Here is a 224,379-nt window from a genome sequence, read left to right as displayed (position 1 = left end):
CCGCGTTCTTCGCCCGCTCGCCGCCGGCAAGGATGCTGTAATAGGAAGCGTCGCCCTTATAGGGGCAATGGCTGCGGTGATCGCTGCGCTGAAGCAGCGACATGTCCACATCCTTGCGCGGGATATATTGCACCGGCGGATAGGAGGCCTCGCGCAACGTCAGCGCGCTGTGGGTATCGGCAATCGTCCTGCCGCCGGCAGTGACGACGACGCGACAGGGGTTGTGCTCGACGGTGATCGGGTGGTCCGGTCCTGGAATCTTGATCGACTTGTCCAACATGGGTTCGCCTCCAGAAGATATCGGTCTCCCAGAGATAGGGCGCCCACGCCTCAGGCCCAAGACCACGAACGCCACCTTCCTCAGCCAGGAAATTGGAAGCGCGGCGATTCCCGGCTCAGCATTGCCGTCTTCGGCACGACCTGCCAATGGTGGGCAAGCGCATCCGCCACCGTCGCGACCAGCCTGCCGATATCCTCATCGCTCCCGGCATGCAGCGCCTCGGCGACGATCAGCACCGAGCCCGTCGTCTCGCGCACTGCCGAAAGCCCGCTCTGCCGGTTCGTCCACCGGCGCGCATGCGCTCTTCCCTCGTCATCCGCGAAGATCACCTCATCCGGCTCGGGATATTCGCTCTCGCCGCCGAAGGTCAGATAGGTCTCTTGGCCCGTGGCCCGTCGAACCTCGAGGTCGCCCGCGATCTTTGCCGTATCGAAGACGGCGATGGGAACCGCGAAGGCGAGCGAAATCGCGTTGCAGAGATCGATAAGCGGATTGAGGTGCGGCAGCGCCTGCTCCTGCCGGAAGCGGCGCAGCAGCGCTTCGGAAGCGCAGCGATATTGCGTCGGCTTCAGCCCCATGCGGGAAAAGCCGCGCCGCCACGCCTGGATCTCCGGAAACTCGCCCTCCTGCGCTTCGGCAAGCCGCGCACCGGCAATCGCGCCGAAGTTTGCAACCGCCTCTTCCACGTCCGCCGAAGCATGAATGCCTTCGGCGTAAAGCGCACCGGCGCGAAGTTCCGGAAAGGCCTGCCATATCGCATTCGAGTGGCTGAACTGCATGATCTATCTCTCCTCGATGAGTTTGGTGCCGGCGCGGCCGCCGGCAAAGGCAAGCCCGAAGACGGCCGCAAGCACGCAACCTATGCCGGCGATCTGATTGAACCCGACCGCCTCGCCGAGAACGGCAAAGGCCAGTATCACGGCGGAAACTGGAGCAAGCGCAGTGAACAACGAGGCTTCCGTGCCGCTCACCCTTTCCGCACCCGCATACCAGAGCAAGAAGCCGCCGACGGTCGGCACCAGCGCGTAATAGGCCACGGCAGCGACCGCACCCGGCGAAAACCCCTGCGCGAGCGGCGCCTCGAAAACGGCCGGAACGGCCGAGACGACGAGGCCGATTCCGGTCATCAGCGTCGACTGGGCAAGCGGTGCAATCTCCGTCTTCAGCCGCTTGTTCAACAAGATAAACACCCCTTCGAAGACAACCGCCAGGAAGATCAGCGCATTGCCCGCGAGCGACCCGCCGGCGGCATCCGGCGTGAAGGCAATCGAAAACACGCCCGCGGCCGCAAGCGCCACGGCAAACAGCAGCGCGGGCTGCGGCCGTTCGCCGAGCAGCAGAATGGAGATCGCCGCCGACACCACCGGCAGCGTGCCGATGATGACGCCGGCATCGGCGGCCGAGGTGAGGCTGAGGCCGGAGATCAGCAGCGTCGTATAGCCGACACTGCCGGCGCCGGCCTGGATGAAGAGAATGAGGCGGTCATGCCCGGAGAGCTTCGGCAGCCGGGCTCCGCTCGTCCGCATCAGCAGGAAAAAGACCGGAAGAGCGAGCGCGAAGCGCAAGGCGGTGGCCGTAAACGGCGGCAGGCCAGAGGCGATCAGCTTGCTTGCGATGACGGTGCTTCCGACCGTCAGCATGGCAAGCGCCAGATAGAGATATCCTTGAACCCGTCTCGACATTCGGCAGCTCCTGTTGAAGCGCCGAGAAAACAGCAGGGATGGTCAGCGGTCTTGAACGAAATTGCAAATGCCCGCGCCGCGGTTCAGGAAAAGGCGCCGGCATACGAGCGTGGCGACAGACCGTATTTGCGCACGAAGACACGCGTCATATGGCTCTGGTCGGCAAAGCCGCTGGCAAAGGCGGCGTCGGCAAGCGGCGTGCCCTGAGCGATCAGCCGCCGAGCGATATGAATGCGCGCCTGCACGAGATAGGCATGCGGCGTCAAACCCGTCGCCCTGGCAAAACCGCGCAGCACCTGGAAACGGCTGAGCCCGCTCTCCCTTGAGAGATCGGCGAGCGAGACGGCGGCAAGCGGGTCGCCGTCGATCAGATCCCGGGCCGCGCGGATCGACGCCGGCACCGCCGGCCGTTCCTCCCTCTCGGCCCGCTCGCGCATGACATCGGCGACAAGCTGCAAAAGCAGTTCCTCAAGCAGCAATGCGTCGGTCGTCCCGGCAGTCACCGCGCCAAACAGTGTTTCGAAGCGGACAGCAATGCGTGGATTGCGGATGACGGGATGCGGGATTTCCGATCGCGCTGCCCCGCTTTCGGCGATATCCCGCGACAGACCGGTGACGATGGCGGGATCGAAATAGAGGATGCGCCAGGATCTACCTTCGCCGATTGGCGCGCCGTCATGCACCTCATTCGGATTGACGGTGATGATCTCGCCGGCCTCCGCCTCCACCATGCCGCGCCCGCTCAGCGATTTCTGCGCGCCTGATGAAATCAGGCCGATGCCGAACTGCTCATGCGTATGCCTGGCGAAACTGTGGTGGGTTTCCGCCTCCACCGCTTCGACGCCGGCAAGCGCCGAGCGCAGCATCCTGAACTGGTTTTTCGGCATGTCTGTCCCGCAGGTCCGATCCCGGCCACTTTGCCAGTCGGACGGATGCGACGCAACCGCTGCGGCTGGCCTGGAGCGTGTCGCGCAAAAGTGTGCGCGGTTTTGCGATAACGACACGCGAGAAAATAAAGACCTAAAGCGCATGAAGCGAATCTGAAAGATCGCGACGTGCTTTAGAAGAATTCGTCGAGCAGTTGGTAGTAATCGAGCCGCGCCGGATCCGGCGCCGGCATGCCGTAACGATCGAGAAAAGGCTGCACCAGCGCCTCCCCGAAATTATAGGCGATGCTGCGGCAGGCAAGCGCGATATCCTGATGGCGGTCGGCGACACCGAGGCGGCTGCAATCGATATAGCCGGAGAACCGGCCGTCGGAAGCGACGAAATTCGGCAAGCAGGCATCGCCATGTGTAACGACGAGATCCTCGTCGCCGGGCCTCATGCTCACGAGTGCGGCGAAAAGCTCGGCAGCGCTTTTTCCGAGCCGGGCCGCATCGAAATCCTCTTCGTCGACGATTCCCGCCTCCATGCGCGCCTTCGCCACCAGCAGGCGCTTCTCTAGACGGTGATCGAAAGGACAGGAGGCAATCGGCAGGCGATGAAGATCGGCAAGCGCCTCCGCCAGCAGCTCGACGCGCGCAAGCGACGTCAGCGCCGCTGCGCTGGCAAGGTCGCTTCCCGGCAACGCACTGAACAGCAGCCAGTTGCGCTCGCCGTCGCTTTCCCGCACGATCACATCGGGGCACGCCAGACCTGAGGCTTTGCGCCAGCCGAGCCGGGCCGCCTCGTCATCCAGTTCGCCGAACGGGCCCGCCGCTTCGACCTTGAGATAGAGCGCCGGCAAGCCCTCGCCTTCCAGGCGGAAAACGCTCGCCGTCGAACGGCCGAGCAAATCCCGCTCCATCCGATAACCGGACAGATGCGCGGCAAGCCGTCCAGGCGGCAATCTGTCGGAAAATGTCAATGAATCGTTTCGGCGGGCGCAGCTTCGAGAAGGATCTCGAACGCTTCTTCGAGGGCCGCCACCAGAATATCGGTCAGCTCGTCGGACTTGTTTTCCAGGAACAGCGCGCTGACCGCTTCGTCCTGTCGCTCCAGAAAACGCTCGATCTCGTTCGACATATCATTGTCCCTTCTTCACCGTACCATCACGGCCAATGAAGAAACCGTAGGCTTGGTTCCTTGCGCGTGGCTGGGCACGCAGCCAGCATTCTCTGCGGCTACTCACGTATCTTGTACTTCGCGTATTGGCTGCGAGGAATCAATCCGCCGAATCTGAAGGCAAAGGACAGAATTTTCGTGGCATCGGCATCGACCTGGCATTCGAACTGCATACTATACCAATCGCCGCCCTTCCTGAACCGTCCCGTCTCCATCACTCGAATGATCGTTTCGTTGGTAAAGGGCGGATAGGTAGGAACCTCAGGATCTCGATATTTCGGCGAGATGTGTTCGATTTGTTGCTCCAGTTCGGTCCTGCATAAATCATTCATGCGTTGGCCACGCGACAGATTGCCCAATGCCGTTCGTGCCACCGGATCGTCAGTCGCATTCTGTGAGAATAACCTCTTCACTTCCGGCAGAGGCGTCTTCGATACCTGATCCGCCTGCGGAGCCTTCGCCTTTGGCGTCTCAGGTTCAAAGCTCGTCCGCGCCTCTTCGGTCGCCGCAGCGGCAGGCGCATCCCGTTCCGGATGAATGGCGGCAGTGGCAGTCTCCGGTACGTTCACCTCTTCGGGGATCGGATTGCCTGCGGGCTGCTCGGTCGGTTGCATCTTTTCGGCGGCGTCTGCCGCCTGCTTCGGCTGCGTTTCCGGAGACGAGGACGGCGGAGGGGCGGCGGTATCGTCGATTTCGCCCTCCGATGCGTTTCCGTTCTTGGTCTTTGCCTTCCCGCTGTTCTTGTCTCCAAACTCGAAAACAGGCGCGGTCCCCCTCAGTCCGGCTGGCGGCGGAGACGATTTGGGCGCGGGCGGTGGTGGCGGAGGAGGTGGCGGCGACGGTGGAGGTGGCGGAGGCGGTGGCGGCTCCTTCTTCGCCTCTTCGGGCGGTTTCGGCTCCGGTGGTTTTTCCTCCGGCTTCTTCTCTTCCTGCTTCTTCTCCTCCGGCGGCGGAACGAGTTCCACCTTCACGCTCTCGTCTTCCGGAGGTTTCGGCTCGATCTTCGGCAGCCCGAAAATGAGAAGTGCGACGACAGGAACATGCAGAAGCACCGACGCACCAATGCCCCAGCGGATTTCAGGCCGCTGTTTTGCCGCTTCATGCGTCTCCGCCGGTTCCACGTCTTCTTCTGTCACAGCAGCGATGTGGCCTCTAAAGCCGGCGGCATCAAGCCACAAAAGCAAAAAACATCGTGATTGCCGTTGCGGTCATTGGTCGGCGGGCCCGTCGCCCGCCACCAGATTGTGTTCCTGCCATTGGCCCTCCGGAATGGCGTCGCCGACGAGAAAGGCGAAGGACGCGACCTTGCCGGAGCCGGCGTCGAGTTCGCATTTGAACTGGATGTTGTACCAGTTCCGTTTGCTGCGAAAGGCGCCGCCCTTCACCTCGACGCTGTTGCCGCTCACCTTCTCTGCCGACATCGCATAGGGGGCGAGCGTGTCGGGCGCCATCGCTGGCCGCGCGCGGCGCACCTGCTCCAGCGCTTCGAGATCGCAGAGCTGCAGGTTGCGTTCGCTGCCCGAGAGCTGCCGCAGCGCCTCGCGAGCGCGCTTGCTGCGCGTATCGGCAAGCACCTTCTCGGAAAAGAGCTGGCTTGCGATGAGGAATTCGGCCGGCTTCGGCACCGGCGGAGCGATCGGCACCGCAGGCGGCATTGCCGCCGCAGCAGGTGGATCATTTGCGAGCGGCACCGGCTCGGCCTCGGACTTTGCAGCTTCCGGCCTCACCTCATCAGGCGAAGGCGCCCTGACGGGCTCGGGCGGGCTGGCGGATTCCGCTTCCTGCGGAACGATCTCCACCGACAGACCGTCATCAGGCGATGATAGCGGCTCGGCCCTCGGCAACAGCAGCAGGAGAAGCAGGATCGCAGCGGCGTGCAGCGCAAATGACGCGGCCGCACCCCACCGGATCTCGCCATCCCACTTGTCTGCCGCGAGTTCCATCGGTCAGGAAGCGGCTGTCGGACGATCGATGGCGATCGTGAAACTGAAAAGCGCTTTCATCATGAGCTTGCCAAGCTCCGGAAATGGAGCACGCAGCAACACTGCCAGCACAGCCGAAGCTTCGCAACATCAAAGGAAAGCAACCACCAGCTGCATTCAACCAAGCGAGCCGATAAGGTCCCGGTAGGCAGCCTCCGGGAAGGCCTTGAGTGTCTGGGTCCGGACATTGCCGCCCATCGCCAGCGAGAGGGTGAAATGCGCCATGACGGCGTCATCGGGCGCCTCGCAGACGGCGACCATGTCATGTCCGCCCATCGTCAGAAAGAATTGGTTGATGGAGCCGCCGACGCCGGCGAGCAATTTCTTTGCCGCGTCCAGCCTCTTTGCCGAGTCGCGAACGTTGCGAATGCCTTGATCCGTCCAGTTGATCAACAGAATGTAAGTGGTCATGTCGCACCTCCCGACGGAGGATTGGTTGGCGCAGGTAACGTCGACCCTCGCTCGCGCGTCGCGATCGATCCCTTCCCCCGTGGCGCGGATTATAGGCCTGCCACCGCAGAGCGACAAGAAATCCGTCACGATCATTGGTACTAATCACAAAGCAAAAGCCGGGCGCGAGGCCCGGCTTTCCAATCAGAACGACGCTAAGCAAATCAGCTGTCGAGGAACGAACGCAGCTTTCTGGAGCGGCTCGGATGCTTCAACTTGCGCAGCGCCTTCGCCTCGATCTGGCGGATACGTTCGCGGGTGACCGAGAACTGCTGGCCGACTTCTTCGAGCGTGTGGTCGGTGTTCATGCCGATGCCGAAGCGCATGCGCAGCACACGCTCTTCGCGCGGCGTCAGCGAAGCGAGAACACGGGTCGTCGTCTCGCGCAGGTTCGCCTGGATGGCGGCGTCGATCGGCAGCAGCGCATTCTTGTCCTCGATGAAATCGCCGAGATGCGAATCCTCTTCGTCGCCCACCGGGGTTTCGAGCGAGATCGGCTCCTTGGCGATCTTCAGGACCTTGCGGACCTTTTCGAGCGGCATGGCGAGCTTTTCGGCCAGTTCTTCCGGCGTCGGCTCGCGGCCGATCTCGTGCAGCATCTGGCGCGAGGTACGGACGATCTTGTTGATCGTCTCGATCATGTGCACCGGAATACGGATCGTGCGGGCCTGGTCGGCGATCGAGCGCGTGATCGCCTGACGGATCCACCACGTCGCATAGGTCGAGAACTTGTAGCCGCGGCGATATTCGAACTTGTCGACCGCCTTCATCAGGCCGATATTGCCTTCCTGAATGAGGTCGAGGAACTGCAGACCGCGGTTCGTGTACTTCTTGGCGATGGAGATGACGAGACGAAGGTTCGCTTCGACCATTTCCTTCTTCGCGATGCGCGCTTCGCGCTCGCCCTTCTGCACCATGTGCACGATGCGACGGAATTCCGAGATCGAAATGCCGGTTTCCGTTGCGAGATTCTGGATCTCCTGGCGGATGTCGCGGATCGTCGTGTTCTCGGCCTTGGCAAATTCCTTCCAGCCGCGGGCGGCCAGGTTGCCGATGGACTTCATCCAGTTCGGATCGAGCTCGGCGCCCTGATACTGTTCGAGGAAGCTATCGCGCTTGACGCCGTAGGATTCCGCCAGACGCAGGAGGCGGCCTTCGTTCTGCACGAGGCGCTTGTTGATGTCGTAGAGCTGTTCGACCAGCGCATCGATGCGGTTCTGGTTGAGCGACAGCGACTTCACCGCCTTGATGAGCTCGTCCTTGAGCTCCTTGTAGCGGCGTTCCTGGGCGGAAGACAGCGTGCCGGTGGCGGCAAGGCGCTGCTCGACCTGCTGGTCCTGCAGCTTGCGCAGCTTCTTGTAGGTCTCGGCGATGATGTCGAGCGTTTCCATGACCTGCGGACGAAGCTCGGCTTCCATCGCGGCGAGAGAGAGGTTGGATTCGTCCTCGTCCTCTTCTTCCTCTTCCGGAGGCATGCCTTCGCCGCCGACATCGGTAATGTCGTCGTCACCGGAGCGCGCGCGCCGGGTCTTTTCCTTCTCCTCGGCAGCCTTGCGGTCGGCCTCGATCTTCTCGGGGCTCTGGAACTGCGGCGCAGCCTTGGCTTCCGGACCGGAATAGGTCGTTTCGAGATCGATGATCTCGCGCAGCAGCGTCGTGCCTTCGTTGAGTTCGTCGCGCCAGATGATCAGCGCCTGGAAGGTCAGCGGGCTCTCGCAGAGGCCGGCGATCATCGTCTCGCGGCCGGCTTCGATCCGCTTGGCGATGGCGATTTCGCCCTCGCGGGAAAGAAGCTCCACCGAGCCCATCTCGCGCAGATACATGCGCACCGGGTCGTCGGTACGGTCGGTCGGTTCTTTCTTCTTGGCGGTCGCAAGCGCGGTGCCGCTCGACGGCGCGAGTTCGCCGCCTTCGCTGTCGTCATCGCCGCCGGCGTCGTCGTCGTCACCGCCACCGGAAGCACCGGCTTCCTCGGCTTCCTCGTCCTCGATGACGTTGATGCCCATGTCGGACAGCATCGACATCGTGTCTTCGATCTGCTCTGATGTCACTTCCTCGGACGGCAGGACCGCATTGAGCTCGTCCATCGTCACGTAGCCGCGCTTCTTGGCGGCCTTGATCATCTTCTTGACCGCGTCGTCGGAAAGATCGAGAAGAGGGCCGTCGCTTGCGCCGTCGCGTTCGACTTCCGCGTCTTCGTTCTCTTTGACCTTGGTTGCCATTTATATCGTCGCCTTCCTGACGCTATCCAATCTCGCTACGGTGAATGGGCCGTCTCAGGGCTTGACGCGCCGCTCGCGTCGCCCTTCAAATCACCTGAGCCCACCTAACGGGATGACATTTAAAGTCTGATTAACCACGATCGCCGGTACCGGACAGCAAAGCTTTCTTGCTTTTGGATTTCCGGCCATGGTTGCGCGATCCGCCTTGACCCTGTTCACCGCTTCAACAAGTCGAACGGTGATTCCCACATTTTTTGTTCTCGTCAAGCTTTTCCACAAAAAAAGCCCACGAAAAATCGGAAAAAGCCTTATCCACAGGCTTCGAACCGCGGCTGCGATTGCGAAGCTTATTTAAGAAGCGGCGTACAAAAGACAAGGGCGGCGAGGATTTTGCCCGCACCGCCCGTTGTTTCCGCCGTTTCCTGCAGCTTTAGCGGCTGTATATTTGCCGGCTTCAGGCCGGCATCATGCTCTGCCTCTAATGCCCGGCGCCATCATAGGCCGTCACCTTCAGAGCGCCGAGGTCGACGGCGGGAATGCAGCGCAGATTGACCGAAGCCATCGCCGCACCGTTCGGGGCGACACCTTCGCCGAAGGGCGCAATACCGCAATTGGCGCAGAAATGATGCCGGATGACATGCCTGTTGAAAGTATAGGTCGAAAGATCGGCCTCGGGCGTCTTCAGCACCAGCTTCTCGCGCGGCACGAAAGCGAGAAGCCCGCCCCGCCTGCGGCAGAGCGAACAGTTGCAGTCGATCGCCTCGGTAAATTCGCCTTCGACCTCGAAAGCGACATTGCCGCAATGGCAGCTTCCCTCGTAGAGCATGTGGTCCTCCTCACATCCAATCCATTACGACCTTGCCGGAATTGCCCGACCGCATCGCCTCGAAACCGTTGCGGAATTCACCGATCTTGATGCGATGGGTAATGATCGGCGAAAGGTCGAGGCCGCCCTGGACGAAGGCGATCATCTTGTACCAGGTCTCGAACATCTCGCGGCCGTAAATGCCCTTGAGATTGAGCATCTTGAAGATCACCTTGTTCCAATCGATCTCGAAACCGGCGGGCGCGATGCCGAGAATGGCGATCTTGCCGCCATTGTTCATCTTGTCGATCATGTCGCGGAAGGCGGGAGCGGCGCCCGACATTTCGAGCCCGACATCGAAGCCCTCCGTCATGCCGATCGCCTTCATCACATCGGCGAGATTTTCCTTCGATGCGTCGACGACGTGATCGATGCCGAGCTTTCGCGCCAGCGCCAGCCGGTGCGGATTGATATCGGTGATGACGACCTTGCGGGCGCCCGAGCGCTTGGCGACCAGCGCCCCCATGATGCCGATCGGCCCGGCGCCGGTGACGAGCACGTCCTCGCCGACGAGATCGAAGGAGAGTGCTGTGTGCACCGCATTGCCGAACGGATCGAAGATCGCGGCGATCTCGTCTGATATATCGTCCGGGATCGGCACGACATTGCTTTCGGGAATGCAGACGAATTCACCAAAGGAGCCCGGCCGGTTGACGCCGACGCCAAGCGTGTTGCGGCAGAGATGCCCCCTGCCCGCCCGGCAGTTGCGGCACTTGCCGCAGACGATATGCCCCTCGCCCGAGACCCGCTCGCCGACATGATAGCGGGTGACCGCCGAGCCGATCTCGGCGATCTCTCCGGAAAATTCATGGCCGACGACCATCGGCACCGGAATGGTCTTCTGCGCCCACTGGTCCCAGTTCCAGATATGCACGTCGGTGCCGCAGATCGCCGATTTCTTCACCCGGATCAGCACATCGTTCGGCCCGACCTCCGGCACCGGCACGTTCTCCATCCAGAGCCCGACTTCCGGCTTCGACTTGACCAGCGCCTTCATCATATTCGACATATCTGTTCCCACCGTTTCTTGACGCCAGCTTCGCTATTCCCCCTTCTCCCCAGCGGGGAGAAGGTGCCCGTAGGGCGGATGAGGGGGCCACACGGCACGCCATATAGACCATGCTTTGTTTCTTGCTTACCGCTCGAAACGTCGCTTCGCTCCTCCCCCTCATCTGTCCTGTCGGACATCTTCTCCCCGCTGGGGAGAAGAGGAAGATGGCAATCCCCTCATTCTCAAATCACACCCAGCTCCCGCCCAGCCTCCGCAAAGGCAGCAATCGCCCGTTCGACATCCTGCCTCGAATGCGCCGCCGACATCTGCGTGCGGATGCGGGCCTGCCCCTTCGGCACAACCGGGAAAGAAAAGCCGATCACATAGATCCCCTTCTTCAGCATCAGCGCCGCCATATCCTGGGCGAGCTTGGCATCCCCCAGCATGACGGGGATGATTGGATGACCCTCGCCGGCGAGCGTGAAGCCGAGCTTGGTCATCTCGCGGCGGAAGAGACCGGCATTGTCGGAAAGGTGCTGGCGCAAGGCGTCGCCGCTTTCGATCAGGTCGAACACTTTGAGAGAGGCGGCGGCAATGACGGGCGCCAACGTGTTCGAAAACAGATAGGGCCGCGAGCGCTGCCGCAGCCATTCGACGATCTCCGCCTTTGCCGAAGTGTAGCCGCCCGAAGCGCCGCCGAGCGCCTTGCCGAGCGTGCCGGTGATGATGTCGATCCGCCCCTCGACGCCGCAATGTTCGGCCGAGCCGCGGCCGTTCCTGCCGACGAAGCCGACGGCATGGCTGTCGTCGACCATGACCATGGCGCCGTATTTCTCGGCGAGATCGCACACGCCCTGCAGATTGGCGATGATGCCGTCCATGGAAAAGACGCCGTCGGTGGCGATCAGCTTGAAGCGGCTGCCTTCGGCCTTTTTCAGCTCTTCTTCAAGAGCGGCCGTGTCGTTGTTGGCGTAGCGGAAGCGCTTGGCCTTCGAAAGCCTGACGCCGTCGATGATCGAGGCGTGGTTCAGCGCATCCGAGATGATCGCGTCCTCCTCCGAGAGCAACGTTTCGAAAAGGCCGCCATTGGCGTCGAAGCAGGAGGAATAGAGGATCGTGTCCTCCATGCCGAGGAAGGAGGAAATGCGCGCTTCGAGCTGCTTGTGCTCTTCCTGCGTGCCGCAGATGAAGCGCACCGAAGCCATGCCGTAGCCGTAGCGGTCGAGCGCCTTCTTGCCGGCCTCGGCCAGTTCCTCGTTGTCGGCGAGGCCGAGATAGTTGTTGGCGCAGAAATTCAGAACCCGCTCGCCGCTCGAAATCGCGATTTCACCCGCCTGCTTCGAGCTGATGACCCGTTCGGACTTATAGAGGCCGGCATCCTTCAGCGCCGAAATCTCGGCGCGAAGATGGGAGAGAAATGGCGAGGTCATGGGCGGCCCTTCCTGATGTTTTTTATAGCGTCCGGGTTAGCATATCGCCGCAGGCTTGTCTTCTTTCAGCGCTCGACGGAGGGCGGCCGACGCGCTCAATCGTCCTGCGCCAGGATGATCTCCAGAAAGGCATCGCCGTAACGCTCGAGCTTTGCCTGGCCGACGCCCGAGATGGCGAGCAGCTCCTTGCGGCTGCGTGGCCGCTCCGTTGCAAAGGCGATGAGCGTCGTATCGGGGAAGACGACATAGGGCGGCACGCCGAGCGATTTCGCGATCGCCATGCGCTCGGCCCGCAGCGCCTCGAAGAGAGTGTTATCAGCGCCAGAGAGGCCAGATTTGCGTTCGCTGCGCTCCGCCTTCTTCGTCCGCCGCTCCGAGGCCGGACGGTCCTTGCGGAAGAACACCTGCCGCTCGTGCTTGAAGACGGCGCGCGCCTCCGGCTCCAGCTTCAGCGCGCCGTAGGCCTCGTGATCGATACGGATCAGCCCCATGGCGAGAAGCTGGCGATAGACGGATTGCCATGTTCGCGCCGGAATATCTTTTCCGGCACCGAAGACAGGCATGTCGACATGGCCGAAACGCTCGGTCTTCTCGTTGACGTTGCCGACGAGCACGTCGATGACATGGCCGGCGCCGAAGCGTTCGCCGGTGCGGTAGACGGCGGCCAGCGCCTTGATCGCCGCTTCCGTACCTTCCCAGGTCTCGACCGGCTTCACGCAGGTGTCGCAATTGCCGCACCGGCCGGCATGGGCCTCGCCGAAATGGGCCAGGATCGCCTGCCGGCGGCAGGAGGCGGTCTCGCAGATCGCCAGCAAGGCGTTGAGCTTGGCGCGCTCGACCCGCTTGATCTCCTCGGCGGCACTGCCCTCGTCGATCATCCGGCGGCGCTGGATGACGTCGGCCATGCCATAGGCCATCCAGACCTCCGACGGCAGGCCGTCGCGCCCCGCGCGTCCCGTCTCCTGGTAGTAAGCCTCTACCGAGCCCGGCAGGTCGAGATGGGCGACGTAACGCACATTCGGTTTGTCGATGCCCATGCCGAAGGCGACGGTGGCGACCAGGCAGAGGTTTTCCTCCTTCAGGAAGGCATCCTGATTGGCATCGCGAAGCGCCCGGTCGATGCCGGCATGATAGGGCAGAGCACGAACCCCCTGCCCGTTCAGCCAGTCGGCCGTATCCTCCACCTTGGCGCGCGACAGGCAGTAGACGATGCCGCTATTGCCTTTGTGGCCGGAGAGGAAGCGCAGAAGCTGCTGGCGCGGCTGGTCGCGCTCGACGATCTCATAGGCGATGTTCGGCCGGTCGAAGCTGGTGGTGAAGATCTCGGCATCGTTGAGCCCCAGCCGCTCGATAATATCGTCGCGCGTATGCGGATCGGCCGTCGCCGTCAGCGCTATTCTGGGCACGCCGGGATATTGCTCGCCGAGCCGGCCGAGCTCGCGATATTCCGGCCGGAAATCATGCCCCCATTGCGAGACGCAATGGGCCTCGTCGATGGCAAACAGCGCGATCTTCTCGTTGGCGATTAGCTCGCGAAAACCATCGGTCAGGATGCGCTCGGGCGTGACGTAGAGAAGGTCGAGCCTGCCCGCCGAAAGCGCGCGGCGGACCTCGATGAACTCCTCGCGCGACAGCGACGAATTGAGCGCGGCGGCCCGGATGCCGAGCTGCTTCATCGCCTCCACCTGATCGCGCATCAGCGCAATCAGCGGCGAAACCACAATGCCGACGCCCTCGCGGCAGAGCGCCGGGATCTGGAAGCAGAGCGATTTGCCGGCGCCTGTGGGAAAGAGCACTACCGCATCGCCGCCGGCAACGACATGCTCGACCACCTGCTGCTGCTTGCCGCGGAAGGAGGAATAGCCGTAGACCTGCTTCAGCACGTCGAGCGGCGCGCGGCCGGCCGAAAACAGCGCGTCGGAAGCGGAAAAGCCCGCATCATTGTGTTCGCTGAGCGGCATCAGTGGTTCGCCGCCCCTTTAACGCGGCCGGAAAGCACGCCGAAGCCGTCGATGATCGCCTCCTGGTTCTCAAGGCGCACGCCTTCCAGATGCACTTCCTGTTGCGCCCGTATCAGCTGAACGATGGCCTCGCCGTCGCCGGCTTCGGTCGCCAGCGCAATCTCGCGTTCGAGCTCCATCTTCTGCCGGCGCAGCGCCTTCGCCCGTTTGTGGAAGGCGAGCGCCTGGCGATAGCCCTCACGCGCATCCTCCATCGCCGCCTCCTCGGTCGCCGTCCACAGCCGCGCATTGCGCACCTGCTGATCGAGGCTCTTGATCAGCGGACCGAAGCCTTCGAATTCCAGCCGTTCGGTCAGATAGTCGCGCGTCAGATGCGGCCCGGCAACGGCAGCCGCTGCCCCAAGCACCGCCGACCACAACCGTTGCAGTTCGCGGCTGTCATAGTCGATCGCGGCGATCTCGTCATAATCGTCGATCATCAGCGCCGGATGATTGACGATGGTGAGCGCCAGCACGCTTTCGCGGAGCGCCGTATTGTCCCGATGGCCGCGTACGGGGCCTGAGCGGGCCAGCCGGTCGGAAATCAGGCTCGGGCTTTTCGTCCCCGCCTTAACAGGATTGTCGCGGCCGCTCCGGGAATTGCCGCTGAAACCGCGCCGCTCGCCATTGTTGCGGTTCTGGAACTGCGGCTGGAAGAATGCGTTCAGCCGGTCGCGGATATCCTGCTGGTAATGACGACGCACATTCTCGTCGGCGATGACGGCCACAAGCTGCTTCAACCGCGCCTCGAGCTCGGCGCGCGCCTCCGGAGTATCGAACTTGCCAGTGTTGATCTCCCTGCTCCACAGCATCTCCGAGAGCGGCTTTGCGTGGCTCATCACCTTGTCGAAGGGGGTGCGGCCCTCATCGCGCACCAGATCATCCGGGTCCTTGCCATCGGGCAGAAGCGCGAAGCGGACGGAGCGGCCGGGTTTGAGATGCGGCAACGCCAGTTCGGCGGCACGATTGGCGGCGCGGATACCGGCGCCGTCGCCATCGAAGCAGAGCACCGGCTGCGGCACCATCTTCCAGAGCAGCTCGAGCTGGTTTTCGGTAAGCGCCGTGCCGAGCGGCGCAACGGCGTTCTCGACGCCCGCCTGATGGAGCGCGATCACGTCCATATAACCTTCGACGGCGATGATGGTGCCGCTCGCATTGTCGTCCTGCTGATCGCCGCGGCCCGGGCCCTGGATGGCGCGGCGGGCGCGGGCGAAATTGTAGAGCACATTGCCCTTGTGGAAGAGCTCCGTCTCGTTGGAGTTCAGATATTTCGCCGGCGCATCTGATGACATGGCGCGGCCGCCGAAGGCGATCACCTTTTCCCGCGACGAGAGGATCGGGAACATGATGCGGTCGCGGAAGCGGTCGTAGGAAACCGGCACGTTTTCATGAACGACCAGGCCGCAGGCCTCGATCTGCTCCTTGGTGACGCCCTTGCCGGCAAGAAATTCCTTGAGTGCATTGCGGCTGTCGGGCGCATAGCCGAGGCGGAAGGTCTCGATGGTGCGCCCCGTCAGCCCGCGATCGCGCAGATAGGCGCGCGCCTTGGCGCCATTAGCCGTCTGCAGCTGGTCCTGGAAAAAGGCCGTCGCCATTTCCATGACGTCGATCAGCGAGCCGCGCTCCTTCTCGCGCTTTTCCATGACAGGATCGGCAAGCGGCATCGGCACGCCGGCCATATCGGCGATCTGCTGCACCGCTTCGGGAAAGCTCAGGCCTTCCAGCTCGGTCAGGAAGCGGAAATGGTCACCGGTGACGCCGCAGCCGAAGCAGTGATAGCGGCCCTTGCGGTCCTCGCAATGGAAGCTCGGCGATTTCTCGCCGTGAAACGGGCAGCAGGCCCAGTAATCGCCGCGCGAAACGTTGGTCTTGCGCTTGTCCCAGCTGACGCGGCGCGCAATCACGTTCGAAATCGGAACGCGGTCACGGATCTCATCGAGAAAGGTGTTGGAAAAGCGCATTTATACCTCTTGGCCAGCCTCCATATAAGCTGCTTTGCCGCGCCATGCCACGAAACTTGTCAGGAAAACCCGCTATTCACAGGCAAGTGCATCCATCGCCGGCAGCGTCGGTTTTCCAATCAACAACGCGTTATCGCCCCTGCGACAGGGGGTGCGACACTGTTGTCATGCAAGATCCAAATTTTGGTTGCCGCGAGTATTCGATCAAGAGCCGGGATCTTCCGAACTGCAGGATTAAAATGTTTTGAAACAGCGGCTTATCAGTTCCGCCATTCGGGCAGCTCCCTCTTCCGGCAAACCACCAAGCCTTCGCTTCGAAGGCTCCCAAACGGCCGTTTCGGCCAATCATTATTTTTTTGTAATTTGAACAAGCCGCCTCCCCGCAATAGGTTCATCTCAACAAAGCGATCCCCGAGCGAAGCACCATCCCTACCCCCGGCGCCGCTTCGCAAGGGTGCCTTTGCAAATACCCTCCGGCTTGGGCCTCGGCCCTGCGTTGCCGGCGGAAGCAAAGAGCAAGAAGGCAGGAGCGCCCCCAGCTCCTGCCTTCTTAAATTTTGGGCTTCCCGATACAGATTTCCCTTTAAAATTAACCGATTATTGACAAAACCGTTGACAGGCGGCGCGTCCATGAAAGAAGTATGCGCCGAACTCCCTGGACCTCTTCCACATGGCCTTCACCGCTGAAAATCTTGCAGCAGACGATCGCTTTCTCGCTGCGATCCTGCATTGCGCCGATCAGATGCTCACGATCTATCGCGAGAGCCCGCGCATCGCCTCGATTTTCGCCGCACAGCAGCGCTGGCTGATGGCCCATGCCGGTTTTGCGCTTCATTACGGCTATCCCAAGGATGGCAAGAGCGGCCTCTATTCCGGCCGCTTCATCGATTTTTCGGTCAGAAACGACATTGCCAGCCGCAACACGGCCGCAGCCTTCATGCAGGAAATGCTGGCCTACCGCTTCCTGCGCCCGGTCCCCGGCCCCGACAAGCGCACCCGCTACCTGGAGCCCACCGAGACCGCCGAAGAGCATTTCACCCGATGGCTCGTCGCCCATATGATGATCCTCGACAGCCTGGACGGCGGTGAACGCGCCGGGAAGGTCACCGCCGATCCCTCGACGATGATGGCGGCCATCCAGCCGCGGATCGCAAAAGCGATCATCGGCAGCCAGGCGGTGCGCAGCCCGGGCCCGACCTTCAACCTCTTCAATTGGGCGAATTCCGGCGGGCTGGTGATGGATTACCTGATCTCGCGCCTTCCGGAATTTCCCCGGGCGGCCGAACGCGTCGTGGTCGGCCCACTGTCGCTCCGGGAGCTTCGCGAACGGTTCATGATATCGAACACCCACCTGAAGCGGCTTCTGACGCAGGCATCGAACATGGGAAGCGTCGGCTGGACCGAGCCGTCGCGCAAGGGCGACTTCTGGCTGTCGGGCCGCTTCATCCTGGAATATTGGAATTATCAGGCGGCGAAATTCGCCATCATCGATGCCGCCGCCGAAGCGGTGCTCGGGCCTGCGGTCCTGGCCGAACCGCAGGCAAGACGCGTGGTTTAAATCAGTTCAACAGTTCCTTGACGGTCGCCGATGCTTTGGCGAAATCCATCTGGCCGGCATAGCGCTCCTTGAGCGCCGCCATCACCTTGCCCATGTCCTTGACGCCGGAGGAGCCCGTCTCCGCGATAACAGCCGAGATATTGGCGCGCACTTCGCTGTCGGAAAGCTGCTTGGGCATGAAATCCTGGATGACGGCGATTTCGGCGCGCTCCTTGGCGGCAAGCTCGGGCCGCGCATTCTCCTCGTAGATCTTGGCTGATTCGTCGCGCTGCTTCACCATCTTGGCGAGGATCTGCAGGATTTCGTCCTCGCTCGCCTGCTCCTTGCCGGTGCCGCGATTGGCGATATCGCGGTCCTTGATCGCGGCCTGAATCAGCCGGACGGTGGAAAGCCGCTCGGAATCCTTGGCCTTCATCGCCTCTTTCAGCTGGGTGGCGAGTTGATCGCGCAGCATGATCTTTTCTCCTTTTTTGATGCCGCTTCATAAACCACGCTGATGCGGCGGATCAAATAAATTGCGCGATCGGCGCGATAAAGCGCAGGAAAACGGCCATAATCTCGGCTACAAAGATTGACCGTAGGCAATTGCATGGCTATCTACCGCCACCTGCACCAAAATTCGTGATCAGGCCTGAAGCGCGCGGCATTGCCGTGTCCATACGCCTGCGAGATCAAATGGCAGCGAGCGCGGCAACGCGCATCGGCCGCCGGAAACGGGATGAAGATGACCGCGACTGCACCCTGGACAATCGAAAAGCCGACCGCCCTGCTCGTCCTCGCCGACGGCACGGTGATCGAAGGCAAGGGCATCGGCGCCACCGGCAAGGTCCAGGCCGAAGTGGTCTTCAACACGGCGCTGACCGGCTACGAGGAAATCCTGACGGACCCCTCCTATCTCGGCCAGATCGTCACCTTCACCTTTCCGCATATCGGCAACATCGGCACCAATGACGAAGATGTCGAGGACCTGACGCCCGCCGCCCGCCACGGCGCCGTCGGCGTCATCTTCAAGGCCGATATCACCGATCCCTCGAACTACCGCGCCGCCAAGCATCTCGACCAATGGCTGAAGGCGCGCGGGATCATCGGTCTCTGCGGCATCGACACCCGCGCGCTGACCGCCTGGATCCGCGAGAACGGCGCTCCGAACGCGGTGATCGCGCACGATCCGAACGGCGTTTTCGACATCGAGGCGCTGAAGGCCGAAGCCAAGGCCTGGAGCGGCCTCGAAGGCCTCGACCTCGCCAAGATCGCGACCTCGGGACAGTCCTCGCAATGGACCCAGACGCCGTGGATCTGGAACGAAGGCTATGGCGAACTCGGCGCGGCGGATGCGAAATACCACGTCGTCTGCCTCGATTACGGCGTCAAGCGCAACATCCTGCGCCTGTTTGCCGGCCTCGATTGCAAGGTGACCGTGGTGCCTGCCTCGACGAGCGCCGAAGACGTGCTCGCCATGAAGCCGGATGGTATCTTCCTGTCGAACGGCCCGGGCGATCCAGCCGCAACCGGCGAATATGCCGTGCCCGTCATCAAGACGTTGATCAAGACCGATATCCCGGTCTTCGGCATCTGCCTCGGCCATCAGATGCTGGGGCTGGCCCTCGGCGCGAAGACCGAGAAGATGCATCAGGGCCATCACGGCGCCAACCATCCGGTCAAGGATCACACGACCGGCAAGGTCGAGATCGTCTCGATGAACCACGGCTTCGCGGTCGACTCGAAGTCGCTGCCCGACGGCGTTGAAGAGACTCACATTTCGCTTTTCGACGGCACCAATTGCGGCCTGCGCGTCCTCGGCAAGCAGGTCTTCTCCGTCCAGCACCATCCGGAAGCCTCCCCCGGCCCGCAGGACAGCCACTATCTCTTCCGCCGCTTCATCAACATGGTGCGCGAGAAGAAAGGCGAGCCGGCGCTCGCCGAACGCTGATTTTACGTTCATCAAGTCCTCGAACGGGTCGGGATTGGCCTCATCCGCTGTCACAACTCCGGCAGGCCGGCCTTTCGAAAGCCGTCGACAAAATGATCTCGTACAGATGCATCGCGCAGCGGCTGGGAGCTGAGCCAATGGTCGATCGTGAAATGAGGGTGGGCGATCAGGAACAATTCTGCTTCCCGCCGCGCCTCTTCATGCTGGCCCAACTGGGCAAGCGTGGCCGCCAGGAATTTGCGTGAGTTGGTACGATACGTGTCTTCCCTGCGCAGTGTAGCGGCTGCCGCTTCGTAGTCACGCGCGGCGTATTGCGCCTGCCCAAGATGACAAAGATACCAGCAGGCCGGACGGGGATTGAGCCGCAGAGCTTTGTCGATCTGCGCCAGTCCGTCGGCAACCCTGCCGTCCAGCACTGAAATATCAGACATGGCGGCCCAGGTGTCGGCATGGTTGGGGTCCAGCTCCAGGGCCTTGGCGAAGGCGGCCTCCGATTCCTCCCACCGCCGCTCATAGGCCAAAATGGTCCCCAAGACGTAACGGCAGCCGGCATCGTTGGGATCGAGCTCGACCGCCCTCTGCGCTGATGTCACCGCCATCTGGCGGTTGGGATCTTCGGGCTCGCCGAAATGAGTCCAAGCCAGCCAACGGTTATAGGCGAGCAGACCGAGCGCCTCGGCATATGATGGCTCGAGCTTGACCGCGCGCTGGAGCAGCATATAGGCCTCACGCTCGGTTTGCGGCGACTCTTCCGTCAGGAGGCGAGCGCGCACACACAGGTCGTACGCCTCCAAGTTCTTCGGCCGATTGCGCTGCGGCGGAGTGGTCAGCCGGCCGACGAGGGCTTCGACAATCTTGGCGTTGACTTCATCCTGCAGTTCGAAAACATCTTCCACCGTCCTGTCGAACCTCTCGGCCCACAGGTGCCCGCCGGCAAGCGCGTCGATCAATTGGGCATTGATGCGGACACGGCCCATTGCGCGTCTGGCGCTCCCCTCCAGGACGTAGCGGACGCCGAGGTCCTGGGCGACCAGCTTTACGTTAACCGGCTTGCCCTTGTAGCCGTAGACGGAGTTGCGCGCGATAACGAACAGGCCAGCCGTACGGGAAAGGTCGGTGATCAGGTCTTCAGTCAAGCCGTCGACGAAAGGCGCGTCCGCTTCATCCCCACTCATGTTCGTGAACGGCAATACAGCGATCGAGGGACGGTCGGGCAGCGGCAATATGCTCTGCAGCGCATCCGGCCAATGCCACACGTGGACAGGGCGGGTCAGGTTCTTCAGGTAGCGCTCGCCTGCGTCGAAGAACCGGTCGCCGATCTTGCCGACGATCTCGCCGTGAACGCCGGCTGAAATGCAGATACCTCCCGGCGCGGCCTGTGTCTCCAGGCGCGCCGCGACATTGACCCCGTCGCCGAGGACGTCCGAACCGTCGTCAATGACATCTCCCAGATTAACGCCGACACGTAAAAGCAGGCGTCGATCTCCGGACGCCTCGACAGGAGTGGTGGTCCGTTGCATTTCCAGCGCTGCTTCGACCGCGTCCACCGCGCTGCCGAATTCGATCAAGAAGCCGTCGCCCACGACCTTGAAGATGCGACCGTTGTGGCGCATCACGGCCGGCTCGATAACACCAGAACGGAGTTCCCTGAGGTTCGCCACCGTTGCGACTTCATCAGCCTCCATCAGGCGTGAATATCCCACCACATCGGCAACGACGATGGCAGCGAGGCGACGCTGAAGAGATTGATCCATCATGTGAGGACAAGCCTAAAGACCAAATTAGCAAGTTATTGTTCAACCGCGGGTGAGTCAACAAGTGGTGAGAGGCGGCATCCGATTCCCGGCACTGATACTTCCATATTGACCTCAACCATACTTGAGGAATTACAAACACCCCGCAGACAGATGATGCAGGAGAAAATGGATGAGCGGAGCTTTCTTTCGGATCGACAAGTTCGTCGTGCCGGCGGCGGCGCGGGAGGAATTTCTCGTCAAGGTGATGATGACCCACAAGCTGCTGGAGGCGCAGGACGGGTTCATCGATCACAGGGTGCTGGAGCAGGTCGCCGGTCCTGGCGAATTCAATTTCGTCACAATCGCCGAATGGGAAAACACCGAGGTCGTCGAGCGCGCACGGGCGGCCGTCGCCGCTGCCCACAAGGCCGTCAATTTCGATCCCCAGGAGATGTTTTCGCGTCTCGGCATTCGCGCCGATATCGCCAGCTATAAGCCTGTCGCCGCCTAAGGCCGGAAGGCCGGCTCAGGAGCCGGCCATCGCGCCCTCCCGGCGAAGCAGAAGGTAGAAGCGTGCGCAGAGCATGACGGCGGCCGCCGCCAGCCCGACGAGGAAGCCGAACCAGATGCCGATGCCGCCGAAGCCGAGCGGGAAGGCAAAGGCCCAGGCGAGGAAGAAGCCGATCGGCCAATAGGCGATCAGCGCCATGATCATCGGCACGCGCGCATCTTTCAGGCCGCGCAGCAAACCGTTGGCGATCACCTGCAGCCCGTCGACGAGCTGGAACAGCCCGGCAACCACGATCAGCGGCCCGGCATAGGCGAGCACCTCAGAGGCCTCGGGCGAATTGACATCGAGGAACCAGCTGCCGAGAAACTGCGGCATGGTGGCGAACAGCACAGAGCCAACCGCCGAGATGACGCAGGCGAGGATGACCACCATGATCGAAGCCCGCACCAGCCCAACATGATCGCCCTGCCCGTGCGCGACGCCGACGCGCACCGTCGCCGCCTGGCTGAGACCGAGCGGAATCATGAAGGCGATCGAGGCCCATTGCAGGGCGATGCCGTGGGCGGCAAGCTCGATGGTGCCGATATAGCCCATCAAGAGCGAGGCCACCGTGAACAGGCTGACCTCGGCAAGCACGGTGACGCTGATCGGGAAGCCGAGCCGAATGACCTCGAGCAGCGCGTGCCAGTCGGGCTTCCAGAACCGCACGAAGATCTCGTAGCGGCGCGTCTCCTCCCGCTTCTGGACAAAAGCGAGAATGAAGAGGAAACCGGCCGTCTGCACCACGACCGACACGATTGCCGCGCCCTCCAGTCCCATCGCCGGAAAGCCGAAATGGCCGAGCACCAGAGCATAGGCAAAGATCGCGTTCATCACCAGCGTCACGATGGTGACGTTGAGGATGATGCCCGCCTTGCCGATGGCGCTGACCAACGCCCGCATGACGTTGAAAAGCAGGGCCGGCAGCACGCCGAACTGGCCGATCATGATATAGCCGTGGGCGAGCCTGGCCACCTCCGGCTTCTGCTGCGCAAACAGCAGGATCTGTTCCGCATTGAAAAAGGCCGGCTGCACGATGATCCAGAATCCGATCACCACCCACAGACCCATGCGCAGCGACCGGCGCACCGAGACGACGTCGCCGCGGCCATAGGCCTGCGCCACCATCGGAATGACGGCGATAGAAAAGCCCGAACCGAAGATCAGGATCGTGAACAGGAACTGAGCCGACAGCACCATGGCCGCCAACTGCTCGGCGCCGAGGCGGCCGACGATCATCACGTCGGTGGTGTGTATGCCGAGCTGGGCAAGCTGCGCACCGATCAGCGGAATGCCGAGCGCCAGCGTGGCACGGAAATGTGCGCTCCAGCGATTATCGGTTGTCGGCGCAAGCCTGCGCGCGTCGATCGGCGTGTCCATGACACCAGTCCTGTGATTGGAATCTACGTCGCCGCGCAATCTGCGGCGAAAATATCATTCGGGCTTAGAGGAAAGACCCGCAAAGAACTACCCTAAAACAGGCAGATGATGAAAAATTCATCATCGCATCACCATTTCTGATCGATCAACCCGCCGCTTCCAGCGCCTCGGCCGGCCGTCGAACCCGCACGCGAGTGAGGAACACGCCGGCGGCGAGCAGAATGAACAGGGCGGCCGTCAGATAGGGTGCGCCGGCAAAGGTCACCGGCGCCTCCGGCCGGGTGAAATAGCCGAACATCTGCGTGAAGATCAGCGGCCCGACGATGGTGGTGATGCTGCTGAGGCTGGTCAAAGCGCCCTGCAGCTCGCCTTGCGCCGAAGGCGGCACCTTGCCGGCGGCGATGCTGCGCAGCGGCGGATCGGCGACGTTTTCCATGACCGTCGCGACGATGACGACATAGACCACCCAGCCCTCCCAGGCGAAGGCATAGCCGGTCAGGCCTGCGGCGGAAAAACAGAGACCGAGCAGCGCCGTCTTCCATTCGCCGAGCAGAGGCACGACGCGCGGCAGGACCAAACCCATGACGAGTGCTGCGCCGATGCCGTAAATGCCGAGCGAGAGGCCTATCTGTCCCTCGCTCCAGCCGTAGCGATAGGTCGAAACGAAAGACCAGACCGAGGGATAGACGGCATGTGCCAGGAAAAACAGGAACATGACGAGGCTGACCCAGCCGATACCGGGATAGTGGCGCATCTGGCGCAGCGCGCCGAGCGGATTGGCGCGCTTCCACTCGAAGCGGCGGCGGTTCTTCGCCTCCAGCGTTTCCGGCAGCAGGAAACAGGCGGCGATGAAATTAAGGAGCGACAGCGCAGCCGCGCCGAGAAAGGGCACACGTGGGCCGAATTCGCCGAGGAAGCCGCCGACGACGGGGCCGATCGTGAAGCCGACGCCGAAAGCGATGCCGATCAGCCCGAAATTCTTCGCCCGGTTCTCCTCCGTGCTGATGTCGGCGATATAGGCCGAGCAGGTGGCGAAGCTGCCGCCGCTGATGCCGGCAAGAACGCGGCCGACGAACAGCATCCAGAAGCTGGTGGCGATGCCGCAGATGAAATTGTCGATCGCGAAGGTCAGCACTGAAAGCAGAAGGATCGGCCGGCGGCCGAAACGATCCGACAGGTTTCCGAGCAGCGGCGCGAACAGGAATTGCATGCCGGCATAGACGAGCATCAGCCAACCGCCGTCGATTGCCGCATCGCTCACGTTGCCGCCGGTCAACTGCTCCAGATAGGCGGGCAGCACCGGCATGATGATGGCAATGCCGATAATGTCGAGAAAGAGAATGATGAAGACCAGGAAAAGGCCGCGGCGAACGAATTTCGGGTCAAGCATGATGCATCTCTACAGCCGTTGTTTCTGGAAAGACGATCTCGTCCCCGCAAAAATGACATAGCTCAGAAAGGAAAGTGAAACAATCCGTGAACATTCAAAGTTTTTGATGCTGCTCTGCGGGAACTTTATGAGACGCCGCAACCGCAGGCCGCTCGCTGTCGCTCCAAAGGTTGGCGGCGCGATGCATTACCTTGCAATCGCCGCGAAGGCGTCCAGATCACTCCGGAAGACCGGTGATTGTGCATTGCCCCGCACAGCCCGTTCGGAGCCGCCCGATTATCACGGGAAGAGGCAGGCGGTAGAACGGCATCGACAGCTTGTCCCGGCACGGGGACGCGGCGCCAATGAAGGAGAAGACCATGCAGACCTATCGTTTGGGAAAGACCGGACCCGAAGTCTCCGTCATCGGCCTCGGCTGCATGGGCATGTCGGGCATGTATGGACCGGCCGACCGCGCCGAAAGCATCGCGACCATCCATGCCGCGCTCGATGTGGGCATCAATCTGCTCGACACCGGCGACTTTTACGGGATGGGCCATAACGAAATGCTGATCGGCGAGGCCTTGAGGGGCCGCAGGCGCCAGGACGTCGTCATCAGCGTCAAGTTCGGTGCGCTTCGCGATCCCGCCGGCGGCTGGGGCGGCTTCGATGGCCGCCCGGTGGCGGTGAAGAACTTCCTCGCCTATACGCTCCAGCGCCTCGGCGTCGACTATATCGACGTCTACCGCCCGGCCCGCCTCGATCCGAACGTGCCGATCGAGGATACGATCGGCGCCATCGCCGACATGGTCAAAGCAGGCTATGTCAGACATATCGCCCTGTCGGAAGTCGGCGCCGACACGATCCGCCGCGCCGCCGCCGTCGCGCCGATCGTCGACCTGCAGATCGAATATTCGCTGATTTCGCGCGGGATCGAGGAAAAGATCCTGCCGACGACACGCGAGCTCGGCATCTCGATCACCGCTTACGGCGTGCTCTCGCGCGGCCTGATCAGCGGCCATTGGCAGAAGGGCCAGGCCACGGCCGGCGACTTCCGCACCCACAGCCCGCGCTTCCAGGAAGGCAATGTCGAGCAGAATCTCGCTCTCGTCGAAAAGCTGCGCGAGATCGCCGGGGCGAAGAGCGTCTCCGTCGCCCAGATCGCCATCGCCTGGGTCGCCGCCAAGGGCAAGGACATCGTCCCCCTCATCGGCGCCCGCCGCCGCGATCGGCTGACCGAAGCGCTCGGCTCACGCGCGGTGGCGCTGTCGGCAGAAGATTTCGAAGCCATCGAACGCGCCGTGCCGAAGGATGCAGCGGCCGGTGGGCGTTATCCCGAACAGATGCTCAAGCATATGGATAGCGAGAAGTAATCGGCGGATTGAAGGCCCTGTAGTGAGGCCTACAAACCTTAGCCAAGCAACCTCAAACCGGCCCCGAGAACGTATCGCAGGCAGACAGCTGGCCGCTGTCGAAACCGCGCTTGAACCACCGGGCGCGCTGCGCCGAGGTGCCGTGGTTGAAACTCTCCGGCACGACATAGCCCTGCGAGCGCTTCTGCAGCGTGTCGTCGCCGATCTGCTGGGCGGCGTTCAGCGCCTCCTCGAGGTCGCCAGCCTCCAGGATGCCCTTCTGCTCGGTATATTTGCCCCAGATACCGGCGAAGCAATCGGCCTGCAGCTCGACGCGCACCGACATTTTGTTGGCCTCCTCCTCGCCCATGCGCTGGCGGGCCTGGTTGAACTTCGGCAGGATGCCGAGCAGGTTCTGCACGTGATGGCCGACCTCGTGGGCGACGACATAGGCCTCGGCGAAGTCGCCGGATGCGCCGAAGCGGTCGGAGAGTTCCTGGAAGAACGCCGTATCGAGATAGACTTTGTGATCTCCCGGGCAATAGAACGGACCGGTCGCGGCAGAGGCAAAGCCGCAGGCCGATTGCGTCTGCCCCGAAAAGAGAACGAGGCGCGGCTCTTCGTAATTCTGGCCCTGCGCCTGGAAGATGCCGTTCCAGGTGTCCTCGGTTTCGGCGAGAACGGTGCGCACGAAGGCGGTCATCTCGTCATTGGCGGGGGCGCGCGTTCCCTCGGACTGGCTCTGCTCGTAGCCCGGGCCGCTCGACATGCCGCCGCCATCGAGCACCTGCATCAGGTCGATGCCCATCGCCTTGAAGATGAAATAAATGACGACGAGGAAGATGATCGTGCCGATGCTCAAGCCGCCGCCGGCGCGGCGAACGCCGCCCCCGGAGGGGAAATTGAACCCGCCGCCGCGGCCGAAGGGGCTGCCGCCCGAACCACGGCGATCCTCGACATTATCGGACTGACGCCGGCCTCTCCATTCCATCTTCTCTCTCCCCGGCAATGCCCGTGCTTGCGCTCAAAGAATTTATATATCCGTCGGCGGGGAGAATTCCAGCGGCTTCATCCGCCTCGAAACAGACGGCGGACCAGCCATCACAGCCTCCCGCTTCCCGGCCGTAAACATTTGGGAGCGGGATATTGTTCCTTCGGTGCACGCGCCGGCGTTTCAGGTAAAGAAGGCGCGCTAAGCGCTTGACTGGACTCCCGCTTTCGCTCTTCCTGAACCAGGAGGAGAAAGCAGGAGGAAGAGCGATGAAGGCCGTACGCCTGGAAGCAACCGGAAAACTGCAGCTGCGCGAAGTTGAAAAGCCGGTGCCCGGCCCCGGCGAACTGCTGGTCCGCGTCGAGGCCTGCGGCATCTGCGGCACCGACCGCCATATCTATCACGGCGAATTTCCCGCGAAGGCGCCGGTGACGCTCGGCCATGAGTTCGCAGGGATCGTCGAAGCGGTTGGAGCCGGCGTCACCGGCTTTCGCTCGGGCATGCGTGTGACCGGCGATCCGAATATCTCCTGCGGCGGCTGCGAGGAATGCCGGCGCGGCCGCGTCAATCTCTGCCGGAACCTGCAGGCGATCGGCATCCACCGCGACGGCGGTTTCGCCGATTATGTCTGCATGCCTGAGAGCCAGGCTTTCGCCCTGCCGGCCGACCTCAATCCGCTGCACGGCGCTTTCTGCGAACCGCTCGCCTGCTGCATTCACGGCGTCGATCTCGCCGGGTTGCGAGCCGGTTTTTCCGCCATCGTGCTCGGCGGCGGCGTCATCGGCCTTCTCACCGTCCAGCTGGCAAGGCTTGCCGGCGCGACCCGCGTCGTGTTGGTGACGCGAAGCGCCGAAAAACGCCGACTGGCAGAAAGCCTCGGCGCCACCGCCACAGTCGACCCGAGTGGTGGCGATGTCGTTTCCCGCATCATTGCCGAAGACGGCCTGCTGCCCGGCGGCGCCGATGTCGTCTTCGAATGTGCCGGTGTGCCAGAAACCATGCAGCAGGCGCCCCGGCTTGCCCGGCGCGGCGGGACCGCCGTCATTTTGGGCGTGATGGCCCAGGGCGCAAAGATCGAAATCGAGCCTTTCGACCTGCTGTTTCGCGAAGTCGCGCTGATAAGCTCCTTCGTCAACCCTTTCACCCATGGCCGCGCCGCCGATCTCATTGCCTCCGGCCGGATCAAGGTCGAGCCTTTGATCTCCCGCCGGATCGGCCTCGCCGAGACCCCCGAAGCGATCGTCAATCCGGCGCGCGGCGGCGAAATCCGGGTGCTCGTCGTACCCGACGGGAAATAGGCTTTCGCGCTATCTCCGGATTCCTGTCGATTCCGCGATTTATGGGGTTCCGTTTGCAAATACATTTGCCTATAAGCCGCTTCTAGCCTGAAAAGACCTCAATGCGCGACCCGACCTGGTGATCTCCCACCCTGGCCGGCTTTTTGCGCAGCCAGACAATGGATATCGCCCATGCCGAAGCGCCAAGACATCAAATCGATCCTCATCATCGGCGCGGGACCGATCGTCATTGGCCAGGCTTGCGAGTTCGACTATTCCGGAACCCAGGCCTGCAAGGCGCTGAAGGAGGAAGGCTACCGCGTCATCCTCGTCAACTCCAACCCGGCGACGATCATGACCGATCCGGGCCTTGCCGACGCGACCTATGTCGAGCCGATCACCCCCGAGGTCGTCGCCAAGATCATCGCCAAGGAGCGCCCGGATGCGCTGCTGCCGACGATGGGCGGCCAGACGGCTTTGAATACCGCGCTGTCGCTGAAGCGCATGGGCGTGCTCGACCGCTACAATGTCGAGATGATCGGCGCCAAGCCGGCCGCCATCGACATGGCCGAGGACCGCGCGCTGTTCCGCGAGGCCATGGCCCGCATCGGCCTGGAAACGCCGCGCTCGATGCTGGCCAATGCCACCGACATCAAGGACCTCGACCGCAAGACGCATGAAGCCGAGCGCAGCAAGCTGCGCGAAAGCCTTTCGGGCTCCGACCTCGACAAGGCGCTGGACGAGCTGGAAAACCAGTGGAACCTCGGCGAAAGCGACCGCAAGCAGCGCTACATGAACCACGCCATGGCGATCGCCGCCCAGGCGCTCGATCATGTCGGCCTGCCCGCCATCATCCGCCCGTCCTTCACGCTTGGCGGCACCGGCGGCGGCATCGCCTATAACCGTTCGGAATTCTTCGAGATCGTCGGTGGCGGCCTCGACGCCTCGCCGACGACGGAAGTGCTGATCGAAGAATCGGTGCTCGGCTGGAAGGAGTATGAGATGGAGGTCGTCCGCGACAAGGCGGACAACTGCATCATCATCTGCTCGATCGAGAACATCGATCCGATGGGCGTCCACACCGGCGATTCGATCACCGTCGCTCCGGCGCTGACGCTGACGGACAAGGAATACCAGATCATGCGCAACGCCTCGATCGCGGTGCTGCGCGAGATCGGCGTCGAGACCGGCGGCTCGAACGTGCAGTTCGCCGTCAACCCGAAGGACGGCCGCCTCGTCGTCATCGAAATGAACCCGCGCGTCTCGCGCTCCTCGGCACTCGCCTCCAAGGCGACCGGCTTCCCGATCGCCAAGGTCGCCGCCAAGCTCGCCATCGGCTACACGCTCGACGAGCTCGAAAACGACATCACCGGCGGCGCCACGCCCGCCTCCTTCGAACCGTCGATCGACTATGTCGTCACCAAGATCCCGCGTTTCGCCTTCGAGAAATTCCCCGGCGCCTCGCCGGTGCTCACCACCGCGATGAAGTCGGTCGGCGAGGTCATGGCGATCGGCCGCACCTTCGCCGAATCGCTGCAGAAGGCGCTGCGCGGCCTCGAAACCGGCCTGACCGGCCTCGACGAAATCGAGATCCCCGATTTCGAAGAAGGCGAATCCAGCCAGAACGCCATTCGCGCCGCCATCGGCACGCCGACGCCGGACCGCCTGCGCATGGTCGCCCAGGCGCTGCGCCAGGGCCTCAGCATCGAAGAGGTGCATGAGGGCTGCAAGATCGACCCGTGGTTCATCGCGCAGCTCAAGAACATCGTCGACATGGAAGCCCGCATCCGCGAGCATGGCTTGCCCGGCGATGCCGACAACCTGCGCATGCTGAAGGCGATGGGCTTCTCCGACGCGCGTCTCGCGACCCTGACCGGCAAGCGCCCGAAGGAAGTCGCCGAACTGCGCAACGGTCTGAACGTCCGCCCTGTTTTCAAGCGCATCGATACCTGCGCGGCCGAATTCGCTTCGCCGACCGCCTACATGTATTCGACTTACGAGACGCCCTTCGTCGGCGCCGCCCGCTCGGAAGCTCAGGTTTCGGATCGCAAGAAGGTCGTCATCCTCGGTGGCGGCCCGAACCGCATCGGCCAGGGCATCGAGTTCGACTATTGCTGCTGCCACGCCGCCTTCGCGCTGAAGGATGCGGGTTATGAAGCGATCATGATCAACTGCAACCCGGAAACCGTCTCGACCGATTACGATACGTCGGACCGCCTCTATTTCGAACCGCTGACGGCAGAGGATGTCATCGAAATCCTGCGCGCCGAGCAGGAAAAGGGCGAAGTCGTCGGCGTCATCGTCCAGTTCGGCGGCCAGACGCCGCTGAAGCTCGCCGAGGCGCTCGAAAAGAACGGCATCCCGATCCTCGGCACCGCGCCGGACATGATCGACCTTGCCGAGGACCGAGACCGTTTCCAGAAGCTTCTGATGAAGCTCGATCTCAATCAGCCGAATAACGGCATCGCCTATTCGGTCGAGCAGGCGCGTCTCGTCGCCGCCGAAATCGGCTTCCCGCTGGTCGTGCGCCCGTCTTACGTCCTCGGCGGCCGCGCCATGCAGATCCTGCATTCGGAAGGCCAGCTGCAGACCTATCTGCTCGACACGGTGCCGGAACTGGTGCCTGAAGACATCAAGCAGCGTTATCCCAACGACAAGACCGGCCAGATCAACACCCTGCTGGGCAAGAATCCGCTGCTTTTCGACAGCTACCTCACCCACGCCATCGAAGTCGACGTCGACTGCCTCTCCGACGGCACCGACGTCTATGTCGCCGGCATCATGGAGCATATCGAGGAAGCCGGCATCCACTCGGGCGACAGCGCCTGCTCGCTGCCGCCGCGCTCGCTGCCCGTCGAACTGCTTGACGAGCTGGAGCGCCAGGCAAAGGCGATGGCCAAGGCGCTCAATGTCGGCGGCCTGATGAACGTCCAGTTCGCCATCAAGGACGGCACCGTTTACGTTCTCGAAGTCAATCCGCGCGCCTCGCGCACCGTGCCCTTCGTCGCCAAGACCATCGGCGCGCCGATCGCCAAGATCGCCGCCCGCGTCATGGCCGGCGAGAAACTCGACGCGACCTTTGCCGCCTACGGCACGAAGCCCGATCCGCGCAAGCTCACCCACATCGCCGTCAAGGAAGCCGTGTTCCCCTTCGCCCGCTTCCCCGGCGTCGATACGCTGCTCGGCCCGGAAATGCGCTCGACCGGCGAAGTCATCGGCCTCGATACCGATTTTGCGCTGGCCTTCGCCAAGTCGCAGCTCGGCGCCGGCGTCGAGCTGCCGCGCGACGGAACGGTCTTCGTCTCCGTGCGTGACGAGGACAAGGCGCGCGTGCTGCCGGCGATCCGCATCCTCGTCGAACAGGGCTTCAAGGTGCTGGCGACCGGCGGCACCGCCCGCTTCCTCGGCGAAAACGGCATCACCGCCACCAAGATCAACAAGGTGCTCGAAGGCCGTCCGCATATCGAGGACGCGATCCGCAACCGCCAGGTCCAGCTCGTCATCAACACCACCGACGGCAACAAGGCGATCTCGGATTCCAAGTCGCTGCGCCGCGCGACGCTGATGCAGAAGGTGCCCTATTACACGACGATGGCCGGCGCAGAGGCCGCCGCCCAGGCGATCAAGGCGCTGAAGGCCGGCAATCTGGAAGTGCGGCCGCTGCAGAGCTACTTTGCCTGAGATGAGAGCAATTCCAGCAAAACCGCGCCGCGGTTTGCGTCTGGATAGAACTGGAACAGCGTCGGCGCTCCTTGAGCGCTGACGCTGAACTCAACCAGCATCAACTTATGCGGCTGCTTTCATAAGCGCCTGAATTTCCATCATATCCTGACGAAATCGCGCCATCTCCTCCGTCTTCAGCCGTTCGTCGGGAATGCGCAGCAGATAGGACGGATGCACCGTCACGAAGAGCGTGCGCCCTCCTTCGATCGCCATCGCCTTTCCTCTGACGTCCTGCAGGCGGCCTTTCACATCGGTCAGCGCCGCAAGCGCCGTCGCCCCCATGGCGACGATCAGCTTCGGCTTGACGAGCGTCAATTCCAGATCGAGCCACCAGCGGCAATGCTTCACCTCGCCCATATTGGGCTTCTGATGGATGCGCCGCTTGCCGCGCGGCTCGTATTTGAAATGCTTTACGGCATTAGTGACGTAAAGCGTCGACCGATCGATGCCCGCCTCCGCAATCACCTGATCGAAAAGCCTGCCCGCAGGACCGACGAAGGGGCGTCCTGCGATGTCCTCCTGATCGCCCGGCTGCTCGCCGACGAACATAACCTCCGCATCGCGCGGCCCCTCCCCGAAGACCGTCTGCGTCGCATTGGCGTGAAGCGGACAGCGCGTGCAGACGGCAGCCTCCGCACGCAGCGCCTCCAGCGTGCCCGCGGGCGCCTGGGGCTCGGCGGGAAGATTGCGCGCGGCCTGCTGCAGCCGATCGTGAAACGGCAGCGATTGCGTGGCCTCCCTTGCGGCCATCTCGCGCACCTTGCTTTCGGCCGATGCGATCAAGCCCGGAATGAGATCGGCCTCCGGCAGGTTCTTCCAGTATTTCTTCGGCATCTCCGCCTGCATCGCCTTCACCTTCAACCGGGCCGGATTGAAGATGTTGGCGTAATAGGTGCGCCAGAGCTCATCCGTGGCATCGCTGAGATTGGGCTTTTCGCAAGGCTCGTCCGTGATCGTCAGCCGCTCGCCGTCCCAGGCGGCCGATCCCTTGGGCGTGGCAATCAGCCAGTCCATGTCGTTGAAGCGCCGCTGGAAAAAGGGCGCCGTGCGCCGGACGATATGATGGTCCGGCTCGAACCAGGCGAGGAATTTCCGGCGGCTTGCCGATACCGCGCCGACCTCCTTGAAGCGGACGAAGGCCGTCATCTTATGGGCGTCGCGGCGCACGTTCTTCGCCATCAGCCGGGCGCGCGCGACATCCTCGTCGGACGCCACCTCGAGCAGCCGCTTGTCCATCTGCAGCCGCCAGAGCAGGCGGTAAAGCAGGCAGAACCGTGCCGGATCGGAATGGCAGAGCACCGTCTCGGCAAGCTCGATGAAGGCGGGCGGCACCGTCATCGGCTTGCGGGATGTTGCAGGTGCGGGCGGCATGGCGTCGCGCTGAAAGGAAAGATCGGCCTCGGCGCTTTTCGCGCGCCATTCGATTTCCTCCGGCAATATGCCGGCGGCCGCGAAGGCGCGCGCGGCATCACGCCATTCGGCAAGATCTCCCCGTCCTGCGAGCACGACCCGGCGCATCACAGCAAAGACAATTGTTCGGGCTGCGGCTCGAACATGGTGCGAAGGTCCGGCCGGTCGATCAGCCGCCGTGGCGACCATCCTTCCGCAGAGATGAAGGACTGGACCTTCTTGATCGAAATGCCGAGCCGAGAAAGATCGTCCAGCCGCAGCCGGCGGAAACGACGCGCCGAAACGATCGCCTTGACGGTCTTTGTGCCAAGGCCGGGCACGCGCAGCAGCCGCTCACGCTCGGCCCTGTTGATATCGACGGGAAATTCGCCCCGGTTGGCAAGCGCCCAGGCAAGCTTCGGGTCGAGGTTCAGATCGAGCATACCGTCGGCCTGGTTCGCGGTGATCTCGTCGATGCCGAAACCGTAGAACCGATAGAGCCAGTCGGCCTGGTAGAGCCGATGTTCGCGCATCAGCGGCGGTTTGATCAGCGGAAGATTTTTGGAGGCGTCGGGGATTGGGCTGAAGGCGGAGTAATAGACACGCTTCAGCCCATAGCTGCTGTAGAGCCGGCCGCTGCTTGCAAGGATCGTCGCATCGCTCGCGCCATCGGCCCCGACGATCATCTGCGTGCTCTGGCCGGCCGGGACGAACCGCTGCCGCTTCTTCGTCTTCAGCGTCGGCTCGCCGGCCGCCTCGATCTTCAGCCGGAGATCGCCCATTGATCGCCGGATATTGACGGGCTTCTTTTCCGGCGCGAAGCGGGAAATGCCCTTGTCCGTCGGCAGCTCGATGTTGAGCGACAGCCTGTCGGCATGAAGCCCCGCCTCCTCGATCAGATGCGGCGATGCCTCGGGGATCGCCTTCAGATGGATGTAGCCGCGAAAATTATGCGTCACCCGCAATTCACGGACGATGCGGACCATCTCCTCCATCGTGTAGTCGGAGGAACGGATGATGCCGGAGGAGAGGAAAAGGCCTTCGATATAGTTGCGGCGGTAGAATTCCAGCGTCAGCCAGACCACCTCCTCCGGCGTAAAGCGCGCCCGCTCGACATTGCTGGAGGAGCGATTGACGCAATAGGCGCAGTCGTAAATGCAGAAATTGGTCAGCAGGATTTTCAGAAGCGAAATGCACCGCCCGTCCGGCGCATAGGCATGACAGATGCCGGATCCCTCGGTCGAGCCGAGCCCGCCGCTTGCTCTTGAATCGCGTTTCACCGTGCCGCTGGAGGCACAGGACGCGTCATATTTGGCGGCGTCGGAGAGAATAGCAAGGCGTTCGGCAAGCGACTTCTTCATCCTTGTGTTCACTATATGTTCTAATATACGAAGTCAACAAAAACGATCCGCCCGCTGCCCATTTTTGGGGCGTATCGCCCACCATCGCGGTGGGTTGGGTTTCCCCAATGCGAATTTTCTGGAAATCCGCATCGCCGATCTGCTATAAGCACGCGAATAAGATTGTGGCACGGTTCCGAAGTTCCCTTCGGGACCTGTTTTCTTTTGTGTGTGCCTGACTGCTCGAAGGCAGGGACTAGCAGACGCAAGGAGTGAAGGACGGAAAAATGGTTGATAAGGTACCGATGACACAGGGTGGTTTCGTCAAGCTGCAGGAAGAGCTGCGCTGGCGCCAGCAGGAGGAGCGTCCCCGAATCATCGAGGCGATCGCCGAAGCCCGTGCCCATGGCGACCTTTCCGAAAATGCCGAATATCACGCCGCCAAGGAAGCCCAGAGCCACAACGAGGGCCGCATCACCGAACTCGAAGATCTGACGGCGCGCGCCGAGGTCATCGACCTCACCAAGATGTCCGGCGACAAGATCAAGTTCGGCGCCAAGGTGAAGCTCGTCGACGAGGACACCGAGGAAGAAAAGACCTACCAGATCGTCGGCGACCAGGAAGCCGACGTCAAGGCCGGCCGCATCTCCATCTCCTCCCCGATCGCCCGTGCGCTGATCGGCAAGGAAGTCGGCGATTCCATCGAGGTCAACGCCCCGGGCGGTTCCAAGGCCTACGAAATCCTTCAGGTTTCCTGGGGCTGATCGTCCGCCACACACGAGACCCTTTCCTTGCCTGATATGCGTGACGTCGAGATCATTGCGCCCAACTTCAAGCGCCGGCTCTCCGGCGTCACCTCGACCATCGTCCAGCTCATTCCCTGCCAGATCCGGCTCGGTATCAGGATCGCGACCCTCGGTCCCGGCCTGCCGGAAGGCCTGGCAAAACTGAAATGGCCGCAGCTTCTTGGCCTCTGGCGCCCGCCGGCGCGCCGGCGCCACCGCGTCTGGCACGCCCGCCGCAACAATGAGATGGCTGTCGGCATCCTGCTTCGCCATGTCCTTCGCATGCCGCTCAAGCTGCTCTTCACCTCGGCCGCGCAGCGCCGCCACACCGCCTATACGAAATGGCTGATCCGCCGCATGGACGCGGTGATTGCGACGAGCGACCGTTCCGGCTCCTTTCTCGAGGTGCCTCACACGGTCATTCAGCACGGCGTCGATCTTTCCCTGTTCCACCCGCCGGAAACGGCGGAAGACGGCATTGCTGCCACCGGTCTGCCCGGCCGCTATCTCGTCGGCTGCTTCGGCCGCGTGCGCCATCAGAAAGGCACCGATCTCTTCGTCAAGGCGATGATCGAACTCCTGCCGCAGCACCCGGAATGGACGGCCGTCGTCTCCGGCCGGGTGACGGCGGAGCACGCGGGCTTCGGCGACAAGCTCAAGGCCGATGTCGCTGCCGCCGGGCTTGCTGATCGCATCCTCTTCCTCGGCGAAGTGCCCGATATCAAAATCTGGTATCGCCGCCTGACGCTTTATGTCGCCCCTTCCCGCAACGAGGGTTTCGGCCTGACGCCGCTCGAAGCCATGGCCTCGCGCACCGCCGTCGTGGCCTCGGACGCCGGCGCCTATGCCGAACTCATCGCCGATGGCGAAACCGGCTCGGTGGTGACTGCGGGCGATGGCGAGGCCCTGACACGGGCAATCGCCCCCTATATCGCAAATCCCGCGCTGGCGCTTGCCCATGGCGAGAACGCGCTGCGCCACGTCAGGGCGATTTTCGCGCTGGAAAAGGAAGCAGGCGCGATCGGCGCCGTCTACGATCGCCTCCTCGGCGACAATCGCGGCTAGCCAAAAAAGAAACGGCCACCAACCTCTCCTTCGTCATGCTCGGGCTTGTCCCGAGCATCTGCCTCCGTTCGATAGGGCAGCAGATCCTCGGCACAGGGCCGAGGATGACGTCAAGTACGAAACGAGATCTATCGACAAGCAAACGGCCCGCTGGATAACGGGCCGCTGCAAGATCACCAACGATAAGGCTGGTTTATTCAGCCGGTTGCAGCCCGGCCGGAGCCGTCTCTTCCGTCTGGCCGCCGAGCGCCGCTGCGAGCTGCGCGGTATCCAGTTCCTTTTCCCAGCGTGCCACGACGATCGTCGCCACGGCATTGCCGACCAGGTTGGTCAGTGCCCGGCATTCCGACATGAAGCGGTCGATGCCGAGGATGAGCGCCATGCCGGCGACCGGCACGGAGGGCACGACGGAGAGTGTCGCGGCAAGGGTGATGAAACCGGCGCCGGTGATGCCGGCGGCACCCTTCGAGCTCAGCATCGCCACCAGGAGCAGCAGGATCTGGTCGCCCCAGGAGAGATGGATGCCGGTTGCCTGGGCAATGAAGAGGGCCGCCAGCGTCATGTAAATATTGGTGCCGTCGAGATTGAAGGAATAGCCTGTGGGAATGACGAGGCCGACGACCGAGCGCTTGCAGCCGGCCTTTTCCATCTTGTTCATCAGTCCCGGAAGCGCTGCCTCGGAAGACGAGGTGCCGAGAACCAGCAGCAGCTCTTCCTTGATGTAGCGCAACAGCGCCAGGATCGAGAAGCCGTTATAGCGGGCAACCGCGCCAAGCACGACGAGAACGAAGAGCAGCGAGGTGATGTAGAAGGTGCCGATCAGCATGGCGAGGTTGGCTATCGAACCGATGCCGTACTTGCCGATGGTGAATGCCATGGCGCCGAACGCGCCGATCGGGGCGGCCTTCATGAGGATGCCGACGAGTTTGAAAATCGGAGCCGTCAGGGCGTTGAGGAAGGTCACGACCTGCTCGCCCTTTTCGCCGACCATGGCGAGCGCGACGCCGAAGAGCACCGAGAAGAACAGCACCTGCAGGATGTCGCCATCGGCAAACGCGCCGACGATCGTCGACGGGATGATGTTGGTGAGGAAGCCGACGATGCTCTGCTCATGCGCCTTTTCGGCGAAGGTTGCGACGGCCTTCGGGTCGAGCGAAGCCGGATCGATGTTCATGCCGGCGCCGGGCTGCACGACGTTGGCGACGATCATGCCGATGACGAGCGCCAGCGTCGAGAAGGTCAGGAAGTACAGCATCGCCTTGCCGGCGACGCGGCCGACCTTCTTCAGATCGCTCATGCCGGCAATGCCGGTCGCGACCGTCAGGAAGATCACCGGGGCGATGACCATCTTCACCAGCTTGATGAAGGCATCGCCGAGCGGCTTCAGCTGCGTGCCGAGTTCGGGATAGAAATGGCCGAGAAGGATACCCGCGGCGATGGCGGCGAGAACCTGAACGTAAAGATGAGAATAAAAGGGCTTCTTGCCCTTGCTGTCTGCGACTGCATCCAATGGTGCTGCGATCATGATGTCCTCCTAAGGGCTCGCCCGGAACGAACTCCGGCCTCCCGAGCCGTTCGCTTCAATCCAACAGCTCAGCCGTTGTTGTCCCCTCCTTCGCAATCGCCGTGCCAGTTTTGAATTTCCGATGTAACTCATTGGTTTTAATCACATAAAAATTGAGAGGCGATCCGCGGCGCCTTGAGAAATGCGAAAATCCGCACAAAGCCATTTGCATCCCGTGCCGAAACATGCACAAATCCGCCATGTCCTTGTCCGTCTCGCAAAAGCTGTGGCCCACCCTGCCGCTGCATCATCGCATCCGCCGGATGTGGTGGGCCTATGCGGCGATCACGCTTCTCGCCGTGCTCGTCAGCCTTTGGGCAAGCGGCGAGGTCGGCCGTTACCAGGCCGAGACCGCGCTGGAGGAACAGGCCCGGACCGATGCGAGCCTGAATGCGGCATTGCTGCGCACGGTTCTCGAAAAATACCGAGCGCTTCCCTTCGTGCTGTCGCAGGACACCGCGCTCGCCGCGGCGCTGGCGGGAAACGATGCCGGCACGTTCGAACAGCTGAGCCGGAAGCTGGAAATGCTGGCGGCCGGCACCAAGGCTGCCGTTATCTATGTCATCGACAAGAACGGCATGGCGGTTTCGGCCAGCAACTGGCGCGAACCGACGAGCTTCGTCGGCAACGACTACCGTTTCCGCGAATATTTCCAAGGCGCCGTGGCGAAGGGACAGGCCGAGCACTTCGCGCTCGGCACCGTCAGCAAGAAACCCGGCCTCTATATTTCCGAGCGGATATCAGGCCCGGACGGGCTCCTCGGCGTCGTCGTCGTCAAGGTGGAATTCGACGACGTCGAGGCGGATTGGAACGCTACGGACGCACCGTCCTATGTCATCGACGATCGCGGCATCGTCCTCATCACCAGTATTCCGTCATGGCGGTTCATGACGATCGGCCGGATCCCCGGGGATCGTCTGGCGGCGATCCGCGAAAGCCTTCAATTCGGCGATGCACCGCTTCAGCCGCTGCCGCTCGATAGCGTGCGAAGCCTCGGCGACGGGCTCGACGTCGTCGAAATCGTCGTGCCGGGCGGCGCCGGGAAAACCCGATTTCTCGATGTCGGAATCCCGGTTCCTGCGACAGCCTGGCACCTGCAGCACCTCGTGGCGCTGGGAGCGGCGGTTGACGCCGGGATCCTCGAAGCCCGCATGCTGGCGCTGCTGACGCTCTTGCCGCTGATCGCCGCAGGCGCCTTGCTGTTGCGCCGCCGCCAGGCGGCCACCCTCAGGATTTTCAGCGAGCAGCAGGAGCGAGAGGAGCTGGAACGGCGCGTCGCTGAGCGCACGCTGGATCTCAGCCAGGCGCGCGACCGGCTGCAGGCCGAGATCGTCGGCCACAGGAGCACGGAGCAGAAGCTGCAGGCGGTGCAGCAGGATCTGGTTCAGGCCAACAGGCTGGCGATCCTGGGCCAGGTCGCCGCCGGTGTCGCCCACGAGATCAACCAGCCGGTCGCAACCATCCGCGCCTATGCGGATAATGCCCGCACCTTCCTCGACCGCGGCCAGACCGCACCGGCCGGCGAAAATCTGGAGAACATCGCCGCGCTGACCGAGCGCATCGGCTCGATTACCGAGGAGCTGAAGAGTTTCGCCCGCAAGGGCCGCGGCAGCGCCGAGCCGACCGGATTGAAGGATGTGATCGAGGGCGCGGTGATGCTGCTGCGCAGCCGCTTTGCCGGCCGCATGGATACGCTCGACATCGAACTGCCGCCAGCCGACCTGCAGGTCATGGGCAGCAGGATCCGTCTCGAACAAGTGCTGATCAACCTGCTCCAGAACGCGCTCGAAGCCGTCGCCCCGAAGGCCGACGAGGCGCGCGTCGAGATCAGGACATCGAACGACCAGGAGATGGTGACACTGACGGTTGCCGACAACGGCCCCGGCATTTCGCCCGAGATCCGCAAGGGGCTGTTCACGCCCTTCAACACCTCGAAGGAAAGCGGTCTCGGCCTCGGGCTGGTTATCTCCAAGGATATCGTTGGCGATTACGGCGGCCGGATGGAGGTGGAGAGCGACAGCAGCGGGACAAGGTTCATCGTTCATCTGAGGAAGGCTTGACCATGGCCACACCGATGCCCGTTGCGCTGATCGACGACGACAGGGATCTGCGCCGCGCGACGGCCCAGACCCTCGAACTCGCCGGCTTTTCCGTCTCGGCCTATGACGGCGCGAAAGCCGCGCTGGCGGAGCTGACGGCCGATTTTGCCGGCCCTGTCGTCACCGATATCCGCATGCCCGAGATCGACGGGCTGCAATTGTTCGCCACGCTGAAGGGCATGGACGGCGACCTGCCTGTTATATTGATGACCGGCCACGGCGACATTCCGATGGCGGTTCAGGCCATCCAGGACGGCGCCTATGATTTCATCGCCAAACCTTTCGCTGCCGATCGCCTCGTTCAGAGCGTGCGCCGCGCCGGCGAAAAGCGGCAGCTCGTGCTGGAAAACCGCATGCTGCGCCGGGCCGCCGAAGATGCGCAGGAGACTTTGCCGCTGATCGGCCAGACGCCGGCCATGGAAAATCTGAGGAAAATTCTGCGCCACATCGCCGATACCGATGTCGATGTGCTCGTCGCCGGCGAAACCGGCAGCGGCAAGGAGGTGGTCGCCCAGATCCTGCACCAGTGGAGCCACCGCCGGAAGGGCAATTTCGTGGCGCTGAACTGCGGGGCGCTGCCCGAAACCGTCATCGAAAGCGAGCTGTTCGGCCATGAGGCCGGCGCCTTTACCGGCGCTCAGAAGCGCCGCATGGGCCGTATCGAACATGCAAGCGGCGGCACGCTTTTCCTCGACGAGATCGAAAGCATGCCTCTCGCCACGCAGGTCAAGATGCTGCGCGTGCTGGAGATGCGCGAAATCACCCCGCTCGGCACCAACGAGGTGCGCCCGGTCGACCTCCGCGTCGTCGCGGCCGCCAAGATCGATCTCGGAGATCCCGAGGTGCGGGGCGATTTTCGCGAGGACCTCTATTACAGGCTGAATGTCGTAACGATCTCCATTCCGCCGCTGAGAGAGCGCCGTGAGGATATTCCGCTGCTGTTCTCCCATTTCGCCGCGCGCGCCGCCGAGCGCTTCCGCCGCGACGTGCCGGAACTTTCAGAGAATGTCCGCCATCATCTTGCCACCCACGCATGGCCGGGCAATGTCCGCGAGCTCTCTCACTATGCCGAACGCGTGGTGCTCGGCGTCGAAGGCGGCGCAGCAACGCCCCTCCCCTCGCAACCGACGGGCGGCACCCTGCCGGAACGACTGGAACGCTACGAAGCCGAGATCATCCGCGACGCCCTCGCGGCCAATGACGGCGACGTGCGCCGCACCATCGAGGCGCTCGGCATTCCGAGAAAAACCTTCTACGACAAGCTGCAGCGCCACGGCATCAACCGCGGCGGTTATGCCTCGCGTAAATAGGCTTTTCAGACTTCCACCAGTCCGAGTTTCTTCACCTGGCGGATCGTCAGCATGGTGCGCACGGTATCGACATGTTCGTTCGCCGTCAGCACTTCGATGACGAAGTCCTGGAAGTGGGTGAGGTTTTCCGCCACGCAATGCAGCAGGAAATCGCTGTCGCCCGAAACCATCCAGGCCTGCCGCACCAGCGGCCATTCGGTGGTGGCGGCGGCAAAGGCCTTGAGATTGCCTTCCGACTGGTGCTTGAGCCCGACCATGCAGAAAGCGACCAGATCGAAGCCGAGCTTCGGGCTGTTCAGCATGGCGTGATAGCCTTCGATGATGCCGGCTTCTTCGAGCTTGCGCACCCGGCGCAGGCAGGGCGGCGCCGAGATGCCGACGCGGTCGGCGAGCTCCACATTGGTCATGCGGCCGTCGGCCTGCAGCTCCCGGAGGATCTTTATGTCGATGACGTCGAGTTCCGTGCGACCCACATCGCGGCCTTTCTTTAATTCTTCGCGGCGAGCTTCTATATAAAGCCGCGGAATACGCAAGAAAGTTTCAAGCCGATGACGGATTCTTGCACATCAAGGCGATTTGCCTTGTTGGTAATGCAAGGCTGCCCTTGAATAATAGCATTGGACGTTCATAAATGGCGCATGGACCGCGAAACGGCCGTAATCGCTATTTAGCCGCCGCCCTCCTGCCAGTCGAAAGGAAATGACATGCCCGCCCGCCACACGAAGGTGCTCATTATCGGTTCCGGACCCGCCGGCTATACGGCCGCGGTCTACGCCGCGCGCGCCATGCTGAAGCCGGTCTTGATCGCCGGTCTCGAACAGGGCGGCCAGCTGATGATCACCACCGATGTCGAGAATTATCCGGGCTTTGCCGATCCGATCCAGGGCCCCTGGCTGATGGAGCAGATGCTGCAGCAGGCAAAACATGTCGGCGCCGAGATCGTCAACGACCTCGTGACCGAAGTCGACACGAACCAGCGCCCCTTCGTCGCCCGCACCGACAGCGGCCAGGTCTGGACCGCCGATACGCTGATCATCGCCACCGGCGCCAAGGCCAAGTGGCTCGGCATCGAGAGCGAGCAGCATTTCCAGGGCTTCGGCGTTTCGGCCTGCGCCACCTGCGATGGCTTCTTCTATCGCAACAAGGACGTGATCGTCGTCGGCGGCGGCAACAGCGCCGTCGAAGAGGCACTCTATCTCTCCAACATCGCCAAGTCGGTAACGGTCGTCCACCGTCGCGACTCGTTCCGCGCCGAGAAGATCCTGCAGGAACGCCTGTTCGCCAAGGAAAACGTCAAGGTGCTGTGGAACTCGGAAGTGGCCGAAATAACAGGCACGCCGGCCAAGCCCCCGATGCCGCAATCCGTAACCGGCGCGCGCCTGCGCGACGTCAGAACCGGCGCGATCACGGAAATGCCGGTCGACGGCGTCTTCGTCGCGATCGGCCATGCGCCGGCAACCGAACTCTTCAAGGACAAGCTGAAGCTGAAGGACAACGGCTATCTCTGGACCGCGCCGGATTCGACAGCAACCAGCCTCGAAGGTGTCTATGCCGCCGGCGACGTGACCGACGACACGTTCCGTCAGGCCGTCACCGCCGCCGGCATGGGCTGCATGGCAGCGCTTGAGGCAGAGCGATACCTGACGGGCCACATGCCTGTCGCCGTGGCCGCGGAGTAAGATCGGCATGAGAGGCGGGGGAATGCCACTGGATTGGGACAAGCTGCGCATTTTTCACGCAGCTGCCGAAGCGGGTTCGTTCACGCATGCGGCGGATAAGCTGCATCTGTCCCAATCCGCCATCAGCCGCCAGGTGAGCGCGCTGGAGCAGGATGTCGGCACCAAGCTGTTCCACCGCCATGCGCGCGGCCTGATCCTGACGGAACAGGGCGAACTGCTTTACCGCACCGCCCATGACGTGCTGCTGAAGCTTGAGACCGTCAAGATGCAGCTCACCGAGACGACAGAGACGCCGTCCGGCAAGCTGCGCGTCACGACGACGGTCGGCCTCGGCCAGGGCTGGCTGACCGACAAGATCCAGGAATTCCTGCAGCTTTATCCCGATGTGCAGATCCAGCTCATCCTCGACAACGAGGAAGTGGATGTGAACATGCGCCATGCCGATTGCGCCATCCGCCTGCGCCAGCCGCAGCAGTCCGACCTCATCCAGCGCAAGCTCTTCACCGTGCACATGCACGTCTATGCAGCCCCTTCCTACATCAATCGCCACGGCGAACCGCAGAAGATCGAGGATCTCGACAATCACCGCATCATCACCTTCGGCGAGCCGGCGCCGAGCTACCTGCTCGACGTCAACTGGCTGGAGGTCGCCGGACGCTCCTCCGACAACAAGCGCATCCCGCATCTGCAGATCAACAGCCAGACCTCGATCAAGCGCGCCTGCCTGCTCGGAATCGGCGTCGCCTGCCTGCCCGATTACATCGTCGGCCGCGACCCCGGCCTGATTCAGCTGGCGATCAATGCCGACGTGCCGTCTTTCGACACCTATTTCTGCTACCCTGACGAGATCAAGAACGCCGCCAAGCTGAAGGCTTTCCGCGATTTCATCGTCAGCAAGGCCAGAAACTGGAATTTTTAAGCCAGTTTTATGGAATATTTTCCATACTATGCAGTGTGCGCATGACTGGCATGCACAAATGTGGGTTGCCGTTTGCCCATTAAACCACCATATCGCACATAGCTGATGCACATGGTGGCTTTTCCTCCCAGTTCCACCGCATTAGCTGTTCCCCTCTGGAGGTTTTTGACCTTCACACTTATAAGGGCCCTGGTTTTCCAGCGGCCCTCTTTTTTTGCCTTGTTCCAGCGGGAAATGCCGCACCGCAAAAAAATTGTGCGGCGCATAGCAGGCATGCACAAAAAAGCATTGAAACCTGCCTAAGGAAGCACCATATCCATCTCAGCTGATGCATTTCGTGGTTTCTCTCCCAGTACCACCGCATTAGCTGTTCCCCTCTGGAGGTTATTGACCTTCACAATTCAAAGGGCCCTGGTTTTCCGGTGGCCCTCTTTTTTTGCCCAAAATTTGCTCAATCGCCAAAGGCCGCCCTCTCACGCCTCTGTGATTTGCATATCGCCGCCTGCCGATCAATATATCGATCAGAAACGATTTATAGTTCGGCAAACGACGATGGATAAAGACGAGATCATGAAGGCGCTTGCCCATCCCACGCGGATGGACATTCTGGGCTGGCTGAAAAATCCCGAGAAACATTTCCCTTCGCAGGAGCACCCCTTCGAAATGGGCGTCTGCGCCAGCCAGTTCGAGCGCTGCGGTCTGTCGCAGTCCACGGTCTCGGCCCATCTCGGCACGCTGCATCGCGCCGGCCTCGTGACCACCAAACGCGTCGGACAGTGGATCTTCTACAAGCGCAACGAAGAAACCATCGCGGCATTTCTCAAGCAGCTGACGCAGGATCTCTAGCCTCTCCTCGGCCTCGGGCCGACGGCATTCACCAATCTCTTCGCCAGGGGCCGGACCGCCCTCACCCCTGCCGAGTGATCCCCCCGCAAAAGAAAGGACCATCATGGCCAAGCTTTTCGAACCCGCCAAGGTCGGCGACATCTCCGTCAAGAACCGCATCGTCATGGCGCCGCTCACCCGCAACCGCTCGCCGGGCGCGATCCCCAACGATCTCAACGTCGAATATTACCGCCAGCGCGCCACGGCTGGCCTGATCATCACCGAAGCGACCGCGATCACCCACCAGGGCCAGGGTTATGCCGACGTGCCCGGCCTCTACAGCAAGGAAGCGCTCGACGGCTGGAAGCGTGTGACCGAGGCCGTCCACGCAGCCGGCGGCAAGATCGTCGTCCAGATGTGGCATGTCGGCCGCATCTCGCATACGACGCTGCAACCGGACGGCGGCAAGCCGGTCTCTTCGACCAATCGCATCGCCAAGGCCAAAACCTATCTGGTCAATAGCGACGGCAGCGGCAGCTTCGCCGATACCTCCGAGCCGCGCGCGCTCGAGACCTCCGAGATTCCTGGGATCATCGAGGATTACCGCAAGGCCGCTCGCGCCGCCATCGACGCCGGTTTTGACGGTGTCGAAATCCATGGCGCCAATGGTTACCTGCTCGATCAGTTCATCCGTGACGGCGTCAACGACCGCACCGACCAGTATGGCGGCTCGATCGAAAACCGCACGCGCCTGGCTTTCGAGGTCGTCGATGCCATCGTCAAGGAAATCGGCGCAGGCCGGACAGCAATCCGCATATCGCCGGTGACGCCGTCGGGCGAAAGCTACGATTCCAATCCGCAGACGACCTTCACCCATGTCGTCGAGGGCCTGGCAAGATACGGCCTTGCCTATATCCATGTCATCGAAGGCCAGACCGGCGGCGAGCGTGACTACCGGCAGGGCGACAATCCTTCCTTCGACTACAAGGCGCTGCGCCAGGCCTATGAAAGGGCCGGCGGCAAGGCGAGCTGGATGGTCAACAACGGCTATGACCGCGACCTGGCGATCGACGCCGCCGAAAGCGGCCGCGCCGATCTCGTCGCCTTCGGCAAGCCTTTCATCGCCAATCCCGATCTGGTCGAACGGCTGGCAAAGAAGCTGCCGCTCAACACGCCCGACCAGTCGACCTTCTACGGCGGCACCGCCAAGGGCTATGTCGACTATCCCACGCTCGAAAAGGTCGCCTGAGCCTTCAGGATACGAACTGCTAAATCCCGCCGAAAGGCGGGATTTTCATTTGCAACGCATCTTTGTAGGGTGTCGCCATGTTCGCTTCCCATCTCGAACGCTGGTCGTTGATATCAGACGGCGAGCCCATCATCACCCATTCGAGCCGCCTGCTGCCGGTCCTCTGGCAGGACAGGCCCGCCATGCTGAAAGTGGCGACCGATAAGGATGAACGATATGGCGCATTGCTGATGCAATGGTGGGATGGCGACGGCGCGGCCCATGTCTATGCCCATGAGGACGATGCCGTGCTCCTGGAAAGGGCGATGGGAAAACGCTCGCTGCTTTCCATGGCGATGAATGGCGAGGACGACGAAGCGAGCCGCATCCTCTGTCGGACCGCCGCGCGGCTGCATGCGCCGCGCGAAAAACCGCTTCCCGATCCCATTCCCCTCTCCCGCTGGTTCCGCGATCTCGAACCGGCCGCCGGCAAATATGGCGGCACGCTTGCCGACTGTTCGGCAATCGCCAATGCGCTCCTTGCCGATCCGCGCGAACCCGCTGTCCTCCACGGCGATATCCATCACCAGAACATTCTCGATTTCGGGGCGCGCGGCTGGCTGGCAATCGATCCGAAGCGTCTCCATGGCGAGCGCGGCTTCGATTTCGCCAATATCTTCGCCAATGAGGAACTGCCAACCATCACCGACCGAGCCCGTTTCCGCCGCCAGCTCGCCATCGTCTCGGCAGAGGCCCGGCTGGAGCCGAAGCGGCTGCTGCAGTGGATCGCCGCCTATTCCGGCCTTTCCGCCGCCTGGTTCCTCGGCGATCCGAATTTTGAACAGGCCGAGACAGCCTTGACGGTCGGCCGGATCGCGCTTTCCGAACTCGCAGCCTAATGGGCTTTTTGCAGCGAATGGCCGATGAAGGCCGTCGCCGCGTCATGATGCGGTTCGGGCAGGCAGCCAAGCGCCACCAGTGACGCCCGCACCGCCTCATCGATTGGTGTCTGCGGCTCCTTGCCGAGTTCGACAAGCTTGGCGTTGCTCATCCTGAGCGGCACCTTCCAGAGATAGCGCATCTCCTTGATCTCGCGCATGATCGGAACGAAGGGCGCGGCGAGCGGCACGATCCACCAGGGAAACCGTCCGATCTTGGCCTTGCCGCCAACCACGCGCTTGATCGCTTCCGCCATCTGCATGCCGTCCGCATCCCAGAAGCCCTCCATCTGATAGACGGCGAAAGCCGGCAGCCGGTTGGCTCGCTCGACGAGCTGGACGACGGTTTCCGCCATGTCGGGCAAGTAGACCCACTGATGGCCGACGCCGCGCCGCCCAGGATTCTTGATCGTGCCGACCGGCTTGCCCGGCGTCACCAGACCCGATGAGAACCAGCTATTCGCTGTCGTACCCGGGCCGAAGAAATCTCCGGCCCTGACGATGATGGCGCCGGCGCCGGATTGCGATGCCGCCTCCAGCCGCTTCTCCATCTCGACGCGGATCGCCCCCTTCTTCGTCAGCGGATGCTGCGGGCTTTCCTCGGTCGGCGCCGGCAGGGCATCGGGCCCGAAATTATAGACATTGCCCGGCAGCACGATGCGCGCGCCGGCTGCACGGGCAGCGGCGATGCTGTTGTCGAGCATCGGCAGCACAAGCCGCTCCCAGTGGCGATAGCCAGGCGGATTGACGGCATGGACGATCAGGCCGGCGCCTTCGGCCGACCTCAGCACGTCGCCCGCCTTCATCGCATCGCCCTGCACCCATTCGAATGCCGGCTCCTTCTTCGCTGCCTTGACGGCATCACGGTTGAGCGCCCGGATCTGCCAACCACGCTCAAACAATTTGCGCGCCACCGCGCCGCCGATACCGCCGGTCGCGCCGAGCACGAGGGCCGTCTTCAATTCTCCACTCATGACAATCTCCTTCGATCGCATGAGATGAGTATGCGCCCGGAAAGGGATAAACAAAATTGACGAAATGCGTGCATCTGTTATACGAAAATATATGGATATCGAACCGAGCTGGGATTTCTACCGCAGTTTCCTGACCGCGCTTCAGCAAGGTTCGCTTTCGGCAGCCGCGCGTGAACTCGGGCTGACCCAGCCAACGATCGGTCGTCACGTTGATGCGCTGGAAAAAGCGATCGGCACGGAGCTTTTCATCCGTTCACCGAACGGCCTGCTGCCGACCGATACCGCACAGGCGCTGAAACCCTATGCCGCGGCGCTGGCCGCAACCGCGGCCGCGCTGCTGCGCACGGCCTCCGGCGAGCGCGAACGCGTAGCGGGAACGGTGAGAGTGAGCGCCAGCGAGGTCGTTGCCGTCGAGGTGCTGCCGAAAATTCTTGGGAGCCTGCAGGAGACCTATCCAGAACTCCAGATCGAGCTCTCGGCTTCCGATATGATCGAAGACTTGATGAACCGCGAAGCCGATATCGCCGTGCGCATGGCAGAGCCGCAGCAGGATGCGCTCATCGTGCGCCGCATCGGCGATATTCCGCTCGGTTTCCACGCCCACCGAAGCTATCTCGAACGGCATGGCATTCCCCAAACCATGGCGGACCTTGCTAACCACCGGCTCATCGGCTTCGACCGGCAGACGGCCTACGTCCGTCTGGTGATGAAACGTTATCCGGCGCCGGAAGGCATCAAATTCTCCTACAGGACCGACAGCAATCTTGCCCAGCTTTCCGCCATTCGCGCCGGCGTCGGCATCGGCATCTGCCAGATCGGACTGGCCCGCGAGAACCCTGACCTCGTTCATGTCCTACACGATGCTTTCGGCATACCGCTCGGCACCTGGGTGGTCATGCATGAAAGTCTGAAAACCTCGCCGCGCTGCCGCGCCACTTTCGACGCGCTGGTCAAGGGCCTTCAGGATTACCATCGTTATTCCACAAGCGCATGAGCCGAAATCGCAATCGATTTCTGGCAAGAATCATGGGTAAATCTCCAGGCAATCGCGCGGGAGATGAAAATGCACAAGCCGGTCGAACTGGTGAGCTATGACAGGCAATGGCCGGAAGCCTTCCAGCGCATTCGGGGCAAGCTCTTGGCCTTGCTGCCGCAGGCGCTCGCCATCGATCACGTCGGCAGCACCGCCATCCCTGATATGGCCGCCAAGCCGCTCATCGATATCGACATCGTTCTTCCCGGTCTCGAACATATCGAGGATGCGACCCGCGTGCTTCTCTCGGAAAATTACGAGCCGCGCGGCAACCGATATGACGACGAGATGTGGGCATTCCTATCGAGAGATTTGGTGCCGGCCGAGCGCGTCTACCTCTGCCCAATTGGCAACCGCACACATAAAAACAGGCTGGCTTTCCGGGATTATCTCATCGCGCATCCCGAGGCGGCGGCCGATTATGCCGCGCTCAAACTGAGGCTGGCAGCCGAATTCAGGATGGATGGCGATCGCTACACCGCAGAGAAACGCGAATTTGTCGACACGATCGTCACGCGAGCGTTGAGAGGCGACGTTTAACGTCCGGCGCTTTGCGAGGCGCCGGCCGTGCGTTCCTGCCAGAAGCCGTCGACCACCTCTGTTTCCGGCCGGTCGCCGCCTTCGGCATATTCCTCATGCCATTTGCCGTTTTCGTCCTGCCAGCTGATCTCGGCGGAATCGCCGCCGACCTGCTGTTCGGCCGCGACGATGCGCGCAGCCTCGAGCGCCTCGGCATGGGTCGGGAATGCCTCGGAATAGACGCCTCCCAGCCTGTAGGCCCAGCCGCCGTCATGCGGCACGACTTCATAGACCACCTTGATCATACAACAGTCTCCTCATCTTCTTGTTGCGCATTCGCATGCTTCCGGACTGGGTCCGGATCATCGCGGCCGCGTGACGAGAATTCGAGGACGCCGCGATCTGCTTTCCGGCCCCGATGGCGTTCAGTATTCCATTAAACGCCGAAGACTGCAAATAGCAGAGTGCTAGGGCGCGCTTCCCATCCGAAATCAGTGACTTAGTTAAAAGGCATGAAACGGAACGGGAGCTAGGACTTGCAGATCGCGTCGCGCCTCAAAGAGGAAAAGTTTCTGGTCATTGCGCTCGCCGCCGCAGTGACCGCCTATCTCCTGGAGCATACGGTCATCGAGATGGGCCGCGGTGTTGCGCTAATCGCCGCCGCCGCACTCATCGCCACCATCGTGCTCGCTTCGATCCGCGTCGCCCATCATGCCGAACTGCTCGCCGTCAAGGTCGGCGATCCCTACGGCACGATGATCCTGACGCTTTCGGCCGTCGCGGTCGAAGTCATCATTCTCGCCATCATGATGACCGGCGAAAGCTCTCCGACGCTGGTTCGCGACACGATCTATTCGGCCTTGATGCTCGATATCAACGGCATTCTCGGCCTCGCCGCCCTGCTCGGCGGCCTCAAGCACGGCGAACAGCCCTACAACGACAATTCCGGCAAGACCTACGGCGTGATGATCCTCACCGCCATGGGCATCTCGATGATCGTGCCGGAATTTGTGCCCAGGGATAAGTGGCATTATTATTCCGCCTTCACCATCGTCGCGATGATCGCTCTCTACGGCCTCTTCCTACGCATGCAGGTCGGCCAGCACAGCTATTTCTTCAGCTACAGCTATCCGCGCTCCGAACGGAAAAAGGAAAGCCACGGCGAAGACGGCCCCGAGGAGTCGGCCGCGGTCTCGATCGCCACCATTCTTGTCGGCGTCGTCATCATCGGCTTGCTGGCGGAGTTCATGTCGGCCTTCATGACCGAAGGCCTGCGCGATAGCGGCGCGCCGATCGCCATCACCGCCGTCGTCGTCGCGGCGATATCGGCCGCCCCCGAAATTCTGACGGCTTTGCGGGCAGCTCTTCGAAATCGCATGCAGGCAACGGTCAACATCGCCATGGGCGCCTCGCTGTCGACGGTGATCCTCACCGTGCCTGTCATGGAGGCGATCGCGCTCTATACCGGCCAGCCCTTCATCATGGCGATGACACCGGTGCAGACAGTGATGGTGACGATCACGCTGATTGCCGCGGCGATCAACCTCAACGACGGCGAGACCAACGCGATCGAGGGCATGACGCATTTCATCCTCTTTGCCACCTTCATCATGCTGACGGCGCTTAGCCTTTGACGTCAGAAGGTGGCGAAGCTCATCACTTCGACTTCTCGAGGAAGCGCTCTTTGCGGGTCTTCGGCTTGAAGCGCCGGAAGAAATTTTCGATAGCGCGGATGGATTTGGTGACGGACATCAGCCGGTCGATCTGGCTGTTGGCATTGTGAAGCCGCTCGGACAAGACTTCGGCCGCCGTCATGGCGATCTCGATCGGCGGCACGTCGGGAAACCGTTTGGCGAGTGCCGAATAGGGGCTGGCATCGACGCCACCCGTCATCGAGATCGAGCCCATCCTGGCAAAGAGACGCAGGAAGATCTGCTCGAACGTCCAGTCATGCACGTCGAAGACCTTCCACTTCTCGCTCCTCTTCGCCGAAAAGCCGGCCAGCAGGATCTGGCCCGGCAGCTTCAGGTCGGCGAGCCAGAGCGCCATCGCAAAGCCGCTGGTCGCGATCTTGCCCGTCGGGTAAAGATCGGCGAGCATCTGCGTCAGATCGAGGTGGCGGGCTTTGGCGCCATTGAAGCGGCTCTCCTCGCTGAAGTTTTCCTCCGGGGAGACGCGAATGTTGACGACGCCCAGGAAGTCGTCGCCGGCAAAGAAGCGCAGAACGTCCCCCACCTCGCGCCGGTGGACGATATTGGCGCCCATCACGCCGCTGCGGGCAACCAGCACCGCATGACCAGTGAAGGGCTCGTCGAGCACCTTGTAGACATTGTTGAAGAAGACGTAGAGCGCCGTCTCCGGCAGCTCGCTTCTGAGCCGCTCGAAATCGACCGCCTCGCTGTTTGCCACGAGAACGACATGGGAATAGCGCGACAACAGCGCTTTCCACGCGTCCGGTGTCAAGAGATTCACCCCGCCATCTCCGGCGGCCACGGTCCTGATATCGCTCGGCATTGATTCCATCGGCTCACATGCACTTTCCCTGGACGATCCGCTCGGCCCGCCTCGCTAGCTGTTGCTGAAATAGGCGCGCATCCGTGCAAGCCGCGCCAGCCCGCCGATCTGCTTTCCCACATGCGAGAAGAAACCGCCAACCCGGCCCGCCGCCGACGGCTGCCTGCAGAAGGACGCCCAGGGCGTATCGCGGAGATCCTCGGCATAGCGCTTGGCCATCCGGCGATGCACCCAGGGAACGCTCGCCTGCCACGGTTTCTTGCGGCCGGTGAAATGAAAGATGGCCGGCCGCTCGACGAAAGGCAAAAGTCCCGTCTGCGTGTTCCAGCGCGGATCGAGCACCAGCCAGTTACCGTCGAACGTGACGTTCAGCGCATCCTGATCGTTGTTCTGAAACAGATGCGAGCGCTCCTCGAAGATTTCCCGGGTCCTGGCGAAAAGCCCCTTCGCCCGGCAGACCGACCAGTCGAACAACAAGACGCCGGCATTGAAATAGCGTCCGCCCTCGCCCATGCCGATCTTGCGTTGCCGCGCGCCCGCCTTTTCGGGGAAGGCCATGACATAGTCATCGACTGCGGCAAGCGCCTTGCCCTGGAGGTCCCTGGTGAAGAGTTCGTCGACGGGCGCCACCGCGAGCACATCGGCGTCGAGGTAGAGCAAACGCTCGACTTTCTCGGGAATTTGCAGATCCATGTAAAGCCGCGCCAGCGTAGCACCCGACCAGCGGCCCCGCGCCTGCAGCCCCGTCTCCGGCGTCGCATAGGGCAGCACGGTGATCGTCATCCCGTGCAGGCGCGCAAAACTCTCGACCTCGGCGACCTCGTTCGGCTTGAGGTCGATGCCGAGAAGCAGAAACTCAATATCGGCCTGTACGAGATTGCGCTTGACGGAAAGCAGCGTGCAGCAGGCAGCCGGCAGCATGTTGACGTCGGAACAGACGATGACGGCACTCTGCTGCAAAATCCGGCCTCCCAAAACGGCAACTTGAACTTGATGCCGGATATCTAGTTGGTTTGGCGGCCGCCCGCAACCTGAGATCATCCGCGCCGCCGGCGCTCCCCGTCACGATTTGAATCGGAATTCAATGAGTTGGGAGGTAATGCGGAATCGATGCCGCAAGGACTTGAATCGGGATGTGAGCTCTATAGCCGCAGAGCCAGTGGATGGCCGACGAGCAAACGGTCGACCGTCGCGAGCTGCAAGCCCTCGACCTTGCATTGCGCCAGCAGCAAGCGGTCGAAGGGATCGCGCGTCTCGGGCTCGGGATCAGCGGCGGTGATGACGTGCTGAATTTCGATCCGCAGCAGTATCAGACCTATTTCTTCGAGAGACCCGGCAATGTCTTCAAGCGGCATGCCTGGATCCAGCTTTCCCAGGCGAGCCTTGATCGCCGTTTCCCACAGACTTGCGACGCTGGCGAAGCCTACAGTTTTGCTGTCGCCAAGCAGCGAGGCGATCTCAGGAAATCGCTGGCCAGCGTCTTTCCGCAGGATCGCCAGAACGATGTGGGTATCAAGAAGAAGCCTCATGGCTCCGGCAACGGCCTCAGAAGAAAATCTTCAGGCAGCGGATCGTCGAAATCATCCGCAATGAAAGGCACCGGATTGGTGATACCCCGAGCGCGAAGATAAGCCTGACCGGCCTCCAGGTTCAAACCGCCGCGCTTCTGATGCGGGACGAGATCGAAGACCGGCTTGCCGTTGCGCGTCACGATAATGGTCTCGCCTTCCTCGACCTCGCGGGCAAGCTCGGTCAGGCGGTTCTTCGCGTCGCGGATCGTCACGGTCTTCATGCGACAAATGTAGCTACATGCAGCCACATCGTCAACGCCGCAACAAAAAGGCCCGCCGTCACCGGCAGGCCTTCGATCTGTTGTATCGCAGTCCGTTTACTTGCAGGCGGCGCAGAAACGCTGGATGCGGCGGCAGGCTTCCTCGAGCAGATCTTCCGAGGTTGCGTAGGAGATGCGGAAGTTCGGGCCGAGGCCGAAGGCCGAGCCGTGAACGACGGCCACACCTTCCGATTCCAGAAGCTCGGACACAAAATCCTCGTCGGTCTCGATGACCTTGCCGGAGGGTGCGGTCTTGCCGATCAGGCCGGCGCAGGACGGGTAGACGTAAAAAGCGCCTTCCGGAACCGGGCAGACGATGCCCTTGGCCTGGTTCAGCATGGACACGACGAGATCGCGGCGGCCTTCGAAGATCTTCTTGTTCTCGGGAATGAAGTCCTGCGTGCCGTTCAGCGCTTCGACGGCCGCCCACTGGGCGATCGAGGTCGCGCCCGAGGTCTGCTGACCCTGGATCATGTCCATCGCCTTGATGAGCTGGATCGGGCCTGCGGCATAGCCGATACGCCAGCCGGTCATCGCATAGGCCTTGGAGACGCCGTTCATCGTCAGCGTGCGGTCGTAGAGCTTGGGCTCGACTTCGACAGGCGTGACGAACTTGAAGTCGCCATAGGTCAGGTGCTCGTACATGTCGTCGGTCAGCACCCAGACATGCGGATGCTTCATCAGCACATCGGTCAGCGCCTTCAGCTCGGCATGCGTATAGGCCGCGCCCGTCGGGTTGGACGGCGAGTTGAAGATGAACCACTTGGTCTTCGGCGTGATCGCCTTTTCGAGATCAGCGGCCTGGAGTTTGAAATTATGCTCCTGGGTCGCGGAAACGAAAACCGGCGTGCCGCCGCAGAGCGCCACCATCTCGGGATAGGAAACCCAATAGGGCGCCGGAACGACGACTTCGTCGCCGGGGTTCAGCGTCGCCATGAAGGCGTTGAACAGGATCTGCTTGCCGCCGGTGCCGACGATCGTCTGCTCCCAGGAATATTCCAGGCCGTTCTCGCGCTTGAACTTGGCGGCGATCGCCTTGCGCAGTTCGGGAATGCCGGAAACCGGCGTGTACTTCGTCTCGCCGCGGTTGATCGCGTCGATGGCGGCCTTCTTGATATTGTCGGGCGTATCGAAATCCGGCTCGCCTGCGCCGAGACCGATGACGTCGCGTCCTTTCGCTTTCAGCTCGCGCGCTTTCTGGGAGACGGCGATGGTGGCTGAAGGCTTCACACGGGAAAGAGCATCGGCAAGGAAGGCCATGATATCGGTCCTATTGGTTGAAACGGGCAGAAAGCCGGGACCGGAGTTCTGCGGTTAGCTCTATGTCCAATGTATGACGGCATTTCAAGCGCAAAGGCGTGATGGGGGCAATGATTCTTATTGATCGTTTTGCCGCACCGGCAGGCCGATCGCGGCCCATCGGCAAGGTTTGCGGCGCGCAGTCGAAGCGTTCCAAGCAACTCCTGAACAAATTCTTGACGAATACAGAGTTTCTTGCGCCTCTAGACGATAAAGGGCGTTGATACCCAATCTGGGTGAATTGCTTTTTAAGACTTTGCTGATGAACTGCCGGCATGACAAAGCCGCCCCGAAAACCTTCCACGCCACTGCGCATCGCGCCGGACGATCTGCAATTGGCTCCGGCCGAAGATCCGCAACGTGAACAGCAGCCGGCCGGCTGGGCCATCGCCGCTCGCAACTATCTAAACCTCGACATGTCGATCCTGCTCGGCATCCTGATCATTGCGATCGTCTTCAGGTTTCACAGGATCACCTTGCCGCTGGTCGACGGCTTCAGCTGGCGCGAGATCAGCACCGCAATGATGGCCGACAATTTCCGGGAGCGCAGCTGGAACATCTTCTTTCCGGAGGTCAGCTGGACCGGGCCCGGACCAAGCTATCAGGGCCGCGAGTTCCAGATCGTCAGCTATCTCACAGCCCTGCTCTACCAGCTGTTCGGCTGGCACGACTGGTTCGGCCGCGTGGTTGCGGCTTTGTTCGGGCTGGTGACGGTGTTCTCGCTGCACAGGCTGACGGCCCTGTGCTGGGGCGAGATGCATGCCCACGCGGCGGCACTGGCCTACGCGCTGATGCCGGCGGCAATCCAGATCGACAGCTCGGTTCTTCCCGATCCCGCGATGCTGGCCTTGGTCACGCTCGGCGTCTGGCTGTTCGTCAAATACTGGGCCGGCGGCAGCGGCTGGCTCCTGCCGCTCGCCACCGTCAGCTTCTCGCTCGGCGCGCTGTCGAAGCCCCCAGGCATCGCGGCCGGCGCCGTCATCTTTTACCTGATGGTTTGCTGGATTCTGGAGAAGAAGTGGAAGCCAGCGGGCTTGGTCTTCCTGTCCGGGCTTTTGAGCCTGGCCATCATCGGCGCTTATTTCAGCTGGGCGATCTATCTCGCTCGCAGCTATCCACCGTTCCATTTCGCCGGCAGCGGCGGCTATATCTGGGATTACGGCGTCGGGACATACGTCAAGGACAGGTTCTACTTCCAATCCGCATGGAACACCTCCGTCCTGTGGTTTTATGGCTATCCGTTCCTGCTGCTGTTCGCAGTCGGTTTGTGGATGCCGCCCAGCCGCGCCGAAGATCCGAAGCAGCGTGCCCTTTCGACCATTCCCTATATCTGGCTGGCCGCGGCCCTGGTCCTCTATCTGGCCGCAGCGGGCGAGATCACCAGCAATGTGTGGAACCTCCACATCTTCCATGTGCCGGCCGCGATATTCTGCGGCCACGGCGCGCTTCTTCTGGCAAAGCTTTCATCGAAAACCGTTCTAAACCCGACGGTCGTGCTCCGCTCAATCTGCATCTTGATCGTCGCGGTGGGCTGGTCGACCCTGCCCCTCGTCAGGACGATGAAGAAGCCAATCGCCATGAACGGCAAGCTGCTTGGCGAGGAACTGGCGCGGCTGGCGCAACCGGGCGACCTCGTCGTCGCCATCGCGCCCGATGTCGGTGATCCCGTCGCGGTCTACTACAGCAGGGCGCGCGGCTGGGTGTTCCCGCCCGGCGGCGGCGATGCCGAATGGTCGAAATTCGTCGCGGATGACGCCACCGCGATCGCGCAGCTCGAAGAACTGCGCGCCCAGGGCGCGGACCTGTTTGGCGTCGCCAAGAATGCCACTGACAATGAAGGCCGGCTGTTCATCGAGCATCATGGCGGCGTTGTCGACTATCTCGACAGGACCGCAACCAAGCTTGCCGATTCCGATAAATTGCTGGTCTACAAGATCACCCGCCCCTGAGAACCGCCACGGTCTGACTGCGCGGCCTCGCTACCTCCGCGCGGCGGCGACAATCCTGTTTTTCATCTTTTGAAATCAGACAGATCGCCGGATTTCGTCATCGCCACGAATAAGCCGCAACAAATGCCGCACGCCGCCGCAATTCGGTCGCGAGCGCGCCGAGATCGAAGCCGCATCATTGCGTGATCCAAAATTGGTTATTGAGGGTACGCCAATGTTTCTGGAAGATGAGCTCGCCATCGGGCGCATACGCATGCGCCGGATTTCCATTTCATTTCTTGTCGCCGCCACCGCCTTTGTCGCCTGTATCGCCGCGATGCTGGGACTTGCCTCAGTCGCCCGCGCCGAGGCGCAGCAGGCGTCCGGCCAGCTCGCGGCACTCGTCCGGCCGAACGACGTCAACAGCGGCTCGCTGCTCTTTCCGTCGAAGGAGCCCGGCTTCTATGTCGAAGCGCCGCGGCTGAAGACCGACGTCGCCATCGACGTCTCCGGACCGGTCGCCAGGGTGAAGGTGACGCAGCGCTTCCAGAACCCGAGCCAGGGTTGGGTCGAGGGCACCTATGTCTTCCCGCTGCCGGAGAATTCCGCCGTCGACGCATTGAAGATGCAGATCGGCGAGCGCTTCATCAAAGGCCAGATCAAGCCGCGCCAGGAGGCCCGCGAGATCTATGAACAGGCCAAGGCCGAGGGCAAGAAGACGGCGCTGCTCGAACAGCAGCGGCCGAACATCTTCACCAACCAGGTCGCCAATATCGGCCCCGGCGAAGAAATCGTCGTGCAGATCGAATATCAGCAGACGGTCCGCCAGTCGGGCGGCGAGTTCTCGCTGCGCTTCCCGATGGTCATCGCGCCGCGCTACAATCCGGCCCCGATCGTCCAGATCGTCGAATTCAACAACGGAGCCGGTTTCGCCACGCCGAGCGACCCGGTGGAAAACCGTGAAAGGATCGAAGCCCCCGTGCTCGACCCGCGCGAAAACGCCAGGATCAATCCGGTCTCGCTGACCGTCGACCTCAAGGCCGGCTTCCCTCTCGGCGACGTCAAATCCTCATTCCACGAGGTCGATATCCGGCAGGATGGCGATCAGGCGAGAACGATCAGCCTGAAGGGCGATTTCGTTCCCGCCGACAAGGATTTCGAGCTCACCTGGAAGGCCGCGCCCGGCAAGATGCCGAGCGCCGGCCTCTTTCGTGAGGTGATGAACGGCAAGACCTATCTGCTCGCCTTCGTCACGCCGCCGACCGCACCGGATGCGGCAGCGCCGGCCAAGCGCGAGGTGGTCTTCGTCATCGACAATTCCGGCTCCATGTCCGGCCAGTCGATCGAGCAGGCAAGACAGAGCCTGGCGCTTGCCATTTCCAAGCTGAACCCGGACGACCGCTTCAACGTCATCCGTTTCGACGACACGATGACCGATTATTTCAAGGGCCTCGTCGCCGCCACGCCGGACAATCGCGAAAAGGCCATCGCCTATGTCAGAGGCCTGACCGCCGACGGCGGCACGGAAATGCTGCCCGCCCTCGAGGCCGCGCTGCGCAACCAGGGCCCCGTCGCAAGCGGAGCGCTGCGCCAGGTCGTGTTCCTGACAGACGGCGCGATCGGCAATGAGCAGCAGCTCTTCCAGGAAATCACCGCGAACCGCGGCGATGCCCGCGTCTGCACCGTCGGCATCGGCTCGGCGCCCAATACTTACTTCATGACCAAGGCCGCCGAAATCGGCCGCGGCACCTTCACCCAGATCGGCTCGGCCGATCAGGTGGCAAGCCGCATGGGTGAGCTCTTCACCAAGCTGCAAAACCCTGCCATGACCGATATCGCCGCGAATTTCGAAGGCATCGCGGCCGAGGACATCACGCCGAACCCGATGCCCGACCTCTATAGCGGCGAGCCGGTCGTGCTGACCGCGGAGCTGCCTGGGGATAAGCCGGCCGGCAAGCTGCAGATCATCGGCAGGACGAGCGATCAGCCCTGGCGCGTCGAGATGGATATCGTCAATGCCGCCGACGGCAACGGCATCTCCAAGCTCTGGGCACGGCGCAAGATCGACGATTTCGAAGCCCGCGCCTATGAGCGCCGGGATCCCGCAGCACTCGACAAGGATATCGAGACGGTGGCGCTTGCCCACCACCTCGTCTCCCGCGTCACCAGCCTTGTCGCCGTCGACGTCGCCCCGTCGCGGCCAGCCAGAGAACCGCTTGGCTCGGCGAAGCTGCCGCTCAACCTGCCCGAGGGCTGGGACTTCGGAAAGATCTTCGGCGAAACCGACGGCGCGACACGCCGGGCCTCCGCGGAGCCGGCAGCAAACGCAACACCGGAACAAGTCGCAGCCGTCGCCCCGCCTGAGATCGCCACCATGATGGCCGCAGCGCCGACGGCAAAAGCCGCCACGCTGATCGCCCAGAAGAGCGCGACCGTAAACCTGCCGCAGACGGCGACGCGGGCCGACGAGCAGATCATGCGCGGTCTCACCATGCTGCTGCTGGCGCTGGCGGCGGCAAGCGGGCTTGCCATCTGGCGCCGCCGCATCAAGGGCCTCGTCACGATCGGAGCTACGCGCGATGGCCGTTAGCAGCCATGAGGAAGCGGCCGAATTCGAGCCGCTTCCGACCTATCTGGAACTCGCCATGGCCGCCGCCACGGCGCATGACATGCCGAGGGCGCGGAGGAAGAAAGGTTTCTTCCTCTGGCGTCTTTCGCCGATCGAAAAGACCATCGCTTTCGCCATTTCAGGTCTTGCCCTTTATGGCCTGGCGCTGATCGGCGACGGCGTCCTGCTGAAGGCGAAGGCGGAGCTCTCGCAGATCCTGCTGAAACGTGCTTTCACCGCCGAACTGCACGGCGAAGAAATGAAGCCCTGGCCCTGGGCCGATTTTACCACGGAAGCCAAGGTGCGCGCGCCGCGCCTCGGCAAGGAGGCGATCGTGCTCTCCGGCGCCTCCGGCGAGGCCCTCGCCTTCGGCCCCGCCTGGCTCGCCAACACGCCGCAGCCGGGCGAGCAAGGCACCTCCGTCATCGCGGCCCATCGCGACACGCATTTCCGCTGGCTGCAATATATAAAGCCGGGCGACACGATCGAGATCACCCGCCGCGACGGCAAGCTGTTGACCTTCAAGGCCGGCGAAGGCCGCATCGCCCCATGGGATGCAAGCGGCATCGATCCCGCCTCCGACGGCCGCCGCCTGGCGCTGACCACCTGCTGGCCCTTCGATGCGACCGAACCGGGCTCGCTGCGCTACATCGTCGAAGCCGAACTGGTGGATGGCGAGGCGACCAGCTCCGTTCAACCGCCAAACACAAAGCCGTTATTGCAAAGCGAATGAGGGTTGAAGCCGTCCCCTGCCCGCTCCACGTTCAGCATGGAAAGACGACGGGGAAGCAAATGAAGATAATATCCGCCTTCCATGTGGCCGCAGCGCTGGTTCTGTTCGCCGCTATACCGGCCGATGCGGCCGATACCGTCAACACGCAGGGCCCGGCTCTGCGCGTCGAGAAGCTCGCCGATGGCCTCGAACATCCGTGGGCGGTCGAGGTATTGCCCGACGGCGCCTATCTCGTCACCGAGCGGCCGGGCCGCATGCGGATCATCCGCGACGGCAAGCTCTCCGAGCCGATCGGCAATGTGCCCAAGGTCAGCGCCCGCGGCCAGGGCGGCCTGATGGACGTGGTGCTTGCCCCGGATTTTGCGACATCCAGAAAATTCTATTTCACCGCCGCCATCGCTAACGGCCAGGGTTCCGGCACCGAAGCCTTCAGCGCCACGCTTTCCAAAGACGAGAAGACGCTCGAGGCGGTGAAACCTGTCTTCACCATGCGGCGCTTCACCTCGGGCAACATACAGTATGGCTCGCGCATCGCGATCGCCCCTGACGGCACGCTGTTCATCAGCGTCGGCGACCGCGGCGACCGCGACCGTTCTCAGGACTGGCAGGATGATGCCGGCTCGATCGTCCACATCAATGCCGACGGCAGCATCCCCGCCGACAATCCGTTCAAGGACGGCGGCAAGGCGCTGTCGGACATCTGGTCGAAAGGCCATCGCAACCCGCAGGGCATCACCTTCGATGCCAAGGACGGCAAGCTCTACACCGTCGAACATGGCGCGCGTGGCGGCGACGAGATCAATCAGCCCGAGGCCGGCAAGAATTACGGCTGGCCGATCATCACCTACGGCCGTGATTATTCAGGCGCCGAAATCGGCGAAGGCACCGCCAAGGAAGGGCTCGAACAGCCGCTGCATTATTGGGATCCGTCCATCGCGCCCGGCGCGCTCGCCGTCTATCGCGGCGCCATGTTCCCGGAATGGGACGGCGACTTCCTCGTCGCGGCGCTGAAATTCCAGCTGCTGTCGCGCCTGCAGCGGGATGAGAGCGGCGCATTCGTTGCCGAGGAACGCCTGTTCGAAGGCGACTACGGCCGCATCCGCGACGTCGTCGTCGCGCCCGACGGCGCATTGCTGATGGTGACGGATGAGGACGACGGCGCGCTGCTCAGGGTTTCCAGGGCACAGGCGAGCAACGGCTGAGCCGTCACAACGAGCCGCGCAACTCCTTGCGGATGACGAATTTCAGCCCCGACCAGATCTCATCGACGGCGCAAACCTTGACGTCGACCAGGCCAGTCGGAAGCAGGATCTCCCGCAACACGTCCTCGGTGATATCAGTCGCCACGCGTGAACTCTTCTTCGGCCAGGAGATCCAGATCATCCCGTCCGGCCTCAGAACATGGAAAAGCGCGGACGCGGCGGCCTCGAGCGCCGCCCGTTCGGTCACAAACAGATGCACATAGTCGAACGCCCGCCGACGCACTTCGGGAAGCGTGCGGACCACCGAGGCAAAACCATCGAAACCGTGGATGCCATCGATCGTCTCGGGAACGCCAAGAAGAGCGGCCGCCTGCCCGCTCGCGAGACCGAGCTTCCTGGCGAGCGGCGTGCCGGAATAGCCCGCCGCACCACTCGCTGGCAGTTCTTCCCGTGGCATGCCCTCACCTCCGTCGTCAGGCGTGAAGTCTTCACCCTTGCCGAACGGAAACGCAACTGCTAACCGCTGGAGCACATCCCTTCCCCTTCGAGGACAACATGACGCGCGTTCAGGCGAACCTCCTTCTATTGCTTGCAGCCGCCATCTGGGGCGGCGGCTTCGTCGCCCAGTCGACGGCGATGAAGGCGATCGGTCCCTTCTGGTTCATCGCCCTGCGTTTTGCCGTCGCCACATTGGCCGTGCTGCCCTTCGTCCTGTTGGAAGCGCGCAAGGCGACGGTGAAGACAGACGCACGCCATGCGAAACTCTACGTGCTCACCGGACTTGCCCTCTTCTTCGGCGCGGCCACGCAGCAGGTCGGGCTGCAGACGACGACGGTGACGAATTCCAGCTTCATCACCGGCCTCTATGTCGTCTTCGTGCCACTCATCGCCATCCTCTTCCTGCGCCGTGCGCCGCATTGGATCATCTGGCCGGGCGCGCTGATGGCTCTCGCCGGCATCTATCTCCTGTCCGGCGGTCATCTCTCGGCACTGACGACGGGAGATCTGCTGACCGTCGTCTGCGCCATCTTCTGGTCGATCCAGATCACCCTTGCCGGCACGACGGTTTCCAAGACCGGCAGGCCACTTGCGCTGTCGGCCACGCAATTCGCCGTCACCGCGGTCTGCGCGCTCGTCATCGCCGCAGCCGTCGAACCAATCAGCCTTTCGGCCATATGGGCCGCGGGACCTGAGATCCTCTATGTCGGCATCTTCTCGTCGGGCCTAGCCTTCGTGCTGCAGGTGATAGCCCAGCGCTACACCACGCCCTCCCAGGCGGCGATCTTCCTCTCGTCCGAAGCGCTCTTCGGCGCTTCGCTTGCAGCCCTGCTGCTCGGTGAGTCGATGCCGGCGACGGGATATACAGGTTGTGCGCTAATGTTTACCGCTATGCTTGTAGTCGAGCTCGTGCCGGGATTGGCACGCCGCCGCCTGCCGGCCGCCTGAACACGCGTCCAAATATGGGTGAATACCGGATTCGAAAAAAAATTTAACGGATCCGGAAAGCCCGTTTACGTTGCATTTTTGGCAAAATCTGCTCGGAACTTACATTGCAGACGATATAAAACGTTAATCATTCCCTCTTCGCGAAGGAAATTTTGCGTTTTTGCGCAAATTGGCCGTTGGCGGGAGTGTGCTCTGAGCGACACGTTAAAAAACTTTTGCTTGCCAAAATCCCGGAAACGCCGCACTCTCGCCCCGTTCGGGCATTTTGCGAGCATGGGAAGTCCTTAAGTATTTGCGCGCCGGAAACGCTAATATTCCGGTCAGCCGGTTCCGAAAAAGGCGGGCGATAGTCCTGTCCGGGGCAGGCCGAGGTAGAGGGGACCTTTTTCTCACATTTCAAGAATTGCCTGCCAACACCTCCCGCAAGGAGGCAATGCTATGATGCTGCCCGTGTGGATGGCGGGCAGAGAGAAAAGGACCTGACGCATGGCCGAGACTGGCACTGTAAAATTCTTCAATACCGACAAAGGCTTCGGCTTCATCAAGCCGGACCGGGGCGGCGCCGATATCTTCGTTCACATTTCTGCCGTTCAGGCTTCCGGCCTGGCCGGTCTGACGGAAAACCAGAAGGTAAGCTTCGACACGGAGCCGGATCGCCGCGGCAAGGGCCCCAAGGCAGTCAATCTGCAGATTGCCGGCTGAGCCCTTAACAAGGCTGTCGAATTCGAGTTGAAGCCCGGCAGCAATGCCGGGTTTTGTCGTTCAGCCTTCGTTCAGCTGGCAATCTATACCACTGACACCATCGAGAAAGGGACCGGCGTTCGGTTCCCGTCATTAGGATCTTATGCTTATGAACAGGCTCGCCAAGACTCTTCTGCTGACGGCAACGGCTGCCGCGCTTACCCTTTCTGCCATCGGCGAGGCATCGGCCCGCGATCGCCACTGGCGCCATCATAACAACAATGACGCCCTCGTCGGCGGCGCCGTCGGCCTCGCCACCGGCCTGATCGTCGGCTCGGCTATCGCCAACGCCAATAATGGTCCTGTTTACGAAGAGCGCCGCTATATCGATCCCGCCTACGAGCCGGATTATTACGAGCCCGCTCCGGTCTATCGCGCGCCGGCACGCCGCGTCTATGCCGAAGAGCCGCGCTACTACGCCCCCGTTCGCACGGCCGTCGAGCCCTGGACGCCGCAGTGGGAGCGCTACTGCTCCTACCGTTACCGCTCCTTCGATCCGCGCAGCGGCACCTATATCGGCTATGACGGCCGCAGCCACTTCTGCACCGCCGGCGGCTGATCGTTCACAATCCCTGATAAAAAGCGCCGCTCCTCAGCGGCGCTTTTGTTTTTTAGGCCCTTCACCCGGCCCTCTTTTCCCAGGGCATCGTTACCACCTCGGCATCCGGCTCGAAATCGGTCGAGACGCTGACGGCGCGCCATTCCCGGTCGGCCGCAATGCGCGCCGCATCCGCCTTCTCGACATTGCGCACCGCATCGCTTCCGAGCAGTAGCCGCAACGGCGGCGCGTCAAGGCCGGCAATGTGGATGATGACCGCAGCCGCTTTGGCGGGGTCGCCGGGCTGACGGCCGTCATACTCGCGCTGGAAGCGCACGGTGGCGCCGACCGTTTCTGCATATTCCGCCCGCCCCTCGGCAAGCACCGTCGAGGCGCCGGCAAAATCCGTCCGGAAGCCGCCCGGCTCGACCACCGTCACCTTGATGCCGAATGGCGCGACCTCCTTCGCCAGCACCTCGGAAAAACCTTCGACGCCGAATTTCGCCGCCGAATAGGCGCCGCGTCCGGCAGGTCCGATACGTCCGCCGACGGAGGAGAACTGGATGATGTGTCCCGCCCCCTGCCCGCGCATCAGGGCGATCACCGCCTTGCTCATAATGATGGTGCCGAACAGATTGGTTTCGATCTGGGCGCGGAAATCGGCAAGGCTGGTATCCTCGATCGAGCTGACATTGCCGTAGCCGGCATTGTTGACGAGCACGTCGATACGGCCGAACCTCTTGACGCCAGCCTCGACCGCGGCAGCCGCCGCACCCTCGTCGGTCACGTCGAGCGCCAGCGTCAGCACCTGGCCGCCATAGCGCTCGGAAAGATCGGCAAGCTGGGCGGGATTGCGCGCCGTCGCCACGAGATTGTCGCCAGCGGCCAGAACCGCTTCCGCCAGCGCCCGGCCGATGCCGCGCGAGCTGCCTGTGATCAACCATACCCTTTGCATTGGAAACCTCTCCTTTATGGGTTCCCACACCATGTATGTCCTATTCTTTCCAATCGAAAGAAGGTACCGGGATGATCCATACCCACCCTGAGGTAACTGAAGTGGCCGACGACATTTTCGATTTCTGCAGCGATATGACGGATGAACAGGATGCCCGCGCCCGCGCTTTGATCGAGCGGGCGGCGGCGAAATGGCCGCTGCGCATCCTGCATGTGCTTCTCGATGCCGGCGCGCCTTTGCGCTTTTCGCGCCTGCTCGAACGGGTCGAGGGCATCAGCCAAAAAGTGCTGACGCAGACGCTGCGCACGCTGGAAAGCGACGGCCTGATCATCCGTACGCTCTATCCCGAGGTGCCTCCGCGCGTCGAATATGAATTGACCCCGCTCGGCCATGACCTTCTCATGCAGGTCGCAGCCCTGTGGCGCTGGATCGTCGGGCGCCTGAATGATTTCGATGCGCGCAAAGCGGTGAAGCTCGCTGCGCCGAACGTTTAAGCGGGAATGCGGATCGTTGCCCTCAAGCCTCCGAGCGGGCTATCGCTGAGCGTGACATTGCCGCCGTGGCTGCGAGCGATATCGCGGGCGATCGCAAGGCCGAGCCCGGTGCCTGAGGCATCGAGATTGCGCGCCGTATCCAGCCGGAAGAACGGCTTGAACACATCCTCGCGATTCTTTTCCGGAATGCCCGGCCCGTCATCGTCGAAAATGACGGTCAGCCATTTGGCATTGTGCTTGGCCTCGATATCCAGCCTGTCGGCATAGCGCCGGGCGTTCGAAGCAAGGTTGGTGACGAGACGCATGAAGGCGTTCGGCCTGACCGATATGTCGTCGTCGCCTTCGATCGAATAGTTGAACCGCTTGCCGTGCAGGGCGAAGTCGGATTCCAGCTTGGCGAAGATCTCGCTCAGTTTCAGCTCGCCGACATCCTCTTCGACTTCACCGCGCGCGAAGGCCATGTAGGCTTCCAGCATCGTCTGCATGTCGTTGACGTCGTCGTTCAGGCCGTGCAGATCGGGATTGTCGCCGGCCAGCGCCAATTGCAGCTTGAAGCGGGTGAGAATGGTGCGCAGATCGTGGCTGACGCCCGAGAGCATTGCCGTGCGCTGCTCGATCTGCCGCTCGATACGCTCGCGCATCAGGATGAAGGCAAGGCCGGCGCGCCTCACCTCGTCGGCGCCGCGCGGATAGAAATTGTCGGGCTTCTGCCCCTTGCCGAAGCTTTCGGCCGCCCGCGCCAGCATCAGGATCGGGCGGATCTGCCCGCGCAGGAAGAGGATGGAGATGCCGATCAGCACCAGCGAAGTGCCGACCATCCAGACGATGAAGATATGGGTGTTCGAGGCATAGGTTTGGCTGCGCTTGGCCAGCACCCTGAGAATCTTGTTTTCGAGCTTGATGCGGATCTCGACGAGGTTCGAGTTGCCGACCGTATCGATCCAGAAAGGCCGGTGGATCTCGTCGGTGATCTCGTCGCTGAGGATGCTATCGAGGATCGAGAAGAACGGCTTGTCGCGCGGCGGCGGCAGGTCGCCATCCGGCTCGATCGAGATCTGCAGGTTGAGCTGGTCGCGGGCGATACGGATGATCTCGCCGTAATCCGAATTCTGCGGGTAGGTTTCGATGATCTCGATGATCGCGGCGATGTCGCGGGTGACGGCAAGCGACAGCCGCTCCGTCACCATCTGCCAATGACGCTCCATAAAGACGGCAGCGACGACGGATTGCAGGAGCACCATCGGAATGATGATGATCAGCAGCGAGCGCGCATAAAGCCCGGTCGGCAGCCGGCGGCGTAGCCAGCGGACGATCGAGCGCCAGCCGGGCACGGGAGCGCGGTCTTCCCGCCGCAAGCTGTCCACTGTCACCATCAGCGCCGGTCCTGGCCGCAATCTCTCTGTGTCACGCCGCTTCCATATCTCTCAAGCATGATGCCGAAAAGTGCGAGCGGTTCTCTGACGACATCATGCTCTAACTCTTTAATTTAGAACAGGATTCAGATTTTAGGCCAACCGGGCCTAAATTCATCCTGTTCTAGTCGATGCTCAGCCTGTATCCGATGCCGCGCACCGTCTGCAGCCAGACCGGATTGGCCGGATCGTCCTCGATCTTGCGTCTCAGCCGGTTGATCTGCACGTCGATCGTGCGCTCGCCGACCTCGGCATCGTCGCCGATCAGCTCGTGGCGGGGGATCGTATCGCCGGCGCGCCGCGCAAAGAGCAGCATGATCTCCTGCTCCCGATCGGTCAGCCGGATCACCTCGCTCGCCCTCTTCAGCTCCTTGCGGGTGAGCGAGAAAGTATAGGGCCCGAACATGACCTGCTCGATCTTCGGTCCCTCGCCGCCGGCATTGCGGCGCAGGATGTTGTTGATGCGCAGCACCAGTTCGCGCGGATCGAAAGGCTTGGAGAGATAATCGTCGGCGCCCGCCTCGAGACCCTCGATCCGGTTGCCCGATTCCGCCAGCGCCGTCAGCATGATGATCGGCACGTTCTTGATGGCGCGAAGCCCGCGCGTGACCTGGATGCCGGATTCGCCGGGCATCATCACGTCCATGATGATGAGGTCGAAATCGAGGCCAGCAAGCTTGCGCTGCGCCTCGGCGCCATCGGCGGCGACGGTGACGCGGAAGCCGTTCTCGGCGAGATAACGATTGAGCAGGGCACGGATGCGGGAGTCGTCGTCGACCACCAGCAGATGCGCCGCATCGTCGGAAATACCTGTCTTGACCGCCATTCAATCCGCCTTCTGTCTGTCCCGCATGCCTCTGAGGAAAGCCTTTACGCCCTCTCGCGCCTCCGCAGAAGCACCATCGAATGCCCGTTCAATGCGGCGCGATTGCGGCTCCGCAAGGGCAAGCGCCAGCTCCCGCCCTGTTTTCGTCGGATAGAGCTTGCGCTGCCGCCGATCCTCGGGACCGGCTACCTGGCGAATATAGCCTGAATCGATCAGCTGTTTCAGCACCCTTGCAAGGCTCTGCTTGGTGATCTTCAGCGTATCCAAGAGATCGGCCACCGTCATGCCCGGATTGCGGTTGACGAAATGCACGACGCGATGATGCGCCCGGCCGAATCCGCTCTTTTCGAGAATGGCGTCAGGATCGGAAACGAAGTCGCGATAGGCGAAGAAGAACAGCTCGATGATCTCGAAATCGATCACGTCGGTATCTTCCATCGGCGTGGCAAGCAACTCCGGCTTGCCCGCTTTCGCTCCCGTCTGTCGTGACACTCGGCATTTCCTTTCTCTTTCCGCGCATCCGGAAACCTTCGCAAAGATATGTCAGCTTTATCGACATAAATTTACGTCGCTGCCAGGCTTTCCACACTCTGCGGGAGCCCGGCACGGACTGTATTTCCCTGGAAACGAAAGCCCCGCCCCTAACTCCGACGCATGCGCGATTTCCCCTTGCGTCTGTGGATAAAACGTAATGGGGACAACAATCAACAGGCATGGCGCTTCGAGTGCCGGAGGAGACCAGGGATAGCTTCCCTTGCTTTCGATCAGTTGGACGGCGAAATCTGGCTCAACGGCAAGTTCGTCGCCTTGAAAGACGCCAAGATCCACGTACTGACCCGGCCGCGGAAGTGCCCCGGTTTCTGAAATCGGCCCGTATCGCTTCACGCCGTCGAAGGAAGCCTATCCGGCGGCTGTCACCGCCGAATAAGACGTCTCGCGCGATCGGCCCGGCCGGTCATTCAAGGTGCTACAGCTTTCTTTGCACGCCTGAAAAGACGCGCGGCGCTGTGGTAACGGCCTGCCGGACCTCTTACCTGTGCGCCCGCGCCATCACCAGCCCGGCGAGCGTCGAGAGAATGCCGCCGCCGATCAGGCCGCCGATGCCGTCGGCGATCAGGCCGGCAATAGCCGCTTCTCCACCGACCATGCTGAGCAGCATGCCGCCGCCGACACCGCCGATCGCACCTGCGATCGTGCGGGCGACGACGTTGATCGAGTGCTGCTTTAACGCAGCACTCGCCGCATTGCCGCCGATGGCGCCGGCAATCAGTTGCACGACAAACGGAAGTAGCGCTTCCATGATTTCCTCCTCTGGCGATCTCCCCGATCGCCCATATATGCCGAACCTTCGGCATATTAGCATTTTATCATATTCAGGAGGAAAGCGTTAAGAAAATCAACCGATGCGGGATTAAGGCGGAGAGACTGCCGGCAGGCCGGCCTATATGTCTTTCGTCATGCTCGGGCTTGTCCCCGAGTATCTGCTTCCGCTTCATAAGGCAGCAGATCGTCGGCATAAGGCCGAGGATGGCGTGGGGTTGAACACGGGGGTCATCAAACTAAAGGCGGCCCCGTGGGCCGCCTCCTTCGATTACTACTCACGTCCCAGTCACGTCATTGATAGACGTAGACGATCCGGCGGGTACCGGGATCGACCAGCACCGGCCGATCGTTGATCCTTGTATAGCGATACTCGTAATCCGGAATCGTCTGGAAGGTGACGTCGGCGGGCACTTCCGCGCCGACCACGACATCGCCGCCGAGCCGTATCGTTTCAGTCGGATTGGTATCGATATAGGTGCGAACGGTTTCCGGCGGGGTAATGGTCTCGACGGCGCCGACCGGGCCGATCAGCTCATCGCCGGGCGCCGGCTGCGGATCGGCGGGCACGACACTGGCGGTCGATTCGTAAGTCACGACGGGAACGCCGATCTCGGCGCGATGCTGTTCGACGATGACGGGGGTGCCGCCGCGGTCGACCTGCAGATAATCGGCATAGACCCAACCGCGCATGCCGTTGACGTCGACGCGGCACCAGCGGCTGCCTTCGATGCAGCCGTCGAGCACCGCGGTCGAGCCGCGCGTGGCAAGACCCACTGCCGGATATTGCGGGCCGGGGCCGGAGCGGACGTTGAGATCATTGACGGTTGTCGCCACCATCTCCGCCTGCGCAAGACCACCGCTCGCCAGGAGCACGGCTCCAGCCAGCAGAATGTTTCTTTTCAAGGTCATGTGAGCGTCTCCTTGGTTTCGATGGCCTGACAACGCGCGGCCTTCCACGATGTTCCCTCCCGTTTCCCCCGGCGAAACCACACGCGGGAGAGGCTTCCTCCAAGCGACTGAAAAAACTGGATAAATTCCACAACCAACGGGTCAGCTCGGTGACACGAACCGTCATAAACTCTTGTTGCAATCCGTCTTTTTGCCGTGAAACAGGCATCGGTGGCGGAAGATTCCGGCTGTCCTTGGCGCGGTTTCGGACTATACCCGGAGCACACGAGACACCAAGCGAGGCACCTATGGGCATGCTCCAGGCCGGCATCATTCCGGTGACACCCTTCCAGCAGAACTGCACCGTTTTCTTCGATCCCGAGACCCAGGAAGGCGTCGTCGTCGATCCGGGCGGCGACGTGCCGCTCATCCTTCAGGCGATCGAAAAAAGCGGGCTGACCATCAAGGAAATCTGGCTGACGCACGGCCATCTCGATCATGCCGGCGGCGCCAGCGAATTGAAGCAAGCCCTCGGCGTCCAAGTGGTCGGTCCGCATCAGGACGACCTGCCGCTGCTGCAACGGATCGAGACCCAGGCCGCGACATACGGCATATCGGGATTGCGCAATGTCGTGCCCGACCGCTGGCTGAAGGATGGCGACAAGGTCTCCTTCGGCGACCACGAATTCGAGGTCTATCATGCGCCGGGCCACGCACCCGGCCATGTCATCTTTTTCAACCGCGCGCAGAATTTCGCCCATCTCGGCGACGTGCTCTTCAACGGCTCGATCGGCCGAACCGACCTGCCCGGCGGCAATCATCAGCAGCTTCTCGATTCGATCCGCGACAAGGTGCTGCCGCTTGGCGACGATGTCGGCTTCATCTGCGGCCACGGCCCAGGCAGCCGCATCGGCGATGAACGACGGAACAATCCGTTTTTGCAGGAAATCAGAGCCGGAGGAACCTCCGGCACGAACGCATCAGGCATAACGGCCGATAAAAAGGTGTGAGCGCACGCTCACATCATCTTCCGGCCGTTCGGCACACCCTGCTCGACCGCGGCAAGCACGATCGCGCCGTTCTCGTCCTCGAATCCGAGCGTCAGCACTTCCGAGCGGAACGGCCCGATCTGGCGCGGCGGGAAGTTGACGACGGCGAGCACCTGCCGGCCGATCAGGCTTTCCAGCGTATAGTGCACCGTGATTTGTGCCGAGGATTTCCTGGTGCCGATCTCAGGGCCGAAATCGATGACCAGCTTGAATGCCGGCTTGCGCGCTTCCGGAAAGGGGCTCGCCTCGATGATCGTGCCGACACGAATGTCGACGCGCTCGAAATCGGCATAGGTGATCTCTTCGGCCATCTGGATCTCTGTCAGCCGGCCAGTTCTTCGGCCCGTTTGCGCGCGGCAGCGAGGGCCGCATCGAACAGGGGCTGCATGCCGTCCTCGGCCATCAGCACGGCGAGCGCTGCCGCCGTCGTGCCGCCTGGAGAGGTCACATTCTGCCGCAGCCGCGAGGCTTCGTCGGGGGACTGGTGCAAAAGTTCACCAGCCCCCGCGACCGTTTCCCGCGCAAGACGCATGGCGAGGTCCGCCTGCAGGCCGAGTTTACGGCCTGCTTCTGCCATACATTCCACGAGATAAAACACATAGGCCGGACCGCTGCCCGAAAGCGCCGTCACGGCATCAATATCGGCTTCCTCAGGCACCCATTCGACCGGGCCCGAGACCTTGAGAAGGCCATGGACACGCTCGCGCTGCTGATCGCTGACTGCGGCATTGGCAAAAGCGCCGGTCACGCCGCGCCCGACCATGGCCGGCGTGTTCGGCATGGCGCGCACCATGGCCGCCTTGCCAAGATGTTTTTCGAGAAAACCGAGCGTCTTGCCGGCCGCGACCGAGACGACGACCGTGTCCGGTCCGACGGCGCTCTTCACCGCAGGCAGCACCGTCTCCATCACCTGCGGCTTGACCGCAAGGAACAGCACTCCCGCCTTCAGCTTGGCCGGAAGAACGGTCAGATGCGTCGCCCCCGCCTCGTTAATCGTCGCCAGCATCGCCGGCGATGGGCCGGGATCGACGACAACCACCGCCGAGCCCGGAACGCCGCTTTTCAGCCAGCCGGAGAGCATCGCTCCGCCCATATTTCCGGCGCCAATCAGGACCACGGGATTTTTCGAGGAGAAAGCGTTCGCGGGCATCTATGCCTCGCCGACCGTTTCGAAGAGCACGGCTTCCATCGCCTTCGTCGCGTCCATGCCGGACCAGACGACGAACTGGAATGCCTGGAAATAGGCCTCGCAGGTGTCGAGCGCGCTGGAAAGCAGCACCTCCACCTGGCGGTTCGTAGGCTCCGCGCCACCGGCAAGCAGCAGCGACTGGCGGAAGATGACGACATCTTCCTGACGCCAGAGGTCGAAATGCCCCATCAGCACCTGCCCGTTGATCGCCGAGAGCAGCTTGACCACCTCGTTGACCCTGATGTCGGGAACTTTGATGTCGAAGGCGCAGCCGAGATGCAGCGCCTCGAATTCCTCCATCCAGGAGAAGGAGACATGGTAGTCCGCCCAGCGGCCTTCGACCGTCATCGCGATCTCGTCCTCGCCGGACCGTTCGAACGACCAGTCATTGTTGGAGGCCACGTACTCGATCATATCGACCGGGTTCGACTGACGCTCGACTTCCAATTCCATCAGGTTCATGCAGCACCTTCTTGACCGGAACGAATGCGACCTAACTTGCTGTTACAAACACAAGAAAAGACACACGCAAATACCGGAACCACCACTCGGATGATCGTTGAACCGCTGCCAGACTTAACGCAGATAACCTGCCCGGAGCTTACCAAGTCGCTTCGAATCATCATTTAAAATCAGTGTATAATGGCCCTTGCCACCTGCCAGCCCCCTGAGCGGAAAATAGGGCAAGGCCACTGTGGAAAGCACTTCGAAACTCAATTCAGAAGGGAGAATAAGCGACTCTGCGTATTGGCTTTTTTGGCAGTGTCCACAGGTGGAAAACTCACCTGAATTTTTTGTGACGGACGCGGCATGGGGCAATGGAGCCATGCCGCGTCCCGCATTCTGTCGGAACTTTAGTGGCCTTCGCCGGCAAGCCTTGCTTCAAGCGCCGCAATGCGGGCCGCAAGCGCCTCGTTCTCGTCGCGCGCCTTGATCGCCATCTCGCGCACGGCCTCGAATTCCTCGCGCTTGACGACGTCCATGCTGTTCAGCCAACGCTCGGCCTGGGCGTTGAAAGCGGTCTCGATTTCCTTGCGGACGCCCTGGGCGGCACCGGCCGCATCGGTCATCAGCTTGGCGAACTCGTCCATGATGCGGTTCGTTCCGGTCGTCATGGCGTTTTTCTCCCTTCGCATGAGGTGAATTCAGCCCTTCGGGGCCTCGAAGATTGAGGTAGGGCTTCGCCACCCGCGATGCAAGCGCCTTGCGCGCGATAGCCTTCGCTGGAAGGCGCAGTGCAAGAGCGATCACGAACAATGCACTTGACCGTCCGGGATCGCGGCGGCATGTTCCGCCGATCTCAACGGATGGGAAAACCTTGCCGACAGCAGCCAATCTCCTTGCCATCATGCCTTTCCCTGACATCAATCCGATCGCCATTTCGATCGGCCCACTGGCGATTCATTGGTACGGCCTGGCCTATGTCGCCGGCATCCTGCTCGGCTGGGCCTATGCGCGCCGCATCGCCGCCAATGACAGTCTCTGGCCAGGCGATCGTTCGCCGATATCGAAGACGCAGCTCGACGACTTCATCGTCTGGGCAGCCCTCGGCGTCGTGCTCGGCGGCCGTCTCGGCTATATCTTCTTCTACGACCTGTCCGCCGTCCTGCGCGATCCCGTGCGTGCGGTCGAGATCTGGAACGGCGGCATGTCCTTCCACGGCGGACTGGCCGGCACGACGATCGCCATGATCATCTTTGCCCGCCGCCACGCCATTCCGATCTGGAGCCTGTTCGACATCGTCGCCGCCGTCGTTCCCTTCGGCCTCTTCTTCGGCCGCATCGCCAATTTCATCAATGGCGAGCTCTGGGGCCGGCTGACCGACGTGCCCTGGGCCGTCGTCTTCCCGGCTAGCGATACGCTTGCTCGCCACCCGAGCCAGCTCTACGAAGCGGGCCTCGAAGGCATCGTTCTGCTCCTGGTGCTCGCCACCCTCGTCTATGGCATGCGCGCGCTGAAGAGCCCTGGCTTCGTCTCCGGCGCCTTCGTCTGCGGTTATGCGTTGTCGCGGATCTTCGTCGAGTTCTTCCGCGAGCCCGACAAACAACTTGGCTACCTCCTCGGCACCAACTGGCTGACCATGGGCATGGTCCTCTCCTCGCCCATGGTCCTGCTCGGCCTCTGGGCGATGTTCCGAGCCCGCCGCCAGGCTGCGCTGCAGCTCTGACAACGGCAGGACGCACGACATGACCACGGCTTTAGGCGAAAAGATCAAGGCGATCATCCAGGCCAACGGCCCGATCAGCGTCACCGATTATTTCTCGCTCTGCCTCGCCGATCCCGAACATGGCTATTACCGCACCCGCGAGCCCTTCGGCCGCTCCGGCGATTTCGTCACCGCCCCGGAGGTCAGCCAGATCTTCGGCGAGATGATAGGCGTCTTCGTCGTCCATGCCTGGCAGCGTCACGGCACGCCGGCCGGCGTGCGCCTCATCGAGATCGGCCCGGGCCGCGGCACGATGATGGCGGATATGCTGCGCGTCATCGCCCGCATCGCGCCGCCGCTCTTCGATACGATGAGCGTGCATCTCGTCGAAACCAGCGAGCGCCTGCGCGACGTCCAGAGCCAGACACTCGAATCCTACGGCGAAAAGATCGCCTGGCACGACGGCTTCGACGAAGTGCCGCCGGGCTTCACCCTGATTGCCGCCAACGAGCTGTTCGACGCGATCCCGATCCGCCAGTTCGTCCGTACGCAGACCGGCTTCCGCGAGCGCATGGTCGGGCTCGATGCCGATGGCGAGCTGACCTTCGCCGCCGGCGTCGCCGGCCTCGATCCCGCGCTGCTGCCCGAACCGGTGCAGAACCTGCCGCTCGGCACGCTCTTCGAAATTTCGCCCGCCCGCCAGGCGGTGATGATGGCGATCTGCGAGCGGCTGCGCGCCTTCGGCGGCACGGCGCTGGCGATCGATTACGGCCATCTCGTCACCGGCTTCGGCGACACGCTGCAGGCGGTGCGCATGCATGAATTCGACCCGCCGCTCGCCCATCCCGGCGAAGCCGACCTGACGAGCCATGTCGATTTCCAGCAGCTAGCCGAAACGGCGCTCGCGGCCGGCCTTCATCTGAACGGCGCCCTGCATCAGGGCGATTTTCTGACCGGCCTCGGCATCATCGAACGCGCCGCAGCGCTCGGCCGCGACCGCGAGCCGCAGACACAGCAGGTCATCCAGACGGCGGTCGACAGGCTCGCCGGCGCCGGCGAAGGCCGGATGGGAGAACTCTTCAAGGTCATGGCGGTCTCCCACCCCGCGCTCGACCTCATGCCCTTTCGTCCGGTGGATTGACAGGGCGCACGCGGCTGGGCCAACATCCGCGCGAAGCAGCAACTTGACGCGCGCCGCCTATGCGATGCGCGCGGGACGATACAAACCCCTTTGAAAACCCCGGAATCACAGATGCAGGACGCGGCCTCTCCCGCACCGATCGAAAGCGCGCTGCTGAACGAAGCGACGGGCAACACGATCCGCCACGGTTACTTCACCCGCGCCGGCGGCGTCTCCGAAGGGATCTATCGCGGCCTCAATGTCGGCCTCGGCTCCAGCGATGAGCGCGGCAACGTCATGGAAAACCGCCGCCGTGTCGCCGCCTGGTTCGGCCTGCCGCTCGAGCGGCTGGCGACCGTGCATCAGGTCCATTCCCCCGACGTCGTGACGATCGGAGCCGATTATGACGGCGCCCGCCCCGAGGCGGATGCGATGGTCTCGGCCACCCCGGGCGTCGTGCTTGGCGTGCTCGCCGCCGATTGCGGACCGATCCTTTTCGCCGATCCGGACAATCGCGTCATCGGCGCCGCCCATGCCGGCTGGAAAGGCGCGCTGACCGGCGTGCTCGAAAACACCGTCGCCGCCATGGAAGCGCTGGGTGCGCAACGAGGCAATATCCTTGCCTGCCTCGGTCCATCGATCAGCCAGGCGAGTTATGAGGTCGGCCCGGAATTCGTCGAACGCTTCGTCGCCGAGAACCCGGATTACCAGCGCTTCTTCGCGCCTTCGGCAACGCCCGGCCACGCCATGTTCGATCTGCCGGCGCTGACGATCGAGCGGTTGAGACAGGCCGGCGTGCGCGCCGAAAGCCTCGGCCTCTGCACCTATCCGGATAGCGAACGCTTCTTTTCCTATCGCCGGACGACACATCGCAAAGAGCCGGATTACGGCCGCCAGATTTCAGCGATATCAATCAGGGAGATTTGAGCAGAATGGCATTGCACTTCGAAAAGGCCGAGTTCGCAAGCCGCCTTGCGCGCCTCACCGAGAAGATGAAGGAAGAAAAGCTCGACGCGCTGCTGCTCTTCGCCCAGGAAAGCATGTACTGGCTGACCGGCTACGACACTTTCGGCTACTGCTTCTTCCAGACGCTGATCGTCAAGAGCGACGGCACCATGGCGCTGATCACCCGCTCGGCCGATCTTCGCCAGGCCAAGCACACCTCGATCCTCGACGACGTCCACGTCTGGGTCGACAGGGTCAATGCCGATCCGACGCTCGACCTGAAGAACCTGCTGGTAGACATGGATCTGCTCGGCGCCCGCATCGGCGTCGAATATGACACGCACGGCATGACCGGCCGCGTCGCCCGCCTGCTCGACGCGCAGCTGACCACCTTCGGCCAGATCGTCGATGCGTCATACCTCGTCAGCCGCCTGCGGCTCGTCAAGAGCCCGACGGAGATCGCCTATGTCGAACGCGCCGCCGCTCTCGCCGACGATGCGCTCGATGCCGCGCTGCGGCTGACGAAGCCCGGCGCCGACGAGGCCGATATCCTCGCCGCCATGCAGGGCGCGATCTTTTCCGGCGGCGGCGATTATCCGGCAAACGAGTTCATCATCGGCTCCGCTGCCGACGCCCTGCTCTGCCGCTACAAGGCCGGCCGCCGCAAGCTCGACGCCAACGACCAGCTGACGCTCGAATGGGCCGGCGCTTACGCGCATTACCATGCGGCGATGATGCACACGATCGTCATCGGCGAGCCGATGCAACGCCATCGCGAACTTTATAATGCCTGCCGCGAAACCATCGAGGCGATCGAGACGGTGCTGAAGCCCGGCCATACGTTCGGCGACGTGTTTGACATGCATGCCCGCATCATGGACGAGCGCGGCCTCGCCCGCCACCGGCTGAACGCCTGCGGCTACTCGCTCGGCGCCCGCTTCTCCCCCTCCTGGATGGAGCATCAGATGTTTCATGTCGGCAATCCGCAGCCGATCGAGCCGAACATGTCGCTCTTCGTGCACATGATCATCGCCGATTCCGACACGGGCACGGCGATGACGCTCGGCCAGACCTATCTGACGACGACGGATGCGCCGCAGACATTGTCGCGCCATCCGCTCGATTTCATCGGCCTCTGAAGTCCGAAATCGACCGGTGAGAATCCGGAATTGACAGAGGACCATCCCCGCCCGCATAAATTCCGGCAGGGCTGACGTGAATATGGGAAGGACGGATCAAGGGATGACGCGAGCTGCGATTGCGCCCACGCTCCTCTTCGTCATGGCTCAGCTGACCGCCTGCAATACCACCGATGCGCTGACACCGCAGGTCGATATCGGCGATTCCTCGGGACCCGCAAGGTCGAGCCCGGTGACGCAGACGGAGGCCGAGAGTCTGGCCGGCGCCCGCCAGCCGGCATTCGCCGCGAATACGCGGCAAAGCGGCTATCACCCGGCCTATGACCAGACCCAGCGAACCTATCAGCCTGGTTCCGGCGCGCCTCCGACGACGATGCAGGAGCAGGCCGACGCTCTGTCGAGGAACGGCTCCTCGCCAGCCGCCTCCGCCCCGATCGAGGAACAATCGCTGCCGCCGCCGACAAGCGGCGGCGAGCCTGCCGTTCCGCCGGCCGAGCCGCAGCAGCCGCAGCAGACCGCCGCCCTCGATCCCGGGGGCTCCTCCGCCCGCGGCAACACCGTCCGCTTCCTGCCGATCATCGGCGCGCCGGTTCAGGCGGTGACCCCGCTTTCGCGCCAGCTTGGCGCCGAAGCGCGCTCGCATGGGCTTTCCATCAAGAGCTCGAACGACGCCAGCAGCGACTATATCCTCAAAGGCTATCTCTCCGCCTTCAGCGATGACGGCAAGGTCACCGTTGTCTATGTCTGGGACATTCTCGACAATGGCGGCGCCCGGCTGCACCGCATCCAGGGACAGGAAAGCGTGCCGACAGCCGCGGCAGACCCCTGGGCTGGCGTCCCGGCCTCGGTGATGCAGCAGATCGGCTCGAAAACCATCGCGGAATTCACCTCCTGGCGGCAGACTCAGGGCGGTTAGTCACAAAGTTTTTGCAAATATGAAAGTCTGCCCTTGCATTCACGGGGAAGCTGACTAAAAAGCGCGGCTATCAGCGCATAACAGGCGGACCAACATGAAGGTTTTCGCAGGCAATTCGAACCGGCAACTCGCCGAAGCGATCTGCACCTATCTCAATGTTCCCTTGGGGAAAGCCAGTGTCCGAAGGTTTGCCGATCAGGAAATCTTCGTCGAGGTCCAGGAAAACGTGCGCGGCGAGGATGTTTTCCTCGTGCAGCCCACGTCCTTTCCTGCCAACGACCATCTGATGGAACTGCTGATCATGATCGACGCCATGCGCCGATCCTCAGCCCGCCGCATCACTGCCGTGCTTCCCTATTTCGGTTATGCCCGCCAGGACCGCCGCGCCTCCGGCCGCACGCCGATCTCGGCCAAGCTGGTTGCAAACCTCATCACCGAAGCCGGCGCCGACCGCGTCATGACGCTCGATCTCCATGCCGGGCAGATCCAGGGCTTCTTCGATATTCCCACGGACAATCTCTATGCGCTGCCGGTCCTGACGCGCGACATCAAGAGCCACTATGACCTCAGCAACGTCATGGTCGTCTCGCCCGATGTCGGCGGCGTCGTTCGCGCCCGTGCGCTTGCCAAGCGGCTGGACTGTCTTCTGTCGATCGTCGACAAGCGTCGCGATCGGCCGGGTGAATCCGAAGTCATGAACATCATCGGCGACGTCACCGGCAAGGACTGTCTGCTGATCGACGACATCGTCGATTCCGGCGGCACGCTCTGCAACGCGGCCGATGCGCTGCTCGCCCAGGGCGCTTCGAGCGTCACCGCCTACATCACCCACGGCGTGCTTTCCGGCGGCGCCGTCACCCGCGTCACCTCGTCCAAGCTGCGCGAGCTCGTCATCACCGACTCGATCCAGCCGACGACTGCCGTGCAGTCCGCCCATAATATCCGCGTCGTGACGACCGCTCCGCTGATCGGCGAAGCCATCAGCCGCACGAGCCAGGAAGAATCCGTCTCCAGCCTCTTCGACTGACAGGCCTGGCCGGCAGCAATTCCCAGTAAAAAGCCGTCCGCATGATGTGCGGACGGCTTTTTCCTTGCGATGTTCTCGGCTCAACGGCTGAAAGCCGTCTTCTGCTGTTGATCGGCGAGATTGTCGATGAACCAGTTCGGATAGACCGGCGCCGGCTCGGTCGCAGCGTCGAGCGCTGCCAGTTCGCCTTCGTCGAGCGTCAATTCCGCCGCCCCGAGATTGTCGGCCAGTTGCTGCGGCTTCGAAGCGCCGAGCAGCACGCTGGAAACCGCCTTCTTGGCCAGCAGCCACGCGATCGCCACCTGGGCGACGCTCGCTCCGTGGGCGACCGCGATCACCCGCATCCGCTCGACCAGTGCGAAACCCTGTTCCTTGTCGAAAGGCAGGATATCGAAGCCGGAATAGCGGTTGTCGGGATCGCCGAGCGTCTCGCGGGTATATTTGCCGGAGAGAAAACCGGAGGAGAGCGGGCTCCAGACGGTGAGGCCAAGGCCATAGCGCTGCATCATCGGCAGAATGTCCCGCTCGATATCGCGGCCGAGCAGCGAATAATGCATCTGCCCGTGCGTGAAGGGCGCGAGCCCGTTCGCCTTCTGGATTTCGAGAGCGGCCGCCACCTTCCAGGCCGACCAGTTGGAAAAGCCGATATAGCGCGCCTTGCCGGAGCGCACCACGGCATCGAGCGCCGACAGCGTCTCCTCCAACGGCGTGAACGGATCTTCCTTGTGGACAATATAGACGTCGATCCAGTCGGTCCCGAGCCGTTTCAGGCTTTCGTCGACCGACCACAGGATGTGGCGGCGGGAAAGCCCCGCCTGTCCGAGCGGCGTGCCGGTGCGGAAGCCGACCTTGGTGGCGATCACCACCTCGTTGCGCCGTGCCTTCAGCACCTGTCCCAGGATCTGTTCCGACTGGCCGGAGGCATAGGCATCCGCCGTATCGAAGAAGTTGACGCCGGCATCGAGCGCCTGCCCAACCAGCGCGTCGGCGGCATCGGCCTCGGTCTTGTAGATCGAGCCCATGCTGCGGTCGCCCGACGTGAAGGTCATCGCGCCGAAGGCAAGCCTGGAAACGGCAAGCCCTGTGCGGCCGAGAGTCGTATATTTCATGTCGTCCTCCGTTGGGTTCTCGTGAGCGGATTGGTGTGACAATGCCAGAATGCATTATTGCGAAAAATCCGCCGGATCGATAAACCTTATGAAGCTGAGCTTCATAATCGACCAATGGCGCCTGATCCTTTCACCGGATTGACCGAATTCCTGGCCGTCGCCGACGCCAGAAGCTTCACCGCTGCCGCCGCATCGCTCGGCGTGACGCCGACCGCCGTCAGCCAGGCGATCCGTGCGCTCGAGAAAAGGCTCGGCGTGCCGCTCTTCGTCCGCACTACGCGGCGCGTCGCGCTCACCGAAGCAGGCGCGGCCCTCTTCCAGCGGGTTCGTCCCGCCGCTGCCGACATCGCCGATGCCTTCGACATGCTGGGCGGCTTCCGCGACCGCCCGCTCGGGCATCTGCGCCTCACCGTACCGCGCATGGCAGTGCCGCTGATCGTCACACCGCTGCTGCCGCGGTTCCGCCAAGCCTATCCTGACATCTCGGTCGAAATCTCGGTCGACGATGCGGCGATCGACATTACCGAACGCGGCTTCGACGCCGGCATCCGCATCGGCGAGGCGATCGAGAAGGACATGATCGCCATGCGGCTGACATCGGATATCACCTGGACGGTCGTCGGTTCGCCCGACTATTTCGCGCGGCATGGTCGGCCGGCTACGCCGGAGGATCTCACCCGCCATCAGGCAATCCGCTACCGCTACCCGACGTCGGGCGTCGTCTATCGCTGGGAATTCGAACGCGACGGACGCGACTTCGCGGTCGATCCGCCAGGCGGCCTGATCGTCAACGATTTCCTGCTGCTGCTCGAACTCGCCGAAGCCGGGCTCGGTCTTGTCTACTTGCCGGATATATCCGTCGCGGAAGCGGTCGCCTCAAGACGGCTCGAGCGCGTGCTCGAGGCCTTTCTGCCGACCGCGCCCGGCCTCTTTGCCTATTTCCCCGCCCGCTCGCAAACGCAGCCGAAACTGCGCGCCTTTCTCGACATGGCGTCGACGCTGCTGCGCCGCAAGGGATAAAACCCCGCGCGGCGCGCGTCTTCTTCGGGCGAGGCCGACGGGATTACGGCTGCGGATCGGCTTCCTTGACCACCTGGCCGTTGACGGAAATCGCGCCGTCGCGACCGATGCTGATGTCCCAGCGCGAGCGGCCGTCCGGATCGGTCTTGGCGAAACCCTTGACCATCATGATGCCGAAGGAGACTTGGTTGAGGTCGGGATCGGTCTTGGCAAGCTCCTGAACCGCGGCGATCGTCTTGTCGAGATCGCGGGCAAGGATCGTCGCCTCCATCGAATAGTCCTTCTCGGTATCGACCCGGCCTTCGATCTTGCCCGTCACATCGACGTCGTAGACGCCTGACTTGGCGCTGATCTTCGGAAACTCCACCGTAAGCAGGCCGTCGCGGAAGAGCTTCTTGCCCATCTCCTCGCCGGTCTTTTCAGGCGCCTTATCGTTAAAATCAAATGTCATGAGGGTGTCGCCGAGGCTGGCGAAATCCAGATTGGGAAGAGCAAGCTGGAAATCGAAATCGGTCGGCATGAAGGTGGCATAGTTTGCCGGCATCAGCGGGGTGTCGAGGCTGATCTCCTGCGCATTGAAACCGAAACCGAAACGCACGGCATCGCTCGGCCCGTCGATGGCGAGGTTGTAGCCGAATGCCTTGGCGCCGCCCTTGCCCATCTCGCTGCTGACGATCAGATTGTTGACCCCGATCGTCTCGCTGAAGGAAGTCAGAAGCGGGAAGGCTTCTTTCACTATCCCCTTTATCTTGTCGCTCTCCGCAGGGCTCAATTGGTCCTGGTCGAGATGGCCGAGAACGAAGAAGACCATCTCGCGAATCTGCTTTGCCGGCAGGCCGTTCACCTTGGCCTCGACATCGACAGAGTCGGCACGGATTTCAACGGGCGGCATCTGCAGCCCGGAAACCTGCTCGACGAAACCCGACATCGAGCCGGTGCCGACAAAATCGACGCGTCCGTTGCCGCCCGCGCTATCCGCCGAACTCAGCTTTTGGTCCATGCTGGCGATGGTGGCATGGACCTCCTCGGTTTCGGATTTGCTCGATAGCTTGATGTCCTTGGCCGCGAAGGTGCCGGAACGCAGATAGCTGATCGCCGGGTCGAAGACGCCGGTATAGACGAGCGAAGCGATGGAATAGGTGAAATCCGTCGGCTTCTGGTCCGGGCCCTTGAAATGGCCGGAAACGTTGAAGTTGTTGTCGCCTTCGATGTTCCAGAGCCCGCTGTCGAGAGGTGTGGTGAACATCGAGAACGGCGTCAGTCCGTTGATCGTGAGCGTCGCCGGATCGGCTTTGGCAAGCAGCTTCGCCAGATCGTAGATGACCTCATAGCGCGTGCCGGCCGGATTGACGGTGATCAGGCCGCTCTTCGCCAATTCCTCCGGAAGCAGCTTCGTCAAAGTCTCCTTGACCGCGTTGGCGCCGTCCTGGTTGATCTCCGCGCTTTCGGCCGTGGTGAAAAGGCAAAGGGCAAGCAAGCTCGTTGCCGTGACAAGTTTGAGACGCATAGTCTGTTTTTCTCCTCAGCCGCTTTTTTGATTGCGGTCATCCAAAGATGTGAAGCGCGCTGATGTCAAGCCAAGCGGCGGCAGCCATTGGCAATTTTGCCGCTTGGCCGGACGTGGATTGCCAGCGATTTCAATGAGGCTTGTCTTTTCGATTTGCCGCTCATGCGGCGGCGGAAGCGCTCCAAATCCGCAACTTGCGTTTCCGGGCGACTTATAATATAGGCCACCGGTCCGCGTAGACACCCTTGGAGGCAACGCGGATGAGGATGGGGAAACCCGCCTCCGGTTCGACGGAACAAGGCTTTTGCCCACCGCCGAACTCTCCAAATAACCTCGAAAGGAATAGCCATGAGCCAGGAAACTTACGAGCTCAAGGCCGAGGCGCGCGAACGGGTTGGTAAGGGGTCCGCCCGTGAACTTCGCCGCAACGGTTTGATCCCCGCTGTCATCTATGGTGACAAGCAGGCCCCCATTGCCATCGCTCTCAACACCAATGAGGTGACGAAGCGCATTCACGCCGGTGGTTTCATGACCACCGTGGCGACCATCGAAGTCGACGGCAAGAAGTACAAGGTTCTGCCGAAGGACTACCAGCTCGATCCGGTCCGTGATTTCACCCTGCATGTCGATTTCCTCCGCGTCTCCGGCAACACCCAGGTGACCGTCGAAATCCCGGTTCACTTCATCAACGAAGAGAAGTCCCAGGGCCTCAAGGTCGGCGGCGTTCTAAACATCGTCCGCCACTCGGTCGAAGTTCATTGCCCGGCCGATGCGATCCCGGAATTCTTCAACGTTGACCTCAGCGGCAAGAAGATCGGCGACAGCATCCACATTTCGGAAGTCACCCTGCCGAAGGGCGTGACCACGGTCATCGACCGCGACTTCACGATCGCGACCATCGTCGCTCCGGCTGCCGGCGTCGACGAGAGCGCCGCAGAAGGCGAAGCTGAAGCCTGATCGCTTCGACCAATTTGTAAAGCATATGGCCCGCTTCCCCCTGGGAAGCGGGCTTTCCTTTGCCCGGAAAGGTTGCCGTTTCAGCAACATTTAAGGAATTTGTGGAAGCATGCTCCGTCAGCTGTGAAGAAGCCCGCCCTGAAGCGAGACAGCAAATAGGGCCGGTCCTGGGGGAGTAGACGGAACCATGCACAATTCCGTTGAGAACAGATTTTTTGCGATCGTGTGCGGAGCACTGCTCGTCTTCGTCGCCCCCCTCTTTGTTCTCTTCCTTTTTCTTTCCTCCGAACGCGCCGACAAGGAAATACGCGACCACATCTCCGTTCTTCTTGTCGCCAATGCCCAGGCGCTGGCAAAACCCCTCTGGGATCTCGATGAGGACAGTGTCACCCAGATCAGCGCGACGGTCGTTTCCCAGGGGGCCATCGTCAAGGTTGAAGTGCGCGATCAGTCGGGCCAGCTCGACGTCAGCCAGTCCACCATTCCGCGCTCCTTCGACGGCAAGCTCGTGCAGGTCTCGCGCGCCATCATCTACAATACCGTCGACGGCCCGAAGAACCTCGGCAGCATCAGCGTCTATTATCCCGCGCTCGGCCTGTTTTCCGGCCTGAAGCAGGAAGAGGTCGTCTTCATCTCGATCTTCATTTTCGCGGTATTGACCGTTTTCGGCACCGCGCTGATCGGCAACCGCATCTTCGTCATCCAGCCGCTGATGCGGCTGACGGCCGCGATCGAGGCGACCCGGCAGCTCGGTTCCCGCCATCACGTCGACTGGCAGTCGAACGACGAGATGGGACGGCTCGCCCGCAGCTTCAACGAGATGCAGACCAAGCTCGAAAGCGAAGAGAAGGAGCTGAAGCTCGCCCACCGCCGCGCCACCGACATCTACAATCTGACGCCCGCCATGCTCTTCTCGCTCGACGAGGAAGACCGCATCACCGCCGTCAGCGACTATTGGCTGTTCGCCACGGGTTATCAGCGCGCCGCCGTCATCGGCCTCAACTTCGCCAATCTCGTCACATCGAATACCCGCGAGAAGTTCGTCAAGCGCCGCGAGGCGGAAAACGGCATGGCCGTCACCGTCAAGTTCGTCTGCATGGACGGCCGGATCATGGACGTCCTCATCATGGAAGCGGAAGCGGAAACCGGCGCGAACGACCGCCTCTCGCTCTCGGTCATGACCGATGTGACGGAGCTCAAGGCGTCCGAGGATCGCAACCATCGCCAGGCGATCACCGACCATCTGACCGGGCTGCTCAACCGCCAGGGCTTCGAAGCCGTTCTCGACAACAAGATTGCCGCCGCCGATGCGGCCGGCCATGAGCTTGCCTGCCTCTTCGTCGATCTCGACCGTTTCAAGTGGATCAACGACAATATGGGCCATGCCGCCGGCGACCTGGCGCTGATCGAACTCGTCGAACGCCTGAAGCGGCATCTAGCCCCCTTTGACGAGGCAGCCCGCCTCGGCGGCGATGAATTCGCCATCCTGCTGCCGGCCCAGGACGCCGAGAAGCGCGCCAGAGTGATGTGCGAGCAGATCGCCTCGATCTTCGAAACGCCCTTCGGTCCCGACATGCATCTGAGCGCTTCGATCGGCATCGCCATCTACCCCAGCCACGCCGCGACCGCCGCCGAACTGCTGCAGAAATCCGACATGGCGATGTATGCCAAGAAGCGCGACGGCAAGAACGGCGCGCAGCTCTTCGACAACGCCATGCTCGACCGCGCCCGCAGCCGCGCCGAGATCGAGGCCAATATCGAAGCCGGCCTCGCCGAAAACTGGTTCGAGGCCTTCCTGCAGCCGATCGTCAACCTGAACGGCCGCAGCATTGCCGGCTTCGAGGCGCTGATGCGCCTCAACCATCCGCAGAAGGGCCCGATGCCGCCGGCCGAGATCATCAACGTCGCCGAAGAGACGGCAAAGATCGTCCGCGTCGGCAACGTCATCATGGAAAAGGCGATCGCCAACCTCGCCAAGATTTCCCGCATCCCGGGGATGCAGGACAGCTATCTCGCCATCAACTTCTCGCCGCTGCAATTCGAGCCCGCCCTGCCCGCTCGCCTTGCCGCCACTGTCGGCCGCCACGGCATCCGCCCCGAGCGCATCGTCGTCGAAATCACCGAAGCCGTGCTGATGCACGACAATCCGCAGATCCGCATGATCGTCACCGAACTGCGCCGTTTCGGCTACCGCATCGCGCTCGACGATTTCGGCACCGGCTACTCTTCGCTCAGCTACCTCAACCGTTTCCCGGTCGACATCATCAAGATCGACCAGTCCTTCACCCGCGCGATCAACGATGGCGACAACGACGTGCGCCAAAAGAGCCGCATGCTGATCGAAAGCATCACCACCCTCTCGCACAAGATGAACTGCACCGTGATTGCCGAGGGCATCGAGACCGAAGAGGAATGCCGCACGCTTCACCAGATGGGGCTTGATTACGGCCAGGGCTACCTCTTCCACCGTCCGCAGCAGGCAGCCAAACTGATCGAGGAATTGGTGGAATCACAGTCCGAAGTCGCCCGCGCCTCGTGATCGCACAATAGAGGAGATGACACGATGAAAAAGCTCCTGCTTCTTGCCTGCCTGGCGCTGCCATGGGCTGCCCCCTGGGTCGCCCAAGCGCAAACCGTGTCCTTCACGACCGAGGACTACGCCCCCTTCAATTACCGCGAAGGCAAGGAGATCAAGGGCGCGACCGTCGAGCAGGTCGAGAAGGTGATGACCGCGATTGGCGTCGACTACACGATCGAGGTGTTGCCCTGGGCGCGCGCTTTCAGCCTCGCCCGCACCGCGCCGATGACCTGCGTTTTCGCGACCGCCCACAACAGCGCGCGCGATCCGCTGTTCAAATGGATCGAGCCGCTGCTCATCGACCGCAACATCCTGATCACCCGCAAGGGCTCAGGCGTCACCGCCAGCAATCTGGAAGAGGCGAAGAAATATACGGTCGGCACCCAGCGCGAAGATTATACCGAGACGATCCTGAAGGAGAAGGGCTTCCCCAAGCTCGATGTCGCCAGCGATTTTAACGCGACGCTGCGCAAGCTACTGAGCGGCCGCATCGACATGATGCCGATCTCCGAACTCTATTACGACAAGCTGAAAGCCGACCAGCCGGTGGAGATGGTGACCATCCTCTCGGCCCAGCCGATGGGTATCGCCTGCGAGAAGAGCTTTCCGGACGATCTGCGCGCCAAGATGCAGTCAGCGCTCGACAAGCTGATTGCCGACGGCGACCAGAAAAAGATCTTCCAGAAATACGGCATGAACCTGTCCGACTGAAGCAGCCGGACAGGCCGCTGGCCTTTCCGCTTGACTTTGCTTCCGTTTCCGGGTGGTGAACGCAGGACAAGCTCAAGCAAGGAATGACAGGCCATGCTGATCATCGCAGGTCTCGGCAATCCCGGCGGCAAATACGCCGGCAACCGCCACAATATCGGCTTCATGGCCGTCGATGCCATTCATCGGCGCCACAGCTTTTCGCCCTGGTCGAAGAAGTTCAAGGCTGAAATCGCCGAAGGCGAACTTGGCGGCGAGAAGGTGCTGCTGATCAAGCCGCAGACCTACATGAACCTCTCCGGCGAGGCCGTCGGCGAGGCGATGCGCTTCTACAAGCTCCAGCCGGCCGATCTTGTCGCGATCTATGACGAACTCGACCTTCCCGCTGGCAAGGCACGGCTGAAGACCGGCGGCGGCCATGGCGGCCACAACGGCATCAAGTCGCTGGACGCCCATTGCGGTAAGGAATACCGGCGGCTGCGCCTCGGCATCGGCCATCCCGGCGTCAAGGAAATGGTGCAGAACCACGTGCTCGGCGATTTCGCCAAGGCCGACAAGGCCTGGCTCGAACCGCTTCTCGACACGCTGGCCGACAATGCCGACATGCTGGTGCGGAACGAGGATTCGCAGTTGATGAACAAGATCGCGCTGGCGCTCGGTGGCAAGGCCGAGGAGGAGAAGCCACGCAAGGAGAGCAAGGACGGCGAGAAGAAGCCGGCCGGCCAGTCGCATATCCGCCAGGCCCGCAACAACAACCAGCCGAAGCTGCCGGCCACCGGCCCCATGGCCGAGATGCTGAAGAAGATGTTCGGCAACAAGGGGGAATAGGCCGGTGTCGGACAATCTCGTCATCCGTCCCGCGATGGCCCACGACCTCGGTGGGCTGATTACCCTCTACCAGCATCTCAACTCGGCCGATCCTGCTCTCGAAGGCGCCACGGCCGAGGAACGCTTTTCCGCCATCCTCGCTCAGCCCGGCATGACCGTATTCATCGGCTTTGCCGGCGACCTCGCCGCCGCCACCGTCACGCTGATCGTCGTGCCGAACCTGACGCGGGGCGGCGCCTCTTACGCGCTGCTCGAAAATGTCGTCACCCATGCCGACCATCGTCAGCGCGGCTATGCCGGCGCCGTCATCGACCACGCGGTGGAAGAGGCCTGGAAGGCCGGCTGCTACAAGGTGATGCTGCTCACCGGGTCAAAAAACCCGGCGACGCTGCGTTTCTACGAGAATTGCGGTTTCCTGCAGGACAAGACCGGCTACCAGATCCGCCGGCCCTGAGCGCACCTATTCCTCGGGCTCGGTGGTGAACATCAGCGGAAAGCCCATCTCCTTGGCAAGGTCGATGCCTTCCTTGGCCTTGGTCTCAGCAATGTCCTTGGCGCAAACCACGACCACGCAGGAACCGAGCTTGTGCGCCGTCATCATCACCCGGTAGCCGGTCTCTTCGCTCATGCGGAAGACGACCTTCAGGATCACGATGACGAATTCGCGCGGCGTATAATCGTCATTGACGAGAATGACTTTGTAGAGCTTCGGCTTGTCCAGCTTCAGCTTCACCTTGGTCTTCGGTTTCAGGGCAATGTCATTGTCACTCATCGGAAATTCTACCGGTTGATGACATGAAAAGGCGGAACAGACGTCCGTTGGAATATATTGCACCGTCAGCACGGCAGTTCAATGACGTAGATCTCATTCACCGGAGAGCAAGAGACAATTCTGGCCGGCTTTTCGAAGAATGGCAGCAGCCTTCCTGTCGAATGTTGCAAAGCTTTCTCCACCAAGCCTCTCCCCTTCGAGCGCAATGACGCCATCCGCGAAATCGCCACCAGCCTCCACGAATAAAAGACCGCTTGCAACAGCGGCACGATCGAGCGTAACCGTCTCCACCTCTCCGAGATACGTTATCGCCTGCTTCACCTCGACTGCATCGAATTTATAGAGCCGTCGAAGAACCCAGACCAATTCGCAAAGCGTCTGGTTCGGTACAACGATACTGTAGGACCGAAGGAACTCTTCGGCCTTCGGACTCTCGACAGGATGGTCGCGCGTGAACATCCGCACCAGAATGTTCGTATCGACGACGACCTTCAACGCTTGCCCTCGCCAGCCCATCCAGCCTCGATCGCTTCATTGATCTCATCAATGGAATACGTTCTGTCGGCTTTATGAGAGAACATGCCGAACAGACGCTCGATAGGCACCATCGATTTGATCGCATGGATATTTCCACTGCCCCTTGGCAAGAGATCGATCTCGATCTCGTCACCCGGCGCTATTCCGAGATGGTCGAGAACCTCTTTCTTGAGGGTCACTTGACCTTTTGCCGTAACCTTGAGCCTGACCATCACACCACTCCTGCTCCATTGAAGGTAAGGCAAAACTGCCTTACCTTCAATGGAGCTTTAATTTCATGAACCCTTGACCGGGGAAAGCTGTTCCCCCATAGGCAGGGGCAAAGTTTTCACAAATACGGACATCAAGCCATGGGCTTCAAATGCGGCATCGTCGGTCTGCCGAACGTCGGCAAATCGACCCTCTTCAACGCGCTCACCAAGACGGCGGCCGCACAGGCCGCCAATTATCCCTTCTGCACCATCGAGCCGAACACCGGCGAAGTCGCGGTCCCCGATCCGCGCATGCGCAAGCTCGCCGACATCGCCAAGTCGAAGGAACTGATCCCGACCCGCATCTCCTTCGTCGATATTGCCGGACTCGTGCGCGGCGCCTCGAAGGGTGAAGGCCTCGGCAACCAGTTCCTCGCCAATATCCGTGAAGTCGATGCCATCGTGCATGTGCTGCGCTGCTTCGAAGACAGCGACATCACCCATGTCGAGGGGCGCATCAATCCGGTCGCCGATGCCGAAACGATCGAGACCGAACTGATGCTCGCCGATCTCGAAAGCCTGGAGCGCCGCACCGAGCAGACGCGCAAGCGCGCCACCAGCAAGGACAAGGATTCCATGGCGATGCTGCCGATCATGGAAGCCTCGCTGAAGCTGCTCAACGACGGCAAGCCGGTGCGCACGCTGCTGTCGAAGCTCGCCCCCGATGAAATCGCCATCCTCAAGGGCCTCAACCTGCTCACCTCGCATCCGGTGCTCTATGTCTGCAACGTCGCCGAAAGCGACGCCTCGACCGGCAACGAATTCACCGCGGCCGTCGCCGCCATGGCCAAGGAACAGGGTGCCGAAACCGTCATCATCTCGGCGGCGATCGAAGCCGAGGTCGCCCAGCTTGCCGAAGAGGAAGCCAAGGAATTCCTCTCCGCCCTCGACCTCGACGAGGCTGGCCTCGACCGGTTGATCCGCGCCGGCTACAAGCTGCTCCACCTCATCACCTATTTCACCGTCGGCCCGAAGGAAACGCGCGCGTGGACGATCGAGCGCGGCACCAAGGCGCCGCAGGCCGCCGGCGTCATCCATTCGGATTTCGAGCGCGGCTTCATCCGCGCCAACACCATCGCCTATGACGACTACATCAAATACAACGGCGAAGTCGGCGCCAAGGATGCCGGCAAGGCGCGCGACGAAGGCAAGGAATATGTCGTCCAGGACGGCGACGTCATCCACTTCCGCTTCAACACCTAAACGCTGCCGCCTCAACCCGGCGGCAGCCTATTGGCGATTGCCGGCGGCAGCGCGCGCAGCACCTGCCGCCGAAGCGGCATCCAGCCGGTGCCGATGATCAGTACGACCGCGCCGACGATAATCAGCGTCGTGAAGATATAAGTGTCCACCGTGGCGCTCCCCTGCCGGAAAACGCTGAAGATCGCGACCCCGAGCGACAGCAGCCCCGAGGTAACGAAGGCGCGCCGGTCGATGACGAGACCGATCAGCATCAGCGCCGCCACCGTCGCGACCACCACGGGTGTCCGCGACGACATGTTCGCGACGTCGAAGATGCGGACGTCTGCCCCGAGCGACAGCAGGGAAACGGTGCTGTAGAGCAGCGCCGGCGCCGCGCCCAGATGCAGCCAGAAAGCGATATCCGAACGCGTCGTCCGCCGCAGCCGGTCGCCGAGATCGAAGTAAAGCGCCAGCGCAAACAGTCCGAGCGCGCAGAATAGCGCAACCAACGCCAGCACGGCGGGATGATCGAGGAAAAACGCCGGATTGCCGCTTGCCCACTGTACCAGCCGCAAAAGCAGCGTGAGGACGAAGGCGAGCGCCGACATGATGGAGAGCGCCAGCGATAGCGGCACGCGGTAGCGGGCATAATAGGCGCCGAGAATGATCGGGAAGCCGGCGACGAACTGCGTCGCCTCCGCCCCGAAGGATTCGGCGTTCGGCGTCCATGGCGGGAAGAAATGGGACATCAGCAGACATGTCCAGCAGAACAGCGCGATCGTCAGGCTGACCGCCGGCAAAGCCAGCCGCTGGCGGCGCACCAGAATTTCCGAAAGCACGATGATGGCAACCGGCACGGCATAAAGCGCCGACAGCCCCCAGAGCCCGCAAAGCCCGACGATGACGCCGATGGTGATCAGCACGTCGTGAAAGCCGCGCACGAAGCGCGGCGTTTCCGTGTCCGACCAGGCCGATCCGTCCGCGGCTGCCGGCCGCGGCTCGACAACCGCCACGCCGCGCTCGGTCAGGAAGGGCAGAAGCCGCCCGCCCGCCTCAGGCGAAATCAGCCCTTGGCGCGCCGCCTCGTCGAGTATCGACCTCAGTTCCGTCATGCCGGTTTCTCTCCTCGGAATCATTGAGCCCGCGCGGATGCTATTGTAAGAATTGTGCGCTGCATATGCGGAGGAGCGAATGCCGGAAGAAAAGCTTGCCTTCGAGGACTTCGAGCCCGGCCGCCGCTTCTCCCTCGGCCCGAAGCTGGTGAGCGCCGGGGAAATCATCGAATTCGCCAGGGAATTCGACCCGCAGCCGATGCATATCGACGAGGCCGCCGGCCGCGCCAGCATCCTCGGCGGACTTGCCGCCTCCGGCTGGCATACGTCCGCGATGCTGATGCGCATGATGGCCGACAGCTATATCCTGAACGCGCTCTGCGAGGGTGCGCCCGGCATCGACCTCATGGAATGGCGAAAGCCGGTGCTTTCAGGCGATACGCTGCAGGGGCACTCGACCGTGCTTGAAGCCCGGCCGATGCGCTCGCGTCCCGGCATGGGCATCGCGAAATTCCGCCACGTCCTGGAAAATCAGCGCGGCGAACTCGTCTGCCTGTCGGAGAATTCGGTCATGATCCGCATGCGCGCGCCCTCGGAAGAGACCAGCATAAGTTCGGAGTTCCCACATTGAGAATGTCCGAACTGTACACGGTCGGCGAGAAAGCCGAGATCGGCAGCTATGCCTTCACCGAGGAAAACATCCTCCATTTTGCCACCCGCTACGATCCGCAGCGTTTTCACATCGACAAGGAAGCGGCGAAAGACACGCTCTTCGGCGGGCTCTGCGCCTCCGGCTGGCACACCACTGCCGCCTGGATGAAGACCTTCCTCGCCTTTTGGGAAAGGCAGAGGATCGCACTGGCGGAAAAGGGTCAGACGGCGCCGAACCTCGGCCCCTCTCCCGGTTTCCAGAAGCTGCAATGGTTGCGGCCGGTCTTCGTCGGCGACGTCGTGACCTATTCCGTCGCCTTGCTCTCCAGCCGGCAGCTCGCGTCGCGGCCGGGCTGGCACCTCAACACCATTCTCTGCGAAGGCGTCAATCAGAACGGGGATGCTGTCATGCGCTTCGAAAGCGGCGTCCTGGAATTCGACTGACGCCCTTGGAATACGGGCTCAGTGCCCGGAGAATTCGACCAGCGTATGCACCTTGACACCGAGTTCTTCCAGCTTCCGACGGCCGCCGAGGTCGGGCAGGTCGATGACGAAGCAGGCGCCGACCACCTCCGCGCCTATCTGGCGCAGAAGCTTTGTTGCCCCGACCGCCGTGCCGCCGGTGGCGATCAGGTCGTCGACCAGGATCACCTTCTCGCCGGGCTGCACCGCATCGCGATGCATCTCCATCTCGTCGACGCCATATTCCAGGCTGTAGGCGATGCGCACGGTATCGTGCGGCAGCTTGCCCTTCTTGCGGATCGGCACGAAGCCTGAGGAAAGTTGGTGCGCCACTGCCCCGCCGAGAATGAAGCCGCGTGCCTCCATGCCGGCGATCTTGTCGATCTTCGTGCCCGCATAGGGCTGCACCAGCTCGTCGACCGCCCGGCGGAAAGCGCGCGGGTTGCCGAGCAGCGTGGTGATGTCACGGAAGATGATGCCGGGCTTGGGGTAATCGGGAATGGAGCGGATGCTGGCTGCAAGCTCCGAAGTCGTATTGTCCATGGAAAGTCCATATCTGCGAGGGCATAAAACTTAGCGCACCCTATCAACTGCCCGGGGCGGAACCAACAAAAAAGGCGGCCCGAGGCCGCCTTTTGAATGTCGATCGGAAAGCGCTCAGTGTTCCTTGTTGGCGTAGACCGAGCGCTTCGTCAGGAAGATCAGCACAGTAAAGATCGCCAAGAAGACCATGACCATGAAGCCGGTGCGCTTGCGCTCTTCGAGATGCGGCTCGGCAGCCCACATCAGGAAGGCGGAGACATCCCTGGAATACTGGTCGACGGTCGCCGGCGCGCCATCGTCATAGGTTACCTGACCATCGGAGAGCGGCTTCGGCATGGCGAGCACGGCGGCAGCATTGAAATAAGGGTTATAATGTCCACCCTGCGGCACCTGGAAACCCGCCGGCGGCTCTTCATAGCCGGTCAGGAGTGCATGGATATAATCCGGGCCGCTTTCCTGATACTGGGTGAAGATGTCGAAAACGAATTGCGGGAAGCCGCGGGTGACGGCGCGGGCCTTGGCGATCAGCGAGAAATCGGGCGGAGCCGCGCCATTGTTGGACGCAGCCGCAGCTTCGGCATTCGGGAAAGGCGACGGGAAGTAATCGGAAGGCACCGCCTTGCGGGTAAACATGTCGCCGCTGGCGTTGGGACCATCCTGGACCTCGTAATTCGCAGCGAAGGCCTTCACCTGCGCGTCGGAATAGCCGAGTTCGCCGAGCGTGCGGAAAGGCACGAGCTTCATCGAATGACAGGCTGCACAGACCTCCGTGTAGACCTTGAGGCCGCGCTGGAGCTGGGCCTTGTCATAATGGCCGAACGGACCGGCGAAGGACCATTCCTCCTCCTTCGGATGCTTCAGCGGATAATGCGGCGTCTCGCCTTCCGCGTGATGGGCCGGAGCTGCACCGTTGGCGGGCGCCTCCTCGGCCAGAGCCGCGCCGCTGAGACCGGCAACGACAGCGAGCGAGAGAATGCTTGCAACAAGCTTTTTCATGTTTCTGTTCCCTTCCGTCGCGCGCTTACGCATTGGCCGCTGCGCTGGCGGCAGCTGTCTTGTTGCGCTTCTCGAGCACCGCTTCGGTGATCGAGTTCGGTATGCGGCGCGGCGTCTCGACGAGGCCGAGTACCGGCATGGCAACCAGGAAGAAGGCGAAGTAGAGGAGCGTGCAGATCTGCGAGATCCAGACGAAGTTGCCTTCCGCCGGCTGCGAGCCGAGCCAGCCGAGGATGATCGCATTGATCACGAACAGCCAGAAGAACAGCTTGTACCAGGGACGATAAACCGCCGAACGAACCTTGGAGGTATCGAGCCAGGGCAGGAAGAACAGCACGATGATCGCGCCGAACATCACCAGCACGCCACCGAGCTTGGAGTCGATCGGGCCGATGTTGAAGGTGATCGAACGCAGCATCGCGTAGAACGGCAGGAAGTACCACTCCGGAACGATGTGAGCCGGCGTCTTCAACGGGTCGGCCGGGATGTAGTTGTCGGCATGGCCGAGGAAGTTCGGCATGTAGAAGACGAAATAGGCGTAGACCAGCAGGAAGACCGAAACGCCGAGCGCATCCTTCATCGTCGCATAGGGCGTGAAGCGCACGGTATCGGTCTTGGTCTTGACTTCGACGCCCGTCGGGTTCGTCTGACCGGTGACGTGCAGCGCCCAGATGTGAAGGACGACGACGCCGGCGATCATGAAGGGCAGCAGGTAGTGCAGCGAGAAGAACCGGTTCAGTGTCGGCTGTTCGACGGCAAAGCCGCCGAGCAGGAACTGCTGGAGCGATTCGCCGATCATCGGGAAGGCCGAGAAGAAGCCGGTGATGACGGTCGCGCCCCAGAAGGACATCTGGCCCCAGGGCAGGACGTAGCCCATGAAGCCGGTCGCCATCATCAGCAGGTAAATGACGACGCCGAGGATCCAGAGGATTTCGCGCGGCGCCTTATACGAACCGTAATAGAGGCCGCGGGCGATGTGCAGGTAGACCGCGACGAAGAAGAAGGATGCGCCGTTGGCATGCAGATAGCGCAGCAGCCAGCCGTGGTTGACGTCGCGCATGATCTTTTCAACGGAGTTGAAGGCGATCGCGGTGTCGGCGGCGTAATGCATGGCGAGCACGATGCCCGTCAGGATCTGCACGACCAGCATGACGGAGAGCATGGCGCCGAACGTGTAGGCATAGTTCAGGTTTCTCGGAACCGGATATGCCACGAAGCTGTCATAGACCATGCGCGGCAGCGGCAGGCGCGCATCGACCCATTTTTCGAAGCCGGTTGATGGTTCGTAGCTGGAATGGCCACTCATGAATCAGTCTCCCCTCAACCGATCTTGATTTTGGTATCGGACACAAATGAAAAGGTCGGAATCGCCAGGTTCTCGGGCGCGGGACCCTTCCGGATGCGGCCGGCCGTATCGTAGACCGAGCCATGGCAGGGACAGAACCAACCATTGTATTCGCCGGCCTGGCCGAGCGGGACGCAGCCGAGATGGGTGCAGGTGCCGATCATGACGATCCAATTTTCCTTGCCTTCGCCGCCTGAGCGGTCGACGCCCGTTGCCTGAGCGTCGGCAGGAAGGTTTGCATTGCGGGCCACCGGATCCTTGAGATCGCCGAGCGGAACATCGGCTGCGGCTTTCACTTCTTCCGGCGTGCGGTTACGGATGAAGATCGGTTTACCGCGCCATTTCACCGTCAAGGACATGCCGGGCTCGAGGCTTGCGACATCGACTTCGATGGACGCCAGCGCCAGCGTCGACGCGTCGGGGCGCATCTGATCGATGAACGGCCATGCAACCGCAACGGCACCGACGGCACCAGCCATACCAGTGGTGAGATAAAGGAAATCACGGCGAGTGGGCTCTGTCGAAGCCCCGCTTGTCGTTTCGTGTTCGCTCACGGCTTAACCATCCTCTGCGCAATTATCGCGGAATTCCGCCCTGCCCCCTCTACCAACGAATCCCTCTGGACACAATTCGGCCATAGATTCCCCGGCAATCCGGCGCGTTCTAAGCTTGATCGCAAATTATGTCCAGCCTTGACAAGGGGATGAGGGCACAATGTCGCGGGAAATTTCCGATGAATTTTTTAAGGTAAACACCAGCTCGCGATTATGCTGCATTGCAACAAAAAAGCCGCCGTGATAGGCGCATCGACAGCCAAGCCAGCAAGCCGGACCGTAGCGAATGAGAGACACGATTTTTTGCGTACTCAGCGTGCTCACCACGCTCGTCCTCGCCATCGTCTCGCTGCGCTACGTCACGAATTTTTATCTGCTTTCCTTCTTCTACAGCTTCCAGGTCCACCTCGCGGCGGCGGCAGCGGCCGCTTCCGTCGCAGCCCTCCTCGTCAAGCGGCACTGGTATGCGCTGCTGACGCTCGCCGTATCGCTGCTCCTAGCCGTTCATGGCGTGGTGATGGCGCGCGAATTCGTCGAGCCCGCCGTCGACGAAAGCCGCCCGGCTCTCTTCCGGCTGATGTCCTTCAACATCGAGAACGACAATTTCGCAAACGGTGCCGCCATTGCCGACATGGTCATCGCCTCGGGCGCTGACGTCGTCAACATCCTGGAGGCGGAGCCGGTGCTGTCCGAATTGCCGCGACTGCTGAAGACCTATCCCTATTACGTCGGCTGCGGCATCGGCATGGAGCAATGCGATACGCTCGTCCTGTCGAAGCGCCCGCTGATCGAGCCCCGGGTCCGCAACCTCGGGCTCCTCTGGCGCAACCGGCTGACGATCTCGACGATCGATTTCGACGGCCGGAAGGTCAATTTTCTCGCCGCGCACCTGACCAAGCCCTACTACGACGAATTCCACGGCTTGGAAATTGCAGATCTCGCGGAGGTCATCCCCTCCCTGCCTGGACCGCTCGTGCTTGCCGGTGATTTCAATACTTCGATCCTGGCGCCCGACGTGCAGTATCTCATGCGCAGCCAGGGCCTGGGCACGGTGTCGCTGGAACCCGCGACATGGCCGATCGCCGCCGGTCCCTTCGGCATTCCGATCGACCATATCTTCAGCAAAGCGCCCCTGCGGCTGAAATCGGTCCGCCGCATCGAGAATAGCTTCGGGTCAAATCATTTTGGCCTCATGGCGGAATTCGTCGTCGACCCCTGAGCCCCGATCCTCATCCGTCGCGAGGAAACCGCCGGACTGGCGCGCCCAGAGTTCGGCATAGAGACCGCCGCGGCGAAGCAGCTCGTCGTGACTGCCCTCCTCGATGATTCGTCCGAGATCGACGACGATCAACCGGTCGAGCGCAGCGATCGTCGACAAACGGTGAGCGATCGCCAGCACCGTCTTGCCCTCCATGATCCGGTGGAGGTTGGACTGGATCGCTTCTTCCACTTCTGAATCGAGCGCCGAGGTCGCTTCGTCGAGAACCAGGATCGGCGCGTCCTTCAGCATGACGCGGGCAATGGCGATGCGCTGCCGCTGCCCGCCCGAAAGCTTGACGCCGCGCTCGCCGACATGCGCATCGAAGCCTTTGCGGCCCTGCTGATCCTGCAGGCGGGAGATGAAGTCGATGGCTTCGGCGCGCCGGGCCGCCTCGACCAGCCGCTCCTCGCCGGCATCCGGCCGGCCGAAGAGAATATTGTCGCGCACCGAACGATGCAGCAGGGAGGTGTCCTGGCTGACGACGCCGATCTGCATCCTGAGCGATTCCTGCGTGACGGCCGATATATCCTGCCCATCGACGAGGATGCGACCCTCCTGGATATCGTAGAGGCGCAGCAGCAGGTTCATCAGCGTCGATTTGCCGGCGCCCGAACGGCCGACGATGCCGACCTTTTCGCCGGGGCGGATGGTCAGCGAGAAATTCTCGACGACCGGCTGGTGGCCCTTGCCGTAGTGAAAGGAAACATTGTCGAAGCGGATGCCGGGCTGGCGGATCACCAGGGGCTTCGCGTCGGGCCGGTCGACGAGCCCGAGCGACTGGGAGATCAGCTCTGCCGCATTCTGGATAGTGCCGAGATTGCGCATGATGCCGTTGAACTGCGTCATCAGCCGGCCAAGCAGGAAATTCAGCCTCAGCACCAGCGCCAGCGAGAAGGCCACTGCGCCCGAGCTGATGAGACCGCGCAGCCACAGATCGACGCTCAGACCCGCCATCGTCACGATCATCAGGCCGGAAAGCAGCGCCATCGACGCCCTCACCCCGGTGATGAACCGCGTGAAGCGCAGCACCGTATCCTGGTAGATGTCGAAGCCCTGCCGCATGTAGCGATCGCTCTCCTCGTCGCGGGCAAAGAGCTTCAGCGTCTGCATGTTGCTGTAGGAATCGACCATGCGCCCGTTCAGCATCGATCCGGCTTCCGCAGTTTCGCGGGAATGATAACGGATGCGCGGAACGAAATGGCGGGCCAGGAAGCCGAAGGCGATGAGCCAGAACAGCACGACGGCTGCGAGCGAAAAATCCAGCCGGGCGACGAGCGCGAGCGTCGTTGCGGCATAAATGCCGACGAACCAGACGCTCTCCATCAGCGAGGTGACGAGATCGCCGGTCGCCTGCCCTGCCGACCAGACCTTGGTGACGATGCGTCCGGAGAAATCGCTCTGAAAGAACGACAAAGACTGCCGGGAGACATGGAGATAGGATTGCCAGCGTGCTAGATTGTAGAAGCCGGGCGTAATCACCTGCTGATCGACGAGCGCGATCAGGAAGGCGACGACGAAGCGCGCGACGCCGATGAGAGCGAGCATGCCGAACAGCTCGCCGCCATGGGCCGCCAGAAGACCGCTCCAGCCGGCGCCGGGCGGGGTGCTGGCGAGGATGTCGACGAGGCGCCCGACGAACCAGAAGAGCGCGGCCTCGATCGCCGCCGATGCGCCGCCGAGAATGAGCATGGCGATGAACGGCATCTTCGCCTGGCCGATATAGAACCAGATGAAGCCGAGCGTTGCGCCCGGCGGCTGGAGTTTGGCGCGTGGACGAAACGGGTCGATCCAGGTTTCGAACAGGCGTAGGATGGGGCGCAGGAACATGGAAGCGATATAGGCGGATTGCGAGAAGGGGCAAAGGGAATGAAGAGCGGACGCAACCTTATATTTTGGTAATGATCGATAACATCGGCGGCATTGCCATTGAATGCTCCCGAACCCGTCACAATCTGACGATACGATCGCGCTTCACCGGAGAGAAGGCTCATGGAAACGAAAATGCTCAATGCGCATATTCCGCTTCCGCTTGCGGCAAGGCTGGATGCCCTGGCGCTCGACCTCGCCCTTCCGCGCGACCAGATCGTCATAGAAGCCATCGCCGCCTGGCTCGACACCGAAGAGCGCCGCCGCATCGCCACTTTGCGCACGCTTGCCGCCGCCAACACCATCGTCGTCATCGAGCACGACCGCGTTATTGACTGGGCTGATAGTCTTTGAAACTGTAGGGGTTACTGGTGCCGCTTCCACCTTCCGGCGACCGCGCGCAACATAGCAGGTAAGAATTAAAAGGCCCTCCCCGCGTCCGCCGGGAGGGCCTTTTCATTTTATTCCGCCGCCTCTTCCGCCTCTTCGGCGTGATCGGAGAGGAAGCCGCCGGACTGGCGGTTCCAGAGGTCGGCGTAGATGCCGCCCCTCTCGATCAGCTCGCCGTGCGAGCCGGCCTCGATGATCCGCCCCTTGTCGAGCACGATCAGCCGGTCCATCTCCGTCAGCGTCGAAAGCCGGTGGGCGATCGCGATCACCGTCTTGCCCTCCATCAGGGCGAAGAGGTTTTCCTGGATCGCCGCCTCGACTTCCGAATCGAGCGCCGAGGTCGCCTCGTCGAGCACCAGGATCGGCGCGTCCTTCAGGAAGACGCGGGCGATCGCGATGCGCTGACGCTGGCCGCCGGAGAGCTTGACGCCGCGCTCGCCGACCTGGGCGTCGAGCCCCTGGCGCCCCTGCATGTCGGAGAGGCCCTCGATGAACTCCCAGGCATTGGCGCGCTTTGCGGCCTCGATCACCTCGGCATCGGTCGCCTCCGGCCGCCCGTAGGCGATGTTGTCGCGGATCGAGCGATGCAGCAGCGAGGTATCCTGCGTCACCACGCCGATCAGCGAGCGCAGGCTCTCCTGCGAGACGCCTGATATATCCTGCCCGTCGATGGTGATGCGGCCGGCCTCCAGGTCGTAGAAGCGCAGCAGCAGGTTCATCAGCGTCGTCTTGCCGGCGCCGGAGCGGCCGACCAGCCCCACCTTCTCGCCAGCCTTGATGTCGAGCGACAGGTTGTCGATGACGCCTTTGCTCTTGCCGTAGTGGAAGCGGATGCGGTCGTAATGGATCGCACCCTTCTTCGCCGTCATCGCCGGCGCACCCGGCTTGTCGATGATGTCGTGCTGCTTGCTCATCATCTCCATGCCGTCATAGACCGTGCCGATATTCTCGAACAGCGCCGAGACTTCCCACATGATCCATTGCGACATGCCGTTGACGCGCATGGCAAGGCCGATGGCGATGGCGATGGCGCCGACCGAAATCGCACCATTCAACCAGAACCAGATCGACAGGCCCGAGACGACGAAGAGCGCCACGCAGTTGTTCAGATAGACGCTGATATGGAAGAGCGTCACCTTGCGCATCTGCTTGTGCACGGTCTGCAGGAACTCGTCCATGCCCTCCCTGGCATAGACCTCCTCGCGGCCCGCATGCGAAAACAGCTTCACCGTCGCGATATTCGTATAGCTGTCGACCACACGGCCCGTCATCATCGAGCGCGCATCCGCCTGCGTCGCCGCGATCTTGCGAAGCCGCGGCACGAAATAGGAGACGATGCCGACATAGATGGCGAGCCAGACGAGGATCGGGATCATCAGCCGCCAGTCGGCCGCCGCGATCACGATGATCATCGTCAGGAAATAGCTGACGACATAGACGAAGACGTCGAGGATCTTCATGACGGTTTCGCGCACGGCAAGCGAGGTCTGCATCACCTTGGTCGCGACGCGCCCGGCAAACTCGTTGGCGAAGAATGTCATGCTGTGGCGCAGCAGGAAGCGGTGCATCTGCCAGCGCGCCATCATCGGGTAATTGCCGAGCAGAATCTGGTGCATGATGAGGGAATCGAGCCCAGCCGCCAGCGGCAAGCCCACAAGCACCAGCGCCGCCATCCAGAACAGCTTGTGGCCTTCCGTTTCAAGGAAGGTGGCCCGGTCGGCATTGGTCAGCCAGTCGACGATATCGCCGAGGAACTGGAACAGCGCCACTTCGCCGACGGCGATCGACGCGGTCAGCACGGCCATCAGGCCAAGCCAGGGTGCTGCCGGCTTGCTGTAGTGCCAGCAGAAGGCAAAGAGGCCTTTCGGCGGGGCCACGGGCTCCTCGCTTGGAAAGGGATTGAGTCGCTGTTCGAACCAGCCAAACATGAAAGTGCTCCGAAACGTCAGCGTTTCGGCTCCCGGCTTCGCGCCGTCTAGGCGCCATGCAAGCAGATATGGGAACCGAACGTTCAAGGGGCGAGGCTGAAACAGCCGCACAATGGATCAAAAGGGAAGTTTTAGAAAGAAGCCCGCGCTAGCGGCGCCATGTCGCCTTGATCGGCATCACGGCGGGAAAGCGCATAATGAGCAAAATATTCATGTGGCCCTCCCTGCTGACGATTGAAGCCGTGTTTGCATAGCCCGAAAAACGCGAAAATTCCAGCCCTATACTGGCCGAAATTGAACGTTTGCGGCCGAACTGTGCGCTGTTGCTTGGAAATCACGGTTGTATTAGGCCTCCGGCGTCGAAACGAAACAGGCGCCGCCCGAATGACGAACCTCAGACTGGCACTCTACCAGCCGGACATCCCTGGCAATACCGGCACGATCCTGCGTCTTGCCGCCTGCCTCGGCTTTGCGGTCGACCTGATCGAGCCCGCCGGCTTCGACGTTTCCGACCGCAACCTGAAGCGATCGGGAATGGATTATATCGCCGCCGCCGCCCTGACCCGCCATGTCAGCTGGGACCGCTTCGAAGCCTGGCGCGCCACCACCGGCCGCCGCCTGATCCTCGCCTCGACCAAGGCCGCCGATCGCTACACCGACTTCGCCTTCCGCGACGACGACATCCTGCTTTTCGGGCGCGAGAGCGCCGGCGTGCCGGATCACGTGCATGAGAGAGCCGAAGCGCGCATCATCATTCCGATGGTCGAAGGGCAGCGCTCGATCAACGTCGCCGTCTCGGCAGCCATGATCGTCGGCGAGGCAATGCGCCAGACCGTCTGGGCTTAAATCACCGCGGTTCGCCGAATAGACCGGGAACTGTCGGAAATCGACATTGTCAATCGGTCAAACCAGCGTATAGTTATTAGCCGGACAATCAAACACATCGCATGATCTTCACAATTTCAATGACTTGGGAGATCATTCATCGGCCAAAGCCCCTCTAGTCTGACGAAAGCGGAATAAAAACAAGAAAATGGATTCCACGATCATCATGATCAACCTGTTCGGCGCCGTGGCACTGCTGCTGTTCGGCCTCGCGCAGATAAAGGACGGGGTGTCCAGAGCCTTCGGCGCCCGGTTGAGAACGGGGCTGGCGACCGGCACGCGGGGCAGCCTTCGCTCATTCCTGTCGGGGCTGGTGGCGACCGTCGCGCTGCAGAGCTCGACGGCAACGGCGCTGATGACCGCCTCCTTCGTCGAACGCGATCTGATCAAGCCGCGCATGGCGCAGATCGTCCTGCTCGGCGCCAATGTCGGCACCGCGATCACCGCCTGGATCGTCGCCACCGGCATCGAATGGCTCTCCCCGCTGCTGATCCTCTCCGGCATCGTGCTTCACCGCAGCCGTTCCAGCACCCGCCAGGGCGGCGGCGCGGCGCTGATCGGCATCGGGCTGATGTTGCTGTCGCTGCATCTCCTCAGCCTCGCGACCGAACCGATGCGCGCCTCTCCAGCACTTGCCGCCTTCATCGGTCTGCTGGATGGCGCCCTGCCTGTGGCGCTCCTCTTTTCGGCAGCGCTCGCCTTCGTCTCGTCTTCGAGCCTGGCAGTGGTGGTGCTGATCCTGTCACTCGCCTCGGCCGGCCTGATCTCCGCCGAACTCGTCATCGTCCTCGTGCTCGGCGCCAATCTCGGCGGCGCGATCCCCCCTGTCGTCGCAACCATGTCCGGCCCGGCCTCGGCACGGCGCGTCACGCTCGGCAATCTCGCCGTCCGCACGCTCGGCTGCCTCATCGCCCTGCCGCTCGCGGGCTATGGCGCGGAGATCATCGAGATGCTGCCCTTCGGTCCTTCCAAGCTGCCCGTCGATGCGCATCTGCTCTTCAACCTTCTGCTTGCCGCGCTCGCCTGGCCCTTCTCGAGATCGCTCGCTGCCCTGATGACCCGGCTGGTCCCCGACCAGGCCGAACCGGACACCGCCCCGAAATATCTCGACGCCCACGAGCTTTCGACGCCGGTCATCGCCCTTGCCAGCGCCACCCGCGAAGTGCTCGGCATCGGCGACCTGATCGAGCGCATGCTGATCCGGGTTTCCGAAGCGTTCGAACGCAACGACGCCTCCAAGCTTGCCGAGATCACAGCCCTCGAAGAGCGAGTGGATCGGCTGCAGCAGGCGGTTAAGGTCTATCTCTCGAAGCTCGGCCGCGAAGGCCTCAGCGACGAAAACGCCCGCCGCTCGATCGTCGTCATCGACTACGCCATCAATCTCGAACATATGGGCGACATCATCGAAAAAGGCCTGCTGGAGCAGGTCAGGAAGAAGATCGCCCTCGGCCTCAGATTTTCCGACGACGGTCATCAGGAGTTGCGCAAGCTTTTCGACCTGACGATCGACAATCTGCACGTCGCCCAGACGATCTTCGTCACCCGCGATTTCAATCTCGCGCGCCAGATGATGGAGATAAAGGTCGAGGTCCGCCGGATGGAGAAGCAATCTGCCGAGCGCCATCTCGAACGCCTGCGCGACGGCCGCACCGACAGCCTGCAGACGAGCTCGCTGCATCTCGATATGCTGCGCGATCTCAAGCGCATCAACGCCCATATCGTCTCGGTGGCGCATCCGATCATGGATGAAAATGGCTTGCTGATCGAAAGCCGCGTGCGTGCCACTGTGAAGTGATATTCAGTCTGCCGAAGGCAGGCGGCGCATGGTGAATTCGATCTGGTCGCCCTCGAGCTGGCGCCAGCTTTCCACCTCGGTCCAATAAGCGGCCTTCGGATATTCGTCGAACCATTCGCGCGCCTTGGCGCGGGCGTCGATGAGGCCGAGGCAATATGTCTCACGCACGAAATGGTCCTTCTTGCGGGCAGAATTTTCCGCCCGGTGTTTCGCCATTCTGCGCTTCAGGCCGTCGAAGGACGGAGGTCCTGGAATTTTTGCCATCAAACCTACCTCTTCGGAAAAGGTAGTATCGAAATACTTGATTTGCGAGTCGAATCTTGGTGCCGGGCTGCAGCTTGCCTCGGCTTGGCGAGAGGCTCCGCCACCTGCTAGAGGTGGCGGGTAATCTAGAATGAGCGAGTCGCCCTGACGGATGCCGACCGCTGGAGGCGTGACATGGAAAGACCGGAACTGCCGATCGGCCTGCCTGACGATATCGAGGAAAAGAAGGAAGCCGCGCGCAAGTGGTTCGAAGGGCTGCGCGATGCGATCTGCGCCTCCTTCGAAGCGCTCGAAGACGAGCTGGAAGGTCCGCTTTCCGACCAGGAGCCCGGCCGCTTCACCGCCAAGGACTGGTCGCGTGAAAACGGCGCCGGCGGCGGTGGCCGCATGTCGAGGATGGAAGGCCGCGTCTTCGAAAAGGTTGGCGTCCACACCTCCACCGTCCATGGCGAATTCTCTCCTGATTTCCGCGCCCAGATCCCGGGCGCCAAGGAGGATCCGCGCTTCTGGGCCTCCGGCATTTCGCTGATCGCCCATCCCGTCAATCCCAACGTGCCGGCCGTGCATATGAACACCCGCATGGTGGTGACCACGAGCCGCTGGTTCGGCGGCGGGGCCGACCTGACGCCGGTGCTGTCGCGCCGCCGCACGCAGGAGGACGAGGACAGCCAGCTCTTCCACAAGGCGATGGAGATCGCCTGCCGAAACCATGCCGTCGCCGATTACGATGCCTTCAAGGCCTGGTGCGACGACTATTTCTTCCTGAAGCACCGCAACGAGCCCCGCGGCATCGGCGGCATCTTTTACGACTGGCTGCATTCGAGCGAGGAAGCCGGCGGCTGGAACGCCGATTTCGCCTTCACGCGTGATGTCGGCCGGGCTTTTGCCATGGTCTATCCGAAAATCGTCCGTTCCAACTTCAACAAGCTGTGGACGGAAGCCGATCGTGATGAACAATTGATCCGCCGCGGCCGATACGTCGAATTCAATCTGCTGTATGATCGCGGCACGATCTTCGGCCTGAAGACCGGCGGCAACGTCGAGTCCATTCTCTCCTCGCTGCCTCCCGTCGTGCGCTGGCCGTGAGACTCTGAGATCTCGTCGATAAATTCGAACCGAGGGTCCTTCATAAAAATTCAGTGAGTCCTAACTTTATATGTACGTGCGTAACAATCGGAGGAGGATTGTCATGACGACACAAAGCGGCTCGCCTGCGTCCACGGATGTCCAGGAAACAATCCGTGCCATCGACACGCCTGAATTCCTGATACGCATCGCCGAGAAACTGCGGGCCAAGAGTGGCTCGGATCTGCCGCTCTCCTGCTTCGTCGAACAGGTCAAACTGCAACTGGCCGGCGGAAAGTCGCCGGAAGAGCTGCAGAACGAGGCAGCCAACTGCAACACGCCCGGCCATCTCTCGGAAACTTACAAAGCCTGGGCGATGCCCGACTGAAAGACCTTCTCCGGTCGTCAGCCTATGCCGGCCGGAACCTTCTCTTCCCACGTACATTCATGAATCGCGTGAAAGCGCGATGGCCGTTGTGTTTCAGACAGAGGAGAAAACCATGCGACTTTTCGAATGCGGCACGCTCGTTCCCGGCTGCGCCTGGCACACCCGGGCGGATAATGACGCAGAAGTGGTCCGCCGCGCCGTCGAGCACCTGAAGACCGCTCACGGCGAAACGACCATACGCGAAAACATGGTTGACAACATCAAGGCCCGAATTCGCGACGAAGCGACCGCCGCCTGACGGCTGTGGCGATGTCCTGGCATCCACGACGATAGCAGCGCCGCGTCCACCGGACGCGACGCGGCGAGATTTATTGCACGCGTTCCTGCAGCCTCGCGAGCAGGGCTGCTCGATCGGAAGCGAAATTCTCCTCCACCCACTGGTTTTCCAGGCTGCCAAGCAGTTCCCCGACGCGCGGGCCGGATGGAATGCCCATAGCGATCACATCAGCGCCATTCACGGGAAACTGCGGCTTCTTCCACTTCATGGCCTGATCCAGGAGCTTGCCGAGCCGCGCCGAGCGCGCCATTTCGCCGAGATCGCCCTCGGCCTTCCCGCGTGCGACGCCGAGCGCCAGCTTCAGGCGCGTCGTGATGCCGTCCGCGCCGTTGCGGTAAAGCAGCCGCTCGAAGGCGGCCGACGAGATTTCGTCGTTGACCGGCGCCGCCATCGCCCAGGCCTTGAGAGCGGCCGCTTCCGCATTCGAGAGCTTCAGCCGGACCGCAAGCGCCTCCAGCCGCGCCGCATCGGGCGGCACGATCGCCGCAAGGCGCAGCAGCGGATCGGGCGTCCAGCCGAGCGCCTTTTCGGTGGCGACCAGCGCGGGGATCGCGTCGATCCCCCATTTTTCGGTTTCCGGCAGGATTTCCGCCAGCACCGCCACCTGCCGCATCCAGAGCAGTGCCCGGCCGGGGTCATCGGCGCTTAGCAGCTTTCTGAGTTCCGACCAGACGCGTTCGGCCGACAGCGTCTTCAGTTTCGAGCGCGCCGCAGCACAGGCCTTCAAACCTTCGGCATCCGGGCGTCCGGAACCGTAATAGGCAAAAAAACGGAAGAAGCGCAGGATGCGCAGATGATCCTCGGCGATCCGCGTTGCGGCATCGCCGATGAAGCGGATGTTGCGTCTCTCGATGTCGGCAAGGCCGCCGACGAGATCCACCACCTCGCCCTTGGCATCGGCATAGAGCGCGTTGATCGTCAGGTCCCGTCGCTCCGCATCGGCCTTCCAGTCGGTGCTGAAGGCAACCTTGGCACGGCGGCCGTCGGTCTCGACGTCGGTGCGCAGCGTCGTCACCTCGAAGGGCTTGCCGTCGATCACGAGCGTCACCGTGCCGTGCTGCAGGCCTGTCGGCACCGCCTTGATGCCGGCCGCCGCCGCCCGCTCGATCACGATCTCGGGCGTCAGCGTCGTGGCCATGTCGATGTCACTGACCGGCAGCCCCATCAGGCTGTTGCGCACCGCGCCGCCGACCACGCACCCTTCCCCGTCATCGGCGTTCAGAAGTGCGAGGATCCGGCCGAGCGCCGGATCGCGGAACCATGCTTGGTCGGCAATGCCGGTCATGCATAAAGCCTTTCATAGAGCGTGCGGACGATGCCGGCGGTGATGCCCCAGATCATCCTGGTTTCATAGGGCATGCGGTAGAAATGCCGGTCGATGCCGTCGATGACGCGCCTGTCGCGGCTGTGATTGACCGGGTTCATCAGGAAGGAAAGCGGCACTTCGAACACGTCGTCCACCTCGGCCGGATTCAGCCTGAGCGCAAAGCCCCGCTTGACGACCCCGAGCACCGGCGTGATGCGGAAACCGGTCGAGGCGAGATAGTTCGGCAGCCGGCCCACCGTCTCGACGAAGGAGCCGGCAAGCCCGATCTCCTCCTCCGTCTCGCGGATCGCCGCCATTTCGGGCGAGATATCGGCCGGGTCGATCGAGCCGCCGGGAAAGGCGATCTGGCCGGAATGCTTGCGCAGCGTCGCCGTGCGCTTGGTGAAGATCACCCGCGCTTCCTCGCCGTCGTCGACGACGGGGACGAGCACCGCGGCATCGCGCAGCTTGAAGGTCGCCACCTCGGCCACGATGTCGGGATTGAGCACATGGTCGCCGTGATCGCGCCAGGCATGATCCACCGGCCCGCCATTCTGGTTGAGCGCGCGGCGGCGGAATTCAGCTGCCGAAAACAGCGGATGACGTTGAGTGATCGCATCGTTCATCGGGAAAGCGCATCCAGTTCTTCGGCAGGCATGACGGGAAAGACCTCGCCGGCGGAGCGGACCGCAAACATCGCCTGCCCCTCCACGTCGATGATCTCGCCGAGTGCCGCCAGTTCATACATCACCGCGCGTGACACCAGCGCTTCCAGCCGCCCGCGCACATGCAGATAGGGTTTCAGTTCGGCATTGTCGCCCGCAATGGCAAAGCGCAACCGATGCTCTCCTCCCGCCTCCACGACATCGCCGACATTGGTGCGGAACGTCAGCACCTGGCGGCCCTCCCGCTCCGTCACGCTCATCTCCACGGCGATGAAGGGCGCGTCGGCGACCCTGATCCCGACCTTTTCCACAGGAGTTACGAGATAGGTCTTTTGGTCCTCGTCCTTGCGCAGAACCGTCGAAAACAGCCGCACCAGCGCCGGCCGGCCGATCGGCGTGCCCATGTAGAACCAGGTGCCGTCGGCCCTGATCTCCATGTCGATATCGCCGCAGAAAGGCGGATTCCACCGCTCGACCGGCGGAAGCCCACGTTTTTTGCCGCTGTTTTCCTCGGACGCGCGCGAAATCAGCGCGGCAAGCCCCGCCGCATCCGCCTGTCCGCTGATTTCCTCGGCTGCCATTCTTCTGTCCCGGTTTGTCCTTAACGAAGTAAAGTCACGAGATAGTCATTCGTAACGAACTTGTCAGCCCGTCGCATCTCCATAACTCTATCGAGTATGAGGCAGATGTATAAGTCCGCCGATTCGCTGCCGAATGATTTCAGCCGTTGGAGATGCCCATGGGTATGATGAAGACCGAAGCCAGCCTCGATGAAAAGGCGATCGTCGCCGCCGCCGAGAAGGCGCTCTCCGATATCGCCGCCATCCGCGGGGAAGTCTCGAAGGTGATCTTCGGTCAGGAAAGCGTCGTCGAGAACACCATTCTCGCCGTGCTCTCCGGCGGCCATGCCCTGCTCGTCGGCGTCCCCGGCCTTGCCAAGACCAGGCTGGTGACGACGCTCGGCGAAGTGCTCGGCCTTGCCGCCAACCGCATTCAGTTCACGCCCGACCTGATGCCTTCGGATATTCTCGGCTCCGAAGTAATGGACCAGGACGACAGCGGCCGCCGCTCCTTCCGTTTCGTCAAGGGCCCGGTCTTCGCCCAGCTGCTGATGGCCGACGAGATCAACCGTGCCTCGCCGCGCACCCAGTCGGCGCTCCTGCAATCCATGCAGGAATATCATATCACCATCGCCGGCCAGCGCTACGATCTTCCAGCACCCTTCCATGTTCTGGCCACCCAGAACCCGCTGGAACAGGAAGGCACCTATCCCCTCCCCGAAGCCCAGCTCGACCGCTTCCTGCTGCAGGTCGACGTCAACTATCCCGAACTCGCGGCCGAGCGTCAGATCCTGCTCGAGACGACGGGCCTCGGCGAGACCAAGCCGGAAGCCATCATCGATGCGCAGCGGCTGATCGAGATCCAGACGCTGGTGCGCCAGATGCCGGTGAGCGAGACCGTCGTCGACGCCATCCTTTCGCTGGTGCGCTCCGCCCGCCCCGGACAAGGCAATGCTTCGACCGACAAGAACGTAGCCTGGGGTCCCGGCCCCCGCGCCGGCCAGGCGATGATGCTCTGCGCCCGTGCCCGCGCGCTCTACGAAGGCCGTCTCGCCCCGTCTCTCGACGATGTCTTCGCGCTTGCCGAACCCATTCTCCAGCACCGCATGGCCTTGACCTTTGCCGCCCGCGCCGAAGGCATGTCGGTGCGCGACGTCATCGCCGGACTGGTCAAGCAGGCAAAGGGATAAGGAAGCCGGACGCGTGGCATCTATCGGACAGATCGTCAACCCGACGTCAGGCAGCGATGCCCTTTCCCGCGCACGGCAGCGCGCCGCCCTGATGCCGGATTGCCTGGTGGAAGCCAAGCGCATCGCCAATACCGTGATTGCCGGCTGGCATGGCCGGCGCAAACGCGGCATCGGCGAGAATTTCTGGCAGTTCCGTCCCTATGCCGAAGGCGAAAGCCTGTCGCGCATCGATTGGCGCCGCTCCGCCCGCGACGACCATACCTATGTGCGCGAGCGCGAATGGGAAGCGGCGCATACGATCTGGCTCTGGTGCGACATGTCGCCCTCGATGATGTACAAGTCGAGCTACGGCAGCGTCTCCAAGGAAAGCCGCGCGCTGGTCGTCATGCTGGCACTGGCCGAAATCCTCTCCCGCTCCGGCGAGCGCATCGGCTGCCCAGGCATCATGGAGCCCGCGTCCACGCGCAACGCGGCCGAGCGGCTGGCATCGGCCCTCCTGCATGCGCCGTTGACCGGCGGCCTGCCGGAAACGGCAATGATCCGCGGCTGGAGCGATCTCGTGCTGATCGGCGATTTCCTCGACGATGCGCCTGCGATCATGGAGCGCCTCGGGCCGCTTGCCCGCCGCGGCCTGCGCGGCCATGTGGTCGAGATCGCGGATCCGGCCGAAGAGATCTTCCCCTATAGCGGCCGCACCGAATTCACCGACCCCGAGACCGGCGCCAAGCTGATCTCCGGCCGCGCCGAACATATTCGCGAGGCCTATCGCGACGCCTACCTCGCCCGCAGGGAGAGCCTCGGCCAGTCGCTGCGCCATCTCGGCTGGACCTTCACGACGCATCGCACCGATCATCTTGCCTCCGAGGCGCTGGTCGCGGTGCACATGTATCTGTCCGGCATGCCAGCCAAGGCGACGCATGGAGGACAGCTGTGAACGCTCTTCCCTTCGCTTTCGCCTATCCCGCCATTCTCGGCGCCCTTATCGCGCTCCCGGTCATCTGGTGGCTGCTGCGGCTGACGCCGCCGCGCCCGAAGAGCGAAGTGTTCCCGCCGCTGAAGATCCTTGCATCCGTCTTGAAGCGCGAGGAAACACCGGCGAAAAGCCCCTGGTGGCTGACCCTCCTGCGCATGCTGCTTGCCGCCGTCATCATCCTTGCGATCGCCGATCCGGTCTTCAATCCGCGTACCAATTCGCTCGCATCCGGCGGCCCGCTGGTGCTCTTCGTCGACAACAGCTGGGCGGCGGCGCCGGATTGGGAGCGCCGCATCCAGACCGCCGACGCGCTGGTGGACGACGCCGAATCCGCCGGCGTGCCCGTCTCGATCGCCTTTACTGCCGATCCGACCAATGATGCCGTGCCCGGCACGGCAGCGGCCGCACGAGACAAGCTGCACGCCGCCGAGCCGCGTCCACTGGTGCCGGACCGCGAGCGCGCCTTCCAGGCGCTGCGCGGCGTCCTGAACGGCGTTAAGCCCGGCACCCTCGCCTTCCTGACCGACGGCGCCGCCGCCAGGGACGACGATGCGATAGTGCGCCGACTTGCCGAACTCCAGCCCGCCGACCTGCGGCTGATCGAGGGCGATGCCGCAAAGACGGTCGCCGTCACCGCGGCCAACAATGCGGCCGACGCCATGACCGTCAAGGTCACCCGGCTCGACAGTTCGCGCCCCGCATCCGTGGCGCTGAACGCCGTTGATGCCCAGGGCCGCTCCATCGCCAATGGCAGGGTGGACTTCCGTCCCGGCCAGAGCGTCGCCACGAGTTCGATCACCGCGCCGTTCGAAATGCGCAACGATTTCGCCCGGGTCAGCGTCGACAATAGTGCGACCGCCGGCGCCGTTCACCTTCTCGACGACGCTTTCAAGCGCCGCCGCGTCGTCCTTCTGTCCGGCACGGGCGCCGATGAATTCCAGCCGCTGCTCTCGCCGCTCTATTACATCCAGCGAGCGCTGCAACCCTATGCGGATCTGATCCAGCCGACCGATTCCGAGCTCGCCGTCGCGATACCGAAGCTTCTCGCCAGCAATCCCTCGATCATCATCATGGCCGACATCGGCCGGTTGCCGGAAGAGACCTACGAACCCCTGACGCGCTGGATATCGAATGGCGGCATGCTCCTGCGTTTCGCCGGCCCGCGCATGGCGGCCGCGCCCGCCGACGATCCGCTGATCCCCGTCATTCTGCGCCAGGGAGAACGGGCGCTGGGCGGCACATTGTCGTGGAGCGAGCCGCAGTCGCTCGCCGAATTTCCGAATTTCGGGCCTTTCGCCGGCATAGCCCGCCCCGCGGACGTCGTCGTCAAGCGGCAGGTGCTGGCCGAACCGACTCCCGATCTTGCCGAACGCACCTGGGCGAGCCTCGCCGACGGCACGCCGCTCGTCACGATGAAGCAGCTCGCCTCAGGCCAGATCGTCCTCTTTCACGTCACCGCCGAAGCGACCTGGTCCGATCTGCCGATCTCCGGCACCTTCGTCGACATGCTGCGCCATCTCCTGCAGATATCGCGCTCCGGCGGCGTGACCTCGGAGGCGCGCGGCAATGCCCGTGTGTCCGAAACCCTGCCGCCCTACCGCATGCTGACGGCCAAAGGCACGCTGGTCTCGGAAACGGGCTCGGCGCGGCCGCTTATTCCCAAGGCCGGAGCCGAACCGACGGCGAATTTCGACAATCCGCCCGGGCTCTACGGTTCCGAAGATGGCTTCACCTCCCTCAACGTTCTGCCCGAGGAGGCCGAACTGAAACCGCTCGACACGACAGGCACCAATGCCGTGCGCGAAGGTCTGATCGGCGGAGAAAGCTGGTCGGCGAAGCCCGCGCTTTTCCTCGTCGCCTTTCTGCTGCTTCTGACAGACAGCCTGGTCGTCCTCTTCATGAACGGCGCCTTCTCGCGCTCGCGCCCGGCTGTGCGCACGGCCGCGATGCTCGCGGTGGCCGTCGGCGCCGGCTTCTTCATGCAGCCCGGCACGTCGCATGCCAACGACAGCAAGCCGGGCGACGACCTCGTATTGGAGAGGCTGGACAACACCCATCTTGCCTATGTCGTCACCGGCGAGCAGGAGGTGGACGATATATCGGAGCGCGGTCTCGAGGGCCTCACCCAGTTCCTGACCTTCCGCACGACGCTGGAGCCGGCGCCGCCGGTCGGTCTCGACCTCACCAGGGACGAGCTTGCCTTCTATTCGATCATCTACTGGCCGATTTCGGCAACGGCGCCGATGCCCTCCTCGGCCGCGATCAGCCGCATCGATGCCTATATGCGCAATGGCGGCACCGTGCTTTTCGATACGCGCGATCAGATCAGCGCCTTGGACAATTCCGGCAATGTCGGCGCCAACGGACAGCGGCTGCAGGAAATCCTCGCCAATCTCGACATTCCGCCGCTGGAACCGGTGCCATCGGATCACGTGCTGACGAAATCCTTCTATCTGCTGTCGAGCTTCCCGGGCCGCTATACCGGCAGCCCCCTCTGGATCGAAGCCAGGCAGGGCGGGCGTGAAGCAACCGAAAAATCGGCGGCGACGGCCGACGGCGTTTCGCCGATCCTGATCACCGGCAATGATTTCGCCGGCGCCTGGGCGATCGACGCGAACGGCACGCCGATGCTGCCGACCGTGCCGTCGGATGAAACGCAGCGCGAATATGCTTACCGCTCCGGCGTCAACATCATGATGTACATGCTGACGGGCAACTACAAGACCGACCAGGTTCATGTTCCCGACCTCCTCGAACGGCTGGGGCAATGAGATGACGTTCGATTTTTCGCCCTTCCTGCCCTGGCCGATCCTGGCCGCACTGGCCGGCCTCAGCGCGCTCGTCGCCGCCTTTGCGATCTGGCGCGGTGTCCGCGGCGCCTGGATCAGGACGCTGGCGGCAGCCGCCCTGCTGACCGCCCTTGCCAATCCCGTGCTCTTGCAGGAAGACCGCGATCAGCTGTCGACGATCGTCCCCGTCATCGTCGACCGTAGCCAGAGCCAGCAGACACCCGACCGCATAGAGATGACCGACGAGGCGCTGGCGGCCCTGAAGGGGCAGCTTGCCCGCTTTCCCCAGATAGAGCCGCGTTTCGTCGATGTCGAAGGCGACGTCAATTCGGACGTGCCCTCCACGCGCCTCTTCGATGCGCTGGCCGCCAACATCGCCGATGTCCCTCCCTCCCGCGTCGGCGGCGCCATCATGCTGACCGATGGTGAGGTCCATGATGTCCCGGCCGCCAATCAGGCGCTCGGCTTCGATGCACCGATCCACGGCCTGGTGACCGGCAAGGCCAACGAATTCGACCGCCGCATCGAAGTCATCAAGGGGCCGCGCTTCGGCATCGTCAACGAGGAGCAGCAGGTCATTCTGCGTGTCTTCGACGATGGCCCGAGCCCCGGCGGCACCGCCGATGTCACCGTGAAGATGAACGGCAATGAGATCGCCACCCTGCGGGCGACACCCGGCCAGGATACGCCCTTCTCCTTCAAGGTCCCGGGCGGCGGCAGCAATGTGCTCGAATTCTCGGTCGCCGAGCTTCCCGGCGAAGTCACCGCCGCCAACAACCGCGCCGTCCACGTCATCGATGGCATCCGCCAGAACCTGCGCGTCCTGCTGGTCTCCGGGGAGCCGCATGCCGGCGAGCGCGCCTGGCGCAATCTGCTGAAATCCGACGCCTCGGTCGATCTCGTCCACTTCACCATCCTGCGTCCGCCGGAAAAGCAGGACGGCACGCCGATCAACGAGCTGTCGCTGATCGCCTTCCCGACGCGCGAGCTCTTCGTCGACAAGATCAAGGATTTCGACCTGATCATTTTCGACCGCTACCAGCATCGCGGCGTGCTGCCGCTGCTCTATTACGACAACATTGCGCAATATGTCGAAAATGGCGGCGCGCTGCTGATCGCCGCCGGCCCCGAACATGCCGGTCCCGATTCCATCGCGATGACGCCGCTTTCCACCGTGCTGCCGGCCATGCCCACCGGCCAGATGATCGAGAAAGCCTTCTATCCCCGCCTCTCCGAGGAAGGCCGCAAGCATCCCGTTACGCGCGGCCTGGACGGCTCGGGCGAGGACCCGCCGCATTGGGGCCGCTGGTTCCGCAGCGTCGATGTCGAGAAGCCCGAAGGCGAGACGATCATGCTCGGCGCCGACAGCCATCCGCTGTTGGTCCTGAACCGCTCCGGCCAGGGCCGCGTCGCCATGCTGCTTTCCGACCAGGGCTGGCTCTGGGCGCGCGGCTTCGAAGGCGGCGGCCCGAACGTCTCGCTCTATCGCCGTATCGCCCACTGGCTGATGAAGGAACCGGCGCTCGAGGAAGAAGCACTGACGGCGCGCGCCTCCGGCCGCACGCTCGAAGTCACCCGCCAGACGATCGGCGATAATCCGGGCAACGCCACCGTGCGTTACCCCTCCGGCAAGACCGAAACCCTGCCGCTCACCCAGACCGAACCCGGCCTCTACAAGGCCGAGAAGAGGATGGACGAGATCGGCCTCTTCGAGATCCAGAACGGCAGGCTGTCGACGCTCGTCCATATCGGCGCCGTCGATGCCCCGGAATTCAAGGCGATGATCTCGACGACGGATGTGCTGAAGCCGGTCGCCGACAGGAGCAAGGGTCTGGTGACCCGCGTCGCCAGCGAAAGCGGCGCGGTCAGCGTGCCGCCGATCCTGCCGGTGCGCGGCCAGGTCCGCGTCTCCGATAGCGATCGCATGATGATCCGCATGACCAGCGAGACGGTTCTGAAGGGCATCAACACCCTGCCGCTCTTTGCCGGCTTCGCCGGCGTCGGCATCCTGCTGCTCGCCTTCGGCGCCATGTGGTGGCGCGAAGGAAGGTAATCACATGCCGGAATTCGAGCTCACGGCGTCGCCCTCACCGGAGGAACTGGCGGCAATCACCGATGCGCTCTCGGCCTTCAACACAGGCGATGTCGGCCCTTCGGATCGCCGGCCGCTCGCTGTCCTCATCCGCGATACCGACGGCAAGGTGACCGGCGGCCTGTTGGGCTTTACCGCCTGGGGCTGGCTCTTCATCCAGATGCTCTATATTCCCGATACGCTGCGCGGTACCGGTCTCGCGGGCAGGATTCTCGCAAAGGCGGAAGAAGAGGCGAAAGCCCGCGGCTGCCGCGGCGCCTGGATCGATACCTTCAACCCGCAAGCCCTCGGCGCCTATCTGCGCCAGGGTTACGAAGTCTTCGGCGAGCTTGAGGATTTTCCGGAAGGCCGCACGCGCAGCTTTCTCCGGAAAAATCTGTAGCCTTCATCACTCACGCCAGGCGATTGTGCCCTTCAGCCGCTCGTGCACGCCCTCGGCGATCGGAACGACGAGCACGCGGCCGGGATCGACCGGTCCGGGAAAGGCAAGCGCGTTATAGCTCACCTTCTCGAAGCCGAGCGGGCCGTAATAGGGCGGATCGCCGACCAGGATGACGGCTTCCGAGCCGTTGCGCCTTGCCGCTTCCACCGCGATCCGCACCAGTTCGCGGCCGATGCCTATATTCTTGTGGGAGGGCCGGACGGCGAGCGGGCCCAGCAGATGTCCCTTCACCGAACCGGCGAGCACCGGCGTCATCCGCACGGAGGCAATCGTCTCGCCATTGTCGGTGCAGATGAAGGAGAGCGACATATCATGCGGCCCCTGCTCGCGGATGCGCGCGGCGGCGCGCGTGAAGCGGCCCGGACCGAAGGCTTCTTCGTTGATATGTTCGATGGCGGCGTCATGAGACGCGTCTTCTGTGAGGTAGACGAGATCGTGCTTGTACATGATTACAGAAACCGGATGGACAGATTGATGGGTCTCGAACACGCCCTGGGCGTTCGGGAGCATCAGCGTCGTCGCGGGTTTCTGGAAATGAACATCAGGCAGGCGTCTCTCAAATCGTGAAAAGGCCGATAGCAGGAAAAATTTCCGTCGTCCAACGCAAAATGCACACGGCAGCACACCGAATTACGCAGCCGCGTGACCGGCGTGACGCACTGTTCAATCTTTACCGCCTGCAAAGCCCCGCTATCTCAGCTAACTTCGGCCCCAACGCAATTTAGGGAATGAAGATCATGGGAATGCTGGTGGACGGCGTCTGGCATGACGTCTGGTACGACACGAAGGAGAGCAAGGGCCAATTCAAGCGGCAGCCCTCGCATTTCCGCAACTGGGTGACACCGGACGGTTCGGCCGGCCCTTCCGGAAGCGGCGGCTTCAAGGCCGAGGCCGGACGCTACCATCTCTATGTCTCGCTCGCCTGCCCCTGGGCGCATCGCACGCTGATCTTCCGCAAGCTGAAAAAGCTGGAAGACCTGATTTCGGTTTCCGTCGTCCATCCGCTGATGTTCGAGAACGGCTGGGAGTTCAAGACCGGAGACGGCGCCACCAGCGACCCGCTCTTCGGCGCCGCCACCCTCTGGCAGATCTACCTGAAGGCCGACCCGCACTATTCCGGCCGTGTCACCGTCCCCGTCCTCTGGGACAAGCAGACCGGCACAATCGTCAACAATGAATCGGCCGAGATCATCCGCATGTTCAACAGCGCCTTCGACGGACTGACGGGCTCGAAGGCCGATTTCTACCCGGAGCATCTCAGCGCCGAGATCGATGGCCTGAACGCCACCGTCTACGACACCGTCAACAACGGGGTCTACAAGGCGGGCTTCGCCACCACTCAGGAAGCCTATGAGGAAAACGTCGGCAAGCTCTTCGAAACGCTCGACATTCTCGACGAGCGCCTTGGCAAGGGCCGCTACCTCTTCGGCGACAGACAGACCGAGGCCGACTGGCGCCTCTTCACCACGCTGCTGCGCTTCGATCCCGTCTATGTCGGCCATTTCAAATGCAACATCCGCCGTATCGCCGATTACCGCAACCTGCCCGGCTATCTCAGGGATCTCTATCAGACGCCAGGCGTTGCCGAGACGGTGAACCTGACGCACATCAAGCAGCACTATTACCGCAGCCACAAGACGATCAATCCGACCGGCATCGTTCCCGTCGGCCCGGAGCTCGATCTCGACAGGCCTCATGGTCGTGCAAAGCTCTACGCGGCCTGACGCTTACCAGCGGTGGTCAGGCTCCTGCTCGCCCCGAAGTTCGGCGAGACGGCGATACGTCGCCTCAGTCGTGCCCTCGGGCAGGCTGTCGAGCGAAAAGAACCCGCTGTCGGAAATCTCCCAGTCCGGCGGCCGCGGCGCCGTCTGCTCGACGGCCACCCGATAGAACACGACATGGTCGCGCCGGGTGGTGGTGGTGTTGAAATAGACCTGGACCAGCTGCGGCTTGCCGATGATCCTGAGGTTTCCCTCTTCGCGCAGCTCCTTGACCAGCGCTTCCTCGGCCGTCTCGTTGCGCTCCAGCCCGCCGCCGGGCATATGCCAGCCGCCGATGTAGCTGTGCCGCACGAGAAATATCCGGCCGTCCGCATCGAAGCAGGCGGCTCTGACGCCCATGGTCATGCCGCGGGCGAAGGAAAAATAGACATGCAGCAGGCGTAGCGCCAGCCTGATGTGAGGGGGCCGCTTCTCTTTATCCACCATCGTTCCGTTTCGGCTTTTCGTCGCGCCGGATGTGTTTGATTTGTCAATAAGCTGGTCTATGTCTCGTAGCATGTTCAAGCTCGCGCATATTTCCGACGTCCACCTCGGACCGCTGCCCCGTCTTTCCATTCAAGAGCTGTTTTCAAAACGCATAACCGGCTTTGTGAACTGGCATCGAAATCGACGCAAGCACCTTTTCGGCAGCACGCTCGATCTGCTGCTCGATGATATCCGCGCTCATCAGGCCGATCACCTCGCCGTCACCGGCGATCTCGTCAATCTGGCGAGCGGCATCGAGATCCGCGCCGCCGCCGCCTGGCTGCGCGCGCTCGGCGATCCCGCCGACACCTCGGTCGTTCCCGGCAATCACGACGCCTATGTGCCGGGCGCCTACGAGAAGTCGATGCGCGCTTGGTATGATTACGTCCGCGGCGACCTCGCCTCGCCGCAATGGCAGGAAGACCGCCACATTTTCCCTTACCTGCGCGTCCGCGACAAAGTGGCGATCGTCGGCTGCTCCACGGCCGTCGCCACGCCCCCCTTCGCCGCCTCCGGCTTTTTCAGCGCGCGCCAGGCTCGCGACACGGTGAACATGCTGCGCGCGGCCGGCGAAGCCGGCCTCTTCCGCGTCGTCATGATCCATCATCCGCCGATCCGCGGCGCCACCGCCTTCCACAAGCGCATGATCGGCATCCGCCGCTTCGCGGCCATGATTTCGACGGGCGGCGCCGAGCTCGTGCTGCACGGCCACACGCATCTGAATACGCTGCATTGGCTGCGCGGCCAGATACAGCCGGTGCCGGTCGTCGGCATCGCTTCGGCCTCGCAGGGACCCGGCAGCATCAAGCCGCCGGCAGCCTATAACCTCTTTTCCATCGACGGCTCTCCGGGCGCCTGGGAACTCACCGGAGAGCGCTTCAGCCTGAACCGGGCGGGCGACGCGGTCATGCCGGAAAGCGTCGATATTTTCGCGCGTTAGCTGAGGATGCGGACTCTGTTTGTGCGGCACTTGAAGCAAGCTCGGAAGCTGTCCGGCCAGCGCCGCAACATTTGTCATGGGCATCTCTTACCCTCTTGGTATTTCCGGCGTTAAGCGTACAATCCGCCCAACTGCATCGCCTCAGAACGGAGCCGTTAATGACTTCCCCCTTCCATCGCCTGTGCAGAGTGACACTTGCCGCCGGTTTTGCCTTCGGCATGGCAACGGCCGCCTTCGCGGCCGGCGACAGCAACGACGACACCAACCCGCCGCCGAAGACGGAGACGACCAAGACCTGCACCGGAGGCAAGGTCTGGGACAAGACCAAGAAGGAATGCGTCACCCCGAAGAAGAGCAGCTTCAACGACGACGACCTCTATAAGTACGCCCGCGAATTCGCCTATTACGGCCAGTATGAAAACGCCATCACCGTGCTCAATCTCGCCGACAATCAGAACGACCCGCGCATTCTGAACTATCTCGGCTACGCCAACCGCAAAGCCGGCCGCATGGAACTCGGCATGTCCTACTACCGCAAGGCGCTGCAAGCGGATGAAAATTACATCCTCGCCCGCTCCTACATGGGCATGGCGCTGGTCGAACAGGGAGATATCCAGGGCGCCCGCGTTCAGCTCGTCGAAATCCGCGACCGCGGCGGCGAAGGCACCTGGGCCTATCGCTCCCTGCTGCAGAGTTTGAACGGCTACAGGACATATTGACGCAAGCTTTGCGGGCTAGATTGCGAAAACCCCATGGGAAAAGGGGATAAGACGACCGAATGCTTGCGAAGTGCAGGAGACTTGTTCCATAAAGTACCTGCATCTCCGGTGCCGACAAAAGCCGGTTTCGCGCCCGACGGCCAACCTTCGTCCGCGAAACCATCGTGAATGCTTCTTGGATAGACAATGCGTCAGCCCGCAACGACCATCGACCTCCGGCGTGATCTCGTCGGCCTCCTGCCCCGCCTTCGCCGCTTCGCGATCACGCTCGCGGGTGAGGCCGCCGTTGCCGACGAACTCGTCCAGGCCGTCTGTCTGCGCGCCATTGCCAAGGGGCATCAGTGGAACGGCGAAGGCCGGCTGGAAAGCTGGATCTACACGCTTGCCCGCCAGCAATGGGCCGACGAGAGCCGCAAGCGCAAGCCAAAGGCGTCCGCCCGCGGCAATGTCACCGATATTCGCGATGTCGCGCGCGACCGCTCGGCCTCGGTCGATCCCGACGCGATCCACCGCATGATCTCCGAAATGCCGGACGGCGTTTCCAGCGTCTTCCTGCTCGTCGACGTCGAAGGCCACAGCTACCAGCAGGCGGCCGATATCATGGGCATTTCCGCGGCAAGCGTCGTCTCCCAGCTTGCCGCCGCAAGGCTACATTTCGCCGGGCTTGCCGGCACCCACCCCATCCACAGGTACTGAATTGCTCGATCTTAGGAAATTGCCGCTCGAAGCCCAGCTCACCGCCCTCCTCGACGGCGAAGTCTCGCCCGAACAGCGGCACGAACTGGAGCAGCGCTTGGCAAGCGACGAGAATGCGCGCCGGCTGCATGAGAAGCTGCGCCACGGCGCCGATTTCGGCCGTCGCCGCCTCGACGATGTGCTGAAGGAACCGGTCCCGCTTGCCCTCGTCCGCTCGATCAAGAGCACGCAGCCGCCGAAGACGCCGATCGCCCAGCGCGCCACCCGCCCGCCGGTGAAGCTGGCGCCGAGCGGCCCGCAGGCGCTGGCCGCCGCCCTCATCCTCTTCGTCGTCGGCTGCGGCATCGGTTATTTCGTCGGCGTCAGCCCGGATGCCGACGAGATCGCCACCACGACCTCGACAGCGGCGCCGGCCAACACCAGCGACTGGCTCGGAGACGTCACCGCCTATCAGCGTCTGCTGATCCGCCAGCCCCGCCACCTCGTCGAAGTGCCGGCCTCGCAGGCCGAGGAAATCTCCAGCTGGCTGACGACCGCGATCGGCGTGCCCTTCCGCGTGCCCGATCTCAGCGCCGAATCCTGGACCTTCCAGGGCGCCCGCGTCATTCTCGGCGACAACCGCCCTGTCGGCCAGCTTGTCTACTCCAACAGTGACGGCGATATCATCTCCATCTGCTTCCGCAAGGACGCGCAGCCGCCCGAGACCGACGACTTCAAGGAAACGATCAAGGACGAGATCGGCCTCGTGACCTGGCACAATGCCGGCACCTCCTATGTGCTCGCCGGCCCCTCCGCCGAAGCGACCCTCGGTCAGCTCGCCATGAAGATCGCTACGGCAATCTAAAAATGCGACAAGGCGGCGGCGCGTCGCACCTGCCTTCTTCGATTTAGAGCATGATGCCGAAAAGTGTGAGCGGTTTTCGGACGACATCATGATCTAACTCTTTAATGTAGAACAGGATTCAGATTTTAGGCCGAGCGGGCCTAAAATCATCCTGTTCTAGGGCACCAGCACCACTTTGCCCATCGCTCTTCGCTCCTCGATGGCGCGATGGGCTTCCGCCGCCTGGTGCAGCGGAAAGCGGCTACCTTCGACGACCGTCAGCCGGCCTGTCGCCGCAAGATCGAAAAGCTCGCCGAGATCCTCCCGAAGCCCGCGGGCCGTCAGCAGCGGAAGCAGTGAGAACCCCTTGATTGATTGGTTGTCGCCGAGCAGGCGCTCGATCTCCTCCGCCTTGAGTCCGAACCTCCCCATGGCCGCCAGAACCAGCTCGCCGCAAGGCGCCAGTGCATCGACCGCCGCCCTTGAGGACGCACCGCCGACAGTTTCGTAGATGATATCCGCGCCGCGCCCGCCGCTATGCCTCCTGACCTCTTCCTGCCAGCCAGGCGCGGTATAATCGACGGCATGATCCGCGCCGAGCGTCAGCGCAAGCGCCCTCCTCTCCTCGCTGCTCGCCGCCGCGATCACCATCTCCGCTCCGTTGCGCCTTGCCAGCTGCAGAAGCAGCGAGCCGACGCCGCCGGCTGCGGCACTGACGAGTACGCTCTTGCCTTTCGGCGGGCTGCGGCGCGTCAGATGCAGCGCCGTTAGCCCCTGTACCATCAGTCCGACAGCCGCCCCGAAAGAGATCGCATCCGGCAGCCGCACCACCGATCCGCCGTCGACCGCGACGAATTCGGCATAACCCGCGCTGCGCCCGATCGCGAAGAGAGGAACCGCCACGCGTGCGCCGACCAGCGATGCATCGGCGTCCGGCCCCGCCCGTTCGACCACACCGGCGATTTCGACGCCTGGAAACATCGGCAGCTCCGGCGTCACGGCATAACGATCGGCCCGCATCAGCACTTCGAAGAAGTTGACGCCCGCCGCATGGACACGGACCAGCACCTCATCGCGCTTGAGTTCCGGAACCGGCAGCTCCACGAGTTCGAGAACTTCCGACCCGCCGAAGCGAGTGAATTGGATGGCTTTCATCTCAGGGAACCTCACGTCTGATTGGCGTGGGGCAGGTTTAGCAATAGGATGGGAAGCAAGAATATATACTCTTTCGTGCCCTACCTACCAGGAGGTGACCATGGCCGAGCCGATGAAAAGACTGCCGGAATTGCCGGTCGAGCGCGCGCTGAAAGTGATTTCAGGCCGCTGGAAACCCGTCATCCTCTACTATGTCTTCTCCGGCCCGAAGCGTCTTTCCGAGCTGAAGCGCATGATGCCTGCCATCACCCAAAAGGTGCTGATCCAGCAGCTGCGCGAGATGGAGGAGCACGGGCTGGTCACCCGCCAGATCTTTGCCGAAGTCCCTTCCCGCGTGGAATACAGCGCGACCGAACTCGGCCTCGAACTTGAGCCGGTGCTGCTGGCGCTCTGCCGCTGGGGCCAGCGCCATGCCGAGGCGAACGACGAAGCCGGCATGATTGCCGACTGCATCGTCAGGCCGCGCCATGCCAGCACGATCGCGGCCTGAACCCTTCGCAGATCAGGCCTTCCCGGCCTTCACCTCGAGCACCCGGTTGGCGGCCGAGACGATCGCTTCCAGCGAGGCCGCGACGATGTTGGTATTGATGCCGGCGCCGAAGAGCTTGCCTCCGGGATAGGAGGTCTCGACATAGGAGATCGCCGCCGCGTTCGAGCCGTGCTGCAGCGAATGCTCCGAATAATCCTCGACCGACATCTCGATGCCGAGATAATGCGACAGTGCGTTGATGAAGCCGTCGATCGGGCCGTTGCCGCGCCCTTCGATGCGCTTGATCTCGCCATTGTCCGATATCTCGGCCGCGACGATCCGCTGGCCCTTACGCTCCGTATCGGGATAGGTGTGGTGATCGACGAACCTGAGGCGCGCATCGGGCTGCGTCACGTATCGCTCGATGAAGCGGTCATGGATGCGCTTCGAGGGAAGCTCCTTGCCCTCGACGTCGGTGATGCGCTGGATGTCTTCGCGGAATTCGACCTGCAGGTTGCGCGGCAGGTTGAGCCCGTAATCCTGCTGCAGGATATAGGCGATGCCGCCCTTGCCGGACTGCGAATTGATGCGAATGATCGCCTCGTAGGAGCGGCCGACATCGCGCGGATCGATCGGCAGATACGGCACTTCCCAGACCGGATGGTTGGCGACCTGTGCAGCCTTCATGCCCTTGTTGATCGCATCCTGGTGCGAACCGGAGAAGGCCGTATAGACCAGCTCGCCGACATAGGGGTGACGCTCGCTGATCGCCATCTGGTTCGAATATTCGAACACCTCCTTGATGCGCTCGATGTTTGAGCAGTCGATACCGGGATCGACGCCCTGCGTGAACATGTTGAGCGCCATCGTGACGACGTCGACATTGCCGGTGCGCTCGCCATTGCCGAACAGCGTGCCTTCGACGCGGTCGGCGCCCGCCAGCAAGGCCAGTTCGGCAGCGGCGATGCCGGTGCCGCGGTCGTTGTGCGGATGCAGCGAGACGATCAGGTTTTCGCGGTTGTCGAGGTTGCGGCACATCCATTCGATCTGGTCGGCATAGACGTTCGGCGTCGCCATCTCGACGGTCGACGGCAGGTTGATGATCAGCTTGTTGTCGGGCGTCGGCTTCACCACCGCGATGACCGCATTGCAGATCTCCAGCGCCACCTCCAGCTCGGTGCCGGTGAAGCTCTCCGGAGAATATTCGAAGCGATAACCGCCGCCGGCCTTGGCGGCCATGTCGGTGATCATCTTGGCGGCATCGACGGCAATCTGCTTGATGCCCTGGACATCCTTGGCGAAGACGACGCGGCGCTGCAGCTCGCTGGTCGAATTATAGAAATGCACGATCGGCTGGTTTGCCCCTTCCAGCGCTTCGAAGGTGCGAGTGATGAGCTCGGGACGGCATTGGACCAGCACCTGCAGGGAGACGTCGGCGGGCACGTTACCCTCCTCCACGCACCAGCGGGCGAAGTCGAAATCGGTCTGCGAAGCCGAGGGGAATCCGATCTCGATTTCCTTGAAGCCCATCTCCAGCAGCAGGTGGAACATGCGCGCCTTGCGGTCGTGGCCCATCGGGTCGACGAGCGCCTGGTTGCCGTCGCGCAGGTCGACGGAGCACCAGACGGGCGCCTTGGTGATCGTCTTCGTCGGCCAGGTGCGGTCGGGAATGCTTACCTGCGGATAGGCCCGGTATTTCACTGCGGCGTCGGGCATACCCTTGGCGCCTGCGGAGGATCGGCTGGTGGTGTTGTCCATTATCTTGTCTCCTCGTCCCGCCATTTGCCCCGCCTCTTAGCCGATCACGTCGGGCTTGGCGATAAACAAATGCGGACCTTTGTCGGTCGTTACGTCATTTTTGAAAGTGAGTCGCGAGGAGCGATGGCCGGGCGGGCTTTCGGCCGCCGGGCGCTCCTCAAAGGACCCGGCAACCGCGCGTAAGGCCGAGGAGAAGAAGCGAGGTCAGGGCGCGCGAGACGTCACGCAGGGCGATGCGGCCGCGTGCAATCGTGTCGGAGATCTTGGCGCCTGTGGTCTTCATAGCCGCGCTTATAGCCTCGGGCGGCAGAGCTGGCAAGGCCTCGCCCCTGCATTATCTCGATTGAGGCCGGTCTTTCCAGGCCTTCACCAACTGCGACAGTGCGAGCATCAGCCCGCCGGCGATCAATCCCCAGAAGGCGCCGGAAATGCCGCCGAAGGACACGCCGGATGCGGTGACGAGGAAGGTGATCGCCGCCGCCTCGCGTGATTCCGGCGCCTGGAAGGCCGACATCGCCGAAGACGAAAAGGCGCCGACCAGCGCCAGTCCCGCCACCGCCTCGATGAGGATCGGAGGCGCCAGCGCGACGAAAGCCGTCACGGCGCCGGCGAGCAGCCCGAGGATGACGTAGCCGATGCCGGCGATCAGCGAAGCCCAATAGCGCCGCTTCGGATCGGCATGCGCGTCCTGCCCGGCGCACATCGCCGCGGTGATCGCCGCCAGGTTGACGGCATGGCCGCCGAAAGGCGCCGACAGCAGCGAGAAGAAGCCGGTGACGGCAAAGAGCGGGCCGGGCTTCGGATCGTAATGATTGACCTTCAGCACCGCGATGCCGGGAATGTTCTGCGAGGCCATGGTGACGATGAAGAGCGGCAGCGCGATCGAGATGAAACCGGCAAGATTGAACACCGGCCGAACGAATTCCGCCGTCGGCACCAACGACCGCTCGAGCGAACTGAGCGCGCCGTCCGGAATATCGACGCCGAAGGCGAGCACCAGCACGAAGGCTGCGAGTGCGGCCGGCACCGCCCAGAGCCGCTTGAAGGCGCCGACGACGATCCAGGCGATGACGATCGGCAGACCGAGCAGCGGATTGAAGCCGATCGCCTTCACCGGCGCAAAGCAGAGGCCGATCAGCACGCCTGCAAGCATGGCATTGGCAAGCGGTGCGGGAATGGCGGCAACAGCCCGGCCGAGCGGCTTGAACAGCCCCGCGATGACGATCAGCGCAGCGCAGATGAGAAACGCCCCGACCGCCGCATTGAAGCCGCCCTTGATCGCGCCGGTGCTTGCCAGCAGTGCCGCGCCGGGTGTCGACCAGGCGATGCTGATCGGCAATCGCGTCACGGCGCTGAGCACGATCGCGCAGACGCCCATGGAGATCGACAGTGCCATCAGCCCCGAGGCCGCCTGAACCTCTGTCGCGCCGACGGCCTGCAATCCATGCAACACGACGGCGAAGGAGCTGGCGGAACCGACAAAGGCGGTCAGCAGCCCCATGAACAGGGCCTGGACGGAAAAATCTTTGAGCATGGCGGACTCGCGAGCTGCGGGAATGGCGCATGGAGCATGATGGTTGCGCCACGCGCAAGCCCGGATTCGGGCCTTTCCGTCCAGCCTCTGGATCTTCGAGGGCCGCCAGTCTTGCCTTGCCCGAAAAACGAACCGCCCTCGCCTGCGATCACAGGCGAGGGCGGCTCTCAATAGCTTCGCCTCGGAAAACTCAGATATCGGCCTGCGACGTGACGATCCGCGAGACGAGGCCGTAATCCCTCGCCTCTTCGGCCGACAGCCAGTAGTCGCGGTCCGTGTCCTTGGCGATCTTGTCGAGCGGCTGGCCGGTGGCCGCCGCCATGATCTTGTTCAGGCGCTCGTTCATCTTGATGATCTCGCGTGCCTGGATCTCGATGTCGGATGCCATGCCGCGCGTGCCGCCCGACGGTTGATGCAGCAGGAAGCGCGTGTTCGGCAGGCAGATGCGCCGCTCCTTCGGAGCGGCGACATAGATCAGCGCGCCGGCCGAGGCAACCCAGCCCGTGCCGATCATCCAGACCTTCGGCTTGATGAACTTGATCATGTCATGGATGGAATCGCCGGATTCGACATGGCCGCCGGGCGAATTGACATAGATGCGGATGTCTTCGTCGCTCGCTGCAGCAAGCGCCACGAGCTGCGAGCAGACCTTCTGCGCCAGTTCCTGATTGATCGGTCCATAGATGAAGATCGAACGCGACTTGAAAAGATTCGCCTCCGTTTCCTTGCCGAGCGGCAGTTCCTTCGTCTTGTCGTCCTGTTCTTCGTCGTTCATGCGAACCTCTCGGAGATGAATTCGGGTTCCTCGCACATAGTGCGACTCAATGCCTAAAACAATGCGGGAAAAACACAAGGCACCGAAGCGATGGAGATATCCTTAAGAAGCCGCGCACCGTTGCGCAAGCCTTACTGAAATGTAACCGGAAAAGGCTTTGAAAAGACAAAATCGATTCCTACCTCAACCTCACGCGGCAACGCCGCATGAGATAAACAGGAGGCAGAACATGTCACCGGAAGAACGCCAATTGCTGACCGCCCTCTTCGACCGCGTGCGCACGGCCGAAGCGACGCCCCGCGACCGCGAGGCCGAAGCGCTGATCGACCAGGCGACGCGCACGCAGCCCTCCGCCACCTACTATCTCGCGCAGGCCGTCATCGTTCAGGAAAAAGGACTGGAAGCGGCCGCCAATCACATCAAGGAACTCGAGGAACACGTCCGGCAGCTTGAAGCCGGCAGCAGCGACCACCGCCAGGCCGAACAGGGAGGCGGCTTCCTGAGCTCGATCTTCGGCAACACCCAGACGCAGCAGCCCGCTCCGGTTCCGTCCAGTCCCGCCAATCCCGGCCCCTGGGGCCAGCCGCGAGCCTATGAAGAACCCCGCTATGACAGCAACGCCCGCCAGACGCAGCAGCCGAGCGGCCCCTGGAGCCAGCAGGCTTATGCGCCGTCGGTCGGCGGCAGCTTCCTGCGCGGCGCGCTCGGCACGGCAGCGGGCGTCGCCGGCGGCATGCTGCTTGCCAATTCGCTGAGCGGCATCTTCGGCAACCACATGTCCTCGCTCGGCTGGGGCTCGCCCTTCGGTGCCAACCCCTTCGGCAATGCCAGCGCGCCGACCGAGGAAACGGTCATCAATAATTATTTCGGCAATGACGACACCCGCCAGGCGTCCGACAATGCGGCCGATAACAACGACGATAATCTGCAGCAGGCGGATTACGACGACGGCGACGATTTCAGCGATGACTCGTCGGGCAACGACGTGACGGATGTGTGAGGCTGGCGGTTGGAGACGGGCAGCGGCTGCCGCACCGTATCCCGGCCCTTCGCTTAAGCTCAGGGCGTTCGCTGCTGCAATCGATTCAGAGCAATTCCAGAAAAAGTGCGCAGCGGTTTTTCGTCCGGAATTGCGTTGAGAGAAAAGCTATCGATTGCCCGGGCTTTGCCCGACCGCAGCTCACCCACGTCCGCGATAGGTGGCGACGCCTTGTTCCGGCAGCCACACGCCTTCCGGCGGCTTGCCCGTCTGCCAGAAGACGTCGATCGGGATGCCGCCGCGCGGATACCAGTAGGCGCCGATTCGGAGCCATTTCGGGTCGAGCAGTTCGACGATGCGCTTGGCGATATAGATCGAGCAATCCTCATGGAAGGCGCCGTGATTGCGGAAGGAATGCAGGAAGAGCTTCAGCGACTTCGATTCCACCAGCCATTCGCCTGGAATGTAATCGATGACGATATGGGCGAAATCCGGCTGGCCGGTCATCGGGCAGAGCGAGGTGAACTCCGGCGCGGTGAAGCGCACAACGTAGTCCGTGCCGGCATGGTTGGACGGCACTTTTTCGAGCACGGCCTCTTCTGGCGATTTCGCGGTTTCGGTTTGCTGGCCCAGCATCGACAGGCTGGAAACATCTGTATTCGGCATCATGCCTCCTTGACGACTTTGACGCGGATGCCATGGGCCTTTTCGCCTTCCGGCTCCACGTGAATGGCTATTTTGGCGCCCTCGTGCACTGCACTGATGGCATCCTCAAGGCGGTCGCATATATCATGCGCCTGCCGCACGGACATAGTGCCCGGCACCACCATATGAAAATCGATGAAGGTGACGGTGCCGGCCCGCCGCGTTTTCAGGTCATGCACGCCGATCGAGCCTGCCGCATGGGTGGCGATCGCCTGCTTGATCGCCTCCTCCTCCAGGGGATCGACCGCCTGGTCCATCAGCCCGCCAATCGATTGCGAGATCACCTTCCAGCCCTGGTAGAGGATGTTGACGGCAACGAGGATGGCAAGCACCGGGTCGAAGATCGCATAGCCGGTCGCGAGCGCCAGCAACAGGCCGGCAAGCACGCCGACGGAGGTCACCACGTCGGACATGATATGCTGGCCGTCCGCGGCAAGCGCCGCCGAGCGATGCTTGCGGCCGGTCCGGATCAAAAGCCGCGCCCAGACCGCATTGATGATGCCGGCCGCGAAATTGATTGCAAGGCCGAGCACCGGCGCGTCGAGCATGCGCGGCTCGGCGAGATAGCCGATCGCCTCGTTGACGATCAGCAGCGCGGCAACGACGATCAGGACGCCTTCGGTGACGGCAGAGAGATATTCCGCCTTGTGATGGCCGAAGGGATGGTCGTGGTCGGCAGGCTTCTGCGCATAGCGGATGACGAAGAAGGCGATGAAGGCGGCAACGACGTTGACCGTCGATTCGAGCCCGTCCGACAGCAGCGCCACCGAGCCGGTCACCCACCAGGCCACCATCTTCAGCCCCATGACGCCGAGCGACAGCGGGATGCCCCACATCGCCAGCTTCCGAACCGTAAGATCGCCGTTGTCGCTCATATCGTCCTCCTGCGGTTGCGAATGAATTGCAGGGTCCAAGCCATTGAAATGCAAAACCGCCCACGCGAATGTCGCGCAGGCGGTCCAGTTGAGGGTGATATGGGCGATGCCCGAGGATTTGTCAAAGAGGATTTGTCAAAGAGACTGACGCGTCCTTCACAGTTCCTGCCGCCCCAACTGGAAGGCAAAAGCAGCGAGCGTCGCGCGATCCGGCGTCAGCTCTGGGGAACGGGATCGGAGACAGGCTGCGGCCAGCGCAGAAGCGCGGCCCGGCCTGCCGGCGTCAGGGCGTAGACGCCCTTTTCCTGGCGCTCGAACCATCCGTAGACATTGTCGCGCAGGATCGGACCTGCCTTTGGCGTCAGCGCCTTCATATCCCGCGGGCGCACAACTCCCCGCTCGAGTGCAGCCGCGCAGAGCAGCGCCTGCTGCCGATAAGCGGTCATGATCGGCGCCCGCGAGCCGCCGCCGACGGCAGGATCGCCGCGGCGGCGCTGGTGTTCCTTGACGAGGCGGGTGCGCCTTTTCGGATTGGTGCGCGGCATCGGCGAGACCGAACTGACGATGATGCTGACCTCGCCGCCATCGGAAACGCCGAGCATGCCGATCCCGAGCCGCCGGCAGAGGTCGCGGTAGCGTTTGTCGGCTTCCCGCCCGCGCCCCTTGGCCGAAACGCGCGCCGCGATCCAGACTTCATCGCTCATCGCGGCGCGATCGACCGCCTGCAGGAGGAGTTCGAGATTGAAGGAGAGCTTGAGTTCGCACACCACCACAACAGGCGGCTCACCGTCGCTTAAACCCACGAGATCGCATCCGCCGACCTCACCCTTGACTACATAACCCGCCGCCTCCAGGAAGGCTTTGACCGGCAGGTAGAGCGACGTCTCCATCAGAAAATCGCGCCTCAGGCAGCGTTGAGATCGGCAATCTCGCCATAGCGTGCGAGCAATCGCGGCGAGCTCATGTCGCCGGTCTCCTCGTCGACCATCACGGCATAGGCCGCCACACCGACGAAACGCTCAGCCATCGCCGAGGCGATCTTTTCCGCGCTGACGGCGTTCGAGGCCTGCCGCATTTCACCCGGCACGAGATTGCCGCGGTTCTTGCGGTAAGGGAGAACGATAAACTTTTCAGCATTGGCCACGGCAATAATTCCCGGTTGATCGTTCCGGAAATGTTCTGATTTGCCTGATAAAGTCAACCACGCTCCCCCATTGGAATGCCCGGCCCGCCCTTCCCGCAAGCAGGAAGGGCGAAATCGCGTTGCGCTTAGGCAGCCTTCGTCTTCACCTTGCGCGCTAGATGCGCCACCACATTCTCGATCATCCGCATGCCGGCATCGCCGCCGAGCGTCATGATCGATTCGGGATGGAACTGCACCGCGGCGATCGGCTCCTTGGCATGTTCGATGCCCATGATCGTGCCGTCCTCGCTTTCCGCCGTGATGATGAATTCGCGCGGTAGGGTCGAGGGATCGGCGAAGATCGAGTGGTAGCGGCCGACCGTCACTTCCTTCGAAAGGCCGGAGAAGACGATGCCCGGTTCCAGCACGCGGATGCGCGAGGGCTTGCCGTGCATCGGCAGCGCCAGATGGCGCAGTTCCCCGCCATAGGCTTCGGCGAGCGCCTGCAGGCCGAGGCAGACGCCGAAGATCGGCAGGTTGCGCGCCCGTGCCTTCTTGATCGTCGCCTTGCAGTCGAAATCCTTGGGCGTTCCCGGCCCGGGCGACAGCACGACCAGATCCGGGTTCAGCCGGTCGAAGATCTCCTCCGGCACCGGCGTGCGCACGGTCGAAACCGTTGCCCCGGTCTGGCGGAAATAATTGGCAAGCGTGTGGACGAAGCTGTCTTCATGGTCGACGAGCAGGATGCTGACGCCCTTGCCGACGCTGGCGACGTCGCGCTGGATCTTGCCGGAATTGCCGGTCTTGGCGTCTCGGATGGCGGAAAGCATGGCAGAGGCCTTCAATTCGGTTTCGGCTTCCTCTTCCTCGGGAATGGAATCGTTGAGCAGCGTCGCGCCGGCGCGCACTTCGGCGATGCCGTCCTTGATACGCACGGTGCGCAGCGTCAGGCCGGTATTCATGTCGCCATTGAAGCCCACCATGCCGATCGCCCCACCATACCATGCGCGCGGGCTCTTTTCATGGCTCTCGATGAAGCGCATCGCCCAGAGCTTCGGCGCGCCGGTGACGGTGACCGCCCAGGCGTGGCTCAGGAAACCGTCGAAGGCATCCATGTCGTCGCGCAGCCGCCCTTCGATATGGTCGACCGTGTGGATGAGGCGCGAATACATCTCGATCTGCCGGCGGCCGATCACCTTGACCGAGCCCGGCTCGCAGACGCGACTCTTGTCGTTGCGGTCGACATCCGAGCACATGGTCAGCTCGGACTCGTCCTTCTTGGAATTCAAAAGCTTCAGGATCTGTTCGCTGTCGGCGATCGGATCGTCACCGCGCTTGATCGTTCCCGAGATCGGGCAGGTCTCGATGCGGCGGCCGGAGACACGCACGAACATCTCGGGCGAGGCGCCGACCAGATATTCCTGATTGCCGAGATTGATGAAGAAGGAATAGGGCGACGGATTGATCGCCTTCAGACGCTTGGAGATGTCGGAAGGCTTGCTTTCGCAGCGCTCCATGAACTTCTGCCCCGGCACCACCTCGAAGAGATCGCCCTTGCGGAAGCTCTCCTTCGCCTTGACGACGAGTTCGGCATATTCGCCCGGCCGGTGGTCGCTCTTCGGCGGAATGGCGTCCGTCTGCTTGAAGGGTTCCGGCGCGATCTGCTCGGCCTTGCCCTCGGTTGTCACGCCGCCTTTCTCGAAATCGTAGCGGTCGATCCAGGCTTTGGCGGCATAGTTATCGACGACCAGGATCTCGTCCGGCAGATAGAGCACCATATCGCGCTGGTCGGAGGGCCGCGTCAGCTTCAGATCGATCGCGTCGAACTGGAAGGCGATGTCGTAGCCGAAGGCGCCGTAGAGCCCGAGGCTCGCATCCGCCTGCGAATAAAAGAGGTCGGTCACGGCGCGCAGCACGGTGAAGACCGTCGGCATCTTCGAGCGTTCCTCTTCGGTAAACACCCGATCCGGCGCTTTGACGGAGAGATCGAGGCGGCGGGCCGAGGACGCGCCGAGCACGAGGTCGGGCACCGTCTGCAGCCGCTCGGTCACGAAGCCGAGAAGCACCTCGCCGCGTTCGTTATAGGCTTCGATCCAGACGTCGCGCCCGAAGGAGGAGATGCCGAGCGGCGGGTCGACGACGGCTGTATCCCAGCGCGTGTAGCGGCCCGGATATTCGTAGTTCGACGAGAACACCGCGCCGCGGCGCTCGTCGAGCTTGTCGATATAGGAAGAGACCGCGTCGCCGTAGGGGATCGCCCGGCGCTGCCGCGTCACGGTGATGCCGCCCTTGGTCTCGTAGATTTCCGCACCATCATCCCGCAGGATCGTTACCATAATTCCACTCCGTTATCGGGGCCTGGACGACAGGCGGCGATAAAACAAAAAAGCCGCCTCGAAGTTTCGGGCGGCTCACTCGTCGTCGTCTTTGGACACGATTGGTCGAGGCCGCCTCAGCGAGCCCACCACCAAACAGCGATGTTCAAAGACTTGATCATGGGAAAAATTGTTAGCCTGAGATCAGCCGCCGCGCAAGAGGCGATTGCGCGAATGAAAAGGGCGGCCCGAAAGCCGCCCCTCCCCCAGCCTTGAAGGCATGACCGGCTCAGAAGGTCTTGGTGAGCGAGACCTTGAACGTGCGGCCCGGCTCGGAATACCATTCCCGCGGCTGCGACGCCGTCGCCGAGCTGAGATTGACGTCGCGCACGGCGAGCGCGTTGTAGTGCTCCTGGTCGAAGATGTTGTAGACACCGGCTTGAACGCGCAGGCCCGGTAGCTGTTCCGGCGTCCACCAGCCGGTCAAATCGACGATGGCATAACCAGGCGCATCGAAGGTCGTGTCGGCGGTGTTGGTGATTGGTGTATCGAGGTGGTCGGTCAGCATGCCGGACGAAAGCGTCGAGGAAAGATCGAAGCCGAAAGTCTCATTGCTCCAGCCGCCGCCGACGATCGCCTTGAACGGCGCCACCGAGCGCAGGCGCTGCGTGGTCTCCTCGTTCCTGCCATAGGCATAGGCAAGCGAAGCATGCAGATTGATGCCGTTGTTGAACGTCTTTGCCGCACTGACTTCAACGCCGGAGATCGTGGCCGCAGCCACGTTCGTGTAATTGAACTCCGTAAAATTGGTCGTAGCGTTATAAGTCTGAACCGTCTCGATGAAGTTCTGATAACGGGTATGGAAAGCCGCGACCCTGCCGGTAAAATCGCCCGTGTCGAAATTGGCGCCGACCTCGATGCCGCGGCCGATTTCCGGTTCCAGATCAGGATTGCCGAGCTGGGCGTAGCGACCCGTGGGGTTGTAGAAGCGGCTGTAAAGCTCGTCGACGGTGGGCGCACGGAAGCCGACCGCCAGCTGCATATAGAGCTCTACATCAGGCGTCAGGTCGTATGTTGCAAGGATCTTCGGCGACATGGCGGCTTCCGTCCGGTCGCGAAGATCGCCAAAACGGGTAAGGCCGGTATTGTTGGCAAAACCGCCGCCGGTCGAGGGATCGTAGTTGAACCAGTCGAAGCGGAAGCCGGGCGTCAGCGTAAAGCCGGTATTGCCGATCTCGATCTTGTCTTCGACGACAAGCCCAAGGGTCTGGCTGTCCACATTGGGAACTTCCGCCTGGTTGTTCAGCGACGGGCAAGTCGTCGACGTGGGGCACAGAGCCCAGCTATATTGGCTCCAGCTGGAGACGCCGACGTCGAGGCCGATGCGAACGGAGTGGCTGAGACCGGAATATTCGAAATCCTTCGTCGCCGTGCCGCTGAAGCCCCAGGTTTCGTTTTCGACCTCGTTGTTGCGGCCATAGGCAACATTGGCGGTCGTACGGCCCCCGCTGCCGGCTTCCTTCTTCAAATTCTGCCAATAGAGCGTGGCGCGCGCGCTGCTGAAGAACGCGTCAGAAGACTGCGCTTCATAATCATAATCGAGCGATACGCGGTCGCGGTCACGCTGTTCGCGACCGTCATAATTGTCGATCATGAAGTTGCGCGGGCTGGTTCCCCCCTGAAGGTGGCGCAGGTCGGTTTCCAGATCGCGGCGGAAGCGTTCCGCCGTCAAGCCGATGCCATGACCTCCTTCCAGCTCCTGGCGTAGTTTGAAGAGCAGGTTGTTCTGGTCGAAATCAGCCGGGTTCGCCTCGGTGCGAAGAGCACCGTAAACGTCATTGTTGCCCATGTTTGCCCGCTCATGGCCTTTGCGGTAGCCGCCCTGGAACAGGATCGAGGTGCCGCCGATCTTCTTGGCGGCGGCGGCCGAGCCGGAGAGGCTGCGGTCTTCGCTGTCATAGGTCGATTTCACGATCGCGCCCCAATCGCGGCCTTCGGGGATCAGATCTTCCGGCTCCAGCGTATTGAGAACAATGGCGCCGCCGAGCATGCCCGAACCGCCCTTGCTCGAATCCGCGCCGCGCACGATATCCAGCGAGGACAGCGAATCGAAATCGAAAGTGTCGCCGCCGCCATTGGCGTTGGCAGGCGCAAAAGCACCCTGGCGTGAGCTGTTCGAAATATAAGGGATCGGAATACCGTCGACCGTGGTCAGGATGCGAGCGCCGGAAAGGCCGCGCAGGTTAAAGCCCGCATCGGCGCGCGAATAGTTCACGCCTGCATCGACGCTGCGGCCGATATCGTCGTAATTGGTGACCTGCTTCTCTTCCAGCTGCTTCTGGGTGATCTCGGTCGCGAGCGGCGTATCGGCGACACTGCCCGGCGCCACGCGCTTGCCCTTGACGACGATCTTCTGCAGCACAGTGCTGTCATCGGCCGTCGCTTCCGGCGTGGTGGCCGGAGCGCTTTGCGCGAAAGACTGCGAAACAGGAAGAACAGCTGCAACTGCCGTGCAGACCAACAGAACCGAGCGCCAATGACGGACGATCATAACCTACCCTCTCATGATTACCGGGCTGGCTGGTCGTGGCGCGTCGAACGCTCGATGGGCTGGCTGGGCTTTGCGGATAAAGGCGAAGCAGAATTCCGCCTTCTTTTCGCCGCATAAAAAACATGACGAAGATTGTCAACATAAGCAGTCGCCTTATGTTGAATATTCTCATCAAGTTTTAGCGATCTTCTCGGACGTTGCACAATTGCAACGAAAAACGCTCTCATGCGTTGTCTCTAGCCACGAATACGAGGAACTGGACGCATTGAGAAAACTTTCGACATTGGCGATCCTTCTCGCCGCCACTGCGTTTCTTGCCGGCGCCCGCCTGCCTCCGCAAGGTCCCTTGCCCCAGCCCAGGCCCGACGCTGCTCCAGTGACCAGCCCCGACGCCCCCTCCTCGAAAGAGGCGGAACCATCCGCGCCCGAAGAAGTTCCCGCCCCTCAGCCGAAACCCGATGTGAAGGAGCCGGAGGCGCCGGCAGCGAGCCAGACGCCCGCGCCGCAGGCCGCCCCGGCAAAGCCCGAGCCGGCAGAACCGATGCAGGGCCCGCCGTTGCCGCCGGGCACCGCCGAAAGCCCGCAGACGCCCAAGCCGCCCGCCGAACAGACGCTCGAAGAGCAGCATCTGACGATCGAGCCCGAGAGCGATGCCGAACATGCCGAATGCACCGCCGCCCTTCAGGCTCTGGGCGTCGTCTTCAAGGAAGCGCCGCGCATCGACGACGGCAATGGCTGCGGCATCGACAAACCGATCATCGTCTCCGAAGCCCTGCCCGGCATTGCGTTGAAGCCGGAAGCGACGATGCGCTGCCCGGCCGCCCTCGCGCTTGCCCGCTGGATGAAGGAAAGCGTCATCCCTGCCGCCTCCGCCGCCCTGCCGGAACAGGGCCGCATCACGACAGTCAACCAGGCGACATCCTATATGTGCCGCCTGCGCAACGGCGCCGGAACCGGCAAGATCTCCGAACATGCCCGCGGCAACGCCATCGATATCGCGAGCTTCCATTTCGAAAAAGGCGAGGACGTCGCCGTCCGCTCCCGCCGCGAGGACTCCACACTGACCGGAGCCTTCCAGCGCACCGTCAGCGCCGCCGGCTGCCTCTACTTCACCACCGTCCTCGATCCCGAAAGTGATGCCGCCCACGAAACCCATTTCCATCTCGACGTGATCGAACGGAAGGGCGGCTATCGTTATTGCCATTGATCATTCGACGAATGCGATCTTGCTTGAATTGCGCAGCGAAATACCCAAATCGAAGCTGCAACCGGATAAAGAGGATCAGCGACAAATGAAGATCATAGCGGACATCATCGCGGCACTCTTGATCGTCGCTGTCGGCTTCATCTTTACCGGTGAATTCCATTGGGTCTTTGTCATCGGCATGTTGCTTCTCGGCACGCTGCAAAGCCTTTTCGTCCGGCTATTTATCGATCCAGACTTTGAAAAGCGCCGAGAACGTCATCTCGTCGAGAGCTTTGGAAAGCCGTTCCCCGATCAGAACAACCCCTCGATATAACCCTGATCGTTCAGGAAAATCCGCTCCGCCGAGGGTGATTTCGGCAGGCCGGGCATCGTCATGATCTCGCCGGTGATGGCGACGACGAAGCCGGCGCCGGCCGAAAGCCGCACCTCGCGCACCGAGACGATATGCCCCTCCGGCGCGCCGCGCAGGTTCGGATCGGTGGAGAAGGAATATTGGGTCTTCGCCATGCAGACCGGCAGCTTGCCGTAGCCCTGCTCCTCCCATGTCTGCAGCTGGTCGCGCACCGCCTTGTCGGCCGTCACCTCGCCGGCATGGTAGATCTTCGAGGCGACGATCTCGATCTTCTCGAACAGCGAAATGTCGTCGCCATAGAGCGGCTGGAATTTCGCCTGGCCGGATTCGGCGAGCTCCACCACCTTGTGCGCCAGCTCCTCGATGCCGGCCGAGCCTTTCGCCCAGTGCTGGCAGAGGATCGCTTCGGCGCCGAGCCGCGAGACGAATTCCTTCACCGCCGCGATCTCGGCATCGGTATCCGAAACGAAATGGTTGATCGCGACGACCACGGGCACGCCGAAGCGGCGCACATTGGCGACATGCCGGCCGAGATTGGCGCAACCCTTCTTCAGCGCCGCGACATCCTCCGTGCCGAGATCCTCCTTCTTCACCCCGCCATTCATCTTCAGCGCCCGGACGGTCGCGACGATGACGGCCGCATCCGGCTTCAGTCCGGCCTTGCGACATTTGATGTTGAAGAATTTTTCGGCGCCGAGATCGGCCCCGAAGCCCGCCTCCGTCACCACGTAATCGGCAAGCTTCAAAGCCGTCTTCGTCGCGGTCACCGAATTGCAGCCATGGGCGATATTGGCAAAAGGACCGCCATGCACGAAGGCCGGATTGTTCTCCAGCGTCTGCACGAGGTTCGGCTGCATCGCATCCTTCAGAAGCACGGCCATGGCGCCGTCAGCCTTCAGGTCGCGCGCATGCACCGGCGTTCTGTCGAAGCGATAGCCGACGATGATGTCGCCGAGGCGCCGCTCCAGATCCTTGAGATCTGTGGCAAGGCAGAGGATCGCCATCACTTCCGAGGCAACGGTGATGTCGAAGCCGCCCTGGCGCGGAAAGCCGTTGGCGACGCCACCGAGCGAGGAAACCATGCTCCTCAGCGCCCGGTCGTTCATATCCATCACCCGCCGCCAGGTGATGCGGCGGATGTCGATATTCTCCTCGTTGCCCCAGTAGATGTGGTTGTCGATCATCGCCGCCAGCAGATTGTGCGCCGAGGTGATCGCATGGAAGTCGCCGGTGAAATGCAGGTTGATGTCTTCCATCGGCACGACCTGCGCATAACCGCCGCCGGCCGCTCCGCCCTTGACGCCGAAGCAGGGGCCGAGCGAAGCCTCGCGCACGCAGACGATCGCCTTCTTGCCGATCCGGTTCAGCCCGTCGCCGAGGCCGACGGTCGTCGTCGTCTTGCCCTCGCCCGCCGGCGTCGGATTGATCGCGGTGACGAGGATCAGCTTGCCGTCCTTCTTGCCCGCCTGGCCGGCGATGAACTCGGCACTGATCTTCGCCTTGTCGTGACCATAGGGAACGAGCTGCTCGGCCGGGATGCCGAGTTTCGCGCCGATCTCGATGATCGGTTTCTTGGCCGCGGCGCGCGCGATTTCGATATCGGATTTGATTGATGGCATGGATGTTCCCCGTCCCGGCCTGCGCGAGAGCGGAGGCGCTTTTTCTCCCTATCGGATAGCGAAATATCGGCGGGGTGTGAATAGCGCTCGCCTTGCGGCCGCCACGCTGGATGTTTATGAGCGGTCAACGGCCGCGGCATCTCAAGGTGAAGTCATGAAAGCACTGGAAATCTTCGTCGAGCGTATCATCCTGTCGAGCCGCTGGATCCTCGTTGCCTTCTATCTGGGCCTGGTGCTGGCGCTCGCAGTCTATGCCGTTTCCTTCGGCTACAAGCTTCTGAAGATCGCCGCCGGCGTCTTCATGCTCGACGAAGCCCAGATGATCCTTGCCATGCTGAGCCTGATCGATGCGGCTCTCGTCGCAAGCCTGATCGTCATGGTGATGATTTCGGGCTACGAGAATTTCGTCAGCCGCTTCGATGAGGCCGACGGCGCCGATAACGAGGTCTCCTTCCTCGGCAAGCTCGATTCAGGCAGCCTCAAGATCAAGGTCGCCTCCTCGATCGTCGCCATCTCCTCCATTCACCTGCTGCAGGTCTTCCTCAATGCCGACAAATACGAGGATGGCAAGATCATGTGGCTGACGCTGATGCACCTCGCCTTCGTCGCCTCCGCCGTCATGCTCGGCTTCCTGGAGAAGCTGATGAGTGTCACGTCGAAAAATGATCTGAAGGATAAGGACTGACGAGCCGCACGAAGACGGCTTCAGGCGGGTGACGAGAGCACTTTCGCAGTCCGATATCAGTTCGCCGGGGCCGTAGGAGCGATTTCAGCCTTTTGATTCCTGGGGCATTGGAGACTTTCCTTCGCCTGCGGCCCACAGACATGCAAGCCGGGCTCTTCCTCATAAGGGATAACGCCGTTGATGATACCGAGCGCCATCGCTTGGGAATCAAGAAGATCGCCTCTGCCGCTGGGTGGCGTGATCATCATCGTGTCGAATGCCTCGGCACTCACGCCCATCTCTTGGAAATAGGCGAGAAATTTCTCACGCTCAGCCTTTGTTAGCTCACTCTTCCCAGGTTGATTGAGGCCGATGGCGGAATTTCCCACGAGCCGCGGCGTTCCACCCATCAGCACAAAGCTGCAGCTCGAAAAGCAGTACGCGCCGCCGGCAAAAACCTCGCCCTCGGTCGGCCCGCTCTTGGCCATGCTCGCCTTGCAGCGCGGATCCTGCATCGGGCAATTCGGCAACCGCGTCCTGCCAACGGAGGTTTCCAGGCCTGCGGTACGGATCATGCGCCCCATCACAAAAGACGCATCCACGTCGCCACCAAAGGACTGAAGGACGATCGGCAGCTTTCTTCCACCGAGCGTCTTCAAGATCGCTTCGAGCTGAACCGGGGTATCCGGCGTGATGTCTCCATCAGCGGAAACCCACTGCCTGCACTCTTCCTGGCAATTGCCATCGGACATCAGCAGGAAATCCATGGGGCCGGTTTTCGGCAGGCTCTCGCTCGTCGCTCCGGACGCATTCTGGGGCGGACTGTCAAATACCGGTGCATTAACCGCAGGCGTCCCGACGTCCCGCCGGCCGTGGCAGACGGCCTCGGCGGCTGCATCCGCCGCGCAGAGCGGCATGCCCGGCCACTCATTGTAGGACAGCATGTCGGTCATCAGGCCTATGCGCATTGCCTCCACGGGCGGCACGATCTTGATGCTGTCGGGTGTCGCGCTCATCAAGAGATCCACCAGATCCTGATCGACGCCCATTTCCCTCAAATAGCCCGTCAGTGCGGCGCTGGCCTTCTTGCCGAGCTTCGTGGAGCTGCTCTTGCCCGCTGACTTGCGCCCGACTTCCTTGCGGGAGATTTCTTTCTTCTTGCCGTTCACGATCTTGTATTCGATGCGGTAGGAGACACGCACCCGGCTATAGACCGTCGTGATCTGGTGGACGCCGATGAAAGCCCATTGCGACGCGACACGCGACGTACCGCCGGCGAACGCCAGCGGACAGGCGGAAAAACAGTAGGCGCCGTCCGAATAGGTGTACCCGATCGCCGTCCCATCCTTTGCGATGGCGGCATCGCAACGCATGTCGTCCGCCGCGCAGCCCTTCAGCCGCGTGCCGCCGACAGCCGTTTCGAGGCCCGCCTTGCGGATCATCCGGCCCATCGCATAAGCCGCATCGACGTCCCCACCTTCGGAACGGAAAACGACCGGCGGTTTCCGACCGCCGATCTTCTTCAGGATTTTCCTGAGCTGGGCCGGCGTATCGGCGGTTATCCGCCCCTCTGCCGATATCCACCCCGGACAATCTTCCACACAGAGAGGGTGGTGCACGAGAATGAAACGCATCGGCGGCTGCCCCGCGGGCTTCTTTTTCTCGGCTGCTAGCGCGGTTGCCCCAGTCGGCAAGGTCAGAAACAACAGAACAAGTAATAACAGCGAAAACAGAAACTTCACGGAAAAGGAATTCGCACCGCGCACGATTAAATCGCCTCAATTATACATGACGATACGCTTAGCAATTGCATCGATTTCCAGCAAGCCGGATTTCAACCTGGCTTGCCGCCCGGCCTCTTCCTCAGGTGATTCTCTTTTCGTCCGGCATGGGCAGGATCACGGCAATCCCTTCACGGAGGAAGTCAAAGATACCACAGCGGTACTTACGTAAGCGGAAGCTCAACCGAGACGGGCGCAGTTGTGACTAATTTTTCACAATTTGAATTAATCGCCTTCTGCAAAGGCAATTGGGACTAGCATCCGGCCGCGTTTCTGTATTTGATAGCGGTAACATTAGGCTGGCTGGGGGCGTTTAAATGTCTTACATGACTACCTCTGAAAGACAGTCAATGCTTTCGGCGGAACTTGCGACGGCGCGAACGCGCGGTCTGTTTGCACAGGCGCTCGGCAGAATATCTGCAGCCTTCGGGCTCTCGAATGCGACGGTGATGCACGCCCCCTCGCCGGAAGACCTTCTCCTGAAACCGCTGCTGATCGAGAGTTCGCTTCCTGCCGGCTATGTCAGGGATTTCGACCGCACGCATATGATGCGCGGCTGCCCTTTCGGTCTGCGGCTGCGGGAGTCGGCCGTGCCGCAGGTCTGGCACCTGAACGACGCGGTCAACGGCCAGGCCTTTCCCGCCGACCTGCGCGCCCTGATGCTGCGCCATGCCATACCCGCAGGCTTTGCCATGCCGGCGATCGCCGCCGATGGCCAGCGCCTGGTCTTCTGGTTCTGCGGAGAGCGCGCGGCCCTCAGCCAGAGCGAGGCCAACGAGCTGGCGATGATCACGCTTCACGCCCTCGATGCATACAATGGGGTTCGCCGGAATGAGGAAAGCGCCCACAACGCGCTGTCCGCACGCGAACTGGAAGTCGTGCGCTGGACCGCGCAGGGCAAGACCTCGATCGAGATCGGCCAGATCCTGACGCTGTCGGATCACACGGTGAATGCCTACATGACCAACGCGATCAAAAAACTCGATTGCGTCAACCGCACCCAGTTGGTAGCAAAAGCCATCCGATTGAAGCTGATCAGCTGAGGAATCAGAAGAGAGTCAGCACGTCGTCCCGTGACCTGGGGAAAAACGTGCCGCTGCGCTTCGAACAGCCTGTCATCGACAAGATTGCGCAATCCCGCGCCCATATCGGCATCACCGATGCGGAAATCGTCCAGATGCTCGCGGCCTATCGCCTTTTCGGCTTCTGGCGCATCGACATCGAAACGGGACATTTCTTCGCGAGCGAGGATGTCCACACGATCTTCGACCTCCCCTACAGCGACGGCCCGGTCAATCTCGCCGAGCTGATGTCGCGCATCCACGCGGAGGACCGCAGTCTGATCGCCGAAACCTTCGAGCAGGCGAGCCTTCACGGCACCGGCTTCCATTTCGTCTATCGCGTCGACAACCGGCTCGGCGGCTACAAACTGGTGCGCAGTGTCGGCCGCTTCCGCGACGATGCAAGCGGCGGCGGCATCGTCGGCGTCACCTACGAATTCGTCGAGAAACTGCGCGTCGTCGGCTTCGAAGACAACACCGCCTCCACCTGACCCCAAGAGGTCTTTACCGGTCGAGCACCGAACGGATCTCGACGATGTTCGAACGCACCCTGAGAATATAGAAGCCCATGGTGGCGAGATGGCTCGGCATGATCCAGCCGTCCTCGCGCCCGTTCGAGATGATGGCCGGCTGGATGCGCAGCGCCGCCTGGAACTGCCGCGTCGTGCCGCCCCAGATTGCGCCGAGATTGCGCTCCTGCACCACCTGCGAGAAATCCGCCTGCGCGGCCGTCAGGATCGCGTAATAGGCATAGAGCTGGCCGTAGGCGAACCAGAACCGGTCGTCGGCGCGCGTGTCGAACCAACCGCGATTGTGGTGTTCCGAGCGCTCTGCCAGCATGTCGGAGGTGCTGCCGAGATCATTGGCGATGCGGTCGATGAACTGCATCAGATTGTCGGCGCGGCCGTCGAAAATGGCATTGCAGGCAGCAAGATCGGTGTTGAACTTGCGCAGGTCTCCGATCGCCGTGCGGTAGTAGGACGGCGTCGGCGTCTTCGGCCCGAAGGGATTGAGGCCGAAATACCAGCTGGACTCGTCGAATTGCAGATTGCCGCGCGCGCGCTGCAGATCGTTGTTGACGCCCGATGTACCGCGCACGCGCCCGAGCGTATCGACGAGTTCCGCCGACGTCCGACGAACCGCCTGGTTGATGCCGCGCTGGAACGAAGCCTTGTTGTCGAGGAAGGGCGTGTGATCCCAGTCGATACCGAAGAAGCCCATCTTGTAGAGCAGCATGGAGGAGATCCACGCATTCTGGTTGACGTTGAAATCGGTGAGATCGGCCGTGACGTCGACGATGGCCGAGCGCTGGCAGGTCTTGGCGGCGGCAGCGCCGCTCCCCTCGGCAGCCGGCAGTTCCTGTCCGGCGGGAACCTTGCGTTCGGAAAGCCGGTATTGGTCGACGAAGGCGGTGTTGAAATTCGTCCAGACCTGCGTCTGCCAGAAGAAATAGCCGTAAAGCACGATGAAGAGCGCGACGAATGCGATGATCGGCAAGCGGATCATCCAGCTCCGGCGCTGATACCAGCCATGCGCAGCGAGGAAGGGCCAGAAGGCCCAGGCGAAAAACAGGCGGGCCCACCGGCCGATCGTCTGGCCGATCAGCCTGAAAAAACCGGCTATCCGGTCAAGCATCGTCGTCTCCTGTCAAGCGAGGCGAAGACTACATCGCCGCGCGTTTTTTAAACGCGCTAAGGACACTGTAGCACTTTGAGTTGCTGCATAATTCGCAGCCCCGTTGCATCCACATATGCGCTCGATGGGCCGAGCACAACACGAGCCACTCGATTTTTGCGAATGAAAGCAGCGTCGACCGCGCGCTTCACGGCTCAGGAGCGCAGGAAAGGCAGGCTGAAGCGGAAGGACCTGCGGGCCGCATCGATGAGCGGCGCTCCCGAGCTTTCCGGGAACGGCTCGGCATAGGCAGGAAATCTTCCCGCCGCTTCCAGGTCGGCGCGGCTCTTGCGCCGCTCCAAATCCTGGGCGACCAGCATGCCCTTCTCGAACAGCCTGATGGGTGCCGCGATATCGGGAAAGAGTTCCGGCTTGATCCTGCCCTTCATACCCGGCCGGTCGGTATCGACCTGCGCCTGGTAGATGAGGAGCCGCTCCTCGACATCGATCATCAATTTGCGCAGCAGCACGTTGCAGGCGCCGATCCGGCCGTTCAGTGAATCGACGAAGGCCTGGAACAACGTGATGAAACGCTCGCGCCGCTGGCTGTCGTCCCGCATCACATGCTCCTCGGCGGAGATGCGCTCCGCCTCCGCCTTCAGCGCCCGCCGCTCCGCCTCCATCTGCTCCCAATGCGCCCTGTTGCCGTAGACGCCGATGCGGCCCTGCGTCGTCAGCGCCTTGGCGTTGAGCTCCTTCATCTTCAGGCGGGCGATATCGATGGAATCGACCAGCCGGCGCCGGTGCTCGACGATCGAGACGAGGCTGTGTTCGGCCGCCTTGTGACGTTCCATGATCTCGGCGCGCTGGCCGGCGATCAACCTGGCGAGCGCGTCCGATTTCGTCAGGAGGTCGAGCAGCCGCTCGATAACGGGCGCCTCGCGCACGCGCTCCGTATGCTTGCGCCACATCCGTTGGCGCGACGTCCAGCCGGCCATTTTCTCGCGCAGCGTCAATCCGCGGAAACTGTCGAGATCGGCCGAAACCTCCGCCGTCATCCGGTCGAGCGAAAAGACCAGCTCGGCAAGCAGTGCATCCAAAGCCGCGCTATCGGCGATATGGGCCTGGAAGCGGGCGTTCTGTTCGAGGAAGACCTCGTCGGCCGACTGTGTTTCGTCGCTGTTGAAGGCGCGGATGCAGGCTGCGCAATAGGCTCCCTCGACCGCAATCTTTTCGGCAAGGCCGCCTGCGGCTTCGTACTGGCTGTCGAATGGCGGGGCTTTGCGCACCTGATTTCTCCGGGGAATCTCCTGCCCGGTAAGCTAGTCGCTTACCGCACCAAAGAAAACAGACGGCTTCAGACAGGCTCGGCGATCCAGGCGCCGTTCATCTCGTCGTCCCAGTGCCTGCGGCAGAGCGAGACATATTTCTCGTTGCCGCCGACGTCGATCTGCGCCCCTTCGTGCAGCACCTTGCCCTGCGCGTCGAGCCGCACCACCATCGTCGCCTTGCGCCCGCAATGGCAGATGGTGCGCACCTCGCGCATTTCGTCGGCGATCGCCAGGAGCTCCTGCGAGGCCGGAAACAGCTTGCCCTGAAAATCGGTTCTGAGCCCGTAGACCATGACGGGGATGCCAAGCCTGTCGACGATGCGGGCGAGTTGCCAGACATGGAGAGGCGTCATGAAATGGGCCTCGTCGACGAAGATGCAGGAGATCGGCTCCCCTTCGCCGCTCAATGCCATGATCAGCTGGAACAGATCCTCATCCGGCTCGAAGGGAATGGCGCTCGCCTCCAGCCCGATCCTGGAGCCGATGACGCCCCGGCCGGCGCGCTCGTCGAAGGCCGCGATCAGCTGGACCGTGCGCATGCCGCGCTCCTGATAATTATAGGAGGCCTGCAGCAGCATGGTCGATTTGCCGGCGTTCATCGTCGAATAGTTGAAATAGAGCTTTGCCATCGATGTCTCCTTGATCGGTTATTGAAAGCTCGCACCGGCAAAGAAAAGACCCGTGACGGCAATAATCACAGGAATCGACGCTTAAAAGCCGCCGCCAGTCGCGAAAACCGGCCACCGCGAAAAATCTGCAAACGTCGCAATCGCACCCGCCGATACGACGCAAACACACTGAGGTCGCTTGTCAAACTGGGCTATTGGTGATTGGCTTGGGGACCTAAAGACTGGGAGTCTAAAATGAAAACAACAAGCACATTCAAACTCGTCACCGCAACCGCCGTCGCCGCCCTTTCCGTTGCGACCGCCGCCTTCGCCGCAGACCCTGACAGCTGCTCCACCGTCCGCTTCTCGGATGTCGGCTGGACTGACATCACCGCCACCACCGCCACCGCATCCGTGGTGCTGAAGAGCATCGGCTATGAGACCGACGTCAAGGTTCTCTCGGTGCCGGTCACCTATACCTCGCTGAAGAACAAGGATATCGACATCTTCCTCGGCAACTGGATGCCGACGCAGGAAAAGGACGTCCGTCCCTATCTCGACGACAAGTCGGTCGAATCCTTCGGCCCCAACCTCGTCGGCGCCAAGTACACACTGGCCACCAACGCCAAGGGCGCGGAACTCGGCATCAAGGACTTCAAGGACATCGCTGCCCATAAGGACGATCTCGACGGCAAGATCTATGGCATCGAGCCCGGCAATGACGGCAACCGCCTCGTCATGGACCTGATCGAAAAGAACACCTTCGGCATGAAGGACATGGAAGTCGTCGAATCCTCCGAACAGGGTATGCTCGCCCAGGTCGCCCGTGCCGAGAAGGCGGGCAAGCCCGTCGTCTTCCTCGGCTGGGAACCCCATCCGATGAACACCAACTTCAAGCTGACATACCTCACCGGCGGCGACGACGTCTTCGGGCCTGATTTCGGCGGCGCCAAGGTCTACACCAATGTCCGCGCCGGTTATCTCAGCGAATGCCCGAATGTCGGCGCGATGCTGAAGAACCTGACGTTCTCCCTCGACATGGAGAACCAGATCATGGGCAAAATCCTCGACGACGGCAAGGAGCCGGAAGCGGCGGCGACCGAATGGCTGAAGGCCAATCCGGCCGCGCTCGAGCCCTGGCTGGCCGGCGTCAAGAGCCGCGACGGCAAGGGCGATGCGCTCTCGGCCGCCAAGACCGGTCTCGGCCTTTGATAATGTGAATGGGGCGGCTTGCCGCCCCGTTTCATTTTGTCCGATTGTTGATTTTTTCTGGATAGGCGCGCCCCTTGAATTGGATCACCGACTTTAAAATTCCCATCGGCTCATGGGCCAAAGCCTTCGTGGACTGGCTGACCTCGAATGGCGCATGGTTCTTCGACCAACTCGCCTCGCTGCTGTCGCACGTCATCGACGGCCTGCTCTTCGTGTTGCAGACGCCCCACCCGCTAATTGTCATTGCCATCATCACGGCCATCGCCTTCTGGCTGCGCCGGTCGATCGCGGTCACCCTCTTCACCTGTCTTGGGCTGCTGCTGATCATGAACCAGGGCTACTGGAAGGAAACGACGGAGACGCTTGCGCTCGTGCTCGCCTCCACCTTCGTCAGCATGGTGATCGGCATTCCGCTCGGCATCGCGGCTGCCCGCCGCGCCTGGATCTATGCCGCCATGCGTCCCGCACTCGATCTGATGCAGACGATCCCGACATTCGTCTATCTGATCCCGGCGCTGATCCTGTTTGGCCTCGGCATGGTGCCGGGCCTTATCGCGACCGTCATCTTCGCGATCCCCGCCCCCATCCGGCTGACGCGCCTCGGCATCATCTCGACGCCGCCGTCGCTCGTCGAAGCGGCTGTCGCCTTCGGCGCCCGGCCGATGCAGGTGCTGCGCAAGGTCGAGCTTCCCTTCGCCGCGCCGCAGATCATGGCGGGCCTCACCCAAACCATCATGCTGTCGCTGTCGATGGTGGTTATTGCGGCTCTCGTCGGCGCCGACGGTCTCGGCGTGCCTGTGGTGCGCGCACTGAACACCGTCAATGTCGCCAAGGGCTTCGAAGCTGGTCTCTGTATCGTCATCCTGGCGATCATTCTCGACCGCATGTTCCGCACGGCGGATGAAGGAGACGGCGCATGACCGCGGTAAGCTTCAAGGATGTCAGCATCATCTTCGGCGACCGGCCGGAAACGGCCCTCGCAATGGCCGATCAGGGCAAAACGCGCGATGAGATCGGCGCCGCAACCGGCCTCGTGCTCGGCGTCGCCAATGCCTCGCTGAGCATCGAGGAAGGCGAGATCCTCGTGCTGATGGGCCTCTCCGGCTCCGGCAAGTCGACGCTGCTGCGCGCCGTCAACGGGCTTGCGCCCGTGGTGCGCGGCGACGTTTCGGTCTCGACCGTCACCGGCCCCGTCAACCCCTACAAATGCAATGCGAAGACCCTGCGCGGCCTGCGCACCCACACCGTCTCCATGGTGTTCCAGCAGTTCGCGCTCCTGCCCTGGCGCACCGTCGCCGAGAATGTCGGCTTCGGTCTCGAACTTGCCGGCATGCCGGAGGCCGAACGCAAGCAGCGCGTCGGCGAGCAGCTCGAACTCGTCAACCTGACGAAGTGGGCGGACCGCAAGGTCAACGAACTATCAGGCGGCATGCAGCAGCGTGTCGGCCTCGCCCGCGCCTTTGCCACCGGCGCGCCGATCTTGCTGATGGACGAACCGTTCTCGGCTCTCGATCCGCTGATCCGCACCCGCCTGCAGGACGAACTGCTGGAGTTCCAGCGGCGGCTGAAGAAGACCATTCTCTTCGTCAGCCACGATCTCGACGAGGCCTTCCGCATCGGCAACCGCATCGCCATCATGGAGGGCGGACGCATCATTCAGTGCGGAACGCCGCATGACATCGTCAAGAACCCCGCCGACCAGTATGTCGCCGATTTCGTGCAGAACCTCAATCCGATCAACATGCTGACCGCCGCCGACGTCATGCAGCCCGGCCTCGGCCAGACGGCCGCCGGCATGAGCGTCAGCGCCACGGCCCGCGCCGCGACCCCGCTCGTCGATATCCTCGACGTGCTCGCCCGCCAGCCGGGCAGCATCGGCATCGTGGAAAACGGTACGGTTATCGGCACCATCACGGCCCAGGATATCGTCGCCGGCCTCACCCGCCATCGCCGCAAGGAGGACGCTTGATGTTTTCAATCCGCTTTGCCACAAAGCGGATATGAAAGATCAGCCCTCGCCTATACGCGAAACCGATGACGAGGCGCGCAAGCTCGCCCGCGTGTTGCTGCGCTCCGCCCGCTATGCCGCGATTGCCGTTCTCGACCCCGAGAGCGGCTTTCCCTTCGCCAGCCGCGTCCTCCTCGCCACCGATATCGACGGCACGCCGGTCATTCTCGTTTCCCGGCTGTCGGCCCACACGAAGGCGCTCGCGAGCGACCCGCGCGCATCGCTGCTCACCGGCGAGCCGGGCAAGGGCGATCCGCTTGCTTACGCCCGTCTGACGACCCAGTGCCTGGCAGAACCAGTCGAGAGCGGCAGCGCGATCCACGAGCGCATCCGCACGCGCTTCCTCGACCGCCATGCCAAGGCAAAACTCTATATTGACTTCCCGGATTTTCTCTTCTTTCGTCTCAAACCGGAACAGGCCAGCCTCAATGGCGGCTTCGGCCGCGCCTACCTGCTCGCGGGGCGCGATCTCGTCATCCAGTCGGCGGCCAATGAAGAGGTTGCCGCCAAAGCTGATGAAACAGTGCAAGATTTAATAGCGCGACACCCCGATATAGCGGAAACCCTCGCAACACGGTTGAAGGCGCCAGAATCGGGCTCCTGGCGCATTTGCGGTATCGATCCCGCAGGCTTCGACATGATTTCGGGTGACTTTTTGCTGCGATATGAATTCGAAACCCTGGCTGTGGATTCCGATCACATTTGTTCAAACATATCTAAAATAGCATACTCGATACCTTAAATTTAGGTATATACAATCTTCGAGCCTAATTGCTAGTTTTCGCCGCCTAGTCGTATTCCGTCTGGGCGGCCTGTGCCAACACGGATGACGTACGTTTCGCATTAGGAAGATAACAATATGGAAACCTCTGATTTGGCCGACCACACAAATGTGGCGGCAGCTTTATTGTCGGCCATGGCCAACCCGAAGCGATTGCTGATCCTGTGCAGCCTTGTAAAAGGCGAAGTCGCCGTCGGCGTGCTCGCAACGCAGGTCGGCCTCAGCCAGTCGGCTCTCTCCCAGCACCTTTCGAAACTGCGTGCGCAGAAGCTGGTCAAGACACGCCGCGACGCACAGACCATCTATTATTCCAGCACCTCCGAGCCCGTCATGAAGATCCTGGCGACGCTCGAAGACATCTACCTCGTTCAGAGCAGGAATCGATCCGCAGCCTGATGATGATAGCGCTGACATGAGTGTCGGCAGATATCGTGTCCGTAAGGGGATGTTCCCGGAGGCGCGGCAACGATATTTCAGCACCAGAACCTTAATGGCACGACCGGCAGATCCTCGCGATTTGCCGGTCGTGCCTTTTCAGGCGCGCCTGTCACCTCCGAGATAGGCCATCGCTTTTCCTGCCGGCGAAGGTGAAGGATCGTGAGACGCGCCTCGATCTGCCGGTCCCAGGGGGACCGTCGGGACTTTTCTCGTTGACGCGTCGACAAGCCTTGATAATTTGACCGGACAGTAAAAATATGGGCGTAGAGCCCCGGGAACGGGCCGCCAGCGGCCAGGAGAACAGCATGTCCAATCGCCTCAACGCACCGAACGATCTTCGCGCCTTCTGGATGCCGTTTACGGCAAATCGCCAGTTCAAGAAGGAGCCGCGTTTGTTCGTCGGCGCCAAGGACATGTATTACACCACCCATGACGGCCGGCAGGTGCTCGACGGCACGGCGGGCCTCTGGTGCGTCAATGCCGGCCACTGCCGCCCGAAGATCACCGAGGCGATCCGCGAGCAGGCCGGCGAGCTCGATTATGCGCCGGCCTTCCAACTCGGCCACCCCAAAGCCTTCGAACTGGCGAACCGCCTAGTCGACATCGCCCCGGAAGGCCTGAACCACGTTCTCTACACCAATTCCGGCTCCGAATCCGTCGAGACGGCGCTCAAGGTGGCGCTCGCCTATCACCGCGTGAAGGGCAATGGTTCGCGCTTCCGCCTGATCGGCCGCGAGCGCGGCTATCACGGCGTCAATTTCGGCGGTATCTCCGTCGGCGGCATCGTCACCAATCGCAAGATGTTCGGCACGCTTCTGACCGGCGTCGATCACATGCCGCACACCCACCAGCCCGGCAAGAACAACTTCACCCGCGGCGAACCCGAACATGGCGGCGATATCGCCACCGAACTGGAGCGGATCGTCACGCTGCATGACGCCTCCACCGTCGCCGCCGTGATCGTCGAGCCGGTGGCCGGCTCCACCGGCGTTTTGATCCCGCCGAAGGGCTACCTGCAGAAGCTGCGCGAGATCTGCACCAAGCACGGCATCCTGCTGATCTTCGACGAGGTCATCACCGGCTTCGGCCGTCTCGGCGCCCCCTTCGCCGCGCAATATTACGACGTCAAGCCCGACATGATCACCGCCGCCAAGGGACTGACCAACGGTGTCATCCCGATGGGCGCAGTCTTCGTCACCTCCGAGATCCATGACGCCTTCATGAACGGTCCGGAGCACATGATCGAGTTCTTCCACGGCTATACCTATTCCGGCAACCCGATCGCGTCTGCCGCCGCCCTTGCCACGCTCGACACCTATAAGGAGGAAGGCCTGCTCACCCGCGCCGCCGAACTCTCCGACTATTGGGCCGACGCGCTGCATTCGCTCAAGGACTGCCCCAACGTCATCGATATCAGGAACACCGGCCTGATCGGCGCGATCGAGCTCGACCCGATCGCCGGCGAGCCGACCAAGCGCGCCTTCACCGCTTTCCTGAAGGCCTATGAAAGCGGCCTCCTGATCCGCACCACCGGCGATATCATCGCGCTTTCCCCGCCGCTGATCATCGAGAAGCAGCATATCGACGAGCTTTTCGGCAAGCTCAGGACCATCCTGCAGAACAACATCTGAAGCATCTTCCGACGGCTTCCGACACCATGGCCCGCGGCGGACGAGATCCCCGCGGGCTTTTTCCTTCCGAAACCGGGAAACCTCAGCTCACGGCGGCGACGGAAAGGCACAGAGCGAATTTTTTCAGCAGCCGGCGGTCGAAATGGCCTTCATTGCCGAGCATCCATTTCAGCGCATCGTTCGCGCTCCACCGCGCCTTGTAAGGCCGCACCGAGGTCAGGGCGTCATAGACGTCGCAGATCGTCGCAATGCGCGTGTGAAGGCTCACCTTGCTGCCGGGCAGCCTGCGCGGATAGCCCTTGCCGTCCATGCGCTCGTGATGATTGAGGCAGACATCGAGAACGATCTGCGACATGCCCTCCTGCCGCGACAGGAATGCGTGTCCCTTCTCCGGATGCCCCCGGATCAGCGTGATCTCATCCTGCTCCAGCCGCCCTTCCTTGTTGAGCACCTCAAGCGGAATTTCGAGCTTGCCGACGTCGTGCAGCAACCCGGCGGTGCCGAGCATCTGCACCGTCTCCTCGTCGAGAGCGAGATGGCGGCCGAAGAGGATCATCAGCGCGCTCACCGAGATGGAATGCAGAAATGTCACTTCGTCCTTTGATTTCAGGCGCGTGACGCTCAAGAAAACCGAAGGGTTCTCCTCCATCGACTTGGAGACGGAGGAAATTACCGGCGCCACATGATCGGCGCTGATCCCCTCGCCATTCCGCAGCTTCCCGAAAACCTCTTCCAGTATCTGCACGGATTTATGGACCGTCTCGAGCGCGGCCTTGATATCGATCTCGGTGTCACGCCCCGGCAGGCCGTCGGTATCGACACCCTTGCTGGTGTTGATGACCACACTGGCTGTGCCGCATTTGCGAATTTTTGCCGCATCGGTCTCGCGTCGCAGGGAAAATCTGCGCCGGGACAAGAGAGGGTCCTGCCACAGGCCCTCGATGGCTTCAACAAACATTCCGATGCGCACCTGGCTGGCGTCGATACGCTTGAGCATCCAGATCTCTATTCCCGATATGTCTATGTGATTTTTTTAAGATTCTCTTTTTCATTGCTGCGGCATTTGGATATCGCGCGATACTACTGCCGCCGGCCAAATTAACGGTTAATGGGAAAGATAAAGACAGCCGCATGCCCTTGGCCTTCCGCCCTGACGAGGGCACTCGCAGGGCCTCCCTTTTGAAAAAAGGCGAAATCCAGAAGAAAAATGACCCTCGGCTGCGATTTTCAGACCAGATCGGCCAGATTTTCGTTCTATTTTGTTATGAACTTGCGCAATCACACCAAAATTTCTAGAAATCTTGCCATGAGCCTTCCCGAGTCAAACATGGCCGGCAGGTTCGCTGATCGCGCCGCTATCGATCGTCCTTGGCACGGCCCGGAAGGCCGTTGAATGATCGAAAAAGCCGGCGCGGCACATCATCGTGGGTCCACGACCCCATCCAAGGAGACAGACAATGACCCTCAAGACATTGACGGCGACCCTGGTCGCGTCGCTTGCCTTTGCGCCGCTCGCCCATGCCGACATCACCATCGGCCTAATCGCGCCGCTGACCGGCCCCGTCGCCGCCTATGGCGACCAGGTAAAGAACGGCGCCCAGACCGCCGTCGACGAAATCAACAAGAAGGGCGGCATTCTCGGCGAGAAGGTCGTCCTCGAACTGGCCGACGATGCCGGCGAACCGAAACAGGGCGTTTCCGCCGCCAACAAGGTTGTCGGCGACGGCATCCGCTTCGTCGTCGGCCCGGTAACTTCGGGCGTTGCGATCCCCGTTTCGGACGTTCTGGCTGAGAACGGCGTGCTGATGGTCACCCCGACGGCGACCGCCCCCGACCTCACCAAGCGCGGCCTCACCAACGTGCTGCGCACCTGCGGCCGCGACGACCAGCAGGCCGAAGTCGCCGCCAAATACGTGCTGCAGAACTTCAAGGACAAGCGCATCGCCATCGTCAACGACAAGGGCGCCTACGGCAAAGGCCTCGCCGATGCCTTCAAGGCGACGCTGAACGCCGGCGGCATCACCGAAGTCGTCAATGACGCGATCACGCCCGGCGACAAGGACTTCAGCGCGCTGACCACCCGCATCAAGTCCGAAAAGGTCGATATCGTCTATTTCGGCGGCTATCACCCGGAAGGCGGCCTGCTCGCCCGCCAGCTGCATGACCTCGCCGCCAACGCCATGATCATCGGCGGCGACGGCCTCTCCAACACCGAATTCTGGGCGATCGGCACGGATGCCGCAGCAGGCACGCTGTTCACCAACGCGTCCGACGCCACCAAGAGCCCGGACTCCAAGACGGCTGCCGATGCGCTCACCGCCAAGAACATTCCGGCCGAGGCCTTCACGCTGAACGCCTATGCCGCCGTCGAAGTGCTGAAGGCCGGCATCGAGAAGGCAGGCAGCGCCGAGGATGCCGAAGCCGTCGCAGCCGCGCTGAAGGGCGGCATGGAAATCCCGACCGCCATCGGCAAGCTCACCTACGGCGAAACCGGCGACCTCACCTCGCAGAGCTTCTCGCTCTACAAGTGGGAAGGCGGCAAGATCGTCGCCGCCGAGTAAGCTACGACGCAAAACAGTGATCGGGCGCCCTAAGGCGCCCGGTTTCGTTTGTGGGCATCGCATGTCGCCTGAGATCGGCTATAACGTCGGAATCGGTTGCAATGTGAGCGAAGCCATGACCAGCAAACTCGAACGTCTCATAGACCAGGGTGTGGGCCGTATCCCCGCCGATATCGTGCTGAAGGGCGGCAGCTTCTTCGATCTCGTCACCGGTGAGCTCGTACGCTCCGACATCGCCATCGGCGCCGACCACATCGTCGGCACGTCGGGCGATTATGAGGGCGAGACCGAGATCGACATTTCGGGCAGAATAGTCGTCCCCGGCTTCATCGACACGCATCTGCACATCGAATCCTCGCTCGTCACGCCGCATGAATTCGACCGCTGCGTCCTGCCCTACGGCGTCACCACCGCGATCTGCGATCCGCACGAAATCGCCAATGTGCTTGGCAAGGAAGGTATCGAATTCTTCCTCGCTTCCGCGCTGGAAACGATTATGGACATCCGCGTCCAGCTCTCCTCCTGCGTTCCGGCAACCCATCTCGAAACCGCGGGCGCCGACCTGCCGATCGAGCGTCTCCTGCCCTTCCGCGATCATCCGAAGGTCATCGGCCTTGCCGAGTTCATGAATTTCCCCGGCGTGATCCACAAGGATCCCGTCTGTATGGCGAAGCTCGACGCCTTCCAGGGCGGCCATATCGACGGCCACGCGCCGCTTTTATCCGGCAACGACCTCAACGGTTACCTCGCAACGGGCATCCGCACCGAACACGAATGCACGAGTGCCGCCGAAGCGATGGAAAAGATCCGCAAGGGCATGCATATCCTCGTGCGCGAAGGCTCCGTGTCGAAGGATCTTGCTGCGCTGATCCCGATCATCACCGAGCGGCTTTCACCCTATCTCGCGCTCTGCACCGACGACCGCAATCCGCTCGATATCGCCGAACAGGGCCATCTCGACCATATGATCCGCACGGCGATCGCCAACGGCGTGGAACCTCTGGCGATCTACCGCGCCGCCTCGATCTCGGCCGCCCGCGCCTTCGGTCTCAGGGACCGCGGTCTGGTGGCTCCGGGCTGGCGCGCTGATCTCGTGGTTCTCGACAGTCTGGAAAACTGCCGCGCCGGCATGGTCTTCTCCGCCGGCCGCCGCGTTACCGACGCGCTCTTTTCGACGCGCAAACCGGTCGCCCCGATCGGCCTCAACAGCGTCAAGGCCCGGCCGGTCAACGCTGCCCATTTCGGTGTGCCGGCCAGAGAGGGCGAAACATCGGTCATCGGCGTCATGCCGGGCAAGATCATCACCGAGCATCGCCGCTACCGCCTGCCCGTCAAAGGCAATGAGACGACGGTCGATCTTTCCAACGACATCATCAAGGTCGCCGTCATCGAGCGCCACGGCAAGAACGGCAACCACGCTAACGGCTTCGTCCAGGGCTTCGGCCTGAAAAAGGGCGCGATCGCCTCCACCGTCGGCCATGACAGCCACAATATCTGCGTCGTCGGCGTCGACGAGGACGACATGGCCCGCGCCGCAAACCGCCTCGGCGAAATCAAGGGCGGCTTCGTCGTGGTGGAGAATGGAAAGGTCACCGGCGAAATCGCCCTGCCAGTCGCCGGCCTGATGAGCCTCGAGCCCTACGAAAAGGTCCGCGACACGCTGCACCATCTGCGCAAGGCCGCCTTCGCGCTCGGCGCCACCCTGGAAGAACCCTTCCTCCAATTGGCTTTCCTGCCGCTGCCTGTTATCCCGCACCTGAAGATCTCGGACAAGGGGATGGTCGACGTCGACAAGTTCGCGCTGATCGGGTGACGCAACCAATAGGGCCGCGAGATTTTCGTGAAAGCAGCTATATCAAATCTCAAACAGCGTGATGCCGCGTCGTCAGCTCAAGCCCGATCGCTTTCATGACCGCCAGCGTGGTTTCAAGCGTGGGATTTCCGTTCTCGCTGAGCGCCTTGTAGAGATGTTCGCGCGCAAGGCCGGTTTCCCTGGCAATTTTGCTCATGCCCTTGGCGCGCGCAACGACGCCAAGAGCCGATGCGATGAATTTCGCATCACCAGTCTGCAGTGCTTCGGTAATAAAGGTTTCGATAGCCTCGTCGGTGTCAAGCAACTCAGCCGGATCGAAGTCGAAGATCTCTTCAGCCACTATCGTCGCTCCATTCCATGGCAATTCTCTTTGCCATTCTTATATCGGTTTCCTGCGTGCTCTTGTCGCCTCCGCAGAGAAGCACAATGGTGGTCTCTCCCCGCTTGCGGGGATGTCAAATCCGCGCACAGAATCCATCCAGCGCCGCCAGCTTCACCGAGCCCGCGCCGACCATCGCTTCGAAGCCCGGCATCTCCAGCGATTGCCTGAGCACCATGCCCTCAGGCAGGCGGAATTCCGCCGGTTTACGGGCCAGGTTGAAAACAAAGAGCAGTTTTTCACCATCCTTTTCGCGGGTGAAGGCGAGCAGATCCTGGTTGGTGCCGATGAAGGTCATCTCGCCGTCAACAAGCGCCGGATGGCTTTTCCGGAAGGCGAGCGTTCGTCGGTAGTGGTGCAGCACCGAGCCGTCGCTCTCCTCCTGCGTATCGACGGAAAGCGCTGCCTGCTCATAGGGCACCGGCAGCCAGCTCTTCTCGGCCGAGGTGAAGCCGGCATGCGCCTTGCCCGCCTCCCAGGGCATCGGCGTGCGGCATCCGTCGCGGCCCTTGAAGGCCGGCCAGAAGCGGATGCCGTAGGGGTCGCGCAGATCCTCGAAGGCAAGCTCCGCCTCCGGCAGGCCAAGTTCCTCGCCCTGGTAGAGGCAGATCGAACCGCGCAGCGCCGCAAGCACGGAGATCGCGAGCTTGGCGATGACCGGCCGCTCCTCCTCCGTCAGCGCAAAGCGGCTGACATGGCGCATGACGTCGTGATTGGAGAAGGCCCAGCAGACCCAACCGTCGGTCACCGCCTTCTGGAAAGCCTCGACGCAGCCGCGAATATGTTCGGCGGTGAACTCCGGTCCGAGCAGGTCGAATGTGTAGCACATGTGCAGCTTGTCGCCGCCGCTCGTATAGGCGCCTACCGTCTTTAGCGAACGCGCCCCGTCGCCGACCTCGCCGACCGTCGTGCGATCCTCGTACTGGTCGAGCAGCGCCCGGAAGCGCTTGAGGAAATCGACATTTTCCGGCTGCGTCTTGTCGTAGAGATGGTTCTGCATGCCGTAGGGATTGCTGTCTGGCGCGTCGAGGCCTGCATCATCCTCGTCGGGCTCGTGCGGCGGATTGCTTCTGAGCTGCTTGTCGCAGAAATAGTAGTTGACCGTATCCAGCCGGAACCCATCGACGCCGCGGTCGAGCCAGAATTTCACCGTTTCCAGTACCGCATCCTGCACTTCTTCGCAATGGAAATTGAGGTCAGGCTGCGAGGTCAGGAAGTTGTGTTGGTAATATTGCCGGCGCACGCCGTCCCACTCCCAGCCCGGCCCGCCGAAGATCGACAGCCAGTTGTTCGGGGCCGTGCCGTCGGGCTTCGGATCGGCCCAGACATACCAGTCCGCCTTCGGATTGGTCCGGCTCGCCCGGCTTTCGACGAACCAGGGATGCCGGTCCGACGTATGCGAGATCACCTGATCGATGACGACCTTGATGCCGAGCCTGTGCGCCTCGGCCATCATCTCGTCAAAATCGGCAAGCGTCCCGAAAATCGGGTCGACATCGCAATAATCGGAAACGTCATAGCCCATGTCGGCCATCGGCGACTTGAAGAAGGGCGAGAGCCAGATCGCGTCGACGCGGAGGCTGGCGATATGCGGCAGCCGGCGGGTGATACCCTTGAGATCGCCGAGCCCGTCGCTGTTCGTGTCCTGAAACGAGCGCGGATAGACCTGATAGATCACCGCGCCGCGCCACCAGTCCGCACTCCCGCCTGCCTGCAATGCCATCGGCCACATCTCCTGCCTGTTCGTGCCCGCCACACTAAAGCGGACGAAACAAAAGACAACCATATGAAGCCGCCATGCCTGCGCTGAAACCGCCGCGACGCTTCGTCGCGATCCGGCAAGGGGGAGACGTATATAGGCTTGTGCACAACCCAAAACCAGCCTCCGGATTTGGGGTTGCAACGCAAAGGCTTTGCGATAAGGTGCGCGCTGACCTGCACGTAAAAGGTCAAATATCGGGAACAAATGTCTAATAAAGGCGCAAAGCCTAGAAAGGTGGACCCACCATGAACCAATTCTCGAAAAAATTTCTCGCCTCCGCAATGCTTGGCACATTGCTGGCGTTTTCCGCCCACGCGGCGACGATCAATATTCACAATGGTGGCGACCCGCAGTCGCTCGATCCGCAGAAACTGTCCGGCGACTGGGAGAATCGTATCGCCGGCGACATCTTCGAAGGCCTCGTCACCGAGGATGCCAAGGACAATCCAATTCCCGGCCAGGCTGAAAGCTGGACCATTTCGCCGGATGGCAAGGTCTACACCTTCAAACTTCGCGACGGCATCAAGTGGTCCGATGGCCAGCCGGTAACGGCAGGAGACTTCGTCTTCGCCTTCCAGCGCCTCGTCGACCCGAAGAACGCCGCCGACTACGCCTACCTGCAGTTCACCATCAAGAACGCCGAAAAGATCAACAAGGGTGAGATCACCGATCTCAACCAGCTCGGCGTCAAGGCGATCGACGACAAGACGCTCGAAATCACCCTGGAAAATCCGACCCCCTATTTCATCAACGCTCTGATGCACTACACGGCCTATCCGCTGCCGAAGCATGTCGTCGAGGCGAAGGGCCAGGATTGGGTCAAGATCGGCAACATCGTCACCAACGGCCCCTATAAGCCGACCGAATGGGTTCCGGGCTCGCATGTGACGACAGTCAAGAACGACCAGTGGTACGGCACCAAGGACCTGAAGATCGACGGCGCCAAGTTCTTCGTCCTCGAGGATCAGGAAGCGGCACTGAAACGTTACCGTGCCGGCGAATTCGACATTCTCACCGATTTCCCGACCGACCAGTACGAGTGGATGAAGAAGAACCTGCCGGGTCAGGCGCATGTCGCCCCCTTCTCCGGCCTCTATTATTACGTCGTCAACTCGCAGAAGCCGCCGTTCAGCGACAAGCGCGTCCGCCAGGCGCTGTCCATGGCGATCAACCGCGAAGTGATCGGCCCGCAGATCCTCGGCACCGGCGAATTGCCGGCCTATTCCTGGGTCCCGCCGGGCACGGCGAATTATGGCGAGCCGGCCTATGTCAGCTGGAAGGACCTGCCCTATAACGAGAAGGTCGCCGAAGCCAAGAAACTGCTCACCGAGGCCGGCTTCGGCCCCGACAAGCCGCTCCATGCGGTCCTCAGCTACAACACCAACGACAACCACAAGCGCATCGCCGTGGCGATCGCTTCCATGTGGAAGCCGCTTGGCGTCAACGTCGAGCTCGTCAACGCCGAAACCAAGGTGCATTACGACCAGATGCAGCGCGGCCAGGTGGAGATCGGCCGTGCCGGCTGGCTCGCCGACTACAACGATCCGGACAATTTCCTGAACCTCCTGGTGACAGGCGTGCAGATGAATTACGGACGCTGGTCCAATCCTGAATATGACAAGCTGATCAAGGACGGCAACGCTCAGACGGATCTGACCAAGCGCGCCGAAATCTTCAAGAAGGCCGAGCAGCTGGCGCTTGATGAATCCGCGGCCCTGCCGATCTACTACTATGTCTCGAAGAACGTTGTCTCGCCGAAGATCGAAGGCTTCGTCGACAACATCCAGGACATCCACCGCACCCGCTGGCTGTCGATGAAAGAGTAAGGGAAAACGGTCCTTCCCGCGCCCCACGCGGGAAGGACCGGCCCACGACCATGATCAAATACGCCCTCCGTCGATTGCTATCGACGATCCCCGTTCTGTGGATCGCCGTCACAGCCTGCTTTTTTGTTTTGCGCCTTGCCCCCGGCGGCCCGTTCGATGGCGAAAGGCCATTGCCGCCGGTGATCCTGAAGAACCTTGCGGTCCACTACAATCTCGATAAGCCGCTGATCCAGCAGTACCTGATCTATGTCGGCGACCTGCTGCGGGGCGATCTCGGCCCCTCCTTCGCCAGCGAGGATTTCACCGTCGCCCAGCAGATCATGATCGGCCTGCCCTATACCTTCACCATCGGCACGGCTGCCTTCCTGATTGCCATCATCGTCGGCGTGACTGTCGGCTGTCTCGGGGCGCTCTACCAGAACAAGGCGCCGGATTACATTCTCGGCACGCTCATCCTGGTCGGCGTCGTGCTGCCGAACTTCCTGATCGCGCCGATCCTGCAGCTCATCTTCGGCATTCACCTCGCCTGGTTTCCGGTCGGCGGCTGGGGTGACGGCTCGATCAAATACCTGATCCTGCCGATCGTCGTCCTGGCCCTGCCGCATGCAGGCCGCATCTCGCGCATCACCCGCGGTTCGATGATCGAGGTGATGAACCAGAACTTCATCCGCACCGCCAAGGCCAAGGGCATCGGCCCGCGGCTGACCGTCATGCGCCATGCGCTGAAACCGGCAATGATGCCCGTCGTTTCCTATCTGGGGCCGGCGGCAAGCTACCTTCTCACCGGCTCGCTGGTCGTCGAAAGCATCTTCGGATTGCCCGGCATCGGCCGCTATTTCGTCAACGCAGCCCTGAACCGCGATTACGGCATGGTTCTCGGCACGGTCATTTTCTACATGGTGCTGATCGTGTTCCTGAACCTTCTCGTCGACATCGCCTATGCCTGGCTCGATCCGAAAGTGAGAAACCGATGATCCTCAACCCCGCAAAACGCGAGCTGCTTGCCCAAGAACTCCTGGAGGCCGAAGGGTTGGCGCCCGAAGGCCGTTCGCTCACCAAGGATGCGCTGCGCCGCCTCGGGCGCAACAAGGCGGCCGTGCTCTCGATCGCCGTCCTGGGCCTCTTGATCCTCGCCGCCTTTCTCGGCCCGTGGTTCATTCCCTTCAACTACGAGGACCCGGATTGGGCGGCTTTCCGCATCCCGCCCTCGATCGAAACCGGCCATTATTTCGGCACCGACCCGAACGGCCGTGACCTTCTCGCCCGCGTCCTCTACGGCACCCGCGTCTCGCTGGCCGTGGCGCTGACGGCGACCATCGTCTCGGTCGTCATAGGCGTGCTTTATGGCGCGGTATCGGGCTATATCGGCGGCAGGCTGGATGCGATCATGATGCGCTTCGTCGATATCATGTATGCGCTTCCCTATATCCTCTTCGTCATCCTCTTGATGGTGATCTTCGGCCGCAACGTCTACCTGCTCTTTGCCGCGATCGGCGCACTGGAATGGCTGACCATGGCCCGCATCGTGCGCGGTCAGACGCTGTCGATCAAGCACCGCGAATTCATCGAGGCGGCGCGAGCCTCCGGGCAGCGGCCGTTCAAGATCATCGTCAAGCACATCATCCCGAACCTCGTCGGCCCGGTGGTGATCTTCGCAGCGCTGACCGTGCCTGAAATCATCGCCACCGAGAGCTTCCTCTCCTATCTCGGCTTCGGCGTGCAGGAACCGCTGACCTCGCTCGGCACGCTGATCGCCGAAGGAACCGACGCCATGGAAAGCATGCCGTGGCTGCTGATCTTCCCGGCCAGCTTTCTCGTGGCGCTGCTGCTCAGCCTGCTCTTCATCGGCGACGGCCTGCGCGACGCGTTCGACCCGAAGGATCGATAGAATGCCTCAGGAAAAAGACATCCTCCTTGAACTCACGGACTACTCGATCACTTTCGCAACGCCCGACGGTGAGGTGAAAGCGGTCTCGAACATGAACCTCACGGTCCGGCGCGGCGAACGTATCGCCATCGTCGGCGAGTCCGGCTCCGGCAAGAGCCAGACCTTCCTCGGCATCATGGGCCTTCTCGCCAAGAACGGCAAAACGACGGGACAGGCGCTGCTCGAAGGCAAGGACGTGCTGTCGCTGAAACCGCGCGAACTCGACCAGATCCGCGGCAAGGACATGGCCATGGTCTTCCAGGACCCGATGACCGCGCTCAATCCATCGCTGAAGATTTCAAGGCAGTTGACGGAACAGCTGGAGGTTCACCGCGGCCTGACGGCGCGCGCCGCATCCGAGGCAGCCCTCGATATGCTCAAACGCGTCGGCATCCCCGACCCGACACGGCGCTTCCACCTCTATCCGCACGAACTCTCCGGCGGCATGCGCCAGCGCATCGTCATCGCCATGGCGCTGCTCACCAAGCCGAAGCTCCTGATCGCCGACGAGCCGACGACGGCGCTCGACGTGACCATCCAGGCGCAGATCCTCGATCTCTTCAACGATCTGACGGCGGAGATGAACACGGCGCTCATCATGATCACCCACGATCTCGGCGTCGTCGCCGGCCTCGCCGACCGCGTCGCCGTCATGTATGCCGGCCGCATTGTCGAAGAGGCGCCGGTCGACGAACTCTTCGACAACCCGGCCCATCCCTATACGGCGGCGCTGCATGCCTCGATCCCGCGCCCGGACCAGGATGTCGACGATCTCGTCGTCATTCCCGGCCGCCCGCCGAACCTGCAGCACCTACCGAAGGGCTGCAATTTCTCGCCGCGCTGTTCGCAGGTCCAGGACGATTGCATCGATCGTCCGCCCGCGCTGGAAATCCTGGCGCCGCGCCACTGCGCCGCCTGCTACCATCCCTTCCCGCGTCGTGAGGAGTTGCTGAACCATGGCTGACCGATCGCTTCTGAGGGTCGAAAACCTGACGACCCAGTTCGAACTGCCGGCGAAAGGCCTCTTCAAGCCGCCGGTCTTTCTGACAGCCGTCAACAATGTCAGCTTCGATCTTGCCGAAGGCCGCACGCTCGGCGTCGTCGGCGAATCCGGCTGCGGCAAGTCCACGCTCGGCCGTTCCATCCTGCGGCTCCTGAAATCGCAGAAGGGCCGCATCCTCTGGCAGGGCCGCAACCTTCTCGACCTCAGCGAGGAGGAAATGCGCGCCGCCCGACGCGACATGCAGATCATCTTCCAGGATCCGATCGCCTCGCTCGACCCGCGCATGACGGTCGGAGACATCATCGCCGAACCGCTCACCGTCTTCGAGCCGAAGCTTTCGAAAGCCCAGCGGCTCGAGCGCGTCCGCGAGATCATGGCCGCCGTCGGCCTGGTGCCCGAAATGATCAACCGCTATCCGCACGAATTCTCCGGCGGCCAGGCGCAGCGCATCGGCATTGCCCGCGCCGTCATCACCAGACCGAAGCTCATCATCTGCGACGAGCCGGTTTCGGCCCTCGACGTCTCGATCCAGGGCCAGGTGATCACGCTTCTGCGCAAGCTGCGCAAGGAATTCGGCCTGACGCTGATCTTCATCAGCCACGACCTCTCGGTCGTGCGCCTGATTTCCGACGATGTGCTGGTGCTCTACCTCGGCCGTGTGGTGGAAGCCGGCGACTGCGCCACCGTCTTCGATCATCCGGCCCATCCCTATACGCAGGCGCTCTTTTCCGCCGCCCCTATCCCGGATCCGAAGCTCGCGCGCCTGCGCACCCGCATCCGCCTGCAAGGCGATCCGCCCTCGCCGCTCAATCCGCCGAAGGGCTGCGTCTTCTCCCCCCGCTGCTGGAAGGCCACGGATATCTGTCGCACGGAAATGCCTGCGATCGAGGAAGTTCGCCCCGGCCAGAAGGCGGCCTGCTATCATATGGACAGGCCCTGAATGGCGCGACGGCTGTGTGCGGCAGCCTTCGGATTGATGACAAATCTCACCCCAAAACGTCATCCTCGGCCTTGTGCCACCGCTGTCCGGTTTAAAGATGTGGGCTGGACGGAAGACATTGATTGTCTTCTGGCGTTTTTCGCTGGTCGGGACACGAACATGCGCTCCATACCTGCGCGATATCCCGGCCCGGGAGATCGGCGAGGGCAGCCCCCTCATCCGGCTGCCGCCCCCTTCTCCCCGTAAACGGGCGAAGGGGACAAGCCGCAACCTCTCGGTCCCTCGCCAGCCTCTCGCAGGGCACCTCCCCTCGCCCCGTTTACGGGGAGAGGGTTAGGGTGAGGGGCATCTTTCGGGCATAAACCGGACAGCTGTAGCCTTGCGCCGAGGATCTGCCGCCCTATCGAACGGAAGCAGATGGTTGAGGCACGAAGCCTGAAAGTTGCGCGCAGCGCCTCCACTGATTTCGGAATATTACGCCCTCCATTTTAAGGTGAACTGTTCCAAAAACGGACTTATCTCGGATTCTATAGTCTCCGATAACAAAGATTTAGATGCGATATGCTACCCCTGTCTCCGCCCGATCATGGGCGAGGGGAACGCATATATGAAATCGAAAGTCTCTGGATTGATCGCGCTTGCCGCCGCGGTCATCGCGGCTTCTGCCGTGCCGTCGCATGCCGAGGATCTGAAATTCCAGCTCACTAACGGGACTGGTTCCATCCTGACGCGCTTCTACAGCTCGCCCACCGGCGTCAACAGCTGGGAAGAAGATGTCTTCGGCGAGAACGTCCTCAATCCGGGCGAGACCGTCAACATCACCATCGCCGATGGCCGCACCGTCTGCAAATACGACATGCGCTTCGAATTCGATGAAAACTCGGACCTCGACACGACCGAAGATACGCAGGACCTCTGCGAACTCGGCAGCTACACCATCCACGAATAAGCAGCCTTCACCGATATGCCCGTCTTCGCTTGGCCGGAGGCGGGCTTTTCATTCCCGATCGCATCGGCGCTCGCAACATCGGCGCTTGTCACTCCGCCCGGCTCCGCGTATCAGCGGATGAAGCGTCAATTCAAAGCGATAGAGCGCCCTGTTGATCAGTGGCGCTCCGATGCCGGGAGGATCAGGTGAGCGCAAGACGGTTTCTATCGATCGGTGAATGTATGGTGGAGCTCTCGCAGGCAGGCGATGGCCTGCTGCGAAAGGGTTTCGCCGGCGATACGTTCAACACCGCCTGGTATGCCCGCGCTTGCCTCGGCCCCGATTGGTCGGTCGATTATTTCACAGCGCTCGGCGACGACGCCATGTCGGACGAGATGGCGGCCTTCATCGACAAGGCAGGTATCGGCACCAGTCTCATCCGCCGCATCAAGGGCAAGACGCCAGGCCTTTACATGATCAGCCTGAAGAACGGCGAGCGCTCCTTCAGCTACTGGCGGGACAGTTCGGCCGCCCGCAGCCTGGCCGCCGATCCCGACCTGCTGCGCGAGGCGGCGGAAAGCGCCGATCTGGTCTATTTCTCCGGCATCACCCTTGCCATCCTGCCGCAAGAGGATGCCGCGACGCTGCTTGCCGAAATCCGCCGCGCCAAGGCCGCCGGCAAGCTCGTCGTCTTCGACCCGAACATCCGTCCCCGCCTTTGGTCGAGCTACGACGTGATGCACGCGACGATCAGCGAGGGCGCCCGCTCCTCGGTGATCGTCATGCCGAGCTTCGACGACGAGGCCGCCCATTTCGGCGACGATTCCATCGAGGCGACGGTGCAGCGCTATCGCACGCTCGGCGCCGTCCATGTCGTGGTCAAGAATGGCGCTGATGGCATCAGATTGAATTTCGCCGGCCAGGATAGCTTCGTTCCGGCCGAAAAAGTCGAGACGGTGGTCGATACGACAAGCGCCGGCGACAGTTTCAACGGCGCCTTCCTGGCATCCTATCTGGAAACAGGCGATGCAACCGCCGCCGCCCATTTCGCTGCAGGCGTTGCAGCCCGCGTGGTCAGTGAACACGGCGCGTTGGTGGCAACGGAAAAGCTTGGCTTGAAGGGCGGCTAAGCCCGCGCATGACGCCAGTATACGAACGCCATGCGCAAGCGTTCCCCGCCTTGTCGGCATCTTCGCCTCGGCGAGGGGAATAAGACGTCAGGACTTGGTCGGCCGATCCGCCTCGCGGACCGCCTCGTCATGATACCAGCAGCTGTCGAGCGCCGCATCGCAGACATCGGCTGCTTCACGCTCCATCAGCCGGGCACGTTCGAACCGGCTGGGAACCCGCGTCGGCTTGACGGGAAACTGGTAAATCGTTGCGGATTCGCGATGGAAACCGGTGGGCATGAAATCGCCTCCATTTCAATTCGGCGCATCAACATTAAGGCTTGCGACCATAGCACGGTGCACATAGTTTATGCAAATTGCACAAATTGTGTGCATCAGTATATGATGATTGATCAATATGCTGTCTCTGCCGCGAGCGTCCGCCTAATTGTTCAACACTTCATCACTTCGGGCTAACGCTGAAATTTTCATCTGGTTCCAAGGCGGAAAATCGGTTTTCTCCCGGAGGATAGGGTCTCCCACCGCCCAAAATCGGCGGTTCTCGAGGAAAGAAAAATACGCGCGAACGGGCCGATTTTCGATTTTTCTTTCGCCGGCAGCCAAACTGGCACGCTACATGCTTCGATAGGTGCATCCCCTGGCGGTTGGATGCGCTGATGCGCCGAGATCGTCTCCGGATTTGCTCACCTTCGTAGCATTTGAGAGAGTCACGATGACAAAATATAAGCTCGAGTATATTTGGCTCGATGGGTACACTCCGGTACCGAATCTGCGTGGCAAGACGCAGATCAAGGAATTCGACGCATTCCCGACGCTGGAACAGCTTCCGCTCTGGGGTTTCGACGGTTCGTCGACCATGCAGGCCGAAGGCCGCAGCTCCGATTGCGTGCTGAAGCCCGTCGCCATCTATCCCGACCCGGCCCGTACGAACGGCGTTCTGGTCATGTGCGAAGTCATGATGCCCGATGGCGTCACGCCGCACCCGAGCAACGCCCGCGCGACCATCCTCGACGATGAAGATGCGTGGTTCGGCTTCGAGCAGGAATACTTTTTCTACCAGAACGGCCGTCCGCTCGGCTTCCCCGAGCAGGGCTACCCGGCTCCGCAGGGCCCCTACTACACCGGCGTCGGCTATTCGAACGTCGGCGACGTCGCCCGCGAAATCGTCGAAGAACATCTCGACCTTTGCCTCGCTGCCGGCATCAACCACGAAGGCATCAATGCCGAAGTGGCCAAGGGCCAGTGGGAATTCCAGATCTTCGGTAAGGGCTCCAAGAAGGCCGCCGACCAGATCTGGATGGCGCGCTACCTCCTGCAGCGCCTGACCGAAAAATACGGCATCGACATCGAGTATCATTGCAAGCCGCTCGGCGACACCGACTGGAACGGTTCGGGCATGCACTGCAACTTCTCGACCAAGTACATGCGCGAAGTCGGCGGCAAGGCCTATTTCGAAGCGCTGATGGCCCAGTTCGAAAAGAACCTGATGGACCACATCAACGTCTACGGCCCGGACAATGACAAGCGCCTGACCGGCAAGCACGAGACGGCTCCGTGGAACAAGTTCAGCTACGGCGTTGCAGACCGTGGCGCCTCGATCCGCGTACCCCACTCCTTCATCAAGAACGACTACAAGGGCTATCTGGAAGATCGCCGCCCGAACTCGCAGGGCTGCCCCTACCAGATCGCTTCCCAGGTACTGAAGACGATCTCGGAAGTTCCGCTCTCCGGTTCGGCTTCCGCTGCAGCCTAACCTCCCAAGCGGCGCCGGCCTCCCCGCCGGCGCCGTCTCTTTTTGAGCTTCCGAAGCTCTCTTCCTCCCGACATAATTGCCGGCTGCACGGCGCTAAGCCTCTGTAACTGTTCATAGAGCGCTGTAATATTTCCATCATGCTCATGCCTCAAAATAAAGAGGCGGGAATCGCCATTCCGGAACCCCGCTAAGGGGTAGAGCGTTGCCAGATGATCGCAACGCGGATGGAAATCGCGACATGCTGCAACGTCCGGCAAACACTCACAGCGGCGAGAGCTGGGCCAAAGCTGCGTCCGCCGGCAATCTGCCGGAACGGCTGGTGATCGTCACCGACGCCTGGCATCCGCAGGTCAACGGTGTGGTGCGCTCGATCGAGCACACCAATCGCGAACTGGCGAAGATGGGCGTCGAGGTGTCGATGGTGACCCCCGAACACTTCAACAGCATCCCCTGCCCCACCTACCCCGAGATCCGCCTGTCGATCGCCAGTTACCGCCGCATCGCCCGCGAGATCGAGAAGCACAATCCCTCCTACGTCCATATCGCCACCGAAGGGCCGCTCGGGGTCACCGCCCGCCGCTGGTGCCTGCGCAAGCGCATGCCCTTCTCCACCAGCTATCACACGCGCTTCCCGGAATATGTCTCGGCCCGCCTGCCGATCCCGGAAAGCTGGCTCTACGCCTTCGTGCGCTGGTTCCACAATGGCGGCGCCGGCTGCATGGTCGCGACACCAAGCCTTGCCCGCGAGCTGTCGGCCCGCGGCATCAAGAACCTGATGCCCTGGACCCGCGGCATCGACGCCGCACAATTCCATCCCATGCCGCTCGAAGAAGAGCCCTTCGGCCTACCCCGCCCGATCTTCATGACGGTCGGCCGCGTGGCGCTGGAAAAGAACCTGCCGGCCTTTCTCGATCTCGACCTGCCCGGTTCGAAGGTCGTCGTCGGCGATGGCCCGGCGCGCGCCGAGCTGGAGCAGCGCTATCCAGACGTGCACTTCACCGGAGTGAAATTCGGCGAGGATCTGGCGAAAGCCTACGCCCAGGCCGACGTCTTCGTCTTTCCCTCGCTGACCGATACTTTCGGCAACACCATACTCGAAGCGCTCGCGTCGGGCGTGCCGGTTGCCGCCTATCCGGTCACCGGGCCGCTCGACATCATCGGCGAGGACAGCGAGGTCGGCGCCCTGGATGCGGACCTGCGCACCGCCTGCCTTGCCGCCTTCTCCGCCTCGCGCGAGAAGGCCCGCGCGCTTGCCATGCAATATTCCTGGGAAGCGGCGACGACACAGTTCATCAACAATATCCGTGCCGCCAATGGCGTCATCACGCCGAAATGGAAGAAGGCCTGGCAGTTCGCCAAGTCGCTTCCGAGAAGCAGAAAGCCCGGCGAAACCGCCGGGCCTCTCCCGTCCTCGGACTAAAGCAATTCCAGCAAAAGCGTGACGCGGTTTTGCCTCCGGAATTGCGTGAAACAAGGGCTCCGATCGAGCTTATTTGTGCAGCGCGCTGCGAAGCGTGTCGTTCGCGACCTTGATCGCACTGCGGACCGCCGGCGTTTCGGTAATCGCATTCAGCAGCACGAAGTCGTGGATCGTACCGTTGTAGCGGATCGAGGTGACGTTGACGCCGGCCTGGCTGAGCTTGCGGCCATAGGCCTCGCCTTCGTCGCGCAGCACGTCGTTTTCATCGGTGATGATGAGAGCCGGCGGCAGGCCGTTGAGCTGTTCGAGCGATGCCTGCAGCGGCGAAGCCGTCGGCTCCTTGCGCTTGGCCTCATCAGGCAGATAGGCGTTCCAGAACCACTTCATCGCTTCCTTGGTCAGCCAAGGGCCATTGGCGAACTCATTATAGGAACCATTGTCGAAATTGGCGTCGGTCACGGGATAGAACAACACCTGCTGGCCGATGGCAGGACCGCCGCGCTCCTTGGCAAGAAGCGTCACCACGGCCGCCATGTTGCCGCCGACGCTGTCGCCGGCGACCGCAAGCCTGCTGGCGTCGACCTTGAATTCCTTGGCATGTTCGGCGACATATTTGGTCGCGGCATAGGCCTGCTCGATCGCCACGGGATAGCGGGCCTCCGGCGAGCGTTCGTAATCGACGAAGACGACGGCGGCATCAGCACCGTTGGCGATCTCGCGCACCAGCCGGTCATGCGTGTCGACATCGCCCAGCACCCAGCCGCCGCCATGGAAATAGAGAATGACCGGCAGCGTGCCCTTGGCATGCTCGGGGCGGACGATCCGCAGCTTGATGCTGCCGGTCGGGCCTGATTTGATGACCTTGTCTTCTACCTTGGCCCCCAGCTTCTTGACATCGCCCTTCTGCGCACCGGCCAGCACATTGCGGGCATTGGCAGGCGACAGCGTATAGATTGGCTTGCCGCCGGCCAGGCTATCGATGAATTTCTGCGTTGTCGGCTCGAGCACCGGGTCGGCAAGCGCGCCGACAGCGGAAGCTGCCAGGAGTGCTGCTGTGGAAACTGCGGTCTTGATGGTCGACATTGTCTTGTCCTCTCGGTTTTTCGATGTTCGTTCTGAACACGGCTTTTATATCGCGCACGATTATTTATTGGACAATTTAAATTTTGGCATACTTGCCATGCATAAAAATCGCTTCCGATTATTTATCGCGCGATATAGTATCAATCGGTTTTGGAGAAGCCCCATGCAGGATCCGCTGAAGCTCGACGATTTCATCTGCTTTGCCGTCTATACGGCAAGCCACGCGCTGAACCGCGTCTACAAGCCGCTTCTCGACACCCTCGGCCTCACCTATCCGCAATATCTGGCCATGGTCGCGCTATGGGAAAAGGACGGCCAAACGGTCGGCGGCCTCGGCGAAAAGCTCTTCCTGGAATCGAGCACGCTGACGCCGCTGCTCAAACGCCTGGAAAACGCCGGCTATATCAGGCGCGACCGCAGCCGCGAGGACGAACGCGTCGTCGTCATTCGGTTGAGCGAGGAAGGCGTGCGCCTGAAGGAAAAGGCGATCGGCATTCCCGGCTGCATCGTGGAAGCGAGCGGCCGTAATGCAGCGGATCTCACTCGGCTGCAGGCCGAGATCGTGGCACTGCGCGAGGCGTTGGATAGGAGCGTCGTTTAGGCTCAGGGCGACCAAATAGACGCCGTCCTGGGTCACCCCCTCTGTCCTGCCGGACATCTCCCCCACAAGGGGGGAGATCGACTCGCGGATGGCATCACCCCAAACAATTAATGTTGGAGCGAGCGGGTACGCCCAGCCGATCTCCCCACCTGTGGGGGAGATGCCCGGCAGGGCAGAGGGGGGTGTCCCAGGCACACCGCGAACGGATATTTCGCAAGCACCAACTGGCGCCCTACCCTAAGTCCGCTTCTTCTTCGACTCGTACGGATTGTCCGGCGAACGGAAATGAATCCGGATCGGCACGCTCGGCATGTCGAAATCGGCGCGCAACCCGTTGATCAGGTAGCGCGTATAGGATTCCGGCAGCGCGTCCGAGCGGGTGCAGGAGATCATGAAGGCCGGCGGGCGGGCTTTGACCTGCGTCATGTATTTCAGCTTGATCCGGCGGCCGGAGACGGCCGGTGGCGGATGCTGGATCTGCTGCGTCTCCAGCCAGCGGTTGAGCCGTGCCGTCGAGATGCGCTTGTTCCAGACCCTGTCGGTGTCGATGATCGACTGCATCAGCTTGTCGAGTCCCCAGCCGGTCTGGCCGGAGATCGGCACGGCGCGGATGCCGCGTGCCTGCGGCAGCAGCCGGTCGGTCTTTTCGCGCAGGTCGGCAAGCACCGCCTGCCGATCCTCGATCATATCCCACTTGTTGAAGGCGAGCACGGCGGCCCTCCCCTCGCGCAGCACCAGATCGACGATCTGCAGATCCTGCTTCTCGAAGGGGATCGTCGCATCGAAGACGATGACGACCGTCTCGGCAAAGCGGATGGCGCGCAACGCGTCGGCCACCGAAAGCTTTTCCAGCTTTTCGGTCACGCGCGCCTTGCGGCGCATGCCCGCCGTGTCGAACATCTTGATGGTGCGGCCGCGCCAATCCCACTCGACCGAGATGGAATCGCGGGTGATCCCTGCTTCCGGGCCGGTCAAAAGCCTGTCTTCACCCAGGAAGCGGTTGATCAGCGTCGACTTGCCGGCATTCGGGCGGCCGACGATCGCCACCCTGAGCGGCTTGGTATCGTCATAGGCGGGCTCTTCGTCCTCGTCCTCACCCTCGTCGGCAGTCTCGGAAATGTCGACGTCGGTGACGGCGACATCCTCCCTGGCATAGGCCCGCTCCTCGCCGATCGCCGCGACGATCGCGTCGCGCAGGTCGATCATGCCCTGCCCGTGTTCAGCCGAAATCGGCGTCGGCTCGCCGAGACCGAGCGTATAGGCGTCGTAGAAGCCGCTGTCGGAACCGCGCGCTTCGGATTTGTTGGCGACGAGCACCACCGGCTTGCCGCGCCGGCGCAGCATCTCGGCAAGCGCGTTATCGACCGGCGTCAGGCCGTTCTTGGCGTCGACGACGAAGAGCGAAAGATCCGCCTCGTCGATCGCCGCTTCCGTCTGCGCACGCATGCGGCCCTGCAGGCTTTCCTCGTCGGCCTCTTCGAGGCCGGCCGTATCGATGATGGTAAAGGTCAGGCCCATCAGCCGCGCATCACCCGGCCGGCGGTCGCGCGTCACACCCGGCGTATCGTCGACGAGCGCGAGCTTCTTGCCGACCAGGCGGTTGAAAAGCGTCGACTTGCCGACATTCGGACGACCGACGATCGCGACCGTGAAACTCATTCTTTTTCCTTAAAACTCAGCCCTGCGCGGCGGGCGCCTTGCCGGATGCGGTAATGAGATCAAGCATCATATGGGCGCGATTGGCAACATTGCGCGGGCTGTCGGCATCGTCGACGATCGACTGGAACCATTGGCGGGCCTGCGCCATGTTGCCGGCCTTATAGGAAGCAAGACCGAGCGCTTCGCGCGCCGAATGGCGGAAGGCATTGCCCGGCACGGCCATTTCCTCGATCGCGGCCGACACCTGCTCGTAGGAGCCGTTCTCGATCAGCAGCCAGCCGGCGCGCATTTTGGCGGCGTCGCGCACGGCGGCCGGCACGCTGTTGTCCTTGCCGATCTCGTTGAAGGCGGTGATTGCCGCGTTGGCATCGCCCTTCTGCGCCTGGACGGTTGCGGCCCGCATGCGCGCCAGCACCGGATAGGCGCCGTGGCCTTCCTTCTCCAGCTTGTCGAGCGCGGCCAGCGCCTCGTCGTTCTTGTTCTCGTCGGCAAGCTTCATCGCCGCCAGGAACTGATCGCCAGCGCCGGAGGAGCGGGTATCGTCCCAATATTCGAACAGAACCTTGCCGGCGGTGCCGACGACGATCAGGATGGCGACGACGATGATATAGCGGCCGAACCGGCGCCAGACGCCCTTCATCTGGTCGGACCGCAATTCCTCATTGACTTCACGGATGAAGCTGTCGTCGTTGAATGCCATTCTCGTCTCCGGCCGCGGAAATACCCACACACTATGCAGGATGCATATTGTCGGGCCTTCTACTCCATTTTGCCGCGGTTGTAAGGGGGATATGAAAGATTCGTCACATCACGAGCGGCGAAACTCCGATCAACCATTCGTGCAGCTTCCAGATGATCAGCGCCCAGGCGACGATGCCGATGACGATGGCATAGAGATCGTACTTGGCAGAGACGAAGGGCCGGAGCGAAATTTCGCCCGCCCGCTCGCGGCGTTTCAGCGAAATGCGCAGGATCACGCCCCAGGCGAGGAACGCCGTAAACAGCAGGACCGACGAGGTCTCGCCATTGGCGAGCAAATGCGCCAGCGCCCAGATCTTCACCGACAACACCATCGGATGCTTGGTCTTCGTCGCGATATGCCCCGCCGGCAGCAGCGAGGCGACGAGACAGATCATCGCGATCAGCATCAGCGTGATCGCGATATGCGCCGTCCAGACCGGCGGATTGTAGAGCATGCCCGTCACCTGACGCGCCTGCCCGAATCCGTAGATCAAGAGGATCAGCGTGAGGATGCTCGCGATCGAATAGCCGGCCCGCCAGCCCCGTTCGCCGAGGCTTGCGATCATCGAGCGGCGCAGGCCCGGAGCCACCACTCGCACTAGATGCACGCCGAGAAAAAGTACGATGCCGACGATGAGCAATGCCATTGGGAGGTTCCCTTCCGCGCAGTTTGTCATGACTTAGCGGCTGACGGGAAAAAATACCAGTTGAGACCGCAGCTTCGCCGCAATTCTATCGGAGGGAAGCCGCGAACAAATTGTCGCGGTGCCCATGTCTCGTCCTCTCCTCGCCACCTGTCTGGCTGCCTCGTTCCTTCTGCCTGCAATGGCAGGGGCGGCAGACCGGCCGAAGCAGCTCGTCATCGTCTCCTTCGACGGCGCCCACGACAATGCGCTCTGGCTGAAGAGCCGCGAGATGGCCGCTAAGAACGGCGCCCATTTCACCTATTTCCTTTCCTGCACCTTCCTCATGAACGAGGCGGCGAAGAAGGCGTATCAGGCGCCGCACCAGAAACGCGGCAAATCCAACGTCGGCTTCGCGCAAAGCGATGACGAGATCCGCGAACGCCTCGGCAATATCTGGCACGCCCATCTCGAAGGCCACGACATATCAAGCCATGCCTGCGGCCATTTCGATGGCCGGCAATGGAGCGAAGCCGATTGGTCGGCCGAATACGCAACCTTTCACGCGACATTGAAAAACGCCTGGAAGAGCGTCGGCCTCGACGAGCCAGCCGGCTGGCAGGATCTCGTCGATCACGGCATCAAGGGCTTTCGCGCGCCCTACCTCTCCGCGACGGCGGGCGCCGATATGATCGCCGCCGAAAAGAAGGCGGGCTTAACCTATGATGCGAGCCTCGTCACCAAAGACCCGGCCATGCCTGTCGAGGAAAACGGCATCATCCGCTTCGGCCTGCCGCTGATCCCCGAAGGCCCGAACGAAAAACCGATCATCGGCATGGACTACAACCTCTTCGTCCGCCACTCCAAGGGCGAGGAAGACGCGGTGGATTCCAAGGAGTTCGAAGACCGCGCCTACGCCGCCTTCTCCCAGGCCTTCGAACGCCAATATGACGGCAACCGCATCCCCCTCCAGCTCGGCTTCCACTTCGTCGAAATGAACGGCGGCGCCTACTGGCGCGCACTCGACCGGCTCGTCAGCGATGTCTGCCACCGGGCGGATGTGGCCTGCGTGAGTTATTCGGAAGCGATCCCGATGATCGAGGCGCGCGGCAAACTGCAGCAGACGTCGGGGCTGTGACGGTGTTTTAAAAGTGAGGGGTAGTGCCGTTTAGCCCCCTCATCCGCCCTAACGGGCATCTTCTCCCCGCTGGGGAGAAGAGGGAATAGAGATGTCAGCGGAGATATTCTTAAGCGACGGATAAATACGAGGCGCCGCCTCGAATCTCTTCTCCCCAGCGGGGAGAAGGTGGCGGCAGGCGGATGAGGGGGCCTCGCGGCACAGCAGGCAATAAAGTCCCGCTCATCCATCAAAGCCTCACCCCTCACCCATCAACGTGCACAACGCCCGCTTCGCGATCCAGATAACGCTGATCGATATCCGGCAGCGGCTCGTCGTCGATTGCCGCCTCGAAGGCCTTGAGGCGCTTGTGGATAGAGAGCAGCTCAATAATCGTCGTCCAGGAATTGACGAGATATTGAAACGAGTTGCTGACCTGGCCGAAGGCGGTCAGAATTTGTTGATAAATGCCGTACGTTATGGTGCCAGCAACAATTGTGGGGACCAGCATAAACGTGACAAAAAGCGCGTCCGCTTGGATATAAAAATACCTAGCAACGTTAAAATACAGATAGTGAAAATAAAGCCTGAAGTAGTTTCGGCGCACATTTCCAAAAAGATCCCTTACGACAATAGGAGATGCACGCTCCTCATGATCCTCACCGTAAACAAGCTCTTTTCGGTAGGCAGCCTCGACTCGCTGATTTTTGAAATTCAGCCCCGGAAGTTTGATGCCAGCAATTGCGAGGAGCAACGTTCCAAAGATAGACCAAAAAAGCGCAAGCCAGAACAAGCTATTCGAGACTTCCCCGAGAATGGGAAGTTCCTTTACATAACTTGATAGCGACAGAAGAATTGGAAGAAAAACAACAAGGGTCATTACGGAATTGATCAAACTTACTCCAAGACCTTCCAGAATATTTGCAAACCGCATTGTATCTTCTTGTACGCGCTGAGATGCACCTTCGATATGCCGAAGCTTTTCCCACTTCGACATGTAAAAGTCGTTCATAGCCGTGCGCCAACGAAACACGTAGTGGCTGGTAAAAAAGTCGGCGAGAATGGAGACGAACATGCTCAGAAAGGCGATTTGCGCAAATATCAGCATGAGACTGTAAAAGTCCCAAACTGTTACGCCCCCTGATTTATCGAGAGCATTTTGAAGCGTGTCTCCGAATGGGCGACGCCAGTTGTTAATCGCAACGGAAATCTGAACACCAAAATAGGTCGTCAAAATTATCAGCGCGGAACCCCACACTGACCAAACTTTCCAAGGATGGTCTGCCGCGATGATATGCCAGGCGCCGCAAAAAAACGCGACACATATTAGAAAAAATGCATAGAAGAAAAGATTGTCGGGAAGGAGAAAGAAATCCAGACCGATCGGCGGCTGTTGATCTGGGCCAAGGGGGCCGTATCCAAGTGACACGCCAAGACGTTCGCCAACTGTGTACCACAGGGCGATACACACAAGCGTCCATATCGTCAGTGACGTGAAGAAAAGTTTCGGTTTGGGGAAGAAGGAATGAAACACTAGGGAGCGCTTTCCTGAACTGGAATCTGGGGGCAACTGAAAATGTTAGTTGCCCGGAAACTAAGGCAGTTCGAAGGAAGCAGCAATGGGTTTGGCCGATTGTTACGCAGATGTAACCGGTTAGGCGATTTTCCTGAGGACCGGCATGACAAGCGCCGCGCAGACGAGAAGTGCGGCGGCGGCGATCACCGTCGGGACGGTGAAGCTGCCGGAGCGTTCGGCGATCCAGCCGGCGACAACAGGCCCGACGATCTGGCCGAGACCGAAGGCGGCCGTCATCATCGCTAAAATCCGTCTAGGGCTCTCGGGCGCAAGCTTGCGGCCGATCTGCAGCCCGTAAGCGGTGATCGCCAGGAACGTCGCCCCGAACAGCGCCCCGCCGATGAGCGGCGCTGTCGACGCCGGCAGCGCCACCGTCGCCAGCACGCCGGCGGCCTCGACCAGAAGCGCGGCGACATAGACGCCGCCGAGCCCGAGAGGCCTCACAAGCGGCTTCCAGGCAAACAGCGCCACCGCCGCCGTCAGGCCGGCGATGAACCAGCAGAGGAATTCGACGAAAGCTCCCGTTGCCGACAGGCGGGCGATGGTGACGAGGAAGGTTGCCGTGATCACGTAGCCGAAGCCGAACAGGCCGTAGGACAGCGTCACGAGCACCATCGGCCGGCTCCAGGTGAGCGCCGGCTCCCTGCCCGTCCGCGCCGATTGCGCCGGCGCCGAAGGCAGCAGCCACCAGACGACGACCAGGCTTGCCGCGCAATAGATCGCCCCGCCCATCCAATCGGCGCGCCAGCCGCCGGGTCCGTCGTGAAAACCGAGACCGATCAGCAGCACCATCACCGAGGAAAGCGCAATCCCGGCCCCCGGCCCGCCGAAATGCGCCGCCTGCACATGGTCGTTGCCGGCGGCGGCCCCGTGGCTCAGCACGATCGAAGAAGTGAAGACCATCGCAAAGGCGCTGGCGAGACCGGCGAGGAACCGGATGACGGCAAAGACTGCGACGGAATCGGTGGCGGCCATGGCAGCGAGCAGAATTGCGGTGGCCAGCAATGCCAATAGCGCCACCAGCCGCTCGCGTCCCGCCGCCCAGCCATAGGCGGCAAGCACGGCGCCGACGAGATAGCCGACGAAATTCGCCGAAGCGATGAAGCCGGCATCCGCCGCCGAAAGCGGCACGCCGCTCATCATGCCGGGCAGGATCGGCGTGTAGGAGAAACGCCCGAAGCCCATGGCCGCCGCCATCGCGACGGCGCCGGCGGCAGCAGTGGCGAGGAGATTCGGCGAGGCGTGCGGCGGGCGGGAAAGCATCAGCGCTTATCGCGCCGCAGCGCCGGTGCCACAAACGACTATTTCTGATCGATCGATCAATTCCACGAAAGATGGATTTTTTCGGTCGCCGCTCTTGAAAGAGATATCTTACGATATATGTTTTACGACATAGTGAACGATATAATCCAACGGTGAAAGGAAAAACTATGAGAGGTTTCAAAGGCGGCATGTTCGGCGGAGGTTTCCGCATGGGCCGCAAATTCGCAGCCGGCGATCTGCAGCTCGTCATCCTGGCCCTGCTCGATGAGCGGCCGTGCCATGGCTATGAGCTGATCAAGATCCTCGAGGAGCGCTCCGGCGGCTTCTACGTGCCGAGCCCGGGCGTCATCTATCCCGCGCTGACCTATCTCGAGGAAACCGGCCTCGCTGAAGTGGAAAACGAGGGCGCCAAGAAGCTCTACCGCATCACCGAGGCCGGCCGCCGCCGCGTCGTGGAAAACCGCGAGATGATCATGCACACACTCGCCAAGCTCGAACGCATCGGCGAGAAGATGGCCTATGTGAAGCGCGTCTTTGAAAGCGACCGCCACGGCGCCGATGATGATAATGACGGCGACTTCATGCAGGACGGCGGCGACATCCGCGCCGCCCGCATGCTGCTGCGCTCGGCGCTCCGGATGCGCTATCCCTGGTCCAAACCCGAAGCCGCCCGCATCGCCGCCATATTGGAACGCGCCGCCACGGAGATCCTGCAGGGCGGCAGGCCGGAAACGCGGGGGTGATGAAGGTTGGTGCCGACCTACGGCGCGTTCGAGGAATGCGCCGACATCTAAGAGAGCCTCATCCTGAGGTGCCCCGCAGGGGCCTCGAAGGACGAGGCGGGCGCGCCGACATTGGATGATGCAAGAAGCAGCGTTGCGGCGTGCTTCGAGGCTCCGCCCTACGGGCTGCGCGCCTCAGCATGAGGATCGCTGGAGGATGCCGCGTCCATATGGGTATTGCTGTTGATCGATCGTTGTGGTGGGGAATGTGGAGAGCTGCCGGCGCTCAAGAGAGCCTCATCCTGAGGTGCCCCAAAGGGGCCTCGAAGGACGAGGCGGGCGCTCCCACAGGAAAGATACCGCTTTCCCCCTACGCCTGCACATCCGGCAAGGTCAAAATCACCGGCCCGTTGCGCGTTGCGACCACCGTGTGCTCGAATTGCACCGTCGGCGCCTTAGGATCGGCATAGAGCGTCCAGGCATCGTCGCCGCCTTCGGCCCAGGTCGCGCCGAGCGACAGGAAGGGCTCGACCGTAAAGACGAGGCCATCCGTCATGATGCGTTTTTCCGAAGGGTCCGGCCAGGTCGAGAGTTCGGCCGGCTCCTCATGCAGCGAGCGGCCGACGCCGTGGCTCGCCAGATTGGCGACGAGCGTGTAGCGGTTCTTCTGGGCAAAGGCACCGACGGCGCTGCCGATCTTGGCGAGCGGCTCGCCCGATTTCACCTGATTGAGCCCCACCCAGAGCGCCCGCTTGCCATCGCGGCAGAGCCGTTCGATCTTCGGCTTGACCGGAGGCACGGCGAAGGAAGCGCCGGTATCGGCGAAGAAACCGTCCTTCTCAGCCGAAACGTCGATATTGATGAGATCGCCGGCCCGGATGACGCGCGCGCCGGGAATGCCGTGGGCGATTTCCTCGTTAATGCTGATGCAGGTCGCGCCCGGAAACTGGTAGCAGAACTCCGGCGCCGAGCGCGCGCCCGAATCCTCGAGCACCTTGCGGCCGATATGATCAAGCTCCAGCGTCGTCATGCCCGGCTCCATCGCCGCCGCCATCACCTGGATGGCGTTGGCGCAGATGCGGCCGATCTCCTTGAGCTTCACCAGTTCGTCGTCGTTTGCGATAACCATTCGTCCGTTCCGGCCTTGCGCAGGGCGGCGGCCGCCGCCTCAGGCTGAGGCTTTCGCCCCTTCGTTCTTTTCAGTCAATGCCTTTCTGACGATCGGCGCCACTTTCGTCCCGTAGAGTTCGATGCCGCGCATGATCTGATCATGCGGCATCAGGCCGATCGCCATCTGCAGCAGAAAGCGGTCGTTCTTGAAGAGCGCGTGCTGGGCGATGATCTTTTCGGCGACCGCCTCCGGATCGCCGACGAAGAGCGCACCGTTCGGTCCGCGCGACATGTCGAAATGCGCCCGGCTGGTCGGCCCCCAGCCGCGCTCGCGGCCGATGCGGTTCATCACCTCGGCCTGCGGCCCGTAGAACTGGTCGGCGGCCATCTCGGTCGTATCGGCGATGAAGCCGTGGACGTTGATGCTGGTCTTCAGCTTCGCCTGGTCCTGCCCGGCCCGGCGTGCGGCTTCGCGATAGAGCTCGAAAAGCGGCGCGAAACGGCGCGGCTCGCCGCCGATGATCGCCAGCGCCACCGGCAAGCCGAGCGCGCCGGCGCGCGCCAGCGATTGCGGTGTGCCGCCGACAGCGACCCAGAGCGGCAGTGGATCCTGGAGCGGCCTCGGATAAACGCCGCGCTCGCGGATCGGCGCGCGAAGCTCGCCGCTCCAGTCGATCGTCTCGCCGTCGCGCAGCGCCAAGAGCAGATCGAGCTTCTCCTCGAAAAGCTGGTCGTAATCTTCGAGATTGTAGCCGAACAGCGGGAAGGACTCGATGAAGGAGCCGCGCCCCGCCATGATTTCGGCCCGGCCATCGGAAATCAGGTCGAGCGTCGCAAACTGCTGAAAGACCCTCACGGGATCATCGGAAGACAGCACGGTGACGGCGCTCGTCAGCCGGATATTGCTGGTCTTGACGGCCGCCGCCGCCAGCGCCACCGCGGGAGCCGACACGGCATAATCCGGCCGGTGATGCTCGCCAAGCCCGAAGACGTCGAGCCCCACCTGATCGGCAAGCTCGATCTCCTCGATCAGATGCCTCAGCCGCTCGGCTCCTTCCGCTCCCCTGCTGCGCGAGGGATTGGGATTGACGTCCGCAAAGGTGTAAAGGCCGAGTTCCATTGTCCGCATCCCGTTGACTTCAACCTGGAGATAAGGACCGGCGGCAGGGAACGCAAATACAAACTCTGGAACGGAATGTTCGAGAATTTCGATAGTGACATCATGGTTCGACGATGTGTCGCTCGGGCTTCGTTGGCTGCGTAGTAAGAGTCTTTGCGCCGTAGACATGGCGCTGCTGGATTCCTGTGACAGGCACAGGAATGAGGGAGTTTTTGGCACTCCTGGAATTCAACAATGAATGACAGTGCTCGGAATGTTGGGGGATAGAAATGGCGACGTGCGCACACTTCTTGCTCCCTCATTCCTGTGCTCGTCACAGGAATCCAGCAGTCGCGCGTCCGCGCGACGGGAGACTCTTCACAGCCCCAAGAGGTGAAACGAAATATCCTCCTACTCAGGATTTTCCCGCTCGATCAAATTGAGCTTCCACTGCCGCGGCCACTTCTTGATCGTCTTCTCCCGCGTGATCGCGGTCGTCAGCAAATCATGCTCCTCGACCACACCAGCGTCTTAACCTCATACTTCGAAGTAAAGCCTGGCGTCAGTTCGTTCTGGTGCTCATATAGCCGACCTGCAAGGTCACGCGTCACGCCGGTATAGAGCGTGCCGTTGCGTGCGGATGCAAGAATGTAGACGTATCCCTTCATGCGCGCAGATTGGCACAGGACACATCCTGCGTCGACAGAGACGGCCCACACAAATCTCCAATTCGAATCTGAATTCAACGACTTCCAAGCCTCGGTGGAATCATCTTCCAAGCGGCCTCATATCGCACTTAAAGCGGGAGGAGACGGCGCGGCATGCGCCGCGCCCAAACGCCTCACATCCTCGCCAGCAGTTCCGCCAGTTGGTCGGCGGCCTTGCCCCATCCCTCGTGGAAACCCATCTTCTCATGCGCGTCCTTGTCCTCGGCGCGCCAGTGCAGCGCCTTCGCCGTATATTTCGTCCGGCCGTTGCCGAGCTCCTCGAGCAGGATGACGCCGGTGAAGAACGGTTTTTCGGAAGGCACCCAGGCCTCGCTATAGGCATCGGTGAAGACGATCTTCTCGTTCTCGACGACTTCGAGATAGACACCGCGGTTCGGGTAGCGATTGCCTTCGGGATCCTGCATCACGACGACGCTGGAGCCGCCGGGGCGGACGTCGAGCGTCGCTTCCGCCACACCCCAGGGGCGCGGCACGAACCACTGCTTCAGAAGCTCCGGGTCGGTCCATGCCCTGTAGATCTTCTCGCGCGGGGCGTCGAATTCGCGGACGAGAACGAGTTCATGCTGCGTGCTGGCGGTCATTTCAACATCTCTCCATTTGAGTGAAACCTGTTTCGTATCAGGTTGTTGCAAGGACGTGCGGGACTTCGCCGCTCCGACAGCGCGCCGAATTATTTTACGGCCGGCTGCGCGGCCTCTTCCTGCATCTTGTCAATCTGCCGGCGGATATGGGCCGCCTCCGCCGTCGAATGGGCAAGCGCAATGGCGCGATCGAAGGCTTCGCGGGCCTGGCCATGGCGCCCGAGTTGCTTCAACAGATTGCCGCGCAGCCCATGATAATAGAAATAGCCGTCGAGTTTTTCGCCAAGCGGATCGACGAGCTCGAGCGCCGCCTCTGGCCCATGCAATTTGGAAATCACCACCGCCCTGTTGAGCGTGATGACAGGGGACGGCTGGACACGTTCCAGCGCACGGTAGAGCAGATCGATCTCGACCCAGTCCGTGTCGTCAGCCCGTTTCGCCCGGGAATGAACCGCGGCAATGGCCGCCTGCAACTGATAAGGCCCAGGCTGGCGGTGGCGCAGAGCCTTGTCGAGCAGCGCCAGGGCCTCGTTGATGAAGAGCTGGTTCCAGAGCGAGCGGTCCTGATCTTCGAGCAGCACGATCTCGTCTTCGGCGCTGAAACGCGCCGGGCGGCGCGAGATCTGCAGAAGCATCAGCGCGAGCAGCCCCATCAATTCGGGCTCGGCGGGAAAGATGCGCAGCATCAGCCGCGCAAGCCGGATCGCCTCGTCGCTGAAGGCAGCCGCTTCATGCCTGGGATCGGCCTGGCTGTAGCCCTCGTTGAAGATCAGATAGATCATCGTGCCGACGATCGAAAGCCGCTCCGCCCTCTCCTCGGGGCTCGGCGTTTCGAAAGGCACGCCCGCCTTGGCGACGCGCGCCTTGGCCCGGGTGATGCGCTGCTCCATGGCGCTTTCGGAAACCAGGAAAGCGCGGGCGATCTGCGTCACCGAAAGGCCGGAAACGATGCGCAGCGCCAGCGCGATCTGCTGGGTCGCGGGCAGATCGGGATGGCAGCAGATGAAGAGAAGCCGCAGGATGTCGTCGCGATAGTGGGAATCGTCCAGCCGCTCGGCGATATCGCTTTCGGCATCCTCGGTATCGGAAATCATATCCTCATCCGGCAGCGCCTGAAGCTTCGAGCGCTTGCGCACGGCATCGATGCCGCTGTTGCGGCCGACGAAGATGAGCCAGGCGGTCGGATCGCGCGGCGGCCCTTTCTCCGGCCATGTCCGGATCGCCCTCAGGCATGCCTCCTGGAACGCCTCTTCCGCGGTATCGAGATCGCGGAAATAACGCAGCAGCGCACCGAGCGCCTTCGGTCTGGCGGAGGCAAGCGCGAGGTCGATCCAGGCAATATCGGTCATGATGCAGCATCTCCCGGCCTGAACACGTAGAAGGGCCGAATTTCGTAAGAGGTGGAGCCGGGATTGACGGCCGATAGCTGTTTCGAGAAGGCGACCGCCTCCTCCAGCGTCTCGAAATCAACCACATAGAAGCCGAGAAGCGCCTCTTTCGTTTCCGCGAAAGGCCCGTCAATGACGAGAGCCTCATCCCTGCCCTTGCGCACGGTCGTCGCCGCCGTCGTCGGCATCAGCCGGCCGACAGGCCCGAGCTTGCCGGCTTTGGCGAGCGGCTCCTGCACGGCGTAAAGCTTCTCCATGACGGCAGCTTCTTCCTCCTTGGTCCAGGCGAAGACGGTTTCCTCATGGGCGTAACAAAGGATTGCGTAAAGCATCGGTCACTCCTCTTTCCGAATGACGAAGGAGTAACCGCTTAGCCGACAGGCCGCATCAAAAAATTATAAAGCAGCCGCGCTCGAAGGAACGGCCGATCCGAACCGAAGGCTAGCCCTCGCTCAGCGTTCGCTTGACCGCATTCTTCCAGCCCTTGAGCTTTGCCGTGCGCACCTTCTCGTCCATGTCGGGCTCGAACCGCCGGTCCCGTTTCCATGTGGCCGAAAAGCCGTTCCTGTCCGGCCACACCCCTGCCCGGCTGCCGGCGAGCCAGGCCGCGCCCAGCGCCGTCGTCTCCAGGATCACCGGCCGGTCGACCGGGGCGTCGAGCAGGTCGGCGAGCCGCTGCATCGTCCAGTCGGAGGCGACCATGCCGCCGTCGACGCGAAGCACGGTGTCCTCACTGCCATTCTTCCAGTCCTTCTGCATGGCATCGAGCAGGTCGCGGGTCTGATAGCAGACGGCTTCGAGCGCGGCGCGCGAAAGCTCCGCCGGGCCGGTGTTGCGCGTCAGCCCGAAGATCGCGCCGCGCGCCTTGGCGTCCCAATGCGGCGCGCCGAGGCCGGTGAAGGCGGGCACGAGATAGACCTCCTGCGTCGGATCGGCCTTTTCGGCAAGCGCATTGGTCTCAGCGGCGCTGCCGATGATCCCGAGCCCATCCCGCAGCCATTGCACTGCCGCACCCGCGATGAAGATCGAACCCTCGAGCGCATAGGTCGTCTCGCCGTTCAGCCGGTAGGCAATGGTGGTCAGAAGCCGGTTTTTCGACCGCACCATATCGGCGCCGGTATTGAGCAGTGCGAAGCAGCCGGTGCCGTAGGTCGATTTCAGCATGCCCGGCGCAAAACAGGCCTGGCCGATGGTCGCCGCCTGCTGATCGCCGGCGACGCCGAGGATCGGGATCGCGGCACCGAAGATCTCAGGATCGACCGTGCCGAAATCGGCAGCGCAATCCTTCACCTCCGGCAGCATGGCGGCCGGCACCCTCAGAATGTCGAGCAGATCCTCGTCCCAGGCATTTTCGGCGATGTTGTACATCAGCGTGCGCGAGGCGTTGGTGGCGTCGGTCACGAAGCTCTTGCCGCCTGTCAGCCGCCAGATCAGAAAGGTATCGATCGTGCCGAAGCAGAGATCGCCCCTGGCGGCCCGCGCCCGCGCCCCCTTCACGTTTGCCAGCATCCAGGAGAGCTTGGTTCCGGAGAAATAGGGATCGAGGATCAAGCCGGTCTTCCTGGTGAAAACCCGTTCCAGATCCTGTCGCTTGAGGTTGTCGCAGTAGCTTGCCGTGCGCCGGTCCTGCCAGACGATGGCGTTCTGGATCGGCCGGCCCGTCTCGCGCTCCCAGACCACCACGGTCTCGCGCTGGTTGGTGATCCCGAGAGCGGCGATGTCCTTCGCCGCCACCTTGGCCTCGCGCAGCGCCATCTTGACGGTGGAGACGACCGAATCCCAGATCTCCTCGGGATCATGCTCGACCCAGCCGGAGCGCGGATAGATCTGAGTGAATTCCTTCTGGCCCTTGCCGACGACCTGCATGTCGCCATCGAAAACGATCGCGCGTGTCGACGTCGTTCCCTGATCGATCGCCAGAACATATCCGCTCATCAAAGCCTCCCTCGATTATCGTGACAAATCAATAGGACACGGATGCGGGCGAGAAAAGCCATAAAGCGGAATTGCCAGCTTGCCGGCTTTGGGCATAACCTCGCCCGCAACAGTGCAACGCAGCATCGCGCGTCAGGAGAAACAGCATGAGCAGATCAGTCGTCGTCACCGGTTCCACCAGCGGCATCGGTCTTGCCATCGCCACCGCCTTTGCCGAAACCGGCGATAATGTCATCATCAACGGTTTCGGAAATGCCGATGAAATCAAGGCGATCGTCGGGCGGCTTGAATCGGTGTCGAAGGGCCGGGCGATCTATCATCCGGCCGACATGACCAAGCCGGCGGAGATTGCCGACCTGATCGAAACGGCGGCGAAGAGCTTCGGCACCGTTGATGTGCTCGTCAACAATGCCGGCATCCAGCATGTCGAGAAGATCGAGGATTTCCCGATCGAGAAATGGGACCAGATCATCGCGATCAACCTGTCGAGCTCCTTCCACACCATGCGCGCCGCAATCCCGCTGATGAAGGCCGGGAAGCGCGGCCGCATCATCAACATCGCCTCGGCGCACGGGCTCGTCGCCTCCCCTTTCAAATCCGCCTATGTGGCGGCGAAACATGGTATATTAGGCCTGACGAAAACGGCAGCGCTGGAACTTGCCGAATTCGGCGTGACCGTCAACGCCATCTGCCCGGGCTATGTGCTGACGCCGCTCGTCGAAAAGCAGATACCCGATACCGCGAGAGCCCGCGGCATGACCGAGGAGCAGGTGAAGAGCGAAGTCATCCTCAAGGCGCAGCCGACGCGTGAATTCGTCAAGGCCGAGGAGATCGGCGCGCTGTCGCTCTACCTCGCCAGCGAGGCCGCACGTCAGGTGACCGGAACGCATATCTCGATTGACGGTGGCTGGACGGCGGCTTAACCATTTGGAAAAAACAACCGGGAATATCATGAACGACAGCATCCGCTTCATCCTGAATGGCGAGGACATCGCGCTCACCGATCTCAGGCCGACCGAGACGCTTCTCGATTTCCTGCGGTTGAAGCGGCGCCTGACGGGCACCAAGGAAGGATGCGCGGAAGGCGATTGCGGCGCCTGCACCGTGCTCGTCGGCCGGCTCGCCGATGGCAAGCTCACCTATGAATCCGTCAATGCCTGCATCCGTTTCTTAGGATCGCTGCACGCCACCCATGTGGTGACGGTCGAGCACCTGGCCGGCCGGGACGGCGTGCTGCATCCGGTGCAGCAGGCGCTGGTCGACTGTCACGGTTCGCAATGCGGCTTCTGCACGCCGGGCTTCGTCATGTCGCTCTATGGCCTGTGGCTGACGAAGGAAAAACCCAGCCGACGGGAGATCGAGAAGGCGCTGCAAGGCAATCTCTGTCGCTGCACCGGCTATGAACCGATCGTCAAGGCGGCCGAGCAGGTGAGCCAGATGCGGCCGAGCGCGCTCTTCGACCCGCTGGAGCGCACGCGCTCGGAAATCATTGCGCGGCTCTGGGCCATGCAGGCGAGCGGCACGATCAGGATTGGCAGCGGCGAGGACAGGCTGATCGTGCCGGCTTCGCTTCAAGCATTGGCGGAAATCCTCTCTGAGGAGCCCGAGGCGACCGTGGTCGCCGGCTCGACCGATGTCGGGCTCTGGGTAACGAAGCAGATGCGGCGGCTGAGCCCCGTCGTCTTCATCAATCATTTGAGCGAATTGCAGTCGGTCACCGAAAGCGAGGACGGCATCACCATCGGCGCCGGCGTCAGCTATAGCGGCGCCTTCGCGGCGATCGCCAAAAAGATCCCGGCGCTCGGGCGGCTGATCGATCGCATCGGCGGCGAACAGGTGCGCAATATGGGCACGATCGGCGGCAATATCGCCAACGGCTCGCCGATCGGCGACAGTCCGCCGCCGCTGATCGCGCTCGGCGCGACGCTGACGCTGCGCTCTCTCGGAGGCCAGCGCAAAATGTCGCTCGAAGATTTCTTCATCGCCTATGGCAAGCAGGACCGCAGGCCCGGCGAGTTCGTCGAAAGCGTCTTCGTGCCTTATCCCAAGGCAACCAGCCGCTTTGCCGCCTACAAGGTGACCAAGCGCCGTGACGAGGACATCACCGCCGTGCTCGGCGCCTTCCTGCTGACCCTCGACGAGGCCGAGATCGTCACCGACATCCGCATCGCCTTCGGCGGCATGGCCGCAACGCCGAAACGCGCGCCGACGGTCGAGGCCGAACTGATCGGCAAGCCATGGACGGAAGCGACAATCGACGCCGCCCGCCCCGCCTTCGATACCGACTACCAGCCGCTGACCGACTGGCGCGCCACGGCGGAATATCGGCAGCTGACGGCAAAGAACCTGCTGACGCGTTTCTATCTGGAGACTGTTGGCGCGCCGGCGGAGCTGAAGCGGTTCGAGGAGTTGGCGTGATGCGGACATTAATCGGCACGCCTGGAATGCAAACCTTGATGGGAACTGCCGCGGTCTCCTCCCCTCCCTCATTCCTGTGCTTGTCACAGGAATCCAGTGCGCCCAAGTCCTTGGGCGCGGAAAACTTTTGCTCAACATCACATGAGTCAATCACCGCGCCGACGCGCGGTGGCTGGATTCCTGTGACAAGCACAGGAATGAGGGAGTGTGCGGCGTCCCCGACAATCCTCATGACAAGAGGAGGACACCGCTAATGGACAAGTCCACCTTCGAAAACCCCAAGGTCGTCATCTCAGGCCCCATGCACGGCTCGCTGCGGCATGACTCAGCTCACAAGCATGTCACCGGCGCCGCCGATTACATCGACGATATCCCCGAACCATCGGGCCTGCTGCACGGCGCGCTCGGCCTCTCCGAGCGGGCGCATGCCGAAATCGTCAGCATCGACCTTTCCGAGGTCGCCGCCCATCCCGGCGTCGTCTGGGTCTCCACTGGCAAGGATGTGCCCGGCGTCAACGACACCAGTTCCAACGGCAGCCATGACGAGCCGCTGCTTGCCGAAACTTTGGTCCAGTTCCATGGCCAGCCGATCTTTGCCGTCATCGCCGAAACGCGCGAGGCCGCGCGCGGCGCGGCGCGGCTGGCGAAGATCGAATATCGCGACCTGCCGCACTGGAGCGATATCGACGGCGCGCTCGCCAATGGCGCCCCCCTGGTCATCACGCCGATGACGCTTCGGCGTGGCGATCCGGAAACGGAAATGCCGAATGCCGGAATGCGGCTGAAGGGCCAGATGCGCATCGGCGGACAGGAGCATTTCTACCTCGAAGGCCATATCGCTGTAGCCATTCCCGGCGAGGACGACGAGGTCACCGTCTGGTCCTCGACGCAGCATCCGAGCGAGATCCAGCACATCGTCGGCCATGTGCTCGATATCCCGTCCAATGCCGTAACGGTCAACGTGCGCCGCATGGGCGGCGGCTTCGGCGGCAAGGAAACGCAGGGCAACCAGTTCGCAGCCCTTGCTGCCATCGCCGCCAAGAGGCTCGGCCGCGCCGTCAAGTTCCGTCCCGACCGCGACGAGGATATGAGCGCTACCGGCAAGCGCCACGATTTCCTGGTCGATTACGAGGTCGGTTTCGATACCGAGGGCCGCATTCACGCCGTCGACGCCACTTACGCCGCACGCTGCGGCTTCTCCTCGGATCTCTCGGGCCCCGTCACCGACCGCGCCCTCTTTCACGCCGATTCCAGCTATTTCTACCCGCATGTGCAGTTGCAGTCGAAACCGCTGAAGACGCACACGGTCTCCAACACCGCCTTCCGCGGCTTCGGCGGGCCGCAGGGCATGCTCGGCGCCGAGCGCGTCATCGAGGAGATCGCCTATGCCCTCGGCAAGGACCCGCTCGATATCCGCAAGCTGAATTTCTACGGCCAGCCGGGTTCCGGCCGCACGCTGACCCCCTACCACCAGGAGGTCGAGGACAATATCATCGCCCGCGTCGTCGAAGAACTGGAGGAAACAGCCGAATACCGGGCGCGGCGCAACGCCATCATCGGCTTCAACCGCGACAGCCGCTATATCAAGAAGGGCATCGCCCTGACACCGGTGAAATTCGGCATCTCCTTCACCATGACCGCCTTCAACCAGGCCGGCGCCCTCGTCCATATCTATCAGGATGGCTCGATCCACCTGAACCATGGCGGCACCGAAATGGGCCAGGGCCTCTATACCAAGGTGGCGCAGGTACTTGCCGACAGTTTCCAGGTCGATATCGACAGAGTGAAAATCACCGCGACGACGACTGCCAAGGTGCCGAACACCTCGGCCACCGCCGCCTCCTCCGGCTCGGACCTGAACGGCATGGCGGCCTATGATGCCGCCCGCCAGATCAAGGAACGGCTCAAGGCCTTCGCCGCCGAGAAATGGGAGGTGGCGCTCTCCGACGTCGTCTTCCTGCCGAACCGCGTGCGCGTCGGCGAAAGCGAGATCGCCTTCCCCGATTTCATCAAGCAGGCCTATTTCGCCCGCGTCCAGCTGTCCGCCGCCGGCTTCTACAAGACGCCGAAAATCCACTGGGACCGCAAGGCCGGCCGCGGCACGCCCTTCTATTATTTCGCCTATGGCGCCGCCTGCACCGAAGTCTCGATCGACACGCTGACCGGCGAATATCTGATCGACCGCACCGATATCCTGCACGATGTCGGCCGCTCGCTGAACCCGGCGATCGACCTCGGCCAGGTCGAAGGCGCTTTCGTCCAGGGCCTGGGCTGGCTGACGACGGAAGAGCTATGGTGGGACGACAAGGGCCGCCTGCGCACACACGCCCCCTCCACCTACAAGATACCCCTCGCCTCCGACCGGCCGAAGATCTTCAACGTACGCCTTGCCGAATGGTCGGAGAACGCGGAAGCCACCATCGGCCGCTCCAAGGCCGTCGGCGAACCGCCCTTCATGTTGGCGATCTCGGTGCTGGAAGCGCTGTCGATGGCAGTCGCGAGCGTGGCGGATTACAGAGTCTGCCCCAGGCTCGACGCTCCGGCGACGCCGGAACGGGTGCTGATGGCGGTAGAGCGGATGAAGCGGGTGTAGGATGCGTCCGGCTGGTTTGTTGCTTGAGCAGGACGGACAAAGCGGGTGTTACCCCCCTCTGCCCTGCCGGACATCTCCCCCACACGGGGGGAGATCGGCAAAAGGTTGGCTTATCGCTCCCCATCAGCCGTGTCGGAGTAGCAGTGCTTTAGTTGTTTGGGGAAGCCGTCAACCCCATCCAATCTCCCCCCTTGTGGGGGAGATGTCCGGCAGGACAAAGGGGGGTGCCACAACCGCACACCCATCGGCCATCTTCCCATGAACGACCTCCCCACCTTTCTCGCCGCCCACCCCGACAGCGTCCTCGTCGACATCACCGCCACCCGGGGCTCTACCCCGCGCGAGACCGGCGCCTTCATGCTCGTCTCGCCGACCGCGCTGTGGGGCACGATCGGCGGCGGGCAGTTCGAATTCATGGCGATCCACAACGCGCGGGAGATGCTGGCGGGAACCGGCGGGACGCCTGCCATGGATATCCCCCTCGGCCCTGAGATCGGCCAGTGCTGCGGCGGGCGCACGCAGTTGCGGTTCCGCCGGCTAACGCAGACGCTGAAGGATGAGCTCGAGGCAAGGCTTGCCGGCGAAATCGAGCGTCTGCCGGAAGTGCTGCTCTTCGGCGCCGGCCATGTCGGCCGGGCGCTGGCCGCAGCCCTTGCGCCGCTGCCGCTGTCGGTCACGGTCGTCGAAACGCGGCAGGAAGAGCTTACCAACCTGCCGGCGGGCATCAGGTCGCGGCTCGTGCCGATGCCGGAAGCGCTGGTGAAGGATGTTGCCGCCGGCGGCGCGGTCGTCATCCTGACCCATGACCATGCGCTGGACTTCCTCATCGCCCGCCAGGCGCTCGAGCGGACCGACCTCGCCTATGTCGGCATGATCGGCTCGGCGACCAAGCGCGCCACCTTCGCAAGCTGGCTTTCGCGCGAAGGCGGCGGCGAACGGGGCTGGATGGAGCGGCTGACGCTGCCTATCGGCGGTTCCGCCGTCAGGGACAAGCGCCCCGAAGTCATCGCCGCCATGACCGCAGCCGAGATCCTGACGGCGCTTTCAGCCTATCGCATGCGCTCGTCTTCGTAATAGGGATCGCGCCCGTCGAGGAAACCGAGATCGCGCTTGACGCGGTCCGGCATGGCGGCGAGATCGAGCCGCGGCAGACGGCAGAAACGCTTGGCACTGCCGAACAACCAGCCCGCAAAGCGCGGAAAAACACCGCTGAACGGCTGCGGCCGGCTCTCTTCGATAGTGTGGCAATCCATGACATCACCTCGTCCGTTTGATGGTATGAGTTGCAGTTTGCCGGCAAAAATGCTGCAATTCCAATCGAACGACCGTCTGCCTGCATGAAGAGAACTTATCCATGAAACTCTCGAAACAGTTTCCGCTGAATGCGTTGCGCGTCTTCGAGGCCGCCGCCCGGCTCGGCAGTTTCACCAAGGCCGGCGACGAGCTCGGCATGACGCAGACCGCGGTCAGCTATCAGATCAAACTGCTGGAGGAGAATGTCGGCGAGCCGCTGTTCCTGCGGCGCCCCCGCCAGATCGCATTGACGGACACCGGCGAGCGGCTGGCCCCGAAAGTGACCGAAGCCTTCGCCATGCTGCATGACGCGATGGCGACGGCGCGCGACAGCGTCGAAGGCACGCTCGCCATCAGTTCGACCCATACCTTCGCCTCGAAATGGCTGGCGCCGCGCCTCGGTTCCTTCCACCTGAAGCATCCGGCGATCGCGGTACGCTTTCAGGCGACCTCTGATATCATCGACTTCGCCCGTGAGCAGATCGACGTCGGCATCCGCTGGGGCGACGGCAACTGGCCGGGGCTGGCCCTGCACCGGCTGATGGGCCTGGAATTCACGCCGATGCTGAGCCCGAAGCTGGCGGAAGCGGCCGGCGGCATCCGGGAGCCGCGCGATCTGCTGAAGTTCGATCTTTTCGACGCCGGCGATATCTGGTGGAAACAATGGTTCGAAGCGGCCGGCGTCACGGAGACGGATCTCGACCGGCGCCCGCGCAACCAGCTGGGCTCGCAGGCGATGGAGGCCGATGCGGCGATGGCCGGCCACGGCGTCGCCATCCTGCACCCCGCGTTCTATGCAGCCGAGATCGCGCTCGGCCGGCTCTACCAGCCTTTCGAGCTGACGCGCAGCGACGGCAAGGCCTACTGGCTCGCCTATCCCGAAAATCGCCGCAACGTGCCGAAGATCAAGGCCTTCCGCAATTGGATCCTCGACGAGATGAAGGCCGCTAGAAATTGAAGCATTACGACCTGGGAGAACTCACCCCGGGCCTGACCAGCGACGGTTTCGGCTTCAGAAGCCCATTTCCGGGGCGTAGAAGCAGCGCGGCGTGTTCTCGTTGGGGAACAGACAGAGGTGATAATCGCCATCGCCGGATTGCATCGCCTTCGTCATAGGCAGCAGGAAGACGTGCGCATGCGTGACCAGCCGGTGGTCGCCCGGCATCAGCGTCACGCGATATCCGTTCGGTGTCACCGCCACGGTTTTGGACGGAATCATCTGGCAATCGCCACTATGACTGTCGCCGTTGCAACAATAGGGGTCATAACTCCACCCCGAAGGTGCGTCGTGAGCTGTCGCCAACGATGCGTATGCCACCATCAAACACGTCAGAATGCTGCGCATGGGCATCTTCTCCGTCGATGAATGCGCCGCCGATTTTTCCAACTGTTCTTATGTCATTCCGGCGGCCTGCAACCTAACTGTATCCGCTCATGATAGTTTCGCGATCTGCTAATTTAGCAGATCCAGTATGAGACAGTAATACTGCATGGTCTTCTCGGCAGCTTTTAGGCACATGACAATAGATCGCCGATGAACAGATCCCTATAGAGCGCAGTGATCATGCCATTGCTGCCTGGGGATCGCCGCTGCCGAAACCGGGGCCTCGTGCGGTTCTTCAATCTCCTCTTCCCTCCCCGCCAAAATTTCCGCAATGTCACGAGTCGGAGGAAGATAGGGGAACTCGATGTATGAATATGCCATAGCATGGGAATGGCTGGCCTTCGCGGCGCGCTGGTTCCATGTCATCACCGCGATCGCCTGGATCGGATCGTCCTTCTATTTCATCGCGCTCGATCTCGGACTGGTGAAACGCCCGCATCTGCCGCCCGGCGCCTATGGCGAGGAATGGCAGGTCCATGGCGGCGGCTTCTATCATATCCAGAAATATCTGGTGGCGCCCGCACAAATGCCGGAGCACCTGACCTGGTTCAAATACGAAAGCTATTTCACCTGGATCTCCGGCTTTCTCATGCTCTGCATCGTCTATTACGGCGGCGCCGACCTCTTCCTCATCGACCGGCATGTGCTCGACATCACGCCGCCGGTCGCCATCGCGATCTCGCTGGCATCTCTCGCTTTCGGCTGGCTCGTCTATGACCTGCTCTGCAAATCCCCGCTCGGGCGCAACACCTGGGGGCTGATGGCGGTGCTCTATGCCGTGCTCGTCTTCATGGCCTGGGGCTATACGCAGCTTTTCACCGGCCGCGCCGCCTTCCTGCATCTCGGCGCCTTCACCGCGACGATCATGTCGGCCAATGTCTTCATGATCATCATCCCCAACCAGAAGATCGTCGTTGCCGATCTGATCGCCGGCCGCACGCCCGATCCGAAATACGGCCAGATCGCCAAGCAGCGTTCGCTCCACAACAACTACCTGACGCTGCCCGTCATCTTCTTCATGCTGTCGAACCATTATCCGCTCGCCTTCGGCACGGCGTTCAACTGGGTGATCGCGGCGCTCGTCTTCCTGATGGGCGTCACCATCCGCCACTGGTTCAACACCACCCATGCCAGGAAAGGCCGGCCGACCTGGACCTGGATCGTCACCGTCATCCTTTTCATCCTGATCATGTGGCTTTCGACCGTGCCGAAGCTGTTGACGGGAGAGACGGATGCGGCGGCAGTGGCGCCCGCCTTCCAGCAATTCGCCGGCGATCCGCATTTTCCCGCCGTCAAGCAGCTGGTTTCGACGCGCTGTTCCATGTGCCATGCTGCCGAGCCCGCCTATGAGGGCGTCGTGCGGCCGCCGAAGGGCGTGATACTCGAACACAACGCGGAAATTGCCGCCCATGCCCGAGAAATCTATATACAGGCGGGGCGCAGCCATGCCATGCCGCCCGGCAACGTGACCGATATGACGCCGGACGAACGCAAGCTGCTCGTAGCCTGGTTCGAAAGCGCAGTCGAAGGCAAGAAACAATGACGACAACACTCCTGCGCGGCCGCCTGCTTTCCTTTCATCGCGCGCCGCTGAGCCTGGCCGACAGCCAGAGCTATCTCTACGAGGAGGATGGCGGCCTGCTGATCGAAGACGGGCTGATCGCCGCAGCCGGTCCTTATGCCGACGTCAAGACGAAGGCCGCCGAAGGCACGGCCGAGATCGACCATCGCCCGCATCTGATCATGCCCGGCTTCATCGACATGCACCTGCATTTTCCGCAGATGCAGGTGATCGCCTCCTATGCCGCCAACCTGCTCGAATGGCTGAACACCTATACCTTTCCCGAGGAATGCCGCTTCGTCGAAAGCGCGCATGCCGAGAGGATCGCCACGCATTTCTACGACGAGCTGATCCGCCACGGCACGACGACGGCGGTCGCCTATTGCTCGGTGCACAAGACCTCCGCCGACGCCTTCTTCGCCGAGGCGATGAAACGCAACATGCGCATGGTCGGCGGCAAGGTGATGATGGACCGCAACGCCCCGCAGGGCCTGCTCGACACGCCCGAGATGGGCTACGACGAGACCCGCCAGGTGATAGCGGACTGGCACGGCAAGGGCCGCAACCATGTCGCCATCACCCCGCGCTTCGCCATCACCTCGACCCCGGCGCAGATGGAAGCGACGTCAACGCTAGCCCGCGAATTTCCCGACCTGCACATCCAGACGCATCTGTCGGAAAACCACGACGAGATCAAATTCACCTGCGAGCTCTATCCCGAGGCGACCGACTATACCGACATCTATGCCCGCTACGGCCTGCTCGGGCCGAAAAGCCTCTTCGGCCATGCCATCCATCTCTCAGAGCGCGAAGCCGATGTCATGAGCGAGACGGGTTCGGTCGCCATCCATTGCCCGACCTCGAACCTTTTCCTCGGCTCCGGCCTGTTCCCGCTGAAGGCGCTAGCGCGCCGTGAAAAGCCGGTCCGCATTGGCGTCGCAACCGATATCGGCGGCGGCTCCAGCTATTCGATGCTGAAAACCATGGACGAGGCCTACAAGATCCAGCAGCTGCTCGGAGAACGGCTGAACCCCCTGGAAAGCTACTACCTGATGACGCGCGGCAATGCCGAGGCACTGTCGCTGGCCGACCGGATCGGCACGCTGGACGCCGGCACCGAAGCCGACCTCGTCGTCCTCGATGCGGCCGCGACCCCGGCCATGGCGCTGAAGCTGGAAACGGTGAAGACCCTGTCCGAGGAGCTCTTCCTCCTGCAGACAATGGGCGACGACCGGGCGGTCGCCGAAACCTATGTGGCAGGCGTTGCGTTGAAAAAGACCCTCCGAGCGAACTTGCAAAAATCCGCCGATCTTCCCATAGTTTGATGAGGAGAAACCTCATGGACCTGACTGTTTCATTGCCGGATGAACTGGCGAGCGACATCAAGAGAAAGATCGATTCCGGCGGTTACAGCTCTTCGAGCGACGTCGTGAGCGAAGCCCTGCGGCTGCTTGAGGAGCGCAACAGTGCAAAAGCCCGCGAAGTCGAACGCCTGCGGAATGCGTGGCGCGATGGAATGCAAAGCGGAGATTTCGCCCCTCTGGACATCGATGCCGTGAAGGCCGAAGGGCGCCGGCGGTTTGCCGCATCCAAAGCCTGATTGATGGCCGCGGTTTTTTACTCGGGCCGAGCCGCTCGGACATTCTGGACATTTGGCTGTGGATCGCCGGCAGCAGCGGCCAGCCGATGGCCGATACCATCATAGACGTAAGCGGTGTTATGGACCCATCTTCCGGATCAGCGTGTGATTGTTGATGTTGTTGCCGAACGGGGCTTCGACATATGACGACATGATTTACACACAGCACCAGTTCAGACGTGCCGGCGCAGCGGTTTAAGGTTTTCACGGAAACTGGACGTCGCGCGATTGGAGCGCTGCTTCAGCATCCTGTGGAACTGATATGCGCATGTAATTTCGCTTCAGGATTTCGACAAAACATCGGACATACCGTTCGAATGGAAGCGCAAGTCTGTTGCGGCTGCGGATCAAAGCGGAGGGGTCAATGCCTCGTCATCGAACTTCCGGATTTCAATTACTCCCAGTCCGAACTTAAGCTTGACTCCCCACGGCCCAATTCGCATTTTTGCAATTCGTCCATCGTCATGCGTAATCCAAAAATCCACTTTAGAGACCTGGGTTCCCTCATGACGGATAGCTGAATAGTGCTTTGCTGCGATATCCAGGTGACTTTCATCACCTTTAAATACACAGTCAGTTATTTTTGGACCAAATCGGTCCGCTGGAACCCACTTTGCCTGTGGGTAACGGATCCATTGCTTTCGCGTTGAATCTTTTAGATAATTAATACCTAACTGGGTTCGCAAATCGGCAGTGAACACTAAAGATCCATCGTCCTGCTCGGCATAAGCCGTCACGCTCGACCGGGTAGCGTTCATGGTTGCCGCGTATGCGAAGTTGACGATTTTACAAGATGGGTCTTCGCCATTGTCACTGTTAGCTTTCGCCGGTTGAACTGCGCTAATGACGACCAAGGTCGCTCCCGCCAATCCCATAAAAAGTTCAGAGATGCACTTCATCGATCGCCCCTATCTTGACGGCCTCATCATGTAATCAGATGACTCTGATGCAAAGCTAGAATGAAGTGCAAATGATTGCGCTGCATTTCAATTACTCAGGTATCCGCCGAGCATGAATCGACGATACGGACGGAACTAGCTGCGTTAAAGATCCCAGTCAGGAAAATGAAGGTGGACAGTAAGCGGTGTCCCGGTCGCGCCTTGACCAAGATGCTTTATGGATGCGGGAGTTCGTCTAACGATACGGGCGCGGCAGCAGCGGTCATGCCTCCTGATTTGGTTCCCCCACGCGCTTTTCCCATTCCGCGTTTTCCTGAACGTAGGCCGCCACGACTTCGTAGATAAGATCACCTTCCAAGACATCCTCGTTTCCAACGAAACGAGACATTTCGACACGGCCGTCTTCAAATATAGAAAGCTCGATGCGCTCACCTACAAGGGTGGCATGCACATCAATCGTATCCTCGCGATATCTATTGAGCATATAGCGGATACCAGCTTCATCGAAGAGCCGCAAAATTCTGAAAATCGGCGACGTCATGGGGCTCGCCTTTCTATCTCTCATAGAGTGACGCGGATAAGCGTATCTCGACAGCAAATGTCTGCAAAGGGGAGATTGAGGGGTAGTTCCACGGCAAGAGACCTTCAATGTGGCTCTGCTTGTGACCATTAACGATGGCGGCGAGCGTCCTAGCTAGGTAGCCAAACGGATCGACAGTATTGAGCTTTGCAGGTCTCTATGAGGGACGCGATGGCCGCCCAGTTCTCCGCTCCGGCGTCGTGCCCGGCGAAGAGAGCATTCTTACGGTTCAGGGCTATCGGTCTGATGGCTCTCTCGACGGTGTTGTTGTCGATCTCAATGCGCCCGTCAGTCAGGAAGACACAGAGCCCATCCCAGTATTTGGCGATATAGGTGAGAGCTTCGCCGAGCGGCGACTTGCCTGCGACACGGGCACGATTTGCGTGAGCCAGGTCCGCTTGTCTGCGATCAAAGGCGCTGACCGTGCTTGCCTTCCGTCCAAACCCGAACTCGGTTTGATGGAAAGATCATGGCGAAACCGCGCAGGCACGCGCGACAGCGGCGATCCGGGCAGCAGACGCGCTTCTTCCAGTGGTTGAAAGATGGCTTGTTCTTACTCCTGCGATAGCACTGCCGTTCATATCGTGTGCGTCATCGATGGAGCCAGCGACCTTCGCGATATTGGCTGGGAGGGATAATCGCTTTTCCGCATCGCCGCCGTTGAAGACCTTCGAATTCCCCTCACTCTCCCGCGAATTCCATGTTACGCCGGATCGCCGAATTCCGATGTGAAGGTTCATTCATGGCCACTCCGCTCACCATTGCCGATCTGAAAAAGCTCGCACAGCGCCGCGTGCCGAAGATGTTTTTCGACTATGCGGATTCGGGCGCCTGGACGGAATCCACATATCGGGCGAATGAGAGCGATTTCAGCCGGATCAAGCTGCGCCAGCGGGTGTTGGTCGATATGACCGACCGCACATTGGAAACGACGATGATCGGCCAGAAGGTGTCGATGCCCGTGGCTCTCGCGCCAACCGGCATGACGGGCATGCAGCATGCCGATGGCGAGATGCTGGCAGCGCGCGCGGCGGAAGAATTCGGCGTTCCCTTCACGCTGTCGACGATGAGCATCTGCTCGATCGAGGACGTCGCATCGGTGACGACGCGCCCCTTCTGGTTCCAGCTCTACGTGATGAGAGACAAGGATTTCGTTCTCGGCCTCATCAACCGCGCCAAGGCCGCCAAATGCTCCGCGCTGGTGCTGACGGCCGATCTGCAGATCCTCGGCCAGCGCCACAAGGACCTGCGCAACGGCCTGTCGGCGCCGCCGAGATTCACGCCGAAACATGTCTGGCAGGTGGCGACGCGGCCCTTCTGGTGCCTTGATATGCTGAAGACGCAGCGCCGCAGCTTCGGCAATATCATCGGCCATGCCAAGAACGTCTCCAATATCACCTCGCTCGCCGCATGGACGCATGAACAGTTCGATCCGCGGCTCTCCTGGGCCGATGTTGCCTGGATCAAGGAACAATGGGGCGGCCCGCTGATCATCAAGGGCGTTCTCGACCCGGAGGATGCCAGGGCAGCCGCCGACACCGGCGCCGATGCGATCATCGTCTCGAACCATGGCGGCCGCCAGCTCGACGGCGCCCCCTCCTCGATCAATATGCTGCCTGCGATCGTCGATGCCGTCGGCGATCGCATCGAAATCCATCTCGACGGCGGCATCCGCTCCGGCCAGGACGTGCTGAAGGCCGTGGCACTCGGCGCGAAAGGCACCTATATCGGCCGCCCTTTCCTCTACGGGCTCGGCGCCATGGGCAAGGAGGGCGTCACGCTGGCGCTCGCCATCATCCGCAAGGAGATGGACATCACCATGGCGCTCTGCGGCAAGCGCGACATCAACGACGTGAACGCGTCGATCATATCGAGACAAGCCTGAAACAGAGAAATCGGCACCGCCTGAACGCGCCAATGGCGGGCAAGCCCTGCCGCGCACGCAACGGCATGCTGCTCAGCCCGGCGGCTGTCCGCCGCTCGCATTGAGCTGAAGGATCGCGAAAATCACGAGAGAGAGGACGAGCGCAAGACGCTGCTGCCAGACGATGCGGCGCGATCCGGCAATCCGCTTCTCCAAGCCACGCGCCGTCCCGTCAGGCTTGCGAAGCTGCATCCGGAACAGCAGGTCGTCTACGGCGGCAAGGCCGGCGGCCTCCGTCTCGTGGCTCGACGCGAGGCGAAACAGCAGCGCGTCGAAGAGGAGATGGACCGCCAGCGCCAGCACGATCCCGCAGAAAACGAGCATCAGGAGCCAGCCGAGCGCCGGCGCGAAACCCCGATATCCCGCGGTGACCGGGCCGGCGATCAGCGGCAACAGCGCTGCCAGCCCGCAGAACATCGCATTGCGGCCGAGATTTCGCGCCGCCGCGGAGGCCGCGGTTTTCCACTGCGTCATGGCGAGCCCTCGGTCACGGCATAGATCGTTTCCGCGGGCAAATAAACACGCCGTCCCGCGCGTTCGATCAGCTGCAACGCTTCGGCTGGATTTTCGCAACGCCGGCTGATGACCAGCCAGCCTGCGATGACGCAGGCGCTGCGCTGGAAACCGAGCGCACAGCAGACGAGCACCGGTCCCTGGTGGCGCACAGCTTCGATGAGATTTGCCGCGGCGCGCGCCTGGATCTTGTCGAGGCCGGTAAGATCGAGCGCGGGAAAACTGCACCAGCGCGCAAGCGTGCCGCTCGGGCGCTGCAGTTCTCCGGTGATGTCGATCACCGTGGTAAAACGATTGGCTTCATGACGACGCGGAAAACGGCCGAGATGGACGCCATCGGCGATCACTACCGATGCAGGCATTTTGCGCGTCCAGAGCCAAACGTTGATGATGGCGCCGAGCCGGTAGGGCGCCAGCAGCCAGCGGCTGGCAAGCGCGGCCCGGCCATCGGCGCGTTTCAGGAATATCTGCGGCCCGGCGCCGAAATATCCGACGGCGACGATCGCCAGCGCAATAGCCGGCCAGAGCAACAGAAGTGCCGCGGGTGATAGAGGAGTACAGAACGCTGTGAGGCCGAGAAATGCGACGGCACCGCACAGATAGCAGAGTCCAAGACGGCGCGACTTCGGATCGCCGCTCAAAGCGAAATTCGCAAGAGGGGAACCGGCATCGCGCGGAAAGAGCCAGGCGGCAAACAGACCGAGCAGCATGCCCGTCGGTATGTCCATCACGTGATGCTGCCACGTCGTCAGCACGGAAGCGCCGATCAGAAAGCACCAGAAGTGCCAGAGAAGCCGCGCCCGGCGCGGCAAGCGGCCGCGCAGATGATCCCAGATCACCACCAGCAGCGCGACATGCAGCGACGGCGCCTGGTTGAACGGTTTATCGAAACCGCCAAGGACGGCAAACATGAAGCCGGGCAGACCGCTTGTGGCCGGCCGGACGAAGGTTGCTTCGAGCGGAAACGCGATAAAGCAAGCGATCGCTATAATCTGGATCGTCAGATAACGCCTGGCGAGCATATCCACATCGCGCGGCGTCGTGTTGATGAACAGGCAGAGTGCATAGAACAGGTTGATCGACCAGTATGGAATGATCGTCCATGCCAGGAACGGAATGGCGCTTTCCCATCCAAAGGCGATGTTCGGCACATGAGCGCGCTGCGATGCCAGCCAGTTGGCACCGCCATAGGTCAGATAGAAGAACGGCGCCAGGAAGACGAGCCAGAGCGCCGCCCGCTTCGCGACCGGCCCTGCCCGGGAAAGAGTAGAACCTGCCTGCCCCAACGGCTTGCCCTCAAATTCTTTCCGCCAGCGAGACGGTGAAAATGCCCCACTGGTCGATCCGCTGTTCGATCTTGCGGAAACCGGCTGCGGCGACCAGCTGGTCCATTTCTTCCTGCGTCCGCCGCCGCATCACCCATGCTTGGCCGCCGCGGTGGGAGGTCAGGGCGCGGGCGATCATCTCCAGTTGCGGATGCCATGGCTGGTTGGTGTAGACAAGCAGACCACCGGGCCGCATCGCGCGGGCGATCCCGTCGAGCGAAGCGGCAATCATCCCATTGTCGGAGAAAAGCTCGTAAAGGCCGGAGACGATTGCGAGATCCGGAGCCGGCGTGATTGCGGCCAGCCCCTCGCCGTCAAAGGCATCCTGCTGGCGAAAGCTGACGAAATCACCGAGGCCGCGCGTGGCAATGCTGGTGCGGCCGGCCTCGACATTGATGGGGGAATAATCCTGCAATCGCGCACTATTGGGACGCACGGCAGCCGCCTCGATCGCATCAAGGACGTAACGGCCATGCCCGGCCGCAATGTCGAGCACATGGGTGCTGCGGCCGGCTGCTTTCAAACGCTGCAGCCCGTCCTCGATCAGCTCCTGCAAATGCAGCTTGCGCTGCCTGATGCCGCGCCAGCCGATCGCATCGAGAAACACCTTGTCGATCAACCGCCCGCCGGGACCGAGCCCGCGCGGCTGGTTTTCGTATACGTAATCGAGCGTCGAGCCGGAATCGAAACCGGTCTTGACCCCGGTTTTTATGCCTTCCGACACCAGCGCGCCGAGCCTGATGTTGAGACGGCTGAGGGCCCAGTAGATGCCGCGCGGGGACATGGCGTCCAGAGGGCTCGCGAGCCGGTCGGCCTCATCCTTGGTATAGCCCTGGACATGGGCGGTGCGAAGATCGGCAGGCGCCCGAGGCTCGGCGAACCGCGCATCGATAAAACGGCGGACCTCGGCGAGCGCAATCGCGCGGTCCTTCTCGCCCAGTGTGTCGTGATAGAAGCCGGGAAGCACATGCCGCTCCTTGATGCGGCTGCCGAGGTTTTCGTAGAACCGGTGCTGCGGCGCATGTCGCACCACCCAGTCGCTGCCGGAGATCAGCAATTGGGTCGGAACGGTGATGGCGCGGGCGTCGTCGACGACGCGGGCGGCCGCTTCATAAAGCTGCAACAGAATGTTGGAGGCGATCGGCCGGGTGATCAACGGGTCGGCCTCGAAGGAGGCGATGCGCTCCGGATCGTGCGTCAGAAACCTCGCCTTGACATAGGAATTGACGAAGAATGTCCCCTTGAGTTTTTCCCAGAGCGCAATGCCTTCCCTTGCAAAAGGCACGTAGAGCTTGACGCTGAAGGCCGGCGAGGCGAGCACGAGCGCTCGGATTTGCGGCGCATAGTCATGCACCCAGGTGGTGGCGAGGACCGCGCCGACGCTCTGGGCAATCACGGCGATGTTTTCGACGGCAGTTCCGCTTGTCTCGCTGACATGGCGGACGAAGCAATCGAGGTCGCGCACCGACGCAGCGAAGGATGGCGAATAGCCGCGCTCTCCCGGTGAGCGCCCGTGGCCGCGCGCATCCCAGGCGTATAAGGCAAAATTATCGAGACCGAGTTCAGTGGCGAGATGCGCGACCCGACCGCTATGCTCGTGGCCGCGATGGAGAAGAATGATGGCGCCCTTCGGTGAAGTGCCGGTCGCAGGCCACATCCGATAAAAGAGTCGCGTCCCATCGTGCGAGACGAATTCGGATTCATGCATCGGTCTCGCCGTCGATGACGGTTGCCCACTATCGGCAGTTTGCAGCACGGTCTTCTCCAGTTCTGATCGGTGGATGAGTTGCAACCATTAGCGGAACACTGATTTGCATTCATTGCAAAAGTCTAGTCGCAAATGTAAGCCCTATACGAGAACCGACATGAAGTATCGGCTCCCCGCAAGTACGACGATCTGCACCGCCGGAGCTGGGATAGATTTTTCTGATGCCACGAAACTCCACTGAGGTAGCATGTCTGTTTATCAATTGAAGTCCCGGTTTCAGAATATCCTTCGCCCTCTGGTACGCGCGCTGGCGGCGCGAGGTGTCACCGCCAATCAGGTGACATCGGTTGCTGCCGCCGTCTCTGTTGCACTTGGCCTTTTTCTCAGCATCGTTCCGCTTCCGCAGTGGTTCCTGATGGTGCCTGTCTGGTTTCTCTTGCGCATGGGCCTCAATGCGATTGACGGCATGCTCGCGCGCGAACATGGGCAAAAGAGCATTCTGGGCGCTTATCTCAACGAGATCGGTGATGTCGTCTCGGATATCGCCCTGTATTTGCCGTTTGCACTGATCGATCCGAACGGCCTGATGCCGGCCATGGCTGTCATTTTCCTCTCGGTGCTGACGGAATTTGCCGGCATTCTCAGTCAAACGGTCGGCGCCAGCCGGCGTTACGACGGGCCGCTGGGCAAGAGCGACCGTGCGGTGCTTTTCGGCGCGCTCGGCGTCTTTGTCGCGGTTGGAGGCACTTTTGCAACGTGGACCGTGTGGCTTTGGGCAGTGGTGGCACTCCTTCTCATATGGACGATCATCAACCGTATCAGCGCCGGTATTCGCGAGGCGCGTATGGCGGGCCGATGGGAACGGAGCTGATCCGGAACGGTGTCGAACGCTGCTTTTGCGAATTGCTTGTAATCGCATCTTGTGATCCCTCCTCCGTCCAACGACAAGTTCAACAAAGGTTGTATTTTTCGCACGCAGCCTCTTGAAAGCACAAAAGCGGTGCTTTATGTTTTTATCCATGGCAATCACGAGCAAGACACCGCATCCATCGCTGCTGCGCTACATGCTGGCGCCTGACGATCAGGCCCGCCAGGCGCTTGACGACACGATTGCCGCCTATCGCAGGATGACCGGCATCCTGACCGAGCTCATCGACGACAAAGCGGGCGCCAATCTCGTCGTCCTGCATGATCTGGCCTATGAAACCATCCGCGAGCAGACGGGCCTGCCGGCGCGGCTGGTGACGCTCGGCCTTCGCGATTTCGCTGCCAATCGGGGCGTCATCCCCGATCCGCTGCAGCTGCCGCTCGACGAAAAGCTCTTCGCCATAAAAGGCCCCTCGGACCTGACCATCGCCACGGTGCACGGACGCGTTGCCGTGCCCTTTGATGTCGCGGGCTATTCCAAGGGATGGGAGAGTATTTTTCCCGCATACCTTGTGGCGGATCACGATCGCTACGAGATTAACATCGGCGTCACGCCGAATTCCGCTCGGATGGAGGAAAACATGACGAATGAAGGCATTCTTTCACGCATGGGTCGCCTGATTGCGGGCATCGCCAATGCGGCGATCGACAAAGCGGAAGGCGTCAACAAGATCGCGGTGATCGAACAGGCGATCCGCGAGATCGATGCGGCTGCAGAAGAGGCCCGCACCGACCTCGGCAAGGCGCGCGCCGAGGAATACCGCATCCAGAGCCGCAAGGACGAAATCGTCGAAGACATGAATGCGCTGGATGAGAAGATCCGCATCGCGGTCTCCTCCGGGCGCGACGATCTCGCAAAGGCCGGCGTCGCCCGTCAGATCGATCTCGAATCCCAGATCGCAGCACTCGACAAGGCGCTGGCTGATGCCAGCGAGCAGGTGGATGAGGGCCAGAAAGCTCTGCAGGCGGTGCTCGCCGCGCGCCGCGAGGCCGACGCCCGCCTTGCCGATTTCAAGCGCAGCATCGTCAAGCATCCGGAAGAGGCTCTGGCCGGCCACGGCAGACCGACGCCGGGCGTGGGCGCTGCCCGCGCCGCCGCGGCGGTCTCGCGGCTGACAGGCGTTCCATCAGCCGAAAACGCCCATAGTTCCGAGCTGGACGAACTCGACCGATTGCACCGCGAGCAGGCGATCGAGGCCCGCCTCGCGCGTTTCAAGGCGGATAACCGGTAACGCCGATGGGACTTTTCCTCGCTCCTGAATGCCTTCCCTTTGCGATCGCCGCCGCCGTGCTTGCCGGCCTGACCGCGATCGAGATGCTGGCGACCGTCATGGGTTTTTCGATCACCGAGCTTCTCGGAAAACCGGATTTCCACGGCCATGACGGCATTGCGGGCTATCTGTCCTGGCTCAATGTCGGCGGCGTTCCGCTGCTCATTCTCCTGATGATGACGCTCGGCTTCTTCGCCATTGCCGGCTTTGCCATACAGGCGGTCGCCGGAGCTTTCTGGGCGCCGCTGCCGGCCGCCGTCGCCGCCATTCCCGCCTTGGTGCTCACCTTCCCCATGGTGCGGGCATCGAGCCGGACGGTGGCGCGGATCGTTCCGCACGACGAGACCTATGCCGTCGATCTCGACACTTTCATCGGCCGGACCGCGGAAGTGTCGCTCGGTCCGCTCGACCAGGGACTGCCGGGGCGCGTCCGCGTCAAGGACCAGCATGGAAACTGGCATGTGCTGAGAGCCAAGGCCGCCAAGGACGAAGGCCCGCTGAAGATCGGCACTGAGGTTCTCCTCGTCGATCGCAAGGCAGATGTGTTTATCGCCATTCCCGCACTCGCCGATCCGGCCGGAGCGGACAATCAATCTTTCAGGGAGCAGTCATGATGTTTGACATTATTCTACCGGCCGGCATTGGCATCGTCCTGATCTTCGGCATCGGCTTTGTCCTCGCCTCTCTCTACACGCGCTCCAGCCGCGACGAGGCCTATGTGCGCACCGGCCTCGGCGGCCAGAAGGTCGTGCTCGACGGGGGCTCCGTCGTCCTGCCGATCTTCCACTCCATCGCCAGGGTCAACCTGAAGACGCTGCGCCTCGAAGTCCGCCGCGGCGAAGGCGACGCGCTGATCACCAAGGACCGCATGCGCGTCGATATCGGCGCCGAATTCTATGTGCGCGTAAAGCCCGACGGCTCCTCGATCGCGCTGGCCGCCCAGACGCTCGGCAGCCGCACCAACGACGCCGAAGCGCTCCGCATCCTGATCGAAGCGAAATTCGTCGACGGCCTTCGCTCGGTGGCGGCGACCATGAATCTCGACGCACTGCAGGAACAGCGCATGGATTTCGTCAAGGCCGTGCAGGAAGCCGTCGGCGCCGACCTCCAGTCGAACGGTCTCGAGCTCGAATCCGTGTCGCTCACCCGGCTCGACCAGACCGACATCAAACATTTCAACGCCAACAACTTCTTCGACGCCCAAGGTCTCGCGGCACTGACCCGCATCACCGAGGGTCGCAAGAAGGAGCGAAACGAAATCGTCCGCGATACCGAAGTCGCCATCGCCCAGAAGGATCTGGAGGCCCGCCAGCAGTCGCTCGCCATCGAACGGACCAAGCGCGAAGCCGAACTCAACCAGGAACGCGACATCGCCAACAAGTCCGCCGCGACGCGCGCCGAGACCGCCCAGCAGGAGCAGGCGGCAATACGTGCCGAGGAAGAAGCCCGCATCGCCGCGGAACAGGCAATCGCCGAGCGCGAGGCAGCCGCCAAGCAGGCCCGCGAAAGCGCAAACATCGATTCCGCCCGCGCCGTCCAGCAGCGCGATACCGAAGCCAAGCGTGACCTTCAAATCGTCGCCCAGGAAAGCGCCATCGCCGTCGCCAACAAGAGCCGCGAGGAGTCCGAGGCGAAGGCGGCCGCCGAAACGGCCCGCGCCACCGCGATTGCGGCAGAAGAAAAGGTCGGCACCGCCAAGGCGATCGAGATCGCCGAACGCGAAAAGCAGATCGCTGTCATCGACGCGCGCAAGAAAGCCGAAACCGAAGCGACCGCCGTGACCGTCGGCGCCGAGGCCGAGAAGCAGGCCGCGATCGACCAAGCGGAAGCCATCAAGACGCTGGCGACCGCCGAAGCGGACGCGGCGATCATCAAGGCCAAGGGCATTCTCGAAACCGGCAAGGCCGCTGCCGAGAGCGAGGCATTGCTCAACGACGCCCGTAACAAGTTGAGCGCCGCTATCATCGAGTTCGAGATCACCCGCGAGCGCATCCGTATCATTCCAGAAGCACTCGCCGAGGCGGTCAAGCCCATCGAAAAGATCTCCGATATCAGGATCTTCGACACCGGCGGCATGCTCGGCCGCGGCGGCGCGAACGGCGGAAACGGCATCGGCATGGGCGACGGACTGGCCAGCCAGCTGCTTGCCTACCAGGCCAACAAGCCGATCCTCGACAAGCTTCTGAAGGAAGCCGGCTTCGAAGGCGACGACGCCATCTCATCCCTGCTTGGAAATCTCGATGGCGCAAAACCGGCCGCAGCACCGGCAAAGCCGGCAATACCGTCCGCCGCTTCGGTCAGACCGGCAGCATCGGCCGCCGGTCCGGCAAAGACGATCGCCCCTTCGGCGCCGGAGAAGAAATGATTTGAGCGCAGGCGGGTCTGGACTATCTCAGCCAGCCCGTCGCCAGCGCGCTCGCCCATTCGGGCCGGCGGTTTTCCGCCGCCAGCCTCGACATGGCGAGATTGTCATAGGCGACGTTCCTGAACTCCCATGTCCAACCCGCACCCGTCTTTTCGAGAATGGCGTAGCCGGCCAGCGGATGGCCGGCTTCGACCTTGTGATAGTGAGGCAGATCGTCGTCATAGGCCGGGCAACCGACGCTGCCGGGATTGATGATCAGACGGCCGTCCGAGAGACGGACGGCGCGCGGGACATGGCTGTGACCGCAGAGGATCAGCGGCAGGTCGATGCCTTCGGCGAGCGCCTCGATCGCTTCGAGCGGCTTCAGGAAGACATGGCCCTGCGGCGCCACCGATTCCAGCCAGTAGAGATTGTCGTCCTTCGGCGTCGCATGGCAGAGATAGGCCTCGCCGCGATAGACGGTGTCGAAGGGCAGGCTGCGCAGCCAATCGAGATGGGATGGCGTCAATTGCCGGTAGGCGGCGGCATCCGACGGATGCATGGCATCAGGGGCCTGCTCGATCAGATAGCGGTCGTGATTGCCGCGAACCGAAGTCAGCCCGAGCGGCATCAGAATCTCCGCCGACCGGCCCGCCTCCAGCGGCCCGCTGAAGAAATCGCCGAGATTGACGATCTCCTCGATGCCCTGCGCCCGAATATCGGCAAGCACCGCCTCAAGCGCCAGATGGTTGCCGTGAATATCGGCGATCGCGGCAAATTTCATCTCTAGCTGCCCCGGTAAGTGGAATAACCATAGGGCGAAAGCAGCAACGGCACATGATAATGCGCGGTGATATCGGCGATACCGAAGCGGATCGGCACGAGATCGAGGAAAGCCGGATGCGGCAGCGGCGTGCCGCAGGCTCTGAGATAATCGCCGGCGTGGAAGACCAGTTCATAGGTCCCGACATGGAAATTTTCGCCTGAGAGAATCGGGCCGCCGTCGACCCGGCCGTCGGCATTGGTCTTGACCGTCGTCACATGCCTGCGGATCTCGCCGTCGATCCGGAAGAGATCGATCCTGATGCCCTCGGCCGGCTTGCCGAGAGCGGTGTCGAGAACATGCGTGGTCAGTCCGGTCATAGGGCTGGCTCTCTGATGATGAAGGGGGTCTCGAAGAAGAATTCCTCGAGATTGTTGCCCGGCCCGTCGCGGTCGACCACCAGGAAATCCGAAGCCTCGCCGAGCGCCATCAGCGGATGGTGCCAGACGTTGCGGCGATAGTTCACGCCCTGATCCCCGCGCGCCAGAAAGACCTGCGGCCTGCCGGGGCGTCCGTTCTCGTCCTCGGAAACGACGACGAGGAAGGGGCGGCCCGAAACCGGCGAAAAACTCTGGCTGCCCTGGGGATGGCGCTCCATCATGTCGACGGCATAGGGAAAGCTGCGCGGCTGGCCGCGAAACAGGTTGACGATGACGCGTGCGCCCTCGCCCGCCGCCTCCGCCACGGCCAAGGCATGAAAACGTTCCGTCGTGCCGCCATTGATGAGCCGCATCGAAGCCGGATCGGCTTCGATCACCTCGCCGAAGGGAGCAAAAGTGGATCGGCTGAGCGGGCGGATGTCGAGAAATTCGGACATGGCTTCACTCGCCTTGGGCATGCCAGTTGCGGATGGCGTCTATCGCCGAAAGCAGTTCCGGCAGCGTGCGATAGGTCGCCTCCCACATCTCGATGGGATCGAGGTCGAAGACGTCTTCGAGAATGCGATTGCCCGTGCCGCAGATTTTCGTCCACGGCAGGTCGGGATGTTCGGTGGCAAATTCCGGATGCGCCACCAGCAGGCGGGACGCCGCAGCGCCGATGGTGAAATGGCAGAAGGCCACCGCCTTGAAGGTGAGCTTGTCCCCAGCGAAGGCCGCCCCATCCATTCCGCCGACGAAGGACAGCGCTTCGGACGCCGCCTCATACATCTCATTCAGATAGTCGATCGCACGCCGCTCTTTCATTCGGCCTCCGGCAGCATCGATGTCAGGCGCAGCAGCGCGATCCGCTCGACCTGCGCAGCCGCGGTCGCCAATTCCTCATCCCGGCTATTGCCGATCCTCGTCTCGAAGGCCGAGAGGATATCGTCCTTGCCGAGCCCCTTGACCGCGATGATGAAGGGAAAGCCGAATTTTTCGACATAGGCCGAATTGAGTTCGGTGAAGCGGGCATGCTCGGCCGGGCTCAGCCGGTCGAGGCCGGCGCCGGCCTGTTCCTTGCGGCTGTCCTCGGTGAGTTCGCCTGCGATGGCGAGCCGCCCGGCAAGATCGGGATGGGCGCGCAGCACGCCGAGACGTTCCTCCGGGCTTGCGGCGCGGAAGGCAGCGGCAAGGGCCGCATGCACGGTTGATGCCGTCAACGGCTCCTTCACGCTGCCGGCGTCATAGGCGCGTTCGGCAATGAAGGGCGAATGTTCGAAGACGCCGCCGAAGCGGGAAACAAAATCCTCGCGCGGCATCATCAGAGCGCGTCCGGCTGATGATGCTTGTGCCAGTGTTCCGCGATCTCGATACGGCGCGGAATCCAGACCTTGTCGTGCTTCTGCACATATTCGATGAACCGCTTCAGCGCCGCTGCCCGGCCCGGGCGCCCGACGAGGCGGCAATGCAGGCCGACCGACATCATTTTCGGGCTGCCGTTCTTGCCTTCCTCATAGAGCGTGTCGAAAGCATCCTTCAGATAGGTGAAGAACTGATCGCCGGTATTGAAACCCTGCGGTGTCGCGAAACGCATGTCGTTGGTTTCGAGCGTATAGGGAATGATCAGGAAAGGTTTTCCGTCGACGCCCTTCACCCAGAAAGGCAGGTCGTCGGCATAGGAATCGGAGGAGTAGAGGAAACCGCCCTCCTCCTGCACCAGCCGCAGCGTATTGTCCGATGGTTTGCCCTGATACATGCCGTAGGGCCGCTCGCCGGTGAGTTCGGTGTGCAGGCGCACGGCTTCGAGAATGTGCTTGCGCTCCAGATCCTCGGAAAAATCCTTGTATTCCAGCCAGCGATAGCCGTGGCTGGCGATCTCCCAGCCGGCTTCCTTCATCGCCGCAACGGCTTCCGGATTGCGCGCCATGGCCAGCGTCACGCCATAGACGGTCGCCTGCACATTGAGATCGGTAAACATCCGCCAGAGCCGCCAAAAACCGGCGCGCGAACCATATTCGTAGATCGATTCCATATTGAGGTTGCGCTGCCCCGGCCAAGCCGCCGCACCGACGATTTCCGACAGCAGGCATTCGGATGCCGGATCGCCATCGAGGATCGAGCTTTCGCCGCCCTCCTCGTAATTGATGACGAACTGCACGGCGATGCGCGCCTCATCAGGCCACTTCGGATCGGGCGTCTGGCGCCCGTAGCCGACGAGATTGCGCGGATAGGTCTCAGATACCATTAAATCACCTTCTGAAAAGACGGGGAACGGTATCATCCGCAGCCGGAATGTCGAGACGGAAACTGCGCAGTGAAATTTATCCTTCCGGCACAATCATTTAGCTGCCGCCTGCTCAGGCGATCTTGCGCGCGCTGACCTTGCCCATCGGATGCAGCGAGTGAACGCGGAACGGCCCGCCGGTGCCCTCTTCGATCATCAGCGCGACGTTGGAGACCATCACCGGCTCGCCGAGCACCGGCCCGAAGATCGCCCGCAGCGCCGGCTCGATGCGCGGCATGTCGAGTGCATTGACCGGGCCCGTCACCGGCATGTGGAAACGGAACTCATCCATCACATAGGGGTTGCCCCAGCGGTGAAGATTGGCGAACTGCGCGGCCGACAGACCGTCCGGATCGCTCCGCTCGATCTCGGCTTCGCTGAGCGGCGCGCGGAAACGGTCGAATTCCTGCACGATCGCCGAAGCCAGATACTGGATCTGCTCGCAGGCAGCGCTCGGCAGCAGGCTATAGAAATTGCCGAGCCGGGCGATTTCCAGGCACGGCAATCGGAAGGGAAGAACGGTTCCGGAAAAACGCATCAGATCGCGCAGGAGTTGCGATTCCGGCATGTCGGGAGACAGGTGGAACGGCGCCTTCAGAACGCCGTGGAAACCATAGCGCCGCGGTACGGCGGTGTGGAATGCGATCTCGTGAATGCCGAGACCGCGAACGGCCGGCGGCTCCACCATCTCGCCTGAAAACACGTTTCGGCCAAGCCAATTGGCGGCCACGAGCGACAAAAGGTCGCTCGCCGGGGGCGTGAAGCAAATGGCATAGCGCATGCGATTTCCTCCATCAAGGAAGTGAGCGCCGGTGGATGTCAGGCGCTGCCGATGCGCAAGCAGATAGGTGATTTGCATGACAGAATAACGAAACGCAGCCGCACGGAATTCACGTTTAACGTGAAGCCACGGCGATATGGCTTGAAATCGCAAAGCTTTCCGGGAGCGAAAATCCGCAATCCGTATCGCCTGCGATACAAACGGCCGCCTCCGCCAACCGATGGGCAAGACCGAAGCTGACCTTGAAGCCACCGGTCAGCGCGATCAGACGCGGGTGCTCGGGATGTCGACCGACCATCGGATCACGGTCGATCGCCTTCGGGCGCAGCCCCGCCCAGCGTTCGACGACGGGCGCGCAGCGAAGATCAGGCACGATGGCGCGTGCCGCCTCGATCAGCGCGTCGAGCTGGGCATCGGTCGACATGGGATCCCCGAAGCGGTTTTCGCTGGTGCTGCCGATCGCCGCATGCCCGCCCTCATGCGCGACGACATAGAGCCCGTCGAGAAAGATCGTCGGCAGCGCCGGATCGATCTCCGCCTTCAACAGCGCCGCCTGCCCCTTCACCGGCTGGCCGAGCGGCTGCTTCAGCCCTGATGTCAGGTCCTGTAGCTGAGGAAAGGATCGATGGCCCGCCGCCAGGATGCAGCGGCCGAAGGTGACGGTTTCACCGCCGATCTCGGCCGTGCCTCGGTCCGGATCGAGATCGGCGACTTCAGCATTTTCGATGATGCGCACATGTTTTGCGCGCTGCAGGAAGGCGACGAGCGCTGAAATCAGCGACCGGGGCGCGACGCGGCCGGCAAGCGTGTCATGCACGAAGCCGCTCTCGCCGGCAGAGGCCTCGACCCAGTCGTCAACCGGCGGCTTTTCCAGCACATGCCAATGAAACCGGCGCTCACCTGCCCGCCAGTGGCGCTCGGCATCCTCGGAGTGGCCGCGGGCTATCCGGTTGAGATGCGGCTTCGGCAGCGGGATCAGCCGCCCGGAACGGCGATAACCAGCAGAAAGCCCGGTCTCGGCTTCGAGTGCTGTGATTTCGGCTTCGAGCGAGACCAGCGCATCGAACTGGAACTGCTTCTTCTCAGACCAGCGGTCCGGCATATGCGGCATCAGCGCGCCGAGCAGGCCACCGCTCGCACCTCCGCCCAGCCTGCCGGCATCGGTGAGAAGGGTGCCGATGCCGCGACGCTCGGCATGGACGGCCGCCCAGAGGCCCATGATGCCGCCGCCGACGATCAGCAGGTCGCAAGAAGATTGACCGGACGCCGGCGTAGGATTATCGGCTTTTTCCATGACAGAGGTGAACCCAGATCAGATTGGCGCGGGCGCGCCGCAGCCGCTCGAATGGCGCGACGGCGATATGCCTTATTCCACAGCCTTTGGCGATCATTTTTATTGTCAGACCGATGGCCGGCTGGAATGCGGCCACGTCTTTCTCGCCGGCAACGGCCTGCCGGAGCGCTGGAGCGGACAGCAGACTTTCGTGATCGGCGAACTCGGTTTCGGCACCGGCCTGAACTTCGCCGAGACATGGCGGCAATGGAAGCAGCATCGCGCCGCCGGCCAGCATCTGCATTTCATCTCCTTCGAACTCCATCCGATGCGCGGCGAAGAGATCGGCCGGGCGCTTTCGCACTGGCCGGAGATCGACGCCGAGCGCGAAGCCCTGACGGCCGCCTGGCCGCAAACGCCTGATGGCACCGTCTCGCTCGATCTCGACGATCAGACGCGGCTCAGCGTCGTCTGCGGCGCCGCACTCGACGGCCTCACCGCGGCAACACCCGGCTTCGACGCCTGGTATCTCGACGGCTTCGCCCCGTCGCGCAACGGCGACATGTGGTCGGAGGAATTGATGCGCGCGGTCAACGACAAGACCGCCGCCGGCGGCACCTTCGCCACCTATGCTGCAGCCGGCTTCGTACGCCGCAATCTCATCGCCGCGGGTTTTGCCGTGGAACGCCGCAAGGGGTTCGCCGGCAAGCGGGAAATGCTCTGCGGTGTGAAGGCGGTCCGATAGACTTGCTGACTCCATCGCGTATTGCTAACAGTTATCAATTCGTGCGATAATTCCCCAAAAGGAACGGATATGGCAAGCAGCGCGAACCTCGGACAGCAGCTCGAAAACTATGTAAACGAACTCGTGAAATCGGGACGTTATAACTCTCGCAGCGAAGTTCTGCGCGAAGGTATCCGACTTGTTGAGGAACGGGAAAAACGGCTGATAGCGCTTGATTTAGCAATCGGCCAGGGAATCGCCGACGCGGAGGCCGGCCGCATCAAGCCCATCAGGGATGTCGCCGCCCGCCTTGCGGCAAAATATGACGGCCGTTCGTGATCGTCTTCATTACCGCCCGAGCGGAGGCGGACCTTGAGCGTATCGCCGATTATATCGCAATGGACAATCCGCAGCGGGCGGTGAGTTTCGTCGATGAGCTGGTGGACCGATGTGAACGTCTGGCGGACGCGCCGAACGGTTTTTCATTGGTGCCACGCTACGAACACACCGGCATCCGTCGCCGTCCTCACGGCAACTATCTGATCTTCTATCGCGTCGACCAAGATCGGATCGAGATCATGCATATCCTGAACGGTGCTCAGGATTTCGAGAGCATCCTGTTTCCTCGAAAGGATCAGTAGCTCGTAAGCCCCTGCTGCTCGTCCTTACCGAGCCATTGCCGGATCTTCTCTTCCAGCAACTCGGGGCTGATCGGCTTCGACATGTAATCGTCCATGCCGGCATCGAGGCAGAGTTCGCGGTCGCTTTCCAGCGCATGGGCGGTGACGCCGATGATCGGCACGCGGTGCCCCTGCCCCTTTTCCCGTTCGCGGATCGTCCGGGTCGCCTCATGGCCGTTCATGACGGGCATCGAGACGTCCATCATGATGATGCGTGGCGTGTGGCTCTCCCAGGCGACGACGGCCTCCTGCCCGTTGTTGACGACAAGGAAGGTGAGCCCCGTCGATTGCAGGATCTGGGTGAAGACGATCTGGTTGACCTCGTTGTCTTCGGCGACGAGCACATCGACGAAGTCAGCCGCCCGCTTCTGCGACGCGGGCTGAGGCGCAGGCTGAGGGACCGGCACGGCCGCCTCGGCCTGCAGCCGGGCGATCTCTGCTTCCGAAGCCTGCTTGACGCGCCGGGCGCGAACCACCTCGACGACGGTGTTGCGCAGCACGTTGGCGCGCGCCGGCTTCATCAGATGAGCCTGGCCATTCAGCGCCGCGAATTCCTTTTCCGTGCCCGAAATATCCATCGAGGTCAGGAAGATGATCGGCAGCTCGGCAAAGCGGCGATCGGCGCGCAGCCGGCGGGCGACATCGGCGCCGTTCATCTCGGGCATGTGATAATCGAGCACGACGGCATCGACCGTGACGCCGAGATCGGCCGCCGCCTCCAGGATCGCAAGGCCGGTGCCGCCGCCCTCGGCGGCCACGCCGTCGAAGCCCCAGAGCGAAAGCTGCTCGGTGAGGATACGCCGGTTCACCTCATTGTCGTCGACGACGAGAATGCGCGCGCCCTGCACGTTGATCGGCAGCGGCTTCGGCTCGAGGCGGGCAGCCGCCACCGCAAACGGCAGGTTGACGGTGAAGACCGAACCCCTGCCCCATTCACTCTCGACATTGATGTAGCCGCCGAAGAGATCGACGAGGCCGGCGGTGATCGCCAGGCCAAGCCCAGTTCCTTCATGCCGCCGGGTCGAGGAGGCGTCGACCTGGGAAAACTTGTCGAAGACCGATTCCAGCTTCTCCCTGGGAATGCCGATACCCGTGTCCTCGATGCGGATGCTCGCCATGATCTCGCCGCCGGCCGCCGCCTGGAAGCCGACATCGACGAAGACATGGCCGCGCTCGGTGAATTTGACGGCGTTGCCGACCAGATTGGTGACGATCTGGCGGAAGCGCCCGGCGTCTCCGATCACAGCGGCCGGCAGATCCGGTGCCGCCCGCACCAGGAGCTCGATATTCTTCTCGGCGGCATGCGACGACATAAGCGTCGCCACGTCCTCAACCGCTTCGATGATATCGAAGGCGGCTTTGCGCAGTTTCATCTGCCCTGCATCGATCTTCGAGAAGTCGAGGATGTCGTTGATAATCGTCAGCAGCGCGTTGCCTGATTTGACGATGATGTCGATGAAGGTCTTCTGGCGCGTGTCGAGATTGGTCTTGGCAAGCAGTTCCGCCATGCCGAGCACGCCGTTCATCGGCGTGCGGATCTCGTGGCTCATATTGGCGAGGAACTCGGTCTTGGCGCGGTCGGCGGCTTCGGCGCGCGACAGGAGATGGCGCAAATCCTCCTCGCGGCTCTTCAGATCGGTCACGTCGGTAAACAGCGCCACCCAATGCTGCCCGGTGCTGACCGTCGCCTCCATGTTCACCCAGCGCTCGCCGCCGACATGGAACACCGTGGAGATCGGCTGCCGGGCGGCGATATTGGCGCGCCACTCCTGCAGGATTTCGTCCGCCGCATCGTGAAAATCGCCGCGCGCCGCGCAGAATTCGAACATGCCGAGCCAGCCCTCGCCGGCCGCGATATAGTGCGGCGGGATCTGCAGGATGTCGGCCATCGCCTCGTTGGACATCTTGATGATGCCGTCCTGGACGATGGCAAGCCCCTGCGACATGGCGTGCGTCGCATCGCGCATCATTTCGCCGACCCGCTCCAGCGCGGCGCGGGTCTCGTGAATTTCCTTTTCCCGCTCGCGCACCGCCGAAATATCGGCATAGGTCAGCAGGATGCGATCGTGGGAGATCCGGCGGCTGTCGAAGATCACCGATTTGCCGCCCGCCCAGCCAAGCTCGATCGGCTCCGGTACCTCGGCTTCGAACAGGTGCTTGCGATAAGCGAGTATTTCTTCCGGCGTTTGGGTGCCGTCGTAGCGACCGAGCTCGTAATTGCGGCGGATGACGTCAAGGAAGGGACGGCCATCGAAGCGATCGTCGAGCGGCAGCTCCCAGATGCTGTAGAATTCGTCATTGACGTAGAGAATCTGGTGGTCGTTATCGAGGATCAGCACGCCGACCGGCAACGAGCGCAAGATGCTTTCTATATCCCGATGCAGCACCTCTTCCTGCTTGCGCGCTTCGATCAGCGCCTTCTCACGCTCCTTGAGCGGCGAAATGTCGGAAAAGGAACCGACGACATAGGCTCGCCCATCCGCCGTCACGACGCGCTTGACACGCGAGATCACGGGATGGATGCGGCCGTCCCTGCTCGGCATCACGCCTTCCAGTTCCTGCGACAGGTCTTCTTCCAGCGACAGCCGGTTTTCCCTGTATATCGCCTCGCCGCCCTCCGGCCCGAACATTTCATATTCGGTCATTCCCAGCACCCGCGAGCGTTCATGGCCGCTGAAGGTCTCGTAATACTGGTTGGCATAGACGAGGCGATGTTCTTCGTCGCGCACGAAAACCGCGACCGGCAGATCCTCCATGATGGTGCGCAGCAGATCATGTTCATCGACACTCTCGTGCCAGGCCGAATCGCCGGCGGATGCAGGCCTTTCGCCGTCGCGATAGGCGGCATTGACGACCAGCGGCCGTCCGTCCGCCGCAAAGATGCCGATCGGATGATCGAGCGTTTCTAGCGCCTCGCGCACCCGGGCGAAATCGGCGGCGACTCCGGAATCGTTTACAGCCTGAGAGCTGCCGCCGCTCTCCCTGCTGCCGACGGCGCGGCGCTCGCGGGCTTCGAAGATGCCGAGCACATAGATCCGCTCCGGCGACGGCGAGAAGCTTTCGATCTGGATGCGCTCATGGGTAAGGCTCGCCGCGTCGAAGCAGATGGCGTTTTCCTCGCTGCCGAACACCAGCGCGCGGCGCTCCTTGTCTTCGCGATCCTCTTCCTCGGGCCGGTCGAACAATTCGCGACTGCGCCTGCCGATGAAGTCGGAAATCTCTCGGCCGAGAAACTCGGCATAGGCCTCGTTGACGGCGACATAGCGCAATTCGCTGTTCTTGACATAAGCCGGGGTGTCCAGATCGGCGATCCGGCGGCAAGCCAATTCCAGTATGTCCCCAGCTGATTTCAAGAAATTGTCGCTCCCGCAATGAATGAAATATCAACTAGAACGACTATAACGCCAAGGCTTTTAACAAGGTTTTAACCATAAATTTGCGCGGCGAAATTTTGCACGCCGACTTGATGAGACGAAATACCTTCAACCGGCAGTCGGACCCCACAAAAAACTGATAGAACGTCTCTATCAACGACGATCCTACGAGGCCCGATCGGCGCCTTGCCGCCTCGGCACCCCTTGAAATCATGACGAAAATTTAATGCCGCAAGCGCTTGCGCGGCCATCGCTCCGCCGCGATCCGGGCCGAGTCTGGAGATGGCTTTATAGAAGCCGGTCCAAATCAAGGAAAATACCATGTCCGTTTTTCATAAGACCATGGCGACGGGCCTGATCGCGCTGACCTTTGCCGGCGCCTCGCTCGCCACCGCCACCACTGCCGATGCCCATCCGCGCGATGCCTTCTGGGGCGGCCTCGCCGCCGGCGTCGTCGGCGGCGCCCTGCTGTCGGAAGCCGCCCGCCCCGCCTACCCGGTTTATCCGGCCTACCCCGCCTATCGTCCCTATCCCGTCTACCGGACCTATTATCGGCCGTCCTATTGCCATATCGAATGGCGGCACGATCGCTGGGGCGAGCCCTATCGCGTGAAGGTCTGCCCGGAATAAAGACACTCGCATCCGGCGCCGCTTGACCTCCCGGCGGCGCCGGTCCAATCCTCCCACAGAGGGAGGATCAGCATGCCGGAACCGCTTAAGAACCTGCTGCACGAGGCGCTGGTCGGCGACATGGCCGATCGCATCGCCGCCAACGCACCTTCCTTCGACAAGGCCCGTTTCGCGGCGCTCGCGACCGATGGCCTTGAGACACTGGAGCTGATGGAGCGCTCTGCCCTGATCCGCGACGCGCTCTTCGCCACGCTTCCCGACGGTTTTCCGCAAGCAGCCGCCATCCTGAAGGCGAGCCTGCCGGCATCGGGCAGGCCCGGTCTGACAGGCTGGATGCTGCTGCCGGTCAATCAGTTCATCGCCGCGCGCGGCCCCGATCATTTCGATCTCGGCCTCGATCTCCTCAAGGCGCTGACGCCGCATTTCACCGCCGAATTCGGCATCCGTCCTTTCATCCATCGCGACCAGCAGCGGGCGCTGGCCAGCATCTCCGGCTGGGTCGGCGATCCCGACCGGCATGTACGCCGGTTAGCCAGCGAGGGAACGCGGCCGCGCCTGCCCTGGGCCATGCGCCTGCCGCAACTTGTGAAAGATCCCGCGCCGATCCTGCCGATCCTGACCGCCCTGATGGACGATCCGGAGGATTATGTGCGCCGCTCGGTCGCCAACAGCCTGAACGACATTGCCAAGGATCATCCCGATCTCGTCGCCGCCTTCATCGCAACCCACATCGACACCGCTTCGCCCGAGCGCCGCTGGTTGCTGAAGCACGCTTCCCGCACACTGCTGAAGAAAGGCCATGCGCAGGCGCTCGCTAATTTCGGCTTCGGCGCGGCGACCGCGCTGACATGCGAACTGCGCCTTCTCAGCAGCGAGGTCATGTTCGGCGAAGGGCTGGATTTCGAGATCCGCGTGACCAATGCCGGCGAGATCGAGCACGCGCTGATGATCGACTACGCCATCCACCACGTGAAGGCCGACGGCTCGCTGTCACCGAAGGTCTTCAAGTGCAAGACGATCACGCTGGCGCCCGGGCAGAGCCAGGCGATCGAGCGCCGCCACGCCATGCGGCCGATCACGACCCGCCGCTATTATCCCGGGCAACACCGCATCGCCATCCTCGTCAATGGTGCCGAAAGCGCATCGGGAAGCTTCGTCCTCAGAATGCCGTCGATGGATGCCGGTTAAGGCTTTTTGTGCACTGCACTTGACTTTGTGAGTGAATTAGCCCAAATGCGGCTTAGCTTTCACCCTTCCGGCCGCCGCGTGAGCGTGCCCCTGCTAAAAAATACGAGAAGCAGGAAGAAGGGACAAAAGCGCATTTCGATAGAGCGCCGCACTCCCATCAGCGGCCAGAAGCGCTGGAAAGCTTTTTCCAACTTGCAAGTTCCCACTTCACGCGGGGTTCTTGACGCCAGAATGAAACCGGGTCGCATGGTGCGCTCCGGCGATCGTTGTGGCGCCCCGAAAGGTTATGCCTTGACCAATTTTGAATCGCTTGGTGTCTCCAAGCCGATCGTCGCTACCTTGTTCCAGCTCGGCATCGAAACGCCGACGCCGATCCAGGAACAGGCCATTCCTCTTCTCATCGCCGGCCGCGACCTGATCGGCCTTGCCCAGACCGGCACCGGCAAGACCGCGGCCTTCGGCCTGCCGCTCATCGAAAAGCTGCTCGCCGACGAGCGCCGTCCCGACAACCGCACGACGCGGACGCTGATTCTGGCGCCGACGCGCGAGTTGGTGAACCAGATCGCCGACAATCTGAAGAAGTTCATCCGCAAGTCGTCGCTGCGCATCAATGTCGTCGTCGGCGGCGTCTCGATCAACAAGCAGCAGCTTCAGCTGGAAAAGGGCACCGATATCCTGGTCGCCACCCCCGGCCGCCTGCTCGACCTCGTCAACCGCCGCGCCATCACGCTGACGACGGTGCGCTATCTCGTGCTCGACGAAGCCGATCAGATGCTCGACCTCGGCTTCGTGCATGATCTGCGCAAGATCGCCAAGCTGGTGCCGAAGAAGCGCCAGACCATGCTGTTTTCGGCCACCATGCCGAAGGCGATCGCCGATCTCGCCGGCGATTATCTCGTCGATCCCGTCAAGGTCGAAGTGACGCCGCCCGGCAAGGCTGCCGACAAGGTCGAGCAGTATGTCCATTTCGTCGGCGGCAAGAACGACAAGACCGAGCTGCTGCGCAAGTCGCTGACAGAGAACCCGGACGGCCGCGCCATCGTCTTCCTGCGCACGAAGCACGGCGCCGAGAAGCTGATGAAGCACCTCGACAATATTGGCTATTCCGTCGCCTCGATCCACGGCAACAAGAGCCAGGGCCAGCGCGAGCGGGCGCTGAAGGCCTTCCGTGACGGCAGCATCAAGACGCTGATCGCCACCGACGTCGCCGCCCGCGGCATCGACATCCCGGCCGTCAGCCACGTCTATAATTACGATCTGCCTGAGGTGCCCGACGCTTACGTCCATCGCATCGGCCGCACCGCGCGCGCCGGCCGCGACGGCATCGCGATTGCCTTCTGCGCCCCCGATGAAGCCAAGCTGCTGCGCGACATCGAGCGCCTGATGGGCATCGACATCACGGTCGCAAGCGGCGAACCGCCGGCTAATATCAGCAACAGCGGCCCCCGCCGCGGCAATGGCAATGGCAACAACCGCAATCGCGGTGGCGGCCAGGGTCGCGAGGGTCAGGGTCGCGAGGGTCAGGGCCGTGGCGATCAGAACCGCTCGGAGCATCGCGGCAGCCGCCAGGAACGCCGCCCGCGTCCCGAACGCACAAGCCGCAACGAGGATTTCCGCGGCCAGCGCCGCGGTGAAGCCACCCCCAATCTCGGCCCCGACAACGATCTGGTCTCGACCTCCGACTTCCGCCCCTCGGCAAAGCCGCAGCGTCCCACCCATGCCAATGGCGAGCCGAGCGGTCATCACCGCGGCAACGGCCGCCATGCCCACGGCCGCCCGGCCCGCAAGCACGGCGAAGACCGCGGCCAGCACCAGGCCCAGGGCGGCGAACCGCGCCGCGAGGGCAATGGCGGCAACCGCCGCGGCGGCTCCGGCTCCCGCAATGGCGGCCAGCGCCGCGAACGCGCCTGATCATCGATTGATTGAAAAGTGGAAAGGCCGGGGAAACCCGGCCTTTTTGCTGTCTACGCCTCAGCCGGAGTCCGTTGTTCTGCCACCCTGCAGTTCGTCAGATAGATGCCGGTCACGACGACCACCGTGCCGACAATCAGCGGCAGGGTCAGCGGCTCCCCGAAGGCGATGAAGGCTTCCAGCGCGACGGCCGGCGGCATCAGATAGATGAGCGAGGCGGCGCGGGAGACCTGCCCCCGGCGGATGAGGTAGAGCAGCAGCCCGACACCCCCCATCGACAGACCGAAGACCGACCATATGAGCGCGCCATAGGCCTGCGCGGAACCATCGAAATGCTGCTGCTCGAAGATCAGCGACAGTGGCAGGGTCAGGATCAGCGCGCCGACATATTGCAGTGTCGCGATACTCCTGAGGTCGCCGGACTGCAGGTGTTTCTTCTGGTAGAGCGTGCCGTAAGTGACGGAGCCCATGGCGATGAGGTTGATCGCCAGCGGCAGCGCCGCATGGCTGAGATCTGCTGTCGCCGGATCGAGGAGTTTCGGCGAAATCGCGATGGCGATGCCGATGAAACCGAGGCCGAGGCCGAGCTGCTGGCTCTTCTGCAACCGCTCGCCGACGAGGAAGGGAGCCGCCATCGCCGTCAGCAGCGGCTGCAGCGCCGCGATGATGCCCGATATGCCGGCCGGCACGCCATTGGCGATCGCCCACCAGAGCCCGCCGAGATAGAAGCCGTGCAGGAAGAAGCCGGAATAGATGGCGCGCAGCCACGTGGCCCGGCTTTTCGGCCATTGCGCCCCGGTCACCAGGCAGAGCGCCAGGAACGCCAAGGCCGACAGCGCGTAGCGGATCGAAAGGAAGGTAAAGGGCTCGGAATGCAGCGCGGCATATTTCGCCACCACCCAGCCCGTGGACCAGAGGAAAACGAAGACGGCGGGGGCAAAGCGGTCGAGAGACATGGGGCGGCTCGTGCAAAGAGAGATCGCCGTGCTGATAGCCGCAGCCGAAGGGCGCGGTCAAAGGCGAAGCATTGATGCTTATTTGAAATTTCGTTGATGGTTGGGGACAACCGTCGCACCTCAACCCTGGGCATACGGGCCGGAAGGGTCCCGGCGTATCCCCACCCACCCTCATCCCTGTGCTCGTCACAGGGATCCAGCGCGCCCAAGTCCTTGGGCGCGAGAGACTCTCTTCAACTGCCTATGGTGTCATTCACGGCGCAGACGCGCCGTGGCTGGATTCCTGTGACAGGCACAGGAATGAGCGACTATCTGGGTTGTCAAGTTGCATATTCGAATTCTCTTCGCGCATCTCGTGCTTTTGCATTGAGAATGACCAGGAGTTTTCGGGCGAGTGCGATGCGGATGACCATTTTGGGC

215 protein-coding genes and 5 pseudogenes (1 of these 220 only partly in view) are annotated in these 224,379 nt (G+C 62.2%); 107 read left to right on the top strand and 113 right to left on the bottom strand.

Features of this window, described 5'->3' with window-relative positions; all coding sequences use genetic code 11:
• From ATY77_RS30405 to dnaG, 15 genes are all read right to left on the bottom strand, one after another.
• On the bottom strand, nucleotides 1–280 hold the 5' portion of the coding sequence (locus ATY77_RS30405) for a DUF427 domain-containing protein (protein ID WP_088690147.1). It extends 119 nt beyond the left edge of the window; only the first 280 of its 399 coding nucleotides appear in the window; its start codon is at nucleotides 278–280; its stop codon lies off the left edge, out of view.
• An 80-nt stretch (nucleotides 281–360) separates the two neighbouring features.
• Nucleotides 361–1,059 carry a phenylalanine--tRNA ligase beta subunit-related protein gene (locus ATY77_RS30400; RefSeq protein WP_088690146.1) on the bottom strand — a complete coding sequence of 233 codons (699 nt, stop codon included), beginning with the start codon at nucleotides 1,057–1,059 and terminating at the stop codon, nucleotides 361–363.
• Between the two features lie 3 nt (nucleotides 1,060–1,062).
• Nucleotides 1,063–1,962 (bottom strand): DMT family transporter, encoded by a 900-nt coding sequence (locus tag ATY77_RS30395; protein WP_088690145.1) that lies wholly within the window; start codon nucleotides 1,960–1,962, stop codon nucleotides 1,063–1,065.
• 83 nt (nucleotides 1,963–2,045) lie between these two features.
• The gene (locus ATY77_RS30390) at nucleotides 2,046–2,849 is read right to left on the bottom strand and encodes an AraC family transcriptional regulator (protein ID WP_088690144.1); all 804 of its coding nucleotides are present in this window, start codon (nucleotides 2,847–2,849) and stop codon (nucleotides 2,046–2,048) included.
• Nucleotides 2,850–3,022: 173 nt separating this feature from the next.
• Nucleotides 3,023–3,811, bottom strand: coding sequence for an APH(3') family aminoglycoside O-phosphotransferase (locus ATY77_RS30385; protein ID WP_141103976.1), 789 nt, complete (start codon nucleotides 3,809–3,811; stop codon nucleotides 3,023–3,025).
• Nucleotides 3,808–3,969, bottom strand: a complete 162-nt coding sequence (locus ATY77_RS33025) for a hypothetical protein (protein WP_190233569.1) — start codon at nucleotides 3,967–3,969, stop codon at nucleotides 3,808–3,810. Before ATY77_RS33025 ends, ATY77_RS30385 begins: the two co-directional genes overlap by 4 nt.
• 98 nt (nucleotides 3,970–4,067) lie before the next feature.
• A complete protein-coding gene (locus ATY77_RS30380; RefSeq protein ID WP_088690143.1) occupies nucleotides 4,068–5,186 on the bottom strand; it encodes a DUF930 domain-containing protein in 1,119 nt (372 codons plus the stop codon).
• Between the two features lie 30 nt (nucleotides 5,187–5,216).
• A complete protein-coding gene (locus tag ATY77_RS30375) occupies nucleotides 5,217–5,951 on the bottom strand; it encodes a DUF930 domain-containing protein (protein WP_088690142.1) in 735 nt (244 codons plus the stop codon).
• 156 nt (nucleotides 5,952–6,107) lie between these two features.
• Nucleotides 6,108–6,401 carry a GYD domain-containing protein gene (locus ATY77_RS30370; protein ID WP_088690141.1) on the bottom strand — a complete coding sequence of 98 codons (294 nt, stop codon included), beginning with the start codon at nucleotides 6,399–6,401 and terminating at the stop codon, nucleotides 6,108–6,110.
• A gap of 203 nt (nucleotides 6,402–6,604) precedes the next feature.
• Nucleotides 6,605–8,662, bottom strand: coding sequence for an RNA polymerase sigma factor RpoD (gene rpoD, locus ATY77_RS30365; RefSeq protein WP_088681242.1), 2,058 nt, complete (start codon nucleotides 8,660–8,662; stop codon nucleotides 6,605–6,607).
• A gap of 478 nt (nucleotides 8,663–9,140) precedes the next feature.
• Nucleotides 9,141–9,488, bottom strand: a complete 348-nt coding sequence (locus ATY77_RS30360) for a GFA family protein (RefSeq protein WP_088690140.1) — start codon at nucleotides 9,486–9,488, stop codon at nucleotides 9,141–9,143.
• 10 nt (nucleotides 9,489–9,498) lie between these two features.
• Nucleotides 9,499–10,536 (bottom strand): L-threonine 3-dehydrogenase, encoded by a 1,038-nt coding sequence (tdh, locus tag ATY77_RS30355; RefSeq protein WP_088690139.1) that lies wholly within the window; start codon nucleotides 10,534–10,536, stop codon nucleotides 9,499–9,501.
• Nucleotides 10,537–10,760: 224 nt separating this feature from the next.
• The gene (locus ATY77_RS30350; RefSeq protein WP_088690138.1) at nucleotides 10,761–11,948 is read right to left on the bottom strand and encodes a glycine C-acetyltransferase; all 1,188 of its coding nucleotides are present in this window, start codon (nucleotides 11,946–11,948) and stop codon (nucleotides 10,761–10,763) included.
• Between the two features lie 95 nt (nucleotides 11,949–12,043).
• Nucleotides 12,044–13,909, bottom strand: coding sequence for a DNA helicase RecQ (gene recQ, locus ATY77_RS30345; RefSeq protein ID WP_088690137.1), 1,866 nt, complete (start codon nucleotides 13,907–13,909; stop codon nucleotides 12,044–12,046).
• Nucleotides 13,909–15,909 carry a DNA primase gene (gene dnaG / locus ATY77_RS30340; protein WP_088690136.1) on the bottom strand — a complete coding sequence of 667 codons (2,001 nt, stop codon included), beginning with the start codon at nucleotides 15,907–15,909 and terminating at the stop codon, nucleotides 13,909–13,911. Before dnaG ends, recQ begins: the two co-directional genes overlap by 1 nt.
• Before the next feature lie 670 nt (nucleotides 15,910–16,579).
• Here dnaG and ATY77_RS30330 point away from each other — a divergent pair.
• The gene (locus ATY77_RS30330) at nucleotides 16,580–17,467 is read left to right on the top strand and encodes a hypothetical protein (RefSeq protein ID WP_088690135.1); all 888 of its coding nucleotides are present in this window, start codon (nucleotides 16,580–16,582) and stop codon (nucleotides 17,465–17,467) included.
• Nucleotide 17,468: 1 nt separating this feature from the next.
• Here the strand turns inward: ATY77_RS30330 and ATY77_RS30325 are convergent, their stop codons facing one another.
• Nucleotides 17,469–17,921: a GatB/YqeY domain-containing protein gene (locus tag ATY77_RS30325; protein ID WP_088673137.1), complete on the bottom strand. Its 453-nt coding sequence runs from the start codon at nucleotides 17,919–17,921 to the stop codon at nucleotides 17,469–17,471.
• Nucleotides 17,922–18,191: 270 nt separating this feature from the next.
• Here ATY77_RS30325 and carA point away from each other — a divergent pair, with 270 nt between their 5' ends.
• On the top strand, nucleotides 18,192–19,397 hold the full coding sequence (gene carA / locus ATY77_RS30320) for a glutamine-hydrolyzing carbamoyl-phosphate synthase small subunit (protein WP_088673730.1): 1,206 nt from the start codon (nucleotides 18,192–18,194) through the stop codon (nucleotides 19,395–19,397).
• A 50-nt stretch (nucleotides 19,398–19,447) separates the two neighbouring features.
• Here carA and ATY77_RS30315 read toward each other — a convergent pair whose 3' ends face one another.
• On the bottom strand, nucleotides 19,448–21,154 hold the full coding sequence (locus tag ATY77_RS30315) for an adenylate/guanylate cyclase domain-containing protein (protein WP_088690134.1): 1,707 nt from the start codon (nucleotides 21,152–21,154) through the stop codon (nucleotides 19,448–19,450).
• 169 nt (nucleotides 21,155–21,323) lie between these two features.
• Between ATY77_RS30315 and ATY77_RS30310 the strand changes: the two genes are divergently transcribed.
• Nucleotides 21,324–21,644, top strand: coding sequence for an antibiotic biosynthesis monooxygenase (locus tag ATY77_RS30310; RefSeq protein WP_088690133.1), 321 nt, complete (start codon nucleotides 21,324–21,326; stop codon nucleotides 21,642–21,644).
• Between the two features lie 15 nt (nucleotides 21,645–21,659).
• Here the strand turns inward: ATY77_RS30310 and ATY77_RS30305 are convergent, their stop codons facing one another.
• Together ATY77_RS30305 and ATY77_RS30300 are read right to left on the bottom strand one after the other, a co-directional pair.
• The gene (locus tag ATY77_RS30305; RefSeq protein WP_088690132.1) at nucleotides 21,660–23,063 is read right to left on the bottom strand and encodes an MATE family efflux transporter; all 1,404 of its coding nucleotides are present in this window, start codon (nucleotides 23,061–23,063) and stop codon (nucleotides 21,660–21,662) included.
• Between the two features lie 145 nt (nucleotides 23,064–23,208).
• Entirely contained in the window at nucleotides 23,209–24,453 is a 1,245-nt protein-coding gene (locus ATY77_RS30300) for a TCR/Tet family MFS transporter (RefSeq protein WP_088690131.1), read from the bottom strand.
• A gap of 359 nt (nucleotides 24,454–24,812) precedes the next feature.
• On the opposite strand from ATY77_RS30300, the gene ATY77_RS30295 reads away from it, so the two are divergent.
• Nucleotides 24,813–25,805, top strand: a complete 993-nt coding sequence (locus ATY77_RS30295; protein WP_088690130.1) for an aldo/keto reductase — start codon at nucleotides 24,813–24,815, stop codon at nucleotides 25,803–25,805.
• A 52-nt stretch (nucleotides 25,806–25,857) separates the two neighbouring features.
• Here ATY77_RS30295 and ATY77_RS30290 read toward each other — a convergent pair whose 3' ends face one another.
• Nucleotides 25,858–26,775 (bottom strand): neutral zinc metallopeptidase, encoded by a 918-nt coding sequence (locus ATY77_RS30290; protein WP_088690129.1) that lies wholly within the window; start codon nucleotides 26,773–26,775, stop codon nucleotides 25,858–25,860.
• A 269-nt stretch (nucleotides 26,776–27,044) separates the two neighbouring features.
• Between ATY77_RS30290 and ATY77_RS30285 the strand changes: the two genes are divergently transcribed.
• Both ATY77_RS30285 and carB read left to right on the top strand, forming a co-directional pair.
• On the top strand, nucleotides 27,045–28,073 hold the full coding sequence (locus ATY77_RS30285; protein WP_088690128.1) for a zinc-dependent alcohol dehydrogenase family protein: 1,029 nt from the start codon (nucleotides 27,045–27,047) through the stop codon (nucleotides 28,071–28,073).
• 171 nt (nucleotides 28,074–28,244) lie between these two features.
• Nucleotides 28,245–31,733: a carbamoyl-phosphate synthase large subunit gene (gene carB, locus ATY77_RS30280; protein ID WP_088673130.1), complete on the top strand. Its 3,489-nt coding sequence runs from the start codon at nucleotides 28,245–28,247 to the stop codon at nucleotides 31,731–31,733.
• A 105-nt stretch (nucleotides 31,734–31,838) separates the two neighbouring features.
• On the opposite strand, the gene ATY77_RS30275 is transcribed toward carB, so the two are convergent.
• Together ATY77_RS30275 and ATY77_RS30270 are read right to left on the bottom strand one after the other, a co-directional pair.
• Complete coding sequence (locus ATY77_RS30275; protein WP_088690127.1) at nucleotides 31,839–33,293, bottom strand: UdgX family uracil-DNA binding protein; 1,455 nt, start codon at nucleotides 33,291–33,293, stop codon at nucleotides 31,839–31,841.
• On the bottom strand, nucleotides 33,293–34,525 hold the full coding sequence (locus ATY77_RS30270; protein ID WP_088690126.1) for a putative DNA modification/repair radical SAM protein: 1,233 nt from the start codon (nucleotides 34,523–34,525) through the stop codon (nucleotides 33,293–33,295). The genes ATY77_RS30275 and ATY77_RS30270 overlap by 1 nt, the downstream gene beginning before the upstream one ends.
• Nucleotides 34,526–34,791: 266 nt before the next feature.
• Between ATY77_RS30270 and greA the strand changes: the two genes are divergently transcribed.
• Nucleotides 34,792–35,268 carry a transcription elongation factor GreA gene (gene greA / locus ATY77_RS30265; RefSeq protein WP_004672775.1) on the top strand — a complete coding sequence of 159 codons (477 nt, stop codon included), beginning with the start codon at nucleotides 34,792–34,794 and terminating at the stop codon, nucleotides 35,266–35,268.
• A 27-nt stretch (nucleotides 35,269–35,295) separates the two neighbouring features.
• Nucleotides 35,296–36,354: a glycosyltransferase family 4 protein gene (locus ATY77_RS30260; RefSeq protein ID WP_088690125.1), complete on the top strand. Its 1,059-nt coding sequence runs from the start codon at nucleotides 35,296–35,298 to the stop codon at nucleotides 36,352–36,354.
• A 193-nt stretch (nucleotides 36,355–36,547) separates the two neighbouring features.
• Here the strand turns inward: ATY77_RS30260 and ATY77_RS30255 are convergent, their stop codons facing one another.
• On the bottom strand, nucleotides 36,548–37,879 hold the full coding sequence (locus ATY77_RS30255; protein ID WP_088690124.1) for a dicarboxylate/amino acid:cation symporter: 1,332 nt from the start codon (nucleotides 37,877–37,879) through the stop codon (nucleotides 36,548–36,550).
• A 224-nt stretch (nucleotides 37,880–38,103) separates the two neighbouring features.
• On the opposite strand from ATY77_RS30255, the gene ATY77_RS30250 reads away from it, so the two are divergent.
• Both ATY77_RS30250 and ATY77_RS30245 read left to right on the top strand, forming a co-directional pair.
• The gene (locus ATY77_RS30250; RefSeq protein WP_088690123.1) at nucleotides 38,104–39,978 is read left to right on the top strand and encodes an ATP-binding protein; all 1,875 of its coding nucleotides are present in this window, start codon (nucleotides 38,104–38,106) and stop codon (nucleotides 39,976–39,978) included.
• A gap of 2 nt (nucleotides 39,979–39,980) precedes the next feature.
• Nucleotides 39,981–41,327: a sigma-54 dependent transcriptional regulator gene (locus ATY77_RS30245; protein ID WP_088690122.1), complete on the top strand. Its 1,347-nt coding sequence runs from the start codon at nucleotides 39,981–39,983 to the stop codon at nucleotides 41,325–41,327.
• Between the two features lie 5 nt (nucleotides 41,328–41,332).
• On the opposite strand, the gene ATY77_RS30240 is transcribed toward ATY77_RS30245, so the two are convergent.
• Nucleotides 41,333–41,800: an Lrp/AsnC family transcriptional regulator gene (locus ATY77_RS30240; RefSeq protein ID WP_009992419.1), complete on the bottom strand. Its 468-nt coding sequence runs from the start codon at nucleotides 41,798–41,800 to the stop codon at nucleotides 41,333–41,335.
• A 231-nt stretch (nucleotides 41,801–42,031) separates the two neighbouring features.
• Here ATY77_RS30240 and trxB point away from each other — a divergent pair, with 231 nt between their 5' ends.
• The 5 genes from trxB (at nucleotide 42,032) to ATY77_RS30215 (ending at nucleotide 46,877) form a co-directional block, all read left to right on the top strand.
• Nucleotides 42,032–43,006, top strand: coding sequence for a thioredoxin-disulfide reductase (gene trxB, locus ATY77_RS30235; protein ID WP_088673123.1), 975 nt, complete (start codon nucleotides 42,032–42,034; stop codon nucleotides 43,004–43,006).
• A 22-nt stretch (nucleotides 43,007–43,028) separates the two neighbouring features.
• A complete protein-coding gene (locus ATY77_RS30230) occupies nucleotides 43,029–43,925 on the top strand; it encodes a LysR family transcriptional regulator VtlR (RefSeq protein WP_004671024.1) in 897 nt (298 codons plus the stop codon).
• A 552-nt stretch (nucleotides 43,926–44,477) separates the two neighbouring features.
• Nucleotides 44,478–44,771 carry a metalloregulator ArsR/SmtB family transcription factor gene (locus tag ATY77_RS30225; protein WP_088690121.1) on the top strand — a complete coding sequence of 98 codons (294 nt, stop codon included), beginning with the start codon at nucleotides 44,478–44,480 and terminating at the stop codon, nucleotides 44,769–44,771.
• Between the two features lie 103 nt (nucleotides 44,772–44,874).
• Nucleotides 44,875–45,999, top strand: a complete 1,125-nt coding sequence (locus ATY77_RS30220) for an alkene reductase (RefSeq protein ID WP_088690120.1) — start codon at nucleotides 44,875–44,877, stop codon at nucleotides 45,997–45,999.
• A 77-nt stretch (nucleotides 46,000–46,076) separates the two neighbouring features.
• Nucleotides 46,077–46,877: an aminoglycoside phosphotransferase family protein gene (locus ATY77_RS30215; protein WP_088673120.1), complete on the top strand. Its 801-nt coding sequence runs from the start codon at nucleotides 46,077–46,079 to the stop codon at nucleotides 46,875–46,877.
• Here the strand turns inward: ATY77_RS30215 and ATY77_RS30210 are convergent.
• On the bottom strand, nucleotides 46,874–47,890 hold the full coding sequence (locus ATY77_RS30210) for an NAD-dependent epimerase/dehydratase family protein (protein ID WP_088690119.1): 1,017 nt from the start codon (nucleotides 47,888–47,890) through the stop codon (nucleotides 46,874–46,876). The genes ATY77_RS30215 and ATY77_RS30210 overlap by 4 nt on opposite strands.
• 91 nt (nucleotides 47,891–47,981) lie before the next feature.
• Between ATY77_RS30210 and ATY77_RS30205 the strand changes: the two genes are divergently transcribed.
• Together ATY77_RS30205 and ATY77_RS30200 are read left to right on the top strand one after the other, a co-directional pair.
• Entirely contained in the window at nucleotides 47,982–48,884 is a 903-nt protein-coding gene (locus ATY77_RS30205; protein WP_088690118.1) for a LysR family transcriptional regulator, read from the top strand.
• Between the two features lie 63 nt (nucleotides 48,885–48,947).
• A complete protein-coding gene (locus tag ATY77_RS30200; protein WP_088690117.1) occupies nucleotides 48,948–49,463 on the top strand; it encodes a GrpB family protein in 516 nt (171 codons plus the stop codon).
• On the opposite strand, the gene ATY77_RS30195 is transcribed toward ATY77_RS30200, so the two are convergent.
• Nucleotides 49,460–49,747 (bottom strand): DUF2188 domain-containing protein, encoded by a 288-nt coding sequence (locus tag ATY77_RS30195; protein ID WP_088690116.1) that lies wholly within the window; start codon nucleotides 49,745–49,747, stop codon nucleotides 49,460–49,462. The two genes, ATY77_RS30200 and ATY77_RS30195, sit on opposite strands and share 4 nt — an antisense overlap.
• Nucleotides 49,748–49,978: 231 nt before the next feature.
• On the opposite strand from ATY77_RS30195, the gene ATY77_RS30190 reads away from it, so the two are divergent.
• Nucleotides 49,979–51,076 carry a calcium:proton antiporter gene (locus tag ATY77_RS30190; protein WP_088690115.1) on the top strand — a complete coding sequence of 366 codons (1,098 nt, stop codon included), beginning with the start codon at nucleotides 49,979–49,981 and terminating at the stop codon, nucleotides 51,074–51,076.
• Nucleotides 51,077–51,098: 22 nt separating this feature from the next.
• On the opposite strand, the gene ATY77_RS30185 is transcribed toward ATY77_RS30190, so the two are convergent.
• From ATY77_RS30185 to ATY77_RS30165, 5 genes are all read right to left on the bottom strand, one after another.
• A complete protein-coding gene (locus ATY77_RS30185) occupies nucleotides 51,099–51,965 on the bottom strand; it encodes a 3-deoxy-manno-octulosonate cytidylyltransferase (RefSeq protein ID WP_088690114.1) in 867 nt (288 codons plus the stop codon).
• 45 nt (nucleotides 51,966–52,010) lie between these two features.
• The gene (locus tag ATY77_RS30180; protein ID WP_088690113.1) at nucleotides 52,011–52,916 is read right to left on the bottom strand and encodes a glycosyltransferase family 8 protein; all 906 of its coding nucleotides are present in this window, start codon (nucleotides 52,914–52,916) and stop codon (nucleotides 52,011–52,013) included.
• Nucleotides 52,917–53,098: 182 nt separating this feature from the next.
• A complete protein-coding gene (locus ATY77_RS30175; RefSeq protein WP_088690112.1) occupies nucleotides 53,099–53,485 on the bottom strand; it encodes a type II toxin-antitoxin system VapC family toxin in 387 nt (128 codons plus the stop codon).
• Complete coding sequence (locus tag ATY77_RS30170; protein ID WP_088690111.1) at nucleotides 53,482–53,748, bottom strand: type II toxin-antitoxin system prevent-host-death family antitoxin; 267 nt, start codon at nucleotides 53,746–53,748, stop codon at nucleotides 53,482–53,484. Before ATY77_RS30170 ends, ATY77_RS30175 begins: the two co-directional genes overlap by 4 nt.
• Nucleotides 53,749–53,844: 96 nt before the next feature.
• Nucleotides 53,845–55,047, bottom strand: coding sequence for a pyridoxal phosphate-dependent aminotransferase (locus tag ATY77_RS30165; RefSeq protein ID WP_088673111.1), 1,203 nt, complete (start codon nucleotides 55,045–55,047; stop codon nucleotides 53,845–53,847).
• A gap of 314 nt (nucleotides 55,048–55,361) precedes the next feature.
• Between ATY77_RS30165 and ATY77_RS30160 the strand changes: the two genes are divergently transcribed.
• The 4 genes from ATY77_RS30160 to ATY77_RS30145 all read left to right on the top strand — a co-directional run bounded on the left by ATY77_RS30160 (nucleotide 55,362) and on the right by ATY77_RS30145 (nucleotide 61,557).
• Nucleotides 55,362–57,035, top strand: a complete 1,674-nt coding sequence (locus ATY77_RS30160) for a glycosyltransferase family 39 protein (RefSeq protein WP_088690110.1) — start codon at nucleotides 55,362–55,364, stop codon at nucleotides 57,033–57,035.
• Between the two features lie 214 nt (nucleotides 57,036–57,249).
• Nucleotides 57,250–59,604, top strand: a complete 2,355-nt coding sequence (locus tag ATY77_RS30155) for a marine proteobacterial sortase target protein (protein WP_088690109.1) — start codon at nucleotides 57,250–57,252, stop codon at nucleotides 59,602–59,604.
• Nucleotides 59,594–60,355, top strand: coding sequence for a class GN sortase (locus ATY77_RS30150; RefSeq protein WP_088690108.1), 762 nt, complete (start codon nucleotides 59,594–59,596; stop codon nucleotides 60,353–60,355). Before ATY77_RS30155 ends, ATY77_RS30150 begins: the two co-directional genes overlap by 11 nt.
• Nucleotides 60,356–60,414: 59 nt before the next feature.
• Nucleotides 60,415–61,557 (top strand): PQQ-dependent sugar dehydrogenase, encoded by a 1,143-nt coding sequence (locus ATY77_RS30145; protein ID WP_088690107.1) that lies wholly within the window; start codon nucleotides 60,415–60,417, stop codon nucleotides 61,555–61,557.
• Nucleotides 61,558–61,561: 4 nt separating this feature from the next.
• Here the strand turns inward: ATY77_RS30145 and ATY77_RS30140 are convergent, their stop codons facing one another.
• Nucleotides 61,562–62,014, bottom strand: a complete 453-nt coding sequence (locus ATY77_RS30140) for a DUF3052 domain-containing protein (RefSeq protein WP_088690106.1) — start codon at nucleotides 62,012–62,014, stop codon at nucleotides 61,562–61,564.
• 98 nt (nucleotides 62,015–62,112) lie between these two features.
• Here ATY77_RS30140 and ATY77_RS30135 point away from each other — a divergent pair, with 98 nt between their 5' ends.
• From ATY77_RS30135 to ATY77_RS30125, 3 genes are all read left to right on the top strand, one after another.
• Nucleotides 62,113–63,003, top strand: coding sequence for a DMT family transporter (locus tag ATY77_RS30135; RefSeq protein ID WP_088690105.1), 891 nt, complete (start codon nucleotides 62,113–62,115; stop codon nucleotides 63,001–63,003).
• 486 nt (nucleotides 63,004–63,489) lie between these two features.
• Nucleotides 63,490–63,705 carry a cold-shock protein gene (locus tag ATY77_RS30130; RefSeq protein ID WP_003561293.1) on the top strand — a complete coding sequence of 72 codons (216 nt, stop codon included), beginning with the start codon at nucleotides 63,490–63,492 and terminating at the stop codon, nucleotides 63,703–63,705.
• 142 nt (nucleotides 63,706–63,847) lie between these two features.
• A complete protein-coding gene (locus tag ATY77_RS30125) occupies nucleotides 63,848–64,303 on the top strand; it encodes a BA14K family protein (protein ID WP_190233568.1) in 456 nt (151 codons plus the stop codon).
• 61 nt (nucleotides 64,304–64,364) lie between these two features.
• On the opposite strand, the gene ATY77_RS30120 is transcribed toward ATY77_RS30125, so the two are convergent.
• The gene (locus tag ATY77_RS30120) at nucleotides 64,365–65,237 is read right to left on the bottom strand and encodes an oxidoreductase (RefSeq protein ID WP_088690104.1); all 873 of its coding nucleotides are present in this window, start codon (nucleotides 65,235–65,237) and stop codon (nucleotides 64,365–64,367) included.
• Nucleotides 65,238–65,272: 35 nt separating this feature from the next.
• On the opposite strand from ATY77_RS30120, the gene ATY77_RS30115 reads away from it, so the two are divergent.
• A complete protein-coding gene (locus ATY77_RS30115; RefSeq protein ID WP_088690103.1) occupies nucleotides 65,273–65,731 on the top strand; it encodes a helix-turn-helix domain-containing protein in 459 nt (152 codons plus the stop codon).
• Here the strand turns inward: ATY77_RS30115 and ATY77_RS30110 are convergent.
• The 3 genes from ATY77_RS30110 to ATY77_RS30100 all read right to left on the bottom strand — a co-directional run bounded on the left by ATY77_RS30110 (nucleotide 65,728) and on the right by ATY77_RS30100 (nucleotide 68,461).
• On the bottom strand, nucleotides 65,728–67,104 hold the full coding sequence (locus ATY77_RS30110) for an ATP-binding protein (protein ID WP_088690102.1): 1,377 nt from the start codon (nucleotides 67,102–67,104) through the stop codon (nucleotides 65,728–65,730). The genes ATY77_RS30115 and ATY77_RS30110 overlap by 4 nt on opposite strands.
• Before the next feature lie 163 nt (nucleotides 67,105–67,267).
• Complete coding sequence (locus tag ATY77_RS30105; RefSeq protein ID WP_088673100.1) at nucleotides 67,268–67,969, bottom strand: response regulator transcription factor; 702 nt, start codon at nucleotides 67,967–67,969, stop codon at nucleotides 67,268–67,270.
• On the bottom strand, nucleotides 67,970–68,461 hold the full coding sequence (locus ATY77_RS30100) for a MarR family transcriptional regulator (protein ID WP_088673099.1): 492 nt from the start codon (nucleotides 68,459–68,461) through the stop codon (nucleotides 67,970–67,972).
• A 252-nt stretch (nucleotides 68,462–68,713) separates the two neighbouring features.
• Between ATY77_RS30100 and ATY77_RS33345 the strand changes: the two are divergent.
• A pseudogene (locus ATY77_RS33345) lies at nucleotides 68,714–68,806 on the top strand (branched-chain amino acid aminotransferase); the annotation flags it as partial.
• A gap of 193 nt (nucleotides 68,807–68,999) precedes the next feature.
• Here the strand turns inward: ATY77_RS33345 and ATY77_RS30090 are convergent.
• Together ATY77_RS30090 and ATY77_RS30085 are read right to left on the bottom strand one after the other, a co-directional pair.
• Nucleotides 69,000–69,269, bottom strand: a complete 270-nt coding sequence (locus ATY77_RS30090) for a hypothetical protein (protein ID WP_088690101.1) — start codon at nucleotides 69,267–69,269, stop codon at nucleotides 69,000–69,002.
• Between the two features lie 314 nt (nucleotides 69,270–69,583).
• Complete coding sequence (locus tag ATY77_RS30085; protein WP_088690100.1) at nucleotides 69,584–70,201, bottom strand: DUF1236 domain-containing protein; 618 nt, start codon at nucleotides 70,199–70,201, stop codon at nucleotides 69,584–69,586.
• 287 nt (nucleotides 70,202–70,488) lie between these two features.
• Here ATY77_RS30085 and ATY77_RS30080 point away from each other — a divergent pair, with 287 nt between their 5' ends.
• Entirely contained in the window at nucleotides 70,489–71,190 is a 702-nt protein-coding gene (locus tag ATY77_RS30080) for an MBL fold metallo-hydrolase (protein WP_088690099.1), read from the top strand.
• 8 nt (nucleotides 71,191–71,198) lie between these two features.
• Here ATY77_RS30080 and ATY77_RS30075 read toward each other — a convergent pair whose 3' ends face one another.
• The 4 genes from ATY77_RS30075 to ATY77_RS30060 form a co-directional block, all read right to left on the bottom strand.
• Entirely contained in the window at nucleotides 71,199–71,540 is a 342-nt protein-coding gene (locus ATY77_RS30075; RefSeq protein ID WP_088690098.1) for a tRNA-binding protein, read from the bottom strand.
• An 11-nt stretch (nucleotides 71,541–71,551) separates the two neighbouring features.
• On the bottom strand, nucleotides 71,552–72,379 hold the full coding sequence (proC, locus tag ATY77_RS30070) for a pyrroline-5-carboxylate reductase (RefSeq protein ID WP_088690097.1): 828 nt from the start codon (nucleotides 72,377–72,379) through the stop codon (nucleotides 71,552–71,554).
• Entirely contained in the window at nucleotides 72,380–72,880 is a 501-nt protein-coding gene (locus ATY77_RS30065) for a YbjN domain-containing protein (protein ID WP_088673092.1), read from the bottom strand.
• A gap of 392 nt (nucleotides 72,881–73,272) precedes the next feature.
• Nucleotides 73,273–73,533 (bottom strand): accessory factor UbiK family protein, encoded by a 261-nt coding sequence (locus ATY77_RS30060; RefSeq protein WP_064684479.1) that lies wholly within the window; start codon nucleotides 73,531–73,533, stop codon nucleotides 73,273–73,275.
• A 203-nt stretch (nucleotides 73,534–73,736) separates the two neighbouring features.
• On the opposite strand from ATY77_RS30060, the gene lgt reads away from it, so the two are divergent.
• From lgt to ATY77_RS30030, 6 genes are all read left to right on the top strand, one after another.
• On the top strand, nucleotides 73,737–74,585 hold the full coding sequence (gene lgt, locus ATY77_RS30055; RefSeq protein ID WP_088690096.1) for a prolipoprotein diacylglyceryl transferase: 849 nt from the start codon (nucleotides 73,737–73,739) through the stop codon (nucleotides 74,583–74,585).
• Between the two features lie 19 nt (nucleotides 74,586–74,604).
• On the top strand, nucleotides 74,605–75,705 hold the full coding sequence (locus ATY77_RS30050) for a class I SAM-dependent methyltransferase (protein WP_088690095.1): 1,101 nt from the start codon (nucleotides 74,605–74,607) through the stop codon (nucleotides 75,703–75,705).
• Nucleotides 75,706–75,816: 111 nt separating this feature from the next.
• A complete protein-coding gene (gene pgeF / locus ATY77_RS30045) occupies nucleotides 75,817–76,611 on the top strand; it encodes a peptidoglycan editing factor PgeF (protein WP_088690094.1) in 795 nt (264 codons plus the stop codon).
• 5 nt (nucleotides 76,612–76,616) lie between these two features.
• Entirely contained in the window at nucleotides 76,617–77,768 is a 1,152-nt protein-coding gene (locus ATY77_RS30040) for a Xaa-Pro peptidase family protein (RefSeq protein WP_088690093.1), read from the top strand.
• Nucleotides 77,769–77,871: 103 nt separating this feature from the next.
• Nucleotides 77,872–78,684 carry a hypothetical protein gene (locus ATY77_RS30035; protein ID WP_088690092.1) on the top strand — a complete coding sequence of 271 codons (813 nt, stop codon included), beginning with the start codon at nucleotides 77,872–77,874 and terminating at the stop codon, nucleotides 78,682–78,684.
• Nucleotides 78,685–78,778: 94 nt separating this feature from the next.
• Nucleotides 78,779–79,711 (top strand): ribose-phosphate pyrophosphokinase, encoded by a 933-nt coding sequence (locus ATY77_RS30030; RefSeq protein ID WP_088673086.1) that lies wholly within the window; start codon nucleotides 78,779–78,781, stop codon nucleotides 79,709–79,711.
• Nucleotides 79,712–79,791: 80 nt separating this feature from the next.
• On the opposite strand, the gene ATY77_RS30025 is transcribed toward ATY77_RS30030, so the two are convergent.
• On the bottom strand, nucleotides 79,792–80,820 hold the full coding sequence (locus ATY77_RS30025; RefSeq protein ID WP_088690091.1) for an aldo/keto reductase: 1,029 nt from the start codon (nucleotides 80,818–80,820) through the stop codon (nucleotides 79,792–79,794).
• A 114-nt stretch (nucleotides 80,821–80,934) separates the two neighbouring features.
• Between ATY77_RS30025 and ATY77_RS30020 the strand changes: the two genes are divergently transcribed.
• Nucleotides 80,935–81,840, top strand: coding sequence for a LysR family transcriptional regulator (locus ATY77_RS30020; protein WP_088690090.1), 906 nt, complete (start codon nucleotides 80,935–80,937; stop codon nucleotides 81,838–81,840).
• A gap of 43 nt (nucleotides 81,841–81,883) precedes the next feature.
• Here the strand turns inward: ATY77_RS30020 and ATY77_RS30015 are convergent, their stop codons facing one another.
• A complete protein-coding gene (locus ATY77_RS30015; protein WP_088690089.1) occupies nucleotides 81,884–83,347 on the bottom strand; it encodes a hypothetical protein in 1,464 nt (487 codons plus the stop codon).
• 348 nt (nucleotides 83,348–83,695) lie between these two features.
• On the opposite strand from ATY77_RS30015, the gene ATY77_RS30010 reads away from it, so the two are divergent.
• The 5 genes from ATY77_RS30010 to ATY77_RS29990 all read left to right on the top strand — a co-directional run bounded on the left by ATY77_RS30010 (nucleotide 83,696) and on the right by ATY77_RS29990 (nucleotide 88,872).
• Nucleotides 83,696–84,304: a 50S ribosomal protein L25/general stress protein Ctc gene (locus tag ATY77_RS30010; protein WP_088673082.1), complete on the top strand. Its 609-nt coding sequence runs from the start codon at nucleotides 83,696–83,698 to the stop codon at nucleotides 84,302–84,304.
• Between the two features lie 187 nt (nucleotides 84,305–84,491).
• A complete protein-coding gene (locus ATY77_RS30005) occupies nucleotides 84,492–86,843 on the top strand; it encodes an EAL domain-containing protein (protein ID WP_088690088.1) in 2,352 nt (783 codons plus the stop codon).
• Nucleotides 86,844–86,867: 24 nt separating this feature from the next.
• Entirely contained in the window at nucleotides 86,868–87,593 is a 726-nt protein-coding gene (locus ATY77_RS30000) for a transporter substrate-binding domain-containing protein (RefSeq protein ID WP_088690087.1), read from the top strand.
• Between the two features lie 93 nt (nucleotides 87,594–87,686).
• Complete coding sequence (gene pth / locus ATY77_RS29995; RefSeq protein ID WP_088690086.1) at nucleotides 87,687–88,418, top strand: aminoacyl-tRNA hydrolase; 732 nt, start codon at nucleotides 87,687–87,689, stop codon at nucleotides 88,416–88,418.
• Between the two features lie 34 nt (nucleotides 88,419–88,452).
• Nucleotides 88,453–88,872, top strand: coding sequence for a GNAT family N-acetyltransferase (locus ATY77_RS29990; protein ID WP_088690240.1), 420 nt, complete (start codon nucleotides 88,453–88,455; stop codon nucleotides 88,870–88,872).
• A gap of 6 nt (nucleotides 88,873–88,878) precedes the next feature.
• On the opposite strand, the gene clpS is transcribed toward ATY77_RS29990, so the two are convergent.
• The 3 genes from clpS to ATY77_RS29975 all read right to left on the bottom strand — a co-directional run bounded on the left by clpS (nucleotide 88,879) and on the right by ATY77_RS29975 (nucleotide 89,939).
• Nucleotides 88,879–89,190: an ATP-dependent Clp protease adapter ClpS gene (gene clpS, locus ATY77_RS29985; protein WP_088673078.1), complete on the bottom strand. Its 312-nt coding sequence runs from the start codon at nucleotides 89,188–89,190 to the stop codon at nucleotides 88,879–88,881.
• A gap of 93 nt (nucleotides 89,191–89,283) precedes the next feature.
• On the bottom strand, nucleotides 89,284–89,685 hold the full coding sequence (locus ATY77_RS29980) for a type II toxin-antitoxin system VapC family toxin (RefSeq protein WP_245314408.1): 402 nt from the start codon (nucleotides 89,683–89,685) through the stop codon (nucleotides 89,284–89,286).
• Nucleotides 89,682–89,939 carry an AbrB/MazE/SpoVT family DNA-binding domain-containing protein gene (locus tag ATY77_RS29975; protein WP_088673076.1) on the bottom strand — a complete coding sequence of 86 codons (258 nt, stop codon included), beginning with the start codon at nucleotides 89,937–89,939 and terminating at the stop codon, nucleotides 89,682–89,684. Before ATY77_RS29975 ends, ATY77_RS29980 begins: the two co-directional genes overlap by 4 nt.
• Before the next feature lie 138 nt (nucleotides 89,940–90,077).
• On the opposite strand from ATY77_RS29975, the gene ychF reads away from it, so the two are divergent.
• Nucleotides 90,078–91,181, top strand: coding sequence for a redox-regulated ATPase YchF (ychF, locus tag ATY77_RS29970; protein WP_088690084.1), 1,104 nt, complete (start codon nucleotides 90,078–90,080; stop codon nucleotides 91,179–91,181).
• Nucleotides 91,182–91,192: 11 nt separating this feature from the next.
• On the opposite strand, the gene ATY77_RS29965 is transcribed toward ychF, so the two are convergent.
• Complete coding sequence (locus ATY77_RS29965; protein WP_088690083.1) at nucleotides 91,193–92,272, bottom strand: hypothetical protein; 1,080 nt, start codon at nucleotides 92,270–92,272, stop codon at nucleotides 91,193–91,195.
• 79 nt (nucleotides 92,273–92,351) lie between these two features.
• Between ATY77_RS29965 and ATY77_RS29960 the strand changes: the two genes are divergently transcribed.
• Entirely contained in the window at nucleotides 92,352–92,843 is a 492-nt protein-coding gene (locus tag ATY77_RS29960) for a MaoC family dehydratase (RefSeq protein WP_088690082.1), read from the top strand.
• Nucleotides 92,840–93,307 (top strand): MaoC family dehydratase, encoded by a 468-nt coding sequence (locus ATY77_RS29955; RefSeq protein WP_088690081.1) that lies wholly within the window; start codon nucleotides 92,840–92,842, stop codon nucleotides 93,305–93,307. Before ATY77_RS29960 ends, ATY77_RS29955 begins: the two co-directional genes overlap by 4 nt.
• Nucleotides 93,308–93,325: 18 nt before the next feature.
• On the opposite strand, the gene ATY77_RS29950 is transcribed toward ATY77_RS29955, so the two are convergent.
• From ATY77_RS29950 to petA, 4 genes are all read right to left on the bottom strand, one after another.
• Nucleotides 93,326–93,868, bottom strand: a complete 543-nt coding sequence (locus tag ATY77_RS29950; RefSeq protein ID WP_088673071.1) for an adenine phosphoribosyltransferase — start codon at nucleotides 93,866–93,868, stop codon at nucleotides 93,326–93,328.
• A 114-nt stretch (nucleotides 93,869–93,982) separates the two neighbouring features.
• Complete coding sequence (locus ATY77_RS29945) at nucleotides 93,983–94,864, bottom strand: cytochrome c1 (protein WP_088673070.1); 882 nt, start codon at nucleotides 94,862–94,864, stop codon at nucleotides 93,983–93,985.
• Between the two features lie 25 nt (nucleotides 94,865–94,889).
• Nucleotides 94,890–96,170, bottom strand: coding sequence for a cytochrome b N-terminal domain-containing protein (locus ATY77_RS29940; RefSeq protein WP_088673069.1), 1,281 nt, complete (start codon nucleotides 96,168–96,170; stop codon nucleotides 94,890–94,892).
• Nucleotides 96,171–96,184: 14 nt separating this feature from the next.
• Entirely contained in the window at nucleotides 96,185–96,763 is a 579-nt protein-coding gene (petA, locus tag ATY77_RS29935) for a ubiquinol-cytochrome c reductase iron-sulfur subunit (protein ID WP_088673068.1), read from the bottom strand.
• A 286-nt stretch (nucleotides 96,764–97,049) separates the two neighbouring features.
• Between petA and ATY77_RS29930 the strand changes: the two genes are divergently transcribed.
• Nucleotides 97,050–97,982 carry an endonuclease/exonuclease/phosphatase family protein gene (locus tag ATY77_RS29930; protein WP_088690080.1) on the top strand — a complete coding sequence of 311 codons (933 nt, stop codon included), beginning with the start codon at nucleotides 97,050–97,052 and terminating at the stop codon, nucleotides 97,980–97,982.
• Here ATY77_RS29930 and ATY77_RS29925 read toward each other — a convergent pair.
• Entirely contained in the window at nucleotides 97,938–99,851 is a 1,914-nt protein-coding gene (locus ATY77_RS29925) for an ABC transporter ATP-binding protein (protein ID WP_088690079.1), read from the bottom strand. The genes ATY77_RS29930 and ATY77_RS29925 overlap by 45 nt on opposite strands.
• Nucleotides 99,852–100,013: 162 nt before the next feature.
• Here ATY77_RS29925 and ATY77_RS29920 point away from each other — a divergent pair, with 162 nt between their 5' ends.
• A complete protein-coding gene (locus ATY77_RS29920) occupies nucleotides 100,014–100,244 on the top strand; it encodes a CopG family transcriptional regulator (protein WP_088690078.1) in 231 nt (76 codons plus the stop codon).
• A 107-nt stretch (nucleotides 100,245–100,351) separates the two neighbouring features.
• On the opposite strand, the gene ATY77_RS29915 is transcribed toward ATY77_RS29920, so the two are convergent.
• Nucleotides 100,352–102,208, bottom strand: a complete 1,857-nt coding sequence (locus ATY77_RS29915; protein ID WP_088690077.1) for an ABC transporter ATP-binding protein — start codon at nucleotides 102,206–102,208, stop codon at nucleotides 100,352–100,354.
• Nucleotides 102,209–102,592: 384 nt separating this feature from the next.
• Here ATY77_RS29915 and ATY77_RS29905 point away from each other — a divergent pair, with 384 nt between their 5' ends.
• Together ATY77_RS29905 and ATY77_RS29900 are read left to right on the top strand one after the other, a co-directional pair.
• Nucleotides 102,593–103,054: a tRNA (cytidine(34)-2'-O)-methyltransferase gene (locus ATY77_RS29905; protein WP_088690076.1), complete on the top strand. Its 462-nt coding sequence runs from the start codon at nucleotides 102,593–102,595 to the stop codon at nucleotides 103,052–103,054.
• Nucleotides 103,055–103,241: 187 nt separating this feature from the next.
• Nucleotides 103,242–104,888 carry a Na/Pi cotransporter family protein gene (locus ATY77_RS29900; RefSeq protein ID WP_088690075.1) on the top strand — a complete coding sequence of 549 codons (1,647 nt, stop codon included), beginning with the start codon at nucleotides 103,242–103,244 and terminating at the stop codon, nucleotides 104,886–104,888.
• Nucleotides 104,889–104,891: 3 nt separating this feature from the next.
• On the opposite strand, the gene ATY77_RS29895 is transcribed toward ATY77_RS29900, so the two are convergent.
• A complete protein-coding gene (locus tag ATY77_RS29895) occupies nucleotides 104,892–105,152 on the bottom strand; it encodes a hypothetical protein (protein ID WP_088673060.1) in 261 nt (86 codons plus the stop codon).
• Between the two features lie 174 nt (nucleotides 105,153–105,326).
• On the opposite strand from ATY77_RS29895, the gene hemF reads away from it, so the two are divergent.
• The 3 genes from hemF (at nucleotide 105,327) to ATY77_RS29880 (ending at nucleotide 106,903) form a co-directional block, all read left to right on the top strand.
• A complete protein-coding gene (gene hemF / locus ATY77_RS29890) occupies nucleotides 105,327–106,238 on the top strand; it encodes an oxygen-dependent coproporphyrinogen oxidase (protein WP_088690074.1) in 912 nt (303 codons plus the stop codon).
• Nucleotides 106,239–106,341: 103 nt separating this feature from the next.
• The gene (locus ATY77_RS29885) at nucleotides 106,342–106,605 is read left to right on the top strand and encodes a hypothetical protein (RefSeq protein WP_088673058.1); all 264 of its coding nucleotides are present in this window, start codon (nucleotides 106,342–106,344) and stop codon (nucleotides 106,603–106,605) included.
• Nucleotides 106,606–106,717: 112 nt separating this feature from the next.
• Nucleotides 106,718–106,903: a DUF1059 domain-containing protein gene (locus ATY77_RS29880; protein WP_010029983.1), complete on the top strand. Its 186-nt coding sequence runs from the start codon at nucleotides 106,718–106,720 to the stop codon at nucleotides 106,901–106,903.
• 70 nt (nucleotides 106,904–106,973) lie between these two features.
• On the opposite strand, the gene ATY77_RS29875 is transcribed toward ATY77_RS29880, so the two are convergent.
• The 3 genes from ATY77_RS29875 to ATY77_RS29865 are packed head-to-tail and all read right to left on the bottom strand — an operon-like array spanning nucleotide 106,974 to nucleotide 109,494.
• Nucleotides 106,974–108,227 (bottom strand): CCA tRNA nucleotidyltransferase, encoded by a 1,254-nt coding sequence (locus tag ATY77_RS29875; RefSeq protein WP_088690073.1) that lies wholly within the window; start codon nucleotides 108,225–108,227, stop codon nucleotides 106,974–106,976.
• Complete coding sequence (locus ATY77_RS29870; RefSeq protein ID WP_088690072.1) at nucleotides 108,224–108,874, bottom strand: CoA pyrophosphatase; 651 nt, start codon at nucleotides 108,872–108,874, stop codon at nucleotides 108,224–108,226. Before ATY77_RS29870 ends, ATY77_RS29875 begins: the two co-directional genes overlap by 4 nt.
• The gene (locus ATY77_RS29865) at nucleotides 108,871–109,494 is read right to left on the bottom strand and encodes a DUF1285 domain-containing protein (protein ID WP_088690071.1); all 624 of its coding nucleotides are present in this window, start codon (nucleotides 109,492–109,494) and stop codon (nucleotides 108,871–108,873) included. Before ATY77_RS29865 ends, ATY77_RS29870 begins: the two co-directional genes overlap by 4 nt.
• 158 nt (nucleotides 109,495–109,652) lie before the next feature.
• Here ATY77_RS29865 and ATY77_RS29860 point away from each other — a divergent pair, with 158 nt between their 5' ends.
• The 5 genes from ATY77_RS29860 to ATY77_RS29840 are packed head-to-tail and all read left to right on the top strand — an operon-like array spanning nucleotide 109,653 to nucleotide 116,899.
• Nucleotides 109,653–110,663 (top strand): MoxR family ATPase, encoded by a 1,011-nt coding sequence (locus ATY77_RS29860; RefSeq protein WP_088673054.1) that lies wholly within the window; start codon nucleotides 109,653–109,655, stop codon nucleotides 110,661–110,663.
• Between the two features lie 13 nt (nucleotides 110,664–110,676).
• Nucleotides 110,677–111,597, top strand: a complete 921-nt coding sequence (locus tag ATY77_RS29855) for a DUF58 domain-containing protein (RefSeq protein WP_088673053.1) — start codon at nucleotides 110,677–110,679, stop codon at nucleotides 111,595–111,597.
• Entirely contained in the window at nucleotides 111,594–114,407 is a 2,814-nt protein-coding gene (locus ATY77_RS29850) for a DUF4159 domain-containing protein (RefSeq protein ID WP_088690070.1), read from the top strand. Before ATY77_RS29855 ends, ATY77_RS29850 begins: the two co-directional genes overlap by 4 nt.
• A gap of 1 nt (nucleotide 114,408) precedes the next feature.
• Nucleotides 114,409–116,478, top strand: coding sequence for a hypothetical protein (locus tag ATY77_RS29845; protein ID WP_088690239.1), 2,070 nt, complete (start codon nucleotides 114,409–114,411; stop codon nucleotides 116,476–116,478).
• Between the two features lie 4 nt (nucleotides 116,479–116,482).
• Nucleotides 116,483–116,899, top strand: a complete 417-nt coding sequence (locus tag ATY77_RS29840; protein WP_088690069.1) for a GNAT family N-acetyltransferase — start codon at nucleotides 116,483–116,485, stop codon at nucleotides 116,897–116,899.
• Between the two features lie 6 nt (nucleotides 116,900–116,905).
• On the opposite strand, the gene ATY77_RS29835 is transcribed toward ATY77_RS29840, so the two are convergent.
• Nucleotides 116,906–117,469 carry an N-acetyltransferase gene (locus tag ATY77_RS29835; protein ID WP_088690068.1) on the bottom strand — a complete coding sequence of 188 codons (564 nt, stop codon included), beginning with the start codon at nucleotides 117,467–117,469 and terminating at the stop codon, nucleotides 116,906–116,908.
• Between the two features lie 227 nt (nucleotides 117,470–117,696).
• On the opposite strand from ATY77_RS29835, the gene ATY77_RS29830 reads away from it, so the two are divergent.
• Nucleotides 117,697–118,683, top strand: coding sequence for a glutathione S-transferase family protein (locus tag ATY77_RS29830; RefSeq protein ID WP_088690238.1), 987 nt, complete (start codon nucleotides 117,697–117,699; stop codon nucleotides 118,681–118,683).
• 3 nt (nucleotides 118,684–118,686) lie between these two features.
• Here ATY77_RS29830 and ATY77_RS29825 read toward each other — a convergent pair whose 3' ends face one another.
• Complete coding sequence (locus ATY77_RS29825) at nucleotides 118,687–119,166, bottom strand: NUDIX domain-containing protein (RefSeq protein WP_088673047.1); 480 nt, start codon at nucleotides 119,164–119,166, stop codon at nucleotides 118,687–118,689.
• Between the two features lie 70 nt (nucleotides 119,167–119,236).
• Between ATY77_RS29825 and ATY77_RS29820 the strand changes: the two genes are divergently transcribed.
• The 4 genes from ATY77_RS29820 (at nucleotide 119,237) to ATY77_RS29805 (ending at nucleotide 122,404) form a co-directional block, all read left to right on the top strand.
• Entirely contained in the window at nucleotides 119,237–120,145 is a 909-nt protein-coding gene (locus tag ATY77_RS29820; protein WP_088673046.1) for a metallophosphoesterase, read from the top strand.
• Between the two features lie 158 nt (nucleotides 120,146–120,303).
• Nucleotides 120,304–120,864, top strand: a complete 561-nt coding sequence (locus ATY77_RS29815) for a hypothetical protein (RefSeq protein WP_088690067.1) — start codon at nucleotides 120,304–120,306, stop codon at nucleotides 120,862–120,864.
• 186 nt (nucleotides 120,865–121,050) lie between these two features.
• On the top strand, nucleotides 121,051–121,560 hold the full coding sequence (locus ATY77_RS29810) for an RNA polymerase sigma factor (RefSeq protein ID WP_088690066.1): 510 nt from the start codon (nucleotides 121,051–121,053) through the stop codon (nucleotides 121,558–121,560).
• Between the two features lies 1 nt (nucleotide 121,561).
• Nucleotides 121,562–122,404: an anti-sigma factor gene (locus ATY77_RS29805; RefSeq protein ID WP_088673043.1), complete on the top strand. Its 843-nt coding sequence runs from the start codon at nucleotides 121,562–121,564 to the stop codon at nucleotides 122,402–122,404.
• A gap of 156 nt (nucleotides 122,405–122,560) precedes the next feature.
• Here ATY77_RS29805 and ATY77_RS29800 read toward each other — a convergent pair whose 3' ends face one another.
• Complete coding sequence (locus ATY77_RS29800; protein WP_088690065.1) at nucleotides 122,561–123,538, bottom strand: zinc-binding dehydrogenase; 978 nt, start codon at nucleotides 123,536–123,538, stop codon at nucleotides 122,561–122,563.
• Here ATY77_RS29800 and ATY77_RS29795 point away from each other — a divergent pair.
• Nucleotides 123,528–124,028, top strand: coding sequence for a helix-turn-helix domain-containing protein (locus ATY77_RS29795; protein WP_088690064.1), 501 nt, complete (start codon nucleotides 123,528–123,530; stop codon nucleotides 124,026–124,028). The genes ATY77_RS29800 and ATY77_RS29795 overlap by 11 nt on opposite strands.
• Nucleotides 124,029–124,040: 12 nt before the next feature.
• On the opposite strand, the gene leuA is transcribed toward ATY77_RS29795, so the two are convergent.
• The 4 genes and pseudogenes from leuA to ATY77_RS29780 form a co-directional block, all read right to left on the bottom strand.
• Nucleotides 124,041–125,765, bottom strand: coding sequence for a 2-isopropylmalate synthase (gene leuA / locus ATY77_RS29790; RefSeq protein ID WP_088690063.1), 1,725 nt, complete (start codon nucleotides 125,763–125,765; stop codon nucleotides 124,041–124,043).
• A 157-nt stretch (nucleotides 125,766–125,922) separates the two neighbouring features.
• Nucleotides 125,923–126,048 (bottom strand): hypothetical protein, encoded by a 126-nt coding sequence (locus ATY77_RS33415; RefSeq protein WP_280950777.1) that lies wholly within the window; start codon nucleotides 126,046–126,048, stop codon nucleotides 125,923–125,925.
• A 51-nt stretch (nucleotides 126,049–126,099) separates the two neighbouring features.
• Nucleotides 126,100–127,330: pseudogene (locus tag ATY77_RS29785) on the bottom strand (benzoate/H(+) symporter BenE family transporter).
• 159 nt (nucleotides 127,331–127,489) lie between these two features.
• Complete coding sequence (locus tag ATY77_RS29780) at nucleotides 127,490–128,074, bottom strand: ATP-dependent Clp protease proteolytic subunit (protein ID WP_088673040.1); 585 nt, start codon at nucleotides 128,072–128,074, stop codon at nucleotides 127,490–127,492.
• Nucleotides 128,075–128,303: 229 nt separating this feature from the next.
• Here ATY77_RS29780 and ATY77_RS29775 point away from each other — a divergent pair, with 229 nt between their 5' ends.
• Entirely contained in the window at nucleotides 128,304–129,074 is a 771-nt protein-coding gene (locus ATY77_RS29775) for a DUF2076 domain-containing protein (RefSeq protein WP_088690061.1), read from the top strand.
• A 180-nt stretch (nucleotides 129,075–129,254) separates the two neighbouring features.
• On the opposite strand, the gene queF is transcribed toward ATY77_RS29775, so the two are convergent.
• The 6 genes from queF to ATY77_RS29745 all read right to left on the bottom strand — a co-directional run bounded on the left by queF (nucleotide 129,255) and on the right by ATY77_RS29745 (nucleotide 136,622).
• Nucleotides 129,255–129,719, bottom strand: coding sequence for a preQ(1) synthase (queF, locus tag ATY77_RS29770; RefSeq protein ID WP_008530693.1), 465 nt, complete (start codon nucleotides 129,717–129,719; stop codon nucleotides 129,255–129,257).
• The gene (gene emfA, locus ATY77_RS29765) at nucleotides 129,719–130,633 is read right to left on the bottom strand and encodes a CDF family cation efflux transporter EmfA (RefSeq protein WP_088690060.1); all 915 of its coding nucleotides are present in this window, start codon (nucleotides 130,631–130,633) and stop codon (nucleotides 129,719–129,721) included. The genes queF and emfA overlap by 1 nt, the downstream gene beginning before the upstream one ends.
• A 215-nt stretch (nucleotides 130,634–130,848) precedes the next feature.
• A complete protein-coding gene (locus ATY77_RS29760) occupies nucleotides 130,849–131,523 on the bottom strand; it encodes a DUF2161 family putative PD-(D/E)XK-type phosphodiesterase (protein ID WP_088690059.1) in 675 nt (224 codons plus the stop codon).
• Between the two features lie 14 nt (nucleotides 131,524–131,537).
• On the bottom strand, nucleotides 131,538–131,777 hold the full coding sequence (locus tag ATY77_RS29755; protein WP_088690058.1) for a hypothetical protein: 240 nt from the start codon (nucleotides 131,775–131,777) through the stop codon (nucleotides 131,538–131,540).
• 125 nt (nucleotides 131,778–131,902) lie between these two features.
• Entirely contained in the window at nucleotides 131,903–134,092 is a 2,190-nt protein-coding gene (locus ATY77_RS29750) for an anthranilate synthase (RefSeq protein WP_088690057.1), read from the bottom strand.
• A gap of 268 nt (nucleotides 134,093–134,360) precedes the next feature.
• Nucleotides 134,361–136,622 carry a TonB-dependent hemoglobin/transferrin/lactoferrin family receptor gene (locus ATY77_RS29745; protein WP_088690056.1) on the bottom strand — a complete coding sequence of 754 codons (2,262 nt, stop codon included), beginning with the start codon at nucleotides 136,620–136,622 and terminating at the stop codon, nucleotides 134,361–134,363.
• A gap of 205 nt (nucleotides 136,623–136,827) precedes the next feature.
• On the opposite strand from ATY77_RS29745, the gene ATY77_RS29740 reads away from it, so the two are divergent.
• Together ATY77_RS29740 and ATY77_RS29735 are read left to right on the top strand one after the other, a co-directional pair.
• Nucleotides 136,828–137,829, top strand: coding sequence for an extensin family protein (locus ATY77_RS29740; protein ID WP_245314407.1), 1,002 nt, complete (start codon nucleotides 136,828–136,830; stop codon nucleotides 137,827–137,829).
• Between the two features lie 19 nt (nucleotides 137,830–137,848).
• Nucleotides 137,849–138,142 carry a hypothetical protein gene (locus ATY77_RS29735; protein ID WP_245314406.1) on the top strand — a complete coding sequence of 98 codons (294 nt, stop codon included), beginning with the start codon at nucleotides 137,849–137,851 and terminating at the stop codon, nucleotides 138,140–138,142.
• Here the strand turns inward: ATY77_RS29735 and ATY77_RS29730 are convergent.
• A complete protein-coding gene (locus ATY77_RS29730; protein ID WP_088673033.1) occupies nucleotides 138,121–139,800 on the bottom strand; it encodes a formate--tetrahydrofolate ligase in 1,680 nt (559 codons plus the stop codon). The two genes, ATY77_RS29735 and ATY77_RS29730, sit on opposite strands and share 22 nt — an antisense overlap.
• Before the next feature lie 154 nt (nucleotides 139,801–139,954).
• On the opposite strand from ATY77_RS29730, the gene ATY77_RS29725 reads away from it, so the two are divergent.
• Nucleotides 139,955–140,485, top strand: coding sequence for a TIGR00645 family protein (locus ATY77_RS29725; RefSeq protein WP_088673032.1), 531 nt, complete (start codon nucleotides 139,955–139,957; stop codon nucleotides 140,483–140,485).
• Nucleotides 140,486–140,541: 56 nt separating this feature from the next.
• Here ATY77_RS29725 and ATY77_RS29720 read toward each other — a convergent pair whose 3' ends face one another.
• Complete coding sequence (locus ATY77_RS29720) at nucleotides 140,542–142,098, bottom strand: hypothetical protein (RefSeq protein ID WP_245314405.1); 1,557 nt, start codon at nucleotides 142,096–142,098, stop codon at nucleotides 140,542–140,544.
• On the opposite strand from ATY77_RS29720, the gene ATY77_RS33340 reads away from it, so the two are divergent.
• The 3 genes from ATY77_RS33340 (at nucleotide 142,088) to ATY77_RS29710 (ending at nucleotide 143,797) form a co-directional block, all read left to right on the top strand.
• Complete coding sequence (locus ATY77_RS33340) at nucleotides 142,088–142,417, top strand: hypothetical protein (protein WP_245314404.1); 330 nt, start codon at nucleotides 142,088–142,090, stop codon at nucleotides 142,415–142,417. The two genes, ATY77_RS29720 and ATY77_RS33340, sit on opposite strands and share 11 nt — an antisense overlap.
• 145 nt (nucleotides 142,418–142,562) lie before the next feature.
• On the top strand, nucleotides 142,563–143,288 hold the full coding sequence (locus tag ATY77_RS29715) for a helix-turn-helix transcriptional regulator (RefSeq protein WP_088673030.1): 726 nt from the start codon (nucleotides 142,563–142,565) through the stop codon (nucleotides 143,286–143,288).
• Between the two features lie 47 nt (nucleotides 143,289–143,335).
• Nucleotides 143,336–143,797, top strand: coding sequence for a PAS domain-containing protein (locus ATY77_RS29710; RefSeq protein ID WP_088690053.1), 462 nt, complete (start codon nucleotides 143,336–143,338; stop codon nucleotides 143,795–143,797).
• Between the two features lie 13 nt (nucleotides 143,798–143,810).
• Here ATY77_RS29710 and ATY77_RS29705 read toward each other — a convergent pair whose 3' ends face one another.
• From ATY77_RS29705 to ATY77_RS29695, 3 genes are all read right to left on the bottom strand, one after another.
• Entirely contained in the window at nucleotides 143,811–144,941 is a 1,131-nt protein-coding gene (locus ATY77_RS29705) for a DUF2333 family protein (protein WP_088690052.1), read from the bottom strand.
• A gap of 194 nt (nucleotides 144,942–145,135) precedes the next feature.
• Nucleotides 145,136–146,209 carry a hypothetical protein gene (locus tag ATY77_RS29700; RefSeq protein WP_088690051.1) on the bottom strand — a complete coding sequence of 358 codons (1,074 nt, stop codon included), beginning with the start codon at nucleotides 146,207–146,209 and terminating at the stop codon, nucleotides 145,136–145,138.
• Nucleotides 146,210–146,277: 68 nt separating this feature from the next.
• A complete protein-coding gene (locus tag ATY77_RS29695) occupies nucleotides 146,278–146,880 on the bottom strand; it encodes a thymidine kinase (protein ID WP_088690050.1) in 603 nt (200 codons plus the stop codon).
• 234 nt (nucleotides 146,881–147,114) lie between these two features.
• Here ATY77_RS29695 and ATY77_RS29690 point away from each other — a divergent pair, with 234 nt between their 5' ends.
• The 6 genes from ATY77_RS29690 to ATY77_RS29665 all read left to right on the top strand — a co-directional run bounded on the left by ATY77_RS29690 (nucleotide 147,115) and on the right by ATY77_RS29665 (nucleotide 152,929).
• Entirely contained in the window at nucleotides 147,115–148,071 is a 957-nt protein-coding gene (locus ATY77_RS29690; protein WP_088690049.1) for a choline ABC transporter substrate-binding protein, read from the top strand.
• Nucleotides 148,072–148,145: 74 nt separating this feature from the next.
• Complete coding sequence (gene choW / locus ATY77_RS29685; protein ID WP_088673024.1) at nucleotides 148,146–148,991, top strand: choline ABC transporter permease subunit; 846 nt, start codon at nucleotides 148,146–148,148, stop codon at nucleotides 148,989–148,991.
• A complete protein-coding gene (gene choV, locus ATY77_RS29680) occupies nucleotides 148,988–150,040 on the top strand; it encodes a choline ABC transporter ATP-binding protein (RefSeq protein WP_088690048.1) in 1,053 nt (350 codons plus the stop codon). The genes choW and choV overlap by 4 nt, the downstream gene beginning before the upstream one ends.
• Before the next feature lie 31 nt (nucleotides 150,041–150,071).
• Nucleotides 150,072–150,821 (top strand): pyridoxamine 5'-phosphate oxidase family protein, encoded by a 750-nt coding sequence (locus ATY77_RS29675; protein ID WP_088690047.1) that lies wholly within the window; start codon nucleotides 150,072–150,074, stop codon nucleotides 150,819–150,821.
• Between the two features lie 117 nt (nucleotides 150,822–150,938).
• A complete protein-coding gene (locus ATY77_RS29670) occupies nucleotides 150,939–151,256 on the top strand; it encodes a metalloregulator ArsR/SmtB family transcription factor (RefSeq protein ID WP_088673021.1) in 318 nt (105 codons plus the stop codon).
• A gap of 347 nt (nucleotides 151,257–151,603) precedes the next feature.
• Nucleotides 151,604–152,929 (top strand): aspartate aminotransferase family protein, encoded by a 1,326-nt coding sequence (locus tag ATY77_RS29665; protein WP_088690046.1) that lies wholly within the window; start codon nucleotides 151,604–151,606, stop codon nucleotides 152,927–152,929.
• A gap of 82 nt (nucleotides 152,930–153,011) precedes the next feature.
• Here the strand turns inward: ATY77_RS29665 and ATY77_RS29660 are convergent, their stop codons facing one another.
• Nucleotides 153,012–153,926, bottom strand: a complete 915-nt coding sequence (locus tag ATY77_RS29660) for an HD-GYP domain-containing protein (protein ID WP_088690045.1) — start codon at nucleotides 153,924–153,926, stop codon at nucleotides 153,012–153,014.
• A 460-nt stretch (nucleotides 153,927–154,386) separates the two neighbouring features.
• On the opposite strand from ATY77_RS29660, the gene ATY77_RS29655 reads away from it, so the two are divergent.
• Nucleotides 154,387–155,490 (top strand): branched-chain amino acid ABC transporter substrate-binding protein, encoded by a 1,104-nt coding sequence (locus ATY77_RS29655; protein ID WP_088690044.1) that lies wholly within the window; start codon nucleotides 154,387–154,389, stop codon nucleotides 155,488–155,490.
• A gap of 115 nt (nucleotides 155,491–155,605) precedes the next feature.
• Nucleotides 155,606–157,303, top strand: a complete 1,698-nt coding sequence (gene ade, locus ATY77_RS29650; protein WP_088690236.1) for an adenine deaminase — start codon at nucleotides 155,606–155,608, stop codon at nucleotides 157,301–157,303.
• A gap of 49 nt (nucleotides 157,304–157,352) precedes the next feature.
• On the opposite strand, the gene ATY77_RS29645 is transcribed toward ade, so the two are convergent.
• Both ATY77_RS29645 and ATY77_RS29640 read right to left on the bottom strand, forming a co-directional pair.
• Nucleotides 157,353–157,643, bottom strand: coding sequence for an addiction module antidote protein (locus tag ATY77_RS29645; protein WP_088673016.1), 291 nt, complete (start codon nucleotides 157,641–157,643; stop codon nucleotides 157,353–157,355).
• A 115-nt stretch (nucleotides 157,644–157,758) separates the two neighbouring features.
• The gene (locus tag ATY77_RS29640) at nucleotides 157,759–159,405 is read right to left on the bottom strand and encodes an alpha-glucosidase family protein (RefSeq protein ID WP_088690043.1); all 1,647 of its coding nucleotides are present in this window, start codon (nucleotides 159,403–159,405) and stop codon (nucleotides 157,759–157,761) included.
• Nucleotides 159,406–159,689: 284 nt separating this feature from the next.
• On the opposite strand from ATY77_RS29640, the gene ATY77_RS29635 reads away from it, so the two are divergent.
• From ATY77_RS29635 to ATY77_RS29605, 7 genes are all read left to right on the top strand, one after another.
• Nucleotides 159,690–161,270 carry a peptide ABC transporter substrate-binding protein gene (locus tag ATY77_RS29635; RefSeq protein WP_088690042.1) on the top strand — a complete coding sequence of 527 codons (1,581 nt, stop codon included), beginning with the start codon at nucleotides 159,690–159,692 and terminating at the stop codon, nucleotides 161,268–161,270.
• Between the two features lie 50 nt (nucleotides 161,271–161,320).
• Nucleotides 161,321–162,244 (top strand): ABC transporter permease subunit, encoded by a 924-nt coding sequence (locus ATY77_RS29630; protein ID WP_088673012.1) that lies wholly within the window; start codon nucleotides 161,321–161,323, stop codon nucleotides 162,242–162,244.
• The gene (locus ATY77_RS29625) at nucleotides 162,241–163,158 is read left to right on the top strand and encodes an ABC transporter permease subunit (RefSeq protein WP_088690041.1); all 918 of its coding nucleotides are present in this window, start codon (nucleotides 162,241–162,243) and stop codon (nucleotides 163,156–163,158) included. Before ATY77_RS29630 ends, ATY77_RS29625 begins: the two co-directional genes overlap by 4 nt.
• Before the next feature lies 1 nt (nucleotide 163,159).
• Nucleotides 163,160–164,161, top strand: a complete 1,002-nt coding sequence (locus ATY77_RS29620; RefSeq protein WP_088690040.1) for an ABC transporter ATP-binding protein — start codon at nucleotides 163,160–163,162, stop codon at nucleotides 164,159–164,161.
• Nucleotides 164,154–165,140 (top strand): oligopeptide/dipeptide ABC transporter ATP-binding protein, encoded by a 987-nt coding sequence (locus ATY77_RS29615; RefSeq protein WP_088673009.1) that lies wholly within the window; start codon nucleotides 164,154–164,156, stop codon nucleotides 165,138–165,140. Before ATY77_RS29620 ends, ATY77_RS29615 begins: the two co-directional genes overlap by 8 nt.
• A gap of 607 nt (nucleotides 165,141–165,747) precedes the next feature.
• Nucleotides 165,748–166,089, top strand: a complete 342-nt coding sequence (locus ATY77_RS29610; protein WP_088690039.1) for a hypothetical protein — start codon at nucleotides 165,748–165,750, stop codon at nucleotides 166,087–166,089.
• 185 nt (nucleotides 166,090–166,274) lie between these two features.
• The gene (locus ATY77_RS29605) at nucleotides 166,275–167,198 is read left to right on the top strand and encodes a sugar kinase (RefSeq protein ID WP_280950775.1); all 924 of its coding nucleotides are present in this window, start codon (nucleotides 166,275–166,277) and stop codon (nucleotides 167,196–167,198) included.
• An 87-nt stretch (nucleotides 167,199–167,285) separates the two neighbouring features.
• On the opposite strand, the gene gstI is transcribed toward ATY77_RS29605, so the two are convergent.
• Nucleotides 167,286–167,477: a glutamine synthetase translation inhibitor GstI gene (gene gstI / locus ATY77_RS29600; protein WP_088690037.1), complete on the bottom strand. Its 192-nt coding sequence runs from the start codon at nucleotides 167,475–167,477 to the stop codon at nucleotides 167,286–167,288.
• A gap of 433 nt (nucleotides 167,478–167,910) precedes the next feature.
• On the opposite strand from gstI, the gene ATY77_RS29595 reads away from it, so the two are divergent.
• Nucleotides 167,911–168,951, top strand: coding sequence for a glutamine synthetase beta-grasp domain-containing protein (locus ATY77_RS29595; protein WP_038690487.1), 1,041 nt, complete (start codon nucleotides 167,911–167,913; stop codon nucleotides 168,949–168,951).
• A gap of 238 nt (nucleotides 168,952–169,189) precedes the next feature.
• Nucleotides 169,190–170,371, top strand: a complete 1,182-nt coding sequence (locus ATY77_RS29590; RefSeq protein WP_088690036.1) for a glycosyltransferase family 1 protein — start codon at nucleotides 169,190–169,192, stop codon at nucleotides 170,369–170,371.
• A gap of 69 nt (nucleotides 170,372–170,440) precedes the next feature.
• Here the strand turns inward: ATY77_RS29590 and ATY77_RS29585 are convergent, their stop codons facing one another.
• Entirely contained in the window at nucleotides 170,441–171,454 is a 1,014-nt protein-coding gene (locus tag ATY77_RS29585; protein WP_088690035.1) for an alpha/beta hydrolase, read from the bottom strand.
• A gap of 163 nt (nucleotides 171,455–171,617) precedes the next feature.
• On the opposite strand from ATY77_RS29585, the gene ATY77_RS29580 reads away from it, so the two are divergent.
• Nucleotides 171,618–172,055, top strand: coding sequence for a MarR family transcriptional regulator (locus tag ATY77_RS29580; protein WP_088690034.1), 438 nt, complete (start codon nucleotides 171,618–171,620; stop codon nucleotides 172,053–172,055).
• Nucleotides 172,056–172,292: 237 nt separating this feature from the next.
• On the opposite strand, the gene der is transcribed toward ATY77_RS29580, so the two are convergent.
• The 3 genes from der to ATY77_RS29565 form a co-directional block, all read right to left on the bottom strand.
• A complete protein-coding gene (gene der, locus ATY77_RS29575; RefSeq protein ID WP_088690033.1) occupies nucleotides 172,293–173,714 on the bottom strand; it encodes a ribosome biogenesis GTPase Der in 1,422 nt (473 codons plus the stop codon).
• 16 nt (nucleotides 173,715–173,730) lie between these two features.
• Nucleotides 173,731–174,414, bottom strand: a complete 684-nt coding sequence (locus ATY77_RS29570; protein WP_088673002.1) for a tetratricopeptide repeat protein — start codon at nucleotides 174,412–174,414, stop codon at nucleotides 173,731–173,733.
• A 103-nt stretch (nucleotides 174,415–174,517) separates the two neighbouring features.
• Nucleotides 174,518–175,102, bottom strand: a complete 585-nt coding sequence (locus ATY77_RS29565) for an NnrU family protein (protein WP_088690032.1) — start codon at nucleotides 175,100–175,102, stop codon at nucleotides 174,518–174,520.
• A gap of 124 nt (nucleotides 175,103–175,226) precedes the next feature.
• Between ATY77_RS29565 and ATY77_RS29560 the strand changes: the two genes are divergently transcribed.
• Entirely contained in the window at nucleotides 175,227–176,216 is a 990-nt protein-coding gene (locus ATY77_RS29560; protein WP_088690031.1) for a polysaccharide deacetylase, read from the top strand.
• A gap of 244 nt (nucleotides 176,217–176,460) precedes the next feature.
• Here ATY77_RS29560 and sbmA read toward each other — a convergent pair whose 3' ends face one another.
• Together sbmA and ATY77_RS29550 are read right to left on the bottom strand one after the other, a co-directional pair.
• Nucleotides 176,461–177,729, bottom strand: coding sequence for a peptide antibiotic transporter SbmA (gene sbmA / locus ATY77_RS29555; protein WP_088690030.1), 1,269 nt, complete (start codon nucleotides 177,727–177,729; stop codon nucleotides 176,461–176,463).
• A 120-nt stretch (nucleotides 177,730–177,849) separates the two neighbouring features.
• Entirely contained in the window at nucleotides 177,850–179,034 is a 1,185-nt protein-coding gene (locus tag ATY77_RS29550; RefSeq protein ID WP_088690029.1) for a YbfB/YjiJ family MFS transporter, read from the bottom strand.
• A gap of 167 nt (nucleotides 179,035–179,201) precedes the next feature.
• On the opposite strand from ATY77_RS29550, the gene ATY77_RS29545 reads away from it, so the two are divergent.
• Nucleotides 179,202–179,777 (top strand): PadR family transcriptional regulator, encoded by a 576-nt coding sequence (locus tag ATY77_RS29545; protein ID WP_088690028.1) that lies wholly within the window; start codon nucleotides 179,202–179,204, stop codon nucleotides 179,775–179,777.
• Between the two features lie 349 nt (nucleotides 179,778–180,126).
• Here ATY77_RS29545 and map read toward each other — a convergent pair whose 3' ends face one another.
• From map to glpK, 7 genes and pseudogenes are all read right to left on the bottom strand, one after another.
• Nucleotides 180,127–180,885 carry a type I methionyl aminopeptidase gene (gene map / locus ATY77_RS29540; RefSeq protein WP_088690027.1) on the bottom strand — a complete coding sequence of 253 codons (759 nt, stop codon included), beginning with the start codon at nucleotides 180,883–180,885 and terminating at the stop codon, nucleotides 180,127–180,129.
• A gap of 39 nt (nucleotides 180,886–180,924) precedes the next feature.
• Entirely contained in the window at nucleotides 180,925–181,986 is a 1,062-nt protein-coding gene (locus ATY77_RS29535) for an LLM class flavin-dependent oxidoreductase (protein WP_088690026.1), read from the bottom strand.
• A 390-nt stretch (nucleotides 181,987–182,376) separates the two neighbouring features.
• Nucleotides 182,377–182,633, bottom strand: a pseudogene (locus ATY77_RS29530) (GIY-YIG nuclease family protein).
• 173 nt (nucleotides 182,634–182,806) lie between these two features.
• The gene (locus tag ATY77_RS29525) at nucleotides 182,807–183,274 is read right to left on the bottom strand and encodes an SRPBCC family protein (RefSeq protein ID WP_088690025.1); all 468 of its coding nucleotides are present in this window, start codon (nucleotides 183,272–183,274) and stop codon (nucleotides 182,807–182,809) included.
• A gap of 89 nt (nucleotides 183,275–183,363) precedes the next feature.
• Nucleotides 183,364–184,623 (bottom strand): RNA polymerase sigma factor, encoded by a 1,260-nt coding sequence (locus ATY77_RS29520; protein ID WP_088690024.1) that lies wholly within the window; start codon nucleotides 184,621–184,623, stop codon nucleotides 183,364–183,366.
• Nucleotides 184,620–184,994, bottom strand: a complete 375-nt coding sequence (locus ATY77_RS29515; RefSeq protein WP_088672992.1) for a YciI family protein — start codon at nucleotides 184,992–184,994, stop codon at nucleotides 184,620–184,622. Before ATY77_RS29515 ends, ATY77_RS29520 begins: the two co-directional genes overlap by 4 nt.
• Before the next feature lie 109 nt (nucleotides 184,995–185,103).
• Nucleotides 185,104–186,597 carry a glycerol kinase GlpK gene (gene glpK / locus ATY77_RS29510; protein WP_088690023.1) on the bottom strand — a complete coding sequence of 498 codons (1,494 nt, stop codon included), beginning with the start codon at nucleotides 186,595–186,597 and terminating at the stop codon, nucleotides 185,104–185,106.
• 146 nt (nucleotides 186,598–186,743) lie between these two features.
• Between glpK and ATY77_RS29505 the strand changes: the two genes are divergently transcribed.
• The 4 genes from ATY77_RS29505 (at nucleotide 186,744) to xdhC (ending at nucleotide 192,682) form a co-directional block, all read left to right on the top strand.
• Nucleotides 186,744–187,520, top strand: coding sequence for a 3-hydroxybutyrate dehydrogenase (locus ATY77_RS29505; protein ID WP_088690022.1), 777 nt, complete (start codon nucleotides 186,744–186,746; stop codon nucleotides 187,518–187,520).
• Nucleotides 187,521–187,548: 28 nt separating this feature from the next.
• Nucleotides 187,549–189,015 carry a xanthine dehydrogenase small subunit gene (gene xdhA, locus ATY77_RS29500; protein ID WP_088690021.1) on the top strand — a complete coding sequence of 489 codons (1,467 nt, stop codon included), beginning with the start codon at nucleotides 187,549–187,551 and terminating at the stop codon, nucleotides 189,013–189,015.
• 253 nt (nucleotides 189,016–189,268) lie between these two features.
• Nucleotides 189,269–191,608, top strand: coding sequence for a xanthine dehydrogenase molybdopterin binding subunit (gene xdhB / locus ATY77_RS29495; RefSeq protein ID WP_088690020.1), 2,340 nt, complete (start codon nucleotides 189,269–189,271; stop codon nucleotides 191,606–191,608).
• 258 nt (nucleotides 191,609–191,866) lie between these two features.
• Nucleotides 191,867–192,682: a xanthine dehydrogenase accessory protein XdhC gene (gene xdhC / locus ATY77_RS29485; protein WP_088690019.1), complete on the top strand. Its 816-nt coding sequence runs from the start codon at nucleotides 191,867–191,869 to the stop codon at nucleotides 192,680–192,682.
• Here the strand turns inward: xdhC and ATY77_RS29480 are convergent.
• A complete protein-coding gene (locus tag ATY77_RS29480) occupies nucleotides 192,658–192,861 on the bottom strand; it encodes a hypothetical protein (protein WP_088690018.1) in 204 nt (67 codons plus the stop codon). The two genes, xdhC and ATY77_RS29480, sit on opposite strands and share 25 nt — an antisense overlap.
• A 101-nt stretch (nucleotides 192,862–192,962) precedes the next feature.
• On the opposite strand from ATY77_RS29480, the gene ATY77_RS29475 reads away from it, so the two are divergent.
• Nucleotides 192,963–193,859, top strand: a complete 897-nt coding sequence (locus ATY77_RS29475; protein WP_088690017.1) for a LysR substrate-binding domain-containing protein — start codon at nucleotides 192,963–192,965, stop codon at nucleotides 193,857–193,859.
• Nucleotides 193,860–193,913: 54 nt separating this feature from the next.
• On the opposite strand, the gene ATY77_RS29470 is transcribed toward ATY77_RS29475, so the two are convergent.
• Nucleotides 193,914–194,246, bottom strand: coding sequence for a hypothetical protein (locus tag ATY77_RS29470; protein ID WP_088672982.1), 333 nt, complete (start codon nucleotides 194,244–194,246; stop codon nucleotides 193,914–193,916).
• A 343-nt stretch (nucleotides 194,247–194,589) separates the two neighbouring features.
• Between ATY77_RS29470 and puuD the strand changes: the two genes are divergently transcribed.
• The 3 genes from puuD to ATY77_RS29455 are packed head-to-tail and all read left to right on the top strand — an operon-like array spanning nucleotide 194,590 to nucleotide 197,446.
• On the top strand, nucleotides 194,590–195,828 hold the full coding sequence (gene puuD, locus ATY77_RS29465) for a urate hydroxylase PuuD (RefSeq protein WP_088672981.1): 1,239 nt from the start codon (nucleotides 194,590–194,592) through the stop codon (nucleotides 195,826–195,828).
• Nucleotides 195,825–197,171, top strand: a complete 1,347-nt coding sequence (guaD, locus tag ATY77_RS29460) for a guanine deaminase (RefSeq protein ID WP_088672980.1) — start codon at nucleotides 195,825–195,827, stop codon at nucleotides 197,169–197,171. The genes puuD and guaD overlap by 4 nt, the downstream gene beginning before the upstream one ends.
• Before the next feature lie 14 nt (nucleotides 197,172–197,185).
• Nucleotides 197,186–197,446, top strand: a complete 261-nt coding sequence (locus ATY77_RS29455; RefSeq protein ID WP_088672979.1) for a type II toxin-antitoxin system ParD family antitoxin — start codon at nucleotides 197,186–197,188, stop codon at nucleotides 197,444–197,446.
• Nucleotides 197,447–197,832: 386 nt separating this feature from the next.
• Here ATY77_RS29455 and ATY77_RS29450 read toward each other — a convergent pair whose 3' ends face one another.
• The 3 genes and pseudogenes from ATY77_RS29450 to ATY77_RS29440 all read right to left on the bottom strand — a co-directional run.
• Nucleotides 197,833–198,384: a hypothetical protein gene (locus tag ATY77_RS29450; RefSeq protein ID WP_088672978.1), complete on the bottom strand. Its 552-nt coding sequence runs from the start codon at nucleotides 198,382–198,384 to the stop codon at nucleotides 197,833–197,835.
• 262 nt (nucleotides 198,385–198,646) lie between these two features.
• Nucleotides 198,647–198,925 carry a hypothetical protein gene (locus ATY77_RS29445; protein ID WP_088690016.1) on the bottom strand — a complete coding sequence of 93 codons (279 nt, stop codon included), beginning with the start codon at nucleotides 198,923–198,925 and terminating at the stop codon, nucleotides 198,647–198,649.
• A gap of 13 nt (nucleotides 198,926–198,938) precedes the next feature.
• Nucleotides 198,939–199,400: pseudogene (locus tag ATY77_RS29440) on the bottom strand (transposase); the annotation flags it as partial.
• Between the two features lie 306 nt (nucleotides 199,401–199,706).
• Here ATY77_RS29440 and ATY77_RS29435 point away from each other — a divergent pair.
• The gene (locus ATY77_RS29435; RefSeq protein ID WP_088672976.1) at nucleotides 199,707–200,849 is read left to right on the top strand and encodes an alpha-hydroxy acid oxidase; all 1,143 of its coding nucleotides are present in this window, start codon (nucleotides 199,707–199,709) and stop codon (nucleotides 200,847–200,849) included.
• A 72-nt stretch (nucleotides 200,850–200,921) separates the two neighbouring features.
• Here the strand turns inward: ATY77_RS29435 and ATY77_RS29430 are convergent, their stop codons facing one another.
• Genes ATY77_RS29430 through ATY77_RS29420 form a run of 3 tightly spaced genes read right to left on the bottom strand, consistent with a single transcriptional unit; the run spans nucleotide 200,922 to nucleotide 204,482 of the window.
• Nucleotides 200,922–201,362 carry a hypothetical protein gene (locus ATY77_RS29430; protein ID WP_088690015.1) on the bottom strand — a complete coding sequence of 147 codons (441 nt, stop codon included), beginning with the start codon at nucleotides 201,360–201,362 and terminating at the stop codon, nucleotides 200,922–200,924.
• The gene (locus ATY77_RS29425) at nucleotides 201,359–202,687 is read right to left on the bottom strand and encodes a phosphatase PAP2/dual specificity phosphatase family protein (protein ID WP_088690014.1); all 1,329 of its coding nucleotides are present in this window, start codon (nucleotides 202,685–202,687) and stop codon (nucleotides 201,359–201,361) included. The genes ATY77_RS29430 and ATY77_RS29425 overlap by 4 nt, the downstream gene beginning before the upstream one ends.
• Nucleotides 202,688–202,697: 10 nt before the next feature.
• On the bottom strand, nucleotides 202,698–204,482 hold the full coding sequence (locus ATY77_RS29420) for a bifunctional alpha/beta hydrolase/class I SAM-dependent methyltransferase (RefSeq protein ID WP_088690013.1): 1,785 nt from the start codon (nucleotides 204,480–204,482) through the stop codon (nucleotides 202,698–202,700).
• 199 nt (nucleotides 204,483–204,681) lie between these two features.
• Here ATY77_RS29420 and ATY77_RS29415 point away from each other — a divergent pair, with 199 nt between their 5' ends.
• The 4 genes from ATY77_RS29415 to ATY77_RS29400 all read left to right on the top strand — a co-directional run bounded on the left by ATY77_RS29415 (nucleotide 204,682) and on the right by ATY77_RS29400 (nucleotide 208,997).
• Nucleotides 204,682–205,305, top strand: a complete 624-nt coding sequence (locus ATY77_RS29415; protein WP_088690012.1) for a CDP-alcohol phosphatidyltransferase family protein — start codon at nucleotides 204,682–204,684, stop codon at nucleotides 205,303–205,305.
• A gap of 148 nt (nucleotides 205,306–205,453) precedes the next feature.
• On the top strand, nucleotides 205,454–206,593 hold the full coding sequence (locus ATY77_RS29410; RefSeq protein WP_245314403.1) for a PspA/IM30 family protein: 1,140 nt from the start codon (nucleotides 205,454–205,456) through the stop codon (nucleotides 206,591–206,593).
• A 5-nt stretch (nucleotides 206,594–206,598) separates the two neighbouring features.
• A complete protein-coding gene (locus tag ATY77_RS29405; RefSeq protein WP_088690010.1) occupies nucleotides 206,599–207,246 on the top strand; it encodes an OB-fold-containig protein in 648 nt (215 codons plus the stop codon).
• Nucleotides 207,243–208,997: a flotillin domain-containing protein gene (locus ATY77_RS29400; protein WP_088672969.1), complete on the top strand. Its 1,755-nt coding sequence runs from the start codon at nucleotides 207,243–207,245 to the stop codon at nucleotides 208,995–208,997. Before ATY77_RS29405 ends, ATY77_RS29400 begins: the two co-directional genes overlap by 4 nt.
• A gap of 22 nt (nucleotides 208,998–209,019) precedes the next feature.
• On the opposite strand, the gene ATY77_RS29395 is transcribed toward ATY77_RS29400, so the two are convergent.
• The 8 genes from ATY77_RS29395 to ATY77_RS29360 all read right to left on the bottom strand — a co-directional run bounded on the left by ATY77_RS29395 (nucleotide 209,020) and on the right by ATY77_RS29360 (nucleotide 214,517).
• Complete coding sequence (locus ATY77_RS29395) at nucleotides 209,020–209,760, bottom strand: metallophosphoesterase family protein (RefSeq protein WP_088690009.1); 741 nt, start codon at nucleotides 209,758–209,760, stop codon at nucleotides 209,020–209,022.
• A gap of 2 nt (nucleotides 209,761–209,762) precedes the next feature.
• Nucleotides 209,763–210,119, bottom strand: coding sequence for a hydroxyisourate hydrolase (gene uraH / locus ATY77_RS29390; RefSeq protein ID WP_088690008.1), 357 nt, complete (start codon nucleotides 210,117–210,119; stop codon nucleotides 209,763–209,765).
• Entirely contained in the window at nucleotides 210,116–210,616 is a 501-nt protein-coding gene (locus ATY77_RS29385) for an ureidoglycolate lyase (protein WP_088690007.1), read from the bottom strand. The genes uraH and ATY77_RS29385 overlap by 4 nt, the downstream gene beginning before the upstream one ends.
• Nucleotides 210,617–210,620: 4 nt before the next feature.
• Nucleotides 210,621–210,983, bottom strand: a complete 363-nt coding sequence (locus ATY77_RS29380) for a HepT-like ribonuclease domain-containing protein (RefSeq protein WP_088690006.1) — start codon at nucleotides 210,981–210,983, stop codon at nucleotides 210,621–210,623.
• The gene (uraD, locus tag ATY77_RS29375) at nucleotides 210,980–211,480 is read right to left on the bottom strand and encodes a 2-oxo-4-hydroxy-4-carboxy-5-ureidoimidazoline decarboxylase (RefSeq protein ID WP_088690005.1); all 501 of its coding nucleotides are present in this window, start codon (nucleotides 211,478–211,480) and stop codon (nucleotides 210,980–210,982) included. The genes ATY77_RS29380 and uraD overlap by 4 nt, the downstream gene beginning before the upstream one ends.
• Complete coding sequence (puuE, locus tag ATY77_RS29370; RefSeq protein ID WP_088690004.1) at nucleotides 211,480–212,403, bottom strand: allantoinase PuuE; 924 nt, start codon at nucleotides 212,401–212,403, stop codon at nucleotides 211,480–211,482. Before puuE ends, uraD begins: the two co-directional genes overlap by 1 nt.
• Before the next feature lie 112 nt (nucleotides 212,404–212,515).
• Nucleotides 212,516–213,223 (bottom strand): DUF1045 domain-containing protein, encoded by a 708-nt coding sequence (locus tag ATY77_RS29365; protein WP_088690003.1) that lies wholly within the window; start codon nucleotides 213,221–213,223, stop codon nucleotides 212,516–212,518.
• A gap of 115 nt (nucleotides 213,224–213,338) precedes the next feature.
• Entirely contained in the window at nucleotides 213,339–214,517 is a 1,179-nt protein-coding gene (locus ATY77_RS29360) for an FAD-dependent oxidoreductase (RefSeq protein WP_088690002.1), read from the bottom strand.
• Between ATY77_RS29360 and mnmD the strand changes: the two genes are divergently transcribed.
• From mnmD to ATY77_RS29345, 3 genes are all read left to right on the top strand, one after another.
• Complete coding sequence (gene mnmD / locus ATY77_RS29355; protein WP_088690001.1) at nucleotides 214,516–215,241, top strand: tRNA (5-methylaminomethyl-2-thiouridine)(34)-methyltransferase MnmD; 726 nt, start codon at nucleotides 214,516–214,518, stop codon at nucleotides 215,239–215,241. The genes ATY77_RS29360 and mnmD overlap by 2 nt on opposite strands.
• Nucleotides 215,242–215,310: 69 nt before the next feature.
• The gene (locus ATY77_RS29350; RefSeq protein WP_088690000.1) at nucleotides 215,311–215,559 is read left to right on the top strand and encodes a type II toxin-antitoxin system ParD family antitoxin; all 249 of its coding nucleotides are present in this window, start codon (nucleotides 215,311–215,313) and stop codon (nucleotides 215,557–215,559) included.
• Nucleotides 215,556–215,861: a type II toxin-antitoxin system RelE/ParE family toxin gene (locus ATY77_RS29345; RefSeq protein WP_088689999.1), complete on the top strand. Its 306-nt coding sequence runs from the start codon at nucleotides 215,556–215,558 to the stop codon at nucleotides 215,859–215,861. The genes ATY77_RS29350 and ATY77_RS29345 overlap by 4 nt, the downstream gene beginning before the upstream one ends.
• On the opposite strand, the gene ATY77_RS29340 is transcribed toward ATY77_RS29345, so the two are convergent.
• On the bottom strand, nucleotides 215,855–219,253 hold the full coding sequence (locus tag ATY77_RS29340) for a response regulator (RefSeq protein WP_088689998.1): 3,399 nt from the start codon (nucleotides 219,251–219,253) through the stop codon (nucleotides 215,855–215,857). The genes ATY77_RS29345 and ATY77_RS29340 overlap by 7 nt on opposite strands.
• Before the next feature lie 71 nt (nucleotides 219,254–219,324).
• Nucleotides 219,325–219,597: a hypothetical protein gene (locus tag ATY77_RS32710; RefSeq protein ID WP_141103974.1), complete on the bottom strand. Its 273-nt coding sequence runs from the start codon at nucleotides 219,595–219,597 to the stop codon at nucleotides 219,325–219,327.
• Between ATY77_RS32710 and ATY77_RS29335 the strand changes: the two genes are divergently transcribed.
• The 3 genes from ATY77_RS29335 (at nucleotide 219,596) to ATY77_RS29325 (ending at nucleotide 223,003) form a co-directional block, all read left to right on the top strand.
• Nucleotides 219,596–219,904, top strand: coding sequence for a hypothetical protein (locus tag ATY77_RS29335; RefSeq protein WP_088672958.1), 309 nt, complete (start codon nucleotides 219,596–219,598; stop codon nucleotides 219,902–219,904). The genes ATY77_RS32710 and ATY77_RS29335 overlap by 2 nt on opposite strands.
• 72 nt (nucleotides 219,905–219,976) lie before the next feature.
• Nucleotides 219,977–221,092 carry a DNA alkylation repair protein gene (locus ATY77_RS29330; protein ID WP_088689997.1) on the top strand — a complete coding sequence of 372 codons (1,116 nt, stop codon included), beginning with the start codon at nucleotides 219,977–219,979 and terminating at the stop codon, nucleotides 221,090–221,092.
• A gap of 246 nt (nucleotides 221,093–221,338) precedes the next feature.
• Nucleotides 221,339–223,003 carry a DEAD/DEAH box helicase gene (locus tag ATY77_RS29325; protein WP_088689996.1) on the top strand — a complete coding sequence of 555 codons (1,665 nt, stop codon included), beginning with the start codon at nucleotides 221,339–221,341 and terminating at the stop codon, nucleotides 223,001–223,003.
• Between the two features lie 53 nt (nucleotides 223,004–223,056).
• On the opposite strand, the gene ATY77_RS29320 is transcribed toward ATY77_RS29325, so the two are convergent.
• Both ATY77_RS29320 and ATY77_RS33475 read right to left on the bottom strand, forming a co-directional pair.
• Nucleotides 223,057–223,959: a DMT family transporter gene (locus tag ATY77_RS29320; protein ID WP_088689995.1), complete on the bottom strand. Its 903-nt coding sequence runs from the start codon at nucleotides 223,957–223,959 to the stop codon at nucleotides 223,057–223,059.
• Between the two features lie 320 nt (nucleotides 223,960–224,279).
• Nucleotides 224,280–224,379, bottom strand: a pseudogene (locus ATY77_RS33475) (IS110 family transposase); the annotation flags it as partial.

The organism is Rhizobium sp. R634 (genome assembly GCF_002211305.1).
Classification (GTDB): Bacteria; Pseudomonadota; Alphaproteobacteria; order Rhizobiales; family Rhizobiaceae; genus Rhizobium.
The sequence above is the reverse complement of the archived record's forward strand: the minus strand, read 5'-3'. Positions and strand labels throughout refer to the sequence as shown.

Bases quoted from the DNA above. Each gene is read 5' to 3' on its own strand.
- ATY77_RS29320 (WP_088689995.1), bottom strand. From the start codon at position 223,959: ATGTCTCTCGACCGCTTTGCCCCCGCCGTCTTCGTTTTCCTCTGGTCC.
- ATY77_RS30170 (WP_088690111.1), bottom strand. From the start codon at position 53,748: ATGAAGACCGTGACGATCCGCGACGCGAAGAACCGCCTGACCGAGCTT.
- guaD (WP_088672980.1), top strand. From the start codon at position 195,825: ATGACGACAACACTCCTGCGCGGCCGCCTGCTTTCCTTTCATCGCGCG.
- ATY77_RS29615 (WP_088673009.1), top strand. From the start codon at position 164,154: ATGGCTGACCGATCGCTTCTGAGGGTCGAAAACCTGACGACCCAGTTC.
- ATY77_RS29725 (WP_088673032.1), top strand. From the start codon at position 139,955: ATGAAAGCACTGGAAATCTTCGTCGAGCGTATCATCCTGTCGAGCCGC.
- ATY77_RS29550 (WP_088690029.1), bottom strand. From the start codon at position 179,034: ATGCTTTCCCGCCCGCCGCACGCCTCGCCGAATCTCCTCGCCACTGCT.
- ATY77_RS29810 (WP_088690066.1), top strand. From the start codon at position 121,051: ATGCGTCAGCCCGCAACGACCATCGACCTCCGGCGTGATCTCGTCGGC.
- ATY77_RS29720 (WP_245314405.1), bottom strand. From the start codon at position 142,098: ATGCGTTTCATTCTCGTGCACCACCCTCTCTGTGTGGAAGATTGTCCG.
- ATY77_RS30290 (WP_088690129.1), bottom strand. From the start codon at position 26,775: ATGGAATGGAGAGGCCGGCGTCAGTCCGATAATGTCGAGGATCGCCGT.
- ATY77_RS29580 (WP_088690034.1), top strand. From the start codon at position 171,618: ATGCAGGATCCGCTGAAGCTCGACGATTTCATCTGCTTTGCCGTCTAT.
- clpS (WP_088673078.1), bottom strand. From the start codon at position 89,190: ATGAGTGACAATGACATTGCCCTGAAACCGAAGACCAAGGTGAAGCTG.
- ATY77_RS30160 (WP_088690110.1), top strand. From the start codon at position 55,362: ATGACAAAGCCGCCCCGAAAACCTTCCACGCCACTGCGCATCGCGCCG.
- ATY77_RS29865 (WP_088690071.1), bottom strand. From the start codon at position 109,494: ATGGCAGCCGAGGAAATCAGCGGACAGGCGGATGCGGCGGGGCTTGCC.
- ATY77_RS29820 (WP_088673046.1), top strand. From the start codon at position 119,237: ATGTTCAAGCTCGCGCATATTTCCGACGTCCACCTCGGACCGCTGCCC.
- ATY77_RS30295 (WP_088690130.1), top strand. From the start codon at position 24,813: ATGCAGACCTATCGTTTGGGAAAGACCGGACCCGAAGTCTCCGTCATC.
- ATY77_RS30230 (WP_004671024.1), top strand. From the start codon at position 43,029: ATGCCACTGGATTGGGACAAGCTGCGCATTTTTCACGCAGCTGCCGAA.
- ATY77_RS29625 (WP_088690041.1), top strand. From the start codon at position 162,241: ATGATCCTCAACCCCGCAAAACGCGAGCTGCTTGCCCAAGAACTCCTG.
- ATY77_RS29835 (WP_088690068.1), bottom strand. From the start codon at position 117,469: ATGCTCCCGAACGCCCAGGGCGTGTTCGAGACCCATCAATCTGTCCAT.
- ATY77_RS30000 (WP_088690087.1), top strand. From the start codon at position 86,868: ATGAAAAAGCTCCTGCTTCTTGCCTGCCTGGCGCTGCCATGGGCTGCC.
- ATY77_RS29880 (WP_010029983.1), top strand. From the start codon at position 106,718: ATGCGACTTTTCGAATGCGGCACGCTCGTTCCCGGCTGCGCCTGGCAC.
- ATY77_RS29915 (WP_088690077.1), bottom strand. From the start codon at position 102,208: ATGTTTGGCTGGTTCGAACAGCGACTCAATCCCTTTCCAAGCGAGGAG.
- ATY77_RS30115 (WP_088690103.1), top strand. From the start codon at position 65,273: ATGTCCTATTCTTTCCAATCGAAAGAAGGTACCGGGATGATCCATACC.
- ATY77_RS29640 (WP_088690043.1), bottom strand. From the start codon at position 159,405: ATGGCATTGCAGGCAGGCGGGAGTGCGGACTGGTGGCGCGGCGCGGTG.
- ATY77_RS29945 (WP_088673070.1), bottom strand. From the start codon at position 94,864: ATGAAAAAGCTTGTTGCAAGCATTCTCTCGCTCGCTGTCGTTGCCGGT.
- ATY77_RS30370 (WP_088690141.1), bottom strand. From the start codon at position 6,401: ATGACCACTTACATTCTGTTGATCAACTGGACGGATCAAGGCATTCGC.
- ATY77_RS30330 (WP_088690135.1), top strand. From the start codon at position 16,580: ATGGCCTTCACCGCTGAAAATCTTGCAGCAGACGATCGCTTTCTCGCT.
- ATY77_RS29430 (WP_088690015.1), bottom strand. From the start codon at position 201,362: ATGACGCAGTGGAAAACCGCGGCCTCCGCGGCGGCGCGAAATCTCGGC.
- ATY77_RS29845 (WP_088690239.1), top strand. From the start codon at position 114,409: ATGACGTTCGATTTTTCGCCCTTCCTGCCCTGGCCGATCCTGGCCGCA.
- choV (WP_088690048.1), top strand. From the start codon at position 148,988: ATGACCGCGGTAAGCTTCAAGGATGTCAGCATCATCTTCGGCGACCGG.
- ATY77_RS29335 (WP_088672958.1), top strand. From the start codon at position 219,596: ATGTCCGTTTTTCATAAGACCATGGCGACGGGCCTGATCGCGCTGACC.
- ATY77_RS29930 (WP_088690080.1), top strand. From the start codon at position 97,050: ATGAGAGACACGATTTTTTGCGTACTCAGCGTGCTCACCACGCTCGTC.
- xdhB (WP_088690020.1), top strand. From the start codon at position 189,269: ATGGACAAGTCCACCTTCGAAAACCCCAAGGTCGTCATCTCAGGCCCC.
- ATY77_RS29715 (WP_088673030.1), top strand. From the start codon at position 142,563: ATGTCTTACATGACTACCTCTGAAAGACAGTCAATGCTTTCGGCGGAA.
- ATY77_RS30075 (WP_088690098.1), bottom strand. From the start codon at position 71,540: ATGGCCGAAGAGATCACCTATGCCGATTTCGAGCGCGTCGACATTCGT.
- ATY77_RS30275 (WP_088690127.1), bottom strand. From the start codon at position 33,293: ATGCGCCGGGTCGTGCTCGCAGGACGGGGAGATCTTGCCGAATGGCGT.
- ATY77_RS30175 (WP_088690112.1), bottom strand. From the start codon at position 53,485: ATGAGGCTTCTTCTTGATACCCACATCGTTCTGGCGATCCTGCGGAAA.
- ATY77_RS29525 (WP_088690025.1), bottom strand. From the start codon at position 183,274: ATGACCGCCAGCACGCAGCATGAACTCGTTCTCGTCCGCGAATTCGAC.
- ATY77_RS29730 (WP_088673033.1), bottom strand. From the start codon at position 139,800: ATGCCATCAATCAAATCCGATATCGAAATCGCGCGCGCCGCGGCCAAG.
- ATY77_RS29940 (WP_088673069.1), bottom strand. From the start codon at position 96,170: ATGAGTGGCCATTCCAGCTACGAACCATCAACCGGCTTCGAAAAATGG.
- ATY77_RS29870 (WP_088690072.1), bottom strand. From the start codon at position 108,874: ATGAACGATGCGATCACTCAACGTCATCCGCTGTTTTCGGCAGCTGAA.
- ATY77_RS30350 (WP_088690138.1), bottom strand. From the start codon at position 11,948: ATGACCTCGCCATTTCTCTCCCATCTTCGCGCCGAGATTTCGGCGCTG.
- ATY77_RS30220 (WP_088690120.1), top strand. From the start codon at position 44,875: ATGGCCAAGCTTTTCGAACCCGCCAAGGTCGGCGACATCTCCGTCAAG.
- ATY77_RS29595 (WP_038690487.1), top strand. From the start codon at position 167,911: ATGACAAAATATAAGCTCGAGTATATTTGGCTCGATGGGTACACTCCG.
- ATY77_RS30310 (WP_088690133.1), top strand. From the start codon at position 21,324: ATGAGCGGAGCTTTCTTTCGGATCGACAAGTTCGTCGTGCCGGCGGCG.
- puuD (WP_088672981.1), top strand. From the start codon at position 194,590: ATGTATGAATATGCCATAGCATGGGAATGGCTGGCCTTCGCGGCGCGC.
- ATY77_RS29330 (WP_088689997.1), top strand. From the start codon at position 219,977: ATGCCGGAACCGCTTAAGAACCTGCTGCACGAGGCGCTGGTCGGCGAC.
- ATY77_RS29570 (WP_088673002.1), bottom strand. From the start codon at position 174,414: ATGGCATTCAACGACGACAGCTTCATCCGTGAAGTCAATGAGGAATTG.
- ATY77_RS30060 (WP_064684479.1), bottom strand. From the start codon at position 73,533: ATGACGACCGGAACGAACCGCATCATGGACGAGTTCGCCAAGCTGATG.
- puuE (WP_088690004.1), bottom strand. From the start codon at position 212,403: ATGGTATCTGAGACCTATCCGCGCAATCTCGTCGGCTACGGGCGCCAG.
- ATY77_RS29670 (WP_088673021.1), top strand. From the start codon at position 150,939: ATGGAAACCTCTGATTTGGCCGACCACACAAATGTGGCGGCAGCTTTA.
- ATY77_RS29635 (WP_088690042.1), top strand. From the start codon at position 159,690: ATGAACCAATTCTCGAAAAAATTTCTCGCCTCCGCAATGCTTGGCACA.
- ATY77_RS30185 (WP_088690114.1), bottom strand. From the start codon at position 51,965: ATGGAATCAATGCCGAGCGATATCAGGACCGTGGCCGCCGGAGATGGC.
- ATY77_RS29795 (WP_088690064.1), top strand. From the start codon at position 123,528: ATGGCTTTCATCTCAGGGAACCTCACGTCTGATTGGCGTGGGGCAGGT.
- ade (WP_088690236.1), top strand. From the start codon at position 155,606: ATGACCAGCAAACTCGAACGTCTCATAGACCAGGGTGTGGGCCGTATC.
- ATY77_RS29975 (WP_088673076.1), bottom strand. From the start codon at position 89,939: ATGGTCAGGCTCAAGGTTACGGCAAAAGGTCAAGTGACCCTCAAGAAA.
- ATY77_RS30395 (WP_088690145.1), bottom strand. From the start codon at position 1,962: ATGTCGAGACGGGTTCAAGGATATCTCTATCTGGCGCTTGCCATGCTG.
- ATY77_RS29590 (WP_088690036.1), top strand. From the start codon at position 169,190: ATGCTGCAACGTCCGGCAAACACTCACAGCGGCGAGAGCTGGGCCAAA.
- ATY77_RS30135 (WP_088690105.1), top strand. From the start codon at position 62,113: ATGACGCGCGTTCAGGCGAACCTCCTTCTATTGCTTGCAGCCGCCATC.
- ATY77_RS29505 (WP_088690022.1), top strand. From the start codon at position 186,744: ATGAGCAGATCAGTCGTCGTCACCGGTTCCACCAGCGGCATCGGTCTT.
- ATY77_RS30145 (WP_088690107.1), top strand. From the start codon at position 60,415: ATGAAGATAATATCCGCCTTCCATGTGGCCGCAGCGCTGGTTCTGTTC.
- ATY77_RS29475 (WP_088690017.1), top strand. From the start codon at position 192,963: ATGAAACTCTCGAAACAGTTTCCGCTGAATGCGTTGCGCGTCTTCGAG.
- ATY77_RS30375 (WP_088690142.1), bottom strand. From the start codon at position 5,951: ATGGAACTCGCGGCAGACAAGTGGGATGGCGAGATCCGGTGGGGTGCG.
- ATY77_RS29860 (WP_088673054.1), top strand. From the start codon at position 109,653: ATGGGTATGATGAAGACCGAAGCCAGCCTCGATGAAAAGGCGATCGTC.
- uraD (WP_088690005.1), bottom strand. From the start codon at position 211,480: ATGATGCCGCGCGAGGATTTTGTTTCCCGCTTCGGCGGCGTCTTCGAA.
- ATY77_RS30390 (WP_088690144.1), bottom strand. From the start codon at position 2,849: ATGCCGAAAAACCAGTTCAGGATGCTGCGCTCGGCGCTTGCCGGCGTC.
- pgeF (WP_088690094.1), top strand. From the start codon at position 75,817: ATGCAGGACGCGGCCTCTCCCGCACCGATCGAAAGCGCGCTGCTGAAC.
- ATY77_RS29445 (WP_088690016.1), bottom strand. From the start codon at position 198,925: ATGACGTCGCCGATTTTCAGAATTTTGCGGCTCTTCGATGAAGCTGGT.
- ATY77_RS30040 (WP_088690093.1), top strand. From the start codon at position 76,617: ATGGCATTGCACTTCGAAAAGGCCGAGTTCGCAAGCCGCCTTGCGCGC.
- recQ (WP_088690137.1), bottom strand. From the start codon at position 13,909: ATGCCGCTCAGCGAACACAATGATGCGGGCTTTTCCGCTTCCGACGCG.
- ATY77_RS29780 (WP_088673040.1), bottom strand. From the start codon at position 128,074: ATGAACGACGAAGAACAGGACGACAAGACGAAGGAACTGCCGCTCGGC.
- ATY77_RS29455 (WP_088672979.1), top strand. From the start codon at position 197,186: ATGGACCTGACTGTTTCATTGCCGGATGAACTGGCGAGCGACATCAAG.
- ATY77_RS30325 (WP_088673137.1), bottom strand. From the start codon at position 17,921: ATGCTGCGCGATCAACTCGCCACCCAGCTGAAAGAGGCGATGAAGGCC.
- ATY77_RS29480 (WP_088690018.1), bottom strand. From the start codon at position 192,861: ATGGATTGCCACACTATCGAAGAGAGCCGGCCGCAGCCGTTCAGCGGT.
- ATY77_RS29695 (WP_088690050.1), bottom strand. From the start codon at position 146,880: ATGGCAAAGCTCTATTTCAACTATTCGACGATGAACGCCGGCAAATCG.
- ATY77_RS29565 (WP_088690032.1), bottom strand. From the start codon at position 175,102: ATGGCATTGCTCATCGTCGGCATCGTACTTTTTCTCGGCGTGCATCTA.
- rpoD (WP_088681242.1), bottom strand. From the start codon at position 8,662: ATGGCAACCAAGGTCAAAGAGAACGAAGACGCGGAAGTCGAACGCGAC.
- ATY77_RS30400 (WP_088690146.1), bottom strand. From the start codon at position 1,059: ATGCAGTTCAGCCACTCGAATGCGATATGGCAGGCCTTTCCGGAACTT.
- ATY77_RS29830 (WP_088690238.1), top strand. From the start codon at position 117,697: ATGGGAATGCTGGTGGACGGCGTCTGGCATGACGTCTGGTACGACACG.
- ATY77_RS30125 (WP_190233568.1), top strand. From the start codon at position 63,848: ATGCTTATGAACAGGCTCGCCAAGACTCTTCTGCTGACGGCAACGGCT.
- ATY77_RS30225 (WP_088690121.1), top strand. From the start codon at position 44,478: ATGGATAAAGACGAGATCATGAAGGCGCTTGCCCATCCCACGCGGATG.
- dnaG (WP_088690136.1), bottom strand. From the start codon at position 15,909: ATGCGCTTTTCCAACACCTTTCTCGATGAGATCCGTGACCGCGTTCCG.
- ATY77_RS30030 (WP_088673086.1), top strand. From the start codon at position 78,779: ATGAAGGTTTTCGCAGGCAATTCGAACCGGCAACTCGCCGAAGCGATC.
- ATY77_RS29825 (WP_088673047.1), bottom strand. From the start codon at position 119,166: ATGGTGGATAAAGAGAAGCGGCCCCCTCACATCAGGCTGGCGCTACGC.
- ATY77_RS30010 (WP_088673082.1), top strand. From the start codon at position 83,696: ATGAGCCAGGAAACTTACGAGCTCAAGGCCGAGGCGCGCGAACGGGTT.
- ATY77_RS29380 (WP_088690006.1), bottom strand. From the start codon at position 210,983: ATGAAAGAGCGGCGTGCGATCGACTATCTGAATGAGATGTATGAGGCG.
- ATY77_RS33415 (WP_280950777.1), bottom strand. From the start codon at position 126,048: ATGAAGACCACAGGCGCCAAGATCTCCGACACGATTGCACGCGGCCGC.
- ATY77_RS30005 (WP_088690088.1), top strand. From the start codon at position 84,492: ATGCACAATTCCGTTGAGAACAGATTTTTTGCGATCGTGTGCGGAGCA.
- xdhC (WP_088690019.1), top strand. From the start codon at position 191,867: ATGAACGACCTCCCCACCTTTCTCGCCGCCCACCCCGACAGCGTCCTC.
- ATY77_RS30245 (WP_088690122.1), top strand. From the start codon at position 39,981: ATGGCCACACCGATGCCCGTTGCGCTGATCGACGACGACAGGGATCTG.
- gstI (WP_088690037.1), bottom strand. From the start codon at position 167,477: ATGCCCACCGGTTTCCATCGCGAATCCGCAACGATTTACCAGTTTCCC.
- ATY77_RS29630 (WP_088673012.1), top strand. From the start codon at position 161,321: ATGATCAAATACGCCCTCCGTCGATTGCTATCGACGATCCCCGTTCTG.
- trxB (WP_088673123.1), top strand. From the start codon at position 42,032: ATGCCCGCCCGCCACACGAAGGTGCTCATTATCGGTTCCGGACCCGCC.
- ATY77_RS29895 (WP_088673060.1), bottom strand. From the start codon at position 105,152: ATGGCAAAAATTCCAGGACCTCCGTCCTTCGACGGCCTGAAGCGCAGA.
- ATY77_RS30015 (WP_088690089.1), bottom strand. From the start codon at position 83,347: ATGCGTCTCAAACTTGTCACGGCAACGAGCTTGCTTGCCCTTTGCCTT.
- ATY77_RS29360 (WP_088690002.1), bottom strand. From the start codon at position 214,517: ATGGAAAAAGCCGATAATCCTACGCCGGCGTCCGGTCAATCTTCTTGC.
- tdh (WP_088690139.1), bottom strand. From the start codon at position 10,536: ATGTCGAATATGATGAAGGCGCTGGTCAAGTCGAAGCCGGAAGTCGGG.
- greA (WP_004672775.1), top strand. From the start codon at position 34,792: ATGGTTGATAAGGTACCGATGACACAGGGTGGTTTCGTCAAGCTGCAG.
- ATY77_RS29990 (WP_088690240.1), top strand. From the start codon at position 88,453: ATGGCCCACGACCTCGGTGGGCTGATTACCCTCTACCAGCATCTCAAC.
- ATY77_RS29545 (WP_088690028.1), top strand. From the start codon at position 179,202: ATGAGAGGTTTCAAAGGCGGCATGTTCGGCGGAGGTTTCCGCATGGGC.
- der (WP_088690033.1), bottom strand. From the start codon at position 173,714: ATGAGTTTCACGGTCGCGATCGTCGGTCGTCCGAATGTCGGCAAGTCG.
- queF (WP_008530693.1), bottom strand. From the start codon at position 129,719: ATGCCGAATACAGATGTTTCCAGCCTGTCGATGCTGGGCCAGCAAACC.
- ATY77_RS29350 (WP_088690000.1), top strand. From the start codon at position 215,311: ATGGCAAGCAGCGCGAACCTCGGACAGCAGCTCGAAAACTATGTAAAC.
- ATY77_RS29800 (WP_088690065.1), bottom strand. From the start codon at position 123,538: ATGAAAGCCATCCAATTCACTCGCTTCGGCGGGTCGGAAGTTCTCGAA.
- ATY77_RS30110 (WP_088690102.1), bottom strand. From the start codon at position 67,104: ATGGTGACAGTGGACAGCTTGCGGCGGGAAGACCGCGCTCCCGTGCCC.
- ATY77_RS29515 (WP_088672992.1), bottom strand. From the start codon at position 184,994: ATGCTTTACGCAATCCTTTGTTACGCCCATGAGGAAACCGTCTTCGCC.
- ATY77_RS29405 (WP_088690010.1), top strand. From the start codon at position 206,599: ATGGGACTTTTCCTCGCTCCTGAATGCCTTCCCTTTGCGATCGCCGCC.
- ATY77_RS29535 (WP_088690026.1), bottom strand. From the start codon at position 181,986: ATGGAACTCGGCCTTTACACCTTTGCGGACGTCAATCCCAATCCCTCG.
- ATY77_RS29325 (WP_088689996.1), top strand. From the start codon at position 221,339: ATGGTGCGCTCCGGCGATCGTTGTGGCGCCCCGAAAGGTTATGCCTTG.
- leuA (WP_088690063.1), bottom strand. From the start codon at position 125,765: ATGGACAACACCACCAGCCGATCCTCCGCAGGCGCCAAGGGTATGCCC.
- ATY77_RS29520 (WP_088690024.1), bottom strand. From the start codon at position 184,623: ATGACCGATATTGCCTGGATCGACCTCGCGCTTGCCTCCGCCAGACCG.
- ATY77_RS30300 (WP_088690131.1), bottom strand. From the start codon at position 24,453: ATGCTTGACCCGAAATTCGTTCGCCGCGGCCTTTTCCTGGTCTTCATC.
- ATY77_RS29450 (WP_088672978.1), bottom strand. From the start codon at position 198,384: ATGAAGTGCATCTCTGAACTTTTTATGGGATTGGCGGGAGCGACCTTG.
- ATY77_RS29950 (WP_088673071.1), bottom strand. From the start codon at position 93,868: ATGGACAATACGACTTCGGAGCTTGCAGCCAGCATCCGCTCCATTCCC.
- ATY77_RS30105 (WP_088673100.1), bottom strand. From the start codon at position 67,969: ATGGCGGTCAAGACAGGTATTTCCGACGATGCGGCGCATCTGCTGGTG.
- ATY77_RS30140 (WP_088690106.1), bottom strand. From the start codon at position 62,014: ATGCCACGGGAAGAACTGCCAGCGAGTGGTGCGGCGGGCTATTCCGGC.
- ATY77_RS29760 (WP_088690059.1), bottom strand. From the start codon at position 131,523: ATGGAGACGTCGCTCTACCTGCCGGTCAAAGCCTTCCTGGAGGCGGCG.
- glpK (WP_088690023.1), bottom strand. From the start codon at position 186,597: ATGAGCGGATATGTTCTGGCGATCGATCAGGGAACGACGTCGACACGC.
- ATY77_RS29775 (WP_088690061.1), top strand. From the start codon at position 128,304: ATGTCACCGGAAGAACGCCAATTGCTGACCGCCCTCTTCGACCGCGTG.
- ATY77_RS30065 (WP_088673092.1), bottom strand. From the start codon at position 72,880: ATGAACCTGATGGAATTGGAAGTCGAGCGTCAGTCGAACCCGGTCGAT.
- ATY77_RS29840 (WP_088690069.1), top strand. From the start codon at position 116,483: ATGCCGGAATTCGAGCTCACGGCGTCGCCCTCACCGGAGGAACTGGCG.
- ATY77_RS30165 (WP_088673111.1), bottom strand. From the start codon at position 55,047: ATGGCCTTCCTTGCCGATGCTCTTTCCCGTGTGAAGCCTTCAGCCACC.
- mnmD (WP_088690001.1), top strand. From the start codon at position 214,516: ATGACAGAGGTGAACCCAGATCAGATTGGCGCGGGCGCGCCGCAGCCG.
- ATY77_RS30090 (WP_088690101.1), bottom strand. From the start codon at position 69,269: ATGGAAGCGCTACTTCCGTTTGTCGTGCAACTGATTGCCGGCGCCATC.
- ATY77_RS30360 (WP_088690140.1), bottom strand. From the start codon at position 9,488: ATGCTCTACGAGGGAAGCTGCCATTGCGGCAATGTCGCTTTCGAGGTC.
- ATY77_RS30205 (WP_088690118.1), top strand. From the start codon at position 47,982: ATGGATATCGAACCGAGCTGGGATTTCTACCGCAGTTTCCTGACCGCG.
- ATY77_RS29960 (WP_088690082.1), top strand. From the start codon at position 92,352: ATGCCGGAAGAAAAGCTTGCCTTCGAGGACTTCGAGCCCGGCCGCCGC.
- ATY77_RS30155 (WP_088690109.1), top strand. From the start codon at position 57,250: ATGTTTCTGGAAGATGAGCTCGCCATCGGGCGCATACGCATGCGCCGG.
- ATY77_RS29750 (WP_088690057.1), bottom strand. From the start codon at position 134,092: ATGGTAACGATCCTGCGGGATGATGGTGCGGAAATCTACGAGACCAAG.
- ATY77_RS30195 (WP_088690116.1), bottom strand. From the start codon at position 49,747: ATGATCAAGGTGGTCTATGAAGTCGTGCCGCATGACGGCGGCTGGGCC.
- ATY77_RS33340 (WP_245314404.1), top strand. From the start codon at position 142,088: ATGAAACGCATCGGCGGCTGCCCCGCGGGCTTCTTTTTCTCGGCTGCT.
- pth (WP_088690086.1), top strand. From the start codon at position 87,687: ATGCTGATCATCGCAGGTCTCGGCAATCCCGGCGGCAAATACGCCGGC.
- carB (WP_088673130.1), top strand. From the start codon at position 28,245: ATGCCGAAGCGCCAAGACATCAAATCGATCCTCATCATCGGCGCGGGA.
- ATY77_RS29965 (WP_088690083.1), bottom strand. From the start codon at position 92,272: ATGACGGAACTGAGGTCGATACTCGACGAGGCGGCGCGCCAAGGGCTG.
- ATY77_RS30255 (WP_088690124.1), bottom strand. From the start codon at position 37,879: ATGATCGCAGCACCATTGGATGCAGTCGCAGACAGCAAGGGCAAGAAG.
- map (WP_088690027.1), bottom strand. From the start codon at position 180,885: ATGGTTATCGCAAACGACGACGAACTGGTGAAGCTCAAGGAGATCGGC.
- ATY77_RS30315 (WP_088690134.1), bottom strand. From the start codon at position 21,154: ATGATGGATCAATCTCTTCAGCGTCGCCTCGCTGCCATCGTCGTTGCC.
- ATY77_RS30120 (WP_088690104.1), bottom strand. From the start codon at position 65,237: ATGCAAAGGGTATGGTTGATCACAGGCAGCTCGCGCGGCATCGGCCGG.
- ATY77_RS30305 (WP_088690132.1), bottom strand. From the start codon at position 23,063: ATGGACACGCCGATCGACGCGCGCAGGCTTGCGCCGACAACCGATAAT.
- ATY77_RS30150 (WP_088690108.1), top strand. From the start codon at position 59,594: ATGGCCGTTAGCAGCCATGAGGAAGCGGCCGAATTCGAGCCGCTTCCG.
- ATY77_RS29560 (WP_088690031.1), top strand. From the start codon at position 175,227: ATGTCTCGTCCTCTCCTCGCCACCTGTCTGGCTGCCTCGTTCCTTCTG.
- ychF (WP_088690084.1), top strand. From the start codon at position 90,078: ATGGGCTTCAAATGCGGCATCGTCGGTCTGCCGAACGTCGGCAAATCG.
- ATY77_RS29665 (WP_088690046.1), top strand. From the start codon at position 151,604: ATGTCCAATCGCCTCAACGCACCGAACGATCTTCGCGCCTTCTGGATG.
- ATY77_RS29900 (WP_088690075.1), top strand. From the start codon at position 103,242: ATGGATTCCACGATCATCATGATCAACCTGTTCGGCGCCGTGGCACTG.
- ATY77_RS33025 (WP_190233569.1), bottom strand. From the start codon at position 3,969: ATGTCGAACGAGATCGAGCGTTTTCTGGAGCGACAGGACGAAGCGGTC.
- ATY77_RS29395 (WP_088690009.1), bottom strand. From the start codon at position 209,760: ATGAAATTTGCCGCGATCGCCGATATTCACGGCAACCATCTGGCGCTT.
- ATY77_RS29470 (WP_088672982.1), bottom strand. From the start codon at position 194,246: ATGCGCAGCATTCTGACGTGTTTGATGGTGGCATACGCATCGTTGGCG.
- ATY77_RS30215 (WP_088673120.1), top strand. From the start codon at position 46,077: ATGTTCGCTTCCCATCTCGAACGCTGGTCGTTGATATCAGACGGCGAG.
- ATY77_RS29385 (WP_088690007.1), bottom strand. From the start codon at position 210,616: ATGTCCGAATTTCTCGACATCCGCCCGCTCAGCCGATCCACTTTTGCT.
- ATY77_RS29875 (WP_088690073.1), bottom strand. From the start codon at position 108,227: ATGACCGGCATTGCCGACCAAGCATGGTTCCGCGATCCGGCGCTCGGC.
- ATY77_RS30285 (WP_088690128.1), top strand. From the start codon at position 27,045: ATGAAGGCCGTACGCCTGGAAGCAACCGGAAAACTGCAGCTGCGCGAA.
- ATY77_RS29925 (WP_088690079.1), bottom strand. From the start codon at position 99,851: ATGTTCCTGCGCCCCATCCTACGCCTGTTCGAAACCTGGATCGACCCG.
- ATY77_RS29675 (WP_088690047.1), top strand. From the start codon at position 150,072: ATGAAAGATCAGCCCTCGCCTATACGCGAAACCGATGACGAGGCGCGC.
- ATY77_RS30025 (WP_088690091.1), bottom strand. From the start codon at position 80,820: ATGAAATATACGACTCTCGGCCGCACAGGGCTTGCCGTTTCCAGGCTT.
- ATY77_RS32710 (WP_141103974.1), bottom strand. From the start codon at position 219,597: ATGGTATTTTCCTTGATTTGGACCGGCTTCTATAAAGCCATCTCCAGA.
- ATY77_RS29885 (WP_088673058.1), top strand. From the start codon at position 106,342: ATGACGACACAAAGCGGCTCGCCTGCGTCCACGGATGTCCAGGAAACA.
- ATY77_RS29415 (WP_088690012.1), top strand. From the start codon at position 204,682: ATGTCTGTTTATCAATTGAAGTCCCGGTTTCAGAATATCCTTCGCCCT.
- uraH (WP_088690008.1), bottom strand. From the start codon at position 210,119: ATGACCGGACTGACCACGCATGTTCTCGACACCGCTCTCGGCAAGCCG.
- ATY77_RS30050 (WP_088690095.1), top strand. From the start codon at position 74,605: ATGACCACGGCTTTAGGCGAAAAGATCAAGGCGATCATCCAGGCCAAC.
- ATY77_RS29410 (WP_245314403.1), top strand. From the start codon at position 205,454: ATGGCAATCACGAGCAAGACACCGCATCCATCGCTGCTGCGCTACATG.
- emfA (WP_088690060.1), bottom strand. From the start codon at position 130,633: ATGAGCGACAACGGCGATCTTACGGTTCGGAAGCTGGCGATGTGGGGC.
- ATY77_RS29365 (WP_088690003.1), bottom strand. From the start codon at position 213,223: ATGCGCTATGCCATTTGCTTCACGCCCCCGGCGAGCGACCTTTTGTCG.
- ATY77_RS29705 (WP_088690052.1), bottom strand. From the start codon at position 144,941: ATGCTTGACCGGATAGCCGGTTTTTTCAGGCTGATCGGCCAGACGATC.
- ATY77_RS30085 (WP_088690100.1), bottom strand. From the start codon at position 70,201: ATGACCTTGAAAAGAAACATTCTGCTGGCTGGAGCCGTGCTCCTGGCG.
- carA (WP_088673730.1), top strand. From the start codon at position 18,192: ATGACCGCGACTGCACCCTGGACAATCGAAAAGCCGACCGCCCTGCTC.
- ATY77_RS29920 (WP_088690078.1), top strand. From the start codon at position 100,014: ATGGAAACGAAAATGCTCAATGCGCATATTCCGCTTCCGCTTGCGGCA.
- ATY77_RS30200 (WP_088690117.1), top strand. From the start codon at position 48,948: ATGAAAATGCACAAGCCGGTCGAACTGGTGAGCTATGACAGGCAATGG.
- ATY77_RS29400 (WP_088672969.1), top strand. From the start codon at position 207,243: ATGATGTTTGACATTATTCTACCGGCCGGCATTGGCATCGTCCTGATC.
- ATY77_RS29815 (WP_088690067.1), top strand. From the start codon at position 120,304: ATGACTTCCCCCTTCCATCGCCTGTGCAGAGTGACACTTGCCGCCGGT.
- ATY77_RS30270 (WP_088690126.1), bottom strand. From the start codon at position 34,525: ATGAAGAAGTCGCTTGCCGAACGCCTTGCTATTCTCTCCGACGCCGCC.
- ATY77_RS30080 (WP_088690099.1), top strand. From the start codon at position 70,489: ATGGGCATGCTCCAGGCCGGCATCATTCCGGTGACACCCTTCCAGCAG.
- ATY77_RS29690 (WP_088690049.1), top strand. From the start codon at position 147,115: ATGAAAACAACAAGCACATTCAAACTCGTCACCGCAACCGCCGTCGCC.
- ATY77_RS29610 (WP_088690039.1), top strand. From the start codon at position 165,748: ATGAAATCGAAAGTCTCTGGATTGATCGCGCTTGCCGCCGCGGTCATC.
- ATY77_RS30130 (WP_003561293.1), top strand. From the start codon at position 63,490: ATGGCCGAGACTGGCACTGTAAAATTCTTCAATACCGACAAAGGCTTC.
- ATY77_RS29585 (WP_088690035.1), bottom strand. From the start codon at position 171,454: ATGTCGACCATCAAGACCGCAGTTTCCACAGCAGCACTCCTGGCAGCT.
- hemF (WP_088690074.1), top strand. From the start codon at position 105,327: ATGGAAAGACCGGAACTGCCGATCGGCCTGCCTGACGATATCGAGGAA.
- ATY77_RS30210 (WP_088690119.1), bottom strand. From the start codon at position 47,890: ATGAGTGGAGAATTGAAGACGGCCCTCGTGCTCGGCGCGACCGGCGGT.
- ATY77_RS29435 (WP_088672976.1), top strand. From the start codon at position 199,707: ATGGCCACTCCGCTCACCATTGCCGATCTGAAAAAGCTCGCACAGCGC.
- ATY77_RS29745 (WP_088690056.1), bottom strand. From the start codon at position 136,622: ATGATCGTCCGTCATTGGCGCTCGGTTCTGTTGGTCTGCACGGCAGTT.
- ATY77_RS30250 (WP_088690123.1), top strand. From the start codon at position 38,104: ATGCACAAATCCGCCATGTCCTTGTCCGTCTCGCAAAAGCTGTGGCCC.
- ATY77_RS30020 (WP_088690090.1), top strand. From the start codon at position 80,935: ATGGCGCCTGATCCTTTCACCGGATTGACCGAATTCCTGGCCGTCGCC.
- ATY77_RS29660 (WP_088690045.1), bottom strand. From the start codon at position 153,926: ATGCTCAAGCGTATCGACGCCAGCCAGGTGCGCATCGGAATGTTTGTT.
- ATY77_RS29655 (WP_088690044.1), top strand. From the start codon at position 154,387: ATGACCCTCAAGACATTGACGGCGACCCTGGTCGCGTCGCTTGCCTTT.
- ATY77_RS29620 (WP_088690040.1), top strand. From the start codon at position 163,160: ATGCCTCAGGAAAAAGACATCCTCCTTGAACTCACGGACTACTCGATC.
- ATY77_RS30035 (WP_088690092.1), top strand. From the start codon at position 77,872: ATGACGCGAGCTGCGATTGCGCCCACGCTCCTCTTCGTCATGGCTCAG.
- xdhA (WP_088690021.1), top strand. From the start codon at position 187,549: ATGAACGACAGCATCCGCTTCATCCTGAATGGCGAGGACATCGCGCTC.
- ATY77_RS29905 (WP_088690076.1), top strand. From the start codon at position 102,593: ATGACGAACCTCAGACTGGCACTCTACCAGCCGGACATCCCTGGCAAT.
- proC (WP_088690097.1), bottom strand. From the start codon at position 72,379: ATGCCCGCGAACGCTTTCTCCTCGAAAAATCCCGTGGTCCTGATTGGC.